Raw genomic sequence first — 230686 nt, forward strand, 5'->3', positions numbered from 1 at the left:
GGTGGTTCTTTATGAAGAAGACACAGTTCTTCATTTAGCGTTGCTGAAGCTCAATTATAAAGAGAACTACACGCATTTTGTTGATTACGAAGACGAAGCTGTCTATAATAAGCTGATTATCAATCGAGCGATATTGCCATCTAAAACTCAAAAGCCGGATGAAGGTTTGGTTGTTAATCTGGACACATTAAGCTATGAGCTTTTGGAAAAACGTTATGAGTTTTCAGGAGAGAAGCTATGGTATTTTTCTGAGAAAGTGATTCAATCACAGCCGGCACCGTCTCTAGAAGAAAATGTTAGAGAAATTAAAAAGGCAGTGAAGCGGATTGGAAAGAAATTTGATGAAGACGAGTTTGAACTGATTGCTTCTGTTAAAGAAGCCGTATATGAGAGTATTGAAGAAACGGGAACGATCGATAACCAACAAATCGCTGAACAGGTGTTTAAAGAAAATATTTCGGCACGAATGGCTTATCAGGAAGAGGTCAATGAATCGAAATTCGTCGATAAGACACCGCCTGTGAGAGAAGCTAGAGAGATTTCTGAAAAGAAATTTGGTAAACAAAAATTAAAAATGGACAATGGCATTGAGCTGATTGTACCATTAGAAGTCTATAGAAACAGTGAATTGATCGAATTTGTAAACAACCCGGATGGGACAGTCTCGATTACATTGAAGAATATTGAAAAAATCAGTAATCAATTATAGGATTGCAATCGGACGAATGCAGCATGCTAAAAAGTGTAGAGCTGCTGTATTATCTTGCTATGAGAAAGAGGTCGAGACTGAAGTGTTCAGCTTCAAGCAATACGTTGCTTCTGTCTCATCGTTTATTTAGTTTTAAAGGTTCTATGTCAATTTGTGTTGGTAGGACAAAAAACTGAATAAAATCGTAGAACTTGGAATAAAAATCAGAGACATTCTGGTTTTGTTTCAAGTTCTTTTTTAGAAATAGGAGGACTTCTGCCAATTATCTGGGCAGCTGGCCGGAAGCGACTTGGCAAAAAGCGCCAATTCCATTCCTAAATCGAGTCAAAGTAGCTGTACATGTACTTGGATAACAGCTACTAATTCCCGATTTACCTTTATAGCTGCAGAGATATTGGTTGTGAGCCTCCTTTTAATCTTGAGAAAAAACAAGACCTTGAACAATGTAAATACGTGAACGAAAATGATAGAAATTGCGGTAGCCATAAGCCACTCGTTTGATTACCTTAATCTTGTTGTTCAACCCTTCTGTAATGCCATTAGAAAAAGAAAAACTGAAAGCATTGGTAATTCCTTGTCTGTGCTTCTTGAAGAATCTCAATTTCTTTTTGAACCAGAAAGGCAGTCGGGGATCTAGTGTATCAAGTTCTTCAAAGAAACGCTTGGCGTCTCGATGAGTAAAGGCATATTTGAGAAATTGAACAGTATCGTAAGCAATGCGCAAGGTTGAATCATAGCTGAGTAATTCATCGACAATATCTGTTTGAGTTAATGGACGTTTGAACAGTGAATGATAGGGACGATGTTGACTATCAAGTTCAGAGGAATCTTTTAAGAGTAACTTCCAATACCGTTTGAGTCGACGATATTGCTTCTGTTCTAGCGGTGAGGAATGCCGAAAGGCATTCATTGTCTTTATCCGCAGTTGATTTAACGCTCGATTCATCTGTTGGACAATGTGGAATCGGTCAGTGACGAGTTGGGCATTTGGAAACACAGACTTGAGTAATTGATCATAGCTCGCATTCATGTCCATGACCAGGTACTTTACGTTTTCTCGAGCTTCTTTTGTGTAACGCATAAAGTGTCGGGTTAAGTGTGTTAACCGTCGGTCTTCAAGGACTTCAAGAATCTTGTTGGTTTCTCCATTAACACAAATAAAACTCATTGCTCCTTCACAAGATTTCATTGATTTGAATTCATCAATACATAAAATTTTTGGAAGAAATCGCCAGTTTGGAGAATAAGAAGTAGCTAGCTCTTCCATTAAGCGAAGAACCGTCACGTCTGAAACGAAATGTTTTTGGGCAATCTCTTTCCTAGAAACATTTTTCTTTAAATCAAGCATGATTTGGAGACAGAGCTGCTTCGATAAATGATGATGCTCTTCAACTAACTCTGTTTGAGCGTGAAAAGTAGCGTGACACTCATGACAACGAAAGCGTGAACGTTTCAGCTCCAATAATGTCAAGCGACCATTAAAAACAGGTAATTGAGTATATGTCCGATGGTAACCGTTTTTGATGATCTGTCCTTGATTTTTAATGCCACAGTTTCTACAATGTGTAGGTATATACGTAAGTGTTGCTTTGATGACCTGAGCCTTAACACCTTTTGAATGACTGTATTCAAGCCAATTCTCTCCAAAGGAGAGATGTTTATCTGTTAGTCCAAGCAATAATCTGGTATTCTTATCCATAGAGGAACAACCTTTCTGATGATTTGTGGTTTTAGACGATTTCATTTTATCAGTTTGTTGTTCCTTTTTTGTGTTTGAACACTCAAAAAAATGCTGGTGAGTTTTCCTTTAGGAATTTCCACCAACACAATATATTGTAGAACCGTTTTAAATGCAGAACGAGTGTAGGACATAACTCAAATCCTACACTCGTTTTGCCTATTATTCTGTTTGTGTGCCTGAAAGGGCAGAGATTTTTTCCAGTGCTTTTTCAGGGACGCTGCTTTCGTTCACTTCTTCCCAACTGATGATGCCTTTACGCTCGTTGACCTTCAATTTTAGTAGCGCACCAATACGTAATGGTTTTTCTCTTGACTCATTCATTGTTTGAGTCGTTTCATTGCCATCCTTATCAAAGGCTTTTTGCGTGTAATGATACGTTGTAAAGCTCTCTCCTTTAGAATCTTTTTCCTGAGAGACTTCACCAGTTGTTGTGATTTCTGTATAGTAGTCTTTTCCACCGTAGTAATAGTCGTAGGCAAACCATGCCCCTCCTGATAACAGAAGAAATACGATAAGTAATCCGATTAATTTTTTCATGTTTTTTCACCTCGTAGACTATTATCGCCATTTTTTTCTTTTTTTACCATCGAAAGGCCTTTCCAAAAAGTGACAGTTTTGTTAGTCTGTATTCAGTATAGAGAGGGGATGAATGTACATGGAGTGGGTTCAAGTGGTAATTGATCGTCCAATTGGCTACCAGGATAGCTTTGGAAATGTTTACCCAATCAATTATGGGTATGTTGAAGGGGTTCTTGGCGGAGATGGAGAAGAACAGGACGTGTATATTTTAGGGGTAACTGAACCGATAAAACAATTTGAGGGAGAAAAAATTGCGGTCATCCATCGGGAAGATGATGTGGAAGAGAAATGGGTCGCTGTACCCAAGGGTGTATGTCTGTCTGTCGAGCAAATTGCAAAGGCAGTGCATTTTATTGAACAATATTTTGATTCTTCTATTGAAATGCTGAACTGAGTGGTTAGACAAATTCTTATTTTTGACTAAAGCTAGAAGTTGAAAAATACATTTTTGACAATCTCATGGTAAAATAAGGTCAAAGATAGGAGGAAGATAATTATGCTACCATTATATGGATTTTTAGATCCGACATATCTGTTGGTCATACTCGGGCTAGTCATTTCTATGGCAGCGTCAGCCTATGTCAACAGCACGTTTAAAAAATATGATCAAGTAAAGAGTAGAAACAATGTTACAGGAACTCAGGCTGCTCAATTTATTCTTCAATCTGAGAATATTCGTGATGTAGGGGTTCAGCCAATTTCCGGTCATTTAACGGACAACTATAACTCTGGGAATAAAACGCTCAGTTTATCTGAAGCGACTGCTCGTTCCACCTCAGTAGCGGCTATAGGTGTGGCAGCACATGAATGTGGCCATGCTGTTCAAGACAACAAAAGCTATATTCCCTTGAAGCTTAGAGCTGCAATCGTTCCAGTGGCTAACTTTGGTTCAATGCTTTCTTTTCCGATAATTATGATTGGTGTATTACTGAGTTGGAATCAAACGCTGATCAATATTGGTATCCTTGCTTTTTCTCTGGCATTACTCTTTCAATTGGTTACGTTGCCTGTAGAATTCAATGCGTCCAGAAGAGCACTAAAGATTCTAGGTGAGGGCGATTTACTGACAGCAGAAGAATTACCAATGGCGAGAAAAGTATTGTTTGCTGCCGCATTGACTTATGTGGCTGCTGCGCTATCAACATTTTTACAGCTGCTGCGCCTGATTATTCTTTTTGGCGGGAATAATAGAAGAAATTGATCGTTATCGGTTGAAATATTGGGTTGTCACAAGCCTTTGTGCTATGATAAATATAATTAAATAGTAGGGAGTGGAGTATGATGAAAACATCTACAAAAATCACCGTTGGATTAAGTATTGCTGCAGTGGCAGGAGTCGTTGTTGCAGTAACTGCTTCAGAAAAAATAGTCAAGAAGGTCTCTCACTTATCAAATCGCTGCAAAGCGAAAAAGATCGTTCATGACAAATTTGGTGGCAACGATAAAATTATGGAAGTGGTCGATCATCTGTCAGATAATGAACTAGATTCTGTTTTAAACCTTTTAGACAAAGTCAAAGAAGGACGCGAAAAGGCTTCTGACTATAGTGAAAAAGCCAAGGATAGTGCGGACAACGTAAAAGAACGTTTTTTAAGCTTTATTGAAGAACTGATTTAATAAGAACCTGTGAGCAGAACGCAAGACGTTCTGCTCACTTTTAATTTTTCAAGAACCATAGACAGCATTTAAGCCAATCAGTATAATGAAACAGATAAACAAAAGGAATGTCACGGAGGAAAACGAAATGAAAGAACCGATTTCCGGTTTGACGTTAGAAGAGAAAGAGCTCTTTATGAGAGAAGCGATCCGTTTAGCAGAGAAGGCCAGAGCAGTCGATGAGGTGCCAATTGGGGCAGTTATTGTATTAGGTGGGGAAATAATTGGCGTTGGTTATAACCTGCGTGAGCATACACAGCAGGCAGCTTCTCATGCGGAAATGACTGCGATCGAAGCCGCCTGTAAGCGAGTTGGCAGTTGGCGATTAGAAGGAGCGCAACTGTTTGTGACGCTTGAGCCTTGCCCAATGTGCAGTGGGGCGATGCTTCTGGCTCGAGTCGATGAAGTATATTATGGTGCGCCTGATCCAAAGGGCGGCACAGCAGGCACCTTAATGAATCTGTTGGATGATCCACGTTTTAATCATACAGCATATGTTGAAGGTGGCATTTTAGGCGAGATTTGTGGTCAGATGCTGACTGATTTTTTCAAAGGCTTGCGTGAAAAAAAGAAAGAATTAAAAAGACAAAAGAAAGACTAGCCAAAAAAAACAAAATGAGGTATACTAATAAATGCCGAAAGGCAGGACAATGGTGGGCCAGTGAAGCGTGTCAGATCTGGAAGGAAGCAGCACTAAGCAGGTGCCACCATGTGTCTGTATATAACATTGATACGACAGGGCTTAAGCCCTTTTTATTTTGGTTAAAAATTGCTAGTTGTCTTTCTCAATTTCGATTTGGTCTGAGGATTTGTTGTTCATTTTTGCTAATCATGTTGATGTAGATGATAGGCGAGTAATAGTATGTAGTTTAGACTGAAAAAAAGAGTTTCTATTGACAATTACTGTTGGTTATTTTAAGATTACAAGAGTATTGTGCTTCTCACTTTTTGAGTTTTGCGCATCCAAAACAAGCGGTCATGGCGGAATGGCAGACGCGCCAGCTTGAGGGGCTGGTGGGAGGATCTCCCGTGGAAGTTCGAGTCTTCTTGGCCGCATCTTATTTATTCAAAGTTATCTGGTGTTCATGGTCAAAACGTATGTGTTTGGCGGGTGAATGCTGGATTTTTTAATATTCCTCATAGTTTCAACGATAAAACACGGATAGAACAGAGGAGCAGTCGATGAAGAGCTTCCAGTAAAGTAACCTTTATTTCCAAAAAAAGAGCGACTGAGTCTACGTACATCTCAATCGCGGAACAATCAGAAATCCCTAAATTTCTGTTTGTTGATAGGTTTCTCTATCGATCATAAAAAGGTAGTGAGGCATATCGATGCCCATATATGTCTTAACAAAACGTTTTTCAGGGAGCATACCGTTGCGAATCGCAACCTTCATAGAGGGGAGGTTCGTATCTCTAATAATTGAAACAACAGCAGAGGTATTTGTTTGCTCAAATGCATATTTTTTGCAAAGCGCAGCAGCTTCTATAGCGTAGCCTTTATGCCAGTGTTCCTTTTTGAGGTGGTAGCCAATTTCAAGATACTCTGTTCCATCCACGTGTTGCATTGTTAAACCACATTCTCCAACAACTGTATCTAGTTCTTTATCTTTGATTCCCCATAATCCAAAGCCGTTCGTTTGGTAGCTTTCAAGATTCCAAGAAAGCCAGTTAGCTACTTCCTCATCTGTAAAGGCGTGTTCATAAGCGTACATTACCTCGGGATCTTGAAGAAAAGCCTTCAGGTCTAAAAGATGCGTGTCTGACCATGGGAATAGCCGTAAGCGTTGTGATTCTATTTGTAAAGCCATATAATCAACCTCCTCTGATATAAAATAATGCTTGTGCATTTTATCATATCTTTTGAAGAACGACAATTATAGAATTAGGATGTCGGCTTGTTAGAGAGAGGTCATTTAAAAGCTCGAAAAGCAGGAGATAGCTCAATCCATTGAATGCAATAACTCGCGAAAATTAGTGAGCAATCCATACTAAGGATTTACCCACAGCTTGCTTTTTATTTGTGTTATGGGTTGACAAAATTTAGCTAAAACTTTATGATAAATAGGTCGGCGAGTTGCCGATGCCAATGGTTATTTTGCGGTCATGGCGGAATTGGCAGACGCGCTAGCTTCAGGCGCTAGTGGTAGAAATACCGTGGAAGTTCGAGTCTTCTTGACCGCATCAGATGAGACAGAGTATGGTTGCTCTGTCTTTTTTTATTGTTTTTTTAGACTAAGAAACACCGGCTTTCTTTTGAAATCCGGTGTTTCTGATCTATCGATCAGCGATTGATTCGTTCTCTATTTTTCATGCTGATATTTCCTAGATGCTGATAGAGCGGTTGAATATCTGTTTTTTTAGGGAATTCAAATTTATTTGTGGCATGTGTTTCATTGTTTGAACGTTGGTTGACATTTGTTAGATAGGTAATAACGATCTCGCTATCATCAACACCAAAACCAGCTGTTTCCATCTCCACATCAATGATTGCATCCATATGAATGGATTTAAATGAAACTTTTTTTCCTGTAGCGCCTTGCTTGTCCACAAATAGGATTCTAAGATTTGTAAAGATCAAAACATCACGGACTAGCTGATAACCCATAATAATTTCCTCATCATCAAATAAGTATCCTTGATATTCACTCAGTAATTCTTTTGGTGTTTTCTCCGAGTAGTTGCCTAAAGCACCTTGTACGATGTTGCCGAAACCAAATTTTGCCATTTTATTTTCACTCCTATGGTAGTGTTGAACTAGCACTATTAAGTAGCAGAAAAATCATTTCAAGATTGTTCGCTCTATTAATAGGCTGTATATTAATTAAAGCATAGGACGATTGAAATGAATAGCGCATTTTTTTCATTTTTCGCTTGTATTGAGCATACTATTGAAAAATTTGAGCAAGTTAAGAAAGGAATGAATGTCATGTTCTGGCTAAAATGTAGTGAGTGTAAAGCATTACCCTTATTTTCGGGAAATGAAGAAGCACCATCTATAAATGTATTGTCTTATTGTCGTGAAGCGATTGTAGCAGGGCGTTTGAACTACGTCACTGGTAATTGCTCATTAGAAGCCTCTGAAAAAATCCTTCAAGCAGAAACGCAATATACTGTTGTTCATTATTTTGAGTGCACAAAATGCGGGCAATTGCTATTACTGGGGTTCTGCATTAGAGGGAAGCCCTTCTTTAAGAAAGTTGAAAAAATAGAAGCAGGACTGTTGAATTGAGGAGTCGTTGACGGAGAGAAGAGCTAAGAAAGGGAGGAGAATGTTGTTTATTCTCCCTTCTAAATAAAAAAAAGTGTAAATTCTGAAAATTATCGTTGCATTTTTTTCTATACTGGCGTAACTTAAAAAGTATAAATTTTGTAAATGAGGGATTCAGTATGAGAAATTTTGGAAAATCAAAAAAACTTGATAATGTGAGTTATGATGTTCGTGGTCCTGTTTTAGAAGAAGCTGACAGAATGCAGGAAGAAGGCATTAATATCTTAAAGCTTAATACTGGAAATCCCGCCCCGTTTGGTTTTGATGCACCAAATGAGGTCGTAAGAGATATGATTACGAATGTACGTAATTCTGAAGGCTATTCTGATTCGAAGGGGATCTTTTCTGCGAGAAAGGCAATCGAACAATATTGCCAGATAAAGAATTTTCCCAATGTTACAATCAACGATATTTATACAGGAAACGGTGTCAGCGAACTGATCACGATGTGTATGCAAGGATTACTTGATACAGGTGATGAGGTTCTTGTGCCAATGCCTGACTACCCTTTGTGGACGGCTTCTGTTTCTTTGGCAGGAGGAACGCCGGTACATTACATCTGTGATGAGCAGGCGGAATGGTACCCAGATATTGATGACATAAAATCAAAGGTAACACCGAATACAAAGGCAATTGTTATCATCAATCCCAATAACCCAACGGGTGCGCTTTACCCCAAAGAATTATTAGAGGAAATTGTAAAGGTCGCACGTGAAAATGATTTGATCATTTATTCAGATGAAATTTATGATCGATTAGTGATGGACGGGTTGACACATATTCCTATTGCTACATTAGCTCCGGATTTATTTGTTGTGACACTCAATGGACTATCCAAATCTCATCGAGTAGCTGGTTTCCGTTGTGGTTGGATGGTCTTAAGTGGAGATAAATCACGTGTACAGGGCTATATTGAAGGGTTGAATATGCTCTCATCTATGAGATTGTGTTCGAATGTCTTGTCCCAGCAAATTATTCAGACGGCATTAGGCGGTTATCAAAGTGTGGACGAGTTGCTTTTACCAGGCGGTCGTATTTATGAGCAGCGTGAATATATCTATAACGCAATCAGTGATATTCCGGGACTTTCCGTAGTAAAACCAAAAGCAGCGTTTTATATTTTCCCTAAAATAGATACTGCTCGTTTCAATATCTACGATGATGAGAAATTTGTTCTGGACTTTCTTCATAAACATCATATTCTATTGGTTCATGGCGGTGGGTTTAATTGGCATCAGCCGGATCATTTCCGAATCGTTTATCTACCAAAAATGGAAGATTTGAAATTTACTGCTGAAAAAATGGAAGAATTTTTAAGCACCTATAAACAGAGGTAATATAGATGGGATCAGAGGCAGACTATTTCTGATCCTTTTTCTTGTGAAAACATAGGAACATGTTAGTCATAGATTCTATTCGATTTATATTTAATTCATATTTTTCGTACTTTATGGGGAAACAATCAAGTATAAGATAACAAGGGAGAAAAGAAAAAACAACCTTTCAGATGACGGTTTCTGAAAGGTTGAATCGTTCTCTATTTCCCTCAATGTGTTGAGCTACGTTGCTGTTGTAGCAACTCAAGCATTGAGTATTGTACATTCTTTTTTACTTACGATCATTCGATTGGTGTACTTCTCTTTCATGTCAGAGCTGGGATCATCAACAACAACCAAATACGAGTTCTCGTACTCTTTTTCGATGTAACCAACATGATTATTTTTTTCCCAATTAAAGCTTACTTTCTTTTCTTGTGTCATGTATAACACTCCTTATTTTTTAAAATAAAGTGATGTCGACAGTGGGTGAAGTGGGTGAAGTATATTCTTGCAGTTTATTATGCAATAAAGTACAATGAATTCAAAATGCGAATTCGCATATTTTACTATTTATATTATATTTTATGGGTAATATATCTATTTCATTGAATGAGTATAAGTAAGGAGACATCATGAATTCTTTTGGGAGTGTTATCAAGGAGATACGTAAGAAAAGGAAGCTGACACAGAAAATGCTGTCGGAAGATATCTGTTCGCAAAGTGTCCTTAGTCGGATCGAGAACAATGAAGAGCTTCCGAATGTTGTTGTTATGCAGCAGATCTGTCAGCGTTTGGGTGTAACAATGGATCAAATCATGCATTTTCGTTCTGAAGAGGTTCAGATGTTGATGCAGACATTTGAAAAAATTGCTGATTATTTTAGACACAAGGAATATAAAAAAATTCTTGCATTTATTTGTGATAATAAGCTGGAGGAACGGATTTATTTAGACTCTGATTGGCAGAGATATTATTATTACGTGGGAAGTTGTGAATTTTATTTGCACAATAATTATGAGAAGGCCATCAACAATTTAAGGAAAGGGCTTTCTTATACCTATCAGACGAATAAAACCAATTTATCTGATTTTGAGATACAAATTATTAGTTGTATCGGAATCACGTACGGGTTAATGGGGAAACGGATGGAAGGAGAAAAATATTTAAAGCTTAGTATTCATTATTTTCATGAGCTTCCAAATGAGCGAATCAATGCAGAATTGACAAAGATATTCTTTAACTATGCTTATTTTCTGATTCAGGAAAAGCGTTTACAAGAGGCGCTGATTTATATTGATCAAGGGATTTCCTGGGCAAGGAAGAAGAATAGCTACTATTATCTTGAAGAGCTGTTTGATTTAAAGAGTGAATTATACAGTCTAATGAATGACTATGCGAATGCAAAGGTTTACAGTCAATTGGCCGGTCATGTAGCACAAATTATTCATTTAAAATTATAATAAAAGGTCTACACCATTCTTGACTTCTGTGGGTATTAAGAGTAACTTAAACAGTGAGAAAACTTTAGAAAGAAGGATGAATATGAAAACATTTATCTTTGCAGACAAATTCTTTTTAAAAAGTGATGTAAAGGGTCCGGGATATTTGGAAATCACAGATGGGATCTTTGGTGATTTTTATAAAGAACTTCCTGATGGAGAAGCAAATGTAATCCGTGAAGAAGGCAAATGGATTGCTCCTGGGTTAGTAGATACACATATCCATGGGTTCATGAACCATGATGTGATGGATAACGATGCTGAAGGGATAAAAGTGATGTCTGAAGGCTTGCTTTCCTGTGGTGTTACATCATTTCTGCCAACAACTTTAACATCAACGAAAGAACGTTTGAAGGATGTTGCAGAAACAATTGGTAAAATGTATCAAGAGGTAGAGGGAGCGAAAATTCAAGGGATTTATTTTGAAGGTCCGTTTTTCACAGAAGAACATAAAGGCGCGCAAAATCCAAGCTATTTTGGCGATCCTGATTTGGACACCTTCCATGAGTGGCAAGAAGCTTCTGGTGGTTTGATTAAAAAAATCGCATTAGCTCCGGAACGTAAAGGCGTTAAAGAATTCGTGAAAACAGTGACCGATGAAGGCGTGGTTGTCTCACTTGGTCATAGTGATGCAACGTTAGAGCAGGCGACTGAAGCAGTAGAAGCAGGCGCAAGCGTTTTTGTTCATGCTTACAATGGGATGCGTGGGTTGAACCATCGCGAACCGGGAATGGTAGGGGCATTGATGTCTCTGAAACATGTTTTTTCTGAGCTGATTTGTGATGGACATCATGTGCATCCAAATGCTGTGGATATCTTGATGGAAAAAGCGGGGCATGATCATGTTGCCTTAATTACTGATTGCATGATGGCAGGTGGTATGCCTGATGGAGACTACAACCTAGGAGAATTCCCTGTTGTTGTGAAGGATGGTACCGCCCGTCTGGAATCAGGCAATCTTGCAGGAAGTATCCTTAAGCTAAAAGAAGCAATCAAAAATGTGGTTGACTGGGAAATTGCTACACCTGAACAGGCTATAATGATGGCAAGCTTGGTACCGGCAGTCAGCTGTAAAATAGACGATACATGTGGGATGATTGCAAGCGGACGCGAGGCAGACTTTATTGTTTTAAATCCGTCAATGGAGCTGGAAGCAACCTATTTAGATGGGGTAGAACGTTACCGCGCTTAATTCAAAGTGAGAATGTCGCAAAGCGTTCGGCTTATTGTTTAAGCAATTACTTTGGGTTCTATGTCAATTTGTGTTGGTAGGACAAAAAACTGAATAAAATCGTAGAACTTGGAATAAAAATCAGAGACATTCTGGTTTTGTTTCAAGTTCTTTTTTAGAAATAGGAGGACTTCTGCCAATTATTTGGGCAGCTGGCCGGAAGCGACTTGGCAAAAAGCGCCAATTCCATTCCTAAATCGAGTCAAAGTAGCTGTACATGTACTTGGATAACAGCTACTAATTCCCGATTTACCTTTATAGCTGCAGAGATATTGGTTGTGAGCCTCCTTTTAATCTTGAGAAAAAACAAGACCTTGAACAATGTAAATACGTGAACGAAAATGATAGAAATTGCGGTAGCCATAAGCCACTCGTTTGATTACCTTAATCTTGTTGTTCAACCCTTCTGTAATGCCATTAAAAAAAGAAAAACTGAAAGCATTGGTAATTCCTTGTCTGTGCTTCTTGAAGAATCTCAATTTCTTTTTGAACCAGAAAGGCAGTCGGGGATCTAGTGTATCAAGTTCTTCAAAGAAACGCTTGGCGTCTCGATGAGTAAAGGCATATTTGAGAAATTGAACAGTATCGTAAGCAATGCGCAAGGTTGAATCATAGCTGAGTAATTCATCGACACTATCTGTTTGAGTTAATGGACGTTTGAACAGTGAATGATAGGGACGATGTTGACTATCAAGTTCAGAGGAATCTTTTAAGAGTAACTTCCAATACCGTTTGAGTCGACGATATTGCTTCTGTTCTAGCGGTGAGGAATGCCGAAAGGCATTCATTGTCTTTATCCGCAGTTGATTTAACGCTCGATTCATCTGTTGGACAATGTGGAATCGGTCAGTGACGAGTTGGGCATTTGGAAACACAGACTTGAGTAATTGATCATAGCTCGCATTCATGTCCATGACCAGGTACTTTACGTTTTCTCGAGCTTCTTTTGTGTAACGCATAAAGTGTCGGGTTAGGTGTGTTAACCGTCGGTCTTCAAGGACTTCAAGAATCTTGTTGGTTTCTCCATTAACACAAATAAAACTCATTGCTCCTTCACAAGATTTCATTGATTTGAATTCATCAATACATAAAATTTTTGGAAGAAATCGCCAGTTTGGAGAATAAGAAGTAGCTAGCTCTTTCATTAAGCGAAGAACCGTCACGTCTGAAACGAAATGTTTTTGGGCAATCTCTTTCCTAGAAACATTTTTCTTTAAATCAAGCATGATTTGGAGACAGAGCTGCTTCGATAAATGATGATGCTCTTCAACTAACTCTGTTTGAGCGTGAAAAGTAGCGTGACACTCATGACAACGAAAGCGTGAACGTTTCAGCTCCAATAATGTCAAGCGACCATTAAAAACAGGTAATTGAGTATATGTCCGATGGTAACCGTTTTTGATGATCTGTCCTTGATTTTTAATGCCACAGTTTCTACAATGTGTAGGTATATACGTAAGTGTTGCTTTGATGACCTGAGCCTTAACACCTTTTGAATGACTGTATTCAAGCCAATCCTCTCCAAAGGAGAGATGTTTATCTGTTAGTCCAAGCAATAATCTGGTATTCTTATCCATAGAGGAACAACCTTTCTGATGATTTGTGGTTTTTGTCGATTTCATTTTATCAGTTTGTTGTTCCTCTTTTGTGTCCTATTCGTTTTGAGCTACAGCTGGTAGAATCTTAGATTCGATCTCTCCAGCTTCATAAGAAGCAAAAAAGCTGCTCATGAATAACGGATAAATTTCAATATCCTTCTTGTATAAAGAGCTAGGGATCACAAAGGTTTCATCGGTATTTCCACCGATAAAATCACCATCAATCGTTTGACAAACAATTAAAAAATCTGTTTCCTTCCAATACTGATAGTCTTCTTCTGAGAGTGTCTCTTCTGAAGCTAGAAATTGGAGGTTTGTTTCGAATTTTTGTTCGATGTCTGGTTGGAAAACAAAAAATGGATCCTCTTCCTCTTGCTGTTCAGTGATCATTAATTGTAAAAAAGAATGCGGATCATGAACGTCATTTTTTTCTAGTATGTCACGAAAGTTCATAGTGTGCACCTACTTTTCATTTATAATTCTAACATGAAAATCAATTGTACTGTTTGTACTTAAGCTTTTTGCTTCCATTTCGATTGACGCACATAAAAGGTCAGAGCCTTCATAGATTGGCGTAACACGGTAGCGGATAGTTTCGCCATCATCCATGGCTTTTCTGATTTGGTTCTCATATTTTGTCATATACGGAGAGTTGACCGGCGTCTGATACAAGGTTGTCAGATTGCGGCTATCGTCACCGGTGCCACCAAGTTGACGCCCAATTAGATGTCCTCTGGAATGATCGTACGGTTCTTTTCCCGAAATAAAGCCCGGAGGTCGAATGGATTGGTTTGCAGAGGTTCCAGTGTTTACCATATCCGGTTTTAAAAGGGCATCTGCTCCTGTTGCACGTCCTAGAGAGTCCAACTCATGATAAGTAATCCAACCCTTATTACTGTTCTTCATTTCACTATCAGTGAATGAGGCGTTACCTAACTCTTCGGGTCCCAGATTTGTAGAAGTTCCGTTCGGCGTTGAGTTCGAAGAAGGAACGCTTTGTTCTACCGGTGTTGTGTCTAACCCAAGGAAATCCTGAATCTCTGAAGGAACCTGTATCCCTAGTACACCTAAAATAAGAACCACTAGAAGTCCCGCGATAATAACCATTGGGTGTTGTTTTTTCGTTTCTTTTTTCTTTTTACCTGCCATTCAAAAATCTCCTTTATTCAATTACACTCATTTTCTTATTATACGAAAAATGAAGACAAACTGAAAGTTTTTAAAGGAATTATCTAGGGAAAAAATTGAAATGTGTCCCTTGATGTAATTATTTAAACTACTTAATATCTTTGTACCAGACTTAAAAAAATCGGATGGCGTCAGAAGTGCTGTGTAGTAAGAAGAAAAGAAGTGGCGTATAATTATTAAGAAACTATTAAGAAGCTAGTTGCAACTGAGCAATCATAAGAAAGCTAAGTGGTGAGTCTATTTATTTGTTTCCTTATAATATGAAGAAATTATTTTTACGGAAAACGCTTTCTGTTATTGAATAGTTTTATTTTTGGAGAATTGTCTTTGTTTTTTTGAAAATAGCAAGTGATTTCATAGATGTAAATACTGATTTTTTGGGATTCTCTGTTATTTTTGCTTGTTTATTGATAGAATATAAGTAACGTCAGACAGGAAAGGGAGTGAGAAAGTGATACAAGGGATACCGATTCAAACAATTTATCTCTATGTGTTGGTTACCTGTGCAGGGTTAGCAGTGATTTTGCTGTTGGTTGGTGATATTTTTGATTTTGATGGCCCGATTGATCCAATGTTGATCATTCCATGGTTTGCCTTTACTTCGCTAGTGGGGTACTTTGGAGAATTTTTAACAGATTGGAACCACCTACTGATTTTTCTTGTAGGAGGGGCAATTTCAACTATAGCTGTTTTCTTATTGAATTTCTATTTATTTACACCGATGAGAAACGCAGAGGCGACAATATCTATTTCTGAAAAAGATATGGAGGGCAGTACAGCCGTTGTTGTTACGCCAATTCCAGTCAATGGGATGGGGGAAATCCAGTTCAAAAGTGTGACTGGTTCATTAAGCAGACCTGCGGCTTTCTATACTTCTCAAGAAACGGGGGTTGAACGAGGAGCGGAAGTGCTTATTATCGAAGTGAGGGAGCGAGTATGCTATGTTGTCCCTTATGAAAATTCATTGAAGCTGTAAGTTCAAAAATATCCGTTTGTTACAGTGTTAGCTGTCAAGACGATGGATAAAGTTTTTTGTGGCAAGTGTTATCAGGTTACTAAGAAGAAAAAGGAGAGAAAGTATTATGATAGGTTTTTTTGCTCCAATTATATTGGTCGTTTTCATTTTATTGATGTTATTGATTATTTTTGTTTCAAAGTATCAAACAGCGAAACCGGATGAGGCCTTAATCATCAGTGGTAGCTATCTGGGCTCAAAAAATGTTCACGCAGATGAACGTGGGAATAAGATTAAAATCGTTCGTGGTGGCGGTGCATTTGTACTTCCTGTCTTTCAGCGTTCGAACCGAATCAGCTTACTATCAAGCAAGCTGGATGTATCTACTCCGGAAGTTTACACGGAGCAAGGGGTTCCAGTTATGTGTGATGGAACTTCCATCATCAAGATCGGTTCTTCTGTAGAAGAAATTGCAACTGCAGCAGAACAATTTTTAGGTAAAACAAGAGAAGAGCTTGAAAACGAAGCACGTGAAGTTTTGGAAGGTCATTTACGTTCTATTTTGGGGTCAATGACAGTTGAAGAAATTTATCAAAATAGAGATAAATTTAGCCAAAGCGTACAAGAAGTAGCCAGTGTGGATTTGGCAAAAATGGGACTGATCATCGTGTCCTTTACCATCAAGGAAGTTAGAGATAAGAACGGTTACCTGGATTCATTAGGGAAGCCAAGGATTGCACAGGTTAAGCGTGACGCGAATATTGCAGAGGCAGAAGCTTTAAAAGAAACAAGAATCAAAAAAGCAGAAGCTGAAAAAGAATCACAACAAGCGGAGTTGCAACGACAAACAGAAATTGCTGAAGCTTCAAAGGAAAAAGAATTGAAGCTTGCATTGTATAAAGAAGCACAAGATATAGCGAAAGCGAAAGCAGACCAGGCCTATAATTTGGAAAGCGCTCGTGCACAACAAGAGGTTATTGCACAAGAGATGGAAGTTAAAGTCATCGAACGTCAAAAACAAATTGAATTGGAAGAAAAAGAAATCATTCGTCGTGAGAAACAATATGATTCAGAAGTGAAGAAAAAGGCGGATGCAGATCGTTATGCGAAGGAACAAGAAGCTCTTGCCCATAAAGCGAGAGAAGTGGCAGAGGCCGAAGCTGAGCGCTTTAGAGTAGAAGCTCTAGCCGAAGCGGAGGCAAGTCAAACACGACTTGCCGGTCAGGCACAGGCGGAAGCGATCCTGGCACGAGGAAAAGCAGAAGCGGAAGCAAAACAAAAAATTGCGGATGCCTTTAAAGAGTACGGAGAGGCTGCTGTATTGAGTATGGTTATGGAAATGCTGCCGCAGTTGATGAAAGAGGCTGCTCAGCCACTTGGCAATATCGATAAGATTTCCGTTGTTGATACGGGCTCAGGTGGAGAAAATTCCGGGGCCAATCGCATTACGAATTATGCAACAAATCTATTGGCGGGTACTCAGGAAACCTTGAAGGAATCTACGGGTATCGATGTAAAAGAATTGATTGAAAACTTTACTAAAAAAGGCACCAACAGTAGTGTAAATTATTACGAAAATAGTGATGGAAGCGACGTACAGTAAAAGTAAGTCTAGTTGAATGAAATCAACTGTTTAGGAGCGGAGAAATCCGCTCCTTTTTTGTCATGTATTAAGCCTTTCTTTTGACCGAATTTTCTTAGGGTGGTATGTAGAAAAAGTGGACATTATCGTGTTGTTATTGGGCGCAGTGATTACGCTGCTACCACATATTGCTTCTATGTATTTTGGGAAATATGTGTTGAAGCTGACAACAGTCGAGAATATTGGGGGCTTGATCGGGGCAGGAACTAAGACAGCTTCGTTGAATGCAATCACAGATGAGACGGGCAGTAGTATTTTTTCCTTGACCTTCACTCCGGCATTCGCGATTGGGAATATCCTGCTAACCAGTATGGGGCCAATTATGATTACTTTGCTACAATAAATGGTTGGTAAAAAAAACGGACGACGTGAGAAGTTACAAGCTTCTCAGGTCGTCCATTTAAATAGATACAAAAATTTTCTCAATCATCTGTTTTAAGAGGGTGGCTGTTCCTTTTCGATTCGTTCTTTCACACTTTTGCGTAATGCTTCCAGCTCTTTTTCCTTTTTCTCAAGCTCGAGAAGATCCTCGTCGATTTGACGTTTCTTTTCGACAGGCTTTGCCCGAATCAGAAAATTGAGTGAAATTGCAACGAATGTACCGATAAATGTATCAAGTACCCGTTCAAACGCATAGTAGACTGATTCTCCTTGCGGGACACTCAAAGCAATCATCAGCAAAGTAGCAATCGCCGAGATAATACCGGGATTATTGCCGATCCCATCAGATAATACAATGACAAGAATGACTAACAAAGGCAAGAATAGCAGTTCAACAAGAAAATCATTTGCGAAATGTTGCTGAACAACAAAATAGAGCAAAGCAAGTCCGCCGCCGATCGAATTACCAAGAACTCTTGATTTTCCAAAGGATAAGCTAGTTGTCAAATCTTGACGAAGAGAAAATACAGCAGCCAACGCGGCGATCATTGGGGCGCCTCGATCTGTTAGTTTGAATAGCAAGATACATATCATCACAGCTAAAGCACTTTTCATTGTCCGCATGCCTAAACGAAATGGCCCGATTGTCATAGAATAGTTCTCTCCTAATAAATATTTACTATTCCATGATAACCGAAATAGAGGTAAAATTACTAGTGATAATAAAAAAGAGTACTATATTTTTAAGGAGGCTGCAAATGAAAATTGGCTTACGAACAGTCAAGACGGCTGTCAGCGCCGCGGCTTCTATGATGATCGCCGCAGCATTAGGCTTGTTGAATCCCGCTTCTGCTGGAATTATTTCTGTTTTAAGTGTGACTCCAACAAAGAAGACATCCTTATTTACCGGAATCAACCGATTACTTTCTTTGGCATTGGCTACAGGTATTGCATTTATTTGTTTTCGTTTCTTTGGATTCACGCCGTGGGGATTTGGTGTGTACCTGTTGCTTTTTATTCCGGCGGCAGTTTCACTAAATTTATCAGATGGAATCGTCGTGAGTTCTGTACTAGTCACCCATTATCTGATTGAAAAGAGCTTGAGCTGGTCATTGATCGGTAATGAATTTTTACTAATGATCATCGGTGTAGGGATGGCCTTGCTTTTGAATATGTATATGCCTGATGTAGAAAAACGCTTGAAGGAAGATCAAGAAGCAATCGAAGCGTTGTTCAGGAAAATCTTACGCGATATGGCTATGTATTTGAATGAAATGCAAAAAGAACGAATGCTTGTTGCGCGTTGTAATGAGTTGAAGGCCTTTATTCAGGAAGGGCAGGATTGGGCAAAAAATCATGCCGAAAATCAATTGTTGTCACAGGATAATTATTATTTAGACTATTTTATGATGCGCAAAATGCAAAGTGCTATTTTAAAGGACATGCTGAGGTTATTGGAGCGAGTAATTGTTGAGAAGGAACAGGCTAAATTGATTAAAGAATTATTGGAATATACGTCTCAAACTTTTGCGGAGGAAAACGATGGAAAAGATATTCTGGATCAAATTGGCGAAGTGTATGAAGCCTATCGAGAAAGTCCGTTGCCTGAAACGAGAGAAGAGTTTGAAAATCGAGCTATGTTGTTTCAGTTCCTTCAATTATTCTATTCCTTTATAGAAACTAAAAAGGAATTTGCGGAGGATCATTTGTTGGAAAAAAATGAAAAACTACAAATCAAGTAATAACAAATGCCGGTTAAAACAGTGTGGCATCCGAAAAGGGGGAATAAGATGTATAAGCCTGTAACACCTATATTGACGAATGATTTAGTGAAGGATGTTCAAGTCTATCTGGGCAAAGAGTTCAAACCTGTTGCTACACATTCGGAGGAAGTTGCGGAATGTGCGGCAATGCTTGCAGTTCGTTTTAATGCGAACGAAGAAATCGCCAGACAAGCCGGACTACTTCATGATATCAGTGTTATTGTCCCAAATAAGGAAAAGATTCAATTGGCTGAGCAGCTGGGAATCTCTATCTGTGAGGAAGAACGTCAGATTCCTATGTTAAGTCATCAGAAGCTTTCTCGATACATGGCCAAGGAGTTGTTTCAGATAGCAGATGATTCGGTGCTATCAGCAATCGAATGTCATACAACTTTAAAAGGACAGGCAAGTCAGATGAATCATATCATCTTTTTGGCGGACAAGATCAAATGGGATCAAGGAGGAGAGCCGCCTTATCTTACGGAGCTACTCGCAGCCTTAGATTGTTCACTTGAAGTGGCTTCGTTGGTCTATATCAAGTACCTGCTGGCTCATGATATTTTAGTTGTTCATCCGTGGCTTAAGGAAGCTCAATTAGTGTTAACTGAGCGATTGGCTTACTTGGAGTAATCAACGCTGTCATCAAAATTCCTAAATAGCTTGTCATTTTGTCCTGGTTTGAGGTATTGTATAGGTGTGTGGGGTGTCAAAGGAAATGAAAAAGGAAGGGAACTATGGCAGAATACGAAAAGGACTTTATGCTGCGTCAAGCCAAGCAAATGGCTGATCTTTTGGGGAGCTTTATGGACAAGGAGTCTATCGCAGAGAATTTTATAGTGGATGACGAGCAGAGTCAGAAGTTAAAAGAGGCGACACATAAACAATTGGTTGAACAGCTAAGTGCTCAAACAAGTGGCAGAAAACGGGAGAAAGAACGCTCGTTGATCAAGAGACGACTGGTAAAATAATAAAAAAATTAAAGCGAGGAAAGGCCTGATTCAGACGGCTCTTTCCTCGCTTTAGCTTTTACGGTTCTATGTCAATTTGTGTTGGTAGGACAAAAAACTGAATAAAATCATAGAACTTGGAATAAAAATCAGAGATATTCTGGTTTTGTTTCAAGTTCTTTTTAGAAATAGGAGGACCTCTGCCAATTATCTGGGCAGCTGGCCGGAAGCGACTTGGCAAAAAGCGCCAATTCCATTCCTAAATCGAGTCAAAGTAGCTGTACATGTACTTGGATAACAGCTACTAATTCCCGATTTACCTTTATAGCTGCAGAGATATTGGTTGTGAGCCTCCTTTTAATCTTGAGAAAAAACAAGACCTTGAATAATATAAATACGAGAACGAAAATGATAGAAATTACGGTAGCCATAAGCAATCCGTTTGATTACCTTAATCTTGTTATTCAACCCTTCTGTAATCCCATTAGAAAAAGAAAAACTGAACGCATTGGTAATTCCTTGCTTGTGCTTCTTGAAGAATCTCAACTTCTTTTTGAACCAGAAAGGCAGTCGGGGATCTAGTGTATCAAGTTCTTCAAAGAAACGCTTAGCTTCGCGATGAGTAAAGGCATATTTAAGAAACTGAATGGTATCGTAAGCAATACGCAAGGTTGAATCGTAGCTAAGTAATTTATCGACAATGTCTGTCTGAGTTAATGGACGTTTGAATAGTGAATGATAGGGACGATGTTGACTATCCAATTCAACTGAATCTTTTAGAAGTAACTTCCAATACCGTTTGAGTCGACGGTATTGCTTCTGTTCTTGTGGTGAGGAATGCCGAAAGGCATTCATTGTCTTTATCCGTAGTTGATTTAATGCTCGATTCATTTGTTGGACAATGTGAAATCGGTCAGTAACGAGTTGGGCATTTGGAAACACGGACTTGAGTAATTGATCATAGCTCGCATTCATGTCCATGACTAGGTACTTTACGTTTTCTCGGGCTTCTTTTGTGTATCGCATAAAGTGTCGGGTTAAGTGCGTCAGTCGACGGTCTTCAAGTACTTCAAGAATCTTGTTGGTTTCTCCATTAACACAAATAAAACTCATGGCCCCTTCGCAAGATTTCATTGATTGGAATTCATCAATACATAAAATCTTTGGAAGAAATCGCCAATTTGGAGAATAAGAAGCAGCTAGCTCCTCCATTAAGCGAAGAACCGTCACGTCTGAAACGAAATGTTTTTGGGCAATCTCTTTCCTAGAAACATTTTTCTTTAAATCAAGTATGATTTGGAGACAGAGTTGCTTTGATAAATGATGGTGTTCTTCAACTAACTCTGTCTGAGCGTGAAAAGTTGAGTGACACTCATGACAACGAAAGCGCGAACGTCTCAGTTCCAATAAAGTCAGACGACCATTAAATGCAGGTAATTGAGTGTGTGTCCGATGGTAACCATTTTTGATGATCTGCCCTTGATTTTTTATCCCACAGTTTTTGCAATGTGTAGGTATATACGTAAGTGTTGCTTTGATGACCTGAGCTTCAACCCCTTTTAGGTGTCTGTATTCAAGCCAATCCTCTCCAAAGGAGAGATGTTTATCTGTTAGTCCAAGCAATAATCTGGTATTCTTATCCATAGAGGAACAACCTTTCTGATGATTTGTGATTTTGGTCGATTTCATTTTATCAGTTTGTTGTTCCTTTTTGGTGTTTAAACACTTAAAAAGTGTTGGTAGATTTTCCTTAAGGATTTTCCACCAACACAATATATTATAGAACCGCTTTTACTTACTTAGATGATTGCTTGTTACTTTGCCCATTCCTGCTGCATTTGATCAAGAAGATCGATCACGTCACGGGTGAGGAAAAGAGATCGGTTCGGCTGTTTCTTTTCAATGAAGTCAGTCATTGCTTCGATTTCATAAGCAAGTGCTTGTTCACTTGAGCCGGAGATAATTGTTTCCGTTGTTCCGTCGTTAAAGTACAGTTCTGCTCGATCCGCTCGAGGATAATCATTTACAGTGATATAAGCATTTTCAAATGAAACAACGCCCACTTTTGGTGCTTTGGATTGGAAGCTAAGTGTTACCGCAGCCATTTCATTTTTTTCATTTTGCAAAATCGTAATCGATTGTTCATCCACCCCTGTAGAAAAAGGCTCCATAACAGAGGCTTTGACTGTTGGTTGCTCCGTCAAGAACCAGCGAGCAAAAGAGACTGCGTAGGTTCCGATATCTAGCAAAGCGCCTCCTGCCAAATCAGGATTAAAGAAGCGATTATTCGGATCAGGTTCCTTATAACTGCCAAAAGGGGCTTGAATCATTTTCAATTTTCCAAGCTTGCCAGTGTCAATGATCCGTTTCAATTCCTTGTAAAGCGGCATGTTAAAAATAGTCATTGCCTCTGCAAGAATCAGACTTTTCTTTTCTGCTAAGGCCATTGCTTCCATTAGTTCTGCACTGTTCATGGTAATTGCTTTTTCACAGAGCACATGTTTTCCTGCTTGCAAAGCTTGAATGATATGGCTGTGATGCTGCTTGTTTGGAACAGCGATATAGATGATATCGATTGTTTGATCGGCAAGTAATTCGTCGTATGACCCATAGGAAGTAGGGATTCCATATTCGTCTGCAAATTCCTTTGCTTTACTTGCGGTACGTGAAGCAACAGCTGCTAATAAATTTCTTTCCGGAGAAAAAGCAAAAGCAGAAGCAAATTGATGGGCGATCTCTCCTAGACCAATAATTCCCCAGTTGTATTTCTTCAAAAATTCGTCCTCCTAATGATAAGGTATTTTCTACATTATACAAAAGAAGAGTGAAAGATTGAAAGAAAATGGCAAAAAATGGAAAGATTCCTTTTTTTTAGAGAGAAATAGATGATTTTTATTCTTTTTTTAAGTAAAATGAAAGAGAGGAGGAGATTGGTATGCACCAAGTGTACATAGATATTATTTTAAGTGCGATTATTGAACAATATTCTTCAGAGGAAACGTTCTATTTGGATTATTTAAACATTGATGAAACCCAATGGGTAAATTGGAAAAATGGGGCTGGGAATCTTAGTAATGAAGATATGCAGAAGGTGAAAAACTTATTCACTGATTATGAGTGGATGTTGACTCAAAAAATCATGCGTCAAACTGTACTTTTTCCTGAAAAAAGGAACATTGCTGTTTCTGAATATAAACGATTGAAGACTATTATTGCCGGAAAATGGCTGAAAAGTGATGTTGGTAGAGCAGAGTTGCTGCCCTCTGGTGGTACGAATGAAGATGAAGGCTTTATCAATTTGAAGGTTTCCGTTTCTTATGGTGAATGGGGTTTTGATGATATTCTGACCTTCCGTCTTCCGTCTAGATTACAACCGCAATTGGAAGGATCGAAGGTCGAGTTACTCGATTGGGTCGATGAAAACCTGATGGATACGTATGTTGGAGAGTAATCAGAACAGAAGTTTAAAAAATAACAAACGTTATAATAACTGCTCTTGTAATAGAAAGCATTTTATTGTATAGTTTGCTAGAATGTTCATCAGGTTAAGAGATGTATAGTAAATATAAAGTAGGGATTTTATGACAATAAAAAGGCGTAGAAAAAAAAGGCTTCCTGTTTTTCTTTTAGGATTGCTGATACTCACCGGAGTTTTTGTATTTTCTTTCCGGACGTATTTCAGTAATAGTACAAAAGAAAATGTCGAGACGCAGGATAAGAAAAAAGTGTCTAAGGAAGAATTTATTGAACGGATTGTACCTCACGCCCAAGAACTGCAAGCTTCATATGGTGTTTTACCAAGCATTATTGTTGGTCAGGGAATCTTGGAATCCAATTGGGGACAGAGTACCTTGGCTTCTGAATATAACAATTTATTTGGCATAAAGGCTTATGGTGATCAAAAAAAAGTGAAATTGCAAACAGAGGAGTACATAAACGAAGTGTGGGTAACAATAGAAGGAGATTTCAGAGTCTACGATACTTGGGAAGAATCTATGGATGATCACACAAAACTGTTTGTAAATGGTGTCGATTGGAATCCTCGTTTATATGAAAATGTTCTTTTAGCAAATGACTACAAAGTAGCAGCTGAGGCATTACAAACAGCTGGCTATGCAACAGACCCAGATTATGCGGATAAGGTAATCCACGTGATTGAAACGTATGAGCTCTATAAATACGATTATTGATAAAAGGAAAGGGCGTGTCTGCATGGATAAATTATGGATACCGGAAATCACAACTCCACTGAAACAAGATATCATTCAAGTCCCAGAGGTAATCAGTCAGGCGAGCGGAATTAAAATATTTGGAAAAAAGATTCGTTCAATCATTTTTACGACTGATATAGCAATCATTCGGAATACGAATGCTGACGCAGTAATAGCTGTCTATCCATTTACTCCTCATCCTGCTATTACCAAAAGTATTATCGAAGCAGCCGATATTCCAGTCTTTTCTGGTGTTGGCGGAGGGCTTACGCAAGGAACTCGCTCGGTATATATGAGCCTATTTGCTGAATCACAAGGCTCGATTGGTGTTGTGTTGAATGGTCCAACGCCCATAGAGACGATCAAAAGCGTATGTGAAGTAGTTGATATCCCTGTTATTAGTACTATCACATCAAGATACACTCCGTTAGATGACAAATTGGAAGCGGGGGTTACTGTAATCAACATCAGTGCAGGGAAAGATACAGCGGATACAGTCAAGCATTTTAGAGAGAAGTACCCTGACTTACCAATTATTGCTACCGGAGGCCCGACAGAAGCCTCCATTCAAGAAACCATTGATGCCGGAGCGAATGCAGTAACATATACGCCTCCGACAAACGGTGAGCTATTCAGTAAGAAAATGGCGAAGTATCGTGAAGATGAGAAAAACGAGACAAATTAAACAAGAGCGTGGATGTGACAGAAGTTTTTGTCCTGTTACTACTATAAATGAACAATTTTGAGAGCCTAGGCACTAAGGCTTTCTAAAATAGAGTCTGGGATCAACTGTATCCTGGATTTTTTTGTTTATCTGCATCTACTGTTTGGTAAAAACTAGTTGTTCAAACAATTGCAGGGGGATAATAAATGGTTTTGATCTATTGATTAAATTATAGGAGGAAGAACGCAACAGTTAAGTAAGCGATTTCTTGCAAAGAGCGCTCATTTTTATGAGAAAATTCTAAGGTGTGTTTTCGTAGCTGCTTCTTGCTTTTTTCTTATTTTAGAGGATAATAGAGAATATCAATTTTTTAGCTTATATATGGTCGTGATAAGGATGACCGTTTCTACCCGGCACCGTAAAGGCTGGACTATAAGTGGAAAAGCGTGTTCGATTTGAACCCCCTTTTTTGCTTTGCGAAAAAGGGGGTTTTTCATATTTTGGGAGGAGATAATCGGAATGAAAGAACTAGTAGAACGAATCAAAAAAGACGGACAGGTCCTTGGTGATGGTGTCTTGAAAGTCGACAGTTTTGTAACGCATCAGGTGGATGCAGAGCTGATGGAAAAAATAGGGGAACGATTTGCCGAAGTATTTGCTGATCAGGGGATCACGAAAGTTGTGACAATCGAGGCTTCCGGTATTGCTCCGGCGCTATATGCGGCCCAGGCATTGAAAGTGCCAATGATTTTTGCTCGTAAAGCAAAAAGCTTAACAATGGCAGAAGAGCTGCTGACTACTTCGGTATATTCTTTTACGAAACAAGTGACCAGTCAAATTTCTATTTCTAAAAAATTCTTATCTGAGGGAGACACTGTGTTGATCATTGATGATTTTCTTGCAAATGGTCAGGCAGCTAAAGGATTAGTCGAGTTATGCCAACAGGCAGGGGCTACAGTTTCCGGAATTGGTATTCTTATTGAAAAATCTTTTCAGGATGGTCGAGCGTTGCTGGAAGAGATGGATTTGAGAGTTGTTTCTTTAGCGAGGATTGCTTCACTAGAAAATAAGACAGTCGAATTTCTTGAGGAGGACGCGTAACAATGGAAAGCAGTAAACAAAGGACTACTGAGCAAAATCATCCTGAAACATCAACGGCTCAAAGTGCTGTTTTGGGGCTGCAGCATCTACTGGCAATGTATGCCGGAGCTGTGGCAGTACCTTTGCTGATAGGAACGGGACTAAATTTCAATACAGAACAAATGACCTATCTGATTTCTATTGATATTTTTATGTGTGGTGTGGCTACATTGCTTCAGTTGACCGTCAATAAATTCTTTGGTATTGGTTTGCCGGTCGTTTTAGGTTGTGCGATTCAAGCTGTGGCACCATTGATTATGATTGGTAATGATAAAGGTGTAGGCGCGATTTATGGCTCCATCATCGCAGCGGGTATTTTTATCGTATTGATATCTGGTGTATTTTCCAAAATTAAGGTCCTGTTTCCCCCGTTGATTACAGGAACGATCATCACTGTGATCGGTCTAACGCTTATTCCCGTAGCCGTGGAAAAAATGGGTGGTGGCTTAGCTAGTACACCGACTTTTGGTTCAGTGGATAATCTATTGTTAGCTTTCACAACTATAGTGCTGATTGTGGTCATTCAGGTTTGGGGGAAAGGCTTCATTCGTTCGATTTCTGTATTAGTTGGTTTAGCAGGTGGGACAGCACTGGCTGCTGTTTTAGGAATGGTAGATCTTCAACCAATTGGCGAAGCAACATGGTTCCATTTCCCTCAACCATTTTATTTTGGGACGCCAACATTTGATATTTCATCTATTTTGCTGATCATCATTATTTCTATTGTCAGCATGGTGGAATCAACGGGTGTTTATTTTGCCTTAGGAGATATCACAGGAAAACATGTTGGTGAGCAAGAGCTGAAAAAAGGGTATCGTGCAGAAGGTCTAGCTGTTATTCTTGGCGGTATTTTCAACACATTCCCATATACTGGTTTTTCTCAAAATGTTGGATTGGTTCAGTTATCAGGGATAAAAACACGCAAACCAATTTATTTCTCGGCATTTTTCTTAATTATTTTGGGTTTGCTTCCCAAAGTCGGTGCTGCTGCTCAGATCATTCCTGAGCCAGTTTTAGGTGGTGGGATGCTGGTCATGTTCGGTATGGTGGCTGTTCAAGGAATGAAGATGTTAGCCAAAGTCAATTTTGACAATGATAAAAACTTATTGATTATTGCCATTTCTATCGGTTTTGGTTTAGGCTTCAACATGATGCCTGAGCTGTTTGCTAAATTACCCGAAACAATCACGATGTTTACTGGAAATGGAATCGTCATGAGTAGCATTACCGCAATTGTATTGAATTTTCTTTTTAATGGGGTAAAGACAGAGAACCAAGAGTCGGCTTAAGTAGCAACTTGTAGTTGAAATTATCTAGAAGAGAGATTGTGATAGAAGCAGTCAGCTTCAAGCACCAAAAGTAGGTACTTTTCATCATCTGTTCTGCTCAAAAGAGCAATCATAGTGATTCTAAGCAATAAGGCGAAAATTCCGAAAATGACAAGAAACACGGAATGTTTTATTCTGATGTTGATTGATTCCTACTTGGTGTCCCATAATTTTTTATGAATTTTCGACTTATTATCGAAAAGCCTTGAAACACAGGGTTTACCACTGATGCATTCTCGCTTGTGTCTCGTCGCAGTTTAGGGCCTACGAGTGTTGAGCGAATATCGACGCAGCTCGCTGCAAGTAGCTGCTTCTGGAATACTGTTTATTCGATTTTAAAGGGCTGAGGCACATTAATGTGACAGCCCTTTTTATTGTTACAAAAAAAGATCAAGAATGAGTGGACAAAAGTGTTGTTTCTAGTAAACAAATGTTTTCGATAGAATACGAACGATATTCATATTTTTTTATTTAATATTCGATATTTCTTTGACACCTCTTCTTGAGGTTGCTAAAATAGAGAAAGAAAATGAGGATAGGAAGGAATGGATTATGTCTACAATAGTATCTGTCATCATGGGGAGTACATCGGATTGGGAAACAATGAAGCATGCCTGTGATATTCTGGAAGAATTTCAGATTCCGTATGAAAAGAAAGTTGTATCGGCTCATCGCACCCCGGATTATATGTTTACCTTTGCAGAAACAGCCCGAGAACGTGGGATCAAAGTAATAATTGCCGGAGCAGGAGGTGCTGCTCATCTGCCTGGGATGGTGGCAGCGAAAACAACGCTGCCGGTTATTGGTGTTCCCGTACAATCCAAAGCATTGAATGGTTTGGATTCACTGTTGTCCATTGTTCAGATGCCAGGCGGTGTACCCGTTGCCACAACAGCAATTGGAAAAGCAGGTGCAACTAACGCCGGACTACTTGCAGTTCAGATGCTTTCCATGTATGATTTAGAGATAACGGAAAAATTAAAAGAGCGACGTGAATCTCTTGAACAAATCGTGATGGAAAGTAGTGATGACCTTGAATAAGCCTGTATTACCGGGCCAGATGATTGGAATTGTCGGTGGCGGACAATTGGGGAAAATGATGGCATTGAGTGCTAAAGAAATGGGCTTTCGAATTGCTGTATTGGACCCTAGTGTTGACTGTCCTGCTGCACAAGTAGCAGACTGGCATTTATTGGCTGAATATAATGATTTAGAGGCTTTGGAAGAACTGGCGAACAGATCTGAGGTTGTGACGTATGAGTTTGAAAATGTTGATGTTGATAGCTTGGTACACATCCAGCCCTTAGTGGATATTCCACAGGGAACCGATTTATTGGCGATCACTCAAGATCGATTGCTGGAAAAAAGCTTTTTAGAATCTAATAATATCGTGATCGCACCCTATGCAACAATCGTCAGTCCAACAGATATTCAAGATGCTATTGATGGTATCGGCTATCCATGTGTATTGAAAACAACACGTGGCGGATATGATGGGAAAGGGCAGTACGTTCTGTATAGCCCATCTGATTTAGCTCCATCAATGAATCTATTAAAAGAAGGAACTTGTGTTTTAGAAGCGTGGATTCCCTTTGAAAAAGAGATTTCAGTTTTGGTTTCAGGGAACGGTCAGGGTGATATTGAGACATTCCCTGTAGGGGAAAACATCCATAGAAATAATATTCTTCATGAAACGATTGTACCAGCAAGAGTTGACGATGAAGTGATCGAAGAGGCACAACGAATTGCTCGTTTGATTGCCAAAGAAGTCAATCTAGCTGGGACTCTTGCTGTAGAAATGTTTTTAACGAACAATGGCGGCATCTACGTAAATGAACTAGCTCCAAGACCTCACAATTCAGGTCATTACACGATCGAGGCTTGTACTTTCAGCCAGTTTGATACACATATTCGTGGTATTTGCGGTTGGTCGATTCCAACAATTGAGCTGCTTTCAGATGCGGTAATGGTCAATATCATGGGAGACGAAATTTTTGAAACGATGGATTTCGTTACGGAGAAAATGAACTGGCACTTCCACTATTATGGGAAAACAGAAGCAAAGCCAGCAAGAAAAATGGGGCATATCACCATTTTAACGGATGATATATTCGATACATTAGAAGAAATTTATCAAACCAGTATTTGGGATTAGGAAGGGATAAAACAATGATCGATCGCTATTCAAGACCGGAAATGAGAACTATTTGGACAGATGAAAATCGCTATCAGGCATGGCTGGAAGTAGAGATTTTAGCAGATGAGGCATGGGCTGAATTAGGAGATATTCCTAAAGAAGATGTGGAGAAAATCAGAGCAAATGCGTCATTTGATGTTGCAAGAATTCTTGAAATTGAAGAAACGACTCGCCACGATGTTGTGGCATTTACGCGAGCTGTTTCTGAGACTTTGGGAGAAGAGCGCAAGTGGGTCCACTATGGGCTGACAAGTACAGATGTCGTAGATACAGCGTATGGTTACTTATTAAAACAAGCAAATGATATTTTGCGAAAAGATCTACAAACTTTTACGGATATCATTGGTGAAAAGGCGAAAGAACATAAACATACTGTCATGATGGGAAGAACCCATGGTGTCCATGCAGAGCCGACAACTTTTGGTTTGAAGCTGGCGTTATGGTATTCAGAAATGAAAAGAAATATCGAACGCTTTGAACATGCGGCAAAAGGCGTAGAGGCTGGTAAAATCAGCGGAGCTGTTGGGACATTTGCCAATATTCCACCGTTTGTGGAAGAATACGTTTGCGGCAAGCTGGGGATTCGACCGCAAGAGATTTCTACGCAAGTATTGCCTCGTGATTTACATGCGGAATACTTCTCTGCAATGGCATTGATTGCCACAAGCATTGAAAAATTTGCTACGGAAATTCGTGGTCTTCAGAAATCTGAAACACGAGAAGTGGAAGAGTTCTTTGCAAAAGGTCAGAAAGGCTCGTCTGCGATGCCCCATAAGCGTAATCCTATTGGTTCTGAAAATATGAGCGGATTAGCCCGTGTAGTCAGAGGTCATATGATTACGGCCTATGAAAATGTTTCTTTGTGGCATGAACGAGATATTTCTCACTCTTCTGCAGAACGAATCATTATTCCAGATACAACGATGCTATTAAACTATATGTTGAATCGTTTTGGCAATATTGTGAAAAATCTAACGGTATTTCCTGAGAATATGAAGCGCAATATGAATGCAACGTTTGGTCTGATTTACAGCCAACGTGTATTGCTTAAGCTGATCGATCATGGGATGACGCGAGAAGAAGCCTACGATTTGGTCCAACCCAAAACAGCCTATGCTTGGGATCATCAGACAGACTTCAAGCCATTACTGGAGCAAGACGAAAAAATCACTTCTGTCCTTTCACAAGAAGAATTGGACGATGCATTTGATTATAACTACCATTTGAAGAACGTTGACACGATTTTTGAACGTGTAGGACTATAGAGAAAAAACTACCTGGATAAGTGTATGTTCAGGTAGTTTTTCCATATTATCTAAATATAAAAAAAGTGAACGAGGCAATTACAATCCTCTCGTTCACTTTTTTTATTTTTAAATTAAAATTTCTTGGTAAGCAACCTGTGTTTTTGGCGTTGCTTGAATAGCTTGAAGCAGTCTCTCGATAATTTCATAGCTGCATTCGTGCGTTCCTATATATACTTCAATACGATAAGCGTTTTTGAAGAAGTGCTGCTCGTGTATTTGATGAATCGTTAATGTAACATGTTGGCTATTTTCGTAGTTGAAGGAACGTTTCCTCCGTTCAGAATATTTTTTAACACCACGCTTAATATTCTTAAATGTGTAATAGGTCATATTCTGATTCATATCATGTACAGCTTTCAAAGCTAACAGATCATTGTGTAAGCGTGTTTTATCACTTTGAGAAAGAGATTCTAAGAAATCTTGAGCGATAGTTCCGTAATCGTCTTGCATGTGACTAATCCTCCCTACAATCAAAAAACATCAATTATTTTTTTTCCTGTAATTATTTCTTTTAGGATACCACTGAACATATAAAATGTAAATGCTTACTGTTAAAAGTGAAAAATCTTAAAAAAAAGTACAAATTTTTATAAACCAAAAACACGAACGATTCCTTTTTGTTTTGTCTATAAAGTTCAGTTTTCGTTGACTGGGCATTTTAAGCTTGTTAAAATGTAAATAAGAGAAAGAACGAACTATTTATGCTTTTACTTGTTAGATTATTTGGAAAGGAAGTAAATCATTGGTAGAAAAGAGAGAATTACTTTACGAAGGAAAAGCAAAAAAACTTTTTGTAACAGATGAAATGGGGCACCTATGGGTAGAGTATCTGGATCAAGCGACAGCATTGAATGGTGCAAGAAAGGATGAAGTTCTTGGAAAAGCAGAGCTGAACAATCAGATTACCTCTATCATTTTCGAAGAGCTGGCGTCGAAAGGGATTGCAAGTCACTTTATCCGAAAGCTTTCAAATAACGAACAATTAGTTGCTCAGGTAAAGATTATTCCTCTAGAGGTTGTTGTTCGCAATTTTGCAGCAGGAAGTTTTTCAAAAAGATTAGCAGTAGAGGAAGGAAAAAAATTGAAATCACCTGTTTTAGAATTCTATTACAAGGATGATGCACTGGATGATCCATTTATCAATGATGACCATGTGAAGCTATTGGGGATTGCTGAGGAGGAAGAAATTGCTGCAATCAAAACAGCTGCATATGCAGTCAATGCAGCCCTGATTGAATTATTTGACGAAATAGGGATTCGATTGATCGACTTCAAAATAGAATTTGGCAGAGCTGCGGATGGAAGCATTTTATTAGCAGATGAGATTTCCCCAGATACGTGCCGTCTTTGGGATAAAGAAACAAACGATCATTTAGATAAGGATGTTTACCGTAGAGGTATAGGTGACATTGTTCCGGTTTATCAAGAAGTATTTTCAAGATTAAAAAATAAATAAAATAGAAAAAGGAGCGTATCAAATGTATTTTGTAAAGGTATATGTAACGTATAAGGATTCAGTGTTAGACCCTCAAGGAGAAGCTGTGAAGGGGGCCATTCATCGTTTGGGCTTTGAAGCAATTGAAGAGGTCCGTATTGGTAAATACTTTGAAATCAAAGTAGCCAAATCCGACCAACCGATCGAAGCAAGTATTGAAAAAATTTGTGACAGCTTACTAGCGAATGTCAACATGGAAACTTATCGATATGAAATCATGGAGGAAGCTTAGCATGAAATTTGCAGTGATTGTTTTTCCCGGATCAAACTGTGACATGGATATGCTGTGGGCGGTGAAAAATATTCTGGGGGCTGAGGCAGAGTACGTTCGTCATGATGCGGAAAGCTTGGACGGTTTTGATGGTGTTCTTTTGCCAGGCGGGTTTTCGTATGGTGATTATCTACGTTGTGGGGCAATCGCCCGTTTTTCTAAAATTATTGAAGAAGTGATTCGCTTTGCGGATGAAGGCAAACCGGTATTTGGTACGTGTAATGGCTTTCAGATCCTGACGGAGGCTGGCTTATTACCAGGTGCACTGATCAGAAATAAGTCGTTGCATTTTGTCTGTAAAACAGCAGAGTTGAAAGTAACGAACGCTGAAACCAAGTTTACTTCTGCTTACGAGCAGGATGAGATTATCCGCATTCCTGTGGCGCATGGCGAGGGAAATTACTACTGTGATGAAGAGACTTTGCAAAGATTAAAGGACAACAATCAGATTGTCTTCACGTATAACAGTGAGAATCCAAACGGTAGTGTGGCGGATATTGCAGGAATCATTAATGAAAAAGGAAATGTACTTGGCATGATGCCCCATCCAGAACGAGCAGTAGAAAGTCTGCTAGGTTCAGAAGATGGCTTGCGTTTCTTTCAATCGATTATCAATAATTTTGGAAAGGTGAATCATTTAGCATGATGAAAATAAATGAACCCACAGCTCAGGAAATAAAGGATAAAAAGATTTATGCAGAATGGGGCTTGACAGATGAAGAATACCGCATGATCGCGGAGGATATTCTTGGAAGAATGCCGAATTACACAGAAACCGGACTGTTTTCAGTGATGTGGAGTGAGCATTGCTCTTACAAAAATTCAAAGCCGGTTCTAAGAAAGTTTCCAACTTCAGGTCCTCAGGTGTTACAAGGTCCGGGAGAAGGTGCTGGGATTGTAGATATTGGTGATGGACAGGCTGTTGTATTTAAGGCAGAAAGTCATAATCATCCATCGGCAGTTGAACCATATGAGGGAGCTGCGACCGGCGTTGGTGGAATCATTCGTGATATTTTCAGTATGGGGGCTCGTCCAATTGCGATTTTAGACTCGTTGCGCTTTGGTGAGCTTGACAATCAAAGAACCAAATATCTGTTGGAAGAAGTTGTTGCGGGAATCAGCGGTTATGGAAACTGTATCGGGATTCCGACAGTGGGTGGCGAAGTTGCATTCGATCCTTGTTATGAAGGCAATCCGTTAGTGAATGCAATGTGTGTCGGTTTGATCGATCATAAGGATATCCAAAAAGGACAGGCAAAAGGCGTTGGTAATTCAATCATGTATGTGGGTGCTAAAACCGGACGTGATGGGATCCACGGGGCAACATTTGCATCAGAAGAGTTCGTTGAAGGAGAAGAACAGCAACGCTCTGCGGTTCAAGTAGGTGATCCATTTATGGAGAAGCTTCTTTTGGAGGCTTGTCTTGAATTGATTTTGGAGCATGCAGATATTTTAGTCGGTATTCAGGATATGGGTGCAGCGGGTCTGGTTTCTTCTAGTTCGGAAATGGCTTCAAAAGCAGGCTCAGGACTGAAGCTATATCTGGACGATGTGCCACAACGTGAAACAGGTATGACACCATACGAGATGATGCTTTCTGAATCACAAGAACGTATGCTGATTTGTATAGAACAAGGGCATGAGGACGAAGTGGTTGCCCTCTTTAAGAAGTATGATTTAGATGCAGTAACTATCGGAGAGGTAACAGATGATGGCTTGTATCGTTTATATCATAAGGATGTAGAAGTGGCGAACCTTCCTGTAGATGCATTAGCAGAAGATGCACCAGTATACCAAAAAGAGAAAAAAGAGCCGGCACGAATCAAAGAATTTAGCGAAATGGCAGATTTTGAGCCAACAATTGAAGATGGTAGTAAAACTTTATTGCAACTGTTACAGCAACCGACGATCGCATCGAAAAAAATGATCTACCAAACCTATGATTCTCAAGTAAGAACCAATACCGTTGTATTGCCGGGAAGCGATGCTGCTGTGCTGCGTGTGAGGGGAACCAACAAAGCATTAGCGATGACGACTGACTGTAATGCACGTTATCTGTATTTGAATCCTGAGATAGGGGGGCAAATAGCTGTGGCGGAAGCAGCGAGAAACATTGTCTGCTCAGGAGGTCAGCCTTTGGCAATCACCGATTGCTTGAATTATGGTTCACCGGATAAACCGGAAGGCTTCTGGGAGTTGTGGACCTCAGCTGATGGTATTGCTAAAGCGTGTGAAACTTTAGATACACCGGTTATTTCTGGAAATGTTTCGCTATATAATGAAACAAACGGAAAAGCTATTTATCCAACACCGATGATCGGAATGGTTGGCTTGATCCATGATTTGGCTCATGTTACGACGCAGGAATTCAAAAAATCAGGCGATCTTGTTTACGTTATTGGGCAGACACAAGCTGATTTTAATGGTAGTGAATTGCAAAAAATGATACTAGGAAAAATTGAAGGACGTTTGATGGCCTTTGATCTGACAGAAGAGAAAGAGAACCAAGATGCCGTATTACAAGCAATTCAGCAAGGCCTAGTTGCCAGTGCTCATGATTGTTCAGAAGGTGGATTAGCTGTTGCGTTGGCTGAGGCATGCTTTAAAAATGGGCTTGGGGTAGAAGCTGTGATTGATGTACCCGCTACTTGGCTCTTCTCAGAAACGCAATCTCGCTTCGTTGTATCTGTTTCTCCAGAAAACCAAGCTGCATTTGAAGCTTTAATGGAAGATCGAGCAGCATTTGTTGGAACAGTTACTACTAAAGCTGAGATCAAGATCGACAATATGGATGGCGAAATTCAAGTGGATACTCGTAAAGCAAAAGAATTGTGGGAGGAAGCTATTCCATGTCTTATGAAGTAAGAAGTTTGAACGAAGAATGCGGTGTATTCGGTGTTTGGGGACATCCCGATGCTTCCCGAGTGACCTATTTTGGGCTGCATAGTTTGCAACATAGAGGACAAGAAGGTGCCGGTATCGTAGCCAATGATCAAGGAAGCCTTAATGGGCATAGAGATTTGGGATTGTTATCTGAGGTTTTCAAAGAAGATAGCGTTTTGGCAGCCTTGAAAGGACAGGCTGCCATCGGTCATGTTCGTTATGCGACAGCTGGGAACGGGAGTGTTGATAATATTCAACCTTTTCTGTTCAAATTTTACGATGGTGCTTTTGCTCTGGCTCACAATGGGAACTTGACGAATGCCAAAAGTCTTAGAGTAGAGCTTGAAAAGGATGGTGCGATTTTCCATTCGAATTCAGATACGGAAATTCTAATGCATTTGATTCGCAGAAGTAAACAGCCGACCTTTATCGATCAGCTGAAAGAGAGCCTTCGTCAGGTAAAAGGCGGTTTTGCCTATTTACTGCTGACGGAAACGGCAATGATTGCTGCGTTAGACCCGAATGCTTTTCGTCCACTGGCATTAGGTCAGATGAAAAACGGTGCGTATGTGATTGCTAGCGAAACCTGTGCTTTAGAAGTGAGCGGGGCAACATTTATCAGAGATGTTGAACCGGGTGAAGTGATTATCATTGATGATGAAGGGTATCGTGTAGAAAAATATACAGAAGACACGCAGTATGCAATTTGTTCGATGGAATTCATTTATTTTGCTCGCCCAGATTCAAATATTGCCGGAGTGAATGTTCATACAGCGCGGAAAAAGATGGGCAAGCTTTTAGCGGAAGAATCACCAATCGAAGCAGATATGGTCGTAGGGGTACCGAACTCATCCTTATCAGCAGCCAGCGGCTATGCCGAAGCAAGCGGAATTCCCTATGAAATGGGGTTAGTGAAAAATCAGTACATTGCTCGAACCTTTATTCAGCCAACACAAGAGCTTAGAGAGCAAGGCGTACGTATGAAGCTTTCTGCTGTTCGAGGTGTTGTTGAAGGGAAGCGCGTAATTATGGTCGATGATTCGATTGTGCGCGGTACGACCAGTAAGCGAATTGTTCAGCTATTGAAAGAAGCGGGAGCAAAAGAAGTTCATGTGCGAATTGCTTCTCCACCGCTTAAATATCCTTGTTTTTATGGAATTGATATCCAGACGAGAAAAGAATTGGTAGCAGCCAATCATTCAATTGAAGAGATTCGAGAGATGATTACAGCAGATTCATTGAGTTTTTTAAGTGAACAAGGATTGATCGACGCTATTGGTTTGAACTATGATGCACCTTATTCAGGTCTATGTATGGCTTATTTCAACGGGGACTATCCGACACCATTATATGACTATGAATCAACATACCTTGCTTCAATATAGAGGCAACAGAAAAATCCAACAAAAGATATGGGAGGATTAGCATGGCGAATGCATATGCAAAGGCCGGCGTTGATGTAGAAGCCGGTTACGAAGTGGTTGAAAGAATCAAAAAACATGTGAAAAAAACAGAACGGGCCGGAGTAATGGGTGCTCTTGGCGGATTTGGCGGCTGTTTCGATCTTAGTAAGGTGGATGTAAAGGAACCGGTATTGATCTCGGGAACAGATGGTGTAGGAACAAAGCTGATGTTGGCAATTCAAGCAGATAAGCACGATACGATTGGCATAGATTGTGTGGCAATGTGTGTGAATGATATTGTTGCTCAAGGTGCAGAGCCCTTGTATTTCCTTGATTATATTGCGACAGGGAAAAATATTCCTGAACGCTTGGAACAGGTCGTTGCCGGCGTTGCAGAAGGCTGTGTTCAAGCAGGAGCAGCATTGATTGGCGGCGAAACAGCAGAAATGCCAGGGATGTATGCAGAAGATGATTATGATTTAGCCGGCTTTACTGTAGGTGTTGCAGAAAAGAGTAAGCTGATTACCGGAGAAAAAGTGAGTGAGGGAGACATTTTACTTGGCTTGACCTCTAGCGGGGTTCATTCGAATGGTTATTCGCTTGTCCGTAAAGTATTTTTTGATATGAATGATTTTCAATTGAGTGATAAACTTCCAGAGTTCGATGGGAAAACATTGGCAGATGTTTTGCTTGAACCGACGAAAATCTATGTGAAGAGCCTTCTGCCATTAGTGGATCGTCAATGGGTCAATGGCATTGCGCATGTAACAGGTGGCGGCTTTGTTGAAAATATCCCAAGAATGCTTCCAGCTGATTTAGCGGCAGTTATCCAATTGGGGAACTGGCCCACTTTACCTGTATTCTCAGCTTTAGAAAAATACGGACAAATTCCGCCGATGGAAATGTATGAGATATTCAATATGGGAATTGGCATGGTCTTAGCCGTCTCGCCGAAAAAGCTGGCGCAAGTACAAGAGCTGCTTGAAGAGCTCGGTGAAAAAAGCTATATGCTTGGGGAAATCACAAAGAGAGAAGAAGAAGCGATTCGATTTGCAGAGGCAGAAAAATGAGGATTGCCGTGTTTGCTTCTGGAAACGGAAGTAATTTTCAAGTGATTGCTGATGCTATCAATAAGCAGGAAATCGAGGGAGAGATTGTTCTTCTTTTCAGTGATAATCGTCAAGCTAAAGTACTTTCTCGTGCTGAAAAATTGGGGATTCCGACACAATCCTTTTCACCAAAAGATTTTTCTGATAAAAGCACTTATGAAGCGGAAATTCTTCATATGTTGGAAGAAAAAGAAGTAGAGCTGATCGTTCTCGCTGGTTATATGCGATTGATTGGTCCAGCTTTGTTAGAGGCGTATCCTGAGCGAATCATCAATATTCACCCTTCTTTACTGCCGGCATTTCCTGGACTGCATGGCATAAGAGATGCTTATGAGGCAGGGGTTGCAGAAACAGGCGTGACAGTTCATTATATTGATAAGGGGATTGATACAGGACCGATTATCGCACAGGAAAAAGTGCTGATCGCTCCCGAGGATACCTTGGAATCGCTGGAAGAGAAAATACATCAAACAGAGCACAGATTGTATCCAGCTGTGTTGAAAAGAATAATAAAAGAAAAGGAGCAATAGACGCAATGACAAAAAAACGGGCATTAATCAGTGTTTCGGATAAAACAGGTGTAGCGGACTTTGCGAAAAGACTGGCAGCACTTGGCGTGGAAATCATTTCGACAGGTGGAACGAAAACAATGTTGGAGCAAGCGGGTATTCCAACTATCGGGATTGAAGAAGTGACAAATTTTCCTGAAATGATGGATGGTAGAGTAAAAACCTTGCATCCGAAAATACATGGTGGGCTATTGGGGAGACGGGATATTCCTGAACATATGGCCGCGATGAACGACCATGATATTCAGCCAATCGATATTGTCTGTGTCAATTTGTATCCATTTAAAGAAACAATTCAGAAGCCTGGCACGACAGTAGATGAAGCCATTGAAAACATTGATATCGGTGGACCGAGTATGTTGAGAAGTGCTGCTAAGAATCATCAATTTGTAACAGTTGTCGTTGATCCGATTGATTATGGTATTGTTCTAGGGGAACTGTCAGAGGGTGGTGACACGACAGCTACGACTCGTCAAAAGCTGGCAGCGAAAGTTTTTCGTCATACTGCGGCTTATGATGCATTGATTGCTGGCTATTTGACTGAACTGACAGGAGAAAACGAGCCTGAATCACTGACATTGACCTATGAACTGAAGCAATCATTACGCTATGGTGAGAACAGTCACCAGCAAGCTGCGTTTTATCAAGAGGCTTTGCCTGTACCATTTTCTATTGCCAGTGCAAAACAGCTGCATGGAAAAGAACTGTCATACAACAACATAAAAGATGGGGATGCAGCGATCCGAATTGCACGTGAGTTTGATCAGCCGGCTGTCGTTGCTGTGAAGCATATGAATCCGTGTGGTATTGGGATTGGAGAAGACTTGTTCTCAGCGTATACAGCTGCGTATGAAGCTGATCCTGTGTCCATTTTTGGTGGAATCATTGTCTTGAATAGAGAAGTGGATGAAGCCGTTGCGGAAAAAATGCATCAGTTATTTTTGGAAATCATCATTGCACCAAGCTTTTCAGATAAAGCGTTTGAAATTTTGTCTGCGAAAAAGAATCTGCGTTTGATGACCCTAGACTTCACTCAAAAGGATGAGGCGAAAGACAACGAAAAGGTTTCTGTTTTAGGTGGGCTTTTGGTTCAAAATCAAGATATTGTGAAAGAAGAACGCGTGGACTGGAAAGTGGTAACGAAGCGTCAGCCGACAGAGGAAGAATGGGAAGCTTTGGCATTTTCTTGGAAAGCAGTTAAACACGTGAAGAGTAATGCCATTGTTATTGCGAATGCACACCAGACCATTGGGATCGGGGCCGGTCAAATGAATCGTGTAGGTTCTGTTCAGATCGCTGTTGCTCAAGCCGGTGAAAAAATTACTGATGCAGTCTTGGCAAGTGATGCTTATTTCCCAATGGGTGATAGTGTAGAGTACGCAGGTGAGCATGGAATCAAGGCGATCATCCAACCGGGAGGCAGTATCAGAGATCAAGAATCAATTGATATGGCCGATAAATATGGGATTGCGATGGTATTCACGGATATCAGACACTTTAGACATTGATCAAGGAGGACGACATGGGACTGAAAATTTTAGTAATCGGCAGTGGAGGCAGAGAGCATGTGATCGCTCAAAAGCTTAAACAAAGTCCAAGAGTTGAGAAGGTTTACTGTGCAAAAGGAAATCCGGGTATGAAGCAAGATGGTATTCACCTTGTTGATATTGAGGAAAATGATCATGAAGGCTTGATTCTTTATGCTAAAGAGCACGGCATCGATTGGACCTTTGTTGGTCCGGAGGTTCCCTTGTTAAATGGAATCGTTGATGACTTTGAAGCAGCAGGGCTCAAAATATTTGGTCCAAGAAAAGCAGCTGCAATGATCGAAGGGTCAAAGGATTTTGCTAAGAATCTGATGAACCGTTATGCGATCCCAACTGCCGGGCATCAAACCTTTTTCGATTTTAAAGAAGCAAAAAAATATGTTGAAAGCAAAGGAGCGCCAATTGTTATCAAGGCGGATGGTCTGGCAGCTGGCAAAGGAGTTATTGTTGCTGAAACTGTTGAGCAGGCAATCGACGCATTGGAGGATATGCTGGAAGGCAATCGCTTTGGAGAAAGTGGCGCAAAGGTAGTCGTTGAAGATTTTCTTGAAGGAGAAGAATTTTCTCTCCTTGCTTTTGTTCGAGGAACAGAAGTCTATCCGATGACTATTGCCCAAGACCACAAACGAGCGTATGACGATGATCTTGGTCCGAATACAGGTGGTATGGGCGCATATAGTCCTGTTCCGCAAATTCCAGAGGAAATGATCGATGAAGCTGTAGCTACTGTTCTAATTCCGGCAGCTGCAGGGATGGTTGAGGATGGTTGTTCATTTACCGGTATCCTGTATGCAGGATTGATAGCAACCAATGAAGGACCAAAAGTGATTGAGTTCAATGCGCGTTTCGGTGATCCGGAAACGCAGGTTGTTTTACAGCGCTTGAAGAGCGATTTAGCACAAATCATTACGGATTTACTTAATGGAGAACAACCCCAGCTTGAATGGAAAACAGAGGGCTTCAGTCTTGGCGTAGTCGTTGCGGCAGACGGTTATCCTGAAGAGTACAAAAAAGGGGTAGCCCTTCCTAATTTCTCTGATTGCGAGAATCAGCAGGTATATTATGCTGGAGTAGCAGAGCTAGAAGGGAAATTGGTCTCCTCTGGTGGTCGAATTTATTTGATTGAGGCAGAAGGAACAACGTTGGCAGAAGCACAGAAAAAAGTGTATGATCTGCTTGATTCAAGGGATACGAAGGGGACCTTCTATCGTAAAGACATTGGTAGTAAGGCAATGAAGTAAGAGTAATTTTAATAGTATAGGCAATAACAAAAAAGAGACAACGAATCTGTCTCTTTTTTGTTATTGCCATTCCGGCATATTTTTTTGAAAACGTAAAGGCATGTGGCTCAGTTGATTTTTTTTATTGATGCGCTCTTGGATTGTTACTGCTTGAAGGAATGTCTTCCATTGCGCTTGAATTTCTTCTTCTAATTGCTGTTCTTCAAATTGTGGACAATTAGTGTCTTCTACAAATGAAATCTCTCCTTGCTTGATTAGTGCTAATAGTCGATGGGTTTCATCATAGATCATAATTGATTCCAATGGGTAGCGTTCAGCAAAATGTGGACAAATATAAGGCAGTGAAAAATATTTCGGACTGATCTTACTGAATAAGATTTTTCCAACGTATTCAAAGCGAACAAATCCGGTCAAAAGGTGTGCTTCTCCTAATAAGGTTTTGATCCCCTTTTGAATGGCAAGAACAGAAGGATGGCCAATAAAATTGAACAGTGAATCCTTTGTGTTCAAGGCAAGTAAAATGGCTTCGAGTAGATGGACCTCCTTATTCTCGACTGTTGCATAGAAACCATCGAGAATGAACTGGAAATTATCAATTCGAAGTCGTTGTTGCAACCGGTGGTATATTTTGTGGGCTTTTTCTTCATCCTTATCAATCCATTCACATAAAAACAGTGTTTCAACAGAGGTAGCCGGAGTCAAAATGACTTCCGGAAACCTCTGTTTTTTGAAAGCATGGTAGACAATCGTCAAAAAGCCATTGAAGCTGCCGTCGTACTCCCACGTCTCTGTTGAATGTTCAATAAGCATGGTTAAGCTCCTTTGTTTTTGTACGCTCAAATCGTTCAACATCAAAAAGCGTCATTTGTTCGCCAAGTTTTTGAGTGTTTGCCCTTTTCAAGGCTTTGAATTGTCGAGCTGAAACGAGGGAAGCGATGATCCATTCAGGTTCTTTGATCAACCCATCCATGATACTACCGTTACAGCTGACAAAATATTTTGCTCGTTTGACCACAACACCTAGCTTTTTCAGATCGGTCAGATGAAGCTTATAATACTTTCTTGCTTTTACGATATTTTGAGCACTTTTGGGTCCGATGCCGGGAATTCGCAACAGGACTTCATAGCTAGCTGATTGAACATCTACTGGGAACCGCTCATAATTTTGAACTGCCCAATTTGCTTTAGGATCGAGATACAAATTAAAATTCGGTTTTTCCGGTGACAGGATCTCATCTGCCTTGAAACGATAGAATCGCATCAACCAATCGGCTTGATAGAGACGGTGTTCTCTGAGCAGGGGCGGGTCAGTTGTGACCGCCGGAAGCAAAGAGTCTTGATTCACTGGGATATAAGCAGAGTAATAGACGCGCTTGAGCTCGTACTTATTATATAAATTTTCGGCGATTTTCACGATAGCATGATCTGTTTCAGGGGAAGCACCTATAATCATTTGTGTGGATTGCCCCCCTGGAACAAAGGTTGGGCCACGCCGTACAGCCGGTAACATAGATAATTCTTTTTTCTTGGTTGTAATTTGCTTCATTGGTTTATAGAGCGAGAAGGGGTCTTTATCAGGTGCCAGTAATTTCAAGCTTTCTCTAGATGGCAGCTCAACATTGACACTCATTCTGTCTGCAAGATACCCTAGTTGTTCAATTAATGCTTCATCGGCTCCCGGTATAGCCTTCACATGGATATATCCCTTGAATCCTTTTTCGTAACGTAGGATTTTTAAGGTCTCAATAAGTAATTCACTGGTATAATCGACATTTTTAATAATGGCAGAGCTCAAAAAGAGACCTTCGATATAATTTCTCATATAGAAATCCATTGTTAAATCAGCCACTTCCTGAGGCGTAAAGGTTGCCCGAGGGATGTGGTTGGATTTCCGGTTAATACAATAATGGCAATCAAAAATACAAGCATTTGTAAATAACAACTTCAACAAGGAGACACAGCGGCCATCGCTGGTAAATGAATGACATATTCCTGCAGCAGCTGTACTGCCAACTGTTCCTGTTCGTGTATTATCAGCGACCCCACTACTTGCGCAGGATACATCATACTTGGCTGATTCAGCCAGTATTTCAATTTTTTTAGCAATATCCATTAATTATGCCTCCTTTATCGAACGTATGTTCTTATTTTAGCAAGAAGCATTCTATCTGTCAAAGGTTAATTTGGATCGAATTGTTTGTTCTATTTTGCAAGGGATGATAAACTATATTTACTTATTAAAAGTAAGTTTGAGAGGGGTTTTTAAAATGAAGTATGTATTCAAACAAGGGACAGGGCAATTGTTTCTTTTACTTCACGGTACCGGAGGAGATGAACAATCACTTATTGAAATTGCGGAATATCTTGATCCGTCCAGCACGATTCTTTCTTTTAGAGGAAGAGTGATGGAAGAGGGCATGAATCGTTTTTTTAAAAGAAATGGTTTGAATCAGTTTGATATTGAAAGTCTGGAAGAGGAAACGGATCATCTGTTAGAAGAAATCACCAAAGTCAGTAAAGAAAAAGGAATCAAGGTTTCTGATTGGACCATATTGGGCTATTCAAATGGAGCGAATATTGCCGGTCATCTTTTACTTGAACGAAAGTCCGAGTTGAAAAAAGCTGTATTGCTGCATCCTATGTCACTTGGTGTGGATACGGGAGATACTGATTTGAGTGAAAAAAAGGTACTTATGACCTTTGGAGAAAGTGATCCAATTGTTTCGATAGATGCTTTTCAACAGCTTACATCTCAGATGAAAAGACGAGCAGTTGAAGTCACCGTTATTGAAACGATGGCTGGGCATCAAGTGACGATGGAAGAAATCGATCAAGTGAAGCAGTGGTTGAACTCTTACCAGTGAGCGAATTATTTGATACAACTTTTTAAGGGTGCTATGCTAATAGTGTATTCAAAATCATTTAGGAGGGTGTTAAATATGACAGATTTAAACGGACGTGTAAATGATGCGAAAGATAAAGTGCAAGGTGAAACAAAAGAAGCAGTCGGAAAAGTAACGGATGACAAAGGAAAAGAAGCTGAAGGTAAACTTCAATCTGGCTTTGCTGATGCAAAAACAAAAGCAAGAGATGCTGGAGAAGATATTAAAGATGGCGCTGAAAAATTTGGCGATAAAATCAAAGAAGGCTTTGACGACCTGAAAGAAAAATTCCATAAGCATGACGAAAAATAAGTGAATACAGACTAAGGCAGATTGCGGATTTCGAATCCGCGGTCTGTTTTTTTTAGTAAGATAGAAAGTATCTATCAAAAAGGTCCTGCCGGTAAATCTGTGGCAGGACCTTTCTTTCATTGGTTTTTCAGTAATTCTTTCAAAACTGGCATACCGTGTACTTCATATTTTTGCTTAAATGCATCTATTTCTTCCGGGCTGAATTTTTCCGGATCGAGAACTAGCTCTTCAACAGGAAGTGGACGGGCGTTTCTAATTTTTACATCAATGACTACTGGTCGCTTACTGTTTTTAGCGGCTTCAAAGGCTGGTGCTAGCTGTTCATAGTTTGTGATTGTGAAACCATCTGCACCAAGTGCTTCACCAGCTTTGCCATAATCGGCCCCCTCAAGAAAGACACCGAATTTCTTTTGCTCCGTATCTTCTTGCTCCGCTTCAATAAACCCAAATGAGTCGTTCGAAAAGACGACATTGATGATTGGCAGCTGATATTTTACTTGAGTAATGATATCTTGCATGACCATGGCGAATGCTCCATCACCGCTTAACGTAAATACTTGGCGTTCGGGGAAACTAAGCTTTGCAGCAATACCACCGGGAATACCATTTCCCATTGTTGCAAACCAACCGGAGGTAGTGAATCGTTGTTTGCCATTCATATCAAGAAGGCGAATCGCATGAATCGTTGTATTGCCGACATCTGTAACAAAAACAGCATTTTCTTCTGCGATTCGACGTATTTCTTTGAATACAGGCTCAGGTCTAAGGGGTGCATCGCTAGCATTATCAAAGCTTCGCAGCCAGTTTATCCAGTTCTTTTTGTTCTCCTGGTTTGCCTTTAACCATGTATCCTCTGGTCGTTGTGTTCCTTGCTCGACCATCATTTTCAATGCTGTTTTTGCGTCACCTAAAATAGAGACATCTGTTTTGTGTCTGCGTCCAAATTTTGCTGCATCAATATCGACTTGGATAAAGACCGCTTCAGGATTGAAGAAGGCTGCGGCAAATGGAAAATCACTGCCGACGAACACAATGAGGTCTGCTTCGGCCAAGGCTTCATTTGCCGGCTTGGTTGCAACTCTTGCAGCGAAGCCTAAGAAATTTTCGTAGGAATCAGGGACGATTCCTTTTGCTAGAACTGCAGCAGCGACAGGCATTGAGAAATATTCAGAAAAACGTTTAATTTCTGCCCAACCGCCACGGGTACCTTGTCCAATATAAAGAATGGGCTGTTTTGCTTGTTCAATGAGTACAGTTGCTTTTTGGATATCTTTGCTGTCAGGCATCGTCAAGCCTATTTTGTGATTGATTGCTGTTGATAGATAAGTATCCGGTATCTCAATAAAGCCAAAATCAACAGGAATTGTAACAACTGCAACACCGTTATACTTATATGCCGCTTTTATCGCTTCGTCAATTACATGCGGCAAACTTTCAGGTGTCATCACAGTTCGATTATACACACTGACATCTGCAAACATCGGATTTTCATTCAGTTCTTGGAAGGAGTTATAGTTCATTGAAGAAGAGGCTACTTGTCCGAGCAATGCCAAAACAGGGACATGGTCCATTTGGGCGTCATAAAGTCCATTGATCAAATGAGTGGCACCAGGTCCGGCTGACCCGAAAACAGCCCCGATTTTACCAGTTAATTTAGCATCAGCCGCAGCTGCCAGAGCACCAACCTCTTCATGTCTGACTTGAATGTAATTGATTCTGTCTTTTTCTTTATAAAGAGCATCCATGGTTGAATTGAATGATCCTCCGGGAATGCCATAAATATGATCGATTCCCCAACTCTCCAAGACTTTTACCATGGCAGTACCCGCATTGATTGTGTCTACCATCATTCATCACTCCATTTCAAAATTTGTCTTCCTATTAAGTATACGCTCGAAAAGGAAACGAACCAAACAAAGGGCTTTACTAAGACAATTTAAGCGAATATGTTCTTTTATTTTTATCCTTTTTTTATTGGATATACTTAATAAGTAAAAATAGAATGTTAAACGTTTTGTTTTTAGGTCTGCCTAAAAAATAAATAAGTTGGACTGTATAAAACGAGTGTGATAAAATAAAGTCACTAAGAAAAGTTGGTTAGGAGGGAAGATATGATCGATTGGCTAATAGCATTGGACCCATGGCAACAGGCATTGGTTGGTACTGGGTTTACTTACTTCATGACTGCTTTAGGTGCAGGATTGGTGTTTTTCTTTAAAGATATCAAAAAGGATGTATTGAACTTGATGCTGGGCTTTGCCTCTGGTGTGATGATTGCTGCGAGTTTTTGGTCGTTACTTGCACCAGCTATCGAACGTGCAGAAGAGAATGGGAATATTGCTTGGCTCGTAGTTAGTATTGGGTTTGGGTTAGGTGGCCTCTTTTTATATATCGCGGATAAAACATTGCCTCATATGCACTTTGGTCCAAATCACGAACAAGAAGGGTTGCCCTCTCACTTAAAGAGGACAATTTTACTGGTGTTTTCAATTACACTCCACAATATTCCAGAGGGGTTGGCCGTAGGGGTCGCTTTTGGGGCGGCAGCTTCTGCAGATGATCCAAGAGCAGCTGTCTTGGCGGCTATCTCCGTCGCTTTGGGGATTGGGATTCAGAATTTTCCAGAGGGGGCGGCAGTGTCGATTCCATTGCGCCAAGAGGGATTAAGCCGCTGGAAGTCATTTGTTTATGGGCAAGCATCGGGTATTGTTGAACCAATTGCCGGAATCATTGGGGCAATCCTTGTAACTAAAATGTCCTTGCTTCTTCCATACGCATTGGCGTTTGCCGCAGGAGCAATGATTTATGTCGTTGTTGAGGAATTGATACCCGAAGCGCAACAAACACTGACAAGCAAACGGCATTTCGCGGTTTTCGGAGTCATGCTTGGCTTTATCATTATGATGATCCTTGATGTTGCATTAGGCTAGGACCTGTACGGAACGAGCGTGAGTATTCAGTAAATAAGACAAGAAATAGAACGGATTGACAAGGTTGTGACAGAAGTGGTCAGCTTCAAGCAATAAGGCTAAAAAGCTACTTCTGGAACACTGTTTATTCGGTTTTAAAGGGCTGAGGCATACTAATGTCACAGCCCATTTTTGAATTAAACGACCAGATAGATGGTTCTATTGAAAATCATTTCAAAATGTTGTCTCAATAAAGCGAAATGAAAGTACCAAACGTTAGTCGCGTTAGGAACTAACTCAATTATTACTTGTACTTGATGTGGATTGTTTTGCTGCATTTATTTTTTCAAAATCACAAGACAGCTATGTAGTAATTATCCATCCTGTGGTAAAATGGAAAAAGCAACTTTCTTCAAGAAGACGAGAGGGGATTTACTAAGTATGGAAAAATCATATGTTGTTGCAGTGGTAGGTGCAACAGGGGCAGTTGGAACAAAAATGATCGAGATGTTGGAGCAGACAAAATTGCCGATCAAGCAAATCAAACTTCTGGCTTCAAAACGTTCTGCGGGTAAAGAACTGAAATTTAAAGATCAGACACTGGTTGTGGAAGAATTAGTTCCAGCGTCTTTTGAAAATGTCGATATTGCGTTATTCAGTGCCGGCGGAGGTATCTCTAAAGTATTTGCTCCGGAAGCAGTGAAGCGGGGAGCAGTAGTAATCGACAATACCAGTCATTTTCGGATGGCGGCGGATGTTCCTTTGGTGGTTCCAGAGGTTAATAGAGAAGCTTTGAAGAAGCATCAAGGGATTATTGCGAACCCTAATTGCTCGACTATCCAAATGATGGTGGCACTTGAACCAATCAGACAGGCGGTTGGCTTAGATCGAATCATTGTTTCTACTTATCAGGCTGTCAGTGGAGCAGGCATCAGCGCTGTGGAAGAGCTGAAGAAGCAGGCTGTAGATTATATCAATGGGACACCGGCGGATGGGCTGACTGCGGAAATCATGCCATGTGGAGGAGATAAGAAGCATTATCCAATTGCATTCAATGCTCTTCCTCAAATCGATGTGTTCTCTGATGACGATTATACCTATGAGGAATGGAAGATGGTCAACGAGACCAAGAAAATCATGGAGGACGACACATTAAAGGTCAGTGCGACCTGTGTTCGAATCCCAGTTTTATCCGGACATTCCGAATCAGTCTATATAGAGGTAGAAAATGAGACTTCTGTTACAGCAATCCGGGAAGTGCTGTCAGCAGCACCAGGTGTTGTTTTACAGGATGATCCAAGTCAACAGCTCTATCCTCAGGCATTGACCAGTGTGGATAAGAAAGACACATTTGTTGGTAGAATTCGTAAAGATTTGGATGAGGATAAAGGGTTTCATTTATGGATCGTCTCTGACAATCTACTAAAGGGTGCTGCATGGAACTCTGTTCAAATTGCAGAGACTCTTCACGAAATGGATTTGGTTCGAGTTTAAAAAGTATGGAGGGGTAAGAGTATGGAATTGACAAATGCTTCAATCATTACTGCAATGGTCACGCCATTTACTGAAACGGGAGACATTGATTTTGCGAAGCTTCCGGAGCTAGTAGAGTTTCTACTGGACTCACATACAGACGGCTTGATTCTTGCTGGGACTACGGGAGAGTCTCCAACACTGACACATGATGAGGAAATCGATTTATTTAACGAAGTAATTCGTTTAGTAGCTGGTCGTGTACCGATTATTTGTGGTGTTGGAACTAATGATACAAGGGATTCAGTCGAGTTTGTAAAAGAAATCGCTCAAATAAAAGGGATCGATGCTGGATTGGCTGTTGTTCCTTATTATAATAAACCCAATCAAGAGGGACTTTATCACCACTTTAAGGCAATTGCTGAGGCAAGTGAGCTGCCGATTATTTTGTACAATGTTCCTGGCAGAACAGTTGCAAGCCTTGATGTAGAGACAACACTTAGGTTGGCGGAGTTAGAGAACGTTATTGCGGTGAAGGAATGTTCCGGTCTGGATGCTTTAACGGAGCTGATCGAAAAAGCACCGAAAGATTTTCTGGTATATACGGGAGAAGATTCACTTGCATTTGCAACGAAAGCTTTAGGAGGGCAGGGTGTGATCTCTGTCTCCAGTCATATTTTTGGTAATGAGATGTTTGACATGTTTCAAGCGTTGGATCAGGGTGAGCTGAAGCAGGCTGCGGCGATCCAGCGGAAGCTGTTGCCTAAAATGAATGCTTTATTCTCTGTTCCTTCTCCTGCACCTGTAAAAATGGCGCTGGATCACTTAGGTGTTTCTGTTGGAGATTTACGTTTACCTCTTGTATCATGTACTTCTGAAGAGAAAGAAAAAATATTGCAAATACTTGATATAGAATCAAGCAGAAAGTAGAGAGGTGAAAAGAGTGAGTACAATAAGAATCATTCCACTTGGCGGTGTACGCGAAAATGGAAAAAATATGTATATCGCTGAAGTAGGAGATGAAATTTTTGTGCTGGATTGCGGATTGAAATATCCGGAAAATGAACTGTTAGGAATCGATGTTGTGATTCCGGATTTTACGTATCTGGAGGAAAATATCGATCGGATAGCCGGAGTTTTTCTAACTCATGGACATGCGGATGCCATCGGGGCGTTACCATATCTGCTATCTAAAGTTCAGGTGCCAGTATTCGGTACAGAATTAACTGTGGAACTTGCAAAACTTAGTGTAAGCGACCATCCATCATCTAAAAAATTCAAGGATTTCCATGTTGTTGATGCACATACTGAGATCGATTTCGGTAATGCAACTGTTAGCTTCTTTAAAACAACACATACAATCCCAGATTCAATTGGAATCAGTATCAAGACAGGTGAAGGAAATATCGTTTACACAGGAGATTTCAAGTTTGACCAAAGTGCTGCACCAATGTATCAAACTGATTTTGGCCGTTTGGCAGAAATTGGTAGTGAAGGCGTATTGGCGTTATTGAGTGATTCGTCGAATGCTGAAAATCCTGTACCAGTAGCCTCTGAACTGCAAATTGCAGATGAGGTATATGATACCATCCAATACTGGGAAGGTCGGATTATCGTGGCTTCGGTAGCCAGTAATCTGAAAAGAGTTCAGCAAGTGCTGAACGCAGCTCATAAGTCAGGTCGTAAAGTTGTTTTGACAGGTCTCGACTTGGAGAAAATCATTCGAACAGCTATGCGTTTGGATAAATTAGAGTTGCCAAGTGAAGAGTTGATTGTCACTGCGAAAGATATGAAGAAGTACCCAGATGAAGAGCTGTTGATTTTAGAAACAGGGCGTATGGGTGAGCCGATCAAATCGCTGCAAAAAATGGCAAACAAGACACATCGTTTAGTGAGTATCAAAGAAGGCGATTTAGTCTATATTACAACTACACCGACTACAGCGATGGAAACTGTTGTTGCTAAGACAGAAGATATCGTGTACCGTGCCGGTGGGACAGTGAAACAAATCTCTGATAATCTACGTGTTTCCGGTCACGGAAATCCGGCAGATCTTCAATTGATGCTGAATTTAATGAAGCCAAAATTCTTTATTCCTGTCCAAGGAGAGTACCGCCAATTGGCGGCACATGCGGATTTAGCCCATGAGCTGGGCATTCCTTACAAAAATATCTTTATTACGGGTCGAGGCGACATTTTAGAGTATAAAAAGAAAAAAATGTCTGCATCCGGCACAACAACTGCGGATAACATCATGATCGATGGATTGGGTGTTGGTGATATTGGAAACATCGTTCTTAGAGATCGTCGAATCTTATCAGAGGATGGAATCTTTGTTGCAGTAATCACAATTAATCGTCGTGAGAAGAAAATCGTTTCTCCGGCTAAAATTACCTCCAGAGGCTTTGTTTATGTGAAAACAAGCAAAGATTTGATGCAGGAAAGCAGTAATATTGTGACAGAGATTGTTGAAAAACATCTTGAGAATAAGGACTTTGAATGGAGTAAATTGAAGCAGGATATTCGGGAGCAACTGAGCCGATATCTCTTTGAGCAGACAAAACGTCGTCCGGTGATATTACCTGTAATCATGGAAGCATCACAACGCAAAAAAGCAAAATAAATAAGTATAGAACCTGAAAAACAGAGTCCTTCTCAGCTAGAGGGGGACTCTGTTTTTGCACTATGCATGGGAAAGTACAACGTCAAATTCTTTCAACTTTGTTCATTCTTCGATACAATGAAAGAGAAAAGAGAGTCTCAATGAATGGAGGAGTGGATATGGATAAAAAAGAAACGAAATGGATTTCATTCCTTGGTGGTCGGAATTTATTATTTACTTTGGTTGCACTGTTATTATTGGGTGGCGTGGTGTTTGTTTTTCATCTAGTTGGGTTTATTTTTGAACCGCTTCAAATCATTTTCAAAACAGTGATCGGTCCAGTAATTTTAGCACTTATTTTGTATTATCTACTTAATCCTTTAATCAATTGGCTGGAAAGAAGAGGGATAAAGCGGGTTATTAGCGTGTCACTTGTATTTGTTTTAATCATAGGATTGATTGCTTTAGGTGTGGTCTTGATTATTCCTATTTTGCAAAATCAAATCAACAGTCTGGTAAAAGACTTCCCGTCATACATCAGCGATGTTTCCCGTAGTATTAGCGATTTTTTCAGGGATACGCCGTTTGAACAATCCTTGCGTGATAGCTTGGCAAGTGTTCAAAAATGGTTTGATAACTTATCCAATAGCTTAGACGAGTATTTCACTAAAGCTGTAGCAGGTGCTTCAACTGTCTTTTCAACAATTACCGGGTTTGCGCTTATTATGGTAACAGCACCAATTATTACCTTCTTTTTGCTGAAGGATGATCAGAAGTTCTTTTCAGCGATCTTGGCTATTATTCCACCAAGATTCCGCGCAGATGCAAAAGAAATTGGTGCTACAATGAATAGTCAGGTTGGGGCCTATCTTAAAGGGCAAATTTTGGTATCCATCGCTGTCGGAGTCCTGACATTTATCGGATTTTTGATTATCGGTATGCCGTATTCCGGCACCCTTTCTATTATTGTTGGAATCACTGCTGTCGTGCCCTATATTGGGCCGTTCGTGGCTTTTGTTCCAGCGGCAATAGTTGCATTTATGGTTTCCTTTCCTATGCTGGTGCAGATGTGTATCGTCTGGGTCATCGTTCAGATGTTGAATGGTCATTTGATTGAACCGCAGGTGATGGGGAAACATTTAGTAGTTCATCCATTGACTATTGTCATTGTATTACTGGTTATGGGAGATTTACTGGGAATGTTTGGTTTGATATTCGGTATACCGATTTATGCCATCATTAAGGTGCTTGTGACCTATGCGTTCCGTAAGTTCAAAACAAGATATAATCGTTACTATGGGGACTCAGGTAAATATGAGGAAACAGAATTTTCGAAAGGAGAATATTTGGATGATTAAAATAAAAAGGCTGAGCACTCTTATCAATAAGAATGCTCAGTCTTTTTTTCGCAAGATTTTACAAAATATTTTCTAGTTCAAGAAGGTAGGATTTTATCGAAAGACCTTCTTCGGTGGTTTTCCCCATATAACCAGTCAGCTTGCCGTTTTTTCCGATGACACGATGGCAAGGAATGATGATCGGCAGTGGATTGTTTCGGTTGGCTTGCCCAATTGCACGCACCGCTTTTTCAGAGTTCACAGCTATCGCAATGTCTAGGTATGAGCGAGTTTCTCCATAAGGAATATCCGCTAAAGCATCCCATACCTTGCGTTGAAAAATAGTTCCTTTTTCAAAGGATAAAGGAGTCGTGAATTCTTTGAGGGTGCCGGAGAAATAAAAAGCTAATTCTTGAGCCGCTTGCTCCGTCCACTGGTTCGTCTGATGGTTTTCTATTGGGAAAAAAGATACCTGTGTCAGACCTTGTTCATTGGCATCCAACCAGACGGAGCCGATAGGTGTAGCGATTTCCATAATTGATCCTCCAAAAAAATAACTTTTTTCTATTATACCGTAAAATAAAGCGTAATATATTATGAATGGTCAAGAAATAGATTTATTTAAGAAGTTAGAAACATTTAGAGCACGGTGTTAAGCCTCTGCTAGTAGCTGCATCTAAGGTGTCTTCCGTGTATGTCCCATTTCCACATTTTCTGTTATGGTATTTTGATCCTGTAGGTGTAACCAATACCATCTGTGTTACGTCGTTTTGCGCTTGCTGAGCCGCTTGTTCTGCTTCCGCAGCGGCAGCTGCCTGCTGAGCTGCTTGCTCTTCACGCGCATGAATGGCTGTATCGACCGCAGAAACTCGAGTGGATAAGCCTTGGTTTCCTTCTGGAATAGCTGCAATAGCAGTTGAAGCAGCAACAACATTCTCACGGGTTTGGTTTGCTTCAGCTTGAGCAACAACTGCTTCAGCTTCTTTTGTCAGGCGTTCGATTTCAGCTTGTTTTTGCTCTGCTTCTTGGGCGATTCGAAGTTCTTCTGCTTTTTTATCTGCTTCTGCTTTCTTTGCTGCGATGAAGGCAGTAGAGGGTTTGGCAGTTATTTGTTTAGTAATTTTTTGTCCATCTCGCTCAGCGATGACTTCAATCGTTTTTTCAGTATCGGTTGTGAGAGCATAGTTCAGTTCAAAATTTCCATCGGAATCTGCTTCAACACCTTTGTCAGAGGATTCAGATGCCAGGTAGACGGTTGTATGAGGCTCTGTCGTTCCTTTAATGGTTATTGTCCCAGCACCATCTGTTTCAACAGTTTCTGATAAGCCTAAGGTGATTTCTTCCTGTTTAGAAGATTCTTGGACTTCTTTCTTTGTCGTTTGTGTGGTTCGTTGTTTACTCTCTGAAGCGGTCTCTTTTTCAGGTGTAGTAGAAGGCATCAGATAACCACCAATGGCAAACGCTGCAACAGATACCCCAAGAACTATTGCGGAAGTTTTCGCTTTATCAGGTTGTCTTTGTCCTCGATAATAGAAAAATTTTCGAAGCGAGATAACCCCACCTATTAGTCCTATTAGCGTCAATGCTACCCAAGGAGCTGTAAACAGCATAACCAATAATATAATTCCCCCGACAATTGCTGCGATCTTTTTCATTTTGATCCCCATTTCTGTAGTATTTTGTGTGTAAGATAGTTGCAGATGAAATAGAAAGTATAAGAAATATCCCTATACTTTTTCTTTTTAATTTCTAACAATATATCCTCTATTTAGTATAGCATTTATATAGAAAAAATACTTTTTATTTCCTGTTTTTCAACAAACAGCTGCTTGTTTTTTTATTAAACACTGGTTCAGTGCAAAGAAGCTGACGAAAAAAGAACGATAGAAAAGACGAATCAATTTAAACTATGGTACTATAATTGGAGAACGAAACGATGGAGGAGGTAGCATATGGAAGAGATCATTCTGCTACATACCAATGACTTACACTCTCATTTTGAAAATTGGCCGAAAATCAGACGGTTTCTTATAGAGAAGCAAAAAGTGCAAACGTTTGATAAAAGCACATTTACCGTTGATTTGGGAGATTTCGTTGATCGTTGGCATCCTTTGACGGAAGCGACAGATGGTGTGGCAAATGTTGAATTGATGAATACGGTCCATTATGATGCGGCGACAATTGGCAACAATGAAGGCGTTGGGAATTCCAAACCTCAACTGAATGCCCTTTATGAAAAAGCAAATTTCGATATTCTTTTAGGAAATTTATACGATCCAGCTACAGGCGAAAGACCGACATGGGCTAAAACGCATAAGATTTTGGAGACACCAAACCATACAAAAATCGGGTTGATCGCATTAACGGCACCTTTTCCACTGACCTATGCGCCTAATGGCTGGGATATTCGCACAGTCGATGAGGCGTTACCCGCCTTGATTCAAGAGATTCGACCAATTTGCGATATTCTTGTACTGATGAGCCATCTGGGGATCGATCAGGATATGAAAATTGCGACGAATTATCCCGAAGTTGATGTGCTCTTAGGGGCACATACCCATCATCTATTCCGATATGGAGAGAAAATCAATAGAACGCAGTTATCCGCTGCTGGTAAGTTTGGTCAGTATGTTGGGCAGGTACGGATTTTTCTGGAAAATGGAAAAATTATCGATACGTCAGCAGAGGCATTACCCACTGACGAGCTACTTGAGCTTCCTCAGGATGTTGCAGAAATTGAAGGGTACTTAGAACAAGGGCATGCTCTTTTGAAAAAGAAAAAAATTGCAAACCTACCTTATGAACTTTCTGCAGAGCTGGATGACTCTCATCCGTTGATTTTTGAAGCACTTAAGGCAGTGAAAAAGCGCGGAGACACAGAAGCTGCAGTTCTGAATACGGGGTTATTTCTTGGCAATCTTCCTAAAGGTAGCGTGACGGAGGATGATCTTCATCGGGTGTTGCCTCATCCAATGCATTTGATACGGGTAACACTTTCTGGTAGCGATATGATTCGTTTTGTTAGAGAGATGGAGAAAAATCGCCATTTTCTTAGAAAGTTTTCAATCGTCGGTATGGGCTTTCGTGGCAAAATATTTGGCGATCTTGTTTATGAGGGGATTTCTTATGATAAAAAGACGAAAACGGTCTATTGGAACAAGCAACCACTCGAAGCTAATCAACAGTATACGATTACGACAGTAGATCATTTTCTATTTATTCCTTTCTTTCCAACACTGGAAATAGCTGGTGAGGTTGAATTTCTCTTTCCGGAGTTCATTCGAAATGTTTTAGGAGACTATCTCAGACGCTACTATTCAATCAATAAAAAACAAGGTATAATGGACGACAGGTGGTGAAATCATGACAGAAAAGACTGAAGAAAAAAATGAGTTAACAGCTGAATTGACAGCTGTTATTGAAGAAATAAATGAAGAACCTGTAAAAACCAAGCAAAAAGGTGAGCTTGTTTCGATCGTAGATGAGCATCAAATCATGATAGGTGACCGTCAATATGTATTGGTGAAAAACCATCGTGAAGCATTTGATCTTGAAAAAATTGGTGAACGGTTTAGTGATATTTTATCTAGATATGATTATATTGTTGGCGATTGGGGCTATGACCAACTACGGTTGAAGGGTTTCTTCGATGTTGAAAACAGAAAAGCTTCTCCTGATCAGCGGATTGACACGCTAGAGGACTACTTATACGAGTTTTGTAATTTTGGTTGTGCCTATTTCGTTATCAAACGTGTGGGTGGTAAGCGTGAAAAACAAAATCCACGCAGAAAAAGGAACAAGCGCAGCAATAATCGCAATCAAGCACATATCGAGGAGAAGAAAGCTCCGGTAAAAGCTCAGAGCAATACAAAAAAAAGCAAACCAGTGATCCGCAATAGAAAGGACAATGCTGAAACTAGCAAAACCCCGGTTGCGAAGAGTGAGAAAAAAGAAAATACGAATCGGTCGTTTACGATTCGTCAACGTGAGGAGCAATAAGTGTAATGACATATAAGGGCTACTTAATTGATTTAGATGGAACGATTTATCTCGGCAAAGAAATTATTCCTGCTGGAAAAAGATTTGTGGAGCGACTCCAACAGAGTGAGCAGCCTTTTCTTTTCGTTACAAACAATACGACAAAAACTCCGGAGGCTGTTGCACAACGGCTGGCAATGGAATTCGATATTCATGTACCTGCTGCTGCTATTTATACAGCAAGTCTGGCAACAATCGATTACATGAAAGAAGAGAATAAAGGAAATAAGGTTTATGTGATCGGCGAATCCGGACTGGTTGATTTGATTTTAGCTGCCGGGTTTGTTTGGGATGAAGAGACACCGGATTATGTTGTTGTCGGATTGGACACGGCAATTACTTATGAAAAGTTTGTTAAAGCGACTCTTGCTATTAGGAAAGGGGCAACCTTCATTGGTACGAATCCAGATAAGAACATTCCTACTGAACGTGGTCTACTTCCAGGAGCAGGATCAATGATTGCACTTGTTGAAACCGCTGTTCAACAAGCACCTGTGATGATTGGTAAGCCAAATGCCGTCATTATGAATGAAGCAGTGAAGGCTCTTGGCATGACGAAGGAGGACGTGCTTATGGTTGGTGATAACTATGAAACGGACATTCAAGCCGGAATTAAAAATGGTATTGATACATTGTTAGTGCTGTCAGGCTTTACTCAAAAAGAAGAGGTACCAAATTTGCCTACTGCAGCGACCTACACTGTTGATTCTTTGGATGAGTGGAACATCTGATATGGGAAAACGTAAGGGATTAATTTTAGAATATGCAGGATTTCTTTGTCTTTTTTTAACAATCGTGTCGCTATGTATTACAGTTACAATTAATTTTCGCCCATTATATATTTTTGATATTGATTATTTGGAAATTCTTGATTATACGACAATTGGAAAAAAAGAGCTGATTGCTAATTTCGATCAGTTGATGCAGTATCTCAATAATCCATTTGTCACAACTTTGAAGCTCTCTGATTTTCCAGTATCAGAAAGTGGGGCACTTCATTTCTACGAAGTAAAGCGGTTGTTTCTGCTAAATTATGCAGTGTTGCTAGTGACCATTATTCCTTCTGGCTTCTTCTTGCGCTATCTGAAGAAAAATGGGTGGTTGTGGCGATTGATGAATCCATTTAGAATTGGAATGCTTCTGCCGTTAATTTTATTGTTCTTGATGTTTATTGGATTCGATCAATTTTTTGTACAATTCCACAGTATCTTTTTTAACAATGATGCATGGTTATTTAATCCAGCGACAGATCCAATCATTAACGTTTTACCGGAAACCTTTTTCATGCACTGCTTTTTGTTGTTCTTTATTTTGTTGGAAGGACTTCTTTTTTCGGGCTATTGGGTTGGAAGGAATGCGTTGAAGAAAAGTAAATAAGAAGAGAAAAAACTTTGTTGTACGCTTAAAAGACAAACTGGTTAATTGTCTTAATAGAGGCGAGCACAAAGTTTTTTTGTGCTTTTTCAGACTTGTGATAAGAGATTCCTGATGGAACAGCCACTTTAAGACTGGGGTAGGCAGGAGAAATCATTTAAAAAGTAGTTGTTTGCAAGCTAAGATTCACAGCTGAAATGATTCTGTTAGTGATTGGAAGATTAAGAAATAATAAAATATTATCTGGTTTTCGAAACTAGATTGAATGATTCTTATAAATATGTTACTATTTTATAAGAAAAAGGTGGTGTGTTTTGTTGAATGATATGAGAACTTCATTGAAATCATGGGGAGAAGAGTTAAAGGATGTTCATTTGCCAAGATGGCATGAGCTTCCGGATATTGATTTATATATGGATCAAGTAATCACTTTAGTTGAAAAGTATTTGTCTCCATTGATTACAACAGAAAAGCATACATTACTGACTTCATCTATGGTAAATAACTATGTGAAGCAAGGGTTGATTCCTGCGCCTAAAAAGAAGAGATACAACCAAAAGCATTTGGCTTTTCTAATAGCGATCACTTTACTAAAGCAGGTTTTGACGATTCCGGAAATCAAGCAGGGAATCCTATTCCAAGGAGCCGTTGTCGGAATTCGCGAGGCCTATGATCTGTTTGTCAGTGAACAGGAAAAAGCATTGAAAGTAGTTGTCTGTCAGGCACTAGAAGAAGAGCCCATCGGGACATTTTCTGAGCCGATCCCTACAGAGTTGCTTGCCGCAAAAGCAGCAACCCTATCATTTGCGACAAAGATGCTTAGTGAGAAGGTTATTGAGCTGGAACAACTATATTTGAAGAAAATGGAGAGATAATCATGAATAAAGAAAAAATTGCTCTACTTGTCGATTCTGGTACAGATGTCCCACAGGAGCTAGTTGAAAAATACAATATATATGTTATTCCACTACAAATCATCTACAAAGATCGTGTATATACGGATAAAGTAGATATTACACCTGAGGAAGTGTACCGTCGCTTACCACAGGAGATACCAAGTACTTCTTTGCCTGATGGCGCAACAATAACTAAGATTTTTGAAAAAATCAAAGAAGATGGCTATGAAAAGCTTCTTGCAGTGACGATTTCCAGTGGATTAAGCGGGACACATAATATCGTTCGCTTGATTGCCGAAGATTTTCCTGCATTGGAGTCTTTTGTCCTTGATACGAAAAACATAGGAATCGCTGCCGGGTTACAAGTGATCGAAGCGGCGAAAATGATTGAGAATGGCGATTCATGGGAAGACATCAAAGTAAAAACAGAAGAAAATGTCAAACGTTCCAAGATTTATTTCAATGTAGCAACATTGGAATATTTGCAAAAAGGCGGTCGAATTGGTTTGGTTGCTTCTATTTTGGGTAATGCTCTAAAGTTGAATCCAATTATTTCGTGTAATGAACAGGGGGTCTACTATACTGTTTCTAAAGCGCGTGGAAGAAAGAAAAGTCTTGAAAAGACATTTGAATTAATTAAAGAGTTTGTCGGAAACCATAAAAAGATATCTTTGGCTGTTGCGCATGGTGAAGCGGAGGAAGATGCGAAAACATTCTACCAAAAATTAAAAGAACATTTCCCGCAAGCAGAGGAAATTTACTTCGGCAATATTAGTCCGGCCTTAGTCGTCCATACAGGTCCTGGTCTTCTTGGAATAGGCATTCAGATACTGGAAGATTAGACAGAAAACTCGACATGAGCTAAATAATTGAACCAGTACAGGATTGTGCTAGAATGAAGCAAGATGATAAGTGAAAATCATCTTGCTTTTTTATATGAAAATTTCATGAAAAAAGTATTTTAAAAAAACATGCGTTATGTTAAACTCATTAAGATGAAAGGGGAGAAAAATTTTGAAAAAAGCAATAGCAGAACTTATTGGTACATTTATTTTGGTATTTTTCGGAACAGCAACAGCAGTACTTGGAAACGGGATGGATGGGATCGGTACAACAGGTATCGCATTAGCATTCGGGTTGACGATCGTAGCTGCTGCCTATAGTATCGGGACAGTTTCAGGTGCACATCTGAATCCAGCTGTTTCTTTGGGGATGTGGGTCAACAAGCGCATCACAACACAAGAATTTATCTTTTATATTGTTGGTCAGGTTATTGGTGCAATAATTGCAACATTCACTTTATTGACGATTCTGAATGCGAGCGGCAGTGATACTGCGAACCTTGGACAAAATGGCTTTGGCGATCTAACGACTGTAGGTGCATTAGCTGTGGAAGTTATTCTGACGTTCATTTTTGTTTTAGTCATCATGACTGTGACAAGCGCTAAAAAAGGCAATGCCAAGCTTGCAGGTATCGTTATTGGGTTGACTTTGACGATGGTTCACTTGGTGGGTATTCCATTGACAGGTACTTCTGTTAACCCGGCAAGAAGCTTGGGTCCTGCAATCTTCGCAGGTGGAGATGCATTATCTCAGCTGTGGGTATTCATCGTTGCACCACTAATTGGTGGACTGTTGGCAGCACTTGTTGCTAAATACGTTTTAGACACAGAAGAAGTATAAGAAATAAAGGACTGGACATACAAATATGTCTCAGTTCTTTTTTTTGTTCGCCGAAACACTTAGATCGATCTAAGGAAATGGGCTAAATTGTCTGGATGTTTCTTTGTGGAGGCACATTCAGCCTTTCTGGTTGTTTTTTTCATCGAAATAGGAATAGAATAGGAAGAGAACAAGTTGATTGATTGGTTATCTCGCTTTTCTAGGTTTCGAAATTGGAAAAATCAGTAAGCAAAGATGAAAGACTTGATAAAATAAGGTATAATGTTAAACAACAACAGATACTAAAAAGTAGAATGAAGAAAAAGAGGTGCCTCTTTATGAAAAAAATATTAGTTGTAGATGATGAAAAGCCGATTTCGGAGATTGTAAAATACAATCTTGTTAAAGAAGGGTATGAAGTATTTACTGCCTATGATGGGGAAGAAGCTTTAGAGAAAGTAAAAGAAGAAGAACCGGATTTGGTCTTGCTTGATTTGATGCTTCCTAAAATCGACGGATTGGAAGTAGCTAGAGAAATTCGAAAAACATATGATATGCCGATTATCATGGTTACTGCAAAGGATTCTGAAATCGATAAAGTACTCGGGCTAGAGCTTGGCGCAGATGATTATGTCACAAAACCATTCTCAAATAGAGAGTTAGTTGCTCGAGTTAAGGCAAATCTTCGACGCGGTGTAGCAAGCGTGAAAGAGGCTGAGGAAGCTGTGCCGTCTGAACTGACGATCGGTGATTTAACGATCCATCCGGATGCATATATGGTTTCTAAACGTGGGGAGAAAATTGAATTGACCCATAGAGAGTTTGAGTTGCTGTTTTATCTGGCAAAACATATTGGTCAGGTTATGACAAGAGAACATTTATTGCAGACTGTATGGGGCTATGATTATTTCGGAGATGTCAGAACAGTTGATGTAACAGTTCGTCGTCTACGTGAAAAAATTGAAGACAACCCAAGTCACCCGACTTATCTGGTTACCAGACGTGGGGTAGGCTACTATTTAAGAAATCCTGAACAGGAGTAATTGAGTTATGAGAAAAAAGGTTAACTTTTTTCAGTCCGTCAATTTTAAGATTGCTATTTCATTTATCCTGCTGCTTGTGATCGCAATTCAGATCATTGGCGGCTATTTTATCCGCGAGTTGGAAACCACAACAATTAGCGAATATAAAAATAATGTCGATCGTCAAGTGACACAGCTAGTCAATGTTTTAAGCAGTCCACTTGGTAGTGAAGATCAAGAGCGAACAGAAATCGATTCAGATTTGAAACGTCTGTTAAGTAGTTATTCAAATAGTGAATTTTTAGAAGTTCGAGTAATCGATGATAAAGGGATCGTTCGCGCGACGAGTGATTTGAATCTCCAAGGAATCGTGGGAAAGAAAAATGAATATGCTGACTTGAATAATTTGACCAGCAATAAATATGCTGCTGTGGAAAGTGGAAGAAGAGTATATATCAATATACAGCCAATCCATTCCCCGACTGGTGATGCAGTCATTGGGGCTGTTTTTGTTAAAAGTAATATTGAAAGCAAGTACGAGGAAGTCACTAACATTGCTCGAATTTTTTTCACGGCTTCATTGATTGCAGGCGTGATTTCAATTATTGTGACCTTGCTGATTTCTCGATCGATCACACAGCCGATCGGTGAAATGAAGGAACAAGCCCTTCGAATCGCACGAGGCGATTATAGTGGGAAAGTCAAGGTTTATGGAAAAGACGAGCTTGGTCAATTGGCAGAAACGTTTAATCAATTGAGCGAGCGAGTGGAAGAAGCTCAAGAAACAATGGAGTCAGAACGAAACCGTTTAGATAGTGTGTTGACTCATATGACTGATGGCGTTGTTGCGGCAGACCGCCGTGGGAAGGTCATCACGATCAATGAGATGGCTACGACATTACTGAATGTAAAGGCAGAGGAAGCCATTGGCATGTCTCTGTTGGAGCTGTTGGATATTGACGAGGACTATACCTTGCGGAAGCTTTTGGAAGAACCGGATGAGCTGCTGATCGATCGCTCACAATCTGATGAAGAAGCAGATCAGATGATCCTTAAGGTTGATTTTGCTATGATCAGACGCGAATCTGGATTTATTACTGGGCTGGTCTGCGTAATGCACGATGTAACGGAACAGGAGAAAAATGAGCGGGAACGTCGGGAGTTTGTATCGAATGTCTCTCATGAGTTACGTACACCGCTAACGAGTATGCGAAGTTATATTGAAGCGTTGAATGAAGGCGCCTGGCAAAATCCGGAAGTTGCGCCGGATTTCTTAAGAGTTACCTTGGAAGAAACGGACCGCATGATTCGTATGATCAATGATTTGCTGAATCTGTCACGGATGGACTCAGGAAATTCTGAGCTTCAATTAGAATATGTCAATTTCAATGAGCTGATTAATTTTGTCTTGGACCGTTTTGATATGATGGTTGAGAATAATGATAAGAAATTTACGATTCGTCGGGAATTTACTAAGCGGGATCTTTGGGTGGAGTTGGACCCGGATAAAATCATTCAGGTGTTGGATAATATCATGAACAATGCCATAAAATATTCTCCAGACGGAGGAGAAATCATCTGTCGATTACTTGAAACGCATAGTAATGTTGTTTTCAGTATTACTGATAATGGCTTGGGTATCCCGAAAAAGGATGTCAATAAAGTATTTGAACGTTTCTATAGAGTGGATAAAGCCAGAGCACGTGCGCAAGGTGGGACTGGACTGGGTCTGGCGATTTCCAAGGAAGTAATTAAGGCCCATAACGGTTCAATCTGGGTTGAAAGTACAGAAGGACAGGGCTCAACGTTCTACATCTCCCTTCCTTATGAACCTTATGAGGAGGTATGGTGGGAATGACATTTTTAGAGAAATTGATTCGCCCCGGCTTGATTGCGATGATCATCCTCAGCTTGTATTTTTCATGGTCGATTTGGGTTAGTTCATCTAACAAAGAAACAGTCAATCAAGGGGAAACAACGATTACTACAACAATCAAAGAACGGACCAGTCAGGAGACCTTCGCTCCTATCCGTTTGGTGAGAATGATGGAAACAGAGTCGACCTTGACTGCCAGTGAGAGCTTGATTGGTTCTGTTCAAAAGCTGATCAGTGAAAGTGAGTTTGGTCCATTATCTATCGCTGTTAATGGGGATGATGAGGCGTTTGATCGTTATTATGCGGAGCATCAAGGCGTTGAGCTGATGTATGAGGGACGATTCTTACTTTCTGAATACCTCATGACATATGGCATCGATACCGGTGAGCCTGAGGTAGCTATGGAGGATGCGTACTTCAATCGTATTCAGGTTGATTTTGATGAGAAGAAGATTTTTTTCTTTGATTTTAACCATAAAATTGTTTATCAAGCGACGATATCTCTTAGTCGTGAAGAGGTGGAGCCTCTACTAGACAAAGATGGAGTAACTTATTTTGAGATCGCTGAACGCTCAGAGCTTTCGAATAAATCTTACTATATGGTAAAAGGATTGAAATTGAAGAAGTATAGTTACATTCTAGCTTCACAGCCGATAACCCTTTTTAGGAATGCTTTTTTCAACGATACAGAAAATATTCAAACGAATGAAGAAAGTGCGGATATTTCTTATGCTAAGGGTTCTGAAAAATTGACGGTCAATGAATTGGGGACGATTCATTTCAATGGGAACTTGAAGAGTGAATCTGAGAAACAGAATATTTTTTCAGCTAGCTTTAAATATGTGAAAAAATTAGGGGCAAATATTGGAAATCTGCGCTATTTTGATACCTCTAATGAAACAGTGAACTACCGAACCTTTGTAGAAGGGTTCCCTGTTTTCAGTGAAAGCAACCGGGGACAGGTAAAAGTAGCAGCTACTGAACTGAATTCAGATCAGGCAAAGATAACGATTGATACCAGCGTTGATACAATTCAGGTGCCAATTCCTTCTGAAGAAGAGATCACGTTGAAAGATTCGACGGATTTATTGGATACGTTGATTGCTTATGGTGCGGATGAAGCAGAAATCAAATCAATCATTATTGGGTATACGTGGCAACGGCTTGAGGAGACCAAACAGGTAGTGGATTTGATGCCTGAATGGTACATCTATTATCGTGACCAGTGGTTTCCAGAGCGTGAGTTACTGGAAAAACTCGCAAACTGGGAGGTGCAGTAATGGATTTTAAACGAATCGAGTGGATCTTCTTTCTCGTGTTTTTCGGTGTCAATATTTTTCTGTTTGGGATCTATCGTGAAGGGGTACAGGACGAAAGAAATGTCTCTTATTCCGATCGAGCAGAAAGCTTGGAACACCGCTTGAAAAAGGAAAATATTGAGCATAAAGGCACATTCTCTACAGCCCAAATCGAAGGTTATTATCTCAGTGGGGAAAAAACTAATTTTTATGAAATGGTTCAGCAGAAACGTATTGAACAGGGGGATAATAACCTGTTTCGTTATAATACGGATATTATTGAAAATGGGATGATTCGATACCCTACTGCAAATTATTATATAGATCCCAAGAATGTGGAGACAACATTGTCTGAATTTTTATCAAATAATGAGAATGTTCTGTTTGGTAATGAATATACCTATAACAGTCAGTTTTCCAATTTGACAGGTGATTTTCCGGAGATAACGGTCTCTCAAGTTTATGAAGGGATTGCATTTAGAGATGACAGTGCAGAAATCTCGCTTTCTTTGGAAAAACATGAGACAGATGAGCTGTTTAAAATAGCAACCTATACGCAATATCATATTGAAAATATTGAGAAGCTAAGAGAAAAAACCTCGTTATATACGGAACATGAAGCAGTGGAGACGCTGTATATCAATAGTAAAATACCAAGTAATTCAACCATTACTTTTTCAAAATTGGCCTATAGCTGTATTTATCAAATCAGGGAAAAGAATGTTTATGTTCCAGTTTGGTTCATTGGGATATCTTCTAATGAAACGAGCTTGCAGATTGAGCAAGTCAATGCAATGAGTAACACGATCATCACAAATAATACAGTTACAAGGGTGGAAAATCAGGGCTGATGAATGTATAATAGAGTGCTGTAAGGAATTGAAACGAAGGGAAGCGTAAAGATGGATCAGGAAAGTACTTTTAATGTCAGTGTGCTTGCCAGCGGCAGTACCGGCAATTCCCTTTTCATAGAGACGAAAGAGAAGAAAATACTGGTGGATGCCGGACTGAGTGGGAAAAAAATCACGTCGCTATTGGCGGAGGTTGGACGCACACCGGATGAGCTGGATGCAGTTCTTGTGACACATGAACATCGGGATCATATACACGGTGTAGGTGTTTTAGCACGAAAATACAAGCTGGATGTTTATGCTAATGAAAAGACATGGCAAGCGATGGACCCTTTGATCGGCCATGTTGCTTTGGAACAAAAGCATATTTTTGAGATGGGAAAAGTGCTTACAATGGGCGATATGGATGTTGAAAGCTTTGGCGTATCTCATGATGCGGCTGCGCCTCAATTCTATCGTTTTCATAAGGAAAATAAATCGTTTGTTATTTTGACAGACACGGGGTATTGCAGTGATCATGTTCGAGGAATTGTTCGTGATGCAGATGCGTACTTGATTGAAAGCAATCATGATTTAGGGATGCTGCGGGCAGGAGCGTATCCATGGAGCTTGAAGCAGCGTATCCTCGGTGATCAAGGACATCTTTCCAACGATGATGGAGCCTTGGTTATGGCTGATGTGATTGGTCCCAATACTAAACGCATCTATCTGGGACATTTGAGTAAGGAAAACAATATGAAGGAACTCGCTCAAATGGCGATGGAATCAATTTTGAAGGAATACGGACTAGGTGTTGGGCATACTTTTAATGTCTATGATACTGATCCGGAATCCGCAACAGGATTGTTTTCGATATAATAATGAAAAGATTGAGAACTACAGCAAAATAAGGCTGTGGTTCTTTTTTTTTTCGAACTTCTTCTTATAATAGTTTTACTAAGAAATACTTTTTTGCATCGGGGGTTCTGACTGAAGGCTTTAAGGTAGATTTAAGTACATAGGTGTATCGTAATCTTTGATAAAAAGGAGTGGATACGAATGCCAATAATTACGAATGACGTGAAAAATAAAAACATAATGGAAGACTATGATCGGTTTGTTCAACACGCTAAATACGGATCAATTACACAGGAAACGAGCTGGAGTAAGGCAAAGGAGTGCTGGGAACCTTTATATGTCTATTTGGAAGAAGCTGGAAAAATTGTTGCAGCAATGTCCATTTTAATGATCAAAAATGTTGGTGAAAAACGATTTGCCTATGTCACGAAAGGTCCGGTAATGGACAAAGTTTCAGTCGATTATATGCAACAACTGATTCAAGAAGCGGAACTTGAATTGAAAAAAAGAGACGTATTTCTTTTAAGAATGGATCCTGAATACCTATACACTGAAGTGCTCGACAAGCAATTAAGAACAGCTGGATTTATTGTACGAAACAGAGGATTAAGTGGCAAGGGAACGATTCAGCCAAGGTATAACATGATTGTGAATTTAAAAGGAAAAACAGAAGAAGAAGTTTTGGCGGGTTTTTATGGAAAAACAAGGTATCGCATACGCTATGCTGAGAAAAATGGATTGGAAAGTAGGATTTCTTCTGATCGCACGGATCTGGAAATTTTCTATAATTTGTATGCAACCACTAGCGAACGCCACGGAATATCTTATCGACCAAAGGCCTATTTTGAACGCTTGGCGGACTCCTTTCTTGCATCTGGGAAAATGAAGATCATCCTTGTTTCAATCCAAGGTGTACCAGATGCTGGCGGGCTGTGCTTTTTATCTGGGCGCAAGGTCTGGTATATGTATGCAGGAAGTACGCATGAAAATCAAGTGTTGATGGCCCCTTATTTGGTTAACTGGGAGGGGATCAAGTGGGCGTTAACAGAAAAAAAGGAAGGGTATGATTTTGGTGGCGTGTTTGAACTGTGCAATGATGATGGGTTGTACCAATTTAAAAATGGCTTTGTTCGTCCAGACACGCCGACAGAATTTATTGGGGAAATCGATAAAGTATATGACCAAACAGCCTATGAACAATTTAATGCGGAATAATTCACTATTTCTGAAATTATCTTAGAATATTCTGAAAATAACATGCTATAATAGAAAAATCGAGAGTGAGAATGAGTATTAAGCGAAGAAATAAACCTTAAATACTTGTAAGATCAGTGCCGCACTGTTTTGTACAGTCAATGAAAGATAATCTTACTGTTTTTGGCTTTACTGCTAATTTTTGTGTGAAGTATTTCTCATTCTATTGAATCGTATGAGAGAAAAGAATGGAGCGTCAATTGTCTGTTTATGTATTTTTAAGGGAGACTTGAAGAACACTCAATACGGGTGAGTATCAGTCTTTGATGGAGGGGAAAGTATGATTTTATTGGGGGCAATCGTCAATGCAGCAGCGATAGTTGCAGGTAGCTTAGCGGGGGCAGTATTGCGGAATTTGAGTGAGGAAACGAAGGATACAGTAACGAAGGGAATTGGGCTAGGTGTCATTGCTTTGGGGATTCAGATGTCATTTAAGGCAGAATCCTTTATTCTTGTGTTGATCAGTTTGTGCTTAGGAGCAATGATTGGTGAGCTGGCAAAAATCGAGGATCGGATGAATCGCTTTGGTTTGTATCTGGAAAAACGGTTTGCGAAATCGGGTAGTAATTTTGCGGAAGGCTTTGTCACAGCCTCTTTAATATTCCTTGTTGGATCAATGGCCATTATCGGAGCAATCGAGAGTGGCGTGTCAGGCAATCACCAGACGCTTTTTACTAAATCCGTCATGGATGGCTTTATGGCAATCATGCTTACAGCAACACTGGGAGTCGGGGTTTTATTCTCATCTGTTCCGGTTCTGCTGTATCAGGGCATTATCGCAATAGCAGCGAGCTTGTTGATGGGTTACGTTCCAGAAGCGTTACTTGATTTACTAATGACTGGAATTAGCGGTATCGGTGGACTAATGATTCTTGCAATTGGGTTGAATATCACCGGATTAACAAAAATTAGAGTATCGAATTATCTACCTGGAATTATTATCCTGATACTTTTGATTATAGGACAATTTTATTTTTTCTGATTATAATGAATAACGAAGCGTGTGAGACAGCAGAAATAGATTTCTGTTATCTCACATGCTTCTTTTTGCATAAATAAACAATTATACATTATTAATATTCATTTTTATCGCTTTAAAATGCATATTTTTTCTATATTTACGAATAAATTAATAAAAAACCATTGACTTCATCCGGTTATGAAACTATAATGTGAAAAACGTTTCTTTTTTATGAAAAGAAAATGAAGAGGTGAAAATAAATGAAGGTTTCTATAATTGGTGCAACTGGTTACAGTGGATTAGAGGTAATTCGCTATTTGCATACTCATCCTTATGTTGAGATCGTTTCTATTCATAGTCAGACGGAGAATCAATCGATCGATACGTTTTATCCTTATCTTAAGGGATTGCTATCACTTCCTTTAGAGCCAATAAATCCAGAGAAAATCATGGCACAGAGTGATTTGGTATTTTTAGCTTTGCCATCGGGAATTTCAAAAGAAGTTGCGGCACCATTTGTTAAAAATGGGTTTCCACTAATCGATTTGTCGGGTGATTTTCGATTGGAGGAACAGGGGGCTTATGAAAAGTGGTACAAAAAAGAAGCTGCCCATTATCCATTGATTGAGGCCTTTGATTATGGGTTGGCTGAATATAGAGCAGATATTTCAAAACCATTTATAGCGAATCCCGGCTGCTACGCGACTGCTGCAGAGCTAAGCTTTGCTCCATTATTACAAGAACAGCTCATAGAACTGGATTCCATCATTATTGATGGGAAATCTGGACTATCTGGAGCAGGAAAAGGCTTGACTCAAGCTAGTCATTTTATTGAAGCAAATGACAATATGAGTGTCTATAAAATGAATGAGCACCAGCACATTCCCGAAATTATTCAGCAGTTTCAGCGTTGGGAGCCAGCGCTTACAGGGATTCAGTTTACGACATCGTTGATTCCTGTGACAAGAGGAATTTTTATGACTGCGTATGCAAAGCCTAAGAATAAAATAGAGCCCAAAGAGCTGCTCGAACTTTACCGACGTTGCTATGAGGGGAAAACATTCATTCGTATACAAGAAGAAAATCGTTTTCCAGTGTTGAAGCAGATTATCGGGACGAATTTCTGTGACATTGGTTTGTCTGTAAATGAAGCTACAGGAATGATCACACTCGTTACAACAATTGATAATTTAGGAAAGGGTGCAGCAGGTCAGGCGATTCAAAACATGAATCTTTTTGCTGGTTTTTCTGAAACAGAAGGATTACTGCATGTATCAATCTATCCATAGGGAGATAAAAAAGTATGAAAACAATCAACGGGACAATTGCTTCACCAAAGGGCTTTTACGCAGACGGCTTTCACAGCGGACTAAAGCGGAAAAGAAAAGATATCGGCTGGATCTATTCAGAGTATCCGGCGCAAGCGGCAGGCGTATTCACGACCAACGCCGTTCAGGCAGCACCAATTCAAGTAACAAAACAAGCCCTGAAATCGGATTACTTACAGGCAATAATCGTAAACTCGGGAAATGCGAATGCCTGTACGGGAAAAAATGGCCTTCTTCATGCCCAGGAGATGCAACAAATGGCTGCACAAAAGTTAGGTGTTTCTTCTGGGAGTGTAGCTGTTGCATCAACGGGTGTTATTGGACAAGAATTACCGATGACAACCATCAAAAAAGGAATCTTCGGCTTGAATAAAACAGAAGGAACGCCTGGACATTTTCACGAGGCTATTTTAACGACAGATACACGAACAAAGGAAATCGTTGTTATGAGTGAAATAGATGGGGAAATGGTAACGATGGCAGGCGTTGCTAAGGGTTCTGGAATGATTCATCCGAATATGGCGACGATGTTGGCCTTTATCACGACAGATGCAGCAATTAAAAATCAGCTGCTGCAAGAGACCTTGAAGCACATAACGGATCAAACGTTTAATCAAATCACTGTTGATGGTGACACCTCGACCAATGACATGGTTCTAGTCATGGCCAATGGAGCAGCCGGCAATCCTTTCATCCAAAAAGAAAGTGAAGGATATCAAGAATTTACTGCGATGCTTCGTGTTGTAATGGAAGAGCTTGCTAAAATGATTGCTCAGGATGGTGAGGGTGCGACCAAGCTGATCGAAGCAGCCGTCACTCACGCGAAGGATCAGCTGACAGCCAGAATGATTGCGAAAAAAATTGTCGGCTCTTCCTTGGTAAAAACAGCGATGTTTGGTGCAGACCCTAATTGGGGCAGAATCATTTGTGCAATTGGGTACGCAGACCCATCTATCGATCCTGAAAAAGTAACCATCTCAATTGGTGGATTGCCAGTACTGATCAATAGTCAGCCGCAAAGCTTTGATGAAATGAAAATGAGAGAGATTCTTGTACAGGACAAAATTATGATTCTCGTTGATCTTCAGGATGGCACAAAAACAGGAACTGCCTGGGGCTGCGATCTGACGTACAAATATGTAGAAATCAACGCACTATACCATACCTAAGACAGAGAGGAGCAGTTTATTTGGATGAATTGTTAGTTATAAAAATTGGCGGCGCTGCTGGGGACTGTTTGACAGAAGAGTTTTTTCAGCAAATACACGCATGGCGGTCAGAAGGTAAAAAAATCATCATCATACATGGTGGGGGACACTATATCTCTGAAATGATGACTCGCTTAAAGGTTCCCGTCTGTCATAAGGAAGGGCTGCGCGTCACAACGAATGAGGTACTAAAAATTACACAAATGGTCTTGATTGGTCAGGTTCAACCGTTGATCACCTCTAGATTTCAGCAACAGAATCTCTCTGCTGTTGGGCTGAACGCCTCAAGCAACGGCATCATTTTGGGCGAGTATTTGGATAAACAAGCACTTGGGCATGTTGGAAAAGTAACGGAAATTCGAACGGATTTACTGGTCGACCTTCTTGAAAAAGGGTATATTCCGATTATTGCTCCTCTTGGACTGACAGCTTCTGGTAAATGGTTGAATATCAATGCAGATGATACAGCTTGTCATGTCGCTTCAGCTTTAGACGCAGAGGCACTTTACTTATTAACCGATGTAGCGGGTATCAGAAAGGACGGCGTGTATCTACAAGACATTTCAGTAGCAGAGACCGATCAATTAATAGAGGAGCAGGTTATCACAGGAGGGATGATTCCTAAAGTCAAAAGTGCCATGGCTGCTCTTCATGCCGGAGTTAGTAGTATTCATATCACAGATGATATTTTGAAAAAGGGTACAGTGATCCAAGGAAAGAAGGTGCTGGTATGACACAGTTATTTCCAAACTATAAACGAAAAAACATCGAGTTTGTTGCAGGGGATAAGAACTATTTGATTGATTCTGACGGAAAAAAATATCTTGATTTTACTAGTGGGATCGGCGTTGTCAATTTAGGCTATAATCATCCGGTGCTTAATCAAGTTTTAAAAGAGCAATCTGAAAAAATTTGGCACACACCCAATCTATACGAAAACAGTCTTCAAGAAGACCTGGCAAAACAGTTAGCCGGTGCCTCTGACTATTTAGCCTATTTTTGTAATAGTGGGGCTGAAGCAAATGAAGCAGCTATAAAATTGGCCCGTAAAGCAACGGGCAGAAGCAAAATCATCACCTTTGAACAATCCTTTCATGGTAGGACCTTTGGCGCTATGAGTGCTACAGGACAAGCTGCAATTCATCAAGGATTTTATCCATTATTGCCGGAATTTGCGTATGTTCCATATAATGCATTGGATAAATTAGAGCAGGAGCTAGATGGAAATACGGCGGCTGTTATGTTGGAACTGATTCAAGGAGAGGGTGGTGTGATTCCAGCTGAAAAACAGTGGATCAAGCAAGTGGTCGCACTTTGTGAGAAAAACGGTTCTTTAGTGATTGTAGATGAGGTGCAGACAGGTATTGGGCGAACAGGCGCTTTCTATGTGTCTGAAGCCTATGATATTACGCCTGATGTTATCACTTTGGCGAAAGGTCTTGGCAATGGGTTTCCAGTCGGCGCGATGCTCGGCAAAGCGAAATATGCAGACGCATTTCAAGCGGGGAGCCATGGTTCAACCTTTGGTGGAAATAAACTAGCGATGGCTGTTGCCGGAGAGGTTGTATCACTCATTCGTCAGCCAGAATTTTTGGCTGATACCAAGAAAAAAGGCTTGTTCGCAATGGAAACACTCGAGAAATGTTTAAGCGGTAATCCGATTGTTACGAATGTGCGAGGAATGGGCTTGATGATTGGTATTGAGCTATCAGATAGACAACTCTTGGAGCTCGCTATAGATAAGTTGCAGCAAAAGAATGTTCTTGTTTTAAAAGCAGGTTCGACAGTTCTGCGCTTGTTGCCACCATTGACAATTACTGAAAATGAACTTACAGAAGGAATAGAAAAAATCGACCAAGTATTGGAGGAATTAGCACATGTCTGACACGCTTTTAGGAAAAAGTATTTTAGATTTAACGGAACTGACGAAAGAAGATTTTCATGAAATCATTCAGCTCGGGATTGCGATGAAAAAGAATCCTAAGGAGTATAACACCGCATTGTCTGGAAAGATTTTAGCAATGATTTTCGAGAAAAACAGTACGCGAACACGGGTCTCTTTTGAAGCAGGAATTATTCAACTAGGTGGGCAGGCGATTGTTTTGGACAGTAAAAATACTCAAATGGGAAGAGGGGAGCCGGTCAAAGATACAGCAAATGTTCTGTCGTCTTATGTAGACGGTATTATGATTCGGACTTATTCAGATCAAGTCGTTCAGGAATTAGCTGAAGAAGCCTCTATTCCAATCATCAACGGGCTAACGGATAATCACCATCCCTGTCAGGTTTTAGCTGATTTTATGACAATCTATGAAGAAAAAAATAAGCTGGCTGGTTTAAAATTGGCCTATGTAGGAGATGGAAATAATATGGCTCATTCCTTTCTGCTTGGTGGCAGTATTGTAGGGATGGACATTTCGATTGCATCACCTGTCGGCTATGAACCAAAAGTCGAGTTTACTCAATTAGCGGAGGAAATCGCGATAAAAACAGGCAGTGAGATCGTACTTACAGAAAATCCAATCGAAGCAGTGAAGAATGCCGATGTAGTAGTTACTGATGTGTGGGCAAGTATGGGAAGTGAAGCGGAGCAAAAGGAACGAGAAGTTGCTTTTCATAAGTATCAGGTGAATGATGCCTTGGTGAAGCATGCCAAGAAAGACTTTACGTTTTTACATTGCCTGCCTGCTCATCGTGGTGAAGAGGTCACAGCATCTGTGATCGATGGCGAACACTCTGTTATTTATCAAGAAGCAGAAAATCGATTGCATGCACAAAAAGCATTAATGGTCAAAGTGATGAAAGACGTGTGAAGCAAGTTTAGTCTGTAGTTGTTACGTTTTTTATTTAATTAAAGCGGTCAATCTTTACTCTAAATGTCTCTTTTCAGGTGAATGAGGCATTTTTTTGTTGGATTTGTTTAAATTAGTTATACGATTCTGAATTTTTATTTGTAGTTTTAGGCACTTTCTAGTAGAATGAATGTGTGTGAATAGAAAGAAAAGAGGTGTAGATAAATGGGTTTTACAGATGAAACAGTGCGATTTGACTTTGATGAAAGTCGCAAGAAGGAAGTTAGCGAGACTCTAGCTACCGTATATCGAGCATTAGAAGAAAAGGGTTACAATCCTATCAATCAGATTGTGGGATATTTACTTTCAGGAGACCCGGCCTACATTCCTCGCTATCAGGATGCGCGGAATTTAATTCGCCGTCATGAGCGTGATGAAATCATGGAAGAGCTTGTGAAACATTACCTGACAAGCTATGGTATCAATCTTCGATGAGAGTTATGGGATTAGATGTAGGATCAAAGACAGTCGGTGTAGCTGTCAGTGATCTTCTTGGCTGGACTGCTCAAGGGATAGAGATTATCCGTATCAATGAAGAGGAGCAGGAATTTGGTTTTGACCGTCTGGGTGAACTGATAAAGGAATATGAAGTGACCAAAGTCGTTGTCGGCTTGCCGAAAAACATGAATAATTCAATCGGTCCCAGAGCGGAAGCGTCAATGGCCTACGGGAAGCAGGTGGAGGAGCTATTTCACTTGCCCGTAGAGTATCAGGATGAACGTTTGACAACTGTTCAGGCAGAACGAATGCTGATTGAACAAGCGAATGCATCTCGTGCTAAGCGAAAAAAAGTAATCGATAAAGTGGCGGCAGTCATGATCTTACAAAATTACTTAGATAGAGCTAGCAACAAGTAAAGAAAACATCCCCTATATAGGGATAAAATCTGTTATTCTTGCTGTTTCGACCTTAATGTGATAAACAATTAAGTAGGAATAGTTTAAAGATAAAAGATCGGTTAGAAAAAAGAAGGCCATTACTCTTGCGTAGGAACATCTAGAAGTAATGGCCATCGGACCTCCGAAAAAGAGAAATTGGACAGTGACCTGACCAGTTTCTACAAAAAATAAAAGGAGAACCATTACTCTGTTGCAGGAACCTCTAGAAGTAATGGCTATCGGACCTCAAAAAAGAAGAAACAAGACAGATACCTGGCTAGTTTCCTCGGAAATCAAAAGGAGAATGACAATGACAGAACATAATCATGAAGGACATGAGCATATTACATTAGTAGACGAACAGGGGAACGAAACCCTTTACGAAATTTTACTGACTGTTGACGGTCAAGAAGAATTTGGTAAGAATTACGTCCTTCTTTATCCAGCTGGTGTGCCGGAAGAAGAAGATGTTGAACTACAAGCCTATGCTTATATCGAAAATGAAGAAGGAACTGAAGGTGAGCTGCAGCAAATCGAAACGGACGCTGAGTGGGATATGATTGAAGAAGTCTTCAATACCTTCATGACCGAAGAAGAAGAAAAGTAAAATGATAGAAGCAGAACCCTTACGCAACAAGGGTTCTGTTTTTTCTTTGTCTATAATTTTGCATGTTAAAAAGCTGTCTGATGACATATATCAAAACAAGCAATAAAAACCCTCTTTAAGTCCTTCTTTTCTAATGATTCTCGTTATGTTATAGTCAATATACCGCTTTCAATTTTAGTGATAAGCGGAAAAATAAAAGTGTAGGTGAAGTTATGATGACAATGATTAAAATAGATAACGCAGAAGGAAAAACAACTATTAGGAGGAAATTTTTTGAACGAAAATTTAAACGAAAAAATGTATGTAACAAAGAAATTAACTGGGAATGAAAAGGCAGCAATCAGAGAACTGAAAGCGACAGTTGAAAAAGAAAACATCGGACATAAGCTTGATTTGGATTATTTAGATGCTGATCGAAGTAAACATTTGTTATTATGGAATGATGAAAAATTAGAGGTATATGCTTGGCTGTCTTCCTTTGACCCTCAAGAACTGGAAGTATCAATTATTTCACAGAAGCCAGAACGGTATTTCGAAACAGTCCTAGCGTATTTACATTCTTATGTTGAAAAGCAGAAAATCAGTGAAGCTTTCTTGATTGTTGACCAACGGGATGAACGATTAAAAAAATCCATTGAACAGATGCAATGTAAAGCCGATTTTTCTGAAGCTTATATGGAACTAAACCAGAATAATTTCAATCCAATGACTGAACAGTTGCTTTCTCTGACGAAAGGAACAGCAGCGGAACGAAAAGAAATTGGTCGTTTTATGAATGATGGGGAAGACTATGACATACCACAGGAAGATTTAGACAGGATCATGCTTTACAAAGAGGCCGACGATATCTTCTCTTGTCTACGAATAGACGAATCAGAAGGTCGCTTCGGTATTTATGGTTTTGTTGTGCAGAAAGAACAACGCGGGCGAGGAATTGGCCGAAAGGTTTTATCCACCGCGATTCTGGAAATTCTAAAGAAAAATCCGAAATTGATTTATTTAGAGGTAGAAACGAATAATCTAAATGCATTTCATTTGTATTGCTCTTTGGGATTTGAGGTAAAGAGGCAGTTTGATTATTACACTTTCCAATAGAGTGTTGGTGAACGACTAAATGATGAGCACTAATCAGGAGAAATCTTGATTAGTGCTTTTTTCTATTTTCAGATGTATTAAAAAAAAGTTTTGTTTCTGCCACTATTTCAATGACGGGTTGACAATTCTTAAAACTAGTGTACTATTGTTCTAGTACACTAGTTTTGGGAGGGATGAAATGAATTTTGCAGAGAACCGACCCATTTATTTACAAATCATGGATGAAATCATTCAGCAAATCATTGTTGGAAAACTGAAACCGGGCAATAAAGTAATGGCTGTCAGAGAAATGGCTGTTCAATTATCAACCAATCCGAATACGGTTCAACGGGCTTTACAGGAACTTGAGCGAATGGAGATTCTTTATTCGGAGAGAGGAAAGGGACGCTTTGTTACAGAAGATCAGGATATAGTGGAAAAGCTGAATCGCGAAAAGATTACCGAAGTGATGACGGACTACTTATTAAATATGAAGCTGTTGGGTTTTACTAAAGCAGAGTCTTTAGATCGCTTGCAGCATTTTGTTGAGGAGGGACAAGAATGAGTTTTGTGGAAGTAAAAAATTTAGACTACAAAAAGGGCGGTAAAAAGATTTTTTCAAATTTGAATTTTTCTTTAGACAGGGGACGAATCATTGCTCTCTTAGGTGAAAATGGCTCAGGAAAAACGACAATCATGCGCTTGCTTTCAGGATTAGCTTTAAATTGGAAGGGTCAAATGACCATTGATGGTTTACCGATAAATCATGGAACCAAATCAAAGGTCTCCTATTTAGTGGACCTAAATGATTTTCCCAAAGATTTTACAATAGAAAAAGTGTTGAGCTTTTATCATCAATTTTATGAGGATTTTTCTTTGGAGCGAGCGGCTGAGTTGCTGGATTTCATGGAATTAGAAAAGAAAATGAAGTTGAAGGTTTTATCTCTAGGACAGAAGGGAAAAGTTTCTTTAGCGGTTGCTTTAGCAAGAAAAACTGCTGTTTATCTCTTAGATGAACCCTTGAATGGTATTGATTTATTGACGAGGGAAAGAATCATTCAGTCGTTGCTTCGCTGGTTTGAGGAAGATAGCCTTATTTTGATTACTACACATCAACTAGCGGAAATTGAAACGATTGTGGATGAAGTGCTGATTTTGAAGAATAGAGAAATCGTTCTTCATCAAGAGCTTGAGTCATTACGAGAAACCAGAGAAATTGGTTTGGAAGAGCTTTATAGGGAGGAGCTGGCGAAATGAAATGGTTAGCGCTATTAAATAACAGTAAAACAAGAACACTCTATTTTTCAGGCGTAATCTTCAGTCTTTTTTACAGCTTTGTCAGTATTTACTTCTATCTCACTCAAGGAGATAGAAATGTCTCCGGTCGGTTAAACACGCTGATTTTGTTGTTATCCATTAGTTTTATATTCTGTGACACATCAAGATTTTCAGCCTTTTTCCTATCAAAGAGGGTTCGATTACTGCCTTTAAAGACTGGAGTGTTGTATCTGGTCAACCTTTTATTATCTGTTGTAAGTGGGCTGGTTTTTATTTTGGTCAATTGGGGAATCGCTAGTGTTGCGCACTTAATTATGTTTCAACGTCTGGATGTTCCTCAGTTTGATATTCCTTATTTGAAAAGTATTTCTTTCTGGTTTGTCCTACTTAGTTTTTATATCCTGTTGCAGTTTTTTGTGTTGCTGGCGCAAGTTGTTTGGCAGCGTTGGCTTCCACAGCTTTCTAAGAATTGGTTGGTTGTTATTTTTCTTATGCTGCTAATAGGGTTCCTATTTTCACAGCAGCTAATACCTGATTCCGTAATGAAAGGAAATTTTCTGATTTACTTGGTAATTTTAGTTGTTATTGCAATAGGTACTTCGTGGCAACTAATTGATAAATATTTGGAGACAGAGGTCGGATGACGATCATTGATGGTGACATCAAACTTTTAAAGAGAAAGGAGAGATGACTTTGAAAGTATTGCTTTATTTTGAAGGAGAAAAGGTGTTGGCAAAGTCTGGTATTGGTCGAGCGTTGGAGCACCAGAAAAAAGCACTCTCTGAAATGGGTATTGATTATACCTTAGATCATAAATGTACAGATTATGATATTCTTCATATCAATACGTATGGGCTCAGCAGTTACCGTATGATTTCCAAAGCCCGACGTTTAGGAAAGAAAATCATCTACCATGCGCACTCTACGGAAGAGGATTTCAGGAACTCTTTTATCGGATCAAACCAATTGGCACCATGGTTTAAAAAATATCTAGTCCATCTTTATTCAAAAGCGGATTATTTGATCACGCCAACGGACTATTCTAAAAAATTGCTGGAAAGCTATGGGTTGAATGCTCCAATTAAGGTTGTTTCAAACGGTATTGATATCGAAAAGTATCAGCCGAAAGCAGAAAAAGAAAAACTATTTCGAGACTATTTTCATTTGACTGCAGATCAAAAAGTGATTATCTGTGTAGGTCTTTTTTTCAAACGTAAAGGAATCACTGATTTTGTCGAAATTGCCCGCCAGATGCCTGAGTATACATTTATCTGGTTTGGTCATGTGCCCATGATAAGTATTCCCAAAGAGGTTCGCCGCATTGTGAAAAAGGCGCACACGGAAAATGTTATTTTCCCTGGCTATATTAAAGGAGATATCATTGAAGGGGCGTATTCCGGTGCTGATCTGTTCTTCTTTCCTTCTTATGAAGAGACAGAGGGGATCGTTGTTTTGGAAGCTTTGGCTAGCAGGCAAAATGTTTTAGTAAGAGATATCCCAGTTTATAGCGGTTGGCTGGAAGATGGAAAAAACTGTTTTATGGGGATAGATAATTGGGAATTTCAAAAACAGATCAAAGAGATGATTGAAAAGCAGCTTCCGGATTTAACTGAAAGTGGCTACCAAACAGCGAAAGCCAAAGACATTAAAGAAATTGGCAGCAAACTGGCGGATGTGTATCAACAAGTATTGAGTGATAAATGCTACACAGAAAAGGTCATTAATAGAAGTGAAGAAATATAATAAGTAACTGAATCCTAGATATTCTAGGAAATCGTTTCTTTGTGCAAACAGAAATAGAAGCTCTTTGTCAAACATACATGAATTTACGAGCTCATTTACCATGAAGAATGAAAGTGAGAAATTAGTGCACAATACTGGTGGAAAGAAAAAAACACCACGAATTTGGAAAAGCTAGTTCAGCCGAACGTCAAACTGATTTATTTCATTTCTCGAGAACTCTGAACTACAGCTAATGAGCATGTGTATAAAAATTGATTTTTCATAGAATAAAGCATTTCTTTCCCAAATTACTAGGGGAAGAAGTGTTTTTTTTGTATGCTTTCCCCTATCTATGCTAAGGGCAAAGAGCGTCCAGGGTGATAATAAAAAAAGCCTCCTAAACTGTTAAGATGAAGTTGGTTTCCCGACCACCACATCAAAAATTTTTGCGTCGTGGCTACTAAGCAGATACGGTAAAAAGAAATAAGAAGCAAATAGAAGAATATAGCTGCAATCAACTTCAAGAAGACTTAATAGCAGAGCAACTAAGATGTGAAGAAATGAAAATTATCGTGATTAAAAATCCTTGCTCTTTGAAAATTTTGGGGACTCTTAAATTATATAAGGGAGAGTAGTCTTGTTTTGACGTTGCTTCAGTACACAGCGATAGTAAAGCATTTGTATAGGTAGTCTAAAAAATTAGAAACGAAATCAAAGCCTAGTAAGAATTGCTTACTGGGCTTCTTCTGTATTTCTATAAACGTTATCTATGAACTACTTATGTAACAGTCCTTTACATGTGCTCTTTGAAGCTCTTTGCATACTGTTTTGGTGTGACATTCGTGATCTTTTTAAACGTACGAATGAAATTAGAATAGTCATTGAAGCCGGAAAGATAACAGGTATTCAACACATCTTTGCCATTTTCCAGGTGCTTTTTTGCAGCTGAAATTCGACTTAAAAGAATATAGTGATAAATACTGCTGCTCAGTTCTTTTTTAAAGATTCGATTCAAATAGATACCGTTATGAGAAAATTTCTTAGCCAGCATATCGACAGATAACTCAGAAGAATCAAGATTTTCTTGAATAAAAATGAGCATATTCTTCACCAACTCTGGTAAGTGGCTATCTAAAACGGCCTCCTCACTAGTGGCAGCACACCGATTGGCATAGAGGAGGATTCTAATCAGCATGGAAGACATTTCTAAATCGTGCCCATAACTAGAGGGAGCATTGTATTCATTGGTCAATTCTTTCATCAAACCAATCATATGATGTAATTGATTTTCTGAAAGTCGAATCAATGAAACCCGTTCGTTGAAAGTTTTTAGAAGAGCTGTTTTTTCAGTAGACAGCACTTCAGCGAATTTGTTGGAAAAATGTATAGAGATACGCTCATACACAGCGTCGGATAAAAGCTTTGGTCCATGGATCTGATTATTATTGATAAATAGTAGATGTCCGGGTTGCAGTTCAATTGCCTTTCCATCAATGAAATAGCGAACATCTCCTCTAATAAAAAGGAATAACTCTAAGTGATTATGAAGATGCAACTTGATTTTAGGCGAGTCAATATTGTAATAACAATCAATCTTTTTGTGGAAGTGTTCAATTAGATACTCCATTAACAAAGCTCCTTTATAAGTTTGTTTTTGCATGTTTTTATGTTTACAAACGCAAAGAAAGCGCTTTTAATTCGTACTATAATCACATTGTAAGGGAAAAAAAGTAAAAGTCAAAGAGTTTTCAGCAGCTTTTTGACGGAAAAGGGGATTATCAAGATGAAAAAATTTCTGAAGTTTGCAGTATTGTCTACCTTGTTTATCAGTGTTCTATCAGCAATGACGGCTTGTAGCAAAGGCGCAGATGAAGGAGGGAAAACTGCTGCAAACGAACTATCAGTGGCTGTCTGGGCATATGATGCGAATCCGGAATTCAAAGCGATGGTTGAAGCGTTTGAAAAAGAGAATGACGATGTGAAAATCAAAATTGTGGATATCGCTGCTGATCAGTATGAAGATAAAGTCACTACAATGCTCTCTGCAGGGGATTCGACAGATGTATTGGCAATCAAGGGAGTCGGAAGCTACGTCAATTATGCAACAAAAGGGCAGCTGTTGGATCTTTCTAAGGATGCAGAAGCTATTGACCAGCCGGAAAACTTCAAAGGTAACCTTGAAGGCTACGAGCTTGATGGGAAATATTACGCATTACCATTCAGAAAAGATATCTATATGCTCTTTTACAATAAAACACTTTTTGATGACAACAAAATTGCTTATCCGGAGAATCTGACTTGGGATGAATATGAAGAGTTGGCGAAGCAGCTGACAACGGAAAAAGACGGCGAAAAGGTGTATGGAACCTATCATCATACGTGGTACCCAATTCTGCTGTGTACAGCTGCCAATCAAACAGAGAGTTCCTTATTAGATGGCGACTATGGGTTTACGAAAGCGTATCTTGATCGTTGGATTCGTCTGCAAGATGAAGGATATGCAATGGACTACTCTTCAATAAAAACAGCTAGTGTGACCTACGCTTCTCAATTTGAAACGGAGAAAACAGCGATGATGCCAATGGGTAGCTTTTATCTAGGGAAGCTATTGAATGCTGCCAAGGAAAACCGGACAACTGTTGAGTGGGGAATTACATCAATGCCGCAAAATAAAAAGGGCGAGGTGAGCACATACGGCGGGCCCTCAGGTTTTTCTGTAAACAAAGGGGCTAAAAATCCTGATTTAGCTAAAAAATTTGTCAGCTTCTGTTCCGGTGAACAAGGAGCAAAGGCTGTTGCAGGGATCGGTATGACACCAGCATATCAATCAGAGGAAGTGATGAACGTCTTATACAATCTTGAAGGAATGCCTCAAGATGAAGAAAGCAAGCGTGCGTTGAATCCAGATAAGAATGGTTGGGAAATGCTGCCAGATCCAAAAACAGCGGAAATCAATTCGATCATTAATGAAGAATATGATTTGATCATGGTTGAAGATAGCTCAGTGAAAACCGGGATTGACGCATTGAATAAACGCGTGAAGGAAGTGTTGGAAGAGGATAAGTGAGGAGGAAAAGATGAAATCAGTTAGTTACCCAGTCATGAAAACGAAAGAAGAGTTTAGTGGTGCATTTCAGAAAATTGTTCAGCCGGCAATCAACGCCGTAGACTCAAAACATCCAGGTCTACTAAATATTGGCTCTGCAGGAGCAATATACAGTAAAAAAACACGAGAAGCAGAAGGCTTTCTACGACTGTTATGGGGCTACGGCCCCTTCTATAGCCAAAGACCAGTGGATGATACCTTTAAGCAGCTGATGAAGGGGATCTGTGAAGGGGTCGATCCGATATCTCCAGATTACTGGGGCAAGATTGGTCATGTGGATCAGTTAATGGTAGAAATGGCGCCATTAGCAGTTTTCCTCATTATGAATAAAGAGAAAGTTGAAGCAACCGTTTCAGAGAAAGAGTACCAACAGATTGCTGATTGGATGAATCAAATCAATGCGTTCGATACGGCCCAAAATAACTGGCTATTTTTCAGAATTTTAGTGAATGTTTGTCTTCATAAGAATTATGAGAGGGATACCTTTGCTCAAATTGAAAAGGATTTTGCCAAAATCGAAACCTTCTATTTAGGAAATGGCTGGTATTATGACGGTGTTAAGGTTCAGATTGATTACTATATTTCTTTTGCGATTCATTATTATTCCCTTCTGTATGCTGTTTTATTTGCAGAAGAGGACCCGCAGAGAAGTAAGCAATTAAAGGAACGGGCGGCAGCATTTGCGGAAACCTTTCAACATTGGTTTGATGAGGAGGGGCGAGGGATTCCCTTTGGCAGAAGCCTAACCTATCGCTTCGCTCAAAGCTCATTCTGGTCAGCGATGCTGTTTGCAAAAGTAGAGGGTTTTGATTCGAAAAAATCAAAGCTGTTGTTGAGTAAAAATTTAGCTTTTTGGTTGTCTCAGGATATTTTTTCTTCAGATGGCTTGCTTCGAGTGGGGTATTGCTATGACGATTTGGTGATGTCTGAGGAGTACAATGCACCTGGTTCACCCTATTGGGCATTAAAGGCCTTCTTGGTTTTGGCCTTGCCTGAGGATGATCCTGTCTGGTCAATGGAAGCGATCGACTCAGAGTCTACAGAATCAGTGGAGCATACACTGATCAAGGAAGCAAGAATGCTGCTACGAAAAAGTTCTGACGGTAAAGAGGTTCAAGCTTTTCCAGTCGGTCAGTTTGTTGAACTGCATACACATGGGGAAGCAAAGTATGGGAAATTTGTTTACTCTACATTGTTTGGGTTCAATGTATCGAAAGGTCTGGTTGGATACGAAAAGGGCGGCTTTGATAATGTGCTGGCTATTTCAGAACGAGATAATTTTTATCGTGTACGAACGACATTTGAAAGCTATCGAACAACTGATACACATGTTGCTGTCTCTTGGAAGCCTTGGGCAGATGTCACGATTCAATCCTGTATTATTCCTTTTGAACAATGGCATTTCAGGATTCACAAGATCAACAGTGAAAGAGAACTGAATGTTCGTGATGGTGGTTTTTCAGTTCCTTACGACGGAGTGGAAACCATACAGGTTCAGCAGACAGAGAAAGATTGTTTCTTGGATTCAGTAATCGGCGTTTCGGGTGTTGTAGATCTGACAGGACAGGGACAGACGGGTATTTCAGCTCGCTTAGCGAATATAAACGTATTGTATAACAATGTCATGTTTCCTTATCTGAATCAGGATATTTCTAAAGGTGAAACAATGATCTGTACAGCTTTTCTAGGTGACGGTCAACAGAAGACAAGCGAGATACAAGATTTACCGGAAGCTCTTATTTCAGGAAATAACGTGGTCTTGACTATCGGAAAAGAAAAGAAAGTAATTGAGCTACCATTTACTCGATAATTAGAGGAGAAGACAATGGAAAGAATGGATGACTATTTAGATAAAATCACCGCAAAGGTGTTAAAAGAATCTGCAAGAAATGAAGACAGTATCCCCTATATTCCTGAAAATGGACGATACACAGATATGGGCCAAGAAGATATCGCTTGGTGGACGAATGGCTTTTTTGGTGGGTTGTTATGGCAGCTTTATCATTATTCGGGAAAAGAGGAATTAAGGACACATGCTGAGCGGATCGAAGAAAGACTTGATCAAGCGCTCGAGGAATTTGTTGATTTACATCATGATGTCGGGTTCATGTGGCTGCATACAGCAGTAGCCAATTATCGTAAAACTGGAAATGAAAAATCAAAAGTTCGAGGCTTGAAAGCAGCGTCTGTTCTTGCTAGTCGATTTAATAGTAATGGTCAATTTATTCGAGCATGGAATGAGGATAAAACAGGCTGGGTTATTATCGATAGTATGATGAACATCCCACTACTCCATTGGGCAGCCGCAGAGCTTGATGATCCGCGGTTCAAACAGCTTGCAATTGCTCATGCAAATACGATTCAGCACTATTTGATTCGGAAGGATGGGTCATCTGCTCATATCGGCAGTTTCGATCCGGAGAGTGGCGAATTTATCGAATGGATTGGTGGTCAGGGGTATAGCGCTGATTCTGCGTGGTCTCGAGGGCAAGGCTGGGCAATCTATGGTTTTGCATTGAGCTACAAGCACACAGGAGATACGAGCTATCTGAATACAGCGATTCAAGTGGCTAATTATTTTCTGGCAAATTCGGCCCAAACTGATTATGTCCCTGCTATTGATTTTAAAGCACCGTTGATTGAAGAAGACACGGATACAAGTGCAGCGATGATTGCTGCTTGCGGTCTTATTGAACTGAGTCGGCAGTTACCTAAAGAACAAGGCAAGCTCTATAAGAAAGGCGCTGAGCGTCTACTGATAGCTGTTTTGGAAGAGTATACGGATTTGTCAGTAGAAACAGATGGATTGGTAAACGGAGGTGCGGTTGATTACCATAGCAAAGAGGGAAAAAATGTTGGGCTTGTCTATGCAGATTACTTTTTAATTGAGGCATTATTGAAGCTAAAAGAGGCTGAAATGGATCTTTGGTAATTTTGTCTTACTCTATCGAGAGAGAGGAGAACTAAATGAAAAACTATCGACTGTTAGTGGTGTTTTTGGTTGTTTTCCTTTCTTCTTGTGGGAGTCAGGAACATATAGATGCTTTTGACCATCAGGTGGAAGAGAAAGTAGAAAAAATATACAAGCAGTATTCTGCAACAGAATTTCAAAATGGAGAAATACCACCTAATACCCTTGTTCAGCTCCATGGAATGATCACAGTGACAGATAATGAGGATGGCCAATCTATCAAAAAAAATGATCGTTTTATCTTGGAGGCTGAGGGAGAACGGTATCAAGTAATCAATAGCTCTGACAGTGAGTGGCAGCTATTGGACCGGGTAACGGTTTACGGAGAATATTACGGCTTTATCAAAGCAGAGGAAATAAAAAAATGAACTTTAGTAAGGAGGGACATGTCTAAAGCATAGCTTTGGCATGGGAAGCAATGGAGTCTGCCAAACAGCATCATTCAAAAAGCTTAAAAAGAAAAAATTTATTGACCGCTTATTCATTTATTGCACCAAACTTTATCGGTTTTTTCCTATTCACATTGATCCCTGTTGTGTTTTCGTTAATTTTGGCATTTATGGAGTGGGATTCGTTTTCAGCGCCCAAGTTTGTTGGCATAACTAATTTTGTAAAAATGATAGGAGATGAAACGTTCTGGATTTCCTTTAAAAACACAATACTGTACACAGTTGGTGTGGTACCGTTGACCCTGTTATTTTCATTAGGGTTAGCTATTCTATTGAATCAAAAAATCAAAGGTATGAAATTTTTCCGGACGGCCTTCTTTTTTCCCTATGTTACATCATTAGTGGCAATTGCTGTTGTTTGGAACATGTTGTTTCATCCAACCATGGGGCCGATCAATCAGTTTTTGAAGCTGATCATTGATAATCCTCCGGGGTGGACCTCTAGCTCTCAGTGGGCCTTATTTGCAATTATTATTGTTAGTGTCTGGCGTGGAATGGGGTATTATATGATTTTATATCTGGCTGGTTTACAAAGTATCCCGAAAGAGTTGTATGAAGCAGCTTCAATGGATGGAGCAACGAAATGGAAGCAATTCATGAATGTGACACTGCCTTCGTTGAAACCAACTACTTTCTTTGTAACAATTATGTTGGTAATCAACTGCTTCAAGATTTTTGATTTGGTTCAGGTGATGACAGCTGGTGGACCGGGAAGATCCACCAATGTACTCGTATATACGATTTACAATGAGGCTTTTGTGAAATTTAATTTTGGCTATGCTTCAGCGATAGCATTGGTCTTATTCATTATAGTTCTGACGATCACGGTCGTTCAGTTCAAATGGAATCAAATTCAGGAGAGAGCTTAGCGAAAGGAGAGAGGCGAGATGCAAATGACTGCAAAATCAAAGACGTTGCCTGTGCAGGAAAAACAATTGAAAAAGAAACGTAGTGTAGCTAAAAAAACTCTTCTATTCGTGATCTTAACAGTTTTGGGTTTAGTGACACTCGTGCCATTTATCTGGATGGTTTCAGCATCTTTCAAGGCGAACAATGATGTCTATACTGTGCCGATCCAATGGATTCCCAAAGAGTGGCATCCGGAAAATTATGTGAAGATTTGGGAACGCGTACCGTTGCTGACCTTTTTTAAGAATACTGGTATTTTAAGTGTGTTAATTACCTTGATTCAGCTGTTTACCAGTAGTTTTGCAGCCTATGGGTTTTCCAAAATGTATTTCAAGGGCAGAGATTTACTATTCTTGGCATATATTGCGACGATTGCTGTTCCATGGCAATCATATATGATTCCTCAATTTATTATGATGCGCAAGTTGGGTTTGACTGATACGATCTGGTCTCTGGTTCTGTTACAGGCTTTCAGTGCATTTGGTGTATTTTTACTGAAACAGTATTACAGTAGTATTCCAGACGAATTATGTGAAAGCGCCCGTATTGATGGATTGTCGGAATGGGGAATTTATCGAAAAATTATTTTACCACTAACGAAGCCGGCCATTGCCAGTTTAACAATTATCACTTTTGTGAATACATGGAATGATTACATGGGCCCCTTTATCTATCTGACTTCTACTGAAAATAAAACGATTCAGCTGGGGTTAAAAATGTTTGTTGGTCTGTATGATGTTGAGTATGCCTTGATTATGGCTGCTTCAGTTCTGTCTATTCTACCAGTAGCTATTGTTTTTCTTGCGATGCAAAAATATTTTGTGGAAGGAATTGCGACATCAGGGATGAAGGGATAGGTGAAAATGATGAAATCAATGCGTACCTTTGAAAATAATCTCTATATGAAAGCATTTCGCTGGGCGTATAATTTGCTCATATTTAATGTATTGTTTACATTGCTGAATTTACCATTATTCTTAGCTTTCAATTTGTTAGCTGTAGATCCTCGCAATACCTTGTTCTTTCTGGTAGCGCTGTTGCCTTTTGGCGGAGCTTTCGCGGCGTTATTAGGTTCTTTGGAACAGTTTTCCTTGGATAAAGAATGCGAACCAGTTACCGTTTTTTTCAACCAGATACGTAGTTTTTGGTTGAAAGGAACGGCCTACTGGCTTGTGACACTCGCTTGTTTGATCGTTATCTTTACTGACTTGTTATTTTTTTCAGCTACGCCATGGTTTCAGTGGATCAGTCCTTTACTCTTTATTGTTGGTGTGATCGGACTAGGGGTCTTTTTAAATAGTAGTTATTTTCAAATCCGGAATCCGCTAGCGAGCAGCAAAGATATTTATAAAATCAGTTTTTTTTATACCCTCAAAAAATGGTATCTGACTGGACTGAATGGTTTATTACTTGTAGCTATTCTTGGGTGTATGCTGTTAAAACCACAGCTTGGCTATTTGCTTGCACCGTCTCTGCTTGGTGGTCTTATCTATCTGAATAGCAGACATCTTTATAAAGTTAAAGCTGTAGATCCGATGGAGCGGCATCCATAAAGTGACACTTAAAATAGTTGAAAAAAGACAGTAAGAGCTAAAGCCTTGATATGTAAGGACTTAGTTCTTTTTTGTTTTTAGACTGCCATTTTATTCAATGCTATAGTTTGATATTTATTTCTTTAAAAAAATATTTTTAAATAAATATTAGTATAAAAATAACAAAATATATTTTTATGAGGTATAATGAACGTGTATTATCCATTTTGATAGAATAAATAGGAGGACAAAAAATGAAAATAAGTAAAAAATTGATTTGCTTAGGATTGGTAACAGCTTTTGGACTAGTTGGATTCGGCAAGAAGGCGGAGGCGCAAGGAAACAATGTTCAGGTACCCAACTCAACGTTAAATCTCTATTTGAATGACAAGCTGTTAGAAACGTATGTTCCAGAAGGTGACGAAAATCCAGAAGAGGATCGTTTATTTGGCGGTGTGCCAAGCTACCTATTTAATCAGGAGTTTGAATCTTTTGAACCCAGGGTAATGATTTACGATTCATCTAGCCTTGAGGGATTACAATTCGTGAATACAAAAAAATTGACTTTGTATGGGCAATTACTTGACTTGAATCCAATTTCAGAGATTCATGAGCTAGAAGAGCTAGATATGACTGTTGTTCAAGGAAGCGGTTATGGTGGCTATGCAAAAACTGGTTCGAGTGATTTATCTTTCATGAGAAACAAGCTTACTAAATTGAAAAAGTTTACTTATAAACAAGACGGTTTTCATGATGGCTTATCCACTTTAATGGACATTTCTGAGTTATCCGAGCATCCTTTGTTAGAGGAAGCGACGATTCAATCCTCTGGTGGACTGCAAACTATTTCTATGAGAGCTGGTTATAGAAAGTATGAAGTCTTCAATCCAGTGATTTTATCTTCTCAATTCGATGGTGCTGAAATTAGTTATTCTTCACCGGATGCAAACTTTACAAACACAGATGGATTATTGAAATGGAATGCTGTGCCACAAGATACAGAGTACCTTACTTTAGAGTGGACAGTAACGCAAGGAAAATTTCATTTTGAAGGAAACGTGCAAATTCCGATTGATTGGAAATAGAGCCAAGTTGTTTTATATGAATGGAATATAAGCTAAGCCCTCCAGCAACAAAACTGCTGGAGGGCTTGCTTCGCGTTTTTTCTATTTATATAAGTTTTGGCAACTAAAAATTGAAAACCTTGTCCAAATTAACTTGATTCGTGATTATAGCCGGTGATCACTGAAGTAACAAGTACATTCTTTGAATCAATAGTCAATTCACTAATAAGCAGTAATTTTACTTCTTTTGCGGAGTTGATTGTATTTATTCGATACAGCTTAGACCCGTAATCTTGCCATTCGCCAAGCTGCATTAGTTTCTCAGAAAAAAGTATATCTGGTTTCCCTTTTTCGAACAAGACAAGATAATCATTGATGTATTGACCATCAAGTGTTCTGAATGGGTTATCAATAGAACGCTCAATTGTTTTTCCAAACTTTTCATAATGTTTTTTCGGCGTACTTAAATACCGTTGATTACTAGCAGGGACAATCATTTTTTTGAATAAGTCTATTTCTCTTTTGAACATAAACATCCCTCCAGACGAGTCATCTTACTTAAAGTATAGCGTAATAAAAAATTAAAGCAATTCAGCTCAATGTAAGGAGTAATAGATGTCTGATAAAAAAAGAAAAAATAGAAAGGTTCAGAGGGATCAAATTATCATTTAGTGAATTAGCAGTTACTAAAGACATCAGTGTACAATCCGTCCCCAAATTGAATTATTGCTATGATAGAATGAAAATGAGAAGAAAATTCGTGCGAAATAGTATCTAGCTGCTACTCGCTGAAAGGGGAGTAAAATAAAAATGGAGTTTGAGGCTACTATTCCTGCTGTTGACAGTGGTAGATTGTTGATGGAAATACCGTTAAAAGCGACAACTGGATTAAAAAAAGAACCTCTTCAAAAAGTAACCGTTACTATCGATGAGAAGGTGTACCTATGCAATTTATTCTATAAAGAGAACAGCTTCTGGCTGCATATTATAAGAGGAATAAAAAGAGAAGTGGGTTTAGGCGTAAAAACTACTTTTATAATGGAGCCCATTGTTCATGTGGAAGCAAAGAAAGAAGAGATACACGACCAAGTATTGCAATGGGAAACAACAACATGCAAGTCACTTATGAAACAGGTGGGTGTAAAGCAAGAGGACTATGTTGTTGATTTTGGTTGTGGGTACGGACATTATACGTTAGGTTGCGCTCTCGCGTTGGAACAGTCCGGAGTGGTTTTTGCTGTTGATTGTGATGCAAAGGCCTTGAAATGGATCAATAAAAAAGAGCAGATGTATAAGATCGATAACATAAAAACAATACAAACGAATGGTATGCCTGTTATTGATTTTCCTGATAACAGTGTAGATGTCGTTTTGCTATACGATATAGGGCATATTCATGAGAAAGGAACAAAGAAATCATTAGCTCCGAACTTGTTTAAAGAAGCCTATCGAGTCCTAAAGAAAGGTGGGATTCTTTCTACTTTGAATTTTAATAGTGATATAAAAAAGATGCGTTTTGAAGATGAGAAAACGAAAATAAGTAGGGAAGATATTGATGCTGCTATTGTTCAAGTTGGGTTTTCTTTTAGCCATATTGTAGCTAGTGGTGTTCACTTCGATTGGTATCATAGTAGACATAGATTGAAAAAAGGGCTATTATTTGCTGATTTAGAAAGAGAAAAAATTTATAATTATGTAAAATAACGAGGGTGTTAACTAGTCAAATTAAACGGCTTCTTTCTACTTTATAACATTACGTTTTTGTATGTGGAACAGGAGCTGTAAGTAACCAAGAGGCCTTTAGTTTCGTAAAATGAAACCCTCAGTCCCAAGGCACAAAAATAATCAGACCTGAGACGGAAGTAATTCAATAGTGGAACTGTTAAGATTAATCTATAAAGAAAACAAGTGGAGGAAATGAATATGTTAGCAAATAATAGTTTAATAAAAAATATTTTGATTATCGTTTTAGTATTGATCGTAGGTGGTTGGGCACTTGGAATCGTTGGAAGTCTGTTATGGTTCGCTGTTCGTCTATTGATTCCAGTAGCAATCATTTATGCGATTGTTCAATGGATTTCAGATCGTAGTAACAGCAGACGACGTAAATTTTAAAAATAAAGGAATCAGAGGCCAAAATAAAGCCTCTGATTCCTTTTTATATTCAAGTGAAATGCTGTCAGTAAGTCATAGTTTGTCATTCACAGGATGAATGAGCTGGAAGCAACCGGATTTCACTGAATAAATTCATAAGGAGTAAAAATCAATAGGATACTCTATTGCTAAGAACGAATAACCGTTCCACTTGCTCCGTTCAACGCATCTGCGGCTTTTTCCAGAGAAGCAATGATAGCTTTTCTGCCTGATTTTGAAGATGCAAATTCCATTGCTGCTTGAACCTTTGGCAGCATGCTACCGGGGGCAAACTCACCGGCATCAGCGTATTCCTGTGCTTGCTCCACACTGATTTCTGTCAAATCCTCCTGCTCTGGTGTACCGTAGCGAATGGCTACATGGTCTACAGCAGTTAGAATGAAGAAAAAGTCAGCGTCAACAAGATCAGCGAGCTTGGCAGAGGCGATATCTTTGTCAATAACGGCTGGTATACCGTTGTAATCTCCATCATTTTTCTTGATAACCGGAATGCCGCCACCACCACATGCAATCACAATAAATTCATTGTTCAATAGATTCAAAATGGATTTTCCTTCAACGATGTTGACTGGAATAGGGGAGGCTACCATTTGGCGATAGCCTCTGCCGGAGTCTTCCTTAAATACTAGTGCAGGATTTTCTGTTTGAAGCTGCTCCGCTTGCTCTTTCGAGTAGAAGCTTCCGATTGGCTTGGTAGGATTTTTGAATGCCGGATCATTTGCATCGACTTCTACTTGCGTAACGATTGTGGCAACATTCCAAGGCATATTTTCTTTTCTCAGCTGACGAAGAATGCAATTCTGTAAATGATAGCCTATGTAGCCTTGACTCATCGCAGTACATTCAGGCAGTTCAAAATGAGCAATACTGTCATCCAGATCAGCTGCTTTATTTAAGGCTTTTTCAATCATGCCAACCTGAGGGCCATTTCCATGACTGATAATGATCTCATGGCCTAGCTTGATCAAGTTGACCAAAGCAGGTGCTGAGTTATTGATTTGCTCCAATTGTTCTTGTGGCGTATTTCCTAATGCATTTCCACCTAGTGCTATAACGATTCTTGACATAGAATAGCTCCTTTTAGCAACGGATATTCAAGAGTTTGACAGAAATTTCAGCCGTATTCTTGAAAACCGACATCCTTATCTCTAAGTAAACAGGAATACTCAGAGATAAGGTGCTGACATATTTTAGTAATGAAACTAGATTTTATTGAAAGAGTAGCGCTTAGCGTTTTGGCTGTTGTTGTGTAATACAGTGAATATTTCCACCACCATAAACAACTTCTACAGTATTGACTCCAACAACTTCTTTATCAGGGAAAATGGCTTGGATTTGTTCGATTGCCAAGGCGTCATTTTCGTCTCCATATTGAGGTACGATCACACCATTGTTTGTAATCAAAAAGTTCATGTAAGAAGCAATACAGATATCACCATCTTCACGAGGCATGGTTCCTTCTACGTAGTCGATCTTGAAGCTGCCTTTGATTGTTACGTTGTTTACAGGACAACAAATTTTATGAACACGTAGTTTTCTGCCTTTTGCATCTGTCATTTCGCTTAAGCGTTTGTAGCCATCTTGAGCTGCTTCATAGAATGGACTGTTTTTATCGTCTGTATAAATACAAGCAACCTCTCCTGGTGCAACAAAGCAAGCCACATCGTCAACGTGTCCATTGGTTTCTTCTGGATCGATCCCATCTTTTAGCCATAGGACTTTTTCACAGTTTAAGTAGTCGCATAATTTCTGCTCGATTTCTTCTTTCGTCATGTGAGGATTGCGCCCTTCACTTAGTAGACACATTTCCGTTGTCAATACAGTTCCTTCACCATCAACATGGAAGGAGCCGCCTTCTAAAACAAAGTCGTCTGTACGATAAGAAGCAACATGCTCGATTTCGCAAATTTTCCGTGCAACCAAATCGTCTTGATCCCAAGGGAAATAGAGTCCATCTACCAATCCACCCCAAGCGTTGAAGGCCCAGTCAGCACCACGAAGCTCACCTTGATCATCAATCAAGAAGGAAGGGCCGCAGTCGCGAATCCACGCATCATTATTTGACATTTCATAAACAGTGATCTCTTCCGGAAGCTGTTGGCGGCAGTTCGCGAATTGCTCACGAGAAACCACCACATTCATCGGTGTAAAACGACTGATTGCTTTTGCGACATTTGAAAAAGCTTCTTGTGCAGGTTTTCCTCCGTCGCGCCAATTGTCCGGACGTTCCGGCCAGATCATCCAAACCTTTTCCTGTGGCTCATATTCAGCCGGCATACGAAATCCGTCTGCTTTTGGTGTAGTTGTCATTCTTTTTGCCATGTCTTAACACTCCGTTTCTATTTTTTGATTTTCTTTATAATGATGATTGCTTCACCAATAATAATGAAAACAATTGTGCCAATTGTAATCGGTAACTGTTCATTTAGTGTCTCTGCATCAAACTGCAGAGGAACAGCTGTAAAAATCAAGGAAATAATGATCATAAGCATTGGCACAACAACCAATACTTTCAAGAAGTTATCACTGCCGCCGACCTTGAAGGGACGTGGTGTATCTGGATCGATTTTCCGAAGCTTGTAAAAAGCCGGAAAGACCGGTACATAGGACAACAGGAACATCACAAGGTTTAGTGAGAAAAAGGCCCAGAATAAATCTTGGTTTGGTAAAATCGGGGCAATAACAACCACAATCGAAGCTACGATTCCATTCATCAGGGCTGAGCCGATAGGCATCCCATTTTTCTTACTACGTAGGGCAAAGAATTTCGGCATATCGCCATTTTCCGCTGCATAACAAGCGGTGTTGTTTACGCCTAGTGACCACGAAATCATGTTTCCAAAAAGCGTTAACAAGAATAGAAAAGCCATAGCTCCAATAAAGAAGCCGGAAGTAGAGTTGGTCAATAGCTTAAAACTGTCCATCAAGCCGCTACTCGTACTGATTTCACTTGTTGGAATGGCTGCGCTGATCCCAAAAGCAGAGAAAATATAAATCGCAGCAATCACAATCCCAGCTGCAATGATGGATTGTGGAATTTGTTTTTTAGGATTTTCCATATCATCTGCAAAGGTACAAATCACTTCAAAGCCTAAAAGATTGAAGATAATAACTGAAATAAAAGAGAGGCTGTGCAGGTCAAAGCTTGGCAGTAAAGAGCTCACTGTGTATTCGTTAGCAACACCCTTCGTTACTGCGCCATAGATACCAAGACCTCCAATAAGAAGTGCCAACAACATTTTGATGATTGCCGCACCATTCAAAATCCAGATGCTGTCGCTGACTGGATAGAAGCTGATCCAGACGATGATCCAGATGAAAATCAGCTCGATAACAACTGCTCCGATCGTGGAAACTTCAATACCTGTGATCGTTGTGATCAGCTCAGGGCACATAACCGCGAGAGAAGCGAGCCATAAGGGGTAATTGATCCAATAGAACCAAGAGACACGAGAACCCCAGCGGTGACCAAAGGCTTTTGTGACCCAATCATAGATACCGCCGTCGCCGATATAAGTTGTTCCAAGCTCCGAAGAAATCAAGCCATAAGGGAGTAAAAAGGCGATCAGTAAGAAGATCCACCAAAAGAATTGCGAGTTGCCGATTGCGGCAACAGGGGCCGCCGCTTCAGCAACAAACACCACGCAAATAACTGATAAAATAGCACTAAATAGACTGAACTTTTTTCGTTTTCCTTCCATTTTGGACATCCTTTCTTTTCTGTCACATGGAAGCAAAAACAGCAGAGAGTGGGTGGTATATGCAGTTCTCTGCTGCTCTTACTACAACATTTCTATAATGCAGTGTTCAGAAGAACCTCTAGGTCTGCTTTGGCTTTCGCTTGAGCAGCTTTATCAACAGGGTGCTTATCTGCAAAATCATTCATTAAATAAACAAGTAGTCCACGAATAGATGTTAAGCGATTTTCTGCTTCGTCAAAACAAATTGAAGCTGGTCCATCAATGACTTCATCTGTGACTTCTTCTCCACGACTAGCAGGTAGACAGTGCATGAATTTTGCGTTCTTTCCGGCTTTATTCATCATGTCAGCATCCACTTGGTATTTAGGATAGAAAGTACGCATCCGTTCTTCTTCAGAAAGCTCTGCTTCGTAAAGACCATACCAAACATCTGTATAAACGAAATCAGAGCCGACAATTGCTTCTTCATCATCTGTTACTGTGTAGCTACCACCAGAAACTTTACAAATAGCATCTAGTTTTGCTTTATGGTCATCATTTAATTGGAAACCTTTTGGACCAAAATGAACAAATTCCATGCCCATTTTCGTTACGACTAAACCTAATGAGAAGCATACTTGTGTTGCATCACCAATGAAGGAAACTTTACAGTCTTCTAATTTCTTGCCTTCTGGCAGATGTTCGATCATTGTACATAGGTCACCCATTTCTTGGGTTGGATGGTTGTAATCAGACATGCCGTTGATTACCGGAATCGTTGCATGTGTTGCTAAATCATTTACACTATGATGACGTTCCACACGAGCCATCAAGATATCTACTAAACGAGAAAGAACACGACTGGTATCTTCAATTGTTTCATGTCCGCCTAACTGAATTTGACCAGGAGCCAAATATTGTGCATGTCCACCTAATTGAGTCATTGCCGTTTCAAATGAAACTCTCGTCCTAGTAGATGATTGCTGGAAGATCATACCTAATGTTTTGTTCTTTAATAATGGTGGATAATAATTGTTTTTGATACACGCTTTAATCTTTAAAGAAAGATCAACAATGTCCAAAATTTCCTCTTTCGTATAATTTTCTGTAGTAATAAAATCGCGTTTGCTCATATCTCTTCCTCCTCGGGAATTTTTTTTTACACCCTTATTCTATAAATCAATAGGGGAGTTTACGATAAACCGGAGGAACTAAACACGAAAAGAAAGCGCATACAATTTGTGTTTGAAAAAAACCTCTATTTTACAGGATTTAAAAACGTTGTTATATCAAGGGTTTAGAAAAGTTTAGGTAAAGGGTTTAGAAATTTTTTTCGCCAAGAGAAAAAGTTGATGTTATAATTTGAGTAGATGACAAGGAGCGGTAAAGGTTTATCACTTAAACCAGCACTTCTAAATGAAAGGGGTTTCTTTTATGATTGCAGTATTTCTTTATAATATTCTGTTGATTGTTCTCTATGCATTGACTATGGCACTGTCTATCCATTTCTTTTTACGACGGAAACAACCACTTTTTTTATTCCTAACGATTTATCTGCTCTTCTTCATTTTTGATAATGCGATTATTTATATGACAGAATTCATCAATAGCTTTGCTTCGAGTTACAACGAAACCTTCATGAGCATTCCTGTAGCAAAAACGATCATTTATGTCGCAAATGCCTATTGCTCCTTATTAATTATCAACCATCTCCTCAAACGAAAAACTTCTTTTTACCAATATGGTTTAGTCGTAGTATTGACCCTCTGGATGTCTATGGTTCCTTTATTGCAGAATTCAGCAACAAAAGTCTGGCTGTATTATCTGCCCAATCAGTTGTTTCTAATTTATTTAGGGGTATATGGCTGGATTCACTTGAAAAAGGCAGTAGACTTTTCAACTGCTCGCTATTTTTACACAAAATGGATAAGTTTATGCTCTATTCTTTTTGGGTTACTTATTCTTCTTGAAGATTCCTACGTTATTTATTGGGTGGATCAATATACGATTTTAAATGTAAAAATCAACAATCGAAATATCTGTGAGGATATCTTTTCTATGTTGGTCTGTTTTTTACTGTTGCATTTCTTCTTTAAAACGGAGGTGCAGGAAGAGCAGCAGCCTATTGAAGAACAAGAAGATCTGCAATTTCAACTATTTTGCCAACATTATCACTTCACCCAACGCGAGCAGGAAATTTGTCAGCTGCTATTGGAACACAAGTCCAATCAGCAAATTGCGGATGAGATATTTTTATCACTAGGGACAGTCAAAACTCATATCCATAATATTTTTATAAAGTTAAATGTCAAAAAAAGAAATCAAGTGATTGAAGCATATGAAGCCTTTAATAAATCTGGGAAGCTGCAGGCGGAAGTGTCATCGGCTGTTTGAACCAATGAAATGCTCTTCGATTAGAACTAGTGAAATACTGTAGAATCAATAAAAAAGTTAAAAGTGCGTTTCTCGAATGAGAAAACGCACTTTTTACTAGAGCTGCTTCTAGCTATTCTTGGTGTTGAATAAGGGTATCGCTTTACACGATACCGAGCGCCTGAGCGATAAGAACGAAGCCAACGCATAGTATGATCCAAGCCATAGAGATAATAAAGCCGGGTTTCATCATGTCCCACATTTTCCAATGACCATAGTGATATGTTGTCAATGGAATCGGATCTAGCGGCATCAGAAAGACGTCAGAAGCTGTAAAAGCGATAGGAAGTACTAAAAGTGCCGGATTTATTCCAATATTCTGAGCCAAAAGAGCTACCATAGGGACAGCAACAACAATGACGGCACTTGATACTGGAATCAGCAAATGAGAAAATACGCCAAATGCTGTCACAGCAAACAAAACGACAAGAATCGGTGAATCTACTAATCCGCCTAATATGGCGTTTGCTAACCATTGTGACCCTTGTGTGCTGGAAATTGCCATTGCTAAGCTATTGGAGCCGCCGACTAAAAGAAGTAACTCCCAGTTGATGGATTTGTTTGCTTTCTCCCATGTACACAAATCGACTCCGGGAATAAAGAACAGAGAGGTTGCAATGATAGCTACGACCGCTGTGTTGATTCCGTTCCAAGGCTGAGTTAACCAGAGAATTAGTTCAATTGAAAAGATAACTAAAAACTTTTTCTCAGCGGTAGTTAGTTTACCCAGTTTTTTTGCTTCTTCTTTTACATCATCCAGTCCTTGAACGATATCGATTTCTGATGGAATCATTTTCATGATGATGAACCATGCAATAAGCGTCAAAATAATCGCCATTGGAAAGCCAACCATTGTCCATTGGAAAAAGTTGATCGTAACACCAGCAGTGCTTTCCAGTAAAGAAATAGCTAAAACGTTCAGACCGCTTCCCGCCGGTGTACCAATTCCACCGATTGCTGCTGCAACAGGAATACCGATCATCATCTGTTTTCCGAAATTGGATTTTCCAGGGGTGCAATTATTTTTTTTCAGTAGGGTTGTAGCAACACCAGCGAAAATGATTGCTGCAGGAATGCTAAGCAATACACCGGAAATCAAAGAGGTTGATAGCATATAGCTTAAAAGAACGCGACTTGATTTTTTTCCGAATAACGTACTGATAAAAAGAGACACTCGTTTTCCTAATCCAGTTTCCACGAAGACATGTGCGATAATAAAGGTCGACATAATGAAAAGCACCGTAGCAATCATGAAGTTCGACATCGCTTCCTCCATAGAAACGATACCTAGGGTTGGCATAATCATCACAAATAGCGAGGCTGATAATCCAATAGGGATAACCTCAAATATCCAAGAAATAACAGCAACTGCCATAAGTGCTAAAGATTTTTTTCCTTCAACGGTTAAACCATCCGGTGTGGGAAACATAACGATTGCAACATACAATAAAATACAAACAATAATAACAACAAACTTTTTTTTATCAAAAACGGCCTTTTCTTTCATGATTTCCTCCTTGTGTCGATTGAGAGGGTAGCTAAATAGCAGTTTACGAAGTAAGATAGATAGTTACCTAAAAGGATTCTCTACTACCAAATATTGAACGCTTCAATAAACAGCTTTTGTAACATAGTTAATGCTCTCTATTAAAAAATCCGTGGTGCGTGTTTTGTTTCCAATTAGGTCTCTCTTTTTTTCATCCAGTAATAATCATGTTAGAACCATCTATTTAATGATGATAAGTGCAGGTTGAATAGAATAGCTTCCGCTAATTATGGGTTTCTAGTCAGAATTTTTGAGAGAAACATATAGGTATATTACTTAGATAACTAACGAGATAGATGGATAATGTAAAACAATCGGCTTCTTTTAGTAGTCATTTATCCCTCTCTTATGTGATTTTTTTCACAATATAATAATACTACTTTTACCTTGACAAACAATCGTGGAAAAACTATCGTAAACATAGTGATTTGATTATGGAAAAAGGAGGTTGGAGATGAATATTAGACAGATGGAGTCCTTCCTTGTTTTGAGTGAAGAGTTACATTATGGAAGGGCCGCAGAGCGATTGGAGATATCACAGCCTTCGTTGAGCCAACAAATCAAAATATTGGAAAGTGAATTAGGTGTTTCTTTATTTAATAAGCAGGGGAGAAACATTGTACTGAGTAAGGCAGGGCAGCTGTTCTTGCGACATGTCATTACGATTCTTCATGAAGTGCATGAAGTCAGAAGAGATATGACTTATTTTCAAAATATTGAACGAGATGCCATCGTACTTGGCGCATCAGGTAGTCATTTACTGCATCATATCTTTAAGCAGTTTACAGAGGTCTTTCCCGATGTCATGTTACAAATAAAAGAATATCCGAGTAGTATAACGATCCGAAAGCTACTGGATCAGCAAATAGATATAGGTGTTACTTATCAGGCGGAGGACATTGAAAATCTAGTATCTGAGCCATTGTTTGAAGACCAGTTCTTAGCTGTTATTCCTAAGGAACATGAGCTGGCTGAGAAAGAGAAGATTTATTTGTGTGATTTGGAGAATCAACCGTTGATATTACTGGAACAGGAGCTTTTTTTGCGAAAGGTGATCGATCGAGAGCTGCAGAAACGGCATATATTACCGAACGTGATTTGTGAGCTGGGGAACCATTATGCTTGCTTGGAATATTGTAAGTCGCAATTAGGAATAGCGATCATCGTTTCCTCCTTTTTCAGTGAAGTTCCAGATTCTGTTGTATTGAAAAAGATAGAGGATTTGTCTAAAAAAGAAACCATGATGTTGATGTATCGTAAAGAACTAGTCATTGATGAGCCAATCAGATATCTCTTAGATAATTTTCGACATTCTGAATGGGTAAAATCAGCTCAATCATACGAATAAAAATAAGAAATAATGAATCAAAAACCGCAAGTGTAAAACAACGGGTTTTTGATTCATTGTTTGCTGTTTTGCTCGAGAAAGGCAGAATATCAGTTGTGGTATGTGCATCTATGAGCAAGATGAAAAAAGTTCCTTGTAGCTATTGAAAATACCATAATAGAAATTCTTGATTAGAGCATATTTAGCTGTCTCTTCCTCTTCGAAGCGCATATTCTTTGATTTAAGAATCGCTATTTTGCAATCGTTTTTACGACTTTTTGCATTTCATTGTTGACTCATTTGTGAGAAAAAAATCTCACTAAAAATAGTGAGATAGAGGCGCAAGCCACCTAGATTTTTATATTATTACAATGATTTTAATGCTTCTTTATGTAAAATGTATATTTTCTTGTACTACTTAAAAAAATTTTACACAGATGTTAATCGACCTGTATGGTATTGATTGTAGAATTTTCTGCTCCTCGGAAGTTTAGAGTTAGAACTTCTACTTCTTTCTCAATCATTTTTGACTGTTGATTTTCTCCAAGGTCATCAAGAAAATGGATATAATCATAAACTTTTCTGATATATTGGTAGTTTCCTTTAGTAAGATAACTATATAAATTGCTCAAATACTCAATATTCATTCGATATTGATAATCTTGATTTTTAACATTCTGCTTATTAGCAAGATGAAGATATTTTTTAGCTTTTTCATAATCTCTATTATATAATTTTACAGTTATTAAGTTGGTTATTAGATTATAGGCAAATTGTTTTGTTGTTGTATTACGATTTTCTTCGTCTTCTAGAGGAATCGCTTTGCTAATCAATATATCTGAGTGAGTTTCATTCATTAAAAAAATCGTATTAGACATTAGTGCATAATCATATTGAAGAAAATAGGATTTTTGATCCAAGTAGTGGAAGATTTCCTCTAATTCAATTGTAGATACTTCGCTGATTTCTTCCCAGTGTTGAGAGAAAAATATTTTTATTGCAATATAGTTTGATAGGTCTTTCAATTTTTTTTGAGAATTATTATCTAATTTATTGTAATAACGGCAAAGTTCATTTTTTTTCGTTTGATTATTAAGGTGGTTGGCACAGTACTGAAATAAGCTTCTAAATCGTTTTTGCTCTTCATCAATGGAAGAATAAAGAAAGAACTCTTCAGGTGAAATAGACATTTGGTCGAGGACCGATACAAGGTCCGACATTTTGATATCCTGTTTGCCATTTTCAATTCTCGAATAGGCAGATGTATCGTGACCAGGCCACATTTCTTTTTGTGTCAGCTTTAATTTTCGTCTGAAAAAGAGTAAAGTCTCACTGATATTCATAAATTAAATCCTCGTTATTTTTTGCTAAATTATATCACATTTGCATTAATTTGCGAAGATAATGATTAGAATTGATTTCAAAGTATCGTAATTTTTGATACTATGGAAGTGTAAATAAAAAGTAGAAGGAGGTGTAGATATGCTTGCTTTAGGGCTAATTATTGTTCCATTGCTTCTTATTGTTGCACCATAGCTAGAAAAACTAAATCATTGACTGAAAGAGAACAGGGCAGGGGGCTTCTGTTCTCTTCTTTTTATATAATTATTTAGAATGGAGAAAATTTAAAGTAAAACATTTCATTTTTTGACCATTCTCCAAAAATAAAAAAACTGATTCACTAGGGCGTTAATAGTGCCTTTAGTGAGTCAGCTTTTTTGCAGAGTTGTTATGTATGTTATACCAGCACACAAGTTGATGCAGTAAATACATAATGCTCTTCTGCCTGATCCTTGTTGAACAACAAGTTTATTTTTCTTTATCACTTTCAGAGTAACAGTTCTGCAAAGTGATGATGTCAGTAAAAAGATGTATTCGATTGCTTTCGATCTATATGTAAATCTGAAAGCAAATCACCGCGAAATGTTGAAAACTCTTGCAAGGAAAAACATTTACAGTGGTTTCAAATGGACTTATACTGACTACTCCTTGACTTACCCCTTTTTTGAAAAGAATTCAACTGCCGACTGGATAGGACTACAGCCTGGTTAAACCATAGAGACAATTAGTGATTTGGTGTAATGTCTAAAGGTACTATTACAGTAAGCATCTGTTCCTTTTCATAAGTCAACTATACCAAGCAGATGATAGGAAATAAATAGGTGCTAAGCGATTGGGTAAAAGGTGCACGAATTAGATCGCATTAATAACGATCATTGTAAAATAAATGAAAATGTGCTATATTTTGTGCTAAATTAGCACGTTAAGGAGTTATGGTATGGTAAAGGAGTTAAAAATGAAAATTGGTGACACGCTCAGGTTTTTCAGAACGTTGAAAGGGTTTACTCAAAAAGAAGTATTGAAATCTTCTACAGATCATTCGATTTATTCTAGAATAGAAAATGGGAAGAGAAGTGTTAGGCTAGAGGAATTACAAGAAATTTTGGACACATTATCAGTAAACATAGAAGAGTTTATTTCATTTAGTGGTTTTGATACAAACCAAGGTGTTTTTCGCAAAAATTTTTATGGTGCTGCTGCTGATTTAGAGGATTTGGAAAAGAAAGCAATTGTAATAAAATACTATAGAGAAATTTTGGCAACGCCAAAGAAAACAACTGTCCAGCTATCTAATCTAGTATCGATCAAAGCTTTTTTCTCACAATTTTGGTCAGAGGTAGTTCCTGTGACGCAAGAAGAGATACAAGAAGCCTATGATTTGTTGTCCAATACAGATTATCTATCGCAGTATGATTATGCTCTACTGGCTAACATAGTATTTCAATTTCCTACGGAACAAAGAAAAGTATTGATGAAAAAAGCTTATCCAATTATGGACCAATCACTGAGAGATCCTGAAACGTTAAAGCTAGCTTATAATGCGATTCCAAATGCTATGACTGCTTGTATACAGGAAAAGCAATATGATGAGGGCAAGGAATATGCTAAGATGATTGATACTATTGAAAAATCTGCTAAAAATGTTCATATAATTATGAACATTAAGTATCTGGAAAATTTGATTTATCTTATTACTACAGGTGATCGTTCTTATCAAAAAAAAATCAACAGATATATTGATATTTTGCAGGAACATGGCTTTACGGCTATTGCAGAAGCTTCTGACAAAGAGATGAGGATACTTACATTTGGAGAGATAGATAAAGGGGATGTCCCTATCAACACAATGTAAACTGAAAAAGTAACTCAAATAAAAGTATACTCGTCATTAAAAAAATTTTAAGCTATGTTTAAGCAATCAGGTGTATCCTAAATTCTTGTTAAGAGAGGGTGGATACATATGCAAAAGAAAATAAATAAATGGATGATCAGTACGATCGTTGTTAGTGTATTGTCAGTCGGCATCATTTCGTTTCTAAGTTATAAATTAATGTCTCAACCAAGTATGGAAATGCCGAACGGTCAAATGATGGACGGGGAGATGCCGGATGGTGAGAGACCGCAAGGAGGCCCTCCTGGCATGGAGCAGGATTCCGGAACGGAAAACAGCCAAAACGCTGATATTTAGTTCGAAATAAAAAAAGCAAGAGCGAGAGGATGCTGGTATCTTCTTGGTCTTGCTTTTTCTGCAATCTGCATCTGTTCTTCTTATGCTATAATAGAGAAACTTTAATCTAAAGGAGGGCTTAACATGATTATTCCTAAAAAACTATGTGCTGGTGATGAAATTAGAATTATTTCTCCGTCAAGCAGCATAATGCGAACAGGTGGCATAGAAGCGAATCGAGCTGCGGAATCTACGTTACGCGGTTTGGGCTTTGAGGTAAGTTTTGGGGAACATATTTTAGAGAATGATGTGTTGGGCTCCACCACGATTGAGAGTCGAGTAGAAGACATCCACCAGGCGTTTCTTGATGAGAACATTAAAGGAATACTCACAACCATCGGCGGTTTCAATTGTAATGAGCTGTTGCCCTATTTGGATTATGACCTAATCAAGAATCATCCAAAAATATTTTGCGGCTATAGTGATATCACTGCATTAAGTAATGCGATATACGCTCAGACGGGTCTAGTAACATATAGTGGCCCGCATTATACCAGCTTCAAGATGCGTATGCACCAAAAATATCAGACGGCTTGTTTTAGAGATGTAGTGATGCACACAGGTGTCCATCGATTATTCGCTTCAGAAGTATGGAGTAATGATCCTTGGTATTTACCAGAGTATACCCCGCGTGTTTTGCAAGGGAACTGGAAGAGTTATTCAGAGGGACAGGCATCGGGAATCAGTATTGGCGGGAATATTGGCACCTTTAATTTACTTCAAGGGACAGTGTACCAGCCGAGTGACGATGAGGTTGTTGGCTTTGTAGAGCTAGAAGAAGAAGGGGATTTTCGTGACTTTGCTAGAGGGCTAGCTTCTTTTTTACAAGCATACACACCCAAGGCCTTATTGATTGGCAGATTTCCAGATGAAACAGATATGACAGAGGAACGGCTTCTGCTAATTTTGGATAAATATCCGTTATTACAAACAATTCCTGTTATATATGATATGGATTTTGGGCATACACAGCCAATCATGACATTTCCTATTGGTCAGACAGTAGAAGTAGATACTTTCGCAAAAACAGTCATTTTTACGGATGAATGATCTTTCAGAACAAAGCGATTCATTGGAAATAGTTATCTAAACACCGCATTATACCAACTTTTTCATTCTACTTTTACTTGGGTTCGTGTGATAGAATCTGATAGAAAGTGAGTGATAGAGTTGGTAAACAAATTTGAGGAAATGTTAGAGCAGCTTGCTGCTGGGGAAATCGAAGAAATCAGCGTTCAAAATGACGAGTTTTTCATTTTCAGAGAAGCATGGCTGAAAAGGGCAGATCGTACGTTGTTTGTGGGTGAAGCAGCGCATGGTGGTCATGTCATTTACAGGTATGAACCGGTTGAGGTTGCAGAATAACGCAACTGATGAGCGTATTTAGAGAAATGAAAAAGGAAACGCGCAAGTCCGTGGTTAGGCTCTGCGTGTTTCCTTCTTCGTTAAGATGAGCTAAAACAATTTCTGTTAAAAGTTAATAAAAATGAGCAATAGTCCTAAAAGTGAGGCAGGTGCGCCTGCATACAAGTAGGGTTTTGTTAATCCCAACCAAGCTTTCTTATTATAAAAGGCTCGAATTTGGTAATTGATACTGCCGGCAGCCAACAAAGAAATCCCTGTAAACCAAAGAATCAATGCAAAAATCAACACATTCATCGTCATCAACCTCCTTATTTTATTATACCGAAGAACGATCAAAACATACAGCGACAGCTCTTTTCATAAAAGGCACACATGTTTATTCAACCTTTACGTCCCATTGCTGAGGAAACTAGTTTGTGTGAATAGGGAATAAAAAAGCATGTCGAGTTGAAACCAACTTTAAGCAGCTTCTCTATTCAAAATCTGTGATTAAATGATTACACGGATTTTTTCCATGCTTCTTACTTTTGTAGGAAGACAATAGGAAATTATCTTTTTTTATGGAATCAATTGCGTTAAGGGGAAAGAAATAGTTATAATAGAGAACGTCAGGTTTAAACATGTATGAGTATGATGAAACAAACGACAAAGGAATGGCTATTAGCGTTTATCAAGAAGCGAGTGGCAGCTTTTGTGTAATACCTGATTTCATGCAATTTATATATATTTATAGTAATGATCGATTATTGAGTAAAATGATTATAGAAGAGAATGGAGTAGTTTTGAATGTATACATTTTGTTTACTGGATGAAAACGAATTTGAAGTTTTCGCAAACCAGTCAAGTTCTGGCAACTATCTGCAAACCAAAGAGATGGGGAAATTAAAAAAGCTTAGAGGAGCGGAAGTTTTTTATCCTGCATTAAAAGATGAGCAAAATACTGTATGTATGGCTTCTTTGATGACAAAGACTAAACTAGGCGTCGGCTATGTTTTTGATATTGACGGCCTAGAGCTACCCGCTAAAAGTGAGCTCGCGGTGGATTTTCTTTCTCAGCTTAAGGGATATATAAAAGAGAATGATGGGCTTTATTTGACTGTGACTCCTAATCGCGCTTATGGAGTTTATGATTATCGTGGCAATCTGTTGACGGAAAAGGATCAAGAAATTATTCCATTCTTTTCAGCCCAGAAATTTGAACATGAAGGATTCTCTCAAGGATATTCCTCAGATGGAAATCCGCAATGGATCTATAAAAAAGACCTAAGTGATCTTTCAGAAGCGACTTTAGTTAAGTCTTATAATAAGGATGCTAAATACAGTTTAAATAAGGCGAAAAGCTTTGGTATTACGACAAGAGAATTATCGTATGAAGAGCTATCTCTATTCAAAGAAATTACTGAGCGAACAAGTATTAGAAGGAATTTCACAGATAAAACATTGGAATACTATCAAGCAGTGTATCAGGCGTATGGTGAGCGAGCAAAATTTGTGGTAGCAGAAGTCAATTTCAAAGACTATTTAGAAAGCTTAGAGCAGCAAAAACAACAGCTAGAGCAAAAACTTGCGGATATAGAGGAATTCTTGGTCGTCAATCCGAACAGTCGGAAGAAGAACAATCAGAAGCGTGAGTTTACTGATGAGCTATCCACCTATGAAAAGAGAATTACAGAAGGGAAGCAGATGTTGGCAGATAATGGGGAACAAGTATCCTTGGCCTGTGCGTTATTTCTAACAGGACCTCATGAAACAGTGTATCTGTTTTCCGGCACAGAAGAAAAATATAAAAAATTATATGCACCATTCTTGATTCAAGATAGGATGTTGAAGTATTCTGTAGAGAAGCAAATTCCTTTATACAATTTTTATGGAATCGAAGGGGTGTTTGATGGGTCAGATGGTATTCTGAAATTCAAAGAGTCATTTAATGGCTATGCAGAAGAGAAAATAGGAACATTCAAGGCCATTTTGAACCCTGGAAAATATCGAACATATATGGTATTAAAGCATGTGCGGGAATTTGTAAACAAGCTGAGAGGCAGAGCGTAGGAAAAAATGGGTCATATATGAAATAAGGAGAATTTGGCTGTTTTTATCAGTATTACTCTTACTTTATAGACAGGAAAAAATCATTTTTCTCAATTATGATAAGGAAATCTTTTTTTATCAAAAACTATAAATTTATGAAAGGAATAGCTTGTTCAAAATAGTTGGACAGCTATTCTTTTTGTATTTTTTCTAATTCCTTAGGGAAAAGATGGAGATAATTTGATTTCGTGAAAAAAACATGTAAAAACCTTTGTTTCCAAGGGTTTTATTTGAAAAATTGTTTTTATAGCATAAAAATTTGTGGTTTTTGCACCGTTTTACCCTTTTTTTGAGATAATTGAAGTTATTTTTGCAAATTTCACAAATTTGAAGCGTGGCTCTTTATTTCTTCATATTTGTTTGTTATTCTTTACTTAAGAATTGGATGTACAAAGACATATTCTTTTCTTAAATAATTGAGTAAGGAGGCCATGATTCACAGGGGATTATCGAATTGATTCCGCTAGATCAAAACGATAATATTATATTTCTAAGAACAAGAAATTTGAGCAACAAATAAATGAAAAAAGAAACAAAAATAAGAAAGTGCAGGATAAGCTATGACGTCTGGGGAGGCATTATAGCTTATTTTTTTGAATAAAAATATTTCTTTATGTACAATTATGGGGTAAACTAATACTTTGACTTAAAGAATTAAAGGGGAGAATGAAATGAATAAAGATGAATTGATCAAGCAAGCGAAAGAATTGATTAGCAAAGGGAATGTTGAGAAAGCAAAGAGTTTTTTAGACGAACATAAAGATGAAATCGGGGAGCATTATGATAAGCTGAAAAAATCACTTCCAGACTTAAATATGGATGATATTGCGAATCAGGTAAAAGGCTTTTTCAAAAAATAAAAGAAATAAAGTATACAAAAAAGGGTATCAGTTCTATTCTCTAGACTGATACCCTTTTAATCTGTAGTACTACTCAAATCATCCATTTTAACTGTTTAGCTCCTTAAGCAGTTTCTTTTAGTTGACGTACAGCTTGTTTAATTGTGATACCGTAAGCTACTTTGTTATGGTCATTTGCATCATAAACCATAAAAATGTTGTTCTTTGTATCAAATGCTACACGATAACTAACATTGTTTGTTTTGAATGTCATACTATCATCTCCTTTCATTAAGTGTTTCAGTGAAAGGCAACGAATTATAATAACGAAATCCTGAAATAATATTACCACAGTTAAGATAATTTAGCAATATTCTTGCTAAGAAATCTAGAAAAAATGTCCTAGTTTCTGTATTTTTTATGTCGCATAGTAACTCTTACTTATCTGCAAAAAGTTGTTTTTCAACCTATCATTGAAGTTTCTTGCTAAAAACAAGCACGTCAGATGCAAAAAACAGAGAATCCTTTGTGTTTCTGCCATTTCATAGTAAAATAAAAGTGTAAAGGGAGGGATTCATTATGGAAAACGAGTATCAAAATATTTTAGTTGCAGTTGACGGTTCACCGCAAGCGGATCAGGCGTTTGAAAAGGCGATTGAGATCGCAAAACGTAATCAGGCAAAGCTGCATGTTGTCTATGTAATAGAAGAAATAGGCAATTACTTTGGTGAACTGACCATATCCGTTACCAATGCGATGGAAGATTTGAGAAAAAAAGAAGAAGAGAAGATGCAGCAGCGTGTGGATTTTGCGCATGCAGGGGGTCTCGATAATGTGGCAACCTATGTCGTATATGGTTATCCTAAAACCCTATTAGCAAACTTTTCAGAGATAGAAGACATCATCGATTTAGTGATTATCGGCAAAACAGGACTAAACGGTTTAGAAAGAATTCTCGTTGGTTCAACGACTTCTTATGTAGTCAATCATGCGTCTTGTGATGTGTTGGTTGTGGCCGCAGAAGATGAAGCATAATTAGAGAATGAGGAGCAGGACTGGTTCTATCTGGTTTTGCTTCTTTTTTTCTGGAAACATTACATTAGTGAGTAGATAATGTAAAGACAGTAGTTGGCATATTACTTATAATATAAGAAAAAGAAAGCTGGTGACTTAATGGAACATCTCGTATATACGGACGCAAAATCAAAGGTATTCGATAAGATCATGGCAGGTGAAAAAACATTGATCGTCAGAGGAGCAGCGGGTAGAAAACTGCCCCATAGCCGTGTGTTTGTTGGTGAAACCCTCTATTTTATTGAAAATAATGGTTCAGGTGAAATCAAAGGAACAGCGATTGTCAAAAGTGTGTTTAATTCTGAAAAAATGACTGCAGAAGAATCAACAGAGATTTTAGAAGGGAAGCAGGACCAATTGCAATTGTCTGCTGCTCAGAAAAAACGGTGGTATGGAAAGAAAATCCTCTGCTTAATTGAGATTGAACAACCGAAGCTAATTGAACCAATGTATCTGGACAGACAAAAAAATATGGATGACTGGCTGATTATCGAAAATATAGGAGATATAACAGTAGAAGGGAATGCAGAAGAATATAAAAATATCCGATTAAATAAGTAAAAAATAGGCCTGTAGGTAGTCAATACGCTAATATGTATTTGAATTTCTGCAGGCTTTTTGCTAAAATAACGTTATGTGAATTAAGAAACCAATGGTTGGGCGGAAGCTTCAAGGATCATGTTCTTCAAGGGGTGAGAAGAACTGTTTTTTGAGTTCGGTCTTTTTTTCTTATTTCATGGAAGAGAAAGATAGGTTTTTTCTCTTGGTTATGCGTGTTTCTAAAACAAATAAAGTAACGCTTTGTTGGAGGTGAAATAATGGTTTTAGATGCTTTAGAGCAAATTCGTCAGGCTGAAGATCAAGTACAGCAAATGAAAAAGGATGTACAGCAGGAAATGGCTGATTTTGAAACAAAGAAAAATCAGGAAAGTTTACAACTACAAAAGAGCAGTCAGGAAAAAGTAAAAAAACTGCTTCAGGAAACAGAGCATTTCCAGCAGGAACAGCTGAAAAAGGAAAAAGATGTTTTATTGAAAGATGCGGAAGAACAGAAAAAATCCTTCCAATCCAAATATGATCGAAACAAGAATCAAATGATTGAGTATATCGTAGAAAGGGTGAACGAACTTTATGGCAGTCAATAAAATGGAAAAAGTAACATTAATAGCGGCTGCTGAAAAGGAAGAAGCGATTCTTCAGTCGATACAAGGGTTGCAGGCTGTTGAGATCAAAGACTTCTATCACTCAAGCGTGGATCAATCCTATCTCGACAGTTACTTTTCTTCTAGTCAACTGACCGGGAACGCTTTTGACAAAAAATATTATGAAGACATGCTTTTGCGCCTTCAGGATGCGTTGACATTTATGACTCATTTTGCAAGTAACGAAGGTAAGAAGCTAGGTATCAAGCGTCAAGTTCAAACCTTAGATTTTTTAGAATCATCTTTTGATCGTGAACAGACGATGGCGTATCTGAATGAGATTGAACGTTTGAAAAAACAGTTGAATGATGTAGAAAATCAACGAAAAAAGTTGCTTGCTGATGAAGATTGGTTGGCAAGATGGCAATCTTTAGATGTGGTCCCTCAGGAAGTTGCGCTAAACGAGGCTTCATTGATATCGGGTTCGTTGAATACAGCGAATAATTCGGAGTTTCTGCTTGAATTGGAAGAGCTGCCGTTTACTTATGCCGAAGAGATCTATCAAAGCACGAATCATGTATACTACAGCTTGATTTTCTTGAAGAAAAATGAAGAATCAGTCAGTGCGCTATTGAATAAGTTTAGCTTTGATAAAATGAACTACCCGTACGATGTTCTCCCAAGAGAAGCTTACGAGCAGACAAAAAAAGGCCTGGCTTCTTTAGTCGAAGAAGAAAAGCAGATAAAAAAAGCTTTAGCTGCTTATCGAGAGCATCAAGAAGAGCTATATTTTGCAGAGGAAATGGTCTATGCGCTGATTTATCGTGAGGAAGCGAAAAACCATTTACTGAATACAGCCTATTTTACCTTGATACAAGGATGGATTCCGGAAGATGAGAAACAAAGTTTTCAGGAAACATTATATAGTGTTGTTCCTAAAACGGAGCTTTACATGGTATTTGAACAGCCGACCTCAGAGGAAATTCAAAAGGATATTCCAGTTAAGCTAAAAAATAATAAGCTGGTTGCACCGTTTGAGATGCTGACAGAAATGTACAGCTTGCCTCAGTATGAGGAAATTGATCCAACACCGATTATGACCCCTTTTTATATGGTATTTTTCGGTATGATGGTGGCAGATTTGGGTTATGGACTTCTAATGCTGATCGGTACAGTGATTGCTAAAAAAACAATGGTGTTGCCAAGAGGGATGAAACGATTCACTGATTTCTTCTTTATCCTGTCGTTTCCAACGATTATCTGGGGCTTTATCTATGGTTCCTTTTTCGGTGCTTCATTCCCCGAAACGCTATTGGGTATCAACTTACCGTTTCCGATTCTTTCGACAACTGAGGACGTAAACACGATTTTACTTCTTTCTGTAGCCTTTGGTTTTATTCAATTGATGACTGGTTTGATGGTCAATGGGATTGAATTGACGAAGCGGAAGCAGTATTTAGAAAGTATTGGAAGCAGCTTTGCTTGGCAAGGGCTGCTGTTGGGGATACTGATTGCAGTATTGGGTACGATCGTATTGAAGAGCAATGGATTCCTGATGACAGGGGCGATCGTCGCTGTTATATCAGCGCTATCAATTGTGGCTGTTCCTATTATTCAGTCGAAATCCAAAGCAAAAGGAATTGCCAAGGGTTTGTACGAGCTATATAACCTAACTGGATACATCGGTGATTTGGTCAGCTATACTCGTTTGATGGCATTGGGGATTTCCGGCGGTAGTATTGCCGCTGCATTCAACATGCTGGTAGAGTTTATGCCGCCAGTTGCCCGATTCACTGTTGGGATTGTATTGATTATTGCGCTGCATGCTTTGAACCTGTTCTTGAGCTTGTTGAGTGCCTATGTGCATGGCGCGCGTTTGCAGTATGTAGAGTTCTTCGGAAAATTCTACACTGGTGGCGGACGTGCTTTCCAACCGTTGAAAACAGAAGAGAAATATTTAAATATTGAAAAGATGAAAATGAAGAAATAAGTGGAGGAATATAAACGATGATTGATTACTTGATTAATGAAAATGGTGGCATACTTTTTGCAGTATTAGGAATGGCAATGGCAACAATTTTAGCAGGGATCGGTTCTGCAAAAGGTGTAGGATTTACCGGGGAAGCAGCAGCAGCTTTGACAACTGAGCAGCCGGAGAAATTTGGTCAGGCACTGATCTTGCAGCTTTTACCAGGTACACAAGGACTTTACGGCTTCGTTATTGCCTTTTTGATCTTTATCAATTTAGATAATAGTATGACTATGGTTCAAGGATTGGATTACTTTGTGGCATCATTGCCGATCGCTTTCGCAGGCCTATTTTCAGGGATTTCTCAGGGACGTGTTGCGGCAGCCGGTATTCAAATCTTAGCGAAAAAACCTGAGCATGCGACTAAAGGGATCATCTATGCAGCGATGGTAGAAACATATGCAATCTTAGGCTTCGTTATTTCATTCTTACTTGTATTGAACGTAAAATAAGAGGTAAAAAACAATTACTTCAAGTAGGAGGAAAAACATGGATGCAATCGGAAAAATCGTTGAACAGATCCTTGAAAAGGGAAAAGACGAGATAGCAACCTACAAAAGTGCTGAAAAAGAGCGCATCGAAAAGAATTTTGATGAACAGGTTGCGGCAATAGAAATTCAAGAAAAAAATCAGATTGATAAAAATAATGAATTAACTAAAAAAGCGTTTAAGCAAAAGCAAAATCGCCAACAGTTGGATGTTAGACAAGAAACATTGAACAGGAAACAAGAGTTGTTGACGCAGCTTTTCAAGGAAACTATTGAAAAAATGAATGAATGGGATAGTGAGACCTTTCAGTCATTTGCTGCTAACGTGCTGTCTACACTGCCGTTAACTGGAGAAATCCAGCTAAATGCAGGTGAATATTCACAAGACAAAATTAGCCAAGAATGGTTGCAGCAATTCAATACGGAAAGCTTAAGTGTTCAATTGTCTGATACAGTTGTTCCAAAGGAGAGCGGTTTTGTTATTGTGAAGGACGGTATTGAGTACAATTTCCTGTTTTCAACATTAGTACAGGAAATCCAAAAGGCGGAAAGCTTTAAAATTGCAGAAATGCTATTCAGATAGGAGCAGTTGGAATGAAAGATACAGCATATAACCAAATCAATCCTCTGATTCGAATAAAAGAAACTGAGCTTTTGAGTCCTGCCCAATATGAACAGCTGTTACATGCTGAAACAATCGATGAGTTGCGCGATCTTTTAAAAAACACGGTGTATGGTGAGTATTTGCGTGAAGATTTCGAGGATAACTTTGAGTATATTTACTCGAAGGAGCAAGGAAAGCTATTTGAATGGTTTTATCAAATGGCTCCGGAGCCGGAGATCATTTCAATCTACACCTCCAGATTTACCTTTCATAATTTGAAGGTGCTGACAAAAGCTGAGATTACAGGACAAAATCTAGATCACCTTTTTGTGGAAGACGGACATTATTCCTTGGCAACAGTGAAAAGTGCGATCCATACAAGAACGTCCAGTGAATTGCCGGAAGCCTATATGGAAGCGATCAGAGAGGTTCTTGATTATCTTGAGGAATCAACTGTTCTACAGGCTATTGATATTATCTATGACCGTTCGTTTCTGACATATCAGCGCCAGCTTGCTGAAAAACTTGGGTATGAGGATGTCATCAAGGAAATTACATCATTTATTGATTTAACCAATATTTCGACAACAGCAAGAGGACTTGTACAGGGACAGACAGAAACTTTTCTTTCTACCGTCCTTTCCAGTTCCGGCAGTATACCAAAAGCAGAATTTTTACCATACGCCGGACAAACGTTGGAGACTTTTACAACCTTTGCTGTTTCAACGAAATATGGAGAGATATTGGCTCCGCTAGTTGATTCCGACACGCATGAATTAAATTTGGTGGCTTTTGAAAAGATCAAAGATGATTATTTGACAAATATATTCAATAAATCGAATGTCGTTGCGTTCGGCCCATTGCCACTACTTTCTTATCTTAATGCCAAGGAAGTGGAATGGAAAAATTTGAGGATGCTTGTTGTGGGCAAGAAAAATCATTTTCCGGTGGAACAGCTGAAGGAAAGGATGCGTTCAGTCAATGGCTCATAAAATTGGAGTAATTGGAGATAAGTATTCTGTTATGCCGTTCAAACTTTTTGGCTTTGATGTGCGCTATGGTATGTCAGCACGCCAAATCAGAGACAGTATCGAGCAGATGGCAGACAATGATTATGGTGTGATTTTCATCACGGAGCAAGCTTCTGAACAGGTCACTGAAACCATTGACCGATATAAAAGCAAAATGAAGCCGGCGATTATTTTGATTCCAAGCCATGATGGAACAAAGGGCATCGGGAAAAAAGCCGTGCAGGAAAATGTCGAAAAAGCGATTGGGCAGAATATACTATAGTTGTATGAATACGGCAAAGAAACAGCATAAATTTTTGAAAAAATGCTTGTTAATTCAACGTAATGTGCGAATGGTTCTGTGGATCATTTATAGTTACTTACGTACGATTCATATATTTAATATTGAAAATCGGGTGTGGGATTACTTTTCAGTAACACACAGGAAATCAGAACTTGCTGAAGCAGTATCAAAATTAAGGTCTGTTTGAATTGAGCAGTTGGATTTCTATCGATTTTGATTCTCGGAACAGGAGGAAAGTTAGTGCAAAAAGGAAGAATCGTTAAAGTATCCGGTCCTTTGATTATGGCGGACAACATGTCCGATGCCAGTGTGCAGGATATCTGTCATGTCGGAGACTTAGGAGTAATCGGAGAAATTATTGAGATGCGCGGTGATGTTGCATCTATTCAGGTATATGAAGAAACAACAGGGATTGGGCCCGGTGAACCGGTAGTGACTACTGGTGAGGCACTTTCTGTAGAGCTGGCACCAGGTTTGGTCTCTCAGATGTTCGATGGGATTCAGCGCCCGCTGGATACCTTTGCGGAGGTTACACAAAGCAATTTTCTAGGAAGAGGAGTAAAAATCCCTGCCTTGGATCGTGAGAAAAAATGGTTATTTGAACCGACTGTCACGGTTGGAGAAGAAGTGTCTGCAGGCGATATCGTAGGGATTGTTCAGGAGACATCTGTTATCAAGCATCAAATTATGGTTCCTTTTGGTATCTCAGGCACCGTGAAAGAGATAAAAGCCGGGGAATTTACGATTGAAGAAACTGTTTATACAATCGAAACCCAACAAGAGACAAAGGAATTCTCAATGATGCAGAAATGGCCGGTACGTAAAAGCCGTCCGATTTTTGAAAAATTGAATCCTGATGCGCCAATGATTACAGGGCAACGAGTGATCGATACCTTTTTCCCAGTAACAAAAGGTGGAGCTGCCGCAGTTCCCGGACCTTTTGGTGCTGGAAAAACCGTTGTTCAGCACCAAATTGCCAAATGGGCAGATGTTGATTTGGTTGTTTATGTTGGATGTGGAGAACGTGGAAATGAAATGACCGATGTACTGAATGAATTTCCTGAATTGATCGATCCAAATACTGGAAAATCATTAATGGAGCGTACGGTGTTGATTGCTAATACGTCCAATATGCCGGTAGCAGCGCGTGAGGCTTCTATCTACACAGGGATTACGATTGCAGAATATTTCCGTGATATGGGTTATTCTGTGGCAATCATGGCTGATTCTACCTCGCGTTGGGCGGAAGCCTTGCGTGAAATGAGTGGACGTCTCGAAGAGATGCCCGGTGATGAAGGGTACCCGGCCTATCTGGGTAGTCGTTTAGCAGAATACTATGAGCGTGCAGGTCAGGCTGTTGCTTTAGGGAAAGACCATCGTGAAGGAAGTATTACAGCAATCAGTGCGGTATCGCCTTCCGGAGGGGATGTTTCTGAACCGGTAACCCAAAATACACTTCGTGTTGTAAAAGTTTTCTGGGGACTGGATTCTATTTTAGCGCAAAAACGTCATTTCCCATCAATCAACTGGCTGCAAAGCTATTCGCTGTATAGCTCTGAAGTAGGAAAATATCTGGATCAGCAGCTGCAGCAGGATTGGTCTGGAATGGTTGCCGAAGGAATGCGTATTCTACAGGAAGAGTCTCAACTGGAAGAAATTGTCCGTCTAGTCGGAATCGATTCATTGTCTGACAAAGATCGTTTGACATTAGAAGTTGCGAAATCTTTCCGTGAGGATTACCTGCAACAAAATGCGTTTGATGATGTGGATACATTTACATCAAGAGAGAAGCAGTTCAAAATGATGAACTTGATTTTGACATTCTTCGAAGAAGGAAAGAAAGCATTGGAGTTAAATGCTTATTTCTCAGAAATCATCAACGGTACTGCTGAGATTCGTGACAGAATTGCTCGGAGCAAGTATGTGCCGGAGGATGAAATCAGTCGTTTAGACGATTTAGCAGAAGAAATCAAGACAACAATCAAACAAATCGTTGCAGATGGAGGGATGACAAATGATTAAAGAGTACCGCACAATCAATGAAGTTGTTGGTCCCTTAATGATCGTAGAGAAGGTTGAAGGCGTAAAATACGAAGAGCTGATTGAAGTTCGCATGCAAAATGGCGAAATTAGAAGAGGCCAGGTACTTGAAGTCAATGGCGATAAAGCTATGGTTCAGATTTTTGAGGGAACCAGTGGGATCAATATTCGCGATTCAAAGGTTCGTTTTTTGGGTCATCCACTTGAATTGGGTGTTTCAGAGGATATGGTTGGGCGCGTTTTCGATGGCTTAGGGCGTCCAAAAGATAACGGTGTTGATATTCTTCCGGAAAAGAAGGTCGATATCAATGGAGAAGTAATCAATCCTGTCAGCAGAGATTATCCGGATGAGTTCATCCAAACAGGGATTTCCGCTATCGATCACTTGAATACACTTGTTCGTGGACAAAAACTACCTGTGTTTTCTGCTTCTGGTTTGCCTCATAAAGAGTTGGCGGCTCAGATTGCCCGCCAGGCCAATGTATTGAACAGTGATGACGATTTTGCCGTAGTGTTTGCGGCGATCGGGATTACCTTTGAAGAAGCGGAATTCTTTATGGAAGATTTTCGTCAGACTGGGGCTATCGACCGTTCTGTCCTGTTTATGAATCTTGCCAACGATCCAGCGATCGAACGGATCGCGACGCCTCGAATGGCACTGACAGCAGCAGAGTATCTGGCCTATGAAAAAGGCATGCACGTGTTAGTTATCATGACAGACATGACCAACTATTGTGAAGCTTTGCGAGAAATCTCGGCTGCTCGACGTGAAGTACCAGGTCGTCGTGGCTATCCAGGGTATTTATATACAAATCTGGCAACTTTATATGAGCGTGCCGGACGTATTCGCGGGTTGAAAGGGTCGGTTACGCAGATTCCGATTTTGACCATGCCAGAGGAAGATAAAACCCACCCGATTCCCGATTTAACTGGCTATATCACTGAAGGGCAGATTATCTTATCCAGAGATTTATATAAGAAGGGGATTCAGCCGCCAATCGATGTATTGCCATCACTTTCTCGTTTGAAAGATAAGGGGACTGGTGAAGGAAAGACACGTGTCGATCATGCGCCAACGATGAATCAACTGTTTGCTGCATATGCACAAGGGAAACAAGCCAAAGAGTTGGCGGTCGTATTGGGAGAATCTGCTCTGTCTGATGTAGATAGAATCTATGCGAAATTCGCCGATCGATTTGAGAATGAGTATGTCAATCAAGGTTTCCATGAAAACCGTTCAATTACGGAAACGTTGGATCTTGGTTGGGAGCTGTTATCCATGCTGCCAAGAACTGAGTTGAAACGAATCAAGGATGATATGCTGGATGCTTATTTGACTGAGGGAGAGTGATCACAATGGCTAGACTAAATGTGAATCCGACTCGTATGGAGCTCACTCGTCTGAAGAAGCAGCTGGGAACAGCCAGTAGAGGACACAAGCTTTTGAAGGACAAACAGGATGAGCTGATTCGTCAATTCATTTTGTTGGTTAGAAAAAACAATCAGCTTCGAATTGATGTAGAAGAGGAATTGACCGGTGCGTTATCAAGCTTTGTGTTGGCTAGTAGCACATTGAATGAGGCTTTTATTGAAGAGCTAGTCTCTATACCAGCGAGTGAAGTAGCAGTAGATGTCATCGAAAAGAACGTGATGAGTGTCGCTGTTCCGATCATGAATTTCCATTATGATGAGGAGATTATTGAATCCCCTTTAAATTATGGTTACTTGAACTCTAATGCGGAGCTGGATATCTCTTTTGACAAAATTTCATCGATTCTTCCGAAGTTGTTAGAATTGGCAGAGGTCGAAAAGACATGTCAGCTGATGGCAGAAGAAATCGAGAAAACCCGTAGACGTGTAAATGCGTTGGAATATATGACGATTCCGCAACTGGAAGAGACGATTTACTATATCAAGATGAAGCTTGAAGAGAACGAACGTGGAGAAATCACTCGTTTGATCAAGATCAAGGATATGGGTTCTTAGGAGTCTATAATTCAAAAAATGAGTGCAGACAAATTACTTTTGTTCTGTGCTCGTTTTTTGTTGTCCTAATAGAGATTTAGACGACTTCTATTGCTTAGATTATGTGCACGTTACTCGTGTTAAGATTTTTCAATGTTACTTAATTATCCTTAAAGAAAAAGGCAGATATTTTCTTTATCCATGGGATTGGGCTATGATAGTGTAAAGTGACAATTCATGAAAAAGGTGGCTATGATAATGAAAATAAAGAATGCAGCACTAGCAATGACGGCGATGCTAACGATCGGGATAACGGGGATGATACTTCCGGTAACTGTTCATGCGGATAATACAGATGCAGTAATCGATGAACGATGGGGCAAACCGACATTTGTTGCAGGTGCGGGTTTATCTGATGCACAAAAAGCAGAAACAATGTCCATTTTAGGAATCACAGCAGATAATGTAAACACACAGACAGCTACAGGAGCTGACTTAATCAAGTATCTAGGTTCTGGCAGCGGGGATGATTCAGCGATGTTGAGTTCGGTCGTTGTTACAAGAAAGAATGAAGGGGCTGGAATCACTGTAGATATCGTGACACCGGAAAATATTACATTGATCACAGCGGATCAGTATAAAAATCCTCTGGTAACAGCCGGGATCAGCGATGCTTCAATTAAGGTCGGTAGTGTGGTACGAGTAACGGGTGAGAGTGCTCTGACTGGTGTGTATAAAGCGTTTGAAGCGAATGGTGATGCAATTGATTCTGACCGTGCCCAACTCGCACAAACAGAATTAACGACAACAACCGATGTTGCAAACGAAATCACTCAGGAAGCAGCAGAAAATAATTCAGATATGACAGAAGAAGAAAAACAGGCAGCGAATGAAGCCTATCAAACACAGCTGAACCAAGCATTAGTTGATATCAAGAAAGAGCTGGCTGATTTAAAGGAACAGAAGGGTGATTCTGTTACCGCAGCAGAAGTAGAAGAGGTCGTAAATAATGCGATAAAAAATAATGATTTGTCTCAATATATTTCCCAAGACAGTATCAATCAACTGATTTCATTGGCTCAACAATATCTTGATACTGAAGGTGTGTTGTCCAAGGAATCAATGGCTCAATTAGATAAAATCAGTGAAGGCTTCCAAAATACCTTGAACAGTATCGGCGATAAATTTGGTGATTTGACGAATGCGGTAAAAGCCAATGAAGGGTTTTTCCAAGGGTTATGGAACTCCATCACAGACTTTTTTGGTAATCTTTTTAAATAAAGAATAATAACAAGTAAATAAATTCAAATCAAAAACCGCGTTTGCCCCTTTTTGTTAGAAGGGCAAACGCGGTTTTAGTGTACATAACGTAGTTTCGGTATCAGGAGAACAGCCAATAGCTGATCAATAGAACTCCGAGAATGATACGATACCAGCCGAACGCTGTGAAATCATTTTTCCTGATATAGTTAAGCAGGAATTTGATAACAATGATTGAAACAAAGAAGGCTACAACTGCCCCCACCAATAAAATAATGAATTCTGAAAAGACAAATGGATTGCCCTTCATCAAGAATTTCACGATTTTCAGGAAGCTTGCCCCAAACATAACTGGAATCCCCAAGAAGAAAGAGAACTCAGTGGCAACAAAACGAGAAGCACCAATGATGATCGCCCCCAGAATCGTTGCACCGGAGCGTGATGTCCCGGGAATCAAAGATAAGACTTGAAAGATCCCGACAACAGCAGCAGCTTTATAAGTAAACTTATTCAGGTCTGTACATTTTGGTTTCTTATTCTTATTTCTCTTTTCAATAATGATGAACGCGACACCATAAATGATCAACATCAGAGAAACCGTGATGAAATTATGAAAGCGGGCATCGATTGCATCGTCGAATAATAATCCGATAACAGCAGCCGGTACGCAGGCGATAATAACTTTTTTCCAAAGCTCCCAGGTATTTTGCTTTTCTTCCTCTGTCTTTGTTGGTGAAAAAGGATTCAGCTTGTGGAAGTATAAAACAACAACTGCCATGATTGCTCCTAGCTGTATAACAACATTGAACATTTCCATGAAGTCGGAGCTCAAATTCATCTTGATAAACTCATCTGTCAGGATTAAGTGTCCTGTACTACTGATAGGCAGCCATTCCGTAATCCCTTCTATAATACCAAGAATAATTGCTTTCCATAAATTTGATAGCATAGATCCATTCCTTTCCATGTAAAAATACATACAGTAACAGTATACCGTTAACTGACAAAAAAACCAACTAGCTATAAAAATCACCTATGAAAAATTTAGGAAACTGAGAGTAGAGGTAGTTGGCTTCAAGGATTAAGGAGAACCACAGCGGCAGTAAATAGATTTGTTGTAGGCGAGAAGCCATAAGGAGGAATTCAGGAAAATTGCTGTTGCGAAACTTATTTCACTTTTTGACGTACAGAGTAGCCCTATCCTATTACTTATTTAAGTGTATGGGAAGAGCGATAAGTAGAGGCTTTATCTATAGGTGTATTGGGAATTTGTTTATCTCTATTTAAAATTAAATTTCATATTAAATAATATTTTAAGTTTATAGTTGAAATTTTATTTCAATCGAAGTATAATGAAAGCGTATTAAACAGGAGGTGGATCTCATGTATGGAATTTCAGTATTTTTAGGTCAAGAAATGACCGCTGAAACGAAATGCTATATAAGGCAAATGAGCGGTACAGGATTCAAAGGAATTTTTACCTCGCTTCATATACCGGAGGAGGATGCTTCACTCTATCTGGAAAGACTGAGAAAATTGGGGGCTATTGCTAAATCAGAAAAAATGAAGTTAATGGTCGATATATCAGGGGATGCATTAGAGCGCGCAGGCTTTTCTTTTGAGCGTATCAATGAGCTTCTTGAACTTGGTGTGACGGGTCTGCGAATGGATTATGCGATCACGAATGAGCAAATGGCCAAATTGTCCCATGAGCTGACTATTGGCTTGAATGCAAGTACGTTAACGGAGGCCGATATCAGAGAGCTGCAAACAGCAGACGCGAATTTTGATAATTTCGAAGCTTGGCATAATTATTATCCGCGACCGGAAACCGGCTTAGATCAAAAGACTTTTGACGAAAAAAATGGCTGGTTGAAGGAAAATAATATACGTGTGTATGCGTTTGTTTCAGGAAACAAGGAGCTACGGGGACCTTTGTTTGAGGGACTGCCAACTGTAGAACAGTATCGCTATTCAAACCCTTTAGCGGCTGGACTTAAGTTGAAGAAATTGCAGGTTGATGGTGTCTACATTGGTGATCCGCAAATCGATCAGCGGACGATTCGTCAATATGATTTCTATTTGAATCAGAATTTATTAGTCCTTGAAACCATAGATATAGGGAGTCAGTATTATGCATATGTTTTAGGTGAGCATAGCAATCGCTACGATGATGCGAGAGATGTCGTAAGGAGCGCAGAGGCACGATTTAGAGAAATCCCAATGATCAAACCTGAGTTTATTCGTGAACGAGCGATAGGGAGTGTGACCGTTGATAATGTCGGGTATAGCAGATATATGGGAGAGATCCAAGTAGTAAAAAATGTTCTTCCGAAAGATGAAAAAGTGAATGTCGTTTCTGAAATTGTAAAAGAAGATCTGATGTTGATCCAAGCAATAACAGGTGGAACTAAATTTAAATTAGTAAAGAAAGGGTTTTTTGAAAATGAATCTGGAAAATCTAACAACTGAAAAACGAAATATGAATACGATGAATTTGGATCAGCTGTCTGTAAAAGAGGCGTTGATTCGAATGAACGAAGAAGATCAGAAAGTAGCCTTAGCGGTTAAAGAAGCATTACCAGAGATTGAAAAGGTTACGACACAAATTATTGAGAGCTTTAATAAAGGTGGCCGTTTGATCTATATGGGAGCTGGCACAAGTGGACGTTTAGGTGTCTTAGATGCGGCGGAGTGTGTGCCAACATTTGGTGTTTCTCCTGAAATGGTTCAGGGATTGATTGCCGGTGGTGAACAGGCGATGACACTTGCCGTTGAAGGAGCAGAAGATTCTAAAGAATTAGGAAAACAGGATTTGATTGATCTGAACTTACAAGAGATTGATTTTGTTGTTGGGATTGCTGCGAGTGGTCGAACGCCTTACGTTATTGGCGGTTTGGACTATGCACGAGAAATTGGCGCAGGAACAGCCTCTCTCTCTTGTAACAAACAGGCAGAAATTAGCCAACATGCTGATACAGCTATCGAAGTGGATGCTGGACCAGAATTTCTAACAGGATCGACACGATTGAAATCAGGGACAGCACAGAAGTTGATTTTGAACATGTTATCAACGATTTCCATGATCGGCATTGGTAAAGTCTATGGGAATCTGATGGTTGATGTAAAACCAACCAACGAAAAGCTGGTCGAGCGTTCAAAACGAATCATTATGGAAGCAACAGCGTGCGACTATGAGACAGCAGTAGTCTACTTTGAAAAGGCCGAGGAAAACGTCAAGCTGGCAATTGTGATGCTTTTGACGAATTGCAGTAAAGAAGAAGCAGAAGAAAAACTAATCAAGGGCAATCATTTTATTAAAAATACAATTTCTAATTAAGGAGGAAATGATGATGGCAGATGAAAAGATTCAACGTTTGGCTAGGGAGATTTATAAAGAAGTTGGTGGGATGGAGAATGTAGAGAAGCTGCGCCATTGTATGACACGTGTTCGAATGGATGTCCGTGATTATGATAAGGTCGATTTGGAGAAATTGAAAGCAATCAACGGCGTGATGGGCGTTGTGGAAGATGATACCTTACAAGTTGTGATTGGTCCTGGAACTGTAAATAAGGTTGCACAGGAAATGGTTGATATGGCTGGGGTCAAGCTAGGGGAAGCTTTCCCAACTACTGAAAAAGACGTGTCAGTAGAAGGGAAAAGCGGCAAACAACTAGTAGAAGAAAAAGCCGCTCAGATGAAAGCAAATCAAAAAGAAAAGCATAAAAATAATTCACCATTTAAAGCAATTTTAAAATCAATTTCTAATATTTTTGTTCCGCTGATTCCGGCATTTGTTGGTGCAGGTATCATCGGAGGGATTGCTGCTGTTCTATCAAACTTGATCGTAGCCGGTAATATTGGTGCATCTTGGCAGCAATATGTTGATGTATTAAATATCATAAAAAACGGAATTTTTGCTTACCTTGCGTTATATACCGGGATCAATAGTGCCAGTGAATTTGGCGCAACACCTGCATTAGGTGGAATTATTGGTGGTGTGACGATGCTGACAGGAATGAATCCAGAAGCCCCGTTACCAAATCTTTTCACCGGTGGTAATTTATCTGCAGGACAAGGAGGGATCATCGGTGTGATTTTTGCTGTTTGGTTACTCTCTTTAGTAGAAAAGCAATTGCATAAAATGATTCCAGATTCTATTGATATCATTGTTACACCGACGATTGCCTTGTTGGTTATTGGATTGGCAACGATCTTCCTGATCATGCCGATTGCCGGCGTGATTTCAAACAGCTTAGTTGGCGTGATTAACACAATTCTTGAAAAAGGTGGTATAGTTGCCGGCTTCACATTGGGTTTGACTTTCTTGCCGATGGTCATGTTTGGCCTGCATCAAATCTTGACACCGATCCATATGGAGATGATCGCTCAAACGGGTCAGACACTCCTGTTGCCGATTCTAGCTATGGCTGGTGCGGGTCAAGTTGGGGCAGCGCTTGCTTTATGGATTCGTTGTAAAAAGGATACGCAATTAATAGAAATGATCAAAGGAGCCTTACCAGTTGGTATCTTGGGTATTGGGGAGCCCTTGATTTATGGTGTTACGCTGCCTTTGGGACGTCCGTTCATTACAGCGTGTATTGGCGGCGGTATCGGGGGTGCAGTGATTGGTGCCTTCGGAAATGTTGGTGCAATTGCAATCGGACCAAGTGGGGCAGCGCTGATTCCGTTGATTGCGAATAACCAATGGTTAGCCTATGTATTAGGTCTATTGGCTGCATACGCAGGTGGATTTGTAGCAACTTTCTTCTTTGGTATTCCGAAAGATATGAAATGATAATTAAAACAAAAAAAGACGAGAAAATTCTTGTCTTTTTTTGTCAGTCAAGAGGATATAAGTCCACATTTTGCGATATAATAGTGTCATGAAACTACGCAGAAAGAAACAATGTCGATTGGATAGGGAGAGTGATTGGGATGCAGCAGAATATTATTTTAACCATTCAAGATCATCGGGAGCAGCTGCCGAAATCTGAACAAAAAATCGCTGATTACATCTTGGGAAATGCAAATGAAATCATTACGATGAGTGCACAAGAATTAGCTAAACGTGCTGGCTCAAGTCCAGCGGCAATCATTCGGTTTTGTCATTCTCTACAGGTAAATGGATTTACAGAACTGAAACTACTTATTTCGGCGAACCTCGGATCAGCTGTAGATACGGATATGCATACAGAGGTAGAAAAAGAAGAAACAGCAGAGGCTATCAAACAAAAGCTAAATGTTCGTTTTGTTCATGCTTTGGAGCGGACTGCGGATTTGCTGGATGAAAAGGATTTGGAAAGGATTTTACCAGAGCTTGAACGGGCAGAAATTATTTATGTGTATGGCTTAGGTGCCTCCTCGCTGGTTGCACAGGATGTTTATCAAAAGTTTACGAGGTTAGGAAAAACTGTCTTTTATTCTTTAGACCATCATCTTTTAGCTTCAGCCTTGGGGACTGGAGAAAAGGAAAGCTTGTTTATCGGTATTTCCAATTCAGGAGAAACCTCAGAGCTGATTGCTCTGTTGGATATCGCAAAGGAGCGAGGTATTTATTCCATTGGTATCACTGAAAATTGTGATTCTAGGTTAGCGCAAAAAAGTGATCTCGTCCTTTTGACTGTGAAGGGAGAAGAAGCCCCTCTACGGAGTGCGGCAACTGTTTCTTTGATCTCACAGCTTTATATCGTAGATGTTTTGTTCTTCTATTATGCTTCGAATAATTACGATGAGACGTTGAAGAAAATCCAACAATCAAGAACAACTGTCGACTATTTGAAGCAATAGGGCAGGGAAATAAAAAGGAACCCGTGTGAGATATTGATTGCACGGGTTCGTATTGTCTATAAAAGATGTTGCTGTGTTTGATAGGATTTACCTTTTTCTATATAATTCGTATCGTTCACTGTATCGATCGTAAATTCTCCGTGTTCATAAGTGACTGTCGTCACGCTACCGTTTATTAAATCAAACTGAACAGGGCGGCTCGCATCGATCAAGGAAAGGAAAAAGGCAATGGTGTAGCCATGAGAAACAATCAAAGTATTTCCGCCAGCATTCTGTTCACGTTTTTGAGCAATATCCTCAAACCCCGTCCACACACGTTCTTCAATTTGCTCATATGATTCGGCCCAGCCCGTTGTATCAGCAGCGAGAATCGCTTCTGCCAATTCTTTATAAGTGACTGAAACCTTTGAAATATCCTCTAAACTATCAACATTCAAGAGTCGCGCTAAAAGTGCCCAAAGTGTATTGTTGTAACCACCATCTAACGAACCAAAGCCCCATTCCCTAATCCGTTCATCCATTTCATAGGGGATCGTTTCTTTTTGTTCATGCTGCTGTAGGATGATCCTTGCTGTCTGGATCGCTCGTCCGCTGTAACTGGAATAAGCCTCTTCGAACGGAACTGACTGAAGTCCAACACCTAAATGCTGAATGACTTGTTTCCCTTCTGGTGTTAGAGGTGTATCTGACCATCCTTGTACTCTATCGATGGTATTAAACATTGTTTTTCCGTGGCGAACAAGATAAAGTTTTGTTTTTGTCATTTTTCTACACCTCATTTTCATTTTTGATCAATCGGATCCATGCCCATTGACTTATCTAAAGAGAAGTCATGTGATGAACTATTCTTAGTAGGAGCTGATCGCTAACTATGATTTGCCAGAGCAAGTTAAAGCTTGAAACTGCTGATTACTTTTTCGTACACAGAATGTGAATAAATCGGTTTTCAGCATAGTTTTCACAACCTTTCCTTTAGAATGGTATTGATTATACTGCCGAAAGGAGAAAGAAAACAAAAATTTGGATTTGGGTTTCTGAAAATTGCTAGCGTCATCCCTTTATTATAAAGTGATGAGTAAAATATTAAGAATTGGTAAAGCAGAAGCTGAGATAGTTTGGAAGGTGAAATGACTTCAGTTATTTCATAATTAAAGTTGGCAAAATAAAAAGGATTGCTTTCAAAAGATAAGCAATCCATAGAGAAGTCTAGTGTGGAAACGTTTAAAGAATACTTCTATACTCCAGTTCCTTTTTTCCTTCTTCGATATACTGAAGATCATTGATTTTGTCGATTGTAAATGTCCCGTTTTTATAAATGAGTGTTGTTACGCTGCCGTTATCAAGCCCCATTTGCATCGGTAATGTTTCGTCAATCAAAGAGAGCAGAAAAGAGATGGTCAATCCGTGCGAGACTGCCATGACATTTCCACCGCCAGCACGTTCGCGTTGGTGGGCCATATCCTCAAAGCCTGACCAGACGCGTTCTCTGATTGTTTCATAAGGCTCTGCCCAATCAGCCGTATCGGCTTCGATGATTGCATTTGCAAGGTCTCTATAGCTAATGGTTTTTGACATCATATCGTCGTAGTTATTGAAAGCCAAAATTCGAGGAACAACGCCCCATAATTCACCATCATATCCACCATCTAAGGAGCCGAAACACCATTCTCTGATGCGTTTATCTGTTCGATAAGGGATTTTATCTCCTTGATTATGTTCCTGCAAAACGATGCGAGCAGTCTGCATTGCTCGTCCACTGTCACTTGAATAGGCTTCTTCAAAAGGAACGGCTTTTAATCCGACACCTAGTTGTTGAATAACGTTCTCGCCTTCTGTGGTCAAAGGAGTATCTGACCATCCTTGTGTTCGTCCAAGTGTATTGAACATGGTTTTCCCATGTCGAATAATATAAAGCTTTGTTTCTGTCATTCTTTTCACCTCAACTAATTTATTATTGAAAGAAAGGGTTGGTCCTTTTTTCATGCTCAATGGTTGTCGCATCACCGTGTCCCGGATAAGCAGGAAATTCGTCTGGAAGAGTAAATAGGTAGGTTCGAATTCCATCAAGTAATTGCTCTAAGTTGCCGGTATAAAGATCGGTCCGTCCGACACTACCTTTGAAAAGGGCATCGCCCGTTACAACGAAATCATCAAAAATGAAGCTGACACTGCCAATTGAGTGGCCCGGGGTAGGGACAACAGTAAAAGACATGCCGCCAATTTCATAATCTTTCATTTCAAATTCGTATTCTGCCGGCTGTACAATAATGTTTGCCATATCATCATGATGAGCAAGACCGGAGAGGTTCAACGTTGGATCGCCTAGCCATTCTTGTTCCAATGGACTCACATAGACTGGGATATCAAACTGTTTTCTCAAGCTCTCTACAGCACCGATGTGGTCATAATGTGTATGTGTCAGAAGAATTGCTTCAGGCTTTCTACCGGTTTTTTCGATTTCATGAATCAATCGTTGGTCTTCCGCACCTGGATCTACGATCAATAAGGATTTTTCATTAAATATCAGGTAACAGTTTTCTTGTATTGCTCCTGTTCTAAGTTGTTCAATTGTCAGCATAATTTTTTATACCTCGCCTTCATTTTTTCACTGTCTAAACCGTATGCAATGCTACCTTTTTTAGATGCTCCTTCACTGAGAATAGAGAAATAGAGGAGCTGGGTTGCTCGTTTACAAGACAGGTTTTATACAACAATTATACATCACTTGAGTGGAGAGTCCAAAAAAGCAAGATGATTTTTTCGGGAGGATAGTTGCAGTTATGAGATAAAAGGAAGTCAAAATTTCGTCAAAAACAATTTTCGTTCGGGTTTTAGTGTGTGTCAATTAAGAATTTCTAAGGGAATATTCGAAATAACGCAAGTTTTATTAAGTTCCTTTTGACATTTCCTGTAAAATGATGTAAATTATCATGGGCATGAAAATTCCGAACGTTTTATTCTTTTGACGTTTGTTTTTTATGTGTTTTCCAAAATAATTTTAATTTGCTGGGAGATAGTGATTATGAAAGTTTTTGATTATGAAGATGTACAGCTGATTCCGAATAAATGTATCGTTAACAGTCGCTCAGAATGTGACACGACTGTCCGTTTAGGTGCCCACGAGTTTAAAATGCCGGTTGTGCCTGCGAACATGCAGACGATTATCGATGAAACAATTGCAGAATTTTTAGCTGAAAACGGCTATTTTTACATCATGCATCGCTTTGATGAAGAAGCACGGATTCCCTTTATTAAGAGAATGAAGGAAAAAGGGTTGATTTCATCAATCAGTGTTGGCGTGAAAGAAGGCGAATATGCTTTTGTGGAAGAGCTAGCAAAACAAAAGCTTATTCCTGATTATGTAACGATTGATATTGCACACGGGCATTCTAATGCTGTGATCAACATGATTCAGCATCTGAAAAAATTCTTGCCGGAGACGTTTGTGATTGCAGGTAATGTTGGAACACCTGAAGCAGTGAGAGAATTGGAAAACGCCGGAGCAGATGCAACAAAGGTTGGGATCGGCCCAGGGAAAGTCTGCATCACGAAAATCAAGACTGGATTTGGTACCGGCGGCTGGCAATTAGCAGCGCTTCGTTGGTGTGCGAAAGCTGCTCGGAAACCAATTATTGCTGATGGCGGCATTCGAACACATGGCGATATTGCAAAATCTGTTCGTTTTGGGGCAACGATGGTTATGATCGGTTCGCTATTTGCCGGACATGAAGAATCACCAGGTGAAACAAAGGTAGAGAACGGTGTTGTATACAAAGAATACTTCGGCAGTGCTTCTGAATTCCAAAAAGGAGAGAAGAAGAATGTAGAAGGTAAAAAAATCTGGATCAGATATAAAGGGAAATTGTCTGACACGCTGATTGAAATGCAGCAGGATCTCCAATCGTCTATTTCTTATGCCGGTGGAAAAGATTTGGAGTCTGTTCGAAAAGTAGATTACGTAATTGTGAAAAACTCTATTTTTAATGGAGATACAATATAAGAGTCAGTGAGGATACTCCTCAAAGCTAAATACATTTAAAAATAGTCGGATGAGAAAGAGTTAGTAATAACTTCTCATTCGATTTTTTTGTATTTTTATTTTTTTACTTTACCTGTCGTAGTAATCGTGCTATTATAATTACAACGACAGACGTAGTACGTTGGATGGAGTAATTTTGGAGGTGGTTGAATGATTGGAAGCGATGCGATCCGCGGATACAATGACACGTTTATCCTGACCATTCTCTCTGAAGGTGATTCCTATGGTTATGAAGTCTCTAAAAGAATACGAGAGGTTTCGCAAGAGAATTATTCGATAAAGGAGACGACATTATATTCTGCATTTACACGTTTGGAAAAAAATGGCTTTATTGAATCTTATCCAGGGCAGGTCACTCACGGAAAGAAGAGAACCTACTATAAGATTACTGATACAGGGCGCAATTATTTACAGGAAAAGGTAGAGGAATGGCAGCTGACAAAACAAGTTGTGGGATGCTTTATCAAGGAGGAAGAAGAATGAAGACAATTCAAGACTATATAGAAAGCCTATTTTTGGGGATTCAGGAAACTCCTCAAATTCGGAAGTTGAAAGAAGATCTGTTAGCAGGAGCAGAAGATCGCTATGAAGATTTGAAAAGTGAAGGGAAATCAGAGAATGAAGCAATTGGTGCTGTGATTTCTGAATTTGGTAATATCGATGAGCTATTAGAAGAAATGAATATGAAAAAAGAATACAGTGAAGAAATGGGCAGAGAAATCGACGAGATCATGGTTGATGAAGCAGAAACGTTTCTTAGAGTTCAGAAAAGAGGGGCATTTTTCATCTCAGTTGGTGTAGCAGCCATCATTCTTGGTGCGGCACTGATGTTTGGAGCACAAGCATTTTATGGGGAACAAATGGGTGAAGCGATCGGTTTGGTCTTTCTGTTGATAGGCGTCGCAATTGGGGTGCCGTTGTTTATCACTGCAGGAACAAGTATGTCGAACAATCGTCAATCGCTGAATGATCGTTTGATTCCTGTTCAAGTCAAGAAAATGGTAGAGTTGAAAAAAGCAGAATTTCAACGTTCTTATGTTTTCAGTATTTCAACAGGTGTTGTTTTCTGTATCATTGCAGCAGCTCCGCTGATTTTCTTTACAACCATAAATGATAGTGAGCGTTCTGAAATGCTCGGATTGGCACTTACTTTGTTATTAACTTCTGCCGGTGTATTTCTATTCATTTATGCTGGTGTGATCATGGGTAGCTTTACGCAATTGCTGAAGCATAAATATTTTATCAGCGATGAGGACAAGCTAGGCCCAAAGGCAAAAGCAGAAAAGAATAAAAAAAAACCCGTTTTTTGGCTAATTATTGAAAAAGTCTATTGGCCGATCGTCGTCGTTGTATTTCTTTCTCAAAGCTTCTTATTCGGTAATTGGGGAACCTCGTGGATCATTTTTCCGGTAGCTGGTATTTTGTTTGGGATTTTTGAAAGCATTTTTACATCAAATGAATAGAAAAACACCTTGGAAGATGAGAAATTGTAGTTCTCTGATTCCAAGGTGTTCTTTTTTATATTATAAGAGTATAAAAAGATAAAGGCAGGAAAGCCAATAGTTGCAGCCGTAAGCAAAATTCACTCGTTTATTGACAATCAAAATGAGCTCACTGCACTTTTTTACTATTGTTCTCTGAAAATTGTTCGCATTGCCCTTTTCAATGGGAAATAGGCGAAGGAGACAATGATGAGTGTTGTAACCACATTCAACACTGTAGCCAGCAACATTGAGAATGCGCCGGAAAAGGCCAGATTGAAGCTGCTACCGGCAATCATTGCCAATGCAGTATTTTTCAATTGTGTCATAATGATTTTTGTAACGCCGGCTGCAACGGCGACAGTTAACAACTTTTTCAATGAATCAATGTTGTTATGGAAGGCGACGATCGCTAGTGCAGCTGCACCTCCGACAATGAAACTTTCGATAAGAAAATAGGGCGCTTCTGCTGCAAAGCCGTTCATCAAATCAAAAATTGCAAAGCCCAGACCTCCGGCAAGAGCTCCTTTCGGATAGCCTATAAGTAATACAGCCAAAAGCAGTACAGCATTCCCCAAATGCGCAAATGCTCCTGTGGGTAAAGGGATTTTTATCATCGTTCCAAGAATAGTCAACGCAGCAAACAAAGCAATTAGTACGATGGAAAGGGTGGAATTCTTTTTCATAATTTATGCTCCTTAATTGTTCAATAATAGCGGTGTATCTATAACTTGCAGAAGAATCTATTTTTTTAGAAGTCAAACGGAAAACACCGTTTATTTGGTTCATAAGACAACCGTTATGACGATAGGTTCCATAAAAATAGTAAGTAGCTCCTGCTGAAGATTTCAGACACAACCTATTCAGTCATTCGTTGTTCGGCCTGATTGTATGCTCCGTGCCAAACATGACCTAAAAACGGGTTGATTCTTTGACCGTTTTCAATGGCTGCTGCAACGAACTCTTTAGCACGACGAACAGCAGTTTCAACAGAGTATCCTTTTGCAAGTCCGGCAGTGATGGCTGCCGCGAACGTACAGCCGGCACCATGGTTATAATCAGTCGCAACTTTTTCATGCTCTAGCAACGTGAAGTCTTTGCCGTCATAGAATAAGTCGATTGCTTTTTCAGTTGGCAGACGATGACCGCCCTTGATGACCACGTACTCAGGGCCCAATAATACTATCTTCTTCGCGGCTTCTTTCATCTGATCAACAGAGGTCAAATCACCCATTTCGGAAAGAATTCCGGCTTCTACAAGGTTTGGTGTTGTAATCGTTGCTCTAGGGAGTAACTGCTGAATCATTGCAGCAACATTTTCCGGCTGTAACAATTCGCTCGTTCCCTTGCAGGCCATCACAGGATCGATCACAATATTTTTCATGTCAAAACGATCAATATAGGTTCTTGTGAGTTCAATTGCCTCGATCGTTCCTAGCATACCGGTCTTCATACTATCAAGTGCTCCACCGGCAAAGATCGTTTTTAGTTGCTTATCTACTAAGTCAGGATCAATCGGCGTAACCGTGTGACTCCAACCCTCATCAGGGTCCATGGTAACGATGCTGGTCAATGCGGAAAATCCGAAAGTACCATATTCTTGAAATGTTTTTAAATCAGCTTGAATTCCAGCACCACCACTGGAATCAGAACCGGCAACAGTTAATACTTTTTTGATCATACTAATTTCCTCCTTCGATCCATTTAGATGAATAAATAGTATTGTATACCAGTTACTCATTGACAAAAACAGCCAATTGGATTATTTTTAACTCATCCAATTTTGATCGGAGGAAATTATGTGGTATTTGCATAAAAGAAAAGGCGTTCCTGTATATCAGGAAATCTCAGAGCTGATCCTTTCGGCTGTAAAGAATGGGGAACTAAACCCGGGAGACAAGTTGCCCGCTGAAAGAAAGTTGGCGACTCAATTAGGCGTCAATCGGTCCACTGTTGTTCATGCTTTGGAAGAGCTTGAAGACATGGGCTGGATTATTAGAAAGCAAGGAAGTGGTTCGTTTATTGCGGAAGGGAAATGGGGCGTTACTTCCGCTGCCAGAACAGATTGGAAGCGATATTTGGAGCAAAATGCCTTCAGCAAAACAGAGCCCTTTATAGAAGATACGAAGCAGCTGTTGCGTGAAGCGGATGAGCAGCTGATTGATGGTTACACAGGAGAGCTTCCTTTGGAATTGATTCCAAGCTTTGATATCCCGTCTTTGACATGGAAGCATTTTTTAGAAGAAGAACAGCAGGATGATTTTGGCTATTTCCCATTAAGAGAATCAATCAGCCGGATGACAGAAGAAGAATACGGGTTTGTATTGGAAAAGGAGACACTATTGATTACTTCCGGAGCTCAGCAGGCGTTGTTTATGATATTACAAGTACTTCTGAGCGCTGGAGACAGTGTAGCTGTCGAAGACCCATCGTTTTTATATGCGCTTCCTGTTTTTCAGGCAGCGGGGATTCGTCTATATGGTGTTCCAATGGATGAGGAAGGTATAGAATTGAAGCAATTGGAGCAAACAATCAGACAACATAGAGTGAAAATGGTGATGGTCAATCCTTCCTTTCAAAATCCAACAGGAAAAGTGATGGGGCGTGAGCGACGAGAGCAGCTTGTTCAGCTTTGTCAAAGCTATCAGATTCCGATTGTTGAGGATGATGTTTTTGGTCAATTGCGACAGGTAGCGAGTGACCAAATTCCGCCCTTAAAAAAAATCGATCCGGATAATGTACTCTATATTGGTTCATTGTCTAAAATACTGGGCTCCACGACGAAAATTGGCTGGTTGAGTGCTCCGCTATCTGTCAATCGACAGATTGCCGAAGCGAGAAAAGTGATGGACTTTTCCTTGAGTATTTTTCCTCAGGTGCTTGCGACTATCGCACTAAACGATTCTTCCTTTTATGAGAAACTAACAGAACTAAAACAGGAAATCAGGAATAGAGGCAAAGGTGTCTGTTCGATCCTAGAAGCATTAGATGCATGGGAAGTAGAGATGCCCCAAGGCGGTTTTTATATTTGGGCAACTTTTTCTGAAGGGAAGCTGAAGCAACAGGAATGGCAGTATTTTCTGAAGGAAAAGCTGTTGGTAGCGCCTAGTTTTCTATTTAGTGAACACAAAAATAGTATTCGAATCAATTTTTCGAGGATTTCTGAAGAACAGCTGCCATCCTTTCAAGAAAAAATGAGTAAGATCACTCAACGGCTTATGCAAAATAGAAGGAAATGAATACTATTGCTTTGAACGAGAGTATAGGCTCCCCACTAAAAAGAGAATAAAAAATATCTGTTCCTCCAATTTTTGTACTCCAAGTTGGGAGGATTATGATAAAATAATAAGAAGATGGAGGGATTCATATGAATGATACAATGAACTTATTACTGAGTCGCAGATCCTATAGAAATTTTGATGAAAACTATGAATTGCCTGAGGCATACCTTCAGCAAATACTAGATGCTGCAAGACAAGCACCTAGTTGGATGAATGGCCAATTCTACAGCATTTTTGTTATTAAGGATAAGGCAACGAGAAAGCAACTGGTAGACTGGAATCCGAGAAATCCTCATATGCTCAAAAGTTCTGTTTTCTTGATTTTTGTTGGAGATTTACACCGTACGCAGTTAGTCAGTGAGGCCTACGACCAGGAAAATCACACAGGAGACAGTATCGAACCTGTTTTAGTCGCTACAACAGATGCTTCGTTAGCACTGGAAAATGCGGTGATTGCTGCGGATAGTCTAGGTTTGGGTTCCGTTGTTGTCGGTAGTATTCGCAAGCATGGAAAAGAGATTGGTGAGCTGTTGGAACTGCCGGAAGGAATGTTTCCTTTATTCGGCTTAAGCATTGGAAAGCCAGTTGTTGAGATGCGGGTGAAGCCACGATTGCCGGAGTCGACAGTTGTTTATTATGAAAAGTTCAAACCTTATGATATCTCTTTAATTGAAGAATATGATGCAACAATGGAGGCATTTGCAGAGGCGCGAGAAAGCAAAAAGTGGAGTATCAAGTTTACAGATTACTTTGCAGCGCAACCATCAATGATCATCGATCAAATGCTAGCGATGAAAAATCTATTTCCTAAATAACTCTATATAAGAAATGCTTTTTAACAGATTGCTTCCTTATGTAATTAAGGAATGCTATACTATTAAGGAGAAAAAAACAAAGATGAGAAGAGGGGTTTCATTCATGTCTTGGGAGCAAGTTTATGAGCAATGGATAAACGAAGAAAGTTTACCGGAAGAAATGAAAATAGAATTAAAAGAACTACATCAGGACTCAGAAAAATGTGAGGATGCTTTTTATGCACCGTTAGAATTTGGTACAGCAGGAATGCGTGGTATCATTGGTGCGGGAATCAATCGAATGAATATTTTTACCATTCGTCAAGCGACCGAAGGGTTAGCTCGTTTTATCGATTCACAGGATGCGGAAACAAAGCGTAGAGGGGTGGCAATCGCTTACGATTCACGCCATATGTCTCCGGAGTTTGCGATGGAAGCTGCGAAGACCTTGGCTCAACATGGTATTCCAGCGTATGTCTTTGAAAGTCTACGTCCGACACCTGAGTTGTCTTTTGCGGTTCGTCATTTGAACGCATTTGCGGGGATCATGATTACGGCTTCTCATAATCCTGCTGCTTATAATGGCTATAAGGTCTATGGTGCAGATGGTGGACAAATGCCGCCGGCTGATGCAGATGCATTAACTTCTTATGTCCGCGCTGTTGAAAATCCTTTGAAAGTTGAAGTTCTTGCTGAAGAGCAAGTGGAAAACAGTGGGTTGATTTCAATTATCGGTGATGAAGTTGATACTGCGTATTTAGAAGAGTTGAAATCAGTAACAATCAATCAAGCCTTAATCGATGAAATGGGTGGCGAGTTGAAACTGATTTATACACCGCTTCATGGGACAGGAAAAATGCTTGGAGAAAAAGCATTGAAGCAAGCTGGATTCAAACAGTTCATGCTCGTTCCGGAGCAAGCGATCGCTGATCCGAATTTTACGACTGTAAAATCACCAAATCCAGAGGAGCATTCTGCTTTTGAATATGCGATTCGTCTAGGTGAAAAAGAGAACGCAGATCTTTTGATTGCGACAGATCCTGATGCTGACCGTTTAGGCGCCGCTGTTCGTTTGCCAGATGGCTCCTATCAAGTTCTTACTGGTAACCAATTAGGTGCGATTATGATCCAGTATATCTTGGAGGCGCATAAACAAGCAGGAACACTACCTGAAAATGCTGTTGTCTTGAAATCAATCGTATCAAGCGAGCTGGCAACAGCTATTGCTGAAAAATACAATACAAAAATGGTTGATGTACTGACAGGCTTCAAATTTATTGCTGAAAAAATTGAACAGTATGAAGAGGATCATTCTCAAACCTTCATGTTTGGCTTTGAGGAAAGTTATGGTTATTTGGTTAAATCCTTTGTTCGTGACAAAGATGCGATTCAAGTCTTAGTATTATTGGCAGAAGTAGCTGCTTACTATAAAAAACAAGGGAAAACCTTGTATGATGGCTTGCAGGATATTTTTGCTGAGTATGGCTATTATAAAGAAAAAACGATTTCTGTGACATTGAGCGGAATCGAAGGTAGCCAGAAAATCAAAGAACTGATGGCGAAATTCCGTCAGGAGGCACCAAAAGAATTTGCGGGAACGGCAGTTATCAAAACAGAAGACTTTAAAGAATTGATCAGTCGATCAGCGGATGGTCAGACAGAAAAATTAACGACACCTCCGTCAGATGTATTGAAATATTATTTGGAGGATGGTAGTTGGATCGCAATCAGACCTTCTGGAACAGAACCGAAAATCAAGTTTTACGTAGCAACTAAAGCTGAATCAGATGAGGAAGCAAGCGAAAAGCTTATTGCCTTTGAAGAAGCAATCAATAAAATTACCAACTAAGCAGGTAACGATGGAACGGGAAAGAGCGCTGGATTATTTTTGTCCCACGCTCTTTCTCTTCGATTTATTAATCAAAAAAAGAGAGGAGCAGTAAAATGGATATCGGATTTATCGGAGCAGGACATATGGGTGGAGCAATGATCGAAGGGCTTTTGAAAGCAGGTGTCGTATCCGGCGAGCATTTGTTTGTAAAAGGCGGCTCTAGTGGGACTGCGGAAACGCTGCAGAAAAAATTAAACTTTCAATTAATTACGGACTATCAATCGTTAAAAAATTGTAAGGTCGTCTTTATTGCGACTGGAGCAACAATTGTTTTAGACATTTTGAAGGAACTGGCTCCCTTTCTTTCTGAGGATACGATTCTGATTTCTGTTGCGGCTGGACACACAACGAAGGAAGCTCAGGAGGCGCTTGGTAAGGGCTATGTCGTCCACGCAATCCCTAATACACCGGTTAGTGTCAATGAGGGAATGATTGGGGTTCATTATGCTGAAGCTATTCCTGAAAACGAAAAGAAACTCGCTCGTGAGCTTTTGGAAAGCCTGGGGAAAGTTACGGAAGTACCAGAAAAGCTGCTAGGCACAGTGGGTACTGTGGCTGGCTGTAGTCCTGCGTTTGTTGATATTTTTATGGAAGCTTTAGGAGATGCTGGTGTAATGGAGGGCCTGCCACGAGCGCTTGCTTATGAGATCGTGGAACAGATGGTACTGGGCTCAGCCAAATTGGCAATTGAGTCAGGAAAACATCCGGGAGAATTGAAAGATGGCGTGACCTCACCGGGCGGCAGCACAATCAAAGGGGTAGCCGCTCTTGAAAAAAATGGTTTCCGTTACGCATTGATTGATGCAGTGAAACAAGCAAACAGTTGATTCAAAATAGACACAAGAATCCTTGTTTTTGGTCGAATCAATAAATTCTGATTTTAAGTCTAAGAAGAGCGTTCCAAGCTTTGAGACATAGAGAAATTTACTCTGGCAGCTATTCAGCATATATGATGACTGACCTTGATACAGTATCTGTCTCATGAAAGTTTCACTACCCTCATAGAAAGAGTTGATTTTATGGAATTAACAGAAGATATTCAAAAAGTAAGTCAGCTATACAAGGTTTTGAGTGATCCTACGCGATTACGAATTCTTTTGATTTTGCAGAGAGGCGAACTGAACGTAACGGCAATTGCTGAAGAGCTGTCGATGGAGCAGTCCGCTGTCTCCCATCAATTAAAGCTGCTTCGTCAAAATCGCGTAGTCAAATCGCAAAGAGAAGGAAAAACAATCTTCTATTCTTTGGATGATGATCACGTGATCGATATTCTGACTCAGACATTCAAACATATTAGTCATCACTAATAAAAAAGTAATCCTACATCTCGTACCGACCCCCAAGGGTTAGACCAAAAAATCTAACTCTTGGAGGTCGGTATATCTTTTAGGATTACTTTTTTTCAGAAATTGAAACCTATTTGCCTTTTGAAAATACGGTATCTAGAAAATAGCGACATCTACCAGTACTGTCTTCTCAATAGTTGAATATACTGTTGGACTAGCTAAGTAAGGAACTGGATATGAATAGGAATAAGTTGTCAAAATACTACCATGCTTCTCAAGGTTAAACGTCCCATCGGACTTTAATGCATTTTCTGAGGAAATATCCTCGTATACATATTGCCGAGAGGCCTGATCGTACTTAATAAGTTGATAGGTTACTTCAAGAGCAGAAAAATCAACAGAGTTTCCTCTGGCATCGGTGATACTCTTGACAATGTGTTCTGGCTTGATTGTGTAATTTCCGTTGAAATCTTCTACGATTTGAACACTGGAATAGAGATCTAAACGAGCGTTATCAACGGATTCATATTGCAACTCTGCGCCATTAGGAAAATTAATCCAACCCCAGCTTGACGCAAGAGCCATAGTTCCTCCAAACAAAAGGCTGGCACCAACAACAGATCCTGCAACTATAGATGTTAATTTCTTTTTCATAGTAAACTCTCCTAACTTATGTGATGGTTAAAGTATATATTGGTAAAGAAAAACATTCAATTTGATTTTTAATTCCTTTTAGTTTACTTCGTTTCACAAAACTATCGATTAAAAGAAATAATCGTTTCTTTGCGACCGAGATTTTTTCACTCGATCAGCTAAATTGATTTCATCATCAGGATTGATTAGTAGAGTTGAAGCCTATAATCAATGATTAAGATTAGACAATTCAGAATGAGTAGTACATTACTGAAATTATAGGGGATTGCCTGATCATAATAAGATTTTGCAAGAAAAGGGTAGTTTTTTTCCGATGGGTTCGGTATACTAGATACATGTTTTATGAGAGAAAGATGATAAAGTTCTCATTTTTTGTTTTTTTTAATAGAGAATCCTGCTATCATCAGGTATAGATAAATCAAACAGTTGGAGGAAGCAGAATGAAGGAAAAGTTAAAAATCGGCTTATTAGGTCTGGGAACAGTAGGTTCTGGTGTTCCAACGATTTTGGCGGAGCATCGCGAAAAAATTTCTCAAGTCACTGGAATGGATATCGTGGTAAGCAAAGCCCTTGTTCGTGATGAGAAGGAAAAACAATACCAATCCGAAAGGTTTGATATTGAATTGACGACGGACATTGAGGACATCATCAATGACGAAGAAATCAGCATAATCGTAGAACTGATTGGGAAAATTGAACCTGCAAAAACCTATATCACTAAAGCTTTAGAAAGCGGAAAACATATTGTGACTGCGAATAAGGATCTGCTTGCACAGCATGGCGGTGAGTTAGTGGCGTTGGCACAAAGAAATCATTGTGATCTGTATTATGAAGCAAGTGTTGCCGGAGGGATTCCTATTTTGCGGACGATTGCCAACAGTTTGGCAGCAGATGACATTCAAAAGGTTCTGGGGATCGTGAACGGAACGACGAACTACATGTTGACGAAAATGGTTTCGGAAAAGCAAACATATGAAGAAGCATTAGCAAAAGCACAGGAGTTGGGCTTTGCAGAATCAGATCCGACCAATGATGTGGATGGAATTGACGCTGCTTATAAAATGGTTATCCTTAGCCAGTTTGCTTTTGGAATGAATATTGATTTGAAACAGGTAGATATTAGAGGGATTCGCGGTATTTCATCTGATGATGTAGCCATTGCTTCACAGTTAGGCTATGAAATAAAATTAATTGGTTCTTCAGAAAAGAATGATGGCGGTATTGCTGTAGAAGTTGCTCCTATGCTGGTGGCTGCTGCGCATCCACTTGCTTCGATTCGTGACGAGTTCAATGCCGTGTTCATTTACAGTGCAGGTGTTGGCGAATCAATGTATTACGGTCCTGGGGCTGGTGCAAAGCCAACTGCAACTAGTGTGGTCAGCGATATTATCACTATTGCTAAAAATATCCGTTTAGGTACGACTGGGCATATGTTTAATGAATACCAACATGATACGAAACTAACAGCGAATGATGCTATTTTTGGGAAATACTACTTCTCAATCGAAATGCCGGACAAGCCCGGACAGATATTGAAATTGACGAAGCTGATGGCTGAAGCAAATGTGAGCTTTGATCAGCTGCTTCAACAAAAATCAGATGGCATGCGTGCGAAATTTGCAACGATCACTCATACAATCAGTAAGGCGCAAATGCTTGAGGTTACAAAGCAAATTGAAAAGATTGCTGATTTTGAATTATTAAATACACTGAAAGTCTTGGAGGGGTAAACAATGTACGAAGGATTATTAAAACAATACAAACAATACTTACCGATAACAGATAAAACACCCATGATTTCTCTTGCTGAGGGAAATACACCGTTGATTCCATTGAACAGTCTATCAAAGGAACTGGGTATCACATTATATGGAAAATACGAAGGCTTAAATCCAACAGGTTCGTTTAAGGACCGTGGTATGGTTATGGCCGTTGCCAAAGCAGTAGAGGATGGCGCCAAAGCAATTATTTGTGCGTCAACTGGGAATACGAGTGCCGCAGCAGCAGCTTATGCGACACGTGCAGGTATCAAAGCATATGTAATTATTCCTGATGGAAAAATTGCAATGGGTAAACTGGCTCAAGCAATTATCTATGGTGCAGATATTATTTCTATCCCGGGGAATTTTGATGAGGCATTGAAAGCAGTAAGAGATATTGCAGAGACAGAAGCCGTTGCTTTGGTAAACTCCGTAAATCCATATCGCTTAGAAGGGCAAAAAACTGCTGCGTTTGAGGTGTGTGAGCAGCTAGGACAGGCACCGGATGTGTTGGCGATCCCTGTAGGAAATGCCGGCAATATTTCTGCGTATTGGAAAGGCTTCAAGGAATGGCATGATTTGCAAGGAACGTTCTTGCCTAGAATGCACGGGTTTGAGGCAGAAGGGGCAGCAGCGATTGTAAAAGGGGAAGTAATCGAGCAGCCTGAAACAATTGCCACTGCAATTCGTATCGGAAACCCAGCTAGCTGGAAGCTTGCTGAGGCTGCAAGAGACGAATCAAAAGGTCATATTGACAGTGTAACTGATGAAGAAATCCTGAATGCTTACCGTAAGGTTGCTGCACAGGATGGCGTATTTATTGAACCCGGATCGGCTGCTTCTTTGGCAGGAGTGATCCAGCATGTGAAATCAGGAAAAATCAAACAGGGAGAAACAGTTGTTGCAGTATTTACCGGAAACGGCTTGAAGGACCCTGATACAGCAATGAGTGCTGTAGATGTATCCATTTCGAAGATGAGTGACCTTGAAGAAATGCGTCTACATCTGCGTAACGGAGTGGCGAAGCTATGAAAATAAGAGTTCCGGCAACCAGTGCAAATCTGGGACCTGGCTTTGACTCGTGTGGAATTGCTCTTTCTCAGTATTTGAGTATTGAAATAATCAAAGATACAGAGACTTGGGAGATACAGCATTCACTTGGTGAGGATATTCCAAAGGACGAAACAAACTTGTTGCTGCAAACGGCATTGACTGTTAACCCGAAACTATCACCAAAGCTACTGAAGATGACCTCAGATATTCCGCTTGCGAGAGGTTTGGGTAGTAGCTCAAGTGTGATTGTGGCAGGGATCGAGTTGGCCAATCGTTTAGGTGGTATGCATCTTTCACAAAAAGATAAAGTGCAGATTGCTACGGAAATGGAAGGACATCCAGATAATGTTGCTCCAGCAATTTGTGGTGATTTCGTTGTAGCAAGCTATGTGGACGGAGAAGTCCGTTATGTGAAGCATCATTTCCCAATGTGTGACGTGATTGCTTATGTACCGGATCATGAACTGCTGACGCAAGAAAGTCGGAGTGTACTACCACAATCAATGGCTTATCAAGAGGCAGTGCAAGCTAGCTCGATTGCCAATGTGATGATTGCAGCTATTCTAAATGGTAATCTACCTTTGGCAGGCGTTATGATGGAAAAAGACCGTTGGCACGAAGCACATCGAGATCATTTGGTACCACATCTTAAAACAATTCGTGATATGGCACATGTTCTAGGTGTTTATGGTGCATTTTTAAGTGGTGCCGGTCCGACAGTATTAGTGCTTTCTCCAGAAGAAAAAACGGATCAAATGATACAGGAGCTCGAAAAGCTTCCAGGAAAAGCCTCCATTCATTTGCTATCTGTAGATCAAGAAGGCGTACAGGTGTTTTAGATAAGAAGCAAAAAACAGTGTTTGGGTAAAAAGCCCAAACACTGTTTTTGGTATTTATTAGTCATCGGTAGTGAAGTAGCTGTGATCTTCTAAATGTAACGCATTTAGAATCATTGCTGCCGTTTCCTCGATCGATAAGGAAGCAACATTAATTGTCACGCAACCAATTTTTTCATAAAGCTCAGCAGCATAAGCTAATTCTTTACGGATTTTCTCGATATCTGAATAAGAAGTATCTTCCGGCAGGCCGTAAGCTCTCATCCTTTCTTTCCTGATGCCGTTAAGAATATCCGGATCATTGGTCAGACCAACAATTTTAGATGCATCGACTTCCCACAGCTCTTTTGGCAAATGTGCTTCAGGAATCAGGGGCAGGTTAGCAACCTTTAGATTTTTATTCGCCAGGAACAGGCTTAACGGTGTTTTTGACGTCCGTGAAACACCTAGCAAAACGACATCTGCTTCAAGGAAGCCTCTTGGGTCTTTTCCGTCATCATATTTTACAGCAAACTCCATTGCTTCGATCCGATTGAAGTAGTTTTCATTCAGATGATGAAGGGCACCTGCTTCACCAGAGCGTTGAACTCCTGTGAAGCGCTCGATTTCCTCAATAGGAGAGGTAAGAATATCAAAATGGTAAATGGCATTTTCTTCGAAAAAGGCTAATGCTGTTTTTACCAGATCCTTGCTGATGATTGTATGGAGTACCATTGCGTTTTCGCGTTTAGCATCTTCCAAAGCCTCTTTCAGGCGTACTTCTTCCTTTACAAAGGTTTTTCTGTACAAGGAGAAATCAACTGAAGGGAACTGTGCCATAATCGCTGCAGCAAGCTTTGAAGCAGTTTCTCCAGCAGAGTCTGAGATGACGAAGATAGTAATAGTCTTAGTTTCATTATTTTCCATTAAAAACGACCTTTCTTGATTTTTTGATGAGTTTATTATACCATACCAACAGAGAAGTTATTCGTAATTATTTTGATTTGAGAAGGAGCAGGGAAAAAATGGCGCAAAGTAAATCCAAAGTCGAAGAGTCACTGGAAGTCATGAAAGCCAATGGATTGAAGTACACAAAGAAACGAGAAGCGATCATTACCTATCTGATCAAACGCAATCGCTATATCTCGGCAAAAGAAGTCTATGAATTTATGAATGAACAATATAAAGGTGTCAGCTATGATACAATTTATCGAAATCTCCATGATTTTGAAAAAATGGCGTTACTTGAAACAACAGACTTGAACGGTGAAAAGAAGTTTCGTTTTCATTGCAGTCATCATTTAGAGCACCATCATCACTTCATCTGTATGGTATGTGGGAAAACAAAGGAAATCCATATGTGCCCGATGACTTATTTTGAGGATCAATTGACAGGTTGCAGTATTGAAGGGCATCGATTTGAGATTTTAGGTCGATGTGAGAATTGTCAATAATTTTCAGAAAATGAATGTTTGATGTGCATAAAATAAAATATTTTCGACTAATTTTCATTACAGAGGTTGACGTTAAATTTACCATTAGATATAATGTAAAAAGGACAGTGTTCTATTTATGAAGGAAATAATTTTATAAATAAGAAAAACGGTTACTTTTTAAGCTCGGAGGGAGGGAATTACAATGTCAAAAACTGTCGTTCGTAAAAACGAATCTCTTGATGACGCTCTTCGTCGCTTCAAACGTTCCGTTTCAAAAGCGGGTACTCTACAAGAATCACGTAAACGTGAATTCTACGAAAAACCAAGCGTAAAACGTAAGAAGAAATCAGAAGCTGCTAGAAAACGTAAAAAATTCTAGTCTCTGATGAAGTGGAGCTGGTTGTATGTCATTACTGACAACTTTGAATGACGATATTAAGACTGCTATGAAGGCAAAAGATAAAGAAACATTATCTGTCTTGCGCATGCTGAAGAGCGGCATTCAAAATGAGCAGATCAAAATGAACCGTGACTTGAACGGAGAAGAAGAGTTAGCTGTTTTATCCAGAGAAATGAAGCAGCGCAAAGATTCTTTATTAGAGTTTGAAAAGGCGGGACGAGAAGATCTTGCAGATAAAGCAAAAATTGAAATTACAATCGTTGAGAAATATTTGCCTGAACAGCTTTCCGAAGAAGAGCTTCGTGAAATCATTCAGACAGCCATTACAGAAGTGGGCGCTACTTCTCCAGCTGAGTTTGGAAAAGTGATGGGCTTAGTGATGCCTAAGATTAAGGGCAGAGCAGATGGTAATTCAGCGAATGCAATCGTCAAGGAAATGCTACAAAAGAATTAAGACTAAAAGGCTGGGGTCAGATTGACTCCCAGCCTTTTCAGCTTCTATCGGAGTGGGGGAGTGTGCATTTATCCTAGAAATAGACATAAAAATGCAGAATTTTTTTGTTGTACATAGAGGTGAAAACGGTGCTGTTTAGAATGAAGTGAAGAAGAGCGTGCATGAGCTGATTTTATGCTTAAACGATCACTCGTTTTAATAATTGGTTTAAATAGGGTTAAAACAGAATGATAGGGTTTTTAATCATTTGCGGCTGCTTCTTTTTTAAAAAAGAAGAATATGGTATCATTACATGAATGAAAATAAAAGGAGCTGGACTTTTTTTGACAGAAAATGAAAATCAGGCAATATCTTTAGAAATTAAACTGACCGATTCCGATGACGCAAGTATGCTATTTGGAACACATGATAAGCATTTGAAATTTTTGGAAGAAAATGGCGCAGTTGTGATCAACACTCGTGGGGAGACAATTCAGATTATTGGTCTGGAAGAGAACGTCCACATCGTAGAAGCAGTTTTTCGTGCGCTGCAGGAACTGATCAAGCGTGGCATTAAGATCGGCACACCTGATGTTGTAACTGCGTTGAAAATGGCAAAGAGCAAGCAATTGGATTCATTCATTGCTATGTATGAAGAAGAAATATTGAAAGACCATCATGGTCGTTCGATTCGAATCAAGAATGCTGGACAGAAGCGATACATCGATGCCGTCAAACAGCATGATGTCGTCTTTGGTGTGGGCCCGGCTGGAACAGGGAAGACCTATCTGGCTGTTGTGATGGCTGTCGCTGCGTTGAAAAAGGGTGAAGTGCAAAAAATTATCCTGACTAGACCAGCAGTAGAAGCAGGAGAGAGCCTTGGCTTTTTACCTGGTGATTTAAAGGAAAAAGTTGATCCGTACCTTCGCCCGGTTTATGATGCTTTGTACCAGATTTTTGGATCAGAGCATACCAATCGTCTAATGGAGCGTGGTGTTATCGAGATTGCACCGCTTGCTTATATGAGAGGACGTACGTTGGATGACGCATTTGTCATTTTGGATGAAGCGCAGAACACCACTGTTGCTCAGATGAAAATGTTTTTGACACGCCTTGGTTTTCAATCAAAAATGATTGTCAATGGCGATACAAGTCAGATCGATTTACCTAGAGGCGTAATAAGTGGTTTAGTCCATGCTGAAAAAACATTACGATCGATCAAGAAGCTTTCGTTTATCCATTTTGAAGCTGGCGATGTTGTTCGACATCCAATTGTAGCAGAAATAATTCAAGCGTATGAAGAACAGAAAAAAGATTCTTGATGCCTTTTGAAAAGGAAGGAGCACCATCATTCTTTTTAGATGTAATGGGGAATGAACCTTCAAAATGGGAAATAGGACAGTTTTCTGCCCTGTTTTTCAACACTGGAAAGGAGTGATATTCTTTTGAAGCAATGGTTGTTGAAGATACGAGACAAACTGGGGAAAGCATTCATCCCTGTTTTGTTAGTTAGTTTTTCATTACTTATATTTGCGATTATTTTTAATAGTGTCTATGAAAAGAAGGTAGCGATCAAAGAAGGTCAACTGGCAGACACAACGATACGAGCGAATAAAAACATTGAAAATACCTATGAAACGAATCAGAAAAAACAGCTGGCTGCAGAAGCAGTGACTCCGGAGTATACATTTCAGGAGGATACAGCTGAAACACAGCATGAACGAATCGAAAAATTATTTGATTTGATTGGAACCGTTAATTCCAAAATAGATAAGGATTATGAAAAGCAGAAATCAGAAGCAAAAAAGGATGAAACGATCCCACAACCAACCAATGAAGAGCGGGTTGCGGCGTTGAAATCGGCATTTGAAAAGCTGGATCAAGATGAAGTCACATTGTATCAGTCATTTCCAAGTGTGTTTTATCAAAACATCTTCAACTTGACCGCTGAACAGATTTCAGTTGTTGAAACAGAAAGTCTAAAATTGGTTGATGAAACAATGCAAAACCACGTTCGTGAAAATGAACTGTCTGAGGTTCGCCAAAAAGCAATCAACAAGATTCAGTTTTTGGATGTTAGTTCAACGATGCAGCAGCAAATTCGTTACGTTGTGAATGCGGGAATCGTTGTGAACGATCTTCCAAATGAGAAGAAAACAGCAGAGCTTCGTCAAAGTGCACAGGATGCTGTACAGCCGGTCATGATTTATCAAGGGGAGATCATTGTTCGTGAAGGGACCCAGATTGATTCTAAAGCGATCGAGAAATTGAAATTGCTTGGTATGACCAATCAAAATCCATCCGTCTTTCCAATCGTTGCCCTGACTTTGACCATCTTGTTTCAAGTCGCAGTGCTGATATTCTTTACGAAACAGATGAGTCATGAATATACCAGACAATCATTTATTCTATTTTATGTCAGTGCAATGTCAGTAAGCATCTTATTAATGAAGTTTTTCCAGATTTTTCAGAGTGAACAATTGTTGTACATTCCGTTGTTCTTCCCAGCCGCATTTGTGCCTTTAGTATTGAGCTATTTCGTCAATCGGCGAGCAGGCATACTATCTGCTGTTTTTCAGGTGATATTTGCCTTGTTTGTCTTCTATGATACGATCGGGACAAACACCCTGACGATTATTTTGGTCACCTATTTATTTTCTGGAGCACTCGCGGCTGTGGTCAATCGTACGCGGATCAGCCGACAGGGATGGAATGCCGCTGTTTGGGTCATCATTTTTCCTGTTGTTCTCGCATTTATTCTTGCGATTTACCAAGGAATGAGTTTGTTAGACAGTAAAACAATTACCTTGATCATCTCAACCTTTGCCGGAAGTATTTTGGCGTTTCTTTTGACGATTGGTCTTCATCCGTATATCGAGTTAGTGGTGACGGATGATAGTATGATTGTATTGAATGAGCTTAGTAATCCGAACCACCCGCTATTGAAGCAATTACTGGAGGAAGCGCCTGGGACCTATCATCATAGTATGATGGTAGCCAATCTCAGTGCCAATGCAGTTGCAGAAATAGGCGGTCGCTCTTTATTGACGCGTGTTGCCTGTTACTATCATGATATAGGGAAAATCAAGCACTCAAACTTTTTTGTTGAAAACCTTCCTTCTGGTGCAGAGAATCCGCATAACTTTCTTTTGCCCGAGGACAGTAAGCAAATTATTTTTGGTCATGTGATCGATGGGGCAAAAATATTAGAAGAGTATAATATGCCTCAAATGGTGATTGATATTTGTCGTCAGCACCATGGAATGACGTTGATGAAATTCTTTTATATGAAGGAAAAGGAGCGTAACCCTGAGACGAAAGAAGAAGATTTTCGTTATCCGGGTCCAAAACCTCAAACGAGAGAAGCCGCAATCGTTAATATTGCAGATACCTGTGAAGCGGCGGTTCGTGCAATGACAGACCCATCCAATCAGAAAATCAAAGAGTTTGTTCATTCCGTTATTCAAGAACGGATTTCAGATGGCCAGTTGGATGAGTGCGGCTTGACAATGAAAGAGATTCGTTTGGTCGAAAAATCATTGATCAACGGACTATGTAGTACATTCCATTCCCGAATCAAATATCCAAAGATGAAGGATGAAGCGGAACGAATGAAAGATGAACAGGAAAAGAGAGATGTTTAATGGACATTACTTTTATTGATGAAACGGAAAAAGTCTCTTCTGAGCATATCAAAGAGGTCGAAAATCTGCTGCAATTTGCGGCAGATTTTCTGGATATTTCTGATGATGCAGAGCTGTCAGTTTCCTTCATGGACAATGAGGGTATCCGAGTGATCAACCGCGATTATCGTGGAAAGGATGCTGCAACTGATGTCATCAGTTTTGCTATGGAAGAAGAAGGCGATGGTGAAGTGCCGATCATCTTTGATGAAGAGGATGAGGTTGTGTTTCCGAGAAATCTTGGCGACTTGATGATTTCTACTGAACGGGCGAAGGAACAGGCTGTTGAATACGGTCATTCCTTTGAAAGAGAGCTGGGCTTTCTAGCTGTTCATGGCTTCTTGCATTTAAATGGTTATGACCACATGAATGAGGAAGACGAGAAGGAGATGTTCGGGCTGCAGAAAGAGATATTGAACGCTTATGGCCTTGAAAGATAAACAGACAGAGAAAAATAAGCATTTTATCGCTTCTTTGGAGTTCGCTCTTCAGGGCGTTCGAACCGTGTTCAAGGAAGAAAGAAATATGAGAACCCACGTATTAATGGGCGCATTGGCAATTATCGCAGGCTTTCTTTTTCAGCTGAATGCAATGGAATGGTTGTGGCTGTTGCTTGTGATTTTTCTTGTGCTGATCATAGAAATCATCAACACAGCTTTTGAGAATGTCGTTGATATGTGTACCGATTTTCATTTTCATCCAATCGGAAAAAAAATCAAGGATATGGCTGCCGGGGCAGTATTGATTACTGCATGTTTCTCGTTGCTTGTCGGCAGTATTCTGTTTTTACCGAAAATTTGGCGGTTGATAACCGAATATTTATTTTAACATTGATAGAAAAAAGAGAAACATGACAATCGGTCTCATTGCTAAACAGTTTTTTGTAAAAGCAGGCCGATCAGAAGGAGGAACTAATGACTGAAGCACATAAATCTGGATTTGTTGCGATTGTCGGGAGACCAAATGTAGGGAAATCTACATTACTTAACCGAATCGTCGGACAAAAGATTGCCATTATGAGTGACAAAGCACAGACAACAAGAAATAAAATTCAAGGTGTTTACACGACACCGGAAGCACAATTGATTTTCATTGATACTCCTGGAATCCATAAGCCTAAGCACCGTTTAGGTGATTTCATGGTAGAGACAGCGTATAGTGCAATCAGAGAAGTTGATGCCGTGTTATTTATGATCAGTGCGGATCAAAAAAGAGGCAAGGGTGACGATTTCATCATCGAACGCCTAAAAGAACAAAACACTCCTGTTTTTCTAGTGATCAATAAGATTGACAAGGTTCATCCAGATGCGCTTTTGGCAATTATTGAGGATTATGCTAGTCAGATGGAATTTGCTGAGGTTGTACCGATTTCAGCGACTGAAGGAAATAATTTTGATCGTTTAATGGAGATTTTAGTTGATCGCATGCCTGAGGGTCCTCAGTATTTCCCGGAAGATCAAGTAACAGATCATCCGGAATATTTTATCGTTTCTGAGCTTGTTCGTGAAAAAGTCTTGCTACTCACGAGAGATGAGATCCCTCACTCTGTCGCTGTTGTGGTTGATTCGATGAAGCGAGATGAAAATGATAAGGTGCGTATTCAAGCGACGATTATCGTCGAAAGAGACAGCCAAAAGGGAATCATCATTGGTAAGGGCGGAAAAATGCTCAAGCAGATCGGAACGAAGGCACGACGTGACATCGAGCATTTGTTAGATGATAAAGTTTATCTGGAATTATGGGTCAAAGTTCAGAAAGACTGGCGAGATAAAAAGACCTACCTTCAAGACTTTGGTTATCGAAAAGAAGATTATTAAGAAGCAATAATACAAAGCATGGGAGCTGTTAGATCGAGCAGCTACTGTGCTTTTATTGTATTTATTGATTTTAGAAGGAAAATGATTGGCTCTTCTGGGTCTCAAGCAGGTGATTCGTACAGCTAATCATCTATTACCGAATTTATTATTATATGGAAAGCAGATAGTAGCTGTTCTTTTTTGTATTGTTTGATAAAATAAGTAAGGAAGGCGGTGAGGATATGGTATTAGGTGAAAGCAAAGGCTTGGTTCTTTTTGCAAAGGATTACAAGGAGAAGGACAAGCTGGTAAAAATATTTACAGAATCCTTCGGGAAGCAAATGTTTTTTATTAAGAATGCGCATCGTAAGAACAACCCCCTGACACCTGCGTTATTGCCGTTTACTCAAGCTGTTTATATCGGTGATTTTAGAACAGAAGGATTGTCTTTTATTAATGGTAGCAAGGAGGTTACGCCGTTCCTTGCTATCCAACAAGATATTTTTCTCAATGCGTATGCAACCTATATCCTTAATCTTGCTGACACGGCAATCGAGGATAGAGTCTACGATCCTGGTCTCTTTTCTTTCAGTTTACAAGCATTGGACTTGATCAACGAGGGGAAAGATCCAGAAGTAATAACGAATATTTATGAAATACAAATTTTACATAGATTTGGTATTGCGATTGACTGGCGCAGCTGTCGGGTATGTGGACAAACGCACGGACGTTTCGATTATTCTTCAAAGTATAGTGGGGTATTGTGCGAAGCACATTGGGAGATGGACCAGCATCGGTATCACGGAGACCCGAAAGCAATCCATTTTATTCGTCTATTTTCAGCTGTTTCATATGAAAAGCTAAATAAAATCGAGGTTAGTCCTGAAATTAAAGCAGAGATCAGACGAGTTATTGATGAGCTGTATGATGAATATGTCGGCATCCATTTGAAAAGTAAGAAGTTCATTGATCAGATGAAGACTTGGGAGAATACGTTGAAAGAAAAGAGGGAAGAGCGTGACGACTAATGGCTATTTGAAAAGTGTACTCTATAGAACGCCGGATAACGATGATACCTTCCCTTTTACTTTGCCGATTCTCTCTGACCTTGAAAAGCTGGTTTTTGATCAGCCAGTTACTTTTCTTGTTGGTGAGAATGGAACAGGGAAATCAACTGTGATGGAACTATTTGCTGGTTTGATGGGTATGAATAGAGAAGGTGGTTCACGTAATCAGATATTTTCTACCTATGAGGAATCGAGTACGCTTATTGATGCGTGTCGTCCGATTCGCTATCCTAATCACCCGAGAGATAATTATTTCTATCGAGCTGAAACCTTTTATAACTTGATGACGGACATGGAAGAAGTGGGCTCTCCAGCTTTCGATGAGAGCTTGCATCATTTTTCCAGAGGAGAATCTTTTTATGAGTTACTCTCTAATCGCTTTATGGGAAAGGGGCTATATCTGCTTGATGAGCCGGAAACAGGCCTGTCCTTAAGTACCCAACTAAAGGTAATGGTTTTGCTGAAAGATTTGGTAGAAAATGATTCGCAGTTTATTATCGCGACCCATTCGCCAATTCTGCTCTTTTTTCCGGAAGCAAAAATCTATGAGTTTGCAGAAGGGCAAATTTGTGAAAAAACGCTTGAAGAGACAACTGTTTATCAGGAATGGGCGATGATTTTTGAAAGAAAGAGCTATTTTTTTGAAAAACTCTTTTTAGAGTAAGAAACTATTTGACAACTGATTTAGAACGCCTTATTATTGAAGATAACGAAATACGTATGTTGATAAAGAGAAGTAGGAAGGTTTATGTGTAAGAAGCGATTCCGGGAAGGTGTGAGCCGGAAACCAAATCCTTTTGAACGGCACTTTTGAGTACGCTGAATGAAGCTGCTGATCGCATCGATCAGAAGTAGGGTGGAACCGCGAATGAGTATTCGTCCCTATGTCTCTCTGGAGGCATAGGGACTTTTTATTTTGTCTGCTTAGGTGAGAGAGAGAATCAACTTATACTAGGAGGAGAAAAAAATGAAGCAGAAATTGACACTACAGGATATGATCCTGACCTTGCAAAAGTTTTGGTCATCGAATGGCTGTATGCTGATGCAGTCTTATGATACGGAAAAGGGTGCCGGAACAATGAGTCCTTATACATTTTTACGAGCAATTGGTCCTGAGCCATGGAATGCAGCGTACGTAGAACCATCTAGACGTCCGGCAGATGGACGGTATGGAGAGAATCCAAATCGGTTGTACCAGCATCATCAATTCCAGGTTGTGATGAAGCCGTCACCTGAAAATATTCAGGAGCTTTATTTGGAAAGCTTGAAATTATTGGGGATTGAGCCGTTAGAACATGACATCCGCTTTGTGGAAGATAACTGGGAAAATCCTTCTATGGGGTGTGCCGGTCTTGGTTGGGAAGTTTGGTTGAACGGGATGGAAATCACTCAGTTCACCTATTTTCAACAGGTAGGTGGCTTACCGTGTAAACCGGTAACCGCAGAAATCACGTATGGTTTAGAACGTTTGGCTTCTTACATTCAAGAAGTGGAAAGTGTCTACGATCTTCAATGGACAGAGGATGTGAAATACGGCGAAATTTTCAAGCAGCCTGAATACGAACATTCTAAATATTCTTTTGAGATTAGTGATCAAGAGATGTTGCTGGAGAATTTTGATAAATTTGAAAAGGAAGCAAAACGTTGTATCGACGAAAGTTTGGTCCATCCGGCGTATGACTATATTTTGAAATGCAGCCACACCTTTAACCTTTTAGATGCTCGTGGTGCTGTTTCGGTGACAGAGCGTGCCGGTTACTTGGCACGAATCCGTAATATGGCGCGTGCTGTTGCGAAAATATTTGTTGCTGAAAGAGAAAAATTGGGCTATCCATTACTGAATAAAGAGCATGCTGAGAAGGGAGCTGAATAGACATGGCGAATAATTTATTATTGGAAATCGGGTTGGAAGAACTACCAGCTCATGTGGTAACACCCAGTCGTTTGCAGCTAGAAGAAAAAGTCGTTAAATTTTTAGATGAGCATAACCTTGGCTATGAGTCTGTTCAGACATTCTCAACACCAAGACGTCTGGCCATTTATATTACGAATATTCCTGAAAAACAGGAAGATACACAGGAAGAAGTGAAGGGACCTGCAAAGAAAATTGCACAGGATGATGCTGGGAACTGGTCTAAGGCCGCAGAGGGCTTTGTGCGTGGTCAAGGACTGACGACTGATGCAATCACATTCAGAGAGCTGAACGGTGTGGAGTACGTCTATGTAACGAAATATGTGCATGGAAAAGAATCGAAAGAGGTTCTTAAAGGACTAAAGGAAGTTATTTTAAGTCTGACCTTCCCGGTAACGATGCATTGGGCAGATTACGATTTTGAATATATTCGTCCGATTCATTGGATCGTTGCGTTATTGGATGATGAAGTGATTCCTTTTGAGATTTTAGATGTGAAAACAGGAAACTATTCTCGCGGCCATCGTTTCTTAGGTGATGATACAACAATTGCTCATGCAGACGAATACGAAGAAAAGCTTATGGAGCAGTTTGTGGTTGCTGATCCTGTGAAGCGTCAAGAAATGATTGTTGAGCAAGCAGAGGCTCTAGCTGAAAAAAATAGCTGGTCATTGGATTTGGATGCAAATCTGCTGGAAGAGGTCAATAACCTTGTAGAATACCCGACTGTGTTTATCGGTAACTTTGATGAAAAATACCTGTCTGTTCCAGATGAAGTACTAGTTACTTCTATGAAGGAGCATCAGCGTTACTTTGATGTTCGAAATGAGCGTGGCATGCTGCTTCCGCATTTTATTGCTGTCAGAAATGGCGACAATGTCCATTTGGAAAATGTCATCAAAGGGAACGAAAAGGTTTTGGTCGCTCGTTTGGAGGATGCAGAATTTTTCTTCAACGAAGATAAAAAATTATCGATCGATGCGTGTGTGAATAAGCTGAAAAATGTGACATTCCATGAAAAAATCGGTTCGATTTATGAAAAAATGCAACGTGTATCTGTGATTGCAAGCATTATCGGAAAACAAGTAGGTTTGACGAACGAAGAGCTCACTGATTTAAACCGTGCGGCGCAAATCTACAAATTTGATTTGGTAACAAACATGGTTGGGGAGTTCCCAGAATTGCAAGGAATCATGGGTGAAAAATACGCATTGCTGCAAGGTGAAACACCAGCTGTTGCGCAAGCTATCCGCGAACACTATATGCCGATTTCCAGTGAAGGCGAGCTGCCGGAATCAACGATCGGGTCTGTTTTAGCTATTGCTGATAAATTAGATAGCGTACTTACATTCTTTGCAGTTGGAATGATCCCGAGTGGATCGAATGATCCATATGCGCTGCGCCGTCAGACCTATGGCGTTATCCGAATCGTTGAAGGGAAAAACTGGCAGTTCCCATTAGTTGAGCTGCAAAAGGATATTGATGAACAAATCAATAGTGATATTGATCGGTTTGGTATTCAGCTGACAAGCGGTCAGAATGAAGTCATCGATTTTGTGAAAGCCCGCTTACGTCAGCTACTATTAACGAAAAATATTCGTCATGACATCATCGATGCAGTAATTTCTGCTGAACAAAGAGACATGATGAAGCTTTTCGCAGCTGCCATGATTCTGAGAGAGCATTTGACTGATGCGGATTTCCGTCCTTCAGTCGAAGCACTGACACGTGTATTGAATCTTGCGAAGAAGAGTCGTGATTTATTTGGAGAAGAGCTGACTGTGAAAGAGCAGTTGTTTGAAAATGATTCTGAAAAAGCTTTGCACAAAGCAGTCAATGAAATAGAAGAGACTTTCAAAAACAACACAATGACCGAAAACTATCAAGCTCTTGTGGGATTGAAACCGTTGATTGAAGCGTATTTCGATCATACGATGGTGATGGTAGACGATGACCAAGTGAAAATGAACCGCTTGGCGGAGCTGAATCGTATCGCTCGCATGGTTCTATCCTTGGCAAGTTTAGATTTACTGAATGTGAAATAGGGAGTGAAAAGAAGAAACCGTGTTCTTTTGGAGCAGGTTTCTTCTTTTTTGTTTAAAGCTGAGTTCAACAATATAACGGACACAGAATAAATGATCGATTCATATATTTTGATGTGAAGAGTTATGGTATGATAGTGAAAAAATGACTATCGGGGAACAAAATTATGAAGATAAGAAACTATCAAGCTACCACAGATTACGAAGCTGTACTTGCGTTGAGTGAGCGGCTGGCAGATTTTGAACAGCCTATAAGAATCAGCAAAAAAGAATTGAAAAGGAAGCAAAGAGAGTGGCTTGCAACTGATCTGAATTCGTCGCTACAGTCACCAAAGAGTCATCTTTTAGTGCTTGCAAATGACGAAGGAACGATTCACGGTTTTTTAGAGCTATTGGAAGAAACCGATTGGCTCACAGATCAAAAGCAAGGCTATTTGTCTAGAATCTGTTTGGCAAAGGAAGCAGAAGGAATGGGGAACGGCAAGAAATTGATGCTTCTTGCTGAGGAGTGGGCGCGAGAACAAGGCTATACAGGTCTTACATTAATGGTTATGGCTGCCAATAATCATGCTCAATCTTTCTATCAATCACTGGGCTATGAAGTAGAAACAATGAAAATGCGTAAAGAATTGATGTAACTAAAAGGGACTGTGGCATTTTGGTATGCCTCAGTCCCTTTAAAACGGATAAACGGTGTTCCAGAAGCAACTTCTGTCACGACTTCTTTCGCTTATCTTTTATTTTGTTGTTTTCCAGCATTACGTCCACCTTTAGATGGTTGTTTGCTTAATGTGACATTTTTTTCCTCTGTAGGAGTAACATCTTTGATTGGCGTAATCACTTGTTTTGGTGGATTTTTTTTCATTTCTTCCGCAACTTGTGCTTTGATTCTTGGCTTCAATAGGATATTCGTGATAAATGTTTGGATACAACTGAAAACCCCTCCGACAACCCAGTACAAGGCAACACCTGCCGGGGATTGGAATGACATGAACACAATCATCAATGGAGAAACGATCAGCATAGATTTCATTGTTTTCTTTTGTTCCTCAGGAATCCCGATTGTTGAGATATACCCTTGAATTAGGTAGGCAACCCCAGCAAGAATGACGAAAACGATACTTGGCTGACCAAGGTTGATGCCAAAAAAGTTCGCTTCACTGATACCTTCAGTGTATCTTGCTGCAAAGAACAATGCTGAGAAGATTGGCATTTGAATCAGTAATGGTAAACAACCGATACCGCCCATCATGCTCACGTTGTTTTCTTTGTAAACGCGTTGTACTTCCATTTGTGCTGCAGCTTGTTCTTCTCTTGTTGTTGCTTGTTTCAGTTTTTCTTGGGCCGCATCAATTTGCGGTTTAATGGCTTGCATTTTTTCGGTTTGGATCATGCTCTTACGTGATTGATTCAAGCCAATCGGCAAAATAATCAGACGTACAACAATTGTAATGACCACGATTGCCCAACCATAGTTCCAGTTGAAGTTCTCTACCAGATATGTAATCATGTTGCTCATAGGCTGAACTAAGTAATTATAGACAAACCCTTCACCAGTTGGCAGTCCGTCACTACCGGTTTTCACACATCCTGATAGAAATAACATCAATGTAATAAGTCCTGAACCAAGTAGCCATTTATTAAATTTCTTCATAAACTTCTTCCCTTTTCTAAAATTTGCACAAATTTAACTATACTTCAAATTCATTGTTTTTTCAATAATAATTCAGAAAACTACAGGAATCTTATGGAATATAGGATGATTCTTGTTAAGAACCATCTTTCTCTTAGTCAAAGCTTTTTTTGGCAATGAAAAAACAGAGACTAAGGCAAGAGCTGCTTTAATCTCGTAGCTGTTTTTTTAGAAAAATAATGGTCCATTGTTTTTTTCATAAATACCACTCAATTGGTTACCTTGAATGTTAAATAGTCTTCGATCAATGGGTCATCTTGGATATCAATGTAGGTAACTCGACCAGATGGTGTAGGCGAATCCTTGATTTTTTTGATGAAAAGATCCATCTGATCTAACTGTCCCACAGCTTCGATCGACACAGAACCATCGTCTTCATTTCTGACTGTACCGGTGATGCCGATTTGGTCAGCAACCATCTTTGTCATATAGCGAAAGCCGACACCTTGAACACGGCCTTGTACGTTCATTCTAACTTTTCTCATGTTCATCCCTCCGTGATTTATGTATATAATCAATGATAGCGTTTTTTTGTCCTTCCTTCAAGTTTTGTCTCATGCTCTTAATTGAAGCATGGTATAATAACAAACGAGGTGAGCGCATGAAAGAAATCACATCCAGTAAAAATGAATGGATCAAAAATATTAAGAAGTTACATCGAAAAAAACATAGAGAAGATATGCAGCAATATTTGATCGAAGGGTTTCATTTAGTCGAAGAAGCAATAAACTATGAGGCATCGGTCGATACAATTCTCCTAACGGCACGCGGGAAAAAAGAATGGTCAGAATGGCTTGAACAACAGGACGACGAGAAGATCGTATTAGTCAGTGATGAGGTCATGAAAAGCTTGTCCGACTTACCGACACCACAAGGGATAGTGGCAGTAGTGGATATGCCATCTAGTGAGGAAGAGGTTTTAGCTGATTTGACCGGTTCTTGGTTGGCCTTGGATCAGGTACAGGATCCGGGAAATGTCGGAACGATGGTTCGAACAGCGGATGCTGCTGGTTTTTCCGGTGTGATAATCGGTGATGGGGCGGCAGATGTTTACAGTACGAAAGTCTTGCGTGCAATGCAGGGCAGCCATTTTCATTTACCTATTATTCGTGGTGAGTTGCTGCCGTTGATTGAACGCTTCAAGAGAGAGGGATGTGCCGTCTATGGAACAGAGCTGAACGAGGAAGCTGTTCAATACACAGACATAGAGCCAATGTCCGACTTTTTGCTGATTATGGGAAATGAAGGCAGTGGAGTCGATTCGGAAATATTGAAGCAGACAACGAAAAACCTATATATCCCGATTAAAGGAAAAGCAGAATCTTTGAATGTTGCAATAGCAGCTGGCATCTTGATGTACTCGCTTAGCATAAAGTAGTTCATTAATTGAGTTTGGGACAGAAGCGTTAAGCTTCAAGCAATAAGCTGGAATTCACGAAAATTGCTTCACAAATTTTTGCTGAATTTCAGCTTATTGTCGAAGAAGTTGCTTCTGTTCCACCGTTTATTCGGGTTTAGATACAGAACAAGCGTAGGACTTGAGTTATGTCCCACGCTCTTGCTCATTATTCATGGAGATACTATATATCGACACAGCTTGCTACTGTAGTTACTTCTGTCTCGCGGTTTACTCGACTCTAGAAGCAGAAAGAGTGTAGGATGTGATTTCTGTCTCACACCTATTTTTTTTTGAGTAAAATCAAATGAGTTAACTATTGTTAAATATTCTTTATTATGCTACTATCACGGTAGCAATTAGGACGAATTCTCCGAAAAACCCATTTGGGCATATAAATTGTTAGAACAACAAATTTATGCGTAAAGGGAGAGAATAAGTATGTCAAAAGCTAGTTATAGTGAAAAGAATTGGAAGAAGAATGTAGCATGTTTGCTAACGTCACAAGCGATCTCAATGATCGGAACGATGTTGGTACAGTATGCTATTATTTGGCATGTCACGCTATCAACAAAGTCAGGAACAATGATTGGATTAATGAGCTGTATTGGACTTTTGCCGATGGTTCTAGTTATGCCTTTTGCAGGAGCATTTGCGGATCGTTACAATCGAAAAAGGATCGCAATTATATCTGATAGTTGTATAGCTGTCGCATCCTTGGCTATGGCTATCCTGCTATTTGTGAATGCTAGTATGGAGGATAATATCTTCTTATTATTAGGAGTCACGTTCATTCGCTCCGTTGGGCAAGGATTTCAAACGCCCACTATTTCATCGATCCTTCCACAAATTACGCCAAAAGAGCATTTGGTACGTGTCAATGGAATCGATCAGACGATTCAGGCAGTTATGATGCTTGCAAGCCCAGCGTTAGCAGCTGCTTTGCTAGCTGTTTTACCTCTGGCTGGAATTCTTATGATCGATTTCGTAACAGCGGCGATCGGTATTACTATCATGTTTCTTAAGGTAAAGGTTCCATCGTTGAAATCAGCTGGAGGAAAGAAAATCAATGTTTTCGAAGAAATAAAAATCGGAGTGAATTATTTACGTGCGCACAAAAGTATGATTGCACTCATTATTGCAGGATTTATAGGAAGTGTACTCTCTACACCAGCAGCTAATTTGGCGCCGTTACAAATTACTCGCAAATTTCATGATGGTTTATGGCAGTTATCGGCTATTGAAATTGGATTTGCTTCTGGAATGTTGCTAGGAGGAGTGATCATGAGTGCTTGGGGAGGGCTCAAAAACAGAATAAAGACTGTAGCTCTAGGCTATTCTTTATTGATCATACCGCTTATCTTATTAGGCAGCACATCCGTTTTCTGGTTGTATTTCGCAATGATGGTAGTCATTGGTTTTGTTGTCCCCATTTCGAGAACGGCTATGGTTTCATTCTTTCAAGCAAAAACCGATAATGAACATATGGGACGAGTGCTAAGTATAGTGACGATGGCAATTAGTATTGCGTCGCCAACAACGATGTTGATACTAGGCCCGCTATCAGATACTCTCTCGATTGATTTAATTATGATCGTATTTGGAATTTTGATACTACCACTTGCATTATGGCTACTGCTTGGCAAAAGCTTCCGAGTATAGTCGTTTTTACTAACGATTTTATGAACAAGTTTATTTATTTTATGAAAATAATAAGAATAGAATGCAGTTGGAATCTTTGAAAGCTTGAGAACTAGTAAGTATTTTAGTGACTCAGATATAAAATAGATGGAGGATTAAGAAAATGGAAAATATGACCTTTGAAGAATTAGTGGAAATCAATTGCTACTCTGCAGATCAGCTGAAAAAACAAGAAGCTGCTGATTTATTGGAGAAGTGGTATTGCTGTGAAATAAATTGTGAAGATATAGATCGAAGTGTATTATTTGCCCATCATGCACGTGGCTGTACAATCGTTGCAGCCAGATTATCTCCAGGTGTCGTCATTTATCAGAATGTGACTCTGGGCTCAAATATGCGTTACAATAAAATTCATAATAAATGGGAAAATGTAGGAAGTCCTATTCTTGCAGAAAATGTGATCGTTTCAGATGGAGCTAAAATTTTGGGACCTGTTCTAATAGGCGAGAATACGGTCATTGGAGCAGGAGCTATAATAACAAAAGACATACCAGCGAATAGTGTTGCTTATGGCGTTAATCAATATAAACCTAAAAATCCAGAGTATGATTTGGTTTTTAATAAAAATATGATTTCCGGTGAAGACATCATGGAAATCAATAGAAAACGAGTTCATACATTTAAACAGAAGTAGGTATCGCAATTTATTGCTCGCAGAAGGGGTAAATTGTAAATTCTATTTTAATTGTATGATCGAAAGAGGTAGAGTGGCTTTTTGAATATGAAGTACAAAAAAGCTTTTAGGTGTAATCTGGAAAGAAAAATAATTAGATATGTAAAGCTGTTCGGATAGGGTGAAGAGGCAAGTTTGCATGGAAGAAGAATGGGAGAAACCTTTTCATTATTTATGGAAATAAAATAATTGAATCGATTCAAAAAAGCGGTTGCATTTCAAAAAGGGAACTGCTAAAATATAGTTGAATCGATTCAAGTAATGCCAACTATTTTTTTATTCAATTAGTTAGGACAATAAACTAACTAACGAGATATGGAGGAGTCTTAATGAAATTTATTGACAAGTTATCTGAAAAGTTGTTACCTATTGCTGCGAAAATCAATAATCAACGTCACCTAAGTGCTATTCGAGATGGGTTTATCATCACTATGCCATTAATAATGGCAGCCTCATTTTTCATCCTGTTAAATGCTGTTGTATTCTCAAATGCCTGGGTTCAGCAATTCGTTGATTTGAGCTCTTTGGCTGGCTTGGCTGGGATCGTTAATAATGGAACGATGGGTATTCTAGCTATTTTAGTGTGTTATAACATTGGGTTTAACCTTGCTACATGGTATGCTTCATCTGGAAAAATCGAGAACAAAGGCTTTAGTCCGACACATGCAGGTGGCTTGAGTGTTGCTTTGATGTTTGTCATGAATCCTTTGAGCAGTACAGTAACATTGGCAGATGGATCAACGGCAGAAATCGGAGGTGTTTACCTGCAATCATTAACTTCTTCGTCAGGGTTGTTTCTGGCCATGCTGGCAGCATTGGCAGGTACAGAGCTGTTTGTACGTTTCTCAAAAATCGAGAAGCTACGAATCAAAATGCCTGAAAGTGTTCCTCCGGCAGTAGGAACCTCATTCAATTCCTTAATTCCGGAAGTATTAGTCATCATCATTTTTGCGGTAGCAGTGTTCGTTTTAGATAAAGCGACAGGTCTGACAGTACCGGAAGTGGTAGATGTGATCATCCAGACGCCATTGAAAGGCTTTGTACTATCCGCTCCGGGAATGCTATTTATTCAATTTATCTCTGATACACTGTGGGTCTTCGGAATGCATGGTTCAAGTATCTTATCACCGATAAAATCAGCACCAATGCTTGCCGCAATTCAAGAAAATATGACTGCTTTTGAAGCAGGAAATGCTATTCCTAATATTGTTACAGAGCCGTTCGTAGGAAGCTTTGGCTTGCTTGGCGGTGGCGGATGCATTCTACCATTGATTGTTGCAATCTTTATTGTCTCAAAAAGAAAAGAGCAAAAAGATGTAGCCAGACTTGGTTTGGCACCGAGCTGTTTCAATATTGCTGAGCCGATCATGTTTGGTTTGCCAGTCGTAATGAATCCAATCTTTATGATTCCGTGTGCACTGATTCCATCCATCAATTTGATCATTGCTTATTTTGCAACAAGTATCGGTTTGATTGGCAAAACGGTAGCTGCGGCTCCGTGGATCACTCCGCCCGTATTCCAAGCTTGGATCGCGACAGGTGGAAATTTACCGGCAGCTATTCTTGCGTTGCTACTATTTATAATGGATATCTTGTTGTTCATTCCATTTATCATGGCCAGCAACAAAGCAAAAGGCTTTGAAGTAGCGTAATATTAATATAGTAAACACTGGAAAGGAACAAGTGAGATGAGCTATAAAAATCCTGATTTAACGATTCATGAACGCGTGGAGGATTTGCTGAGTCAGATGACTCTGGAAGAAAAGGTGGGGCAGGTCAATCAACATTTATACGGATGGAAAGCTTATGAGAAGGCACACACCGGGTTTCAGTTAACTGATTATTTCAAAGAGCATGTCCACTGGGGACAGGGGATGGGTGCGTTATATGGTCTGTTCCGTGCCGATCCGTGGTCAAAGGTCAATCATCTGAACGGCATTCCGGCAGAGGAAAGCTGGAAGCTGGCAAATGAGGTTCAGGATTATGTAATCAATCATTCAAGGTTGGGTATTCCTGTATTACTAGTAGAAGAGTGTCCCCATGGGCATCAAGGACTTGGCAGCATCTCATATCCAACAAATATCGGCAGAGGAAACTCGTTCAATAAAGAATTAATTGAGGAAACTGCCAGGCATATGGCAGAGGAGTTGGCGATGAAAGGTGTTCATCTGGCACTTGTTTCTTCCTTAGATTTGAGTCGTGATCCGCGGTGGGGAAGAACAGAGGAGTGCTATGGAGAAGATCCGTATCTTGCAGCAGCTTTTAATCATGCCATCGTTAACGGCTTTCAAGGGAACATGATCAATGCACAGCACTCATTTGTTCATCAGACAGTTGCTGATATTGGTCGGAAGCCAGAACAATTGGGTGTGGTTTTGAAGCATTGTATCGCTCAGGGGGATGGTCTTGGCGGACACAACTCCGGTGCAGTAAATATCGGTGAACGCGAGTTCATGGAAATTTATTACCCACTATTGAAGAGTGCGAAAAACGCCGTGGGAATTATGGCGGCCTATAATGATATAGACGGTGTTCCCTGTCATACCAATCAACGATTATTTGAAGAGCTGCTACGAAAAGATATCGGTTATCAAGGCATAGTTATGGCTGACGGGACAGCGTTGGATCGGCTAAAACCAATCTATGGCTCGGATGAGAAGGCAGCTGGGAAAGCCTTGCAGGCAGGAATCGATTTAAGTCTTTGGGATAACACCTATCTGACGATCGGAGCAGGTATTAAGCAAGCTGTTGTTCAACAAGCAGCGTTGGATCGTGCTGTTTATCGTATGTTGAGTATCAAGTTCATGCTTGGTCTTTTCGACCGTCCTTACACAGAAAAACCGGAAATAGCTTATAAAGAACGATTTTACAGTTATCGAAAAAGGAATCATCAAATGGCCGCAGAAAGTATGACACTGTTAAAAAACGAGGGAGTTCTTCCTTTGCAAGACATTGGAGAGAAGATTGCTGTTATCGGCCCCAATGCGCATGCGCTATATAATCAGCTTGGCGACTACACGGCACCACAGGATGAAGACGTGTTGGATCGAACTATTTTTACAAGTATAAAGCAGGCCTTCTCTCACTCTGATGTTGCTTATGCACAAGGGTGTGATATCCGTGCTGAGGAAAATCAAGTAACGCATATGGAAAAGGCAGTTGAGCTAGCAGAGAAAAGTGATAAAATTATTCTTGTACTTGGCGGTTCCAGTGCCCGAAATTTTGATATGGAATTTTTCGCCAATGGGGCAGTCTCATCCAAAGGAGTGAATATGGATTCCGGAGAAAATGTGGATGTTGCTTCTCTCGCCTTAGGTGGCAAACAGCTGGCGCTATTTGATTGCTTGAGTAAGCTCGGTAAACCAATCGTGACACTCTTGATCCAGGGAAGACCTCATGAAATAGAAGCCATCTGTCAGAAATCAGACGCAGTGGTCGCTGCGTGGTATCCTGGTCAGGAAGGGGGACCAGCAGTTGCTCAACTTTTAGCTGGAGTAGTCAACCCTAGTGGAAAGCTGAGTATAAGTTATCCGCGAAGCAGTGGTCAGTTGCCGGTTTATCATTATCAACGAGCTATCGCAATGAATGAGAACTATTATGATTTACCCGGTTCCGCGTTATATTCGTTTGGATATGGCAAAAGCTTTACACTGTTTTCTTATGAAAAGCTGACCATTTTGAATCCACATCTAACCAAACAAGACTTGATAGATGGTAAGAAGCTTCAGCTAGAAGTGACAGTAAAAAATACGGGTCAAGTTGTTGGAAAGGAAGCAGTTTTGCTGTTTGTAAAGCTGGAAGGTGGAGAGGTCATTCAACGAAAGCAGCTGCTTCGAGGCTTTGAAAAAGTTCAAATCGCTCCTAATCAAACTGAAAAAGTAAGCTTTGCGTTAGGATTTGATGAGCTGTCCTATTTTAGCAATCAAGGTGATTTTGAGCTCTCAGAACAAGTAATTATTAAAATAGAGGAACTGGAACAGTCGATCAGTCTGGGAAACAGCTGATAACAAGGAGGACGTAAACGTGGCCACTATACAGGAAGTAGCAAAGGAAGCGCAAGTTTCGGTAGGTAGTGTCTCTAGATATTTGAATGGGCATACGCTTCGACCGGAGAATATGACGCGCATTCGAAGTGCAATCGAGAAGCTTAACTATACAGAAAATCTTTGGGCAAAGGGTCTGAAAAGTAATCAAAGTTTTTCGATTGGTCTGCTGATGAACAATATGCAGAGTCAGTTCAGCTCTTCTGTAGTGGCGACGATCGAGGATGTCTTTGAACAGGAAGGCTACGGGACATTGCTTTCAGGGTATCGGGATGACGCTGAACAGATCGAACGGAAGTTGGATTTTTTACTTTCACGGGGTGTTGATGGGCTGGTTGTTTTTGGTGCGGAGCAGAGTTGGCCGGGGATCAAAAAAATTAAGGACCTCGATATCCCAGTAATTTCGGCGATCACACCACTTGATTACCCTAATGTTGATTCTATTTTGTTAAATAATCGGGAAAGTACAACAGCTATCATACAGCGTATTCTGGGGCAGGGGCATCAGAAAATAGGGTTCATTGCAGCACCTCAGATTGATTATGTCGCAAAGGAACGTCTAAATGGAATTCATGATGCATTCACACAATCAGGCTTGACCCTAGATGAGCGTTATATTGTTTATGGTGACTATTCTAGAAAAAGCGGCTATATGTGCATGGAAGAATTGCTAAAGCTCGAAGATATTACTGCAGTATTTGTCTGTAACTACAATATGTCCTTAGGTGCTTTAGAAGCAATCTATGAGCATGAGTTAAAGATTGGCACAGACATTTCTTTTGCCAGCTATGATTATTTTGAAGCCAGTGATATTTTTTATCCGAAGCTAACAGTTATCAAACAGCCAGTTGCTGAGTTTGGCACTCTGGTAGCCCAACGTGTTCTTCAGCGAGTCAAGGAAGGACAGAAAATGGCCGGACAACAGTTCACGATTGAAAATGAAATTCTCTGGCGAGATTCGATCAGAAAACGATAAATGGAATAAATAAAGGTGAGACGAGCGATGAAGATCAGGCAAGACATTGAAGAAAATAATGTGACACAGCAGGAAGCTTATAGTGAGCTTCCATCAGAAGTAAGGCAGCAGTTGGAAAAATTTCAAGATGACAAGCTAGGGGTCATTTTCCATTGGGGCTTGTACGCGACTGCGGGGATCGTTGAATCCTGGCAGCTCTCAGAAGAAGATACTTGGGCAAGGAAAAAGCCGTGGCGAACAACTCTTGATCAGCTCAGACAGGATTATTGGGCGTTGGACAAAGTGTTTGACCCACAGAAATTTTGTCCGGAAACTTGGGCATCGGTGTGTAAAAAGGCTGGTTTTAACTATATGCTTTTTACGACGAAGCATCATGATGGCTTCAATATGTATGATACACACTATTCGACATATAAAGTGACGGGGAAAAATTGTCCCTTTCATAAGGATAAACGAAAAGATATTTTTAAGGAAGTCGTTCAGGCATTTCGCAAAGAAGGTCTGTCTACGGGTATCTACTATTCTAAAGCAGATTGGGCAAGTCCATTATACTGGGAGCCGGATAGTAGACCAAAGGGAAGATATGCCAGCTATGATCCGATGGAAAAACCAGAAATTTGGCAGAGCTATCAACAGTTTGTCTTTGATCAGCTACAGGAGCTATGTACCTCGTATGGAAAAATGGATATTCTTTGGCTAGATGGCGGATGGGTAAATTCAGCGAACAATGAGTATTTAGCTATGGATCAGCTTATTCCTCAGCTGAGAAAAGCACAGCCACAGTTGATAGCTGTTGATCGAACAATTGGAGGGCCATACGAAAATTATGTGACGCCGGAACGAAAGGTACCGGATATATTGCCGAAAAAAGTCTGGGAAAGTAATATTCCGCTGGCAAAAAATTGGGGGTATGTTCCTGATGATTGTTATAAAACTTTTGAAGAAATTTTGACATTACTGATTCAGATCGTCTCAAAAGGCGGCAATCTTCTTTTGGGAATAGGCCCTAAACCAGATGGCACATTACCGGAAGAGGCGGTTGCGTTGATGACACAGCTTGGAAGCTGGCTAAATATTTATGGAAAGGGAATCTATGGAACGAGAAAAAATGATGTAACGCAACTCAAAAACTGGTACTTTACGAGAAAGAAGCAGACGATTTACGGCTTTCATTTTAATAAAAATGAAGCAGTTGACACAACACCGGAGCTTTCATTAGAAGCATTGGGAGTGAATGATGTAGTTTCTGTTCATAATATAAAAACCAATCATATCTATTCGATCCAAAATAGGCGAATTCACCTGACTGAGGAAGATCGACAGGCATTTGTCACGGGTATCGAAATTCAAATAGAAACAGAGGGATAGCAGTAATGAGAGAATTCTCGAAAGCATTTTTATGGGGCGCGGCAGCATCGGCTCCACAAACAGAAGGACATAGTCTGAGGAATGGGAAATCCGCTTCTACTTGGGACGAATGGTTTAAATTGGCACCTGAAAAATTTAACGAACAGCAAGGTCCAGAGGATACGTCGAATGTCTATGAGGAGTACCACGAAGACATCCAGCGAATGAAAGAACTCGGAATGAACTCTTATAGAACCTCCATTGCTTGGACACGCCTCTTGCCGGATGGCCATACCATCAATCAGGAGGGAGCAGCTTTTTACAAGTCTTATTTCTCTGAACTGAAAGCCAATGGCATTGAACCGATCATTAACCTTTTTCATTTTGATATGCCTTGGTGGCTGATGGACAAAGGCGGCTGGGAAGTAAGAGAATCCGTTGAGGCATTTGCTTTTTACGCAAAAACTGCGTTTGACTTATTTGGGGATACTGTTACCTACTGGACGACATTCAATGAGCCGCTTGTCCACATTGAATGCGGCTATTTGTACGGGTACCATTACCCAGCGATCGTCGATTTCAAAAAGGCAATTCAAGTGGGGTATCACACCTTGATGGCACATGTCAGAGCAGTGGAGGAATTCCGAAGGTTGCAAAACGATAGTGGGCAAATCGGGATCATTCTCAACATTTCACCTGCTTATCCAAAAAGTCAATCAGCAGAAGACCTCAAAGCAAAGGAACTGGCTGATCTATTCAATACCAGTAGTTTTCTTGATCCGGCGGTTCATGGAACAATTCCGAAAAAGCTGATTGCTGTTCTTAAGGAAAATGGACTGATTCCAGTAACGGAGGAACAAGACAAAGCGCTAATCAAGGCAAATACAGTGGATTTCATCGGCTTGAATTACTATCAGCCGAGAAGAGTGCAAGCTCCGACGGATACTCACTTTCCTGCGGAAACGCCTGAAGATTTCTATCTTCCCTATGATCTTCCGGGAAAACGAATCAATCCTTATCGTGGCTGGGAAATCTATCCGGAAGCGTTGTACGATGTTGCTGTGATGATGAAAGAACACTACAACAATATTCCGTGGTATGTTTCTGAAAATGGCATGGGGGTTGCTGAGGAAGAAGGGTTTATGGATGAGCATGGCATGATCCAGGATGATTATCGGATCGACTTTATGAAGGAGCATCTTCGCGAGCTGCATAAAGGAATTCAGGCTGGCAGTAATTGCTTTGGGTATCACACATGGACCTTTGTTGATTGCTGGTCATGGTTGAATGGGTATCGGAATCGCTATGGTTTTTATCGGGTAGCTATCGAAGATGATTTTAAACGCAGTCTGAAGAAAAGCGGATTGTGGTATAAAGAACTGATTGAAAAAAATGGCTTTTCTGATTAACCGATGAATAAGAAAACTCATACAAAGATTTCCGTTAAGGAAGTTCGTTGCATGAGTTTTTTTGACTTGAATCAGGTCTGACTTTGTAAATATTCAGCAATAGACAGCGCTTTGGCACCATAGGCAGTAGCTGGACCGCCTCCCATCAAGACCGCAACTTCAACAGTTTCAGCCACCTCTTCTATTGTTGCTCCGGCTTTGAGTGCATCTCTGACGTGAGCGAGAATACAGCCTTCGCATCGAATCGAAATAGCGATTGCTACGGCCATCAGCTCCTTTGTCTTCGTGTCTAAATGCTTCGGCTTAAGAGCTTCCTTGGGAATACCTCGGAAGGCAGTCATCAAATCAGGACAATTTTTCATTAATGCTGCATGGTTTTGAGCCAATTCCTTATATTCTTCTTTATAATCCGACATCATATAAAACCTCTCTTTCTATTATAATGGTATCATTTGACTAGAGGCTCTTCAATCAAAGAATCGAATCTAAAGAGAAGGATATTTTTTTCTGAATTGCTGTATGCGAAGAAGTAGCGACGAGGCTGGCAGTACATAAATCAATTGCAGCTGAATTTCCATATACGACAGTGAGAAAAGAAGGGGCTTTCCTCTATCACGGACTGGTTGAATTAATTTACAAGGAATACCAACAGTTTAAGATAATTTTCCTCTTCAATAGCCTTGCGTTTACTGACTTTCTATTGTATACTATCAAAGGTGTTGCTTTTCAACACTAAATCCACATCCTGATTTGATTTATGAAGTGGTGCCGTTTGACGGTTCTTTATAAAGAAGAGAACAGGAGAGGAAACAAAAAAACCAAATTGGAGGAAACAAATCATGGCAGTAATTTCTATGAAACAATTACTTGAAGCCGGCGTACATTTTGGACACCAAACTCGTCGCTGGAATCCGAAGATGAAAAAATACATCTTCACAGAAAGAAACGGAATCTACATCATTGACTTGCAAAAGACAGTGAAATTGGTAGACGTAGCTTACGATTACATGAAAAATGTTGCTGAAGAAGGCGGCGTTGCATTGTTCGTAGGTACGAAAAAACAAGCACAGGAAGCAATCAAAGATGAAGCGATCCGTGCAGGTCAATACTATGTAAACCATCGTTGGTTAGGTGGAACATTGACTAACTGGGATACAATCCAAAAACGTATCAAACGTTTGAAAGATATCAATAGAATGGAAGAAGATGGAACATTTGACGTTCTTCCTAAAAAAGAAGTCGTTGGTTTGAACAAACAACGCGAACGTCTTGAAAAATTCTTGGGCGGTATCGCTGATATGCCTAGAGTTCCAGACGTAATGTACATTGTTGATCCTCGTAAAGAACGTATTGCTGTTCAAGAAGCACACAAATTGAACATTCCAATCGTAGCGATGGTAGATACTAACTGTGATCCAGATGAGATCGATGTAGTTATCCCATCAAATGACGATGCAATTCGTGCTGTTAAATTGATCACAGCTAAAATGGCTGATGCATTCATCGAAGGAAACCAAGGTGAAGATCAAGCTGTAGAAGAAATGTTCGTTGAGCAAGCACCGGAAGAAGCAACATCAATCGAAGAAATCGTTGAAGTTGTTGAAGGTTCTAACGAAGGCGCTGCAGAATAATACAAATAAATGATGGAGCTGTCTCAAGGGCTGGGCGAACAAGCCTGATGCTCCTTTGAGATAGCTTTTTTGAAACAATCGCGACAACTACTTTGAGGAGGATATAGAAAAATGGCAGATATTTCAGCTAAATTAGTTAAACAATTACGTGACATGACTGGTGTCGGTATGATGGACGCGAAAAGAGCGTTGGTAGAAGTAGAAGGCGACATGGATAAAGCTGTAGACTATCTACGTGAAAAAGGAATGGCAAAAGCTGGTAAGAAAAATGACCGTATCGCTGCTGAAGGCTTAGCAAATGTAGCGATTGAAGGGAATTTTGCGGCTATCGTAGAAATCAACTCAGAAACGGACTTCGTTTCTAAAAACGAAATGTTCCAAGACCTAGTGAAGAACATTGCGAAAGATGTTGCAGTGAATAAACCAGCTTCTTTAGAAGAAGCAATGGCTATCAAAACAGAAAAAGGCACAATCGAAACAGATTTGATCGAAGCACAAACAGTTATTGGTGAAAAAATCAATTTCCGTCGTTTTGAATTAGTTGAAAAAGCGGATAACGCTGCTTTCGGTGCTTACTTGCACATGGGCGGACGTATTGCCGTATTGACTGTTGTTGATGGAACAACAGATGAAGATGTTGCAAAAGATGTTGCAATGCACATCGCTGCAATCAATCCTCGTTATGTGGATGAGTCTCAAATTCCTCAAGAAGAATTAGAGCATGAAAAAGCAGTTCTTACTGAACAAGCATTAAACGAAGGGAAGCCAGCAAATATCGTTGATAAAATGGTTGTTGGACGTTTAAACAAATTCAAAGCTGAAATTTCTCTTGTGGATCAACCATTCGTTAAAGATCCAGATATGACAGTTGCGAAATACGTTGCTTCTAAAGGCGGCACAGTGAAATCTTTCGTACGTTTTGAAGTTGGAGAAGGAATCGAGAAACGTGAAGATAACTTTGCTGACGAAGTAATGAGTCAAATGAAAAAATAATTCAACTGAATCAACGGCTAGCGCCGAAGCAGTTTCTTCTTACTTTTTATGAAGTGAATCGTTTCCGTGTTGGCCTTATGGGAACGCAGACACCTGCGCTCCCTTTTTTTAAGATTTATCTGAAAGAGCAGTCATCTTATGATAGAATGGCTATAGAGAATTGTTGGAGGGAAAAGACAAGATGGTAAAACCTAAATATCAACGTGTAGTATTGAAATTGAGTGGTGAGGCATTAGCCGGAGATGATGGATTCGGTATCAAACCTCCAGTGATCAAAGAGATTGTCGAAGAAATCAAAGAAGTACATGAGCTTGGCATTGAGATGGCTATCGTTGTTGGCGGAGGCAATATCTGGCGTGGACAGATTGGTGCCCAAATGGGTATGGAAAGAGCTCAGGCTGATTACATGGGTATGCTTGCTACAGTGATGAACGCTTTAGCGTTGCAAGATACTCTTGAAAATTTAGGTGTACCGACTCGTGTGCAAACATCTATTGAAATGCGTCAAATTGCAGAACCGTATATCCGTAGAAGAGCAGAGCGTCACCTTGAAAAAGGGCGTGTGGTCATCTTTGCAGGTGGTACAGGGAACCCTTACTTCTCCACTGATACAACAGCTGCATTACGCGCAGCTGAAATCAATGCGGATGTTATCTTGATGGCTAAAAACAATGTTGACGGTGTTTACTCTGCCGATCCTAAATTGGATGCCACTGCTGTGAAGTTTGAAGAACTGACACACTTAGATGTGATTTCTAAAGGTCTGCAGGTCATGGATTCTACAGCAAGCTCTTTGAGTATGGATAATGATATCCCATTGCTTGTCTTTAACTTGAACGAACCTGGAAACATTCGCCGAGCTTGTCTTGGTGAAAATATCGGAACTACTGTTAGGGGGAAATAACATGTCGAAAGCTATATTAGCAACTGCACAGGAAAAAATGAAAAAAGCTGAACAGAGTTTACAACGTGAATTGGGTCAAATTCGTGCCGGCAGAGCCAATGCCAGCCTACTTGATCGCATCACTGTTGACTACTATGGAGCGCCAACACCAGTAAATCAATTGGCAAGTATCACGATTCCCGAAGCACGTATCTTGATGATCACACCATTTGATAAAAATTCAATCGGCGACATCGAAAAAGCACTTCAAGCAAGTGATATCGGTATTAGTCCGACAAATGATGGTACAGTCATCCGTCTGGTGATTCCTCAATTGACGGAAGAACGTCGTAAGGAATTGACAAAAGATGTAAAAAAAGAAGCTGAAAATGCGAAAGTTGCCGTAAGAAATGTTCGTCGTGATGCAATGGACGACTTGAAAAAACAGCAAAAAAATGGGGACATCACAGAAGATGAGTTAAGAAATCTGGAAAAAGATGTTCAAAAAATTACGGATGACAGTGTGAAGAACATTGATCAAATTACAGCTGACAAAGAAAAAGAATTGTTAGACGTATAAAAATTTACTCTATTAGAAGTAGATTTTCTGCTGACTGAAATGAAGCGTAATGCCGTTATTTCAGTCAGTTTTTTTTACATCAAAAACAATCTATTTCTTACTTTAAGGCTTTTTATATTTGGGCTAAATTTCATTTTTGTTATTATTCTATTCCTTTTTTGCGAAATATGATGATTGATTTGCGGATTGTATTTTATTTTTAATGACTTTATTTCATTCTATTTCTTTTTACCGGGTTTCTTTAGAAAAACCATTGTAAGTCATCTTTGATTATGGAATAATGAAGGGTAAATGGAAAATATCTGATACAAGGAGATGAAAATGTGAATTTTATAAAAAGAGCTCTGTTTAGTGTAGCAAGAAAAAAAGGGAAGTCTATCATCCTATTTTCTGTTATTTTTATTTTGGGAAATGTCATTGCTGGTGCGATTGCGATTCAGCAGTCAACGCAGAATGTTGAAAAGAATGTTAAAAGCCAGATGGGCGGAATGGCTACTATAGAGTTAGACTATGAAAACAATCAAGATAAATTTATGGAAGAAGATCTTAAGATTGAAAATCTCACGGAAGATCAGATCAAAACAATCGGAGAATCTCCTTATGTTAAGTATTATGATTATAATTCTATCTCATGGGCTGAAACAAAAAGCTTGAAAACAGCGACAATGGATGAAGAAAATGCATACGGCAGTAGCGGTCTTAGTCTGAAAGGAACGAACTATCCGAAAATCCTTGATGTAGAAGAAAAGAACATTAAAATTGTTGATGGAACGGTGTTTACACAGGATGATATCGACAATGGGAAAAATGTGGCATTGATTTCTAAGGGAGTTGCAGAAGCAAATGGGCTTTCTGTGGGAGACCAAATGGTGATCGACCGTGTGGCCAATGATTATACAGACAGTGGAGAATCAAAGGAACTTTTCAAAATGGATATTCCGGTTGAGATAATTGGAATCTTTGAGCCGGTAACTGTCGAAATGAAAGAAGATTCTTCTGGTGATGAATCAAACAGTATGGTTCAAGACCAACAGCAGTATATGTCGATGGAACAGATGAATACAATTTATTTACCAAATAAGGTTGTTATTGAAAATGATAAAGCATTTTCAGAGAAGTATATGGAAGAATCACCAACCTATGCAGAAGCAATGGAAGGTTCCGAGCTGGAAAATGAAACGTATGAATACTATACGCCAGTATATGTATTGAATAATGTTGATGATGTTGAAGCTTTTAAGGAAGAAACAGAACCATTATTACCTCCTTTATATGCAGTAAAAGCATCGACCGACCAATACGATCAAATCGGCGGGAGTATGAAGAGCCTTTCGAAGATATCCGGGTATGTTGTGACGATTGCGGTTGCTGCAGCGTTGTTGATCATCTCTCTTGTTGTACTACTCTTTATGCGTGATCGAAAACACGAATTGGGCATCTACTTATCATTAGGAGATAAAAGAAGCCATGTCATGGGACAAATCATTATTGAGATGGTACTGATCAGTGGGATTGCATTGGTTCTATCGTTGATCAGTGGGAATTTCCTTGGGAAAATTGTTTCGGATTCTCTACTGAACAGTGATATTTTGAGTACAGCAAATGAAGCGACAGATATGATGTATTACGCAGGATCTTCTTTAGGTGTTTCAGATCTGACAGCTACTGACATCATGAATTCTTATAAGGTAGAGTTTTCTTTAGCGTATATTGTGACCTATTTGGTTGTAGGTCTGGCAACTACTTTGCTTTCAGCAATTTTACCGTTATTGTATATTGTTCGACTGAACCCTAAAAAAATCATGATGTAGGAGGCCAATGTAATGGCGATACTTGAAACCAAAAAACTAAATTACTATTACCAGGACGGTGATCAGCGCCGCTTCATTTTAAAAGATACAAATGTTGCTTTTGAAAAGGGAAAATTCTATACGATTTTGGGTCAATCTGGTTCAGGAAAAACGACATTTTTATCGTTGATCAGCGCATTAGATACACCACAGTCCGGTCAAATCCTTTTCAAAAAGAAAGACATCAAAACGATGGGCTATGATAAATATAGAAGAGATGCTATCAGTATCATCTTCCAGAGCTATAATCTGGTTCCATATTTGACAGCTGTTGAGAATGTTCTAGTAGCAATGTCGATCACAGATAATAAGCTGCCTGACAATCAAAGGGAGGTTGCTTACAATCTACTTGATTACATCGGCATCACAAAAGCAAAAGCAGATCGCCTTGTCAATCAGCTTTCCGGTGGTGAGCAGCAGCGTGTAGCAATTGCACGAGCGCTTTCTACTAATGTTGATATCATCTTGGCAGATGAGCCTACTGGAAATCTGGACGAAGAAATGGAAAACGAAATCGTTGCAATCTTCAAAAAACTAGCAAGAGAACACAACAAATGTGTAATCGTGGTTACCCATTCGAACGATATAGCAAAAGAATCGGATGAAACATATTATTTGAAAAAAGGTGTGTTGAAACGATATGAGTGATTTTCTATCTAACTTTCAAGGCGGAAACTATGAAAAGACTCGTCAAGATAAGCTTTATGAGAAAAGTAAAGGAAATAAAAAAGCAGCGAGTATTGATGAGAAGAAAGTAACGCCTCAGGAAGAGCAAGTTATGAATGAACCGAACTTGCCTCAGCGTGAGTCAACTGCTCCTATAAATACTGGTTCAACAGATAAATATGCGGATCTATCTGTTGAGGAGCTGCTTAGAATCAAGAAACAAGAGCGAAAAGAGCGACAGGCGCGTAAGGAAGCCGCTGAGCGTGAAGAGATGGAACCGGAAGTAATACCACAAATGCAACAGAAAATTCCGGTCAAATCATCATCACCAAGACAACAGAAAGCACAACAACGTGTGGAATCACAATCTGAACGCCCTTCCTCTGTTGCGCCGGGCGAAGAGCTGACGGAAATCGATCCAAGCTATCGCCGTAAGAAGATAATCAAGTATGCCATTTTTGCGATTATAGCGATTGTGGTAGCTGCTGGTGGCTACTTTGCCTATTATCAGTTTACGCATGTGGAGGTTCCAGATTTTACGAATGAAGAGCTTTCTCAAACACGGGCTTGGGCCACTGAAAATGAGGTAGTTCTGAAAGTAGAGCAGGTCTATGACTTTGATAAAGACACAAATCAGATCATTTCTCAAAGTGTAACGAAGAAGAAAATCAAAAAAGGCTCTGAACTGACCGTAAATGCCAGTTTAGGACCAGATCCAGAGGAAAATATTGCTCTTCCTGATTTCACGACAATGGCTGTAGCGGCTTTGAAAGAATGGATCGTTAAAAACAAGGCAGACAACCTGAGTGTGATTGAAGAAAATAATGACACAAAACCTGCTGGTGAGTTTATCAAGCTTGAAATGGTTTCAAAGGATGTCACTGCTGAAACCTATAAACGAAAAGATAAAGCGAAGGTTTATTATTCAAAAGGCGCAGAGGTGCTAGAAAAAACAATTGAAGTCACTGATTTTGCGGGCAAGACAAAAGAAGAAGTAGAAGAGTGGACGAAGAAAAATGAGTTGACGATTCAAATTTCTGAAAATAATTCAGATACGGTTGAGTCTGGAAAAGTCATTTCTCAAGAAATAGCCAAAGGAACGAAAGTTGCTAAGAAGGACAAATTTCCAGTGGTCATTTCTATCGGGAAAGCGTATGTAGTTCCTGATTTTTCACATTTGACGATGGAAGAAGCGGAAGGAAATGCTGACAACGTGTCAGTAAAACAGATTTACAATGACACCGTTGCTTATGGTGGTTTTATCAGCCAGTCTGTCGAAGCCGGACAAAGCTTTAAGGAAGCTGAACGACCAGCCATTCAACTAGTTTACTCTATTGGTAAACCATTTATGAGGGACTTGAGAAACAATACCCTTGAGGGCGAGATTCAGAAGATTTTTTATGATGAGTATCAATCAAAGGGTGCCGGTATCACCTATCAAGTCTACTATGTTGATTCGGCTGTAACAAAAGGAACTGTTGTAGACATGAGCCAGTACAATGAGTTTGTTGCAACGAATGCTGTGATTCGTTTGGGTGTCAGCAAGGGCAATATCCAGAATCAGGATGCAGCAAATAATCCAACAGATAACGCTTCTCAAAGTGCAGCTATGGATGAGATGGATAATTGATTGTTGACGGTCCTCTCTTTGGCTGGGAATAAGAGAAGTACTAGAGGATAAAATAAGATCGAGCGGTTGAGTAATCAGCTATGGAGGAGTGTATGGTATCAGAGGCGATGTTCTGATCAAGCAGCCCTTTATAGACGAGTTCAACCGCTCCTTTTCATTTTCTTAACAATTGAGAAAATTTTGCTCTTTGCATAGGTTTTTCTGAAAGTTATTGCTATAATAGTTGAGATAGATTCTAAAATTGGAGGGAAAAATAGTATGTTTCGTTTTTTTCCACAGAAAGACAAATATATACAAGAAGAGCACGAGTATACTTTTGATAAAGAAGGAAAGATTCCTAAACACATAGCGATCATTATGGATGGTAATGGGCGTTGGGCACAAAATCGTAGACTCCCGCGGATTGCCGGTCATAAAGAAGGAATGAATACAGTTAAGAAAATAACCAAGCATGCCAGCCACTTAGGTGTGAAGGTCCTGACTCTTTATGCGTTTTCAACAGAAAATTGGAAGCGCCCATCAGAGGAAGTAAATTTTCTGATGCAGCTACCCGTCGATTTCTTCGATACTTTTGTTCCGGAGCTGATCAAAGAAAACGTTCGCGTTGAAGTGATGGGGTATAAAGAGTTTTTACCCGCGCATACGCAAGATGCTGTTGAACGAGCAATCGAACAAACGAAGGACAATACCGGAATGGTGCTCAATTTTGCATTGAATTATGGATCAAGAGCAGAAATTGTGACCGCGATTCAACAGATTGCACAAGAAGTAAAAAATGGCGATTTAGAGCCGCAAACGATTGATGATACAATGGTTTCAGATCATTTGATGACCGCGTTTCTCAAAGAAGAGTTGCGTGATCCGGAGCTGATGATTCGTACAAGTGGCGAAGAGCGTATCAGTAACTTTCTATTGTGGCAGATTGCATACAGTGAATTCTTTTTTACTGATGCGCTGTGGCCAGATTTTGATGGCGCATTATTGGAGGCAGCCATTGCCTCATTTCAAAATAGAAACCGAAGATTTGGTGGATTAAAAGAGGATAAGGAGGAGAAAAAATGAGACAACGTGTCATTACTGCAGTCGTTGCTTTAGTCCTGTTTATTCCAATTATTGTCTATGGAGGAATAGCTATAGAACTGACAGCTGCTGTGTTAGCTGTAGTGGGTGTCTATGAATTATTTAGAATGAAAGGACTTGAGGTCCTGAGCTTTGAAGGTGTGGTTGCTTCTCTAGCCGCAGTAGTGTTGATCTTGCCGAAAGAACGCTGGTTTTTCTTTTTACCGGAGAAAACAGACAACTTTATGCTATTTTATCTGATGGTCATGATCTTATTGGGGGCATTGGTTGCATCAAAAAATACGTATAGTATTTCTCAAGCAGGTTTTCCTGTGATTGTCAGCCTATATGTCGGTGTTGGGTTCCAAAACTTCGTAGCTGCCAGAAGCTCTGGCTTAGTTGTTTTACTGTATGCACTATTCGTAGTATGGGCAACAGATATTGGGGCATATATGGTTGGTAGAAAATATGGGAAAAGAAAACTGTTTCCTGCTGTATCACCGAACAAAACAATTGAAGGCTCGATTGGTGGGATTGTATCCGCAGTGGTCGTGGCAGTACTTTATATCGCCTTTGTACCTGGGAAAGAAGCTTTTACGTATGACATGCCGATCATGATTGTACTGACGATCATTTTTTCTATTGTCGGACAATTTGGTGATTTAGTTGAGTCTTCTATAAAAAGATATTATGATGTCAAGGATTCCGGAAAGATACTTCCGGGACATGGTGGGATTTTAGACCGCTTTGACAGTTTATTGTTTGTTTTTCCGATCATGCATTTGCTCGGACTGTTTTAAAACAAGAGAAGGGAAGGTGTGAAAGAGGAGTGTGCTATTGGCTGGTCTAAAGCCTCTTAGCATGAATACATGACATTCGAAACGTTTTTTTGAACTTTGAGATTTAGAATAATGTATTTCAGTTTTGCCGGGCAGAGCCAGTGAACGGTGATAGACCCGTAGCAACGTGAAACGAGAAATATAGCTGTAAGGGCAGTTTCTATACGCGCTTTATAAAGCTTCATGAGTATAAATGAAGCGGATATTTCAGAGAATGTAGTGATTCAATAGTGAATCCATCTACTTTTTTTGCCTCAAAGCAAAATGCTTGTATCACAGCCTCTTTCTTTCTATTATTATGAAAAAAATTGCATTATTAGGAGCAACAGGCTCTATTGGAACCAGTACAGCTGATGTGGTCAAGGCTTATCCTGGTCGCTTTCAAATTGTTTCTCTGACATTTCACTCCAATGTGACAAAGGGGAAGGAACTAATTGAGGAATTTTCTCCGGCCTATGTTGGTGTAGGTTCAGAAACAATCAAGGCAGAACTGGAGCTGCTTTATCCTACCATTCGATTTGGTGTAGGTGAAGCGGGGATGATCGAAGCCGTAGAACTTCCGGAAATTGATGTTGTTTTAACTGCAGTGACTGGTAGTATCGGACTTCATCCTACATTGGCAGCAATCGAAGCGGGGAAGGATATCGCTTTGGCAAACAAGGAAACCTTGGTTATGGCCGGTGAGTGGGTCATGGCAGCTGCAAAAAGAAACAATGTATCCATTTTACCTGTAGATAGTGAGCACTCTGCGATTTTTCAATGCTTGGAAGGACAGCATCCCGAAGGGAATGTAAAGGAGCTTGTTATCACAGCTTCCGGCGGCAGCTTTCGAGATTTATCTAGAGCTGAGCTGAAAGAAGTAACTCTGGAACAGACCTTGAATCATCCGAACTGGTCAATGGGTGCAAAAATAACGGTTGACTCTTCGACAATGGTCAACAAAGGGCTTGAGGTCATTGAGGCTCATTGGTTATTTAATATGAATTATGATAGAATAAAAGTTGTTTTGCACAAAGAAAGTATTGTTCATTCGATGGTTGTTTTTCAGGATGGTGCTTATTTGGCACAATTGGGACCAAGTGATATGAGGGAACCGATTCAATATGCGCTGACCTATCCGGAAAGACTGCCGATAAAAAATGAGAAAGCTTTTGATTTAACCCAAATCAGCCAGTTGAATTTTGCTGAGATGGATATGGTACGTTTCCCAATGCTGAAACTGGCATTTACTGTCGGGGAAAAAGGCGGCGCCTATCCGACTGTTTTCAATGCAGCGAATGAAGTAGCTGTGGCTGCTTTTATTGCAGGAAAGATTTCTTACCTGCAAATTGAGGAACTGATTACAAAAGCTGTTGAAAATCACAAAGAGCAGCAGTCAGTTACATTAGAAGATGTAATCACTGTTGATAAAGAAATTCGTAAAACTGTAGAAAGATGGATAGAGGAAGAAGGAAACTTATGAAAACAATCATTACGTTTATTATTGTCTTTGGGATTCTTGTCTTGGTACATGAATTCGGCCATTTCTTCTTTGCAAAGCGCGCGGGTATTTTAGTTCGTGAGTTTGCTATAGGGATGGGACCAAAGATATTTTCTCATCAAGGGAAAGACGGTACAGCGTACACTCTTCGGATTTTGCCGGTAGGTGGTTATGTTCGAATGGCTGGTGCAGATGAGGATGAGGTAGAGCTAAAGCCTGGGATGCAGCTGTCATTAGTCGTCAATGACGAAAACAAAGTCACCAAGATCAATACGAGTAAAAAAGTCCAATTACCGAACAGTATCCCGATCGAGCTGTTGGATTATGACTTGGAAAAAGAGCTGTTTATTAAAGGCTATGAAAATGGTGATGAATCTCAAGAAGTAACTTATATGGTTGACCATGATGCGAATATCATTGAGCCGAATGGTGTTGAAGTTCGAATCGCACCTGTAGATGTTCAGTTTCAATCTGCAAAGCTTGGTCAGAGAATGCTGACAAACTTTGCCGGTCCAATGAATAATTTTATTTTAGCAGTTGTCTTGTTCACCGTATGGGTTTTCATGAATGGTGGCGTAACAGTTACTGATACGAATAAGATCGGAGAAGTTCAAGCAGGTGGCGTTGCTGCGGAAGCTGGATTAAAAGAAAATGACGAAATTCTTTCTGTTGATGGCAAGAAAATTACGGATTGGCAGAGCTTGATTACAATCGTTCAAGGGAACCCGGAGAAAGCACTTGGTTTCGAAGTAAAACGAGGCGATAAAACGCAGAATATCACAGTGACACCAGAAGCAGATGACTCAGATACCGGAAAAATTGGGATTGCAGTCCCCAAGAAGACTGGGTTTACAGATAAGCTATTGGGTGGAGTGACAGAGACGATCAACAATTCAACCTTGATTTTCAAAACCTTGGGTTCATTGTTCACGAACTTTAATTTGAATAAGCTTGGTGGACCTGTCATGATGTTCCAGATGTCTTCAGAAGCATCTAAAGCTGGGTTTGAAACAGTTATCTTGCTGATGGCAATGTTATCTGTGAACTTAGGTATAGTAAATCTTTTGCCGATTCCAGCATTGGACGGTGGGAAACTGGTTCTGAATGTTTTTGAAGGAATCAGAGGAAAACCATTGAGTCAGGAAAAGGAAATGATTATTACATTAGTAGGTGTCGGTCTTGTCATGGTATTGATGATATTAGTGACATGGAACGACATCCAGCGCTTCTTTTTCTAGTCAAATGATGGGTGATTTATTGGGGAAGGCCTGCTCACATTTGATGAGAGACAAACACAAATTAGTAGTTAGCGCGGCAGAGGGTCAGCAGGATTGCTTGTTATTCTGTCGGTTTATTGGAAAATAGAATGATTCTGTACGCTTTTCTTACAAAGGAGAATTTTTAATGAAACAGTCAAGAATGTTAATACCAACTTTACGGGAAGTACCAAACGATGCAGAGGTATTGAGCCACCAGATGTTATTAAGAGCGGGTTATGTTCGCCAAGTCTCTGCTGGTATCTATTCATATCTGCCATTGGCAAATCGTGTCCTTGAAAAATTGAAGAAAATCATGCGAGAAGAGTTTGAGAAAATCGGAGCAGTGGAAATGCTGATGCCGGCACTTCTTCCAGCAGAGCTTTGGAAAGAGTCTGGAAGATATGAGACCTATGGACCAAATCTTTATCGTTTGAAAGATCGCAATGAACGCGAGTATTTATTGGGGCCGACACATGAGGAAACATTCACTGAACTGATTAGAAATGAAGTGAATTCTTATAAGAAACTACCATTAAATCTATACCAGATACAAACAAAGTACCGTGATGAAAAACGTCCTCGTTTTGGGTTGCTTCGCGGAAGAGAGTTTATCATGAAGGATGGCTATTCTTTCCACGCGACAGATGATAGTTTGGATGAAGCATACAAAGATTACGAAAAGGCCTACTCAGCAATATTTGAACGCTGTGGTCTGGAATTTCGAGCAATCATTGGAGACGGTGGAGCAATGGGTGGTAAGGACTCTAAGGAGTTTATGGCTATTTCTGATATTGGGGAAGATACCATTTGCTATTCAACGGAAGGCGATTATGCAGCCAATCTTGAGATGGCATCTAGTTTGTATTCGCCTAAAAAATCTCATGAGAGTCAGCAGGAGCTTGAAAAAGTAGCGACTCCAAATGTTGAGACAATTCAACAGGTTGCTGAATTCTTTGAAGTAGAGGCTCAGAAAATCATTAAATCTGTTCTATTCGTTGCCGATGGCGAGCCAGTGATGGTTCTTGTTCGTGGCGATCATGAAGTCAATGACATCAAGCTTAAAAACTTCCTCGGTGCAGATTTCATGGAGGAAGCAACAGAAGCAGATGTGCAGAAATTTATTGGAGCAGACTTTGGGTCAATCGGACCTGTCAGCTTAGCGGAAGAAGTGAAGCTGTATGCAGACCTTCATGTTCAGGATTTAGCGAATGCAATTGTGGGAGCGAATGAAACAGGGTTCCATTTGAAAAATGTTAATCCTGAAAGAGATTTCAATCCAATCAGCTATGAAGACTTGCGCTTTGTTCAAGAAGGCGATCCTTCTCCAGATGGAAATGGCGTTCTAGCCTTTACAAAAGGAATTGAGATTGGTCATATCTTCAAGCTTGGTACACGCTATAGTGAAACCATGGGTGCGAATGTGTTGGATGAGAACGGCAGAGAAATTCCAGTAATCATGGGTTGCTACGGAATTGGTGTCAGCCGTCTATTATCTGCAATTGTCGAACAAAATGCGGATGAAAATGGAATCAACTGGCCAAAAGGAATTTCACCATTTGATTTGCATGTTGTTCAGATGAACATCAAGGATGAATACCAAAGTAAACTAGCTCAAGAAGTGGAACAAAGCATGAATGAAGCTGGCTATGAGGTATTGGTGGATGATCGGAACGAACGCGCCGGTGTTAAATTTGCAGATGCAGACTTGATCGGCTGTCCAATTCGAATCACTGTTGGTAAGAAAGCAGTGGACGGTGTAGTGGAAGTGAAAATCAAGAAGACCGGAGAAATGCTGGAAGTTCGTAAAGAAGAACTGGCAAGTACCTTATCTATCTTGTTGAATTCTGAAAGTGAATAATCTAAAAGGAGTGAAACTGATCATCTTTTATGGGCTCTATAATAAATGGGACTGATGAAAGTAGAAATACTTTTTTCAGTCCCATGTTTATTTTTATCTAAAAAAACATATCGTTCTCTGATAGGATTAAGTCACCACAACCAAATCTAATCGGAAGGAACGATATGCTATGACTAATACTATCAAAAAAATGCTACGAATAATAGACAAAAACCTAACTATTTCAGAAGTCTCAGAACAAAAAATCAAAGGAACGCAGACACTTATCGTTCACGCCAAGCTTTCTCCCTGTATGGCTCATTGTCCCTACTGCTCTTCTTCAAAAGTTCCCCTCACGGGGAAACAAGCAGTGGTTAAAAATGGAACAAAAGCGACAATGATTCGTTTTGATTCCTATCAATACTTGCCCCTAGCCATGAAATTAGCGAAACAACGCTACTTTTGTCGTTCCTGTTCTCGCCACTGGACGGCTCAGTCTTATTTCGTTGCACCACATTGCTTTATTGCCAAACAGTTACAGATTAAAATTCTTGCACTACTAAAAGAGAAGATATCTCTTCGCCTGATTGCCTCTCTGTGCCATGTCTCTATTACGACAGTCATTCGTGTACTTAAGACAACAGAAGCCTATCTTCCTACACGAAAACGAACCTATCTGCCTTCTGTTTTAATGGTTGATGAATTCCGTTCTCATACGTCTATTGAAGATAAGATGAGTTTTATTTGTGCTGATGGAGAAACAGGTGAACTGATTGATATTCTTCCTTCTAGAAAATTGAACCATTTGGTTCATTACTTTCAAAAATGTTCAAATCCGGAGAAGGTACAATTTCTAGTCACAGATATGAATGCCGCTTATTTTCAATTGATTCCCCGTGTATTCCCTCAAGCAAAGTTGGTCGTTGACCGATTTCATGTTGTTCAACACCTTAATCGGGCCTTTAATGCCTTTCGTATCAAAGAGGTTGCGCGATTGAGACAGGAAAATAAACATCCTTTAGCGAATAAATTAAAAAGTAATTGGCGCTTTTTATTGAAAAATCGAGCCCATGTTAATCATTCGACCTACAAAACTTGGCGCAGCTTTAGAGCCCCTAAGTTTCCTTATCTGACAGAAGCCATGATGATTGATCGACTCCTTGAGTTTTCTCCGGCACTGCGTTTTACGTATCAAGTATTTCATGAATTAACCGAGGCTTTCCGAAGGAAAGATCATGAACAATTCTTTGAACAACTACGGACCCTTCCAGAAGAATTAGATGAAGTATTTCGTCAATCAATCACCAACTTATTAACCTATGAAGAAGGAATCCGAAACGCCATGATTTATCCTTATTCGAATGGAAAAATAGAAGCAATGAATACTCATATAAAAGCACTAAAGCGTGTCTCTTATGGGTTTAAATCCTTTCAAAATATGAAAACACGAATTTTTCTTATGAACGATCTGATAAAAATGACATAACAAAGAAGTTGGTTATCAAAAGATTTTCTCTTTCAATAACCAACCTCCTTATTTCTACTCATCAGTCCAATTTGACAATGAGCCCTTTTATGATCAGTTTCACTCCTTTTTTCGTTGAACATGGATTTATTTTTTACTTTTATTCTGTTGGCTTCGTTCTTTTTCGTTATAATAGAAGTACTGTATGAAATGAGGAGAAGGCAATGAAAAAAATTTTACTGATAGAAGATGATGAACATTTACGTAGAGGGATATCCTTTACTTTGGAGCAAGAAGGGTATACTTTGATCAGCCATGACCGAATCTCAGGTGCGTTGGCTATTCTCAAGGAGGAACAGCCAAGCTTGATTATTCTTGATGTCAATCTTCCTGACGGAAATGGGCTGGAGCTATGCCGTGATATTCGTAAGGTCAGTCAGACACCCCTATTCTTTTTAACTGCGTTAGATATGGAAATGGATGTGGTTGCCGGATTATCTGTTGGTGGAGATGACTACATCACTAAGCCATTTTCATTAGCTATCCTGAAAGCCAAGGTAGCCGCTGTTTTTCGTCGGGAAGAATCCTACACACAAAAAATTATTGCTCCACCCTTCACTTTGAACGTAGAGCGTAATTGTTTGTTAAAAAATGAAATAGAAATCTTGCTTAGCGCGACGGAATACCGCATTGTCAGTTATTTTATTAAAAACCGTGGGATCGTTTTAGAAAAAGAGCAAATTCTTAGTGTGCTTTGGGACGAACAGGGGAAATTCATTGATGAAAATACGCTTTCGGTAAATATTCGGAGGATCCGCTTAAAAATCGAAGACGATCCGCAACAACCACGATATATCAAAACAGTCAGAGGCGTAGGGTATATCTGGGAAAAGGAGGGGTAGCATGTTGATCAGCGGGTTACTACTTGGTACAGTGATTGTCCTGACACTGCTACTTCTAAAGAGCAGGAGAACCTACGAGGAAGAGTTGGAGAAAGCGACCGTCATACTGGAGCAAGTGATTCAAGATGATTTTTCTATAGAATCGTTGACCTATAAGGAAGGACAGGAAGCAAAGCTGGCCTTCAAAGCAATGAGAGTTGCTGAAATCAATAGAGAATATGCTAGACAGGCGGCAGAAGAGCAGACGAAGACACAGGAGCTGGTGGCTGATATTTCCCATCAAATGAGAACACCATTATCTAGCATCATGATGTACCTTGAGTTACTAGAAGATGAACAGCTGCCTCAAAAAGAGCAGAAGGAATTTTTGAATCGAGTGTCAGCCAGTTCAGCAAAATTGTCCTGGCTGATTTCTGAATTTATTACGATTGCCAGATTTGAAGCCAAAGCAATGAAGGTCCAAATCACAGATGGACAGCTGAATGAGACAATTTATCAGGCAATCGATATGAACAGCGAGCAGGCGCGTAAAAAAAGAATCCGGTTTTCCTTTCAACCCAAAACTGCGATCAGCTTACCACATGATGCTCACTGGACGAGAGAGGCGATCAGTAATATTCTGGATAATGCGGTAAAGTATTCGCTTGATGGCTCTGAAGTGAAAATAGAGATCGAACAACTGGTTTTTTACACAAGAATCCGTATTATCAATTCAGGAAGAACACTTTCAGCCTCTGAACAGTTGCTTGTTTTTCAAAAGTACTATAGAGGAACCAATGCTGGGAAAGAGGAGGGAGCTGGGATTGGTTTGTATCTGGTCAAGCTGATTGTGGAAGAACAAGGTGGCTACTCAGTTATTGAATCAAGAAACGATAAAACAACCATTTCTCTATTCTTACTAAACTGAAAGAAAGAGCCACGTTGTTGTCATTAGAGAGTAAGCTTCTTTGCTTATACTTATTTTGTAAGCAAGAGGAGGAAAAAAGATGGAAATAGTAAAAGTGAATCAATTAATGAAAACATATGGTAGTGGAAACAATCAGGTGCATGCCGTCAATCAGGTGGATTTAGTCATTAATAGTAATGAGTTTGTTACAATTGTGGGAACATCTGGTTCAGGAAAAAGTACACTTCTTAATTTATTAGGTGGTTTGGATCGACCTACTAGTGGAACGATTCAGATTGCCGGTAAGCATTTAGAAAATATGAAGGAAGAAGAGCTGACGATTTTCCGCAGAAGAAATGTTGGGTTCGTGTTCCAGAATTATAACCTTGTTCCAGTACTGAGTGTTTATGAAAATATTGTTCTGCCTATCCAGTTGGATGGAAATAAAATTGATGAGCCTTTTGTTACAGCTATTATTCAAGCATTAGGACTTTCCGGAAAAGAAGATGCACTACCGTCCATGCTTTCCGGAGGCCAGCAGCAAAGGGTAGCAATTGCTCGAGCCCTTGCCTCTAAGCCGGCAATCATTTTAGCAGATGAACCAACAGGAAATCTGGACAGCCGAACGAGTCAGGATGTTCTAGGATTATTGAAGACCACTGCCAAGCAATTCAATCAAACCTTGATTATGATCACACACAACGACCAAATTGCTCAATTGGCAGATCGAGTGATTCGCATCGAGGATGGGACCTTATCCGAAATCAGTGTAACTGGTGGTGACTGGTCATGAAAGAACAACGAAAAGCGATCCGTAAGATCTGGATGAAAAGCTTTGCGAGCAATAAACGCAGAAATATTTTTGTTATTCTTGCGATCCTGTTAACGACATTGCTGATTACAGCAGTAATTAGTTTAGGTTCTAGTTTGATTGCCGCAAATGAACGACAAACGATTCAATACGTGGGGACAGTAGCTGATGCGAATGTGAATGATCTGACCGATGAGCAATATGAGTTGGTCAAAAAATCAGATCAGTTAGAAGCTTATGGGCAACAACGAACCATTGGAAGCATCAATAGTGCTGATTTGGCAAAGAAAAAGCAGACGCTATTGCTTCACTGGTACAATGAAGCCGAATGGAACGGACTTAGAAAAGAAGCCATTACTGATTTTACAGGAGCCTTTCCAAAAAAGGAAAATGAAATTTTAGCCCCTTTATCTGCTTTGAATGCATTAGGGATTAAAAATCCTAAAGTAGGTATGATGATCCCTTTGAAGATACTGATCAATGAAGATGAGCAAGAACAGGAACAAGAAAAGCAGTTTGTCTTATCTGGTTATTTTAAGGAGTATGTCACAAAAAGAGTACCAGACTTTAGCTATATTTTGGTATCAGATGTGTTTGCGAATCAATACCCATCGGCCCAAAAAAGAAACACTGTATCTTTCCGCTACAAAGAAGAGGATATCGCTGCAGAAAACAAGGCGATGACAAAGTATCTTGGACTGTCAGACTATCAGGAAATCAAATCAACCTTTCGAGAACCGGCACAAAGTCAAACAACTGTATTTTTAGGTATAGGCTTGTTCGCTGCAATCATTTTACTTTCAGGAGGTTTGCTGATTTATAATGTTCTTTACATTTCTATCGCAAATGATATTCGCTTCTTTGGTTTGTTGAAAGCGATCGGAACGACGGGCAAGCAGCTTCGAAACATTGTCATCAAGCAAGCGTTGCTTCTGTCTGCAATTGGAATCACTTTAGGTTTATTCTTAGGGTGGGCAGTCTCATTTTGGCTCGTACCATTCGCACTCAAAGCCACAAACTTTGCTGATTCAGTAGTAATCTCAACAGAGCCTTGGATTTATATCAGCGCTGCAGTTTTTGCCCTTCTAACAACCTTAATCAGCTCGATCAAGCCTGCTGGTGTGGCTGCAAAGGTTCCACCTGTTCTCGCAATTCAATATGTAGAAGCACCAATCAAGCTGAAAAAGGTTCGCTCAAAATCAGGCGGTAAGTTGCATCTGATGGCTTGGAGAAATATTTTCCGTGATAAAAAACGTGCATTGACCGTTATTCTCTCTATGTTTTTAGGCATCACTTTGTTTATTAGTGTGAATTCGGCTATTGATAGTATGGATTTTGAACAAGTCGTTTTGAACGGTATGCCTTATGATGTGGATATCCAAACGACAATGAATCCTGAGACGGTCACAAGTGATGGTAAAGAAATTCTTGCCGCTGTTGAAACAATAGAAGGAATTACAGATATACATGCGTATATGGATGATCGAATTTTAGTTGATTACGATGCAGAAAAATTTGCGGCGTTCATTGAATCATATAATAAATATTTCAAGTATGGGCAACATGACCCAAGTGAACTGAATCAGGGTAATTTTAAAGGACGATTGGTTGCAATCGACACACAGGAGGTTGCTGATTTAATGAAGAAGTCAGGTCAAGCTTTTGATGAAGCTGGATTCAGCAAAGGCGCCTTCGGCCTAGTTCAAACAGATCATCCAGAGGATTTTTCAAAGATTCCAGAATTGTCGTTTACCGTTTTATCAACTGGCACTAAACTAACGGTACCAATTAAGGGAGAGATTCCGAATGACTATCTTAGCTTACATACAGATGGCGCACCGCTCCTGTATGTTGCCAAGGAAGCAATCGAGCAGTTCACGCCAAATGCGGATGTCTTTTCCTTAGAATTCAATATCAAGGAAGAGAAAGAGACTGCTGTCACGGATCAATTGAGAGCGATGATCGATGAACAGCCGCGTTTTAAAATGATGACCAAAAAAGAAATGCTTGACCAAGCAAAAGATGAGCTTGCGACTATTCGCTTACTGGGGAATACGTTGGCGTTGATTTTGGCACTGATTGGTTTATTGAACTTTGTCAATATCATCACAACAAGCTTGATTGCTAGAAAACAGGAATTGGCAATTTTAGAAAGTATCGGCATGACCCGTAAACAAACGAATCAGGTATTGGCTTTTGAAGGGTTCTATTACGCGGCTATTACTGGTGGGCTAGTGATCACGATTGGTTCCTTATTGACAATTGGCCTATTCCAAGTGGTCAAAAGTGCTACCCCGATGGCTGTGTTCTCTTTTCCATTTCTGACAATGAGTTTATCCCTATTGTTGGTTGTTGTGATTTGTATTGCGACACCATTGATCGTGATGAAATTTTCCGGCAAACAAGAGCTGGCTGATAGAATTAAGTGAGGGATGAGAAAGTTTAAAAAAAGAAGTAGTGCCTGAAATCACTAATATCAAACCAATGAAAGAGAGGATTTCAAAGCAATAAAGCTATATTTTAATTAGTGGGTCAAGTGATGCAGAATATCAAACACTGCATCACTTTTTTGTCTAAAGATACCTGGGTTATCGAAGTCAGATCGTTTCAATAATTGGTTAAGTATAAGGAAAATAAATGATGGATGTAAGTCTGGAAAAAAATTTTTTTCTATTCGTTCCTTTTTTTGTTGTAATGTTCATTTAATCAAGAGAAGATCAGATGAAAAAGCTTCTATAATATACCATCAAAATGTGTCGTGGAGTCCAGATTGTATTTCCGAAAATTTAATAGTATACTTAACGATGTTCAGACCTTGACTAAGATGTTGAAGGACAGAAAAATTCTCTGATATAGGAGTAATTTTAGCGGTATTTTCTATCTACAAAAGGAGGAACCGTGTTCAGAAAACGGCATTTTAGGTGTAGAAAAGGTCTTTTATTCGTAGATAGTTACGGTAATAAGAGGAGGTTCGATTTTTGGAACAAGAACAAGATTTATTTAGAAAATTACTGGATCAAATCCAATTAGATGATTCTGAAAGAGAACACCCCCTTCTACAAGAAGGGAAAATAAAGAAGGTATTGGTTCACCAAAAAAGTCGACTGTGGGAGTTCCATCTGGAAATGCCTGAAATCTTGCCAGTTATGTTGTATCAATCCTTGATTCAGCACATCGAACTTGGTTTTCAGCAGATTGCGGCGACCTCTGTTACGATTGAAACAACAAATGGCGGTGCGTATACAGAACAGCAGCTCGTTGATTATTGGCAGTTAGCGCTGCTGAATAATCAATGTGAATCTCCTTTGGTTCAACGTGTCGTGAAGCAGCAGACACCGCTTATCCAGGATCAGAAGGTTATTTTACCTGTAGATAATGAAGCTGTGATTGCGTATCTAAAACAGCAATATCTACCAATCATTGAGAATTTGTATAGTCAGTATGGCTTTAAGAAATTTCATATTGAGCCAAAGATGGATCAGCAGCAGGCGGAACGTGTGTTGAAGCTTTTCGAAGAGCGAAAACAAGAACAAGCAGAAGCTTTTCAGCAGCAAGCAGCAGAATCCCTTGTAAAGCATGAACAGCGTAAAAAAGAAAAGCAATCTTCTGTCGGCACCCTAGACGGTCCGGTGAAGCTGGGAAGAAATATTCCGAGCGATGAACTGATCATGCCTATGGGGAATATTTTGGAAGAAGAACGACGTGTTACAATCGAAGGTTTTATTTTCGATAAAGAAATTCGTGAGCTGCGCTCTAAGCGGAAGATATTGATTTTAAAAATTACCGATTATACGTCCTCTTTCATCGTGAAAAAATTCTCGAATGGTGAGAAGGACGAGCAAGTTTTTGAAGCCATCAAGCCGAAGAGCTGGATTCGTGTTCGAGGCAGTATTCAGGAAGATACCTTCATGCGTGATTTGGTTATGAATGCGCAGGATTTGATGGAGGTCGCTCATGAAACGAGAAAGGATTATTTACCTGAAGGAGAAAAAAGGGTAGAGCTTCATCTGCACAGCAACATGAGCACGATGGATGCCACAAACAGTATCGGTGATCTAGTGGCACAAGCCGGTAAGTGGGGACATAAAGCTATCGCCATTACGGATCATGGGGGGGCACAAAGCTTTCCGGATGCCCACAGTGCCGGTAAGAAAGCAGGCGTGAAGATCCTTTACGGTATTGAAGCGAATGTCGTGGATGATGGTGTTCCAATCGCTTACAATGAGGCTCATATTGAATTAAGTGAAGCCACCTATGTTGTATTTGACGTGGAAACAACAGGTCTGTCAGCTGTTTATGATACGATCATTGAGCTTGCAGCTGTAAAAATGCACAAAGGAAATATTATCGAAACCTTTGAGCAGTTCATCGATCCAGGGCATCCTTTGTCACAAACCACGATCAATCTGACTGGGATTACTGATGAAATGGTTCGTGGGTCAAAATCAGAAGAAGAAGTTTTAAGACTATTCAAGGATTTCGCCGAGGGGAGCATTTTAGTTGCCCATAACGCGTCCTTTGATATGGGCTTCTTAAATACCAGTTATGGAAAGTATGGTATTCCGGAAGCAGAAAATCCAGTCATCGATACCTTGGAGCTGTCTCGTTATTTGCATCCAACATTTAAGAGTCATCGGTTGAATACCTTATCTAAGAAATTCGGTGTTAATCTTGAGCAGCATCACCGAGCCATCTACGATTCAGAATCAACTGGACATTTGTGCTGGATATTCTTGAAGGATGCGAAAGAGAACCATCAAATGCTTTACCACGATGAGCTGAACATGCACATCGGAGAAGGCGACTCTTACAAGCGAGCTCGACCTTTCCATGCAACGATTTTGGCAACAACACAAGCAGGCTTGAAGAATCTATTCAAGCTGATTTCTATGTCGAATGTCAATTACTTTTTCAGAATCCCAAGAATCCCGCGTTCTCAGCTAAACAAGCTAAGAGAGGGCCTGATCATCGGTACAGCGTGCTCCAATGGCGAAGTTTTTGAAGCGATGATGCAAAAAGGGGTAGAAGAAGCCAAAAATCGGGCAAAATTCTATGACTACATTGAAGTGATGCCAAAAGCTGTTTATGCACCGCTTTTAGAGCAGGAGCTAGTCAAAAATGAAGCGGATTTGGAAGAAATCATCCTCAACCTCATCAAAATTGGCGATGAACTGGATAAGCCTGTTGTTGCAACAGGAAATGTTCACTATATGAATGAAGAAGATAGTATTTACCGTAAGATTCTTATCGGTTCCATGGGTGGAGCTAATCCATTGAATCGTCATAGCTTACCAGCTGTTCATTTTAGAACGACAGATGAGATGCTGACGGCATTCAATTTTTTGGGTGAAGAAACGGCTAGAAAGATCGTCATTGAAAATACGAATGCTATTGCCGATATGTGTGAAGAAATCACTCCTGTTAAGGATGACTTGTATACACCAAAAATCCCAGGGTCAGAGGATGAGATTCGAAACCTGAGTTACACTCGAGCCAAAGAGCTTTATGGTGATCCATTACCTGATATTGTTGAAAAACGGTTGAAAAAAGAGCTGGATAGTATTATTGGAAATGGCTTCTCGGTTATTTATCTGATTTCGCAAAAGCTCGTCCATAAAAGCATGGAGGATGGCTATTTAGTTGGTTCACGGGGCTCGGTTGGCTCCAGCTTTGTTGCGACAATGACAGGGATCACGGAGGTTAATCCTCTGGCACCGCATTATCATTGCCCCAATTGTCAGTATTCTGAATTCTTTGAGGATGGTTCCTATGGTTCAGGCTTCGATATGCCTGAAAAAAGCTGTCCAAATTGCGGTGCGCGACTATTTAAAGATGGACACGACATTCCTTTTGAAACATTTCTGGGTTTCCATGGTGATAAAGTACCCGATATCGATTTGAACTTCTCAGGAGACTATCAAGCGGAAGCACATGGCTATACCAAGGTGTTGTTTGGAGAAGACTATGTATATCGAGCAGGGACGATCGGTACGGTAGCTGATAAAACGGCTTATGGCTATGTGAAGGGCTACGAGAGAGATCATAACCTGCATTTTCGTGGGGCTGAGATCGATCGGCTGGCGAAGGGATCAACAGGCGTGAAACGAACAACCGGTCAGCATCCCGGGGGGATCATTGTTATCCCCGACTATATGGATGTATATGACTTTTCACCGATTCAATATCCGGCAGATGATCAAAATGCGGAATGGAAAACGACTCACTTTGATTTCCACTCGATCCACGACAATGTGTTGAAACTTGACATACTGGGGCACGATGATCCGACTGTGATCAGAATGCTTCAAGATCTTTCCGGGATCGATCCAAAGACGATTCCAACAGATGATCCTGAGGTTATGCGGATTTTTGAAGGGACAGAGGTATTGGGCGTTGACTCGGAGCAAATCTTTTCGAAAACTGGTACCTTAGGAATTCCTGAATTCGGGACGCGATTTGTTCGTGGGATGTTAGAGCAAACACATCCATCAACCTTTGCAGAATTGCTGCAGATTTCCGGCCTATCTCACGGAACCGATGTATGGTTGGGGAATGCGGAAGAGCTGATTCGTAGAGGCGAAGCCAATCTGGCAGAGGTTATCGGTTGTCGGGATGATATCATGGTGTATCTGATTCATGCCGGTTTAGATGATGGGATGGCATTTAAAATCATGGAGACGGTGCGTAAAGGACTATGGAACAAAATTCCTGATGAACTTAGGGAAGAGTATCTAAAAGCTATGCGAGAAAACAATGTGCCGGATTGGTACATCGATTCTTGTTCTAAGATCAAGTATATGTTCCCGAAAGCCCATGCGGCGGCCTATGTATTGATGGCGCTTCGTGTTGCTTATTTCAAGGTGTATTTCCCAATTCTTTATTATTGTGCGTATTTCTCTGTTCGTGCAGATGACTTTGATTTGGTTGCGATGTCTCAGGGTAAGGATGCAACCAAGGCACGAATGAAGGAAATTCAGGACAAAGGTCTTGAAGCTTCAACAAAAGAGAAAAACCTGCTGACAGTTTTAGAACTCGCCAATGAGATGTTGGAAAGAGGCTATAAATTCAGTATGATCGATTTGTATAAATCTGATGCAGAGAATTTTGTCATCGATGGTGATACATTGATTGCTCCATTCCGAGCAGTACCAAGCTTGGGGTTGAACGTGGCGAACGCGATTGTTGAGGCAAGACAAGATCGTGAATTCTTGTCTAAAGAAGATCTAGCAACCCGTGGGAAAGTGTCTAAAACATTGATTGAGTATATGAATGATAATGGTGTGTTGAAAGACTTGCCTGATGAGAATCAGCTGTCATTGTTCGACATGCTGTAGAAAAAAAGAAACAAGCGACTCAACGTCTAATGCGTTGAGTCGCTTGTTCGTTTACTCTCGATTAATCCAAATGAATCAAACTATCTGTATCTCCATTTTTTTCTAATTCATAAAGACTGTTCAATGAACTCTCCATCAGTATTTTTGAAGCCTCCAGTGTGTAAAAAGCAATGTGAGGAGTCACGATAACCGTATCCAGTGCAAGCAGATCAGCAATGTATGGATGTTTTTCTAGTTGCTCTTCTTTTGTTTTATTAATGTATAACTCTTCATTTTCTAAGGTGTCCAATCCGGCACCACCAATTGTTCCAGACTGTAAAGCTTTGAGAAGGGCTTGGGTATCGACTAATGGCCCACGTGCTGTGTTGATTAGAAGGGCATCAGGTTTCATTTTGCTAAGCAACTTTTCATCAACCAAGTGATGATTCTCAGGCGTGTAAGGTGTATGAAGACTGAAGATATCTGCTTTTTCAGCAACAGCTTCGATTGTTGGCAGATAGGTTAGGGTGTCTTCGATGTTTTCTTTTGGAAATTTGTCATAGGCAATGACCTTCGCTCCTAGGGAGTTGAACAGTTGCGCTGTTGTTAGACCGATATGTCCTGTTCCGATAATACCGACAGTCAACTCATGGATTTCTCTACCAATCAATCCATCGAGAACAAAGTTTTGTTGTTGTTCTCTTTGCATAAGTTTGGGAATATGACGCAGCAGCATAAAGCTCAATGTCAGTGCATGTTCTGCGATAGCACGGGGGCTGTATACTGGCACATTTGCTGCTTTAATGTTATATTTTTTTAGGTAAGTTTTTGATAGACCATCAATACCTGCTGAGCGGGTAGATAGGTAACGAATACCAAATTCAGCCATTTGCTGATAAGTGATTTCGTCATGAACAGAGGCCATTTGTTGAAAGGAAATAGCATCTGCATCCTTTGCGAGCCTGACTGTATCTGCATTCAGCTCTTGGTCACTCGTTTCCAATGTGATTCCGTGTTGCGCTGCCCATTGTTCAGCGACTGGTTGCTCTTTTTTTCCGATGCCAAAAATAAAAATTTTCATAAAAAACGTCCTTTGCTGTTTTTATCCCGTAAAGAGAGGTTGTTTGCTTTTTGTGCGGTAAGGCATAGGAGGTACTTGTCTCATGGCAAGAAATGCGATTTGCCAGTTTCCTCTTGTCGTTCTGAAACTTGCTAAGTACATTCAGTTTTTCCTACTATTCTAGCTTCACAAACGAATGCCTCTCACCAATAAGCAAAAGTTTGCTTCATAGCAAAAAGTACCATGTACGAATCCCAGCTTATTGCTTGGAAGCTGATCAAGTTCGCTCAGCTTTTCCTATTTTACGGAATTTTTTATTTATTTCCAAGTAAAGAGTGTTAAGTTATCTCTAAAGCTAGGTAGAATAATCTTTTTAAACCTTTAATTTTTTCAATAAGTAGCATATAATAAGAAAGGATTGTTATCAAGAAGCGAGTCCTTTGTGGAGATTCATGATATAATACAGCTTTACGGGTTTATTTACAGGAGGAGAAAAATATGGCAAAAGATAAGACTAGATACAAAGCAATGATAGCGAATCATACGTACACGATTATTGGACAGGAAACAAAAAAACATATGGACTTGGTGACACGTATCGTCAACGAACAGTTGGCTGAAATCAAGCATATATCTCCTCAAACCAATACAGAACAGGCTTCCGTCCTATTAGCTGTCAATGCTGTTTCAGATCAATTGAAAAAACAAGAAGAAGTTCTGAAGCTGAGACAAGAGGTTGAAGAGTTGAAGCGTCGTACAATCAGAATTACGGAATTGGAAAATAGAATCAAACGAATTGAAGCGATTGAAGAAGAAGCAAAAGATGTACTGAAGAAAAGCGGAAAAGAAGATGTTGAGATTCATAACCATATGGAAGCACAGCAGATTCTGAATGAGAATCGGAAACAACAGATTCAAAGTAAGGGAACACAAGAAGTATCAGAAAATAATGATGAAAAAGGTACCAAAGAAACCCAGGAAAACTAAGCTTGAAAGGGTGGCAGGATGTTAACATTACTAATACTTATCATTTTAGCCGCTGGATTTTACAGCGGTGCTAAAAGAGGATTTGTCTTACAGATTTTATATAGTGTGGGATACTTGATTTCTTATCTAGTGGCAAAAAGCAATTATAAGGCATTGGCTTCACACTTGGAATTATATATTCCCTACCCTTCTGCAACACAGGAATCAAAATTGGTGTTTTTTAATCAAGAAATCGTGCTTGAACTAGACCAAGCCTTTTATGGCGCAGTTGCGTTTCTACTTATTTTGTTTATTGGCTGGCTGATTGTTCGATTCGCTGCAATTTTTGCTCGCAGCCTGACATTTATGCCCATCTTAAAGCAAGCCGATTGGGTTGCTGGTGGGGTTTTAAGTATGGTAGTGTTGTATATAGGTATGTTTCTTGTCTTAAATGCTGTCTCTATGATTCCCGTAGATTTTATCCAGAATCAGTTTGAGAGTAGTGGACTGGCTCGATTCATGGTCAAAGACACACCAATCTTTTCTAAACAAATCTATAACCTATGGGTAGAGCAAATGATTAACTAGCACAAGTTGAATGGAAGGTTGAGACAATGCCCGACAGGCTCTTTGTTTCAACTTTTTTTGTATAAGGAATAGTATGAAGGAATAGAAGGTGAAAAAAATGAATAAAAAGATTTTATCGACACTCAATTTTGATAAAGTAAAACAATTGATGATCGAATATATAGTGACTGCTCAGGGTTTGGAAGAGGTAGAACAGCTACTTCCTAGCAATGACGCCGACATCATACAATCATGGCTAAGCGAAACTGAGGATGGCTTGAAGGTCCAACGATTACGTGGTGGCATCCCTGTTCCTAAGCTGGAAAATATCCGACCTCATATTAAGAGAATTGAAATCGGTGCAGATTTAAATGGGCTGGAGTTAGCTCAAATTGGCAGAGTCCTTTCGACGACAAGTGAGCTGTTGCGCTTTTTTGATGATTTGAAGGACAGTGAAATCGAATTGTTCCGCTTGTATGCATGGACAGAACAACTGGTAACTATTCCAGAGCTGAACAGACGATTGAAAACAGCGATTGCAGAAGATGGCTATGTTCAGGATGAAGCTTCTCAAGAGCTTAAAATTATTCGAAATAATATTCGCAGAAGTGAACAGACGATTCGTGAACAGCTGGATGGTATTGTGCGTGGGAAAAATGCGCGTTACTTGAGTGATGCAATTGTAACGATGCGGAATGAACGCTATGTCATCCCTGTAAAGCAGGAGTACCGCAGCATCTTTGGCGGCGTCGTTCATGACCAGAGCTCATCAGGGCAAACGCTGTTCATTGAACCAAAGCAAATCGTAGAATTGAACAATCGATTACGTCAGCATCAGATTGCTGAGCGAAATGAAATAGAACGTATCCTTGCGGAGCTATCTGCTGAACTGGTGCCTTACCAACGAGAAATTCTCCATAATGCTTATGTTCTTGGTAAATTTGATTTCATCAATGCTAAAGCGCGGTTTGGAAAAGAATTGAAAGCAATAGTTCCGGCATTGAGCCTGGAAAATCATGTCTTTTTGAAGCAAGCGAGACACCCATTGTTGAATCAAGATCAAGCTGTTGCAAATGATATCATGCTAGGTGATGACTATCAGGCAATTGTAATCACTGGTCCGAATACCGGCGGGAAAACGATTACGTTAAAAACACTGGGCTTACTTCAATTAATGGGGCAATCCGGTCTGCCCATACCGGCAGATGAAGAAAGCGTGATTGGGGTTTTCAAAGAGATTTTTGCAGATATTGGTGACGAGCAATCGATCGAGCAGAGCTTGAGTACTTTTTCTTCACATATGACGACGATTGTTGATGTTCTGGGTAAGGTCGATGACCAGAGCTTGGTTCTTTTTGATGAATTGGGGGCTGGGACTGATCCTCAGGAAGGGGCAGCATTGGCTATATCCATTCTGGATGCCTTAGGGAGCAAAAGCGCCTATGTTGTTGCGACGACCCATTATCCTGAACTGAAGGTTTATGGTTATAATCGAGCGAAAACGATCAATGCCAGTATGGAGTTTGATGTGGATACACTGAGTCCGACCTATCGTCTATTGATTGGTGTACCTGGCCGAAGTAATGCCTTTGAGATTTCCCGTCGTTTAGGGCTGGAAGAGAGCATTATTGGTGAAGCAAGGCAGATTATGGATGGTGAAAGTCAGGATCTGAATGAGATGATCGCTGATTTGGAAAATCGTCGTAAGATGGCGGAAACAGAATATCTTGAAGTCCGTCATTTTGTAGATGAATCTCAAGTACTGTACCGAGACTTAAAGAATGCATATGATTATTTCTTGGATGAACGAGAGAAGGAAATGGCAAAAGCGCGTAAGCAAGCAAATGCGTTAATCAGTGAAGCAGAAGAAAAAGCTGAAACGATCATTTCTGATATTCGGAAATTGCAATTGGCGAGCGGCAATCAAGGGGGTGTGAAAGAACACCAACTGATTGATGCTAAGACCCAGCTATCTAATTTACATCATCAGGAAAATCATTTAGAGAAAAATAAAGTATTGAAGAAGGCTAAAGAGCAGAAAAAGCTCAAAGTAGGCGATGAAGTTATTGTAAATACTTATGGCCAACGCGGGACTTTGTTGAAAAAATCAGGAACTGATAGTTGGCAGGTACAGTTAGGGATTTTAAAAATGACAGTGAGTGAAGATGACATGACACTTGTTGGAAAAGAAAAGGAACCTACACAGAAAATCACGGCAATTCGTTCTGCTGAGTCAAGTCATGTCTCCAACCAATTGGATTTACGCGGCAAACGATATGAAGAAGCGCTTGCTGAGGTGGACCAATACTTGGATGCGGCCATTTTAGCAGGCTATCCTCAAGTGACGATTGTTCACGGCAAAGGAACAGGTGCGTTGCGAACAGGAATCACTGATTATCTTAAGAATCACCGCAGTGTGAGCAGCTATGAGTTTGCTCCGGCAAATCAGGGCGGGAACGGTGCAACGATTGTTAAGTTCAAATAAGGATAAAAGGGCATAAGTGAACAAAATATTTGTTCCACGAACTCATTGTTTGTAAAAAAAAGAGACTTTTGTTTGATAACTCATTTGATTGCCAACATAGTAGCTGTTGATTTCTTTCTACAGTACGAGCAGGTTTTCTCTTACTATTCGTAAGCAGATAAATAGTCTATCAAAATTTTAAGTGCTATAATAAACGTGTATCTAGAATTAGGAGGAATGAAAGATGGCTGAAGCAATTACAGATGCAACATTCGCAGCTGAAACAGATGAAGGACTAGTCCTAATTGATTTTTGGGCAACATGGTGTGGACCATGTCGTATGCAATCACCGATTTTGGATCAATTATCAGGTGAATATGAAGAAGACGAATTGAAGATTGTGAAAATGGATGTCGATGAAAATCCTGAAACACCAGGGTCATTCGGTATCATGAGTATTCCAACCTTACTGTTGAAAAAAGACGGCGAAGTTGTTGAACGTCTGGTTGGCGTTCATTCAAAAGATCAATTAACTGACGTAGTCGGTAAATATCTATAATTTTCTGCAGAATAGCTGCGAGAATGACTAAAAGATTCAATCAAAAAATCGAGTTCTCTCTAAGTGAGAGGGCTCGATTTTTTTAATTGATTTGAAACAGGTGAAATGAATGAGTTACCGTTAGCAGTGAGGGGAAAATTACTTCATGCAACAAATGAAAATTGCCTATGTCTACCAGTTGAATAGTGATTTAAAGCCAGTTTTTCCAAGCTTTTTTCAAGCGTTGGGCACAGTCTGGAATATCAGCAAGTTCAATTTTACTAAATCCCAAAAATAGTGTATTTGGAGGACAAGAAGCTTTCTCTTGCCAAAAATTCATTGTAGAGTAAACCTTCACTCCGTAATTCGCTGCTGCGGAGATCAATTCCTCTTGTTGAACTGGTTCAGCGAATGTCAGGAGAAAATATTGACCGCTCCCATTACTGGAGAGCGTCATTTTTTCTTGAACGTCAGCAAATGAGTGGGTAAACACCTCTAGTCTCTTTTTAAACACTTGATTCAAGCGGCGAACATGCTGGTCATATTTGCCTTCCTCAATCAGGGTTGCAACAATATATTGATTCAATAAAGGAACTGTGCTGTTATAATCGCTGAACATTTTTTGATAAGCTTCGGTTAGCTGTGGTGGAAGTATCATGTAGCTCATCCGCAATGAGGGTGAAAGAACTTTCGAAAAAGTTCCGAGATAAATGACACGGTCCTGTTGATCGATGGATTGTAAAGCAGGAATTGGTTTCGCATAGTAGCGAAGCTCACTGTCATAATCATCCTCAATAATATAGCTTTTGTGCGTATATGCCCATTTCAACAGTTCGTAGCGCCGACCAATTGTCAAGGTCACCCCTGTCGGAAATTGGTGTGATGGCGTGGTGTAGAGAAGTGTATCCGCTTTGACTGATGGCAGATTATCAACACAGACGCCTTGCTCATCTATTGGAATGGTTTGGGTGGTTCGTTGATTATTGTTGAATACAGAGACAGCTTTGTTATATCCGGGTTCTTCCATCAATACAGGCGTATTTGTCTTGAAAAGAAGCTTGCATAAAAAATCCAGAGATTGCTGCGTGCCGCTAGTCAAAATAATCTGATCAGGGTGACAATGAACACCACGCATGCGTTGGAGATAGTCTGTAAGTGATTCACGAAGGAACAATTCACCTTGCTTGTCTTGCAAGGATGAGATCATTTCTTCTCTATAAAGACGATCCAAGCATTGAGCAGTATACTTTTGCCAAAGCTTTTTTGGAAAAAGATTACTTGTATGACTGCTGTTTGTCAGGTCATAAAGAATGTTAGGTTGTCCAACCGTTACTTTTTTCGAATTTTTGAAAGAAAGACTATTTTTTTCTTTCAAAGGATAGATGGATCGACTGTTAGGGAGTACGGGAACAGCCTGGACAAAAAAACCAAGCCCTTTTTCCGCAGCAATATATCCCTCGGCTGCTAATTGACTGTAGGCTGTATCAACAGTATGTCGGCTGATATCAAGTTGCTTCGCGGCGGCTCTGCTTCCTAGCAAGCAGTCCCCTTCCTTACGCACACCAGTTAGGATTTCTTCTTTCAATTGATAGTATAGCTGAAGATAAAGAGCTTCTTTTTTCGAACGATCTAAAAAAATCATTGCATGGCTTCCTTTCTCGGGTGGCATGGTAAAAATATTCTTTAGTGGCACTTATTACGGGGCCATCTTTAGTATATCATAGAAAAATATCAAGTCATGTAAAGATATTTTGGGTAAAAGAAGGGAAGGATAGAGGATGAAAAACAGAGGAAATCAAACAAATGATGTGATTCTAGCACTTGTTGCGGTGTCATTTTTAGCTACAGGAGGGATTTTTGTAAAATTTAGTCAGCTGCCTCCAATCAATACAGGGTTTTATCGAGTACTGTTTTCCTTGCCGATTTTAGGGCTGCTCGTGCGCAAGGAGCTAAAAGGGATAGCGAAGAGAGACTGGCTATTGTTATTGTTTGCCGGTGTTTTTTTAGCAGGTGATATTGCACTGTGGAACCTATCTTTTACGTATACAACTGTTGCTAACGCAAACCTATTGACTAATTTAACTCCGTTCACAGTAATCCCTTTGTCTTTCTTTCTTTTTAAGGAGAAGATTCCTCGCCTTTTTCCAATCGGCGCAGGTCTGACTATTCTAGGGGTTTTTCTATTAATTGGTGGAAAAGCTGTTCCTTCATCGGCTAGTTACTTTGGTGATTTTTTAGCATTGTGTGCTTCTTTTTTCTACGCCGGCTTTTTACTGATTTGTTATCATCTTAGAGATCACTTGAGTAGTGGCATTATCATGTTCATCAGCGGCATTGGAACCACCATCAGTCTGTTTTTTACTGCAGGAGCTGTGGAGGGGCTTCGTATTCCTGTGACTTGGTCAGCTATTTGGCCTATTCTGGGGTTAACGATTTGTCTACAAGTAATAGGGCATAATTTACTCGCTTATTGTCAAGGGAAAATCAGTGTCAATCTTTCTTCTGTTATCTGTTTGGCACAGCCGGCAATTGCTTCGGTTTATTCCTTCATTTTCTTTGCTGAAAAAATAACAACAAAAGAGATGATGGGCATAGTGATTGTCATATTTGGCGTTTATCTGGTCAAAATGCAGTATAGTAAAAAAACAGAGAGTAGCCCTGAACGACAGTTGGAGCAGTCTATAAACAAATAAAGAACGTACATTCCCGTTTTCTCGCACAAATCAGTGTCTCATGCTATAATAAGTCAGATAGCGAAGAGAGGAACAAGCGAATGAATGAACGAATAAAGCACAAACTGGCGTTACTTCCTGATCAGCCGGGCTGCTATCTGATGAAAGATAAACATGGCACGGTAATCTATGTAGGGAAAGCCAAAATATTAAAAAATCGTGTCCGCTCCTATTTTACAGGGAGCCATGATACTAAGACGGAACGCCTTGTCAGTGAAATCGAGGATTTCGAATATATTGTCACAGAATCGAATATTGAGGCCCTGTTACTGGAAATCAATCTGATTCACAAAAATGATCCAAAATATAACATCATGTTGAAGGATGATAAAAGCTATCCTTTTATTAAGATAACCAACGAAGCTTACCCGAGATTATTGATTACTCGGAAAGTCTTGAAGGATAAGGCGCTATATTTTGGGCCTTACCCAGATGTAAAAGCGGCAAATGATACAAAACGTTTGTTGGATCGGCTGTTCCCTTTGCGGAAATGTAAGGTCCTGCCAAAAGAAGTTTGCCTTTATTACCATATGGGCCAATGTTTGGCTCCTTGTGTTTTTGATATTCCCAAAGAGAAATATACTGAAATGGTCGGAGAGATTCGTCGCTTTCTTAATGGCGGCTATCCTGAAATCCAAAAACAGCTGGAGGATAAGATGTCATCAGCCGCTGAAAAGATGGAATTCGAGAAGGCGGCAGAGTATCGTGATTTAATCAAATCGATCGAAACAGTCATGACGCGTCAGAAGATGACGAATGCGGATTTAGTGGATAGAGATGTCTTTGGCTATGCCGTGGACAAGGGCTGGATGTGTGTTCAGGTTTTCTTCATCCGTCAAGGAAAGCTGATCGAACGGGATGTTTCGATTTTTCCATTTTATGATGAAGCTGAAGATGATTTCCTAACATTTATTGGTCAGTTTTATCAGGAGAATGAGCATTTTATTCCTAAAGAGGTATTGATACCCGATAACATTGATAAAGAAAGTGTAGAAGCTTTGTTGGCAACAAAAGTCATTCAGCCGCAACGGGGAGAAAAGAAGAAGCTTGTGAAGCTGGCAGGAAAAAATGCAACGGTTGCTTTACAGGAAAAATTTGATTTAATTGTTCGCAAACAGGAACGCACGATTGGTGCGGTGGAACGACTGGGTGATGCTATGAATATTCCCGTGCCTATACGGATCGAAGCCTTTGATAACTCGAATATTATGGGGACAGATCCGGTTTCTGCAATGGTGGTCTTTATTGATGGCAAGCCTGCGAAAAAGGAATACCGAAAATATAAGATAAAGACGGTCAAAGGGCCGGATGATTATGCGTCAATGCGAGAGGTTATCTATCGTCGCTATTCTCGTGTGCTCAAAGAAGGACTGCCGTTTCCAGATTTGATTGTGATCGATGGAGGAAAAGGCCAGGTAGATGTCGCAAGAGATGTTCTTGCCAATCAGCTTGGTTTGGATATCCCGATTGCCGGTTTGGCTAAAAATGACAAGCATAAAACCAGTGAATTATTATTTGGTCCAGAGCTCTCAGTCATTCCATTAGAAAGAAATTCACAGGAATTTTTCTTACTGCAAAGAATTCAGGATGAAGTCCATCGATTTGCGATTACTTTCCATCGTCAGCTTAGAAGTAAAAACAGCTTTGCTTCCAAATTGGATGATATTGAAGGGTTAGGTCCAAAACGAAAGAAAGAACTCTTACGCCAATTCAAATCCTTGAAGAATATCACCGCTGCTTCTATTGAAGACTTGAGGCTGGCTGGACTCCCCAAGAACGTTGCCCAGAATGTATATAGTCATCTTCATGAGGGCGAGGATAAGGAAAATAAAGAATAGAAGAGCAAGGTATCCGCTGACTAACGGATATTTTGCTTTTTTTAGTATAGTGAGCTTTACAAAAATAGTAAAGTGAGCTATACTTTTTTTGTAAAGCCAGCTATACGTTTTTGGGAGGCGGTCCAATGCAAAATAAAATACAAGAATTAAGAAAAGCAAATAAAATCACACAAAGCGAATTAGCCGATGCAGTGAGCGTAACGAGGCAAACGATTATTTCGCTTGAAAATGGAAGGTACAATGCGTCTTTAGTGTTGGCGCATAAAATCGCTCAGTTTTTTGATCAGACGATCGAAGAAATTTTTGTGTTTGATTTAGAGGAGGAGAATATATGAAGTTTGGAATGAAATTCAACGGAGGACAAAATAAGGATTATAAGCGGACACTTCAGAACAGAAAAAGATTATTTGTAGGGATGATTGTTGTTGGCGCAATTATTAGTGCGTTGTCGTTCTTGCTTTTGAAATCAGGCGGTCATGAAGCTTCTTATACAAATGGTTTTGGCGTAGGACTGATTGCTATTGGAATTATTTTGTCATTCAAAAACAAGCAAATGTTGGATAACAAAGAAAAAATGGAAAAGAATAAGCGAGAAGAGTTTGACGAACGAAATATTGCGATTAATAATCAAGCGTTGATTACTGCTGTAAGAGTATTCATTCTCCTCCTTGTTTTGATAACAATAATAACTGCATTTGTGAAGCCCATCTACAGTGTGATATTTGCGACAATGATCAGTACGTATCTTTTGCTGTATTTGGCAGCATACATTTATCATCAGAGAAAAATGTAAAAAATTCTATTGACAGTAAAATGAGAATTCGCTATTATATCACTAAGTGATATATCACATGTTGATATATCCAAGGATGATATAGTGAGGGAATCTCAATGGAAGATACGCTGACAGATTCTAGTTATTTGATTTTACTTGCCTTACTTCAACCGCAGCACGGGTATGCGATCATGAAGCAAGTGAGTGCAGTCACAAACGGAACCATGTCGATCGGTCCGGCAAGTATGTATACGATCTTAAAGAAACTTCAAAAGAGCGGCTACATCACGTTGGAGGAAAATGACGAACGAAAGAAAATCTATCTGATTACTGAGCTGGGCTTGGAAGTGTTAGAAAGAGACATCAACCGCAGAAAGCTTCTTTATCAGGCTGGAGAATCTTTAGTTGCTGAGAAAAGGAGGGCAGAGAATGATTATTAATGGAAAAAAATATATTTTTTCACGAGGCGTTGCTTTTTATTCTGAAAGGGAAATGGAGATTTTAAAGGAACAGGCGCAACAAGGCTGGGCATTTCAAAAAATGAACGGATTTGGTCTGTTGAAGTTTTCTAAAGCAGCTCCGGAAAATAAAAAATTCTCTGTCGACTTTTTCTCTGGTTCAAAGGATGAGCTTGATGAATACCTAAGTATTTATGCAGAGGCTGGTTGGACGTATGTTGCTACGTATAAGAAAAAATATTTCTATTTCAAAGCAGACCCATACACACCGACTATTTATTCAGATGAAGAAAGCTACGGAATGAGGATGTATAAAGAATGGATTTGGATGTTCTGGCAGAATCTATTTTGTATACCAATCGGACTAATTTTTATTTGGTTGACTATCCAGATGGGAAAGTGGGACGTTCCACACACCACACTCTTTATTTCGCTAAGGATGTTTGTCATCTTTTTTGGTACATTTTTCACTGTTATGCCATTGGCGATAATTATCAATGTTATTTTTTCTCTTATCATCTACAAGGACCGAAAGAAGTTCTATGATCGACCGGAGCAATTTGCTAAGAAGCAAAAGTATTGGCGAGATATTATTGTATTGATGATCATTGGAGCAATCTTAGGTGCATTAATGAGCTATACAGGCTTGGCAGGATTTTAAAAAAATGGAGGAAAGAAGAATGAGTGAAAAAAGGTTTGATATCACCTTAAGAGAAAATCTCGGTGTCATTAAGGAACAAACGGTAATACTTGTTGATAAGGAAACAGGAGTAAACTATCTATTCGTTTCTCAAGGCTATGCCGGAGGATTAACACCTTTATTGGATGAGAATGGGAAACCGATAGTTACAAAATAGAAAAGACGAGTCAAAATTAGGAGGGTATGAAATGTTAGAAGTTAAAAATTTGGTTAAAACATTTGGCGATTTCACAGCAGTAGATGATATTTCTTTTGAAATACCAGATGGAAAAATTTTAGGATTGATCGGACAGAATGGTGCTGGGAAAACAACTACCTTTCGCTTGATCCTGGATTTTTTGACACAAGACAAAGGAACAGTATTATGGAATGGCCACGAGCTAACTGAAAAGGATTATAACGACATTGGTTACCTTCCAGAAGAAAGAGGATTGTATCCGAAAGTCAGCATTGAAGAACAATTGATTTATTTTGCGGAATTACGTGGGAAAAGTAAACAGGAAATCAAACCAAAAATTGATGAATGGATGGAAAAATTCAAAGTCAAAGGGAAGAAAACAGATAAAGTAAAATCATTGTCCAAAGGGAATCAGCAAAAAGTCCAGCTGATTGCAACGCTGATTCATGAGCCGAAGTTGGTTATTTTGGATGAGCCGTTTAGTGGGTTGGACCCAGTCAATGCTGAGCTTTTGAAGGACGGAATCATTGAGTTGAAGCAAAAAGGTTCCTGTGTTATCTTCTCCAGCCATAATATGGATAATGTAGAAAAAATTTGTGATCATTTGCTGATGCTTCGAAGCGGAAAAATTGTTCTTAACGGGAAAGTTCATGAGATTCGTGAAAGCTTCGGTAGAACAAAAGTCTTCTTGGAGTCCTCGCTTTCAGCTGAGGAAGTGGCTTCGATTGATGGAGTCAGCTCTGCAATTAAACGTGGAGATGGTATTGTGGATGCAACGTTGAGTGATCCGAAGGCCGGTGAAGAAATCTTTACCAGAGCAACACAATTCGGTTATATCCCAATGTTCAATCAACAACCACCAACCTTAGAAGAGATATTCAAGATGAAAGCAGGTGAACCAAATGAATAAATTTTGGGTAATCGCACTAGACGTATATAAGAAAAATATTAAATCGGTGTCCTTTGTAATCATGATTTTAGCACCATTTCTATTGATGGGTGTCATGTATGCAGCAATCTCTTTTTCAGGCGGATTCTCTGGTCCTGATAAGATTGCGATCGTTTCTGATGATACGGCTTTGGCAGGACAACTAAGCCAGGTCGAACTGGATGATTTTGAATTTAAGACAGTTGACTCTCAAAAGGATGCTGAAAAGCAATTGAAAAAAGGCGACATTGAAGCTTTCCTTGTATTGGATTCAGAAAATGAAGAGATCAAAGGGAAATTGTACTCTGAGTCTTCTATGGGTTCTATGACAGATTTGACGATCCAACAGCTCTTGAACGGGATTCAAACGTCTATTAATGCGGGCAAGTTGAACCTGACAGCAGAACAGGTAGCGAGCCTACAGCAACCGGCAAGCTTTGAAAAAGCCAAGGTCAACTTTGGTGAAGATGGAAAAATGACAACAGGAATCGATAATACAGCGGTTCAATCTGCAATCTCTTTTGTTTTGACAATTGTTCTATGGATCATTATTATGACTTATGCATCAATCATTGCGCAGGAGATTGCTTCTGAAAAAGGAACACGGATTATGGAAGTCATTCTTTCAAGTACACGAGCACAAACGCATTTTTACGGTAAATTAACAGGGGTCATCTTAGTTGCTTTCACACAAATTCTGATTTATGCAGTTGGTGTGGTTATTGGCTATAATCAGTTTAAAGATTTAGACATGGTTAAGGACTTTTTAGCTAGCTTCTCTTTAGATATGATTTTAGGAAGCTTCTTATGGTTCACACTTATCTTTATTATTTTGGGTATCTTTGTTTATTCTGTATTGGCAGCATTGTGTGGTTCCCTGGTTTCAAAACCGGAAGACACACCAAAGGCTGTACAACCAATTATCTATCTGGCAATGATTGGTTACTTCATTGGGCTGTCATTGGGAGCAACAGATCCTCAGAATATTATCATCAAGGTTACTTCTTATATACCGATGATTTCTTCGTTCATTATGCCGATTCGTTTAGCGACGGAAACAGCATCCATGACAGAAGGATTTATCTCGCTAGCTGTTCTGTTGGTTTTCGGTATTTTACTGACGTTATTCTCAGCGAAACTATACAAATCCAACGTGCTGGTTTACAGTGAAGGCGGCATGCTGAAATCACTGAAACAATCACTTTCTATTTTAAGAAACGAACAAAAGAAAGCCTAAATTAAAAGGCACTACTCATTGATTGCATATCGCTGAGTAGTGCCTTTTTTTTGCTCTATTTTCTTTTCGGTGTGGTCTTTCTCTCGATCAATGCGATGTCTAATGACCGTTTTGGAAGAGAGGCTTCATTCAATTCATTATAGATATGAATAAATGAGTTTTTTGCCTGGTGGTTGATTGAATAGTCAACCGTAGTCATGTGCATCAGTTTGCTGACGAGGCTATTATCAAAGCCAATCACTGCCACATCTTCAGGCACTTCATACCCTAAATTTTGCAGCTCTGAGATAAACTCAGCGGCCACAGAATCTGTGTAAAAGGCCATGGCTTCCGGTTTATCTTTCATGTGGTGCCATTGATAAGCCATCTTCATCCCACTACTTTCACGCATTGGATCATAAAAGACCCAATCGTGATTAACCTCAAGACCTGTTTTTTTGTAAAAACTGTCAATCGCTTTAATACGAGCCTTAGTGTTTAGATTTTCAGGATTGCCCATAACATGTCCGATTTTTTCATAGCCTTTGGAATGAAGATACTCGAGAGAATTGAAATACCCGGAATAATGGTCAACATAGGCAGAATAGACACGCTTCGAATCAACTCGGTGCCAAGTTGAGATAGGACCGTACATTGTGTATGGCTCGATTACATCCCACTCATTCGCTCTAGTCAGGATGAAGATACCATCTAGCTGTTTGTACTTCATCTGATTCAGTGCATCAATCTCTTTTCTTTTGTCTCCGTCGGTAAAATAGACAGTTACATAGTAATTATAAGATTTTGCGATAGAAATAAAATTGCTTAAAAATATACCTAACAAATCAAAGTACCCATGTGCGAGGAATCCAATTGTTTTTGTTTCGCCGCTTTGTAGATTTCTGGCAATTAAATTAGGAGAGTAGGCCAACTTTTCCATTGCTTCAAGGACCTTCTCACGGCTCTCCTTGCTGACATAGCCATTTCCGGAGATGACTCTGGAAACAGTTGATTTTGATACATTTGCTACTTTTGCGACGTCTATGATCGTTGGCATGAATAAATTCTCCTCCAAATTTATTTGGGAATAGTTTAGATTACAGAAAACAGCTTAACAGAGCAAGTGTTCGGGAAACTCTACGGACTTAATCATTCTCCACAATAAGCTAAAAGTTGTCCTGAGGTAAATAGCATTAACTGCCAATTTTTCTAATTGTTCTGAAGTTGATCTAGCTTACTCAGTTTTTTGTCTAGCTTTACAAGTCAGCTCAGTCGGTGATAAGATAAACTGATTTCAGTGATAAAGGGCATCACTGAATCAGTTTCCTTTATCACTCGTGAGCTAGGCGACTTGTTCAGCTTTTCTATTTGTCTAGCTTCATGAACTAGCTCCTCTTAACAATAAGCCAAAACGTGTCCTGAGGTAAAGGACACCGCACGCCAGTTTTACCTTATTGCTCGGGAGCTGGACGAGTTCATTCAGCTTTTCTATTTAGTATACTGGATATTATCTTTGACTTCAATTATGGAAATGGTAGAGAAGTGGTGTTTAACAGGGAAAATAAAAAAAGTTTATAAAAGCGCTTGACATGGGAATGTTCCCACAAATTAGAATGTAAATGTAAACGATATCAGAGTGACATCTGAAAAAACACCAGGAGGGAACTATATGTCAAGAGGAGCACTAAAAATCGCAACAATTGGTGGAGGTTCAAGTTATACACCTGAATTGATTGAAGGTTATATCAAACGTAAAGATGAACTGCCAATCAAAGAAATCTGGTTAGTAGATATCGAAGCAGGAAAAGAAAAATTGGAAATCGTTGGCGAAATGGCGAAACGTATGGTTAAAGCAGCTGGCTTAGACTGGGAAGTTCATTTGACGTTGGACCGTCGTGCAGCATTGAAAGATGCAGACTTTGTTTCTACACAATTCCGTGTTGGTTTATTGGAAGCACGTATTAAAGATGAGCGTATTCCGCTATCTCATGGTGTTTTAGGCCAAGAAACAAATGGGGCAGGTGGGATGTTTAAAGCATTCCGTACAATTCCGATTATTCTAGGCATCATTAAAGATATGGAAGAGCTATGTCCAGATGCATGGTTAGTTAACTTTACCAATCCAGCAGGAATGGTAACGGAAGCAGCAATCAAGCATGGTGGATGGAAAAAAACAGTAGGTTTATGTAATGTACCAATTGGCCACAGAAAACAAGCGGCAGAAAAATTGGGTGTTCCGGAAGAAGATTTATTCTTCAAATTTGCCGGTATCAATCACTTCCATTGGCATCGTGTATGGGACAAAGCAGGAAAAGAACGCACATTAGAGCTGATTGACCTTATTTACGGACCTCAAGAAGAACAAGAAAGTCATCTTAAAAATATTTGGGATGCACCATATAATTATGAGCAGATCAAAGATTTAGGTATGTTGCCATGTGGTTATCACCGTTACTACTATATCGAAGATGAAATGCTGAAGCATTCTATCGACGAGTTCAAAGAAGGTAAAACAAGAGCACAAGTGGTAAAAGAGACTGAAACTCGTTTGTTTGAGTTATACAAAGATCCTAAATTAGATTACAAACCAAAAGAATTAGAACAACGCGGCGGTACGCACTACAGTGATGCTGCGTGTGAAATGATTGCTTCTATCTACAATGACAAACGTACTGACATGGTGGTTTCCACTGAAAATAATGGGACTATCACCGATTTACCATATGATTGTGTTGTAGAAGTATCTGGACCAGTAACATCACATGGTCATGAACCATATAACTGGGGGGCATTCCCGTCACCAGCACGTGGCATCATTCAAAATATGAAAGCAATGGAAGAAACAGTTATTCGTGCAGCCATTGATGGTGATTATGGTGCAGCATTGCATGCCTTTACAATCAATCCATTGGTTCCAGGTGGAACAATGGCAAGAACATTGTTAGACGAACTACTAGTTGCACACAAGAATCACCTGCCTAACTTTGCAGCTGATATTGCAAGAATTGAAAAAGATCAACCTGAAACAGTTGCTTACGTAACTGAGTTGATGAAGAGCAACTAATTAGCTCCTTGTTTTTTGCAGTACAGCAACATGAAAGAGTAAGTATAAGTGAATTATCTCCTGAATAAGCTAAAGTATCCTGAAAATAGGTCCGCCTATTTTCAGGATATTTTGGCTTATTTGACTTAGTAGCGACCGTCTATCAATAAGATGAAGGATACAATTTATTCAGAATTTATGTAATTAAAATGATCTTTCATGAAAAAAATGCATTTTCCTATTGACTAAACCTAACTTTAACTAGTTATGATAAAGAGGAGAATGCCGGATTTTCTATTTTTAACTTGACCATGATAGAGAATCCAATATTCCGATGGTAAAAAGATAAAAATAGTTCAAGTTAGCTGTTGACTTAGACCTACTCTAATACAGTAAGGTTAATCATGTGCTGAATCGCACAAAGGAATAAGAAAGGGGAGGTGGCATGGTTACAATCAAGCAAATTGCTGAACAGTTTGGTGTGACTGCCCACACAATACGTTTCTATGAAAAGGAAAAATTAATTGCTATTCCAAGAAATGAGCGTGGGATTCGAGATTTTGACGAGCAAGCAGTTAACCGGATGAAAACAATCCTCCATTATCGAAATGTAGGTATGTCGTTAGAAGATATCCGACAGGTCTTAGCGCATAGTAATGACCATAATTTTTCTTTAAATGTGTTAGCCCGAACGAAGGATGAGCTGGATCGGAAAATCGAGGAGCTGGAAGAAACACGCAGTTATTTGTACCGAAAAATAGCTATTCATAAAGAGTTGGCAGAAAAAGAAAACCTGGAAAAGCTAGACAATGAGGAGCATGCACCTATTCATAAAGCTGAGTAATATTGAACAAGCATATGTAGGTAAATACAATTAATAGAAAAGGGATGAAACAATTTGACAATAATCAATAAAGTGAATCAAGCATCAGATTTAAAGAAACTATCAATCAATGAGTTGGAGAAATTAGCGGAAGAAATCCGAGGACTCCTGCTAAAAAAAGTTAGCCAAACGGGTGGACATGTCGGTCCGAATCTAGGCGTTGTTGAATTAACATTGGCGTTTCATTACGTTTTCGATTCACCAATGGATAAAATCCTTTGGGATGTGTCGCATCAATCCTATTCGCATAAAATAGTGACTGGAAGAAAAGAGGCATGGTTGGATGAAACCAGCTATAAATCAGTGACTGGCTACACAGCACCGGAAGAAAGTCCCCATGACTTTTTCACGGTTGGGCATACCTCAACGTCGGTCAGTCTAGCTGTGGGGATGGCTAAGGCCAGAGATATTCAGGGAGAATCAGGAAATATTGTTGCTGTGTTGGGAGATGGTTCGTTGTCGGGTGGCTTGGCACTCGAAGGGTTAAGCAATGCAGCTGAGCTTGATTCTAACTTAATCGTTGTCCTTAATGACAACGAAATGTCTATCGCAGAAAACCATGGCGGGATTTACCGTAACTTGGCTGAGTTGAGAAAAAATAATGGGCAAGCTGCAACCAACCTTTTTACTGCAATGGGGTTGAATTACCAGTATGTGGAAGAGGGAAACAATGTTGCTGAAATGATCACAGCGTTTGAAATGGTTAAAAATAGTAATAAGCCGATCGTTCTTCATGTTCACACTGAAAAGGGGCATGGGTATACGCCTGCTGTTACGAACAAGGAGCGATTCCATTGGCAAATGCCCTTCGATTTGGAAACCGGGGACAGTAAATCTCCTGGCTCAGGAGAAAGCTATGATTCAGTGATTATTGATGTACTGACTAAGAAAATCGAAGAACAACAACCGATTGTTGCAATAACGGCAGCTATTCCAGGGTTGTTTGGGTTGAAAGAGCTTCAAAAACAACATCCAGACCACTACATCGATGTAGGAATTGCGGAACAGCACTCGATTACTTACGCAGCAGGACTAGCAAAAGCTGGCGCAAAACCAGTTATTTTCCATTCTAGTACGTTCCTGCAAAGAGCGTATGATCAATTGTCCCATGATTTAGCAATCAATGATTTACCGGCTGTAATCATTGTTAAAGGTGGTAAAATCAGCGGGGGAGACCCAACCCATCAAGGAAGCTTTGATATTCCATATATTACCAGTATACCCAATATCATTTACTTGGCTCCAACCAGTAAAGAAGAAGTTCGGGAGATGCTGAATTGGGCACTTGAACAAAATGAACACCCTGTTGCCATTCGTATTCCGGAAAGAGGCTTCGTCTCTGCACCATTGGCTGAAGGGACGTTTCATCCTTTAGAGTGGGCTATAGAGAAGCAAGGTGAGAAAGTAGCCATTCTAGCTACAGGTGGCTTCCTAGGCTTAGGTGAGGAAACGGCGAAAAAACTACAGGAACATCACGTTGACGCAACCTTGATCAACCCAAGATCCTTTACGTATTTTGACTCTGAGCTTCTGAAACAGCTACAGGAAAAACATCAAGTGGTGGTAACCTTAGAGGATGGCAGCTTGGACGGCGGCTATGGAGAGAAAATCAGTCGATATTATGGAAGTAGCGACATGAAAGTACTCAACTTTGGCGCGCAAAAACGATTCAATCATCATCAGACAATGGAGGAGCTCTATGAGGAGTTTCATTTATTACCTGAGTTGATTGCAGAAGATATATTAGCTGTTTTATAAGGAAAATAATAGATTTAATAGAACACTTTACTAGCAGAAAAAAATCGATGCCCCATAAAATTGGGGTATCGATTTTTTTGATGGTCACTTATTTATTTAAATAGACGAATAGAGTCAGAGAAGGCAGACCATTCAGATTGTCCATCTACCTCAAAACGGTAAGACTGTACTCTGAATAGGTACATGAAGCCGATAAGTAAAGCAATTCCTAAAGCTGAGAAAGTCAGCATAGACTGAATCAAAAGACAAGAAGCGAATAGAACTAAGAATAATAGCATAAATTTCAGGAATAATTGCTGTAAGTTATTTGAATTGGTAATGACGATTTCTTTTGTATAAGAAGAAACTTCAATTTTTTTGAATGTTGGTAACGGGCCTTCTTTAAAGCTGATTTCATCTCCAGGTTGAACCTCTAAATCCATCGCAATGCAGTTAAATAATTTTCCTTGTTTTGTATCATTGACATAAACGGTTAATGGTTTCATGCAGCCCCAATGTGTTTGTTTTTTTAGTTTGATTTTCATGGTGCTCACCTCCTGTATGAATCTATTTTCCCATGATTTTCAGAAAAAGAAATCAGCCTTTTGACTGATTTCTGAGAGTTATTTTCTCCATCTGTGGCTGTAGCCGAGGGTAGGACCTTATGCCGTATTGCTTGATAGCTGTTGGCTTGACAAGGAGCGGGGAGCCAAAAGTAGTGTGAATTTTAGGAATCATAGCTTACTATTTTCTTTAATACTCATCAATGACATAGCTCATATAGTCAGCCATTTCAGCCGCATGCTGCCCAGCATTATGCCCAGTTACCAATGCTGCAGTGATGTTATACCCACCTGTATATCCGTTGATATCTATGACTTCGCCGCAAAAGAACAATCCTTGAACCAACTTACTTTCCATTGTTTTGGGCTGGATCTCTTTTAATGAAATACCTCCGCCTGTGACAAAAGATTTTTCTAGGGGAAACGTTCCGCTGGCGGTAATTCGGAAGTCCTTCATACTTTTGATGAACATTTCTAGCTGTTGCTCAGAAAGCTGTCTTCCCTTTTGTTCACCTAATTCGTTTTTCTCTAGTAAAAATTCAAGTAAACGCTCCGGAAGGAATTGCCGTAACGTGTTTTTCAGCTGCTTCTCTGGTTCCGCTTGAATCCTTCTTGTAACATCAATAATCAGCTGCTTTTCAGTTGTTTCAGGAAATATGTCTAATGATAGCTGGACAGCTTGTCCTGGATTTTTGCTCAAGGCTTGATTGACAAAGCTTGAACAGCGCAGTGCTGCCGGTCCGGAAATACCGAAATGGGTAAACAGTAAATCCATTTGATGAGAGACGATTGCTTTTCCTTTTTTGTTCAATACAGAAAGCTGAACATCTCTCAAAGAAATTCCTTGAAGTGTTTTTTTCTTTATAAAAGGTTCTTCTGAGCGAATAGGTGATTCTGTTGGATAAAGTGGTGAAATTGAGTGTCCTAAAGCTTCAGAAAATCGATAGCCATCTCCTGTAGATCCAGTGGAAGGATATGTCTTTCCACCTGTGGCAAGGATGACACATGGAGCATAGATTTTTTGGTTTTCAAGAGCTACACCAATGATTTGATTATCTTTTCTCAGAATTTTTTTGACAGGCGCTTCTGTATATAAAGTTACTGCAAGCTCTTTTAGCTTCGTATGCAACGTCTCAACAATCGTTTGAGAACGATCCGTCGTGGGAAACATCCGACCATGATCTTCTTCTTTTAATGCTGTCCCATTTGATTCAAAAAAGTGAATGATATCTTGATTGTTGTATTGGGAGAAAGCACTATATAAGAATTTTCCATTTCCAGGAATGTGTGCAATGATTTCTTCCGGCGAACGATTATTTGTTACATTGCAACGGCCCCCGCCTGTTAAAAGAAGTTTTTTACCGATGCGCTTGTTTTTCTCAAGTAGAAGGACTCGGCTGCCATGCTCTGCTGCAGCGATTGCGGCCATGAGTCCGCTTGTACCGGCACCGATTACTATTACATCAAATTTAGTCATTTTCTTCCTCCATTTCAGTTAATAGTGTACCATAAAATACTGGGAATATTTATCTCTAGTCTTTTTAGAGTGGACTTGTAAAAATTTGGGTAAATTATTTCTTTTGTGAAAAGCATTTTTCCTCTGCATTAGGTAGAGAATAGCTTGTTTCTTTGATCAATTGGGCGCGATATACATATTTTTTCATTTTTTCTGTAAATATATGTGAAAAAGTTCAGTAATTAGGGTAAAATTAAAACAAACTTAAAGGAAGGTGAATGTATGGATATTAAAAAGTATGTAAAAGAAATTCGGGAAAAGCTTGGAGAAAAGGATAGTGGGCAAACGGAATACTTGCAGGCAATTGATGAGTTCTTGCCAAGTATGGAGGCATTTTTAGAAAAAAATCCAGAATTCGCAGAAGCAAATATTCTAGAATTGTTGATTGAGCCGGAAAGAGTCATTCAGTTTAGAGTACCATGGCAAGATGACAAGGGAAATTGGCGTGTGAATCGAGGCTATCGTATCCAGTATAATTCTGCGATTGGTCCGTATAAAGGCGGTCTTCGTTTCCATCCAAGCGTAAATGTAAGTGTTTTAAAATTCTTAGCGTTTGAGCAAATTTTTAAAAATAGCCTGACCGGTCTACCAATTGGTGGTGGTAAAGGTGGTAGTGATTTTGATCCAAAAGGAAAATCAGATGGAGAAGTGATGCGTTTTTGTCAAAGCTTTATGACTGAGCTGCAAAAGCATATTGGGCCAAACACAGATGTTCCAGCTGGAGATATTGGTGTAGGTGCTAGAGAAATCGGCTACTTGTACGGAACTTACAAACGCATTAGAAATTATGATGCGGGCGTTTTGACTGGGAAACCGTTAACCTATTGGGGTAGTCAAACAAGAACAGAGGCCACTGGGTATGGCGCTGTTTACTTTGTTCGTCATCTATTGAACGATTTAAACGACAGCTTTGACGGGAAAAAAGTTGTTGTTTCTGGAAGTGGAAATGTGTCTATCTATGCGATGGAAAAAGCGACAGAGCTAGGCGCAACAGTTTTAACTTGTTCTGATTCTACAGGATTCGTTTATGATCCAGAGGGCATTGATGTTGAGTTGGTAAAAGAAATCAAAGAAAAAAAACGTGAAAGAATCTCTAAATATGTAGAAACACGTAAAAATGCGACTTATTATGATGGTCAATCTGTATGGGATCTGAAAGAAGCATACGATATTGCTCTTCCATGTGCCACTCAAAATGAGCTAAATGCAGAACAAGCAGCTATTTTGGTAGAAAATGGGGCGAAAATTGTTGCTGAGGGCGCAAATATGCCATGTACACTTGATGCTGTTCATGTATTTGAAAAAAATAATGTTCTTTATTGTCCAGGAAAAGCAGCGAATGCGGGTGGAGTAGCGGTATCTGCACTGGAAATGAGTCAAAACTCTGAACGTCTATCATGGTCATTTGAAAAAGTAGACGGTATGTTAGATGATATCATGAAGAACATCTTTGAAATCTGCCGTGATACTGCGAAAGAGTACGGACAAGAAAATAACTTTGTATTAGGCGCCAATGTTGCTGGGTTCGAACGAGTAGCTAAGGCCATGATCAGCCAAGGATTGGTATAAGCAACTAAGACGAAATTCGGTATATTGCACGTGGGTTAGACAATATGTTCAGCCGTTCTTGTTATCTTGCCTTGTGAACAGCTCTCTTCAGTAAGAAGTGCTCGATAAATCTGTGACGAAAAGTGTCTCTAAAATTTACAGAGTAGCTTTTGTTTGAGAGCTGCCCGATTTCGTTCAGTTTTTATTATTGGTCTATATGTTTATAAATTACTTGATTAAAGTAGGAAAAAAACGTAAAGTAGTAGTGTATTAAGTTTATTTTCAAGGAGGAGAAGGAATGTCTCACATTAAATTTGACTATTCCAAATTAGCACCTTTTGTTGCTGATCATGAATTGGAATATATGCAAGCTCAGGTTGATGCGGTTGATAAAGCATTGCGTGGGGGAACAGGTGCGGGGAACGATTATATAGGATGGATCGATCTGCCTGAAAACTACGACAAAGAAGAGTTTGCTCGTGTCAAAAAAGCAGCTGAAAAAATTCAATCTGATTCAGACGTGCTTGTTGTTATTGGAATCGGAGGCTCTTATTTAGGCGCACGTGCTGCGATAGAGTTTTTACAGCATTCATTCAGCAATGCCTTAACAAAAGAGGAGCGCAAAGTACCTCAAGTATTCTTTGCTGGAAACAGTATCAGCTCAACCTATTTAGTTGACTTGATCAATGTGATTGGAGACCGTGATTTTTCTGTGAACGTTATTTCTAAATCAGGAACAACAACAGAGCCGGCAATTGCTTTCCGTGTGTTCAAAGAATTACTAATCAAAAAATATGGAAAAGAAGAAGCAAATAAACGTATTTATGCAACAACTGACCGTGCAAAAGGTGCTGTAAAAGTTGAGGCAGACGCTGAGGGCTGGGAAACTTTTGTGATTCCAGATGATGTTGGTGGACGTTTCACTGTATTGACTCCTGTTGGTTTATTACCAATCGCTGTTAGTGGTGCAGATATTGATGCTCTGATGACGGGCGCAAATGATGCTCGCAAAGAATATGCTGCAACAACTGATTTGAAAGAAAATGCGGCCTATCAATATGCTGCATTGAGAAATATCTTGTACCGTAAAGGGAAAACAACGGAAATGCTGATCAACTATGAACCAGGCATGCACTATTTCTCTGAATGGTGGAAACAATTGTACGGCGAATCTGAAGGGAAAGATCAAAAAGGCATTTTCCCTGCAGCAGCTGACTTTTCAACGGATTTGCATTCTATGGGGCAATACGTTCAAGATGGTATGCGTAATCTGTTTGAAACAGTGGTTAAAATCGAAAAACCTCGCCATACATTAACAATTCCTCTACAGGATGAAGACTTGGATGGGCTAGGCTACTTGCAAGGAAAAGAAATCGATTATGTGAATACAAAAGCGTTTGAAGGAACATTACTGGCACATACAGATGGTGATGTACCAAACATGATCGTGAAAGTTCCGGAAATGGATGCCTACTCATTAGGCTACGTTATGTACTTCTTTGAGATTGCAGTGGGAATCTCAGGGTACTTAAATGGCGTTAACCCATTTGACCAACCAGGAGTAGAAGCCTACAAAGCGAACATGTTTGCACTACTTGGCAAACCAGGCTTTGAAGATCTTGCAAAAGAATTGAACGAACGCCTGTAATTTACAATAAATAATTGAAAATACCGCAGAAAGAGTTAATCTTTTTGCGGTATTTTTTATGAAATCATTCATTTTGATAAAAGCATAGCGAATCTACAGGGGAAATAGGTGTGCATTATACGAGGACTGTCTGTTTATTCTCCATCGTCAGGAGTCATTTTCTTTCTAAAGGCAAGTAGAATAATTGCTGCTATTAAGCTAAGTTTTATTAGTGCCTTAACATTTTTGAATAAGTTAAAAAATGTAGGGTTTACAGTATAGACAATATAGCCGACGATAAACAGAACAATTCCAAATATAATTTTCCTCATGGAACAACCAACCTCCTTGGTATCATTTTCTACTAAGAAAAGAACCAAGTCAATAAGAAAAAACGATTGTTATTTATTTTTTTATCAATATTTTATCAACTTACTTTCAAAAATGAGTAAATTATATCCGCAGCTAGCCGCAGGATAATGATTCAACTCGTAGGATTACAATAGATGTTTTTCTTGTAACGTCTTGAAGGCAAAGCGTGCTTGTGGATATGTAACTGAACCGCCACCAATAACACCGATTTTGATAGCTTCAATCATTTTTTCCCTTGAAATAGCTAATTCAATACATTGCTCCAAGTGGTAGAGAATGCACTCATCACATTTGGTGACGATTGAAATCGCCAGTCCCATTAATTCTTTGTTTTCTTTCGAAATAGCTCCTTCTGCGTAAACCTGTTGATCCAACTGATTAAACTGAGCAAAGAAATCATCTGTCTCAGCCATCAATTGATTCATTTCGGTTCTGTTGTATTCTTTTGATTGTTCCATTTACTAAACACTCCTTTGGGGTATTTTTGATGATTAATGCGGTCAATATTAGCTCTTTTTATTTCACTTCAGTACTTTAGAATCCATAGCCCTTAAAGATAAAGTTCTGAAAGCACGATACTTTTTTTAGTATACATCTTTTTTTAGGGTGTATACAATAGGACAAAAGTATCTTTTCATTTTATAGTAATTAAATTATAAAAATTAGTTGACTCTTAGTATGATAAAGTTTATAATAAAACCCTAACAACCTTTTATTTTTTTACTTTACTCTATTTATAGAGTAAAACTCCTTTTACTGCCTCATTACCCAAATGAGGCAGTTTTTCTTTTAAAAAAAAAATATCCAAACCCATATTTTTGTATTTTTCTTTAGGCTTCTTTACTATTGATAGTATAGGAATTATATAAATGGAAGAACTGGAGGAATGGATATGGATAAGGAGCAGACAACGTTGGATTTTGAAGAAAAGGTTTTGGAAACGATCATTGAGTCATCGCTAAATACGATCGATGGTCTGTTGTCAATCGATGGGGAGCTTTTTACTGCAGAAGACACAGCACCTCTAGCCGAAGAGAGTGAGCCAATAAATGGCATAGAAATCAATGTAGAGAAAAGAAACGTGACTGTTCAATTGACAATCATTATTGAGTTTGGAAAAAATCTAAGTGAAATATTTTTGGCAATTAAAAGGAAGGTTTCGGAGGATATCGAAAGAGTAACGAATTTTGAAGTAACAGAAGTAAATGTACATGTCGAAAATATTGTGACAAAAGAAGAATACTTGACCTTGAGTGCTGAATAAACGGATACTGAAGGCTGGGTAAGTGATAAAGAAACGATTGAGAAGTACATTTCTATTTACCAAAATGATTGATTTTTTTATGACAAGGGAAGGCATGCTGACGAATAAAAAAGAAGCTGAAAGAAGAGCTGATTTTAAAAGGTAGTTTGTACCATAAACTTTTAAAATCATTTCAAGCTTTCAGCTTCTTGTTTCTCTTTATATTTTCTTCACGTGAGCAGCCTGCAATCCGCGCGAACCTTCAACAACTTCAAATGTTACTTCTTGATTCTCTTCCAAATTCTTAAAGCCTTCTTCTTCTATTGCAGTGAAATGAACGAAAATTTCTTCATCTTCGTTGTATGCAAGAAATCCATATCCTTTTCTGCTGTCGAACCATTTGACGAAACCCTTTTCCATTCTGTTCACACTCCTTTGAGATTTGAAACTAGTCTCATTATAATGACAAACACAGAAAAGGTCAACATTTTGGAATAGCTATTAGATAAACATGGAAAAGTAAAAAAAGAAGGGTTATAATAGAAAATATCTTAACGAAAACAAACGAGTGATAGAATAAAGTTCGGGAAAAGAGGAAAAAATGAAGACAGATATTGAGATTTCACAAGAAGTAGCATTACAGCCGATTCAAAAAATAGCTGAATCTATTGATTTGCGCGCAGATGATTTGGAATTTTATGGAAAATATAAGGCAAAAATCGATTTTCCATCAATGAAACGCTTGGATAATCAGGAAGATGGCAAGTTGATCTTAGTTACTTCGATTAACCCAACCCCAGCTGGCGAAGGAAAGTCAACAGTAACTATCGGTTTAGGGGATGCGCTGAATCGAATTGGGAAGAAGACAGTGATTGCACTGAGAGAACCGTCCCTAGGTCCAGTGATGGGTATAAAAGGGGGAGCTACTGGCGGAGGCTACGCGCAGGTCTTGCCAATGGAGGACATCAACTTACACTTTACTGGCGATATGCATGCAATTACAACGGCCAATAATGCGTTATCAGCTTTGTTGGATAATCATATTCAACAAGGGAATGAACTAAACATTGACGCGCGAAGGATCATATGGAAGCGTGTTGTAGATCTGAATGATCGAGAATTGAGACAGGTGATTGTTGGTCTGGGCGGCCCAATCCAAGGTGTTCCTCGTGAGGATGGGTTTGACATTACTGTAGCCAGTGAAATCATGGCGATTCTTTGTCTGGCGTCTGACTTAGAAGACCTTAAATTACGTCTTGGCAACATTGTTGTTGGTTATACCTTTGACCGTGAGCCAGTAACAGTCAGTGACTTGGAGATTCAAGGGGCGTTAGCTCTATTATTGAAGGATGCAATCAAGCCCAACCTAGTTCAAACGATATATGGAACAGCGGCGTTTGTTCATGGGGGCCCTTTTGCGAATATCGCACATGGATGCAACAGTATTCTCGCAACGAAAACGGCATTGAAGCTAGGTGATTATGTTGTGACAGAGGCTGGCTTTGGCGCCGATCTTGGTGCAGAGAAATTTCTTGATATCAAAGTGCCAAACTTAAAAAAATCACCGGATGCTGTAGTGATCGTTGCAACGATTCGTGCTCTGAAGATGCATGGCGGGGTTGCTAAAAATGAATTGAATGCAGAAAATGTCTTTGCCTTGAAAAAGGGCTTTGCAAATCTGAAAAAACATATTGAAAACATGGAAAGCTATGGTTTACCAGTGGTTGTTGCGATCAATGAGTTTGTCAGCGATACGAAAAAGGAAGTGGAGATTCTCCTTGACCTTTGCTCAGAGGCCGGTGTTCCAGTGGAACTAACTCAGGTTTGGGAAAAAGGCGCAGAAGGCGGAGAAGCTTTGGCAAAGACAGTTATTGAAACGATTGACAAACAAACAGCAGATTTCCGTACAATCTACTCAATGGGGATTGGTCTTGGAGAAAAAATTGAAACAATTGTCAAGAAAATTTACGGCGGCAAAGAAGTTGTATTTTCTCCAAAAGCACAAAAGCAGTTGGAAACATTTACGAAGTATGGATGGGATCGTTTGCCTGTATGTATGGCTAAGACTCAATATTCTTTGTCAGATGATCCGACGAAGCTTGGTAAACCAGAAGACTTTACCGTAACTATTCGTGAGTTGGTACCGAAGCTTGGTGCTGGGTTTGTTGTAGCGTTGACTGGTGATGTGATGACAATGCCGGGACTGCCTAAGAAGCCAGCAGCATTAAATATGGATATCGATAAAGACGGAAATGCTATTGGTCTATTCTAAAATCCGAATAAAAGCATAAGAGATTTTCTGAATCTCTTATGCTTTTTGATGTTGTTAATGGAGGAATATTTTTATTTCATAAAAATAGAGATAAAATCATCTATTCGAGTTAAAGCGCTTGCAAAACGGATTGGTATATGGTATAAAATAGATGTAAGGGGTAATAGAAATTCCTTAACCAATCCTGTAGAAATAGTACAGGGGAATAGTGAACGATGCGAAAGCATTGAAGACGGAAGCCGAGCTGGCAAATAAGAAAGGAACGTGGGAATTTGAGCAACTCCTTACTAATTGAATATGGTCTGGCAAGTGTTTTAAAATAAAGGGTTGAGTGGACATAAGAACCTCAATTCAGATGTGTATGAAGAAGAAAAAACAACACTTGTCAGACTATTTTTGTGTTTAAAAATGATCTGGGTACTATAGAATCGAGAAACCAAACGAACGACTGCGGTAGAAAATAGACCGGCAGTTTTTTTTTTTGCAAGCTATTCTGAAAAGTGCGCGTAGAATGATGGATAAAAACGGTTCTTCTTTTCTATCATCGTTTTTTATTATATACTTGTTAAGAACTGTAATGGAGGGATAGCGATGAATGTTCACGTGACACGAAGAACAGGATTTTACGGAATGGCAACACCAATCGAAGTGTTGAAAAATGGCGAACGCTGGTTCATGATTGCTAATAACTCACAAAAAACATTGAATGTGACAGAAAATCAAGTAGAAGTACAGGTTCGGTTTTATTTTATGAAGAGCGAGGTGCTCTACTTAAAAAATGATGCATCTGATAAGGAATTGGAAATTACGATGAACCCTGTGCTAGTATCCAACTACTTGGTCTTTTTTCTTTTAATGCTGCTGATTCCTCTGGTGGGTGTGTCGATTGCAGGGATTTTATTCGTTTTGCTTCTCTACTTCATTTTTCTTTTTCTTATGTTGAAGAAAGCATACGTAATCAAGGAGATAGATGATGGGGCATAATGCAGAACAGTTTTTGAGCAGCTTTAATCGAATTGAAAAATGGCTGAAGGAACAATTGAACAATCCGTCCAGTATGGGTTTCAGTGAAATGACTCGAAGGATGGCAAAGAAGAAACAGTCTCAGGTTGCTCCTGTAGAAAATGATTTGTTACAGCTGGCACAGCTTCGTAATGCCATTGTACATGAACGAATCGCTAAGGATTTTGTCATTGCTGAGCCAAATCAATGGGCTCTTGATCGCATACAGACAATAGAAGAACAGTTGATAGCTCCTGAGAAGGTCCTACCAAAATTTGCGAAGCATGTAACAGGTTTTGAGATGGCTATTCCTTTAGAAGAGATTCTGAAAATCGTTGCGAAGAAGCAGTATTCCCAGTTTCCTATTTATCACGCAGGCCATTTTAAAGGCTTGATCACGGTAAGAGGATTGGGTATCTGGATGGCGGTTGAAAGTGTGAAAAGTGGCGGTGATATTCATCTGGATGGGAAAACAGCAGGTGATCTTTTAGCAGATAACTATAAAATCGCAAACTATCAGTTCGTGGACAAAGAAACCAACATTTATCAGGTAGAGGAATTATTTGAAACCCAAGATCGCTTAGAAGCAGTATTGATAACTAAGGATGGCGATCCAAATGGTAATTTGTTAGGGATTATCCGTCCAAAGGATTTATATGAACACGACTAAATAAGCGCTAAGAATAGGATTGCTATGATTTTTACTATTGGCGATAGCGTCTCTTCAAACAAGTCATAGCAGATAATAACGGTGAAAAGGAATGATGTAGTTGTTAGCAGTGTATTTGATTATTAGTGCAGTAATCGTTGGACTTGACCAATGGACAAAGTATTTGACTGTCGAAAATATCCAACTGGGAGAAACCAAAGAGTTTATTTCGGGCTTTCTTTCATTTACGTATATTAGAAACACTGGCGGAGCATGGAGCATTTTAGAGGGAAAGATGATGTTTTTCTACATTATGACAGTTGTCGTCGTAGCTGTACTTCTTTATATGCTGGTAAAAAATATAAAAAATAGTAAATGGTTTACGATAGGTCTGAGCCTAATTTTAGCCGGCGCATTAGGAAATTTTATTGATCGTTTGCGTTTAGGTTATGTGGTCGATATGTTTAAAACTGAGTTTATTAATTTCCCGATTTTTAATGTGGCGGATATGGCTTTAGTCATCGGTGTAGCCTGTGTATTTATCTATTTGATTCTGGATGAACGGAAAGAGAAAAAAGCGAAAGCATGAAAACAACGAAGAAACTAGTTAGTATGAGAAGAAGGATGGCAAAGCATGGATCAAATTAATTTTACAGTAAAAGAGGAAACGGGTCGAATCGACAAGGTGTTGAGTGAACAGCTTAGCTATTCAAGGTCACAGGTTCAGATATGGTTGAAGGAACAACAGGTTACCGTGAATGGTGAAATCGTTCGTTCGAATTATAAGGTCAAATCCGGGGATCAAATCGAGATAAAGATTCCCGAACCGGAAGAGTTAGTTATTGAAGCAGAAAATATCCCTTTGACGATCGTTTATGAAGATCAGGATGTAGCTGTAATTGATAAGCCACAAGGAATGGTCGTTCATCCGGCAGCAGGTCATTCGAATGGAACATTAGTGAATGCGCTGATGTATCATATCAAGGATCTTTCTTCAATCAATGGCGTGATTCGTCCAGGCATCGTTCATCGAATCGATAAGGATACTTCTGGATTATTGATGATAGCAAAAAACGACAAAGCACATAAATCCTTAGCAGAGCAGCTGAAGGAAAAGACGTCGATTCGAAAATATTTAGCATTAGTGCATGGCGAAATTGGTCATGATAAAGGCGAGATCAATGCGCCAATTGGTCGTTCGAAGGTTGATCGGAAAATGCAGGCTGTCATTGAAAACGGAAAACCGGCTGTGACCCATTTTGAAGTCATTGAGCGTTTCAAGGATTACACATTGATCGAGCTACAGCTTGAAACTGGTCGTACTCATCAAATCCGTGTTCACATGAAATACATTGGACATCCTGTTGCAGGTGATCCGTTGTATGGGCCAAGAAGAACCTTGGAAGGGAACGGACAGTTTCTTCATGCGAAGACACTAGGCTTTGTCCATCCGTCAACAGGTGAGTATATGGAATTTGAGTCACCGCTTCCGGAGGTTTTCAAAAAAACTTTGGAGCAATTGGAAGATAATCATTGATTTATTATTGAATAAAAGGTAAACTATCCCTAGTTGAATATTATTCCTTTAAGAGTAGTCCCGTGAGGCTAAGAAGGACACATGCAGATGCAATCAGGTGCGCTTGATGTTGGTCTGTATGTATTACAGTATACTTTTGTAAACTTGTAAGCTATCCTCCTGCCTTCTGGGCAGGAGTTTTTTTGTTATTCTGAGTAAATTTTGGAATAAGTAAGAGATTCGGAGTAATAATCGTCAAATCATTGGCTAATTATATAAGGAGGAAGAAACATGCAAGGAAAAGAAGTTGTAGATGCAGTCACAATGAAACGTGCATTGACACGTATCACGTATGAAATCATTGAAAGAAATAAAGGAATTCAGGATATTGTTCTAGTAGGAATCAAAACGAGAGGGATCTACATTGCGGCACGTATTGCAGAGCGCCTAAAACAGTTAGAAAACATCGATGTTCCTGTGGGTGAATTGGATATCACATTATACAGAGATGATGTGGCTGACAATACATTGGAAGAACCGGAGCTCCATTCTTCTGACATTCCGTTTTCTGTGAAAGGGAAACAAGTGATTCTAGTAGACGATGTATTGTTTACGGGTAGAACGATTCGAGCTGCACTGGATGCGGTCATCGATTTGGGCAGACCAAAAAAAATCTCATTGGCTGTTTTAGTGGATCGTGGGCATAGAGAACTGCCGATCCGAGCGGATTATGTAGGGAAGAACATTCCGACATCCATCAAAGAAGAGATCATTGTAGAGATGGAAGAGCTTGATGGAAAAGACCGTATTTTGATCAAAAAAGAAGCAGAATAAAATCAATCGTTGAATAGAGAGTTGGAGTAGAGACAAATGGAAGAGAAGAAGTTTAGGAACACAGATGTTGTATTGGATATTCATGACAAACCAAAACCGCTACAGTGGATGGGATTAAGCTTACAGCATTTGTTCACGATGTTTGGCGCAAATGTATTAGTACCGATTTTGACAGGCTTGGAGCCAAGTATTGCCTTATTCAGTTCGGGCGTAGGAACCTTGCTATATATTTTGATAACAAAAGGCTCTGTACCAGCATATCTCGGAAGCAGTTTCGCCTTTATCTCAGCTATCAATGCACTAATGGCTACACAAGGCTATCCGGCAGTAGCGCAAGGGATCATCTACGCAGGAATCGTCTATCTGATTGTTGCATTCATCATTGCGAGAGTAGGGTCTGATTGGATCAACAAAATATTGCCTCCAGTAGTGGTAGGACCGGTCATCATGGTCATCGGGTTAGGCTTAGCATCGACAGCATCAAGTCAAGCGATGTACAAAACATTAGCAAGCGGCGAGTCTGTTTATGATAGTAAATATTTTATGGTGGCATTATTCACACTAGGGATCACAATCTTCTTCAATATGTATCTAAAAGGCTTTCTAAGCTTGATTCCAATTTTATTGGGAATTGTTTCAGGGTATGTCTTTGCGATGATCGTTGGGATCGTGGATTTGACACCAGTATCTGAAGCAGCGTGGTTTAGTCTTCCGGCTTTCCAGATTCCTTTCGTAGATTATGACGTGACTTTCTCATTAGCGGCTCTGACGAGTATGGCACCGATCGCTTTTGTTACGATGACAGAGCATATGGGCCATCTGATGGTTTTGAGTAAAATCACCAAAAGAGACTTCTTCCAATCTCCTGGCTTGAATAAAACATTGTTGGCTGACGGATTGTCAACAATTATCGGCGGAGCGACTGGTGGACCGCCGACGACTAGTTACGGAGAAAATATCGGTGTGTTGGCAATCACAAAGGTACACAGTGTCTATGTCATTGGTGGCGCGGCAGTTCTGGCGATTCTGGCAGGATTTATCGGAAAAATCAGTGCAGTGATCTTGAGTATTCCAACACCAGTCATCGGCGGAATCAGCTTCCTGTTGTTTGGCGTTATTGCTTCCAGCGGGTTGAGAATTCTGATTGATAACAAAGTGGATTATGATCAGAAACGAAACCTAGTGATCACATCAGCAATTTTG

The 230686-nt window shown here is 39.7% G+C and carries 222 protein-coding genes, 2 tRNA genes, 1 other RNA gene, 1 riboswitch and 1 other annotated feature (1 of these 227 cut by a window edge); of the genes, 179 read left to right on the forward strand and 46 right to left on the reverse strand.

What is annotated here, in order from left to right:
- Nucleotides 1-709: nucleoid-associated protein (locus A5888_RS00005; protein ID WP_422389729.1), on the forward strand; the 709-nt coding region annotated here is incomplete at its 5' end.
- Nucleotides 710-1121: 412 nt separating this feature from the next.
- Here the strand turns inward: A5888_RS00005 and A5888_RS00010 are convergent.
- Nucleotides 1122-2408 carry an ISL3 family transposase gene (locus A5888_RS00010; RefSeq protein WP_086347253.1) on the reverse strand — a complete coding sequence of 429 codons (1287 nt, stop codon included), beginning with the start codon at nucleotides 2406-2408 and terminating at the stop codon, nucleotides 1122-1124.
- A 201-nt stretch (nucleotides 2409-2609) separates the two neighbouring features.
- Nucleotides 2610-2987 (reverse strand): YxeA family protein, encoded by a 378-nt coding sequence (locus A5888_RS00015; protein WP_086347254.1) that lies wholly within the window; start codon nucleotides 2985-2987, stop codon nucleotides 2610-2612.
- Between the two features lie 112 nt (nucleotides 2988-3099).
- On the opposite strand from A5888_RS00015, the gene A5888_RS00020 reads away from it, so the two are divergent.
- The 6 genes from A5888_RS00020 (at nucleotide 3100) to A5888_RS00045 (ending at nucleotide 5741) form a co-directional block, all read left to right on the forward strand.
- Entirely contained in the window at nucleotides 3100-3423 is a 324-nt protein-coding gene (locus A5888_RS00020) for an inorganic pyrophosphatase (RefSeq protein WP_086347255.1), read from the forward strand.
- Nucleotides 3424-3525: 102 nt separating this feature from the next.
- Entirely contained in the window at nucleotides 3526-4230 is a 705-nt protein-coding gene (locus A5888_RS00025; protein WP_086347256.1) for a zinc metallopeptidase, read from the forward strand.
- A gap of 80 nt (nucleotides 4231-4310) precedes the next feature.
- Complete coding sequence (locus A5888_RS00030) at nucleotides 4311-4646, forward strand: hypothetical protein (protein ID WP_086347257.1); 336 nt, start codon at nucleotides 4311-4313, stop codon at nucleotides 4644-4646.
- 127 nt (nucleotides 4647-4773) lie between these two features.
- Nucleotides 4774-5286 carry a tRNA adenosine(34) deaminase TadA gene (tadA, locus tag A5888_RS00035; RefSeq protein WP_086347258.1) on the forward strand — a complete coding sequence of 171 codons (513 nt, stop codon included), beginning with the start codon at nucleotides 4774-4776 and terminating at the stop codon, nucleotides 5284-5286.
- Nucleotides 5287-5324: 38 nt separating this feature from the next.
- Nucleotides 5325-5410: signal recognition particle sRNA small type (ffs, locus tag A5888_RS00040), an RNA gene on the forward strand.
- Between the two features lie 247 nt (nucleotides 5411-5657).
- Nucleotides 5658-5741: transfer RNA gene (locus A5888_RS00045), tRNA-Leu, on the forward strand.
- Between the two features lie 215 nt (nucleotides 5742-5956).
- On the opposite strand, the gene A5888_RS00050 is transcribed toward A5888_RS00045, so the two are convergent.
- The gene (locus A5888_RS00050; RefSeq protein ID WP_086347259.1) at nucleotides 5957-6496 is read right to left on the reverse strand and encodes a GNAT family N-acetyltransferase; all 540 of its coding nucleotides are present in this window, start codon (nucleotides 6494-6496) and stop codon (nucleotides 5957-5959) included.
- A gap of 289 nt (nucleotides 6497-6785) precedes the next feature.
- Here A5888_RS00050 and A5888_RS00055 point away from each other — a divergent pair.
- Nucleotides 6786-6869: transfer RNA gene (locus A5888_RS00055), tRNA-Leu, on the forward strand.
- Nucleotides 6870-6969: 100 nt separating this feature from the next.
- Here the strand turns inward: A5888_RS00055 and A5888_RS00060 are convergent.
- Nucleotides 6970-7413 carry a PH domain-containing protein gene (locus A5888_RS00060; RefSeq protein ID WP_086347260.1) on the reverse strand — a complete coding sequence of 148 codons (444 nt, stop codon included), beginning with the start codon at nucleotides 7411-7413 and terminating at the stop codon, nucleotides 6970-6972.
- Nucleotides 7414-7530: 117 nt separating this feature from the next.
- Between A5888_RS00060 and A5888_RS00065 the strand changes: the two genes are divergently transcribed.
- Nucleotides 7531-7917, forward strand: coding sequence for a hypothetical protein (locus A5888_RS00065; protein WP_086347261.1), 387 nt, complete (start codon nucleotides 7531-7533; stop codon nucleotides 7915-7917).
- A 158-nt stretch (nucleotides 7918-8075) separates the two neighbouring features.
- Nucleotides 8076-9293: a pyridoxal phosphate-dependent aminotransferase gene (locus A5888_RS00070; protein WP_339101844.1), complete on the forward strand. Its 1218-nt coding sequence runs from the start codon at nucleotides 8076-8078 to the stop codon at nucleotides 9291-9293.
- Between the two features lie 243 nt (nucleotides 9294-9536).
- Here A5888_RS00070 and A5888_RS00075 read toward each other — a convergent pair whose 3' ends face one another.
- Nucleotides 9537-9716 carry a hypothetical protein gene (locus A5888_RS00075; protein WP_086347262.1) on the reverse strand — a complete coding sequence of 60 codons (180 nt, stop codon included), beginning with the start codon at nucleotides 9714-9716 and terminating at the stop codon, nucleotides 9537-9539.
- 191 nt (nucleotides 9717-9907) lie between these two features.
- On the opposite strand from A5888_RS00075, the gene A5888_RS00080 reads away from it, so the two are divergent.
- A complete protein-coding gene (locus A5888_RS00080) occupies nucleotides 9908-10735 on the forward strand; it encodes a helix-turn-helix domain-containing protein (protein ID WP_086347263.1) in 828 nt (275 codons plus the stop codon).
- 82 nt (nucleotides 10736-10817) lie between these two features.
- Nucleotides 10818-11966 (forward strand): N-acetylglucosamine-6-phosphate deacetylase, encoded by a 1149-nt coding sequence (gene nagA, locus A5888_RS00085; protein ID WP_086347264.1) that lies wholly within the window; start codon nucleotides 10818-10820, stop codon nucleotides 11964-11966.
- Between the two features lie 329 nt (nucleotides 11967-12295).
- Here the strand turns inward: nagA and A5888_RS00090 are convergent, their stop codons facing one another.
- From A5888_RS00090 to A5888_RS00100, 3 genes are all read right to left on the reverse strand, one after another.
- A complete protein-coding gene (locus tag A5888_RS00090; RefSeq protein ID WP_339101845.1) occupies nucleotides 12296-13582 on the reverse strand; it encodes an ISL3 family transposase in 1287 nt (428 codons plus the stop codon).
- A gap of 75 nt (nucleotides 13583-13657) precedes the next feature.
- The gene (locus tag A5888_RS00095; protein ID WP_086347267.1) at nucleotides 13658-14056 is read right to left on the reverse strand and encodes a hypothetical protein; all 399 of its coding nucleotides are present in this window, start codon (nucleotides 14054-14056) and stop codon (nucleotides 13658-13660) included.
- A 9-nt stretch (nucleotides 14057-14065) separates the two neighbouring features.
- On the reverse strand, nucleotides 14066-14752 hold the full coding sequence (locus A5888_RS00100; protein ID WP_086347268.1) for a DNA/RNA non-specific endonuclease: 687 nt from the start codon (nucleotides 14750-14752) through the stop codon (nucleotides 14066-14068).
- Between the two features lie 490 nt (nucleotides 14753-15242).
- Here A5888_RS00100 and A5888_RS00105 point away from each other — a divergent pair, with 490 nt between their 5' ends.
- The 3 genes from A5888_RS00105 to A5888_RS00115 all read left to right on the forward strand — a co-directional run bounded on the left by A5888_RS00105 (nucleotide 15243) and on the right by A5888_RS00115 (nucleotide 17731).
- Nucleotides 15243-15767 carry a hypothetical protein gene (locus tag A5888_RS00105; protein WP_339101846.1) on the forward strand — a complete coding sequence of 175 codons (525 nt, stop codon included), beginning with the start codon at nucleotides 15243-15245 and terminating at the stop codon, nucleotides 15765-15767.
- A 106-nt stretch (nucleotides 15768-15873) separates the two neighbouring features.
- Nucleotides 15874-17349: a flotillin family protein gene (locus tag A5888_RS00110; RefSeq protein ID WP_086347270.1), complete on the forward strand. Its 1476-nt coding sequence runs from the start codon at nucleotides 15874-15876 to the stop codon at nucleotides 17347-17349.
- A 115-nt stretch (nucleotides 17350-17464) separates the two neighbouring features.
- Nucleotides 17465-17731: a hypothetical protein gene (locus tag A5888_RS00115; RefSeq protein ID WP_249274385.1), complete on the forward strand. Its 267-nt coding sequence runs from the start codon at nucleotides 17465-17467 to the stop codon at nucleotides 17729-17731.
- A gap of 92 nt (nucleotides 17732-17823) precedes the next feature.
- Here A5888_RS00115 and A5888_RS00120 read toward each other — a convergent pair whose 3' ends face one another.
- Complete coding sequence (locus tag A5888_RS00120; RefSeq protein WP_086347272.1) at nucleotides 17824-18420, reverse strand: FUSC family protein; 597 nt, start codon at nucleotides 18418-18420, stop codon at nucleotides 17824-17826.
- A 107-nt stretch (nucleotides 18421-18527) separates the two neighbouring features.
- Here A5888_RS00120 and A5888_RS00125 point away from each other — a divergent pair, with 107 nt between their 5' ends.
- From A5888_RS00125 to A5888_RS00135, 3 genes are all read left to right on the forward strand, one after another.
- Entirely contained in the window at nucleotides 18528-19511 is a 984-nt protein-coding gene (locus tag A5888_RS00125; RefSeq protein ID WP_086347273.1) for an aromatic acid exporter family protein, read from the forward strand.
- Nucleotides 19512-19559: 48 nt separating this feature from the next.
- Nucleotides 19560-20162: a bis(5'-nucleosyl)-tetraphosphatase (symmetrical) YqeK gene (yqeK, locus tag A5888_RS00130; RefSeq protein WP_086347274.1), complete on the forward strand. Its 603-nt coding sequence runs from the start codon at nucleotides 19560-19562 to the stop codon at nucleotides 20160-20162.
- A 104-nt stretch (nucleotides 20163-20266) separates the two neighbouring features.
- Nucleotides 20267-20500 carry a hypothetical protein gene (locus A5888_RS00135; RefSeq protein ID WP_086347275.1) on the forward strand — a complete coding sequence of 78 codons (234 nt, stop codon included), beginning with the start codon at nucleotides 20267-20269 and terminating at the stop codon, nucleotides 20498-20500.
- A 336-nt stretch (nucleotides 20501-20836) separates the two neighbouring features.
- Here the strand turns inward: A5888_RS00135 and A5888_RS00140 are convergent, their stop codons facing one another.
- A complete protein-coding gene (locus A5888_RS00140) occupies nucleotides 20837-22123 on the reverse strand; it encodes an ISL3 family transposase (RefSeq protein WP_339101847.1) in 1287 nt (428 codons plus the stop codon).
- 170 nt (nucleotides 22124-22293) lie between these two features.
- Entirely contained in the window at nucleotides 22294-23253 is a 960-nt protein-coding gene (locus A5888_RS00145; protein WP_086351191.1) for a Gfo/Idh/MocA family protein, read from the reverse strand.
- A gap of 161 nt (nucleotides 23254-23414) precedes the next feature.
- Between A5888_RS00145 and A5888_RS00150 the strand changes: the two genes are divergently transcribed.
- The 8 genes from A5888_RS00150 to purB all read left to right on the forward strand — a co-directional run bounded on the left by A5888_RS00150 (nucleotide 23415) and on the right by purB (nucleotide 31284).
- Entirely contained in the window at nucleotides 23415-23930 is a 516-nt protein-coding gene (locus tag A5888_RS00150) for a hypothetical protein (RefSeq protein WP_086347276.1), read from the forward strand.
- 130 nt (nucleotides 23931-24060) lie between these two features.
- The gene (locus A5888_RS00155) at nucleotides 24061-24669 is read left to right on the forward strand and encodes a glycoside hydrolase family 73 protein (protein WP_086347277.1); all 609 of its coding nucleotides are present in this window, start codon (nucleotides 24061-24063) and stop codon (nucleotides 24667-24669) included.
- A 22-nt stretch (nucleotides 24670-24691) separates the two neighbouring features.
- Nucleotides 24692-25375, forward strand: a complete 684-nt coding sequence (locus tag A5888_RS00160; RefSeq protein WP_086347278.1) for a hydrolase — start codon at nucleotides 24692-24694, stop codon at nucleotides 25373-25375.
- 334 nt (nucleotides 25376-25709) lie between these two features.
- Nucleotides 25710-25807, forward strand: a riboswitch (purine riboswitch).
- 66 nt (nucleotides 25808-25873) lie between these two features.
- Nucleotides 25874-26455 carry a xanthine phosphoribosyltransferase gene (locus A5888_RS00165; protein ID WP_086347279.1) on the forward strand — a complete coding sequence of 194 codons (582 nt, stop codon included), beginning with the start codon at nucleotides 25874-25876 and terminating at the stop codon, nucleotides 26453-26455.
- A gap of 2 nt (nucleotides 26456-26457) precedes the next feature.
- Entirely contained in the window at nucleotides 26458-27783 is a 1326-nt protein-coding gene (locus tag A5888_RS00170) for a nucleobase:cation symporter-2 family protein (RefSeq protein WP_086347280.1), read from the forward strand.
- A gap of 591 nt (nucleotides 27784-28374) precedes the next feature.
- Entirely contained in the window at nucleotides 28375-28863 is a 489-nt protein-coding gene (gene purE / locus A5888_RS00175; RefSeq protein ID WP_086347281.1) for a 5-(carboxyamino)imidazole ribonucleotide mutase, read from the forward strand.
- Nucleotides 28847-29977 (forward strand): 5-(carboxyamino)imidazole ribonucleotide synthase, encoded by a 1131-nt coding sequence (gene purK / locus A5888_RS00180; protein WP_170924665.1) that lies wholly within the window; start codon nucleotides 28847-28849, stop codon nucleotides 29975-29977. Before purE ends, purK begins: the two co-directional genes overlap by 17 nt.
- 14 nt (nucleotides 29978-29991) lie before the next feature.
- Complete coding sequence (gene purB / locus A5888_RS00185) at nucleotides 29992-31284, forward strand: adenylosuccinate lyase (RefSeq protein WP_086347283.1); 1293 nt, start codon at nucleotides 29992-29994, stop codon at nucleotides 31282-31284.
- Between the two features lie 108 nt (nucleotides 31285-31392).
- Here purB and A5888_RS00190 read toward each other — a convergent pair whose 3' ends face one another.
- On the reverse strand, nucleotides 31393-31776 hold the full coding sequence (locus tag A5888_RS00190) for a hypothetical protein (RefSeq protein WP_339101848.1): 384 nt from the start codon (nucleotides 31774-31776) through the stop codon (nucleotides 31393-31395).
- Between the two features lie 355 nt (nucleotides 31777-32131).
- On the opposite strand from A5888_RS00190, the gene purC reads away from it, so the two are divergent.
- The 9 genes from purC to purD are packed head-to-tail and all read left to right on the forward strand — an operon-like array spanning nucleotide 32132 to nucleotide 41844.
- The gene (purC, locus tag A5888_RS00195) at nucleotides 32132-32782 is read left to right on the forward strand and encodes a phosphoribosylaminoimidazolesuccinocarboxamide synthase (protein ID WP_422389739.1); all 651 of its coding nucleotides are present in this window, start codon (nucleotides 32132-32134) and stop codon (nucleotides 32780-32782) included.
- 22 nt (nucleotides 32783-32804) lie between these two features.
- The gene (gene purS, locus A5888_RS00200) at nucleotides 32805-33053 is read left to right on the forward strand and encodes a phosphoribosylformylglycinamidine synthase subunit PurS (protein WP_339101850.1); all 249 of its coding nucleotides are present in this window, start codon (nucleotides 32805-32807) and stop codon (nucleotides 33051-33053) included.
- Between the two features lies 1 nt (nucleotide 33054).
- Entirely contained in the window at nucleotides 33055-33738 is a 684-nt protein-coding gene (gene purQ, locus A5888_RS00205) for a phosphoribosylformylglycinamidine synthase subunit PurQ (protein ID WP_086347286.1), read from the forward strand.
- On the forward strand, nucleotides 33735-35957 hold the full coding sequence (gene purL / locus A5888_RS00210; RefSeq protein ID WP_086347287.1) for a phosphoribosylformylglycinamidine synthase subunit PurL: 2223 nt from the start codon (nucleotides 33735-33737) through the stop codon (nucleotides 35955-35957). The genes purQ and purL overlap by 4 nt, the downstream gene beginning before the upstream one ends.
- Entirely contained in the window at nucleotides 35942-37360 is a 1419-nt protein-coding gene (gene purF / locus A5888_RS00215) for an amidophosphoribosyltransferase (RefSeq protein WP_086348304.1), read from the forward strand. Before purL ends, purF begins: the two co-directional genes overlap by 16 nt.
- Before the next feature lie 41 nt (nucleotides 37361-37401).
- Nucleotides 37402-38448: a phosphoribosylformylglycinamidine cyclo-ligase gene (gene purM, locus A5888_RS00220; protein WP_086347288.1), complete on the forward strand. Its 1047-nt coding sequence runs from the start codon at nucleotides 37402-37404 to the stop codon at nucleotides 38446-38448.
- Nucleotides 38445-39017: a phosphoribosylglycinamide formyltransferase gene (purN, locus tag A5888_RS00225; protein ID WP_086347289.1), complete on the forward strand. Its 573-nt coding sequence runs from the start codon at nucleotides 38445-38447 to the stop codon at nucleotides 39015-39017. Before purM ends, purN begins: the two co-directional genes overlap by 4 nt.
- A gap of 5 nt (nucleotides 39018-39022) precedes the next feature.
- Nucleotides 39023-40564 carry a bifunctional phosphoribosylaminoimidazolecarboxamide formyltransferase/IMP cyclohydrolase gene (gene purH, locus A5888_RS00230; RefSeq protein ID WP_086347290.1) on the forward strand — a complete coding sequence of 514 codons (1542 nt, stop codon included), beginning with the start codon at nucleotides 39023-39025 and terminating at the stop codon, nucleotides 40562-40564.
- A 14-nt stretch (nucleotides 40565-40578) separates the two neighbouring features.
- Entirely contained in the window at nucleotides 40579-41844 is a 1266-nt protein-coding gene (gene purD, locus A5888_RS00235; protein ID WP_170924666.1) for a phosphoribosylamine--glycine ligase, read from the forward strand.
- Nucleotides 41845-41904: 60 nt separating this feature from the next.
- Here the strand turns inward: purD and A5888_RS00240 are convergent, their stop codons facing one another.
- Together A5888_RS00240 and A5888_RS00245 are read right to left on the reverse strand one after the other, a co-directional pair.
- A complete protein-coding gene (locus A5888_RS00240) occupies nucleotides 41905-42654 on the reverse strand; it encodes a TIGR03915 family putative DNA repair protein (RefSeq protein WP_339101851.1) in 750 nt (249 codons plus the stop codon).
- Nucleotides 42644-43957 (reverse strand): putative DNA modification/repair radical SAM protein, encoded by a 1314-nt coding sequence (locus A5888_RS00245; RefSeq protein ID WP_086347291.1) that lies wholly within the window; start codon nucleotides 43955-43957, stop codon nucleotides 42644-42646. The genes A5888_RS00240 and A5888_RS00245 overlap by 11 nt, the downstream gene beginning before the upstream one ends.
- Before the next feature lie 154 nt (nucleotides 43958-44111).
- Between A5888_RS00245 and A5888_RS00250 the strand changes: the two genes are divergently transcribed.
- Complete coding sequence (locus A5888_RS00250; RefSeq protein WP_086347292.1) at nucleotides 44112-44708, forward strand: alpha/beta hydrolase; 597 nt, start codon at nucleotides 44112-44114, stop codon at nucleotides 44706-44708.
- 75 nt (nucleotides 44709-44783) lie between these two features.
- Complete coding sequence (locus A5888_RS00255) at nucleotides 44784-45038, forward strand: CsbD family protein (RefSeq protein WP_086347293.1); 255 nt, start codon at nucleotides 44784-44786, stop codon at nucleotides 45036-45038.
- A 116-nt stretch (nucleotides 45039-45154) separates the two neighbouring features.
- Here A5888_RS00255 and spxB read toward each other — a convergent pair whose 3' ends face one another.
- Nucleotides 45155-46885 carry a pyruvate oxidase gene (spxB, locus tag A5888_RS00260; protein ID WP_086347294.1) on the reverse strand — a complete coding sequence of 577 codons (1731 nt, stop codon included), beginning with the start codon at nucleotides 46883-46885 and terminating at the stop codon, nucleotides 45155-45157.
- Between the two features lie 264 nt (nucleotides 46886-47149).
- Here spxB and A5888_RS00265 point away from each other — a divergent pair, with 264 nt between their 5' ends.
- The 5 genes from A5888_RS00265 to A5888_RS00285 all read left to right on the forward strand — a co-directional run bounded on the left by A5888_RS00265 (nucleotide 47150) and on the right by A5888_RS00285 (nucleotide 53380).
- On the forward strand, nucleotides 47150-47968 hold the full coding sequence (locus A5888_RS00265; protein WP_086347295.1) for a ZIP family metal transporter: 819 nt from the start codon (nucleotides 47150-47152) through the stop codon (nucleotides 47966-47968).
- 420 nt (nucleotides 47969-48388) lie between these two features.
- Nucleotides 48389-49441: an aspartate-semialdehyde dehydrogenase gene (locus A5888_RS00270; RefSeq protein WP_086347296.1), complete on the forward strand. Its 1053-nt coding sequence runs from the start codon at nucleotides 48389-48391 to the stop codon at nucleotides 49439-49441.
- Between the two features lie 21 nt (nucleotides 49442-49462).
- Nucleotides 49463-50350: a 4-hydroxy-tetrahydrodipicolinate synthase gene (gene dapA / locus A5888_RS00275; protein ID WP_086347297.1), complete on the forward strand. Its 888-nt coding sequence runs from the start codon at nucleotides 49463-49465 to the stop codon at nucleotides 50348-50350.
- A gap of 13 nt (nucleotides 50351-50363) precedes the next feature.
- Nucleotides 50364-52043, forward strand: coding sequence for a ribonuclease J (locus tag A5888_RS00280; protein ID WP_086347298.1), 1680 nt, complete (start codon nucleotides 50364-50366; stop codon nucleotides 52041-52043).
- A gap of 158 nt (nucleotides 52044-52201) precedes the next feature.
- Nucleotides 52202-53380, forward strand: coding sequence for an AI-2E family transporter (locus A5888_RS00285; RefSeq protein WP_086348307.1), 1179 nt, complete (start codon nucleotides 52202-52204; stop codon nucleotides 53378-53380).
- A 58-nt stretch (nucleotides 53381-53438) separates the two neighbouring features.
- Here A5888_RS00285 and A5888_RS00290 read toward each other — a convergent pair whose 3' ends face one another.
- Nucleotides 53439-53894 (reverse strand): methylated-DNA--[protein]-cysteine S-methyltransferase, encoded by a 456-nt coding sequence (locus A5888_RS00290; RefSeq protein WP_086347299.1) that lies wholly within the window; start codon nucleotides 53892-53894, stop codon nucleotides 53439-53441.
- Between the two features lie 94 nt (nucleotides 53895-53988).
- Nucleotides 53989-55014 (reverse strand): DUF308 domain-containing protein, encoded by a 1026-nt coding sequence (locus A5888_RS00295; protein ID WP_249274386.1) that lies wholly within the window; start codon nucleotides 55012-55014, stop codon nucleotides 53989-53991.
- Between the two features lie 297 nt (nucleotides 55015-55311).
- Between A5888_RS00295 and A5888_RS00300 the strand changes: the two genes are divergently transcribed.
- The 27 genes from A5888_RS00300 (at nucleotide 55312) to A5888_RS00430 (ending at nucleotide 80396) form a co-directional block, all read left to right on the forward strand.
- On the forward strand, nucleotides 55312-56718 hold the full coding sequence (locus tag A5888_RS00300; RefSeq protein ID WP_086347300.1) for a bifunctional metallophosphatase/5'-nucleotidase: 1407 nt from the start codon (nucleotides 55312-55314) through the stop codon (nucleotides 56716-56718).
- Nucleotides 56719-56722: 4 nt separating this feature from the next.
- Nucleotides 56723-57358: a YutD family protein gene (locus A5888_RS00305; protein ID WP_086347301.1), complete on the forward strand. Its 636-nt coding sequence runs from the start codon at nucleotides 56723-56725 to the stop codon at nucleotides 57356-57358.
- Nucleotides 57359-57363: 5 nt separating this feature from the next.
- Entirely contained in the window at nucleotides 57364-58128 is a 765-nt protein-coding gene (locus tag A5888_RS00310; protein WP_086347302.1) for a TIGR01457 family HAD-type hydrolase, read from the forward strand.
- A 1-nt stretch (nucleotide 58129) separates the two neighbouring features.
- A complete protein-coding gene (locus A5888_RS00315) occupies nucleotides 58130-58774 on the forward strand; it encodes a TIGR01906 family membrane protein (RefSeq protein WP_283160553.1) in 645 nt (214 codons plus the stop codon).
- A 323-nt stretch (nucleotides 58775-59097) separates the two neighbouring features.
- Nucleotides 59098-59646: a DUF1836 domain-containing protein gene (locus A5888_RS00320; RefSeq protein ID WP_422389740.1), complete on the forward strand. Its 549-nt coding sequence runs from the start codon at nucleotides 59098-59100 to the stop codon at nucleotides 59644-59646.
- Between the two features lie 2 nt (nucleotides 59647-59648).
- Entirely contained in the window at nucleotides 59649-60509 is an 861-nt protein-coding gene (locus A5888_RS00325; RefSeq protein ID WP_086347303.1) for a DegV family protein, read from the forward strand.
- Nucleotides 60510-60681: 172 nt separating this feature from the next.
- The gene (locus tag A5888_RS00330; RefSeq protein ID WP_086347304.1) at nucleotides 60682-61350 is read left to right on the forward strand and encodes an MIP/aquaporin family protein; all 669 of its coding nucleotides are present in this window, start codon (nucleotides 60682-60684) and stop codon (nucleotides 61348-61350) included.
- 317 nt (nucleotides 61351-61667) lie between these two features.
- Nucleotides 61668-62372, forward strand: coding sequence for a response regulator YycF (yycF, locus tag A5888_RS00335; protein ID WP_086347305.1), 705 nt, complete (start codon nucleotides 61668-61670; stop codon nucleotides 62370-62372).
- 7 nt (nucleotides 62373-62379) lie between these two features.
- On the forward strand, nucleotides 62380-64209 hold the full coding sequence (gene walK, locus A5888_RS00340) for a cell wall metabolism sensor histidine kinase WalK (protein WP_086347306.1): 1830 nt from the start codon (nucleotides 62380-62382) through the stop codon (nucleotides 64207-64209).
- Nucleotides 64206-65507 (forward strand): YycH family regulatory protein, encoded by a 1302-nt coding sequence (locus A5888_RS00345; RefSeq protein ID WP_086347307.1) that lies wholly within the window; start codon nucleotides 64206-64208, stop codon nucleotides 65505-65507. Before walK ends, A5888_RS00345 begins: the two co-directional genes overlap by 4 nt.
- Nucleotides 65507-66376: a two-component system regulatory protein YycI gene (locus tag A5888_RS00350; protein WP_086347308.1), complete on the forward strand. Its 870-nt coding sequence runs from the start codon at nucleotides 65507-65509 to the stop codon at nucleotides 66374-66376. Before A5888_RS00345 ends, A5888_RS00350 begins: the two co-directional genes overlap by 1 nt.
- 51 nt (nucleotides 66377-66427) lie before the next feature.
- Nucleotides 66428-67234 (forward strand): MBL fold metallo-hydrolase, encoded by an 807-nt coding sequence (locus A5888_RS00355; protein WP_086347309.1) that lies wholly within the window; start codon nucleotides 66428-66430, stop codon nucleotides 67232-67234.
- Between the two features lie 180 nt (nucleotides 67235-67414).
- Nucleotides 67415-68428, forward strand: coding sequence for a lipid II:glycine glycyltransferase FemX (locus A5888_RS00360; protein ID WP_086347310.1), 1014 nt, complete (start codon nucleotides 67415-67417; stop codon nucleotides 68426-68428).
- 319 nt (nucleotides 68429-68747) lie between these two features.
- Nucleotides 68748-69449 (forward strand): DUF554 domain-containing protein, encoded by a 702-nt coding sequence (locus A5888_RS00365; RefSeq protein ID WP_086347311.1) that lies wholly within the window; start codon nucleotides 68748-68750, stop codon nucleotides 69447-69449.
- Between the two features lie 239 nt (nucleotides 69450-69688).
- Complete coding sequence (argC, locus tag A5888_RS00370) at nucleotides 69689-70717, forward strand: N-acetyl-gamma-glutamyl-phosphate reductase (RefSeq protein ID WP_086347312.1); 1029 nt, start codon at nucleotides 69689-69691, stop codon at nucleotides 70715-70717.
- Nucleotides 70718-70731: 14 nt separating this feature from the next.
- On the forward strand, nucleotides 70732-71925 hold the full coding sequence (argJ, locus tag A5888_RS00375; RefSeq protein WP_086347313.1) for a bifunctional glutamate N-acetyltransferase/amino-acid acetyltransferase ArgJ: 1194 nt from the start codon (nucleotides 70732-70734) through the stop codon (nucleotides 71923-71925).
- A 20-nt stretch (nucleotides 71926-71945) separates the two neighbouring features.
- A complete protein-coding gene (gene argB / locus A5888_RS00380) occupies nucleotides 71946-72698 on the forward strand; it encodes an acetylglutamate kinase (protein ID WP_086347314.1) in 753 nt (250 codons plus the stop codon).
- On the forward strand, nucleotides 72695-73849 hold the full coding sequence (locus A5888_RS00385; protein WP_086347315.1) for an acetylornithine transaminase: 1155 nt from the start codon (nucleotides 72695-72697) through the stop codon (nucleotides 73847-73849). Before argB ends, A5888_RS00385 begins: the two co-directional genes overlap by 4 nt.
- On the forward strand, nucleotides 73842-74777 hold the full coding sequence (argF, locus tag A5888_RS00390) for an ornithine carbamoyltransferase (protein WP_086347316.1): 936 nt from the start codon (nucleotides 73842-73844) through the stop codon (nucleotides 74775-74777). The genes A5888_RS00385 and argF overlap by 8 nt, the downstream gene beginning before the upstream one ends.
- Before the next feature lie 204 nt (nucleotides 74778-74981).
- Nucleotides 74982-75251 carry an IreB family regulatory phosphoprotein gene (locus A5888_RS00395; RefSeq protein WP_086347317.1) on the forward strand — a complete coding sequence of 90 codons (270 nt, stop codon included), beginning with the start codon at nucleotides 74982-74984 and terminating at the stop codon, nucleotides 75249-75251.
- Nucleotides 75248-75673, forward strand: coding sequence for a Holliday junction resolvase RuvX (ruvX, locus tag A5888_RS00400; RefSeq protein WP_086347318.1), 426 nt, complete (start codon nucleotides 75248-75250; stop codon nucleotides 75671-75673). Before A5888_RS00395 ends, ruvX begins: the two co-directional genes overlap by 4 nt.
- Before the next feature lie 331 nt (nucleotides 75674-76004).
- Nucleotides 76005-76301 carry a DUF1292 domain-containing protein gene (locus A5888_RS00405; protein ID WP_086348311.1) on the forward strand — a complete coding sequence of 99 codons (297 nt, stop codon included), beginning with the start codon at nucleotides 76005-76007 and terminating at the stop codon, nucleotides 76299-76301.
- 273 nt (nucleotides 76302-76574) lie between these two features.
- Nucleotides 76575-77396, forward strand: coding sequence for a GNAT family N-acetyltransferase (locus tag A5888_RS00410; RefSeq protein WP_086347319.1), 822 nt, complete (start codon nucleotides 76575-76577; stop codon nucleotides 77394-77396).
- A gap of 178 nt (nucleotides 77397-77574) precedes the next feature.
- Nucleotides 77575-77940 (forward strand): GntR family transcriptional regulator, encoded by a 366-nt coding sequence (locus A5888_RS00415; RefSeq protein WP_086347320.1) that lies wholly within the window; start codon nucleotides 77575-77577, stop codon nucleotides 77938-77940.
- Entirely contained in the window at nucleotides 77937-78632 is a 696-nt protein-coding gene (locus A5888_RS00420) for an ABC transporter ATP-binding protein (protein ID WP_086347321.1), read from the forward strand. The genes A5888_RS00415 and A5888_RS00420 overlap by 4 nt, the downstream gene beginning before the upstream one ends.
- Nucleotides 78629-79297, forward strand: a complete 669-nt coding sequence (locus A5888_RS00425) for a hypothetical protein (RefSeq protein WP_086347322.1) — start codon at nucleotides 78629-78631, stop codon at nucleotides 79295-79297. Before A5888_RS00420 ends, A5888_RS00425 begins: the two co-directional genes overlap by 4 nt.
- A gap of 49 nt (nucleotides 79298-79346) precedes the next feature.
- A complete protein-coding gene (locus tag A5888_RS00430; RefSeq protein WP_086348312.1) occupies nucleotides 79347-80396 on the forward strand; it encodes a glycosyltransferase family 4 protein in 1050 nt (349 codons plus the stop codon).
- A gap of 772 nt (nucleotides 80397-81168) precedes the next feature.
- Here A5888_RS00430 and A5888_RS00435 read toward each other — a convergent pair.
- Nucleotides 81169-82002 carry an AraC family transcriptional regulator gene (locus tag A5888_RS00435; RefSeq protein WP_170924667.1) on the reverse strand — a complete coding sequence of 278 codons (834 nt, stop codon included), beginning with the start codon at nucleotides 82000-82002 and terminating at the stop codon, nucleotides 81169-81171.
- Between the two features lie 156 nt (nucleotides 82003-82158).
- On the opposite strand from A5888_RS00435, the gene A5888_RS00440 reads away from it, so the two are divergent.
- The 8 genes from A5888_RS00440 to A5888_RS00475 all read left to right on the forward strand — a co-directional run bounded on the left by A5888_RS00440 (nucleotide 82159) and on the right by A5888_RS00475 (nucleotide 90427).
- The gene (locus A5888_RS00440) at nucleotides 82159-83442 is read left to right on the forward strand and encodes an ABC transporter substrate-binding protein (protein ID WP_086347324.1); all 1284 of its coding nucleotides are present in this window, start codon (nucleotides 82159-82161) and stop codon (nucleotides 83440-83442) included.
- Nucleotides 83443-83452: 10 nt separating this feature from the next.
- On the forward strand, nucleotides 83453-85291 hold the full coding sequence (locus A5888_RS00445) for a DUF2264 domain-containing protein (protein WP_086347325.1): 1839 nt from the start codon (nucleotides 83453-83455) through the stop codon (nucleotides 85289-85291).
- Between the two features lie 15 nt (nucleotides 85292-85306).
- Complete coding sequence (locus A5888_RS00450; RefSeq protein WP_212647150.1) at nucleotides 85307-86413, forward strand: glycoside hydrolase family 88 protein; 1107 nt, start codon at nucleotides 85307-85309, stop codon at nucleotides 86411-86413.
- Nucleotides 86414-86448: 35 nt separating this feature from the next.
- The gene (locus tag A5888_RS00455) at nucleotides 86449-86820 is read left to right on the forward strand and encodes a hypothetical protein (RefSeq protein ID WP_086347326.1); all 372 of its coding nucleotides are present in this window, start codon (nucleotides 86449-86451) and stop codon (nucleotides 86818-86820) included.
- A gap of 50 nt (nucleotides 86821-86870) precedes the next feature.
- Entirely contained in the window at nucleotides 86871-87770 is a 900-nt protein-coding gene (locus A5888_RS00460; protein ID WP_086348314.1) for a carbohydrate ABC transporter permease, read from the forward strand.
- 156 nt (nucleotides 87771-87926) lie between these two features.
- Complete coding sequence (locus A5888_RS00465; protein WP_249274427.1) at nucleotides 87927-88667, forward strand: carbohydrate ABC transporter permease; 741 nt, start codon at nucleotides 87927-87929, stop codon at nucleotides 88665-88667.
- A 6-nt stretch (nucleotides 88668-88673) separates the two neighbouring features.
- Nucleotides 88674-89363: a DUF624 domain-containing protein gene (locus tag A5888_RS00470; protein ID WP_139843788.1), complete on the forward strand. Its 690-nt coding sequence runs from the start codon at nucleotides 88674-88676 to the stop codon at nucleotides 89361-89363.
- A gap of 233 nt (nucleotides 89364-89596) precedes the next feature.
- Nucleotides 89597-90427, forward strand: coding sequence for a hypothetical protein (locus A5888_RS00475; protein WP_086347329.1), 831 nt, complete (start codon nucleotides 89597-89599; stop codon nucleotides 90425-90427).
- 128 nt (nucleotides 90428-90555) lie between these two features.
- Here A5888_RS00475 and A5888_RS00480 read toward each other — a convergent pair whose 3' ends face one another.
- Complete coding sequence (locus A5888_RS00480; protein WP_086347330.1) at nucleotides 90556-90936, reverse strand: hypothetical protein; 381 nt, start codon at nucleotides 90934-90936, stop codon at nucleotides 90556-90558.
- Between the two features lie 280 nt (nucleotides 90937-91216).
- Here A5888_RS00480 and A5888_RS00485 point away from each other — a divergent pair, with 280 nt between their 5' ends.
- Together A5888_RS00485 and A5888_RS00490 are read left to right on the forward strand one after the other, a co-directional pair.
- Nucleotides 91217-92110, forward strand: a complete 894-nt coding sequence (locus A5888_RS00485; RefSeq protein ID WP_339101852.1) for a class I SAM-dependent methyltransferase — start codon at nucleotides 91217-91219, stop codon at nucleotides 92108-92110.
- A 219-nt stretch (nucleotides 92111-92329) separates the two neighbouring features.
- Complete coding sequence (locus A5888_RS00490; protein ID WP_339101853.1) at nucleotides 92330-92521, forward strand: hypothetical protein; 192 nt, start codon at nucleotides 92330-92332, stop codon at nucleotides 92519-92521.
- 167 nt (nucleotides 92522-92688) lie between these two features.
- On the opposite strand, the gene arcC is transcribed toward A5888_RS00490, so the two are convergent.
- The 4 genes from arcC to ptcA form a co-directional block, all read right to left on the reverse strand.
- A complete protein-coding gene (arcC, locus tag A5888_RS00495; protein WP_086347333.1) occupies nucleotides 92689-93627 on the reverse strand; it encodes a carbamate kinase in 939 nt (312 codons plus the stop codon).
- A gap of 160 nt (nucleotides 93628-93787) precedes the next feature.
- Nucleotides 93788-94882, reverse strand: a complete 1095-nt coding sequence (gene aguA, locus A5888_RS00500; protein ID WP_086347334.1) for an agmatine deiminase — start codon at nucleotides 94880-94882, stop codon at nucleotides 93788-93790.
- A gap of 17 nt (nucleotides 94883-94899) precedes the next feature.
- On the reverse strand, nucleotides 94900-96261 hold the full coding sequence (locus A5888_RS00505) for an APC family permease (RefSeq protein WP_086347335.1): 1362 nt from the start codon (nucleotides 96259-96261) through the stop codon (nucleotides 94900-94902).
- Between the two features lie 92 nt (nucleotides 96262-96353).
- Nucleotides 96354-97373, reverse strand: a complete 1020-nt coding sequence (ptcA, locus tag A5888_RS00510; protein ID WP_086347336.1) for a putrescine carbamoyltransferase — start codon at nucleotides 97371-97373, stop codon at nucleotides 96354-96356.
- 301 nt (nucleotides 97374-97674) lie between these two features.
- On the opposite strand from ptcA, the gene A5888_RS00515 reads away from it, so the two are divergent.
- Nucleotides 97675-98634 (forward strand): response regulator transcription factor, encoded by a 960-nt coding sequence (locus A5888_RS00515; RefSeq protein WP_339101854.1) that lies wholly within the window; start codon nucleotides 97675-97677, stop codon nucleotides 98632-98634.
- A 142-nt stretch (nucleotides 98635-98776) separates the two neighbouring features.
- Here the strand turns inward: A5888_RS00515 and A5888_RS00520 are convergent, their stop codons facing one another.
- Complete coding sequence (locus A5888_RS00520; protein WP_086347338.1) at nucleotides 98777-100180, reverse strand: SLC13 family permease; 1404 nt, start codon at nucleotides 100178-100180, stop codon at nucleotides 98777-98779.
- A gap of 493 nt (nucleotides 100181-100673) precedes the next feature.
- Here A5888_RS00520 and A5888_RS00525 point away from each other — a divergent pair, with 493 nt between their 5' ends.
- A complete protein-coding gene (locus A5888_RS00525; protein ID WP_086347339.1) occupies nucleotides 100674-101567 on the forward strand; it encodes a LysR family transcriptional regulator in 894 nt (297 codons plus the stop codon).
- 419 nt (nucleotides 101568-101986) lie between these two features.
- Here the strand turns inward: A5888_RS00525 and A5888_RS00530 are convergent, their stop codons facing one another.
- Nucleotides 101987-102889 (reverse strand): helix-turn-helix transcriptional regulator, encoded by a 903-nt coding sequence (locus A5888_RS00530; protein ID WP_339101855.1) that lies wholly within the window; start codon nucleotides 102887-102889, stop codon nucleotides 101987-101989.
- A 989-nt stretch (nucleotides 102890-103878) separates the two neighbouring features.
- On the opposite strand from A5888_RS00530, the gene A5888_RS00535 reads away from it, so the two are divergent.
- The 4 genes from A5888_RS00535 to A5888_RS00550 all read left to right on the forward strand — a co-directional run bounded on the left by A5888_RS00535 (nucleotide 103879) and on the right by A5888_RS00550 (nucleotide 106479).
- Nucleotides 103879-104739 (forward strand): helix-turn-helix domain-containing protein, encoded by an 861-nt coding sequence (locus A5888_RS00535; RefSeq protein ID WP_422389730.1) that lies wholly within the window; start codon nucleotides 103879-103881, stop codon nucleotides 104737-104739.
- A 108-nt stretch (nucleotides 104740-104847) separates the two neighbouring features.
- A complete protein-coding gene (locus tag A5888_RS00540; protein WP_086347341.1) occupies nucleotides 104848-105075 on the forward strand; it encodes a hypothetical protein in 228 nt (75 codons plus the stop codon).
- Nucleotides 105076-105198: 123 nt separating this feature from the next.
- Entirely contained in the window at nucleotides 105199-106164 is a 966-nt protein-coding gene (locus A5888_RS00545) for a S66 family peptidase (protein WP_086347342.1), read from the forward strand.
- 120 nt (nucleotides 106165-106284) lie between these two features.
- Nucleotides 106285-106479 (forward strand): hypothetical protein, encoded by a 195-nt coding sequence (locus A5888_RS00550; protein ID WP_139843789.1) that lies wholly within the window; start codon nucleotides 106285-106287, stop codon nucleotides 106477-106479.
- Nucleotides 106480-106584: 105 nt separating this feature from the next.
- Here A5888_RS00550 and A5888_RS00555 read toward each other — a convergent pair whose 3' ends face one another.
- On the reverse strand, nucleotides 106585-106773 hold the full coding sequence (locus A5888_RS00555; RefSeq protein ID WP_249274388.1) for a hypothetical protein: 189 nt from the start codon (nucleotides 106771-106773) through the stop codon (nucleotides 106585-106587).
- Between the two features lie 492 nt (nucleotides 106774-107265).
- Here A5888_RS00555 and A5888_RS00560 point away from each other — a divergent pair, with 492 nt between their 5' ends.
- Both A5888_RS00560 and A5888_RS00565 read left to right on the forward strand, forming a co-directional pair.
- Nucleotides 107266-108528, forward strand: coding sequence for a peptidoglycan bridge formation glycyltransferase FemA/FemB family protein (locus tag A5888_RS00560; RefSeq protein ID WP_339101856.1), 1263 nt, complete (start codon nucleotides 107266-107268; stop codon nucleotides 108526-108528).
- A gap of 710 nt (nucleotides 108529-109238) precedes the next feature.
- Complete coding sequence (locus A5888_RS00565; protein WP_339101857.1) at nucleotides 109239-109427, forward strand: hypothetical protein; 189 nt, start codon at nucleotides 109239-109241, stop codon at nucleotides 109425-109427.
- A gap of 103 nt (nucleotides 109428-109530) precedes the next feature.
- Here the strand turns inward: A5888_RS00565 and A5888_RS00570 are convergent, their stop codons facing one another.
- Nucleotides 109531-109680 (reverse strand): hypothetical protein, encoded by a 150-nt coding sequence (locus A5888_RS00570; protein WP_202061902.1) that lies wholly within the window; start codon nucleotides 109678-109680, stop codon nucleotides 109531-109533.
- Between the two features lie 305 nt (nucleotides 109681-109985).
- Here A5888_RS00570 and A5888_RS00575 point away from each other — a divergent pair, with 305 nt between their 5' ends.
- The 12 genes from A5888_RS00575 to A5888_RS00630 all read left to right on the forward strand — a co-directional run bounded on the left by A5888_RS00575 (nucleotide 109986) and on the right by A5888_RS00630 (nucleotide 121343).
- Entirely contained in the window at nucleotides 109986-110441 is a 456-nt protein-coding gene (locus tag A5888_RS00575) for a universal stress protein (protein ID WP_086347344.1), read from the forward strand.
- A 138-nt stretch (nucleotides 110442-110579) separates the two neighbouring features.
- Nucleotides 110580-111041, forward strand: a complete 462-nt coding sequence (locus tag A5888_RS00580) for a hypothetical protein (protein ID WP_086347345.1) — start codon at nucleotides 110580-110582, stop codon at nucleotides 111039-111041.
- A gap of 93 nt (nucleotides 111042-111134) precedes the next feature.
- Nucleotides 111135-111182, forward strand: a sequence feature (sodium ion sensor (DUF1646 type); this cis-regulatory element may regulate processes involved in with the transportation of sodium ions).
- Nucleotides 111183-111298: 116 nt separating this feature from the next.
- A complete protein-coding gene (locus A5888_RS00585) occupies nucleotides 111299-111625 on the forward strand; it encodes a hypothetical protein (protein ID WP_086347346.1) in 327 nt (108 codons plus the stop codon).
- Nucleotides 111612-113612, forward strand: a complete 2001-nt coding sequence (locus A5888_RS00590) for a V-type ATP synthase subunit I (RefSeq protein ID WP_086347347.1) — start codon at nucleotides 111612-111614, stop codon at nucleotides 113610-113612. Before A5888_RS00585 ends, A5888_RS00590 begins: the two co-directional genes overlap by 14 nt.
- Before the next feature lie 17 nt (nucleotides 113613-113629).
- Entirely contained in the window at nucleotides 113630-114103 is a 474-nt protein-coding gene (locus tag A5888_RS00595) for a V-type ATP synthase subunit K (RefSeq protein ID WP_086347348.1), read from the forward strand.
- A 37-nt stretch (nucleotides 114104-114140) separates the two neighbouring features.
- Nucleotides 114141-114722 (forward strand): hypothetical protein, encoded by a 582-nt coding sequence (locus tag A5888_RS00600; protein ID WP_086347349.1) that lies wholly within the window; start codon nucleotides 114141-114143, stop codon nucleotides 114720-114722.
- Between the two features lie 11 nt (nucleotides 114723-114733).
- Entirely contained in the window at nucleotides 114734-115735 is a 1002-nt protein-coding gene (locus A5888_RS00605) for a V-type ATPase subunit (protein WP_086347350.1), read from the forward strand.
- On the forward strand, nucleotides 115725-116036 hold the full coding sequence (locus A5888_RS00610; protein ID WP_086347351.1) for a V-type ATP synthase subunit F: 312 nt from the start codon (nucleotides 115725-115727) through the stop codon (nucleotides 116034-116036). The genes A5888_RS00605 and A5888_RS00610 overlap by 11 nt, the downstream gene beginning before the upstream one ends.
- Nucleotides 116037-116297: 261 nt before the next feature.
- Nucleotides 116298-118079, forward strand: a complete 1782-nt coding sequence (locus A5888_RS00615; RefSeq protein ID WP_086347352.1) for a V-type ATP synthase subunit A — start codon at nucleotides 116298-116300, stop codon at nucleotides 118077-118079.
- A complete protein-coding gene (locus tag A5888_RS00620; protein ID WP_086347353.1) occupies nucleotides 118072-119448 on the forward strand; it encodes a V-type ATP synthase subunit B in 1377 nt (458 codons plus the stop codon). Before A5888_RS00615 ends, A5888_RS00620 begins: the two co-directional genes overlap by 8 nt.
- A 5-nt stretch (nucleotides 119449-119453) precedes the next feature.
- Nucleotides 119454-120083, forward strand: a complete 630-nt coding sequence (locus A5888_RS00625) for a V-type ATP synthase subunit D (RefSeq protein WP_086347354.1) — start codon at nucleotides 119454-119456, stop codon at nucleotides 120081-120083.
- 237 nt (nucleotides 120084-120320) lie between these two features.
- Entirely contained in the window at nucleotides 120321-121343 is a 1023-nt protein-coding gene (locus tag A5888_RS00630; RefSeq protein ID WP_086347355.1) for a DUF1002 domain-containing protein, read from the forward strand.
- 100 nt (nucleotides 121344-121443) lie between these two features.
- On the opposite strand, the gene A5888_RS00635 is transcribed toward A5888_RS00630, so the two are convergent.
- On the reverse strand, nucleotides 121444-122271 hold the full coding sequence (locus A5888_RS00635) for an undecaprenyl-diphosphate phosphatase (protein ID WP_086347356.1): 828 nt from the start codon (nucleotides 122269-122271) through the stop codon (nucleotides 121444-121446).
- Nucleotides 122272-122705: 434 nt separating this feature from the next.
- Between A5888_RS00635 and A5888_RS00640 the strand changes: the two genes are divergently transcribed.
- The 4 genes from A5888_RS00640 (at nucleotide 122706) to A5888_RS00655 (ending at nucleotide 127113) form a co-directional block, all read left to right on the forward strand.
- On the forward strand, nucleotides 122706-123794 hold the full coding sequence (locus A5888_RS00640; RefSeq protein ID WP_086347357.1) for a DUF871 domain-containing protein: 1089 nt from the start codon (nucleotides 122706-122708) through the stop codon (nucleotides 123792-123794).
- Nucleotides 123769-124662, forward strand: coding sequence for an N-acetylmuramic acid 6-phosphate etherase (gene murQ / locus A5888_RS00645; protein WP_086347358.1), 894 nt, complete (start codon nucleotides 123769-123771; stop codon nucleotides 124660-124662). Before A5888_RS00640 ends, murQ begins: the two co-directional genes overlap by 26 nt.
- A 13-nt stretch (nucleotides 124663-124675) precedes the next feature.
- Nucleotides 124676-126121 (forward strand): PTS transporter subunit EIIC, encoded by a 1446-nt coding sequence (locus tag A5888_RS00650; protein ID WP_086347359.1) that lies wholly within the window; start codon nucleotides 124676-124678, stop codon nucleotides 126119-126121.
- 140 nt (nucleotides 126122-126261) lie between these two features.
- Nucleotides 126262-127113 carry a MurR/RpiR family transcriptional regulator gene (locus A5888_RS00655; RefSeq protein WP_086347360.1) on the forward strand — a complete coding sequence of 284 codons (852 nt, stop codon included), beginning with the start codon at nucleotides 126262-126264 and terminating at the stop codon, nucleotides 127111-127113.
- Nucleotides 127114-127169: 56 nt separating this feature from the next.
- Here the strand turns inward: A5888_RS00655 and A5888_RS00660 are convergent, their stop codons facing one another.
- The 3 genes from A5888_RS00660 to A5888_RS00670 all read right to left on the reverse strand — a co-directional run bounded on the left by A5888_RS00660 (nucleotide 127170) and on the right by A5888_RS00670 (nucleotide 129691).
- Nucleotides 127170-127877: a histidine phosphatase family protein gene (locus A5888_RS00660; protein ID WP_086347361.1), complete on the reverse strand. Its 708-nt coding sequence runs from the start codon at nucleotides 127875-127877 to the stop codon at nucleotides 127170-127172.
- Nucleotides 127878-128334: 457 nt separating this feature from the next.
- Complete coding sequence (locus tag A5888_RS00665) at nucleotides 128335-129042, reverse strand: histidine phosphatase family protein (RefSeq protein ID WP_086347362.1); 708 nt, start codon at nucleotides 129040-129042, stop codon at nucleotides 128335-128337.
- Between the two features lie 22 nt (nucleotides 129043-129064).
- Entirely contained in the window at nucleotides 129065-129691 is a 627-nt protein-coding gene (locus tag A5888_RS00670; protein ID WP_086347363.1) for an MBL fold metallo-hydrolase, read from the reverse strand.
- Between the two features lie 444 nt (nucleotides 129692-130135).
- On the opposite strand from A5888_RS00670, the gene guaC reads away from it, so the two are divergent.
- From guaC to A5888_RS00685, 3 genes are all read left to right on the forward strand, one after another.
- The gene (gene guaC / locus A5888_RS00675; protein ID WP_086347364.1) at nucleotides 130136-131113 is read left to right on the forward strand and encodes a GMP reductase; all 978 of its coding nucleotides are present in this window, start codon (nucleotides 130136-130138) and stop codon (nucleotides 131111-131113) included.
- 189 nt (nucleotides 131114-131302) lie between these two features.
- On the forward strand, nucleotides 131303-131635 hold the full coding sequence (locus tag A5888_RS00680) for a PadR family transcriptional regulator (protein WP_086347365.1): 333 nt from the start codon (nucleotides 131303-131305) through the stop codon (nucleotides 131633-131635).
- Nucleotides 131632-132615 (forward strand): permease prefix domain 1-containing protein, encoded by a 984-nt coding sequence (locus A5888_RS00685; RefSeq protein ID WP_086347366.1) that lies wholly within the window; start codon nucleotides 131632-131634, stop codon nucleotides 132613-132615. The genes A5888_RS00680 and A5888_RS00685 overlap by 4 nt, the downstream gene beginning before the upstream one ends.
- 164 nt (nucleotides 132616-132779) lie before the next feature.
- Here the strand turns inward: A5888_RS00685 and A5888_RS00690 are convergent, their stop codons facing one another.
- Together A5888_RS00690 and thiD are read right to left on the reverse strand one after the other, a co-directional pair.
- Nucleotides 132780-133319 (reverse strand): ECF transporter S component, encoded by a 540-nt coding sequence (locus tag A5888_RS00690; RefSeq protein ID WP_086347367.1) that lies wholly within the window; start codon nucleotides 133317-133319, stop codon nucleotides 132780-132782.
- A gap of 173 nt (nucleotides 133320-133492) precedes the next feature.
- On the reverse strand, nucleotides 133493-134314 hold the full coding sequence (gene thiD / locus A5888_RS00695; protein WP_086347368.1) for a bifunctional hydroxymethylpyrimidine kinase/phosphomethylpyrimidine kinase: 822 nt from the start codon (nucleotides 134312-134314) through the stop codon (nucleotides 133493-133495).
- Nucleotides 134315-134432: 118 nt separating this feature from the next.
- Here thiD and A5888_RS00700 point away from each other — a divergent pair, with 118 nt between their 5' ends.
- The 5 genes from A5888_RS00700 to A5888_RS00720 all read left to right on the forward strand — a co-directional run bounded on the left by A5888_RS00700 (nucleotide 134433) and on the right by A5888_RS00720 (nucleotide 139906).
- Nucleotides 134433-135872 (forward strand): PLP-dependent aminotransferase family protein, encoded by a 1440-nt coding sequence (locus tag A5888_RS00700; RefSeq protein ID WP_086347369.1) that lies wholly within the window; start codon nucleotides 134433-134435, stop codon nucleotides 135870-135872.
- Nucleotides 135873-136000: 128 nt separating this feature from the next.
- A complete protein-coding gene (locus tag A5888_RS00705; RefSeq protein ID WP_086347370.1) occupies nucleotides 136001-136729 on the forward strand; it encodes a nitroreductase family protein in 729 nt (242 codons plus the stop codon).
- Between the two features lie 103 nt (nucleotides 136730-136832).
- Nucleotides 136833-138557, forward strand: a complete 1725-nt coding sequence (locus tag A5888_RS00710; protein WP_086347371.1) for a phospho-sugar mutase — start codon at nucleotides 136833-136835, stop codon at nucleotides 138555-138557.
- 95 nt (nucleotides 138558-138652) lie between these two features.
- On the forward strand, nucleotides 138653-139426 hold the full coding sequence (gene proC, locus A5888_RS00715) for a pyrroline-5-carboxylate reductase (protein ID WP_086347372.1): 774 nt from the start codon (nucleotides 138653-138655) through the stop codon (nucleotides 139424-139426).
- A 192-nt stretch (nucleotides 139427-139618) separates the two neighbouring features.
- Nucleotides 139619-139906 carry an ArsR/SmtB family transcription factor gene (locus tag A5888_RS00720; protein ID WP_086347373.1) on the forward strand — a complete coding sequence of 96 codons (288 nt, stop codon included), beginning with the start codon at nucleotides 139619-139621 and terminating at the stop codon, nucleotides 139904-139906.
- Nucleotides 139907-140041: 135 nt separating this feature from the next.
- Here the strand turns inward: A5888_RS00720 and A5888_RS00725 are convergent, their stop codons facing one another.
- Nucleotides 140042-140539, reverse strand: coding sequence for a hypothetical protein (locus A5888_RS00725; protein WP_086347374.1), 498 nt, complete (start codon nucleotides 140537-140539; stop codon nucleotides 140042-140044).
- A gap of 440 nt (nucleotides 140540-140979) precedes the next feature.
- On the opposite strand from A5888_RS00725, the gene A5888_RS00730 reads away from it, so the two are divergent.
- Genes A5888_RS00730 through thrB form a run of 3 tightly spaced genes read left to right on the forward strand, consistent with a single transcriptional unit; the run spans nucleotide 140980 to nucleotide 144191 of the window.
- Nucleotides 140980-142269, forward strand: a complete 1290-nt coding sequence (locus tag A5888_RS00730) for a homoserine dehydrogenase (RefSeq protein ID WP_086347375.1) — start codon at nucleotides 140980-140982, stop codon at nucleotides 142267-142269.
- Between the two features lie 3 nt (nucleotides 142270-142272).
- On the forward strand, nucleotides 142273-143331 hold the full coding sequence (thrC, locus tag A5888_RS00735) for a threonine synthase (protein WP_086347376.1): 1059 nt from the start codon (nucleotides 142273-142275) through the stop codon (nucleotides 143329-143331).
- Complete coding sequence (gene thrB, locus A5888_RS00740; protein WP_086347377.1) at nucleotides 143328-144191, forward strand: homoserine kinase; 864 nt, start codon at nucleotides 143328-143330, stop codon at nucleotides 144189-144191. The genes thrC and thrB overlap by 4 nt, the downstream gene beginning before the upstream one ends.
- Before the next feature lie 57 nt (nucleotides 144192-144248).
- Here the strand turns inward: thrB and A5888_RS00745 are convergent, their stop codons facing one another.
- Nucleotides 144249-145094, reverse strand: coding sequence for a pyruvate, water dikinase regulatory protein (locus A5888_RS00745; RefSeq protein ID WP_170924670.1), 846 nt, complete (start codon nucleotides 145092-145094; stop codon nucleotides 144249-144251).
- Nucleotides 145095-145192: 98 nt separating this feature from the next.
- Between A5888_RS00745 and A5888_RS00750 the strand changes: the two genes are divergently transcribed.
- From A5888_RS00750 to A5888_RS00810, 13 genes are all read left to right on the forward strand, one after another.
- Entirely contained in the window at nucleotides 145193-145621 is a 429-nt protein-coding gene (locus tag A5888_RS00750) for a Fur family transcriptional regulator (RefSeq protein ID WP_086347378.1), read from the forward strand.
- 184 nt (nucleotides 145622-145805) lie between these two features.
- Nucleotides 145806-145982 (forward strand): 30S ribosomal protein S21, encoded by a 177-nt coding sequence (rpsU, locus tag A5888_RS00755; protein ID WP_002356740.1) that lies wholly within the window; start codon nucleotides 145806-145808, stop codon nucleotides 145980-145982.
- 25 nt (nucleotides 145983-146007) lie between these two features.
- On the forward strand, nucleotides 146008-146457 hold the full coding sequence (locus A5888_RS00760) for a GatB/YqeY domain-containing protein (protein WP_086347379.1): 450 nt from the start codon (nucleotides 146008-146010) through the stop codon (nucleotides 146455-146457).
- 389 nt (nucleotides 146458-146846) lie between these two features.
- A complete protein-coding gene (locus A5888_RS00765) occupies nucleotides 146847-147758 on the forward strand; it encodes a PhoH family protein (protein WP_422389741.1) in 912 nt (303 codons plus the stop codon).
- A gap of 123 nt (nucleotides 147759-147881) precedes the next feature.
- Nucleotides 147882-150080 carry an HD family phosphohydrolase gene (locus A5888_RS00770; protein ID WP_086347381.1) on the forward strand — a complete coding sequence of 733 codons (2199 nt, stop codon included), beginning with the start codon at nucleotides 147882-147884 and terminating at the stop codon, nucleotides 150078-150080.
- The gene (ybeY, locus tag A5888_RS00775; RefSeq protein ID WP_086347382.1) at nucleotides 150080-150559 is read left to right on the forward strand and encodes an rRNA maturation RNase YbeY; all 480 of its coding nucleotides are present in this window, start codon (nucleotides 150080-150082) and stop codon (nucleotides 150557-150559) included. Before A5888_RS00770 ends, ybeY begins: the two co-directional genes overlap by 1 nt.
- Nucleotides 150543-150947: a diacylglycerol kinase gene (locus A5888_RS00780; RefSeq protein ID WP_086347383.1), complete on the forward strand. Its 405-nt coding sequence runs from the start codon at nucleotides 150543-150545 to the stop codon at nucleotides 150945-150947. Before ybeY ends, A5888_RS00780 begins: the two co-directional genes overlap by 17 nt.
- A gap of 86 nt (nucleotides 150948-151033) precedes the next feature.
- Complete coding sequence (era, locus tag A5888_RS00785) at nucleotides 151034-151936, forward strand: GTPase Era (RefSeq protein WP_086347384.1); 903 nt, start codon at nucleotides 151034-151036, stop codon at nucleotides 151934-151936.
- 221 nt (nucleotides 151937-152157) lie between these two features.
- Entirely contained in the window at nucleotides 152158-152943 is a 786-nt protein-coding gene (recO, locus tag A5888_RS00790; RefSeq protein WP_086347385.1) for a DNA repair protein RecO, read from the forward strand.
- Nucleotides 152933-153646, forward strand: a complete 714-nt coding sequence (locus tag A5888_RS00795) for an AAA family ATPase (RefSeq protein WP_249274389.1) — start codon at nucleotides 152933-152935, stop codon at nucleotides 153644-153646. Before recO ends, A5888_RS00795 begins: the two co-directional genes overlap by 11 nt.
- A gap of 303 nt (nucleotides 153647-153949) precedes the next feature.
- Nucleotides 153950-154855 (forward strand): glycine--tRNA ligase subunit alpha, encoded by a 906-nt coding sequence (glyQ, locus tag A5888_RS00800; RefSeq protein ID WP_086347386.1) that lies wholly within the window; start codon nucleotides 153950-153952, stop codon nucleotides 154853-154855.
- Between the two features lie 2 nt (nucleotides 154856-154857).
- Entirely contained in the window at nucleotides 154858-156939 is a 2082-nt protein-coding gene (glyS, locus tag A5888_RS00805; RefSeq protein ID WP_086347387.1) for a glycine--tRNA ligase subunit beta, read from the forward strand.
- A gap of 164 nt (nucleotides 156940-157103) precedes the next feature.
- Nucleotides 157104-157574, forward strand: coding sequence for a GNAT family N-acetyltransferase (locus A5888_RS00810; protein WP_086347388.1), 471 nt, complete (start codon nucleotides 157104-157106; stop codon nucleotides 157572-157574).
- Between the two features lie 92 nt (nucleotides 157575-157666).
- Here the strand turns inward: A5888_RS00810 and yidC are convergent, their stop codons facing one another.
- Together yidC and A5888_RS00820 are read right to left on the reverse strand one after the other, a co-directional pair.
- A complete protein-coding gene (yidC, locus tag A5888_RS00815) occupies nucleotides 157667-158590 on the reverse strand; it encodes a membrane protein insertase YidC (protein ID WP_339101859.1) in 924 nt (307 codons plus the stop codon).
- Between the two features lie 248 nt (nucleotides 158591-158838).
- Nucleotides 158839-159114 carry an acylphosphatase gene (locus A5888_RS00820; protein WP_086347390.1) on the reverse strand — a complete coding sequence of 92 codons (276 nt, stop codon included), beginning with the start codon at nucleotides 159112-159114 and terminating at the stop codon, nucleotides 158839-158841.
- 116 nt (nucleotides 159115-159230) lie between these two features.
- Here A5888_RS00820 and A5888_RS00825 point away from each other — a divergent pair, with 116 nt between their 5' ends.
- The 8 genes from A5888_RS00825 (at nucleotide 159231) to A5888_RS00860 (ending at nucleotide 170174) form a co-directional block, all read left to right on the forward strand.
- The gene (locus A5888_RS00825; protein ID WP_086347391.1) at nucleotides 159231-160007 is read left to right on the forward strand and encodes a TrmH family RNA methyltransferase; all 777 of its coding nucleotides are present in this window, start codon (nucleotides 159231-159233) and stop codon (nucleotides 160005-160007) included.
- A 459-nt stretch (nucleotides 160008-160466) separates the two neighbouring features.
- The gene (locus A5888_RS00830) at nucleotides 160467-161687 is read left to right on the forward strand and encodes an MFS transporter (protein WP_086347392.1); all 1221 of its coding nucleotides are present in this window, start codon (nucleotides 160467-160469) and stop codon (nucleotides 161685-161687) included.
- A gap of 142 nt (nucleotides 161688-161829) precedes the next feature.
- Nucleotides 161830-162360 carry a serine acetyltransferase gene (locus A5888_RS00835; RefSeq protein WP_086347393.1) on the forward strand — a complete coding sequence of 177 codons (531 nt, stop codon included), beginning with the start codon at nucleotides 161830-161832 and terminating at the stop codon, nucleotides 162358-162360.
- 368 nt (nucleotides 162361-162728) lie between these two features.
- The gene (locus A5888_RS00840) at nucleotides 162729-164051 is read left to right on the forward strand and encodes a PTS sugar transporter subunit IIC (RefSeq protein WP_086347394.1); all 1323 of its coding nucleotides are present in this window, start codon (nucleotides 162729-162731) and stop codon (nucleotides 164049-164051) included.
- Between the two features lie 36 nt (nucleotides 164052-164087).
- Entirely contained in the window at nucleotides 164088-166403 is a 2316-nt protein-coding gene (locus tag A5888_RS00845; protein ID WP_249274390.1) for a glycoside hydrolase family 3 N-terminal domain-containing protein, read from the forward strand.
- A 19-nt stretch (nucleotides 166404-166422) separates the two neighbouring features.
- Nucleotides 166423-167418: a LacI family DNA-binding transcriptional regulator gene (locus A5888_RS00850; RefSeq protein WP_086347395.1), complete on the forward strand. Its 996-nt coding sequence runs from the start codon at nucleotides 166423-166425 to the stop codon at nucleotides 167416-167418.
- Nucleotides 167419-167445: 27 nt separating this feature from the next.
- Nucleotides 167446-168786 (forward strand): alpha-L-fucosidase, encoded by a 1341-nt coding sequence (locus A5888_RS00855; protein ID WP_086347396.1) that lies wholly within the window; start codon nucleotides 167446-167448, stop codon nucleotides 168784-168786.
- 5 nt (nucleotides 168787-168791) lie between these two features.
- Nucleotides 168792-170174, forward strand: a complete 1383-nt coding sequence (locus tag A5888_RS00860; RefSeq protein WP_086347397.1) for a glycoside hydrolase family 1 protein — start codon at nucleotides 168792-168794, stop codon at nucleotides 170172-170174.
- 71 nt (nucleotides 170175-170245) lie between these two features.
- Here A5888_RS00860 and A5888_RS00865 read toward each other — a convergent pair whose 3' ends face one another.
- Nucleotides 170246-170590, reverse strand: coding sequence for a carboxymuconolactone decarboxylase family protein (locus A5888_RS00865; RefSeq protein ID WP_086348319.1), 345 nt, complete (start codon nucleotides 170588-170590; stop codon nucleotides 170246-170248).
- 423 nt (nucleotides 170591-171013) lie between these two features.
- On the opposite strand from A5888_RS00865, the gene rpsB reads away from it, so the two are divergent.
- The 18 genes from rpsB to A5888_RS00955 all read left to right on the forward strand — a co-directional run bounded on the left by rpsB (nucleotide 171014) and on the right by A5888_RS00955 (nucleotide 196279).
- On the forward strand, nucleotides 171014-171805 hold the full coding sequence (rpsB, locus tag A5888_RS00870; RefSeq protein WP_086347398.1) for a 30S ribosomal protein S2: 792 nt from the start codon (nucleotides 171014-171016) through the stop codon (nucleotides 171803-171805).
- A 111-nt stretch (nucleotides 171806-171916) separates the two neighbouring features.
- Nucleotides 171917-172798: a translation elongation factor Ts gene (gene tsf / locus A5888_RS00875; RefSeq protein WP_086347399.1), complete on the forward strand. Its 882-nt coding sequence runs from the start codon at nucleotides 171917-171919 to the stop codon at nucleotides 172796-172798.
- Nucleotides 172799-172979: 181 nt separating this feature from the next.
- Nucleotides 172980-173702 (forward strand): UMP kinase, encoded by a 723-nt coding sequence (gene pyrH, locus A5888_RS00880; protein ID WP_086347400.1) that lies wholly within the window; start codon nucleotides 172980-172982, stop codon nucleotides 173700-173702.
- Nucleotide 173703: 1 nt separating this feature from the next.
- Nucleotides 173704-174261, forward strand: a complete 558-nt coding sequence (frr, locus tag A5888_RS00885) for a ribosome recycling factor (RefSeq protein WP_086347401.1) — start codon at nucleotides 173704-173706, stop codon at nucleotides 174259-174261.
- Nucleotides 174262-174584: 323 nt separating this feature from the next.
- Entirely contained in the window at nucleotides 174585-176072 is a 1488-nt protein-coding gene (locus A5888_RS00890) for an ABC transporter permease (protein ID WP_339101860.1), read from the forward strand.
- 12 nt (nucleotides 176073-176084) lie between these two features.
- Nucleotides 176085-176759, forward strand: coding sequence for an ABC transporter ATP-binding protein (locus A5888_RS00895; protein ID WP_086347403.1), 675 nt, complete (start codon nucleotides 176085-176087; stop codon nucleotides 176757-176759).
- Nucleotides 176752-178407 (forward strand): PASTA domain-containing protein, encoded by a 1656-nt coding sequence (locus A5888_RS00900; protein WP_086347404.1) that lies wholly within the window; start codon nucleotides 176752-176754, stop codon nucleotides 178405-178407. Before A5888_RS00895 ends, A5888_RS00900 begins: the two co-directional genes overlap by 8 nt.
- Before the next feature lie 258 nt (nucleotides 178408-178665).
- Nucleotides 178666-179469, forward strand: a complete 804-nt coding sequence (locus A5888_RS00905; protein ID WP_086347405.1) for an isoprenyl transferase — start codon at nucleotides 178666-178668, stop codon at nucleotides 179467-179469.
- Nucleotides 179466-180266 (forward strand): phosphatidate cytidylyltransferase, encoded by an 801-nt coding sequence (locus A5888_RS00910; protein ID WP_086347406.1) that lies wholly within the window; start codon nucleotides 179466-179468, stop codon nucleotides 180264-180266. Before A5888_RS00905 ends, A5888_RS00910 begins: the two co-directional genes overlap by 4 nt.
- Nucleotides 180267-180603: 337 nt before the next feature.
- Complete coding sequence (gene dxr, locus A5888_RS00915; RefSeq protein ID WP_086347407.1) at nucleotides 180604-181767, forward strand: 1-deoxy-D-xylulose-5-phosphate reductoisomerase; 1164 nt, start codon at nucleotides 180604-180606, stop codon at nucleotides 181765-181767.
- Nucleotides 181764-183023 carry an RIP metalloprotease RseP gene (rseP, locus tag A5888_RS00920; protein WP_086347408.1) on the forward strand — a complete coding sequence of 420 codons (1260 nt, stop codon included), beginning with the start codon at nucleotides 181764-181766 and terminating at the stop codon, nucleotides 183021-183023. Before dxr ends, rseP begins: the two co-directional genes overlap by 4 nt.
- Nucleotides 183024-183189: 166 nt before the next feature.
- Complete coding sequence (locus tag A5888_RS00925; protein WP_086347409.1) at nucleotides 183190-184902, forward strand: proline--tRNA ligase; 1713 nt, start codon at nucleotides 183190-183192, stop codon at nucleotides 184900-184902.
- 169 nt (nucleotides 184903-185071) lie between these two features.
- Nucleotides 185072-186367 carry an ISL3 family transposase gene (locus A5888_RS00930; RefSeq protein WP_339101632.1) on the forward strand — a complete coding sequence of 432 codons (1296 nt, stop codon included), beginning with the start codon at nucleotides 185072-185074 and terminating at the stop codon, nucleotides 186365-186367.
- Between the two features lie 203 nt (nucleotides 186368-186570).
- A complete protein-coding gene (locus A5888_RS00935) occupies nucleotides 186571-187248 on the forward strand; it encodes a response regulator transcription factor (protein WP_086347411.1) in 678 nt (225 codons plus the stop codon).
- A 1-nt stretch (nucleotide 187249) separates the two neighbouring features.
- Nucleotides 187250-188155: a sensor histidine kinase gene (locus tag A5888_RS00940; protein ID WP_086347412.1), complete on the forward strand. Its 906-nt coding sequence runs from the start codon at nucleotides 187250-187252 to the stop codon at nucleotides 188153-188155.
- A gap of 79 nt (nucleotides 188156-188234) precedes the next feature.
- Nucleotides 188235-188927, forward strand: a complete 693-nt coding sequence (locus A5888_RS00945) for an ABC transporter ATP-binding protein (RefSeq protein WP_086347413.1) — start codon at nucleotides 188235-188237, stop codon at nucleotides 188925-188927.
- Nucleotides 188924-191374: an ABC transporter permease gene (locus A5888_RS00950; protein WP_086347414.1), complete on the forward strand. Its 2451-nt coding sequence runs from the start codon at nucleotides 188924-188926 to the stop codon at nucleotides 191372-191374. Before A5888_RS00945 ends, A5888_RS00950 begins: the two co-directional genes overlap by 4 nt.
- Nucleotides 191375-191923: 549 nt before the next feature.
- Nucleotides 191924-196279 carry a PolC-type DNA polymerase III gene (locus tag A5888_RS00955; RefSeq protein WP_086347415.1) on the forward strand — a complete coding sequence of 1452 codons (4356 nt, stop codon included), beginning with the start codon at nucleotides 191924-191926 and terminating at the stop codon, nucleotides 196277-196279.
- Between the two features lie 61 nt (nucleotides 196280-196340).
- Here A5888_RS00955 and A5888_RS00960 read toward each other — a convergent pair whose 3' ends face one another.
- Nucleotides 196341-197339, reverse strand: a complete 999-nt coding sequence (locus A5888_RS00960) for an NAD(P)-dependent oxidoreductase (RefSeq protein WP_086347416.1) — start codon at nucleotides 197337-197339, stop codon at nucleotides 196341-196343.
- 477 nt (nucleotides 197340-197816) lie between these two features.
- On the opposite strand from A5888_RS00960, the gene zapA reads away from it, so the two are divergent.
- From zapA to trxA, 4 genes are all read left to right on the forward strand, one after another.
- Nucleotides 197817-198305, forward strand: a complete 489-nt coding sequence (zapA, locus tag A5888_RS00965; protein ID WP_086347417.1) for a cell division protein ZapA — start codon at nucleotides 197817-197819, stop codon at nucleotides 198303-198305.
- Nucleotides 198306-198323: 18 nt separating this feature from the next.
- Entirely contained in the window at nucleotides 198324-198872 is a 549-nt protein-coding gene (locus A5888_RS00970) for a CvpA family protein (RefSeq protein ID WP_086347418.1), read from the forward strand.
- A gap of 97 nt (nucleotides 198873-198969) precedes the next feature.
- A complete protein-coding gene (locus tag A5888_RS00975; RefSeq protein WP_086347419.1) occupies nucleotides 198970-201336 on the forward strand; it encodes an endonuclease MutS2 in 2367 nt (788 codons plus the stop codon).
- A 223-nt stretch (nucleotides 201337-201559) separates the two neighbouring features.
- Nucleotides 201560-201874 carry a thioredoxin gene (gene trxA, locus A5888_RS00980; RefSeq protein WP_086347420.1) on the forward strand — a complete coding sequence of 105 codons (315 nt, stop codon included), beginning with the start codon at nucleotides 201560-201562 and terminating at the stop codon, nucleotides 201872-201874.
- Nucleotides 201875-202064: 190 nt separating this feature from the next.
- Here trxA and A5888_RS00985 read toward each other — a convergent pair whose 3' ends face one another.
- Nucleotides 202065-203495, reverse strand: coding sequence for a PLP-dependent aminotransferase family protein (locus tag A5888_RS00985; RefSeq protein WP_086347421.1), 1431 nt, complete (start codon nucleotides 203493-203495; stop codon nucleotides 202065-202067).
- Nucleotides 203496-203631: 136 nt separating this feature from the next.
- Between A5888_RS00985 and A5888_RS00990 the strand changes: the two genes are divergently transcribed.
- The 9 genes from A5888_RS00990 to A5888_RS01030 all read left to right on the forward strand — a co-directional run bounded on the left by A5888_RS00990 (nucleotide 203632) and on the right by A5888_RS01030 (nucleotide 210699).
- A complete protein-coding gene (locus A5888_RS00990; RefSeq protein ID WP_086347422.1) occupies nucleotides 203632-204546 on the forward strand; it encodes a DMT family transporter in 915 nt (304 codons plus the stop codon).
- Between the two features lie 80 nt (nucleotides 204547-204626).
- Nucleotides 204627-206423 carry an excinuclease ABC subunit UvrC gene (gene uvrC / locus A5888_RS00995; RefSeq protein WP_086347423.1) on the forward strand — a complete coding sequence of 599 codons (1797 nt, stop codon included), beginning with the start codon at nucleotides 204627-204629 and terminating at the stop codon, nucleotides 206421-206423.
- 125 nt (nucleotides 206424-206548) lie between these two features.
- Nucleotides 206549-206758, forward strand: a complete 210-nt coding sequence (locus tag A5888_RS01000; protein ID WP_086347424.1) for a helix-turn-helix transcriptional regulator — start codon at nucleotides 206549-206551, stop codon at nucleotides 206756-206758.
- Nucleotides 206755-207216, forward strand: a complete 462-nt coding sequence (locus tag A5888_RS01005; RefSeq protein ID WP_086347425.1) for a hypothetical protein — start codon at nucleotides 206755-206757, stop codon at nucleotides 207214-207216. The genes A5888_RS01000 and A5888_RS01005 overlap by 4 nt, the downstream gene beginning before the upstream one ends.
- A 98-nt stretch (nucleotides 207217-207314) precedes the next feature.
- Nucleotides 207315-207638 (forward strand): PadR family transcriptional regulator, encoded by a 324-nt coding sequence (locus A5888_RS01010; protein ID WP_086347426.1) that lies wholly within the window; start codon nucleotides 207315-207317, stop codon nucleotides 207636-207638.
- The gene (locus tag A5888_RS01015; RefSeq protein WP_086347427.1) at nucleotides 207628-208317 is read left to right on the forward strand and encodes a DUF2812 domain-containing protein; all 690 of its coding nucleotides are present in this window, start codon (nucleotides 207628-207630) and stop codon (nucleotides 208315-208317) included. The genes A5888_RS01010 and A5888_RS01015 overlap by 11 nt, the downstream gene beginning before the upstream one ends.
- A 19-nt stretch (nucleotides 208318-208336) precedes the next feature.
- The gene (locus A5888_RS01020) at nucleotides 208337-208513 is read left to right on the forward strand and encodes a DUF6440 family protein (RefSeq protein WP_139843791.1); all 177 of its coding nucleotides are present in this window, start codon (nucleotides 208337-208339) and stop codon (nucleotides 208511-208513) included.
- Between the two features lie 31 nt (nucleotides 208514-208544).
- Nucleotides 208545-209444, forward strand: coding sequence for an ABC transporter ATP-binding protein (locus A5888_RS01025; protein WP_086347428.1), 900 nt, complete (start codon nucleotides 208545-208547; stop codon nucleotides 209442-209444).
- Nucleotides 209437-210699 (forward strand): ABC transporter permease, encoded by a 1263-nt coding sequence (locus tag A5888_RS01030; RefSeq protein ID WP_086347429.1) that lies wholly within the window; start codon nucleotides 209437-209439, stop codon nucleotides 210697-210699. The genes A5888_RS01025 and A5888_RS01030 overlap by 8 nt, the downstream gene beginning before the upstream one ends.
- A gap of 55 nt (nucleotides 210700-210754) precedes the next feature.
- Here the strand turns inward: A5888_RS01030 and A5888_RS01035 are convergent, their stop codons facing one another.
- Nucleotides 210755-211735, reverse strand: a complete 981-nt coding sequence (locus A5888_RS01035) for a LacI family DNA-binding transcriptional regulator (RefSeq protein WP_086347430.1) — start codon at nucleotides 211733-211735, stop codon at nucleotides 210755-210757.
- A 612-nt stretch (nucleotides 211736-212347) separates the two neighbouring features.
- Here A5888_RS01035 and A5888_RS01040 point away from each other — a divergent pair.
- The 3 genes from A5888_RS01040 (at nucleotide 212348) to A5888_RS01050 (ending at nucleotide 216362) form a co-directional block, all read left to right on the forward strand.
- Nucleotides 212348-213742, forward strand: coding sequence for a 6-phospho-beta-glucosidase (locus tag A5888_RS01040; RefSeq protein WP_086347431.1), 1395 nt, complete (start codon nucleotides 212348-212350; stop codon nucleotides 213740-213742).
- A 424-nt stretch (nucleotides 213743-214166) separates the two neighbouring features.
- Nucleotides 214167-214565, forward strand: coding sequence for a MerR family transcriptional regulator (locus A5888_RS01045; protein ID WP_086347432.1), 399 nt, complete (start codon nucleotides 214167-214169; stop codon nucleotides 214563-214565).
- A 54-nt stretch (nucleotides 214566-214619) separates the two neighbouring features.
- Nucleotides 214620-216362, forward strand: a complete 1743-nt coding sequence (locus A5888_RS01050; RefSeq protein WP_086347433.1) for a 1-deoxy-D-xylulose-5-phosphate synthase — start codon at nucleotides 214620-214622, stop codon at nucleotides 216360-216362.
- Nucleotides 216363-216454: 92 nt separating this feature from the next.
- Here A5888_RS01050 and A5888_RS01055 read toward each other — a convergent pair whose 3' ends face one another.
- Together A5888_RS01055 and A5888_RS01060 are read right to left on the reverse strand one after the other, a co-directional pair.
- Nucleotides 216455-216886 (reverse strand): hypothetical protein, encoded by a 432-nt coding sequence (locus A5888_RS01055; RefSeq protein ID WP_339101862.1) that lies wholly within the window; start codon nucleotides 216884-216886, stop codon nucleotides 216455-216457.
- Nucleotides 216887-217094: 208 nt separating this feature from the next.
- A complete protein-coding gene (locus A5888_RS01060) occupies nucleotides 217095-218381 on the reverse strand; it encodes an NAD(P)/FAD-dependent oxidoreductase (protein WP_086347434.1) in 1287 nt (428 codons plus the stop codon).
- A 261-nt stretch (nucleotides 218382-218642) separates the two neighbouring features.
- Here A5888_RS01060 and gdhA point away from each other — a divergent pair, with 261 nt between their 5' ends.
- Together gdhA and A5888_RS01070 are read left to right on the forward strand one after the other, a co-directional pair.
- Nucleotides 218643-219989, forward strand: a complete 1347-nt coding sequence (gene gdhA / locus A5888_RS01065) for an NADP-specific glutamate dehydrogenase (RefSeq protein WP_086347435.1) — start codon at nucleotides 218643-218645, stop codon at nucleotides 219987-219989.
- Between the two features lie 277 nt (nucleotides 219990-220266).
- Nucleotides 220267-221616: a glucose-6-phosphate isomerase gene (locus A5888_RS01070; RefSeq protein WP_086347436.1), complete on the forward strand. Its 1350-nt coding sequence runs from the start codon at nucleotides 220267-220269 to the stop codon at nucleotides 221614-221616.
- Nucleotides 221617-221750: 134 nt separating this feature from the next.
- On the opposite strand, the gene A5888_RS01075 is transcribed toward A5888_RS01070, so the two are convergent.
- Nucleotides 221751-221927 carry a hypothetical protein gene (locus A5888_RS01075; protein ID WP_339101863.1) on the reverse strand — a complete coding sequence of 59 codons (177 nt, stop codon included), beginning with the start codon at nucleotides 221925-221927 and terminating at the stop codon, nucleotides 221751-221753.
- Between the two features lie 165 nt (nucleotides 221928-222092).
- Nucleotides 222093-222425 (reverse strand): carboxymuconolactone decarboxylase family protein, encoded by a 333-nt coding sequence (locus A5888_RS01080; RefSeq protein ID WP_086347437.1) that lies wholly within the window; start codon nucleotides 222423-222425, stop codon nucleotides 222093-222095.
- A gap of 434 nt (nucleotides 222426-222859) precedes the next feature.
- On the opposite strand from A5888_RS01080, the gene A5888_RS01085 reads away from it, so the two are divergent.
- On the forward strand, nucleotides 222860-223231 hold the full coding sequence (locus tag A5888_RS01085) for an Asp23/Gls24 family envelope stress response protein (RefSeq protein WP_170924672.1): 372 nt from the start codon (nucleotides 222860-222862) through the stop codon (nucleotides 223229-223231).
- 198 nt (nucleotides 223232-223429) lie between these two features.
- Here A5888_RS01085 and A5888_RS01090 read toward each other — a convergent pair whose 3' ends face one another.
- Nucleotides 223430-223630, reverse strand: coding sequence for a cold-shock protein (locus A5888_RS01090; RefSeq protein ID WP_086347439.1), 201 nt, complete (start codon nucleotides 223628-223630; stop codon nucleotides 223430-223432).
- A gap of 181 nt (nucleotides 223631-223811) precedes the next feature.
- Between A5888_RS01090 and A5888_RS01095 the strand changes: the two genes are divergently transcribed.
- The 7 genes from A5888_RS01095 to uraA all read left to right on the forward strand — a co-directional run.
- Entirely contained in the window at nucleotides 223812-225482 is a 1671-nt protein-coding gene (locus A5888_RS01095; RefSeq protein WP_086347440.1) for a formate--tetrahydrofolate ligase, read from the forward strand.
- Between the two features lie 591 nt (nucleotides 225483-226073).
- A complete protein-coding gene (locus tag A5888_RS01100; RefSeq protein WP_086347442.1) occupies nucleotides 226074-226466 on the forward strand; it encodes a hypothetical protein in 393 nt (130 codons plus the stop codon).
- Nucleotides 226456-227154: a CBS domain-containing protein gene (locus tag A5888_RS01105; protein WP_086347443.1), complete on the forward strand. Its 699-nt coding sequence runs from the start codon at nucleotides 226456-226458 to the stop codon at nucleotides 227152-227154. The genes A5888_RS01100 and A5888_RS01105 overlap by 11 nt, the downstream gene beginning before the upstream one ends.
- Before the next feature lie 100 nt (nucleotides 227155-227254).
- The gene (gene lspA / locus A5888_RS01110) at nucleotides 227255-227722 is read left to right on the forward strand and encodes a signal peptidase II (RefSeq protein ID WP_086347444.1); all 468 of its coding nucleotides are present in this window, start codon (nucleotides 227255-227257) and stop codon (nucleotides 227720-227722) included.
- A 45-nt stretch (nucleotides 227723-227767) separates the two neighbouring features.
- Entirely contained in the window at nucleotides 227768-228670 is a 903-nt protein-coding gene (locus A5888_RS01115) for an RluA family pseudouridine synthase (protein WP_086347445.1), read from the forward strand.
- A 270-nt stretch (nucleotides 228671-228940) separates the two neighbouring features.
- Nucleotides 228941-229483: a bifunctional pyr operon transcriptional regulator/uracil phosphoribosyltransferase PyrR gene (gene pyrR / locus A5888_RS01120; RefSeq protein WP_086347446.1), complete on the forward strand. Its 543-nt coding sequence runs from the start codon at nucleotides 228941-228943 to the stop codon at nucleotides 229481-229483.
- Nucleotides 229484-229519: 36 nt separating this feature from the next.
- Nucleotides 229520-230686, forward strand: partial view of a uracil permease gene (uraA, locus tag A5888_RS01125; protein WP_086347447.1) — the 5' portion only. The gene runs 147 nt beyond the window's last position; the window shows 1167 of its 1314 coding nt (coding positions 1-1167); the start codon lies at nucleotides 229520-229522; its stop codon lies off the right edge, out of view.

This window comes from Enterococcus sp. 9E7_DIV0242 (assembly GCF_002140975.2).
Lineage (GTDB): Bacteria > Bacillota > Bacilli > Lactobacillales > Enterococcaceae > Enterococcus_L > Enterococcus_L clewellii.

Bases quoted from the DNA above. Each gene is read 5' to 3' on its own strand.
- uvrC (WP_086347423.1), top strand. From the start codon at position 204,627: ATGAATGAACGAATAAAGCACAAACTGGCGTTACTTCCTGATCAGCCG.
- A5888_RS00590 (WP_086347347.1), top strand. From the start codon at position 111,612: ATGGCAGTCAATAAAATGGAAAAAGTAACATTAATAGCGGCTGCTGAA.
- A5888_RS01085 (WP_170924672.1), top strand. From the start codon at position 222,860: ATGGATAAGGAGCAGACAACGTTGGATTTTGAAGAAAAGGTTTTGGAA.
- A5888_RS00905 (WP_086347405.1), top strand. From the start codon at position 178,666: ATGTTTCGTTTTTTTCCACAGAAAGACAAATATATACAAGAAGAGCAC.
- A5888_RS00385 (WP_086347315.1), top strand. From the start codon at position 72,695: ATGACACAGTTATTTCCAAACTATAAACGAAAAAACATCGAGTTTGTT.
- A5888_RS00010 (WP_086347253.1), bottom strand. From the start codon at position 2,408: ATGGATAAGAATACCAGATTATTGCTTGGACTAACAGATAAACATCTC.
- ptcA (WP_086347336.1), bottom strand. From the start codon at position 97,373: ATGAGCAAACGCGATTTTATTACTACAGAAAATTATACGAAAGAGGAA.
- A5888_RS00855 (WP_086347396.1), top strand. From the start codon at position 167,446: ATGAAGATCAGGCAAGACATTGAAGAAAATAATGTGACACAGCAGGAA.
- A5888_RS01030 (WP_086347429.1), top strand. From the start codon at position 209,437: ATGAATAAATTTTGGGTAATCGCACTAGACGTATATAAGAAAAATATT.
- A5888_RS00445 (WP_086347325.1), top strand. From the start codon at position 83,453: ATGAAATCAGTTAGTTACCCAGTCATGAAAACGAAAGAAGAGTTTAGT.
- A5888_RS00830 (WP_086347392.1), top strand. From the start codon at position 160,467: ATGTCAAAAGCTAGTTATAGTGAAAAGAATTGGAAGAAGAATGTAGCA.
- A5888_RS00120 (WP_086347272.1), bottom strand. From the start codon at position 18,420: ATGACAATCGGGCCATTTCGTTTAGGCATGCGGACAATGAAAAGTGCT.
- A5888_RS00090 (WP_339101845.1), bottom strand. From the start codon at position 13,582: ATGGATAAGAATACCAGATTATTGCTTGGACTAACAGATAAACATCTC.
- A5888_RS00900 (WP_086347404.1), top strand. From the start codon at position 176,752: ATGAGTGATTTTCTATCTAACTTTCAAGGCGGAAACTATGAAAAGACT.
- A5888_RS00250 (WP_086347292.1), top strand. From the start codon at position 44,112: ATGAAGTATGTATTCAAACAAGGGACAGGGCAATTGTTTCTTTTACTT.
- A5888_RS00650 (WP_086347359.1), top strand. From the start codon at position 124,676: ATGGCAGATGAAAAGATTCAACGTTTGGCTAGGGAGATTTATAAAGAA.
- A5888_RS00475 (WP_086347329.1), top strand. From the start codon at position 89,597: ATGAAAATAAGTAAAAAATTGATTTGCTTAGGATTGGTAACAGCTTTT.
- A5888_RS00030 (WP_086347257.1), top strand. From the start codon at position 4,311: ATGAAAACATCTACAAAAATCACCGTTGGATTAAGTATTGCTGCAGTG.
- A5888_RS00635 (WP_086347356.1), bottom strand. From the start codon at position 122,271: ATGCTATCAAATTTATGGAAAGCAATTATTCTTGGTATTATAGAAGGG.
- arcC (WP_086347333.1), bottom strand. From the start codon at position 93,627: ATGTCAAGAATCGTTATAGCACTAGGTGGAAATGCATTAGGAAATACG.
- A5888_RS00405 (WP_086348311.1), top strand. From the start codon at position 76,005: ATGACAGAACATAATCATGAAGGACATGAGCATATTACATTAGTAGAC.
- A5888_RS00640 (WP_086347357.1), top strand. From the start codon at position 122,706: ATGTATGGAATTTCAGTATTTTTAGGTCAAGAAATGACCGCTGAAACG.
- A5888_RS00930 (WP_339101632.1), top strand. From the start codon at position 185,072: ATGACTAATACTATCAAAAAAATGCTACGAATAATAGACAAAAACCTA.
- A5888_RS00600 (WP_086347349.1), top strand. From the start codon at position 114,141: ATGGATGCAATCGGAAAAATCGTTGAACAGATCCTTGAAAAGGGAAAA.
- purS (WP_339101850.1), top strand. From the start codon at position 32,805: ATGTATTTTGTAAAGGTATATGTAACGTATAAGGATTCAGTGTTAGAC.
- purQ (WP_086347286.1), top strand. From the start codon at position 33,055: ATGAAATTTGCAGTGATTGTTTTTCCCGGATCAAACTGTGACATGGAT.
- glyQ (WP_086347386.1), top strand. From the start codon at position 153,950: ATGAAGCAGAAATTGACACTACAGGATATGATCCTGACCTTGCAAAAG.
- A5888_RS00300 (WP_086347300.1), top strand. From the start codon at position 55,312: ATGGAAGAGATCATTCTGCTACATACCAATGACTTACACTCTCATTTT.
- A5888_RS00065 (WP_086347261.1), top strand. From the start codon at position 7,531: ATGAATAGCGCATTTTTTTCATTTTTCGCTTGTATTGAGCATACTATT.
- yycF (WP_086347305.1), top strand. From the start codon at position 61,668: ATGAAAAAAATATTAGTTGTAGATGATGAAAAGCCGATTTCGGAGATT.
- thiD (WP_086347368.1), bottom strand. From the start codon at position 134,314: ATGATCAAAAAAGTATTAACTGTTGCCGGTTCTGATTCCAGTGGTGGT.
- A5888_RS01060 (WP_086347434.1), bottom strand. From the start codon at position 218,381: ATGACTAAATTTGATGTAATAGTAATCGGTGCCGGTACAAGCGGACTC.
- A5888_RS00355 (WP_086347309.1), top strand. From the start codon at position 66,428: ATGGATCAGGAAAGTACTTTTAATGTCAGTGTGCTTGCCAGCGGCAGT.
- A5888_RS00910 (WP_086347406.1), top strand. From the start codon at position 179,466: ATGAGACAACGTGTCATTACTGCAGTCGTTGCTTTAGTCCTGTTTATT.
- A5888_RS00760 (WP_086347379.1), top strand. From the start codon at position 146,008: ATGTCATTACTGACAACTTTGAATGACGATATTAAGACTGCTATGAAG.
- ruvX (WP_086347318.1), top strand. From the start codon at position 75,248: ATGAGAGTTATGGGATTAGATGTAGGATCAAAGACAGTCGGTGTAGCT.
- A5888_RS00865 (WP_086348319.1), bottom strand. From the start codon at position 170,590: ATGTCGGATTATAAAGAAGAATATAAGGAATTGGCTCAAAACCATGCA.
- A5888_RS00630 (WP_086347355.1), top strand. From the start codon at position 120,321: ATGAAAATAAAGAATGCAGCACTAGCAATGACGGCGATGCTAACGATC.
- A5888_RS00080 (WP_086347263.1), top strand. From the start codon at position 9,908: ATGAATTCTTTTGGGAGTGTTATCAAGGAGATACGTAAGAAAAGGAAG.
- dxr (WP_086347407.1), top strand. From the start codon at position 180,604: ATGAAAAAAATTGCATTATTAGGAGCAACAGGCTCTATTGGAACCAGT.
- A5888_RS00470 (WP_139843788.1), top strand. From the start codon at position 88,674: ATGATGAAATCAATGCGTACCTTTGAAAATAATCTCTATATGAAAGCA.
- A5888_RS00265 (WP_086347295.1), top strand. From the start codon at position 47,150: ATGATCGATTGGCTAATAGCATTGGACCCATGGCAACAGGCATTGGTT.
- A5888_RS00315 (WP_283160553.1), top strand. From the start codon at position 58,130: ATGGGAAAACGTAAGGGATTAATTTTAGAATATGCAGGATTTCTTTGT.
- proC (WP_086347372.1), top strand. From the start codon at position 138,653: ATGGATATCGGATTTATCGGAGCAGGACATATGGGTGGAGCAATGATC.
- A5888_RS00480 (WP_086347330.1), bottom strand. From the start codon at position 90,936: ATGTTCAAAAGAGAAATAGACTTATTCAAAAAAATGATTGTCCCTGCT.
- A5888_RS00255 (WP_086347293.1), top strand. From the start codon at position 44,784: ATGACAGATTTAAACGGACGTGTAAATGATGCGAAAGATAAAGTGCAA.
- argF (WP_086347316.1), top strand. From the start codon at position 73,842: ATGTCTGACACGCTTTTAGGAAAAAGTATTTTAGATTTAACGGAACTG.
- A5888_RS00050 (WP_086347259.1), bottom strand. From the start codon at position 6,496: ATGGCTTTACAAATAGAATCACAACGCTTACGGCTATTCCCATGGTCA.
- purB (WP_086347283.1), top strand. From the start codon at position 29,992: ATGATCGATCGCTATTCAAGACCGGAAATGAGAACTATTTGGACAGAT.
- A5888_RS00530 (WP_339101855.1), bottom strand. From the start codon at position 102,889: ATGAATATCAGTGAGACTTTACTCTTTTTCAGACGAAAATTAAAGCTG.
- A5888_RS00960 (WP_086347416.1), bottom strand. From the start codon at position 197,339: ATGAAAATTTTTATTTTTGGCATCGGAAAAAAAGAGCAACCAGTCGCT.
- A5888_RS00925 (WP_086347409.1), top strand. From the start codon at position 183,190: ATGAAACAGTCAAGAATGTTAATACCAACTTTACGGGAAGTACCAAAC.
- A5888_RS00100 (WP_086347268.1), bottom strand. From the start codon at position 14,752: ATGGCAGGTAAAAAGAAAAAAGAAACGAAAAAACAACACCCAATGGTT.
- A5888_RS00190 (WP_339101848.1), bottom strand. From the start codon at position 31,776: ATGCAAGACGATTACGGAACTATCGCTCAAGATTTCTTAGAATCTCTT.
- A5888_RS00245 (WP_086347291.1), bottom strand. From the start codon at position 43,957: ATGGATATTGCTAAAAAAATTGAAATACTGGCTGAATCAGCCAAGTAT.
- A5888_RS00710 (WP_086347371.1), top strand. From the start codon at position 136,833: ATGTCTTGGGAGCAAGTTTATGAGCAATGGATAAACGAAGAAAGTTTA.
- A5888_RS00665 (WP_086347362.1), bottom strand. From the start codon at position 129,042: ATGACAGAAACAAAGCTTTATATTATTCGACATGGGAAAACCATGTTC.
- A5888_RS00125 (WP_086347273.1), top strand. From the start codon at position 18,528: ATGAAAATTGGCTTACGAACAGTCAAGACGGCTGTCAGCGCCGCGGCT.
- A5888_RS00020 (WP_086347255.1), top strand. From the start codon at position 3,100: ATGTACATGGAGTGGGTTCAAGTGGTAATTGATCGTCCAATTGGCTAC.
- A5888_RS01090 (WP_086347439.1), bottom strand. From the start codon at position 223,630: ATGGAAAAGGGTTTCGTCAAATGGTTCGACAGCAGAAAAGGATATGGA.
- A5888_RS00295 (WP_249274386.1), bottom strand. From the start codon at position 55,014: ATGAAAAAGATCGCAGCAATTGTCGGGGGAATTATATTATTGGTTATG.
- purC (WP_422389739.1), top strand. From the start codon at position 32,132: ATGGGGCACCTATGGGTAGAGTATCTGGATCAAGCGACAGCATTGAAT.
- A5888_RS00515 (WP_339101854.1), top strand. From the start codon at position 97,675: ATGATTGCAGTATTTCTTTATAATATTCTGTTGATTGTTCTCTATGCA.
- A5888_RS00460 (WP_086348314.1), top strand. From the start codon at position 86,871: ATGGAGTCTGCCAAACAGCATCATTCAAAAAGCTTAAAAAGAAAAAAT.
- A5888_RS00360 (WP_086347310.1), top strand. From the start codon at position 67,415: ATGCCAATAATTACGAATGACGTGAAAAATAAAAACATAATGGAAGAC.
- nagA (WP_086347264.1), top strand. From the start codon at position 10,818: ATGAAAACATTTATCTTTGCAGACAAATTCTTTTTAAAAAGTGATGTA.
- A5888_RS00325 (WP_086347303.1), top strand. From the start codon at position 59,649: ATGAATAAAGAAAAAATTGCTCTACTTGTCGATTCTGGTACAGATGTC.
- era (WP_086347384.1), top strand. From the start codon at position 151,034: ATGACTGAAGCACATAAATCTGGATTTGTTGCGATTGTCGGGAGACCA.
- A5888_RS00825 (WP_086347391.1), top strand. From the start codon at position 159,231: ATGAAAGAAATCACATCCAGTAAAAATGAATGGATCAAAAATATTAAG.
- A5888_RS01020 (WP_139843791.1), top strand. From the start codon at position 208,337: ATGAGTGAAAAAAGGTTTGATATCACCTTAAGAGAAAATCTCGGTGTC.
- purL (WP_086347287.1), top strand. From the start codon at position 33,735: ATGATGAAAATAAATGAACCCACAGCTCAGGAAATAAAGGATAAAAAG.
- purN (WP_086347289.1), top strand. From the start codon at position 38,445: ATGAGGATTGCCGTGTTTGCTTCTGGAAACGGAAGTAATTTTCAAGTG.
- A5888_RS00070 (WP_339101844.1), top strand. From the start codon at position 8,076: ATGAGAAATTTTGGAAAATCAAAAAAACTTGATAATGTGAGTTATGAT.
- A5888_RS01035 (WP_086347430.1), bottom strand. From the start codon at position 211,735: ATGCCAACGATCATAGACGTCGCAAAAGTAGCAAATGTATCAAAATCA.
- A5888_RS00075 (WP_086347262.1), bottom strand. From the start codon at position 9,716: ATGACACAAGAAAAGAAAGTAAGCTTTAATTGGGAAAAAAATAATCAT.
- A5888_RS01075 (WP_339101863.1), bottom strand. From the start codon at position 221,927: ATGAGGAAAATTATATTTGGAATTGTTCTGTTTATCGTCGGCTATATT.
- A5888_RS00720 (WP_086347373.1), top strand. From the start codon at position 139,619: ATGGAATTAACAGAAGATATTCAAAAAGTAAGTCAGCTATACAAGGTT.
- A5888_RS00570 (WP_202061902.1), bottom strand. From the start codon at position 109,680: ATGACATTCAAAACAAACAATGTTAGTTATCGTGTAGCATTTGATACA.
- pyrR (WP_086347446.1), top strand. From the start codon at position 228,941: ATGCAAGGAAAAGAAGTTGTAGATGCAGTCACAATGAAACGTGCATTG.
- A5888_RS00680 (WP_086347365.1), top strand. From the start codon at position 131,303: ATGATTGGAAGCGATGCGATCCGCGGATACAATGACACGTTTATCCTG.
- A5888_RS00835 (WP_086347393.1), top strand. From the start codon at position 161,830: ATGGAAAATATGACCTTTGAAGAATTAGTGGAAATCAATTGCTACTCT.
- A5888_RS00765 (WP_422389741.1), top strand. From the start codon at position 146,847: ATGCTATTTGGAACACATGATAAGCATTTGAAATTTTTGGAAGAAAAT.
- A5888_RS00950 (WP_086347414.1), top strand. From the start codon at position 188,924: ATGAAAGAACAACGAAAAGCGATCCGTAAGATCTGGATGAAAAGCTTT.
- A5888_RS00420 (WP_086347321.1), top strand. From the start codon at position 77,937: ATGAGTTTTGTGGAAGTAAAAAATTTAGACTACAAAAAGGGCGGTAAA.
- A5888_RS00450 (WP_212647150.1), top strand. From the start codon at position 85,307: ATGGAAAGAATGGATGACTATTTAGATAAAATCACCGCAAAGGTGTTA.
- A5888_RS00415 (WP_086347320.1), top strand. From the start codon at position 77,575: ATGAATTTTGCAGAGAACCGACCCATTTATTTACAAATCATGGATGAA.
- A5888_RS00620 (WP_086347353.1), top strand. From the start codon at position 118,072: ATGATTAAAGAGTACCGCACAATCAATGAAGTTGTTGGTCCCTTAATG.
- A5888_RS00345 (WP_086347307.1), top strand. From the start codon at position 64,206: ATGACATTTTTAGAGAAATTGATTCGCCCCGGCTTGATTGCGATGATC.
- A5888_RS00745 (WP_170924670.1), bottom strand. From the start codon at position 145,094: ATGGAAAATAATGAAACTAAGACTATTACTATCTTCGTCATCTCAGAC.
- A5888_RS00440 (WP_086347324.1), top strand. From the start codon at position 82,159: ATGAAAAAATTTCTGAAGTTTGCAGTATTGTCTACCTTGTTTATCAGT.
- trxA (WP_086347420.1), top strand. From the start codon at position 201,560: ATGGCTGAAGCAATTACAGATGCAACATTCGCAGCTGAAACAGATGAA.
- A5888_RS00595 (WP_086347348.1), top strand. From the start codon at position 113,630: ATGATTGATTACTTGATTAATGAAAATGGTGGCATACTTTTTGCAGTA.
- A5888_RS00725 (WP_086347374.1), bottom strand. From the start codon at position 140,539: ATGAAAAAGAAATTAACATCTATAGTTGCAGGATCTGTTGTTGGTGCC.
- thrB (WP_086347377.1), top strand. From the start codon at position 143,328: ATGAAAATAAGAGTTCCGGCAACCAGTGCAAATCTGGGACCTGGCTTT.
- A5888_RS00150 (WP_086347276.1), top strand. From the start codon at position 23,415: ATGCACCAAGTGTACATAGATATTATTTTAAGTGCGATTATTGAACAA.
- A5888_RS01115 (WP_086347445.1), top strand. From the start codon at position 227,768: ATGGATCAAATTAATTTTACAGTAAAAGAGGAAACGGGTCGAATCGAC.
- yqeK (WP_086347274.1), top strand. From the start codon at position 19,560: ATGTATAAGCCTGTAACACCTATATTGACGAATGATTTAGTGAAGGAT.
- A5888_RS00945 (WP_086347413.1), top strand. From the start codon at position 188,235: ATGGAAATAGTAAAAGTGAATCAATTAATGAAAACATATGGTAGTGGA.
- zapA (WP_086347417.1), top strand. From the start codon at position 197,817: ATGGCAAAAGATAAGACTAGATACAAAGCAATGATAGCGAATCATACG.
- A5888_RS00160 (WP_086347278.1), top strand. From the start codon at position 24,692: ATGGATAAATTATGGATACCGGAAATCACAACTCCACTGAAACAAGAT.
- A5888_RS00155 (WP_086347277.1), top strand. From the start codon at position 24,061: ATGACAATAAAAAGGCGTAGAAAAAAAAGGCTTCCTGTTTTTCTTTTA.
- yidC (WP_339101859.1), bottom strand. From the start codon at position 158,590: ATGAAGAAATTTAATAAATGGCTACTTGGTTCAGGACTTATTACATTG.
- A5888_RS00860 (WP_086347397.1), top strand. From the start codon at position 168,792: ATGAGAGAATTCTCGAAAGCATTTTTATGGGGCGCGGCAGCATCGGCT.
- rpsU (WP_002356740.1), top strand. From the start codon at position 145,806: ATGTCAAAAACTGTCGTTCGTAAAAACGAATCTCTTGATGACGCTCTT.
- A5888_RS00545 (WP_086347342.1), top strand. From the start codon at position 105,199: ATGATTATTCCTAAAAAACTATGTGCTGGTGATGAAATTAGAATTATT.
- A5888_RS00575 (WP_086347344.1), top strand. From the start codon at position 109,986: ATGGAAAACGAGTATCAAAATATTTTAGTTGCAGTTGACGGTTCACCG.
- A5888_RS01040 (WP_086347431.1), top strand. From the start codon at position 212,348: ATGTCAAGAGGAGCACTAAAAATCGCAACAATTGGTGGAGGTTCAAGT.
- purD (WP_170924666.1), top strand. From the start codon at position 40,579: ATGGGACTGAAAATTTTAGTAATCGGCAGTGGAGGCAGAGAGCATGTG.
- A5888_RS00685 (WP_086347366.1), top strand. From the start codon at position 131,632: ATGAAGACAATTCAAGACTATATAGAAAGCCTATTTTTGGGGATTCAG.
- A5888_RS00350 (WP_086347308.1), top strand. From the start codon at position 65,507: ATGGATTTTAAACGAATCGAGTGGATCTTCTTTCTCGTGTTTTTCGGT.
- A5888_RS00750 (WP_086347378.1), top strand. From the start codon at position 145,193: ATGGCGCAAAGTAAATCCAAAGTCGAAGAGTCACTGGAAGTCATGAAA.
- A5888_RS00095 (WP_086347267.1), bottom strand. From the start codon at position 14,056: ATGAACTTTCGTGACATACTAGAAAAAAATGACGTTCATGATCCGCAT.
- murQ (WP_086347358.1), top strand. From the start codon at position 123,769: ATGAATCTGGAAAATCTAACAACTGAAAAACGAAATATGAATACGATG.
- A5888_RS00845 (WP_249274390.1), top strand. From the start codon at position 164,088: ATGAGCTATAAAAATCCTGATTTAACGATTCATGAACGCGTGGAGGAT.
- purF (WP_086348304.1), top strand. From the start codon at position 35,942: ATGTCTTATGAAGTAAGAAGTTTGAACGAAGAATGCGGTGTATTCGGT.
- A5888_RS00305 (WP_086347301.1), top strand. From the start codon at position 56,723: ATGACAGAAAAGACTGAAGAAAAAAATGAGTTAACAGCTGAATTGACA.
- A5888_RS01100 (WP_086347442.1), top strand. From the start codon at position 226,074: ATGAATGTTCACGTGACACGAAGAACAGGATTTTACGGAATGGCAACA.
- A5888_RS00555 (WP_249274388.1), bottom strand. From the start codon at position 106,773: ATGAATGTGTTGATTTTTGCATTGATTCTTTGGTTTACAGGGATTTCT.
- A5888_RS00170 (WP_086347280.1), top strand. From the start codon at position 26,458: ATGGAAAGCAGTAAACAAAGGACTACTGAGCAAAATCATCCTGAAACA.
- A5888_RS00425 (WP_086347322.1), top strand. From the start codon at position 78,629: ATGAAATGGTTAGCGCTATTAAATAACAGTAAAACAAGAACACTCTAT.
- A5888_RS00310 (WP_086347302.1), top strand. From the start codon at position 57,364: ATGACATATAAGGGCTACTTAATTGATTTAGATGGAACGATTTATCTC.
- pyrH (WP_086347400.1), top strand. From the start codon at position 172,980: ATGGTAAAACCTAAATATCAACGTGTAGTATTGAAATTGAGTGGTGAG.
- gdhA (WP_086347435.1), top strand. From the start codon at position 218,643: ATGGATATTAAAAAGTATGTAAAAGAAATTCGGGAAAAGCTTGGAGAA.
- guaC (WP_086347364.1), top strand. From the start codon at position 130,136: ATGAAAGTTTTTGATTATGAAGATGTACAGCTGATTCCGAATAAATGT.
- A5888_RS00660 (WP_086347361.1), bottom strand. From the start codon at position 127,877: ATGACAAAAACAAAACTTTATCTTGTTCGCCACGGAAAAACAATGTTT.
- argC (WP_086347312.1), top strand. From the start codon at position 69,689: ATGAAGGTTTCTATAATTGGTGCAACTGGTTACAGTGGATTAGAGGTA.
- A5888_RS00455 (WP_086347326.1), top strand. From the start codon at position 86,449: ATGAAAAACTATCGACTGTTAGTGGTGTTTTTGGTTGTTTTCCTTTCT.
- A5888_RS00700 (WP_086347369.1), top strand. From the start codon at position 134,433: ATGTGGTATTTGCATAAAAGAAAAGGCGTTCCTGTATATCAGGAAATC.
- A5888_RS00520 (WP_086347338.1), bottom strand. From the start codon at position 100,180: ATGAAAGAAAAGGCCGTTTTTGATAAAAAAAAGTTTGTTGTTATTATT.
- A5888_RS00320 (WP_422389740.1), top strand. From the start codon at position 59,098: ATGAGAACTTCATTGAAATCATGGGGAGAAGAGTTAAAGGATGTTCAT.
- A5888_RS00025 (WP_086347256.1), top strand. From the start codon at position 3,526: ATGCTACCATTATATGGATTTTTAGATCCGACATATCTGTTGGTCATA.
- A5888_RS00365 (WP_086347311.1), top strand. From the start codon at position 68,748: ATGATTTTATTGGGGGCAATCGTCAATGCAGCAGCGATAGTTGCAGGT.
- glyS (WP_086347387.1), top strand. From the start codon at position 154,858: ATGGCGAATAATTTATTATTGGAAATCGGGTTGGAAGAACTACCAGCT.
- A5888_RS00540 (WP_086347341.1), top strand. From the start codon at position 104,848: ATGCAAAAGAAAATAAATAAATGGATGATCAGTACGATCGTTGTTAGT.
- spxB (WP_086347294.1), bottom strand. From the start codon at position 46,885: ATGGTAGACACAATCAATGCGGGTACTGCCATGGTAAAAGTCTTGGAG.
- A5888_RS00625 (WP_086347354.1), top strand. From the start codon at position 119,454: ATGGCTAGACTAAATGTGAATCCGACTCGTATGGAGCTCACTCGTCTG.
- purM (WP_086347288.1), top strand. From the start codon at position 37,402: ATGGCGAATGCATATGCAAAGGCCGGCGTTGATGTAGAAGCCGGTTAC.
- A5888_RS00655 (WP_086347360.1), top strand. From the start codon at position 126,262: ATGCAGCAGAATATTATTTTAACCATTCAAGATCATCGGGAGCAGCTG.
- A5888_RS00060 (WP_086347260.1), bottom strand. From the start codon at position 7,413: ATGGCAAAATTTGGTTTCGGCAACATCGTACAAGGTGCTTTAGGCAAC.
- tsf (WP_086347399.1), top strand. From the start codon at position 171,917: ATGGCAGATATTTCAGCTAAATTAGTTAAACAATTACGTGACATGACT.
- A5888_RS00485 (WP_339101852.1), top strand. From the start codon at position 91,217: ATGGAGTTTGAGGCTACTATTCCTGCTGTTGACAGTGGTAGATTGTTG.
- A5888_RS01000 (WP_086347424.1), top strand. From the start codon at position 206,549: ATGCAAAATAAAATACAAGAATTAAGAAAAGCAAATAAAATCACACAA.
- A5888_RS01045 (WP_086347432.1), top strand. From the start codon at position 214,167: ATGGTTACAATCAAGCAAATTGCTGAACAGTTTGGTGTGACTGCCCAC.
- argJ (WP_086347313.1), top strand. From the start codon at position 70,732: ATGAAAACAATCAACGGGACAATTGCTTCACCAAAGGGCTTTTACGCA.
- A5888_RS01080 (WP_086347437.1), bottom strand. From the start codon at position 222,425: ATGGAACAATCAAAAGAATACAACAGAACCGAAATGAATCAATTGATG.
- A5888_RS00605 (WP_086347350.1), top strand. From the start codon at position 114,734: ATGAAAGATACAGCATATAACCAAATCAATCCTCTGATTCGAATAAAA.
- A5888_RS00970 (WP_086347418.1), top strand. From the start codon at position 198,324: ATGTTAACATTACTAATACTTATCATTTTAGCCGCTGGATTTTACAGC.
- A5888_RS00780 (WP_086347383.1), top strand. From the start codon at position 150,543: ATGGCCTTGAAAGATAAACAGACAGAGAAAAATAAGCATTTTATCGCT.
- A5888_RS00985 (WP_086347421.1), bottom strand. From the start codon at position 203,495: ATGATTTTTTTAGATCGTTCGAAAAAAGAAGCTCTTTATCTTCAGCTA.
- A5888_RS00990 (WP_086347422.1), top strand. From the start codon at position 203,632: ATGAAAAACAGAGGAAATCAAACAAATGATGTGATTCTAGCACTTGTT.
- A5888_RS00670 (WP_086347363.1), bottom strand. From the start codon at position 129,691: ATGCTGACAATTGAACAACTTAGAACAGGAGCAATACAAGAAAACTGT.
- A5888_RS01005 (WP_086347425.1), top strand. From the start codon at position 206,755: ATGAAGTTTGGAATGAAATTCAACGGAGGACAAAATAAGGATTATAAG.
- A5888_RS01015 (WP_086347427.1), top strand. From the start codon at position 207,628: ATGATTATTAATGGAAAAAAATATATTTTTTCACGAGGCGTTGCTTTT.
- A5888_RS00705 (WP_086347370.1), top strand. From the start codon at position 136,001: ATGAATGATACAATGAACTTATTACTGAGTCGCAGATCCTATAGAAAT.
- A5888_RS00585 (WP_086347346.1), top strand. From the start codon at position 111,299: ATGGTTTTAGATGCTTTAGAGCAAATTCGTCAGGCTGAAGATCAAGTA.
- rseP (WP_086347408.1), top strand. From the start codon at position 181,764: ATGAAAACAATCATTACGTTTATTATTGTCTTTGGGATTCTTGTCTTG.
- A5888_RS00465 (WP_249274427.1), top strand. From the start codon at position 87,927: ATGGTTTCAGCATCTTTCAAGGCGAACAATGATGTCTATACTGTGCCG.
- A5888_RS01070 (WP_086347436.1), top strand. From the start codon at position 220,267: ATGTCTCACATTAAATTTGACTATTCCAAATTAGCACCTTTTGTTGCT.
- A5888_RS00935 (WP_086347411.1), top strand. From the start codon at position 186,571: ATGAAAAAAATTTTACTGATAGAAGATGATGAACATTTACGTAGAGGG.
- A5888_RS00135 (WP_086347275.1), top strand. From the start codon at position 20,267: ATGGCAGAATACGAAAAGGACTTTATGCTGCGTCAAGCCAAGCAAATG.
- A5888_RS00565 (WP_339101857.1), top strand. From the start codon at position 109,239: ATGAATAAAGATGAATTGATCAAGCAAGCGAAAGAATTGATTAGCAAA.
- rpsB (WP_086347398.1), top strand. From the start codon at position 171,014: ATGGCAGTAATTTCTATGAAACAATTACTTGAAGCCGGCGTACATTTT.
- A5888_RS00015 (WP_086347254.1), bottom strand. From the start codon at position 2,987: ATGAAAAAATTAATCGGATTACTTATCGTATTTCTTCTGTTATCAGGA.
- purH (WP_086347290.1), top strand. From the start codon at position 39,023: ATGACAAAAAAACGGGCATTAATCAGTGTTTCGGATAAAACAGGTGTA.
- tadA (WP_086347258.1), top strand. From the start codon at position 4,774: ATGAAAGAACCGATTTCCGGTTTGACGTTAGAAGAGAAAGAGCTCTTT.
- A5888_RS01055 (WP_339101862.1), bottom strand. From the start codon at position 216,886: ATGAAAATCAAACTAAAAAAACAAACACATTGGGGCTGCATGAAACCA.
- thrC (WP_086347376.1), top strand. From the start codon at position 142,273: ATGTACGAAGGATTATTAAAACAATACAAACAATACTTACCGATAACA.
- A5888_RS00435 (WP_170924667.1), bottom strand. From the start codon at position 82,002: ATGGAGTATCTAATTGAACACTTCCACAAAAAGATTGATTGTTATTAC.
- A5888_RS00505 (WP_086347335.1), bottom strand. From the start codon at position 96,261: ATGGAAGGAAAACGAAAAAAGTTCAGTCTATTTAGTGCTATTTTATCA.
- A5888_RS00140 (WP_339101847.1), bottom strand. From the start codon at position 22,123: ATGGATAAGAATACCAGATTATTGCTTGGACTAACAGATAAACATCTC.
- A5888_RS00110 (WP_086347270.1), top strand. From the start codon at position 15,874: ATGATAGGTTTTTTTGCTCCAATTATATTGGTCGTTTTCATTTTATTG.
- A5888_RS00690 (WP_086347367.1), bottom strand. From the start codon at position 133,319: ATGAAAAAGAATTCCACCCTTTCCATCGTACTAATTGCTTTGTTTGCT.
- A5888_RS01105 (WP_086347443.1), top strand. From the start codon at position 226,456: ATGGGGCATAATGCAGAACAGTTTTTGAGCAGCTTTAATCGAATTGAA.
- A5888_RS00240 (WP_339101851.1), bottom strand. From the start codon at position 42,654: ATGCTTATTGAACATTCAACAGAGACGTGGGAGTACGACGGCAGCTTC.
- aguA (WP_086347334.1), bottom strand. From the start codon at position 94,882: ATGGCAAAAAGAATGACAACTACACCAAAAGCAGACGGATTTCGTATG.
- A5888_RS00610 (WP_086347351.1), top strand. From the start codon at position 115,725: ATGGCTCATAAAATTGGAGTAATTGGAGATAAGTATTCTGTTATGCCG.
- A5888_RS00270 (WP_086347296.1), top strand. From the start codon at position 48,389: ATGGAAAAATCATATGTTGTTGCAGTGGTAGGTGCAACAGGGGCAGTT.
- A5888_RS00975 (WP_086347419.1), top strand. From the start codon at position 198,970: ATGAATAAAAAGATTTTATCGACACTCAATTTTGATAAAGTAAAACAA.
- A5888_RS00820 (WP_086347390.1), bottom strand. From the start codon at position 159,114: ATGAGAAAAGTTAGAATGAACGTACAAGGCCGTGTTCAAGGTGTCGGC.
- A5888_RS00730 (WP_086347375.1), top strand. From the start codon at position 140,980: ATGAAGGAAAAGTTAAAAATCGGCTTATTAGGTCTGGGAACAGTAGGT.
- ybeY (WP_086347382.1), top strand. From the start codon at position 150,080: ATGGACATTACTTTTATTGATGAAACGGAAAAAGTCTCTTCTGAGCAT.
- recO (WP_086347385.1), top strand. From the start codon at position 152,158: ATGGTATTAGGTGAAAGCAAAGGCTTGGTTCTTTTTGCAAAGGATTAC.
- A5888_RS00525 (WP_086347339.1), top strand. From the start codon at position 100,674: ATGAATATTAGACAGATGGAGTCCTTCCTTGTTTTGAGTGAAGAGTTA.
- A5888_RS01010 (WP_086347426.1), top strand. From the start codon at position 207,315: ATGGAAGATACGCTGACAGATTCTAGTTATTTGATTTTACTTGCCTTA.
- dapA (WP_086347297.1), top strand. From the start codon at position 49,463: ATGGAATTGACAAATGCTTCAATCATTACTGCAATGGTCACGCCATTT.
- A5888_RS00840 (WP_086347394.1), top strand. From the start codon at position 162,729: ATGAAATTTATTGACAAGTTATCTGAAAAGTTGTTACCTATTGCTGCG.
- A5888_RS00895 (WP_086347403.1), top strand. From the start codon at position 176,085: ATGGCGATACTTGAAACCAAAAAACTAAATTACTATTACCAGGACGGT.
- A5888_RS00165 (WP_086347279.1), top strand. From the start codon at position 25,874: ATGAAAGAACTAGTAGAACGAATCAAAAAAGACGGACAGGTCCTTGGT.
- walK (WP_086347306.1), top strand. From the start codon at position 62,380: ATGAGAAAAAAGGTTAACTTTTTTCAGTCCGTCAATTTTAAGATTGCT.
- purE (WP_086347281.1), top strand. From the start codon at position 28,375: ATGTCTACAATAGTATCTGTCATCATGGGGAGTACATCGGATTGGGAA.
- A5888_RS00395 (WP_086347317.1), top strand. From the start codon at position 74,982: ATGGGTTTTACAGATGAAACAGTGCGATTTGACTTTGATGAAAGTCGC.
- A5888_RS00560 (WP_339101856.1), top strand. From the start codon at position 107,266: ATGTATACATTTTGTTTACTGGATGAAAACGAATTTGAAGTTTTCGCA.
- A5888_RS00810 (WP_086347388.1), top strand. From the start codon at position 157,104: ATGAAGATAAGAAACTATCAAGCTACCACAGATTACGAAGCTGTACTT.
- A5888_RS01095 (WP_086347440.1), top strand. From the start codon at position 223,812: ATGAAGACAGATATTGAGATTTCACAAGAAGTAGCATTACAGCCGATT.
- A5888_RS00490 (WP_339101853.1), top strand. From the start codon at position 92,330: ATGTTAGCAAATAATAGTTTAATAAAAAATATTTTGATTATCGTTTTA.
- A5888_RS00940 (WP_086347412.1), top strand. From the start codon at position 187,250: ATGTTGATCAGCGGGTTACTACTTGGTACAGTGATTGTCCTGACACTG.
- A5888_RS00285 (WP_086348307.1), top strand. From the start codon at position 52,202: ATGGATAAAAAAGAAACGAAATGGATTTCATTCCTTGGTGGTCGGAAT.
- A5888_RS00290 (WP_086347299.1), bottom strand. From the start codon at position 53,894: ATGGAAATCGCTACACCTATCGGCTCCGTCTGGTTGGATGCCAATGAA.
- A5888_RS01025 (WP_086347428.1), top strand. From the start codon at position 208,545: ATGTTAGAAGTTAAAAATTTGGTTAAAACATTTGGCGATTTCACAGCA.
- frr (WP_086347401.1), top strand. From the start codon at position 173,704: ATGTCGAAAGCTATATTAGCAACTGCACAGGAAAAAATGAAAAAAGCT.
- A5888_RS00580 (WP_086347345.1), top strand. From the start codon at position 110,580: ATGGAACATCTCGTATATACGGACGCAAAATCAAAGGTATTCGATAAG.